Origin of the sequence: Gordonia sp. PS3, assembly GCF_041950545.1 — a bacterium.
Classification (GTDB): Bacteria; Actinomycetota; Actinomycetes; order Mycobacteriales; family Mycobacteriaceae; genus Gordonia; species Gordonia sihwensis.
Window position 1 is genome coordinate 1,828,550 of the sequence record NZ_CP169524.1, and the last position, 230,686, is coordinate 2,059,235.

The following is a 230,686-nucleotide window of genomic DNA, read 5'->3' on the forward strand; positions in this document are numbered from 1 at the left end:
CACGCTGGCCTTCACCGCGGCAGGCAACAATTTCGAGCTCGCCATCGCGGTGGCCATCGGCACGTACAGCGCCACATCGGGCCAAGCTCTCGCGGGCGTCGTCGGCCCGCTGATCGAGGTCCCGGTCCTCGTCGCACTCGTGTACGTATCTCTCGCACTGCGCAGACGGTTCGCCGCCGACTCTCCCGGGGACGGAGACGGAGCCGAAAACGCTTGAGGCCCCGGCTGTTCCGAGACCGGAACAGCCGGGGCGTCGAGGCTCACACCACGGTCAGTGCTTGTGGAGGGTTCCGCTGATCTCGTTCGGTGTCACGTCGAGCGACGCCTCGGCACTCACCGTGCCGGTCGACAACGACACCCGCTTGATCGTCTTCGTCGCGGGATCGGTCACATAGGCGGTGTCGTCACGGACGAACAGGGACGGCCGCGGCTCCTGCCAGTCCATCGGTTCCTGCCACTTGCCGACCACCGGAATCGACTTGACGTTCGCGCCGGAGACGACGTCGAAGACATGCAGATGTCCGTCGGTGCCCAGGATCAGAGCTTCGCCGCCGGGTCCACGGCCGAGCGAGCGGAAGCTGTAACTGGCGCCGCCCGGCATCTGGACCAACCGCTGCTTCTGGGCAGCGGTATCGATCAGAGCGAACTGCGTGGGGAATTCGCGCTCGGCATCCGGGTCGGTCTTGTAGTCGCCGACGAGCACCGGCGACGCGTCGCTGCCGACCTGAGTGGACGTGGCGCCGTACTCCGGATCGACGGAGGGCACCTTCACGAACGCGCCGTTCTTGAACAGGAGGACCCCGTCCTTGCAGCCGAGCCCGACCACCTCCCCGGACGCCACCGCCTCGCCGTGGACTCCCGGGCACTGATCACTGTGAGCGATCTGTCTGCCCTGCGCGTCGACGGCCCGCGCTCCGCGCCGGTTCTCCTCGTCGCCCACCGAGGCGACGATAGTCCCGTCGGTGAGTTCTACGGCGACGCCGTGATGCGGACTCGCACTCGTGTATTCGCGTGTGGTCGGTGCGCCGTCCGACAGTTCGTGCGGATCGAACGAGAGCGCCGACCCCGTGGAGTCGGTGAACAGCACGGTCTTACCGCCGTGCAGCACGACGTGACCCGGCTTCTCCCCGGGATAGACGAGATCGGTCAATTCGGCATGGGAGGCGTCCATCACCGTGAACCCCTTCTCGTCGGAGACGATGAGATGGTCGTCGTCTCCCGCCGGATTGACGCGAGTGAATCCGTCCATCGGAACCTTGCTCACCACGTCGAGGCTGGTGCCGTCGAGGAGCGCGATGCCTCCGTCGTAGGTGACGGCGATCGGTTCGGCGACTTCGGTTCCGTCGGGAGGCGTGCTCGACGACGCCGACTCGTCATCGGCCGACGAGCACGCGGTCATCGTGAGGGCGGCCGCGGCCGCCAGCGTGAGCACTACCCTGCTGTGCCGCACCCACTCTCGGTTGCTGAGCATCATTCACTGTCACCTTTCATTCACATGGGTGTCCGTCGAGGCCCGGGACGGGTCAACGCGACAGACCTGAACTGATACGAGAAGCGTTGGTTCGCATCATGGCGATGTAGCTGTCTGCCTCGGTGCCCCGCTCGTCGAGAGACTCCGAGTACAGCGGAACGATGGCGACCGCCGTCCGGGTCTCGGCTGCGAGGGCCTTCGCGAGGCGGTCGGGCTGGGACGTGTCGACGAAGATCGCCGACACCGCGGTGGTCCGGATGGCCGTCGCGAGCGATGCCAGGTCGGAGCTGCTCGGCGACGCGAGGGTGGTACCGCTCGGCACGACGGCGCCGATCACCTCGAAGCCGTAGCGATCAGCGAGATAGCCGAATACGTGGTGATTCGTCACCAGCTTGCGGCGATCCTGGGGAATCGCCGCGAAGAGCCCGCGCATCCACTCGTCCAGATCGTTCAGCTCCGAGAGATACGCCTCGGTGTTCGCGCTCAGCCGGGCCCGGTCGACGCCATCGATCTCCGCGAGCCGGTGCGAGACGGCACGGACCGCGTCGCGCATCCGGGTCGGGTCGGTCCAGAAGTGCGGGTCCGCGGCTCCGGAGGTCTCACCGGTGCGGAACGTGATCGGTCGGGCGGCCCCGCCGGCTTCGACGATCGGGACCCCGTCGTCGTGCGCGGCGCGCACATGATGCTCGATGCCTTCTTCCAGGCCCAGCCCGTTGTAGACGATCAGGTCCGCATTGCGCATGGCGCCCGCCTCGCGGGCCGAGACGGCGAATGAATGCGGGTCCGCGTTCGGCTTCATCAGGGTCATCACCGTCGCCTGATCACCCACCAGCCGACCGACGACGTCACCCAGAATGTTGGTGGTCGCCACCACCTGCGGCTGGTCGTCGTGCGCGATGCCGCAGCCGGTGAGCGCCACTGTCCCGAGCAGGGTCCCGATCACCGCTGCGAGCAGTGTCGCCACGAGGCGACGCGGCGGCGTCATCGACCGACCTCGACCATGAGCTCGGGCTCGACGTCGACCGGGAGGGTGCGTGTCCTGCGCAGGGAGTCGCCGTAGTCGAACTCGTGAACGGCTCGGGCCGTGGGCTCGGAGAGGTACGCCCGGCCGGTGTCGGCGGTCAGCACCTTCCCGGCCATGCCCGCAGACGCACCGGCCGTCGCGACCGGCCGCCCGGCGCCGGTTGCGGGGTCGACGGCCAGGGTGCGCAGTTCACCGTCGTCGGTGAGCACGATCAGCGTCTCGTCGCGCCCCGGGGCCAGAGCGGCGGACAGCCGGTCGGCCGAGGGCACCCACCGAAGCGACCCTGCCGAGGAGTCGAGCAGCCACGAGCCGGCCGCGGTGGCCGCGACGGCCCGGTTGCTGCGTGGCCGAACGCCGAACGCACCCGCCCGCGGTCCCCTGCGTCCGTAGTCGAGTACCTGTGCGGCGACCTCGCCGCCCCTGTCGGTGAAGAGGATGATCGCCTCGGCGCAGGACACCGCGACCGCGTTGCGCAGCAGCGCCGGGCCCTGCGGGTCGACGCAGGGCTGGGCCGGTCGGCGGGGATTTCCGTCCCGATCGGTGAAGACGACTCTTGAGGCGGGGCGGTCCGGACCGTCGCCCAAGCCCAGCACCAGGCCATCTGCGTAGGGCACGGCGAAACCCGCACTGCTGCGGGTGTCGATGGTCGAGATCGGGCGCGGGGCCGAACCGTTCTCCAGACCCCGCCGGTCCAGCACGGTCACCGAGCCTCCGCGCGCGCCCACCGCGGTGATCTCGTCCGCTCCCGACACGGTCGTGACGGCCGCGGGCACGGTCAGCGTGCCGAGCGGCTCGGTCGTCGCCCGGTAGTAGTGAACGTGATCGCCGTGATCGACGGTCCAGCCGCCGCTGTCCACCACTTCCAGGGTGTCGCCGTCGATCACGTAGACGAAACGGCCGTCCTCGTCCAGGCGCTGCGCCTCCGTGGTCAGGTCCACCGTCACGGTGCTCTCCTCCGCCGGGTCGAGGAAGCTCAGCTTCTTCCCGTTCCGGGCGGCGACGGCGAGCGCGATCTGGGGTTCGGACTTCTCTTTGGCTCCTTCGACGTAGCCGTGCGGGCGGTCGCTGCCGGCTGACCCGTTCTGCGGAGCCGGTTCGTCGGCGCCGCAGCCGGCGGCCAGGATGACAGTCGACGTCGCGAGCGCCGTCATCGCTGTTCGGACTGTTCGCGTTCGATTGGGCAAAAGTGTTCGCCTTTCATGTCGTCGGGTCGGCGATGCCACGGGCACGCCGCAGCACCGCGCGTCCGATGGTGCGGAGTGCGAGGGTGAGGAAGAACAGGACGACCGCGGTCGCGGCGATGGTGGCACCGGCCGCCGTGGCCCGATGCCAGGAGACGAGCAGCCCGACGAAAGTGGCGAGGGCGCCGAATCCGAACGCCACGAGCATGGCCGCGGGAACCCGGCGCACGATCAGCAGTGCGGACGCCGACGGCGCCACCAGCATGCCGAAGGCCAGCAGGGTGCCGACCACGCTGAAGGCGCCCGCCATCGCGACGGCGAGTGTCAGGACCATCAGCAGATTGGTCGCGGTCGGCCGCAGACCGAGCGTGCGCGCCTTGCGGACATCGAAGGTCACCGCGAGGAATCCCCGGTAGGACAGCGTTGTCACCGCCAGGACCGCCGCGACGAGTACGCACAGCCGCACGAGGTCGCCGTCGTCGACGGCCAGCACGTCACCGAATAGGAAGCCGGTCAGGTCGGTCGCGAACGACGAGGAGTGCGAGACGATGATGACCCCGACCGCCAGCAGTCCGACGAACAGCAAGCCGATGCTCGTGTCCCGGCCGAAGTCGCGGTGGGTGCGCATGGACTCGACCCCGAGCACCATCACCACCGCGCTCGCCGCCGCGCCGACGATCAGGTCGACCCCCGTCAGCGCCGCGACCGCGACCCCGGGAAGCATGGCGTGTCCCATCGCCTCGCCGAGGAAGGTCATGCCGCGGGCGATCACCCACACCCCGACGAGTGCGCACAGCGCCGACAGCACCACGCCGGCCCACAGCGCGCGCGCCATGAACGCGACCGAGAACGGCTCCAGTATCGTTGGGATCACGCGTTAACAGTAACGGTTATCAATTTCATTAACTCGAAGGGGTCCCGATTGACTGCCACCGGCTACACCGTGCGCGGGCTGAGCTTCAGCTATGGCGCGACGACGGTCCTCGAGAATCTGACGACGACTCTGCAGCCGGGGGCGGTCACCGCCCTCGTCGGCGCCAACGGCACGGGCAAGAGCACGCTGCTGGAGCTGATCGCCGGAGTGCGCACACCGGACGCCGGCGAGATCACGCCCCGACCGCGACGCCCCGCTCTGCTGACACAGCGCAGCGAGCACATCGACGGCCTGCCGTTGACCGTCCGGGACTGCGTGCGAATCGGGACCTTCGGACAGGTTCCGTGCTGGCGCCCGACGGCACGGCGTGAGCGGCGCGCGGCAGAGGAGATCATCGAACGAGTCGGCATGACGCCGTTGCGGGAGTCCCGGATGCGCGACCTCTCGGGTGGGCAGCGCCAGCGGGTGTTGATCGCGCAGACGCTGGTTCAGCGGGCTGATCTCTATCTCCTCGACGAGCCCTCGACGGCGCTGGACGCCGGGACGCGAGAGCTCCTCTGCACCCTGCTGCGGGAACACGCGGACGCCGGTAAGACGGTGGTCGTGGCGTCGCATGATCGCGACGAGATTCGATTCGCCGACACGGTCATCGAGCTCGCGAGCCCGTCGATGTCGCGATGACCGTCGGGGCCGGCGCGGTCGGCTCCCGCACCGGTCCGGGGCGCGCCACGGGCATCCAGACTAGACTTATCGGCTATGCCCGTCACAGTGCCGCACGATCTCCCCGCCCGGGCCGTCCTGGAGGCGGAGAAGGTCTTCGTCATGTCCGACGAGCGCGCGGGGCATCAGGACATCCGCCCGATGCGGATCGCGATCTTGAATCTGATGCCGATGAAGGTCGCGACCGAGACACAGTTGCTGAGACTGCTGAGCAACAGCCCGCTGCAGGTCGAGATCACCTTGCTGCACATGTCCAGCCACGTCTCGCGGAACACGCCGCCCGGTCATCTCGAGTCGTTCTATTCGACCTTCGACGATGTGGCAGACAAGCACTTCGACGGATTGATCGTCACCGGGGCCCCGATCGAGAGGCTCGACTTCGAGGACGTCGACTACTGGCCCGAGATGACCAGAATCCTGGATTGGACACGCAGCAACGTGCAGTCGACGCTGCACATCTGCTGGGGCGCGCAGGCTGCGCTTTACCGGCACTACGGGGTGGGCAAGTACGAAGTGCGCCAGAAGATCTCCGGCGTGTTCACCCATCGCCTCACCGGCGCGAAGTCGCCGCTCGTCACAGGTTTCGACGAGGAGTTCCTGGCCCCGCATTCCCGGCACACCGACGTCCACGCCCGTGACATCGAGGCCACCGGTGCGGTCGAGGTGTTGGCCGTGAGCGACGAGGCAGGCGTTTTCCTGGCGGCCACTCCCGACGGCCGCGAGGTCTTCGTCACCGGGCATCCCGAGTACGACGCGGACACGCTGGCCCGCGAGTATCGGCGCGACAGTGACCAGCAGAGCGACGTCGCGGTGCCCGCACACTACTTCCCGGGCGACGACCCGACCGCGCTCCCGCTCAACCGCTGGCGCGGACACGGTCACCTCCTGTACACCAACTGGCTCAACTACTGCGTCTACCAGGAGACGCCGTTCGATCCGAACGGCGTCTGAGACCCGATCGATCGCCGACTTCGGCGCAGGGGCTCCGCTCTGTGCAGAAACCGGACTGATCCGTGCCGCCACGGCCTTGCGCGACGCGGGCCCCGCGGGGGCACCTTAGGCTGACAGTGACGCCTGAGCCCACTGCTCACCGCGCCTGAACTGCGACGAAAGCGATTGACGTATGTGTACACGTGTTATGTGGCCGGACGCGGGTGGTTCGGTGGTCGTCGGACGCAACATGGACTTCGCGCGCGATCTGCACACCAACCTCTGGAAGCTCCCCCGCGGTGTGAAGCGCGACGACCGGGTCGGCGGAGGCCTCTCGTGGACCGCGAAGTACGGCAGCGTGGTCGCCGGAGTGTACGACATCATCTCCGCCGACGGGGTCAACGAGAAGGGTCTGGCCGGACACGTCCTGTGGCTGGCGGAGTCGGATTACGGCACGCCCGATCCGGCGCGCCCGCAGCTCGCCATGTCCGTGTGGATGCAGTACTACCTGGACAACTTCGCCACCGTGGCCGAGGCCGTCGAGTGGACTCGGGCCAACGACCCCCAGGTGGTTCCGATGGCCGACCCGACCGGAGGCAGCAAGCCCGCGATCCACCTCGCGCTCGACGACGCCGACGGCGACTCGGTGATCTTCGAGTACATCGACGGGAAGCTGAACGTCTTCCACAGCAGGGATTACTGGGTGATGACGAACTCGCCGTCGTACGACCGGCAACTCGAGCTCGTCGAGAAGTACGAGGGCCTCGGCGGTGAGGATCCGATCCCCGGCACCTGCCGCGCCGAGGACCGCTTCGCACGTGCCCTGTACTACGTGCGGAATCAGCCGCGGCCGTCCTCGCGGCTGGAAGCCGTCGCCGCGATGGGCAGCATCATCCGGAACTGTGCGCAACCCTTCCGGAACCCCGAGCCGGGGAAGCCGGACGCCTCCACCACCCTCTGGCAGGTGGTGATCGATCTGACCAATCTCCGCTATGTCTTCGAATCGACCACGCGGCCGAACACCGTCTGGGTCGATCTGGCGGAGCTCGACTTCAGTGAGGGTTCGGGTGAGTGGAAGCTGAACCTGGTCGACCACCTCGAAGTGGAACACGGCCTCTCCGGCAACGTCACCAAGAAGTTCAAGAAGCACCGCAAGTTTCACCTCGTCTCGGTGAAGCAGAGTGAGCTGATCGGCGAACTCGTAGCGGAGGCTGCCAAGACCATCGATCCGCTCAAGTCGGCGGAGACGCGGGCGGAGCGGATCCAGGAGAAGGTGGAGGCGAAGATCGCCGAGTTCATCGCCTCAGAGTAGGAATCTCGACGAACCCCGTGGTTGTGTCCGGTCAGCGGTGGGGCGTGAGAGTGATCGCGCCGATGACGGCGCCGCCGAAATAGGCCGGGCCCCGGTAGCCGCCGTGACCGTCGCTGTTGAGAATGACGCGATGTCCCGGGAAGAGGTCGACATAGCCGCCGGTGGCAGTCCGATGAATCGGGTACCGCCCGATGAGTACCAGTTGATCGCCCTCGACGCGGGCATCACGTTGCAGAAGGACGATCCCGGACGACGAGGTCGTTGACGTGTAGGAGCCCGGAGCGACGTCCGCGGCCGCCTGGCCGGCGGAGCCGAAGAGCGCCATGGCTCCGATCCCCGCCGCGATCGCGGCGGTCCGAACGACAGCGGTCCGAACGACAGTGGGGCTGGGGCGCATCGACATCGTCGTCTCCTGGCTGCTCGGGCCTATCAGCGTACGCCGCACCGGTCGCTCAGCGCGAGCGAAGCCCGTCGGCGACGGTGGCGATGTACGTCGCGAGCAATCGGTCGAGCCGATCGTGGTCGGCACGCAGCGCCCCGGGGCGCCAGGCCAGTGCCAGCAGTCCGTTGAGGGTGGCCCAGAAGGCTGTCGCCAGATCGTCCGGATCGAGATCGGAGCGGGCGCTGCCGTCGGCCATGCCCGCGCGGATGGTCGCCGCGAGCTTGGCGTTCTGCTCCCCCGTCAGCTCCGCGATGTGGGCGACGGCGTCCGGCTCGTCGGGCGGCTCCACAAGGATGCGAAACTCGTGCGGCCGTTCCCTGGCGAACTTGGCGTAGGTGGCGGCCGCCAGCAGGAGGCGTTCCTCTGCGGTCCCCTCCGCGTCGTAGGCGGCGTCCATGTAGACCCGGCTCTCCCTCATCGCCTGCTCAGCCACCGCCGTGAGCAACGCCGACCGCCCGCCGACCCTGTTGTAGATGGTCTGGACTGCGACGTCCGCGCTTTCGGAGACCGCATCGAGGGTCAGCGCATCGGTGCCGCGGGTGGCGACGAGTTCGCGCGCGGCGTCGACGATCGCCTGACGCGTCGCCGCGGCGCGCCGCTGGGTACGCGTCATCGGCGCCTGCCCGTCCCCCGGCTTCGACGCCGACTGCTTCCGTACGCCACTGGGAGTCACGGACCCACCCTATCGACTTCCAACGGTGGAATCGATTCCAAGTCGGCGGCGGCCCTGCGGCCCGCTCAGACCGGTGCGGCGGCCGGTTCCGGACTCGCGGTGTTCAGCCCGAGCGGGTGTCGGACGTTGATCAGCAATCCCGCCACGACTGCCACGAACGCGAGGATGGCGGCCGCGACATAGAAACCGACACTGTCGCCGTGCACCATGGCGAGAGCCTGGAAATGAGGAATGTCCGCGGGGCCGCGGACCGAGTCCCGGTGATCGGTGATGTAGCGCGCGGCCGCGTTCGCGGCGATCGTGTTCAGCAACGCAGTCCCGACGGCGCCGCCGACCTGCTGCGAGGTGTTCACCATCGCCGAAGCGACACCCGCGTCGTACGGTGCGACTCCGAAGGTCGCCAGGTTCATCGACGTCATGAACACCGTTCCCATGCCGAAGCCGAGAATGATCAGACCGGGGAAGATCACGCTCCAGTATCGGGTGGAGTCGGCCGAGACCTGCGCGAGGATCAGCATGGCGCACGACCCGAGCAAGGCGCCGGGCACCAGCAGATACCGCGGCGGGACGCGGGTGATCAAGCGGGCCGCCACCTGCGTGGACCCGATGAGCATGCCGAACACCATGGGCAGGAACGCGAACCCGGCACTCAGCGGAGTGTAGTGATGCACAGTCTGCATGTAGAGGGTCAGGAACAGGAACGATCCGAACATCGCGATCACGGACAGCGCGACGGTCAGGTACGCGCCGCCGCGCGAACGGTCTGCGACCACGCGCAGCGGAAGCAGCGGATACGAGTACCTCCACTGCCAGCCTACGAACAGAGCGAGCAGCACCACCGCCGCCACCAGACAGGTCAGCGTCCCGCCGTCGGCCCAGCCTTTCTCCGCGGCCCGGCTGAAGCCGTACACCACCAGCGCCAGCCCGGAGCCGCCCAGCACCACGCCGAGTACGTCGAGCTTGACGACGTGGTCGGTGTTCCTCGGCGGCTCCTTGATTTCGAAGACCGCGCCGAGCAGCGCGACGGCCGCGATCGCGACGTTGATGTACATCGTCCAGCGCCAGTCGAGCACCTGCGTCAGCAGGCCGCCGAGGAGTAGGCCGACGGCGGCGCCGCCGCCGGCGATCGCGCCGAAGACGCCGAACGCGCGTGCACGCTCCTTCGGTTGCGTGAACATCACGGTCAGGAGGGAGAGCGCCGCGGGCGCCAGCAGGGCTCCGAAGGCCCCCTGCACGGCTCGCGCGGCGAAGAGCATCGCCTCATTGACCGCCGCGCCGCCGACCGCGGATGCGCAGGCGAATCCGACCAGGCCGATCATCAGCGCCCGGCGGCGGCCCCACATGTCCGCCACGCGGCCGCCGAACAACAGCAGTCCGCCGAAGGCGAGGGCGTACGCGGTGATCACCCACTGCTGGTTCGCGGTGCTGATTCCGAGATCCCGCTTGGCATCGGGCAGGGCGATGTTGACCACCGTGCCGTCGAGAACCACCATCAACTGTGCGAGACAGATGAAGACCAGGGCCTTCCAGCGACGGGGATCGGGTTCGGTGACGGGTTCGGCTGCGGGCACTGACATCGGGTCGCTCGATTCGTCGTCGCTATCGTGCAATCTCAGGCAAGGTCAGCCAGAATCCTACGCACCGCGGGCACCACCTTCTCGCCGTACAGCCGGATGGACTCCTGCTGGTCGTCGTGGGTGACCGGTTGGTCGTATTTGAGGTCGAAGCGGTCGACCTTCAACGTGTGAACAGTCGCCGCGATCTTCTCTGCGACCGTCTCGGGGGAGCCGACGTACAGCGATCCGGTCTCGATCTCGCGCTCGAAGTCGCCCGCGGCCGGCGGCGGCCATCCCCGCTCACGCCCCATCCGTTCCCGCATCTCGAACCAGCCGTCGCGCACCAGATTCCGGGCCGCTTCGTCCGTATCGGCGATCAGCCCCGGCGAGTGGACCGCCACCGGCCTGCGCGGAACGCCGAACTGATCCAGCGCGCGCTCGAACAGGTCGACGTAACCGGCGAAGCGGTCGGCGGGTCCGCCGATGATCGCCAGGAACAGGCCGAAGCCGTATCGTGCGGTCCGGACCACCGATTCGGGACTGCCGCCGACGCCCACCCACGCGGTGATGCCGTGGTCGGTGGCCGGGTAAACGCGCTGGTCCGACAGCGAGGCGCGGGTGCTGCCCGACCAGGTCACCGGCTCCTCGGTCAAGAGCGCCGAGAGCAGGGCGAGCTTCTCCTCGAACAGCACCTCGTAATCGCGGAGGTCGTACCCGAAGAGCGGGAACGACTCGGTGAAGGACCCGCGGCCGGCGACGATCTCGGCTCGGCCGTTCGAGACCGCGTCGAGCGTCGCGAACCGCTCGAAGACGCGGACCGGATCGTCGGAGCTCAGCACCGTCACGGCCGAACCCAGCCGGATCCGTTCGGTCCGCGAAGCGATGGCGGCCAGGACCATCTCCGGACTCGACACCGCGAAGTCGGGCCGGTGATGTTCGCCGACGCCGAAGAAGTCCAGGCCCGCTGCATCGGCGACCACCGCATCGTCCACCAGATCGCGGATCACCTGCGGATGGGGAACCGGCTCTCCGTGTGCGTCGCGGGTCACTCCGCCGAAGGTGTCCAGGCCGAATTCGATGTGGTTCACGGTTGGGTCAACGATCACCGTGGACCGAATGATTCCCGCACGTCAGCTCGAGACCCGGGCGGCGGCGCCCGCGTCGACGGGAAGCACGGTGCCGGTGATGTGGGCGCTGGCCTCCGCGGCGAAGAACAGGACCGCGCGAGTGACCTCCTCGGGCTCGAGGAAGGCGATCGGCTGCGCGTGCAGCATCGCCATCACCGGCTCCACATCCGCGCGCGTGGGTGCGTCCAGGTCTGGCCGCACCACCGAGTACAGCGCGTCGTTGTGCACCATCGGCGTCGAGATATTGCCCGGCGCAATGGCGTTCACCGTGATCCCGTGAGCGGCGAGATCGAGCGCCACGCTCTTGGTCATGCCGATGACGCCCCATTTTGACGCGCCGTACGCGGCCTGACCCTGTGCCGCGCTCCGCCCGAGCATCGAGGAGATGGTGACGATGCGCCCGTAGCCGCGCGCGATCATTCCGGGCGCTACCGCGGCGAGCGTGTTGTACACACCGGTCAGGTTGCTGCCGATGACCTCCTCCCAGACGGCCGCGGACGCCTCGGTGATCGGCGACGTGCCGGAGACGCCTGCATTGGCGACTGCGACGTCGACGCGGCCCAGCTCGTTCTCGGCGCGCGCGACCAGCGCCTCCATCGCCGCCCGATCTGCGGTGTCCGCCTTCACCGCGATGCATCGCCGCCCGGTGGCCTCCACCAGTCGGACCGTCTCGGCGAGATCCTCCTCGGTGCCCATCGGGTAGGCGATCGCGGGGCTGTCCGCACACCGATCGCAGACGACGACGTCCGCGCCCCGTTCGGCGAACGCGATCGCGTGCGCACGTCCCTGACCGCGTGCGGCTCCGGTCACCAATGCCACGCGATTGCTGAAGTCGTCCATGCCGTCTCCTTGCCGCCGGACGTGCGTCCGGATCGTCGATCGAAACTCGTCTGTCCAGAGGACACACCACATCTATCAGTCGCGGCGAGTCCGTGCGCCCACTGAGCGGGATCGCGTCCCGCGACAGTGCCTTCGGCCGCACCGCCGGTGCGGCTCGCCCCGCGCGGCTCTTGGTGAAGGTTAAGAGACAGCGCCTATCCTCACTCCCGATGAGTACTTCACACAGGGTGACCGCGCGCGGGTACGCGGTCATCGCCGCCGTCGCGGGTCTGGTCGCCCTCGTAGCTGCCATCGCCACACCGTTCCTGCCGGTCACCGAGCGGACATCGTCGTTCGACTGGCCGCGGGGCCAGAGCATCTCCGCCGACAATGCGTCGGTCACGGCGCCCCTGGCGACGCAGACCGCCCGGCGGCTCGACGTCACGGTGAATTGCCGGGTGCTCCGGGAGGCGGGGGCGGAGGGCTCCACCGCGGTCGTCGTGTCGACGGTTCCCGCCTCGGCGCCGCGCGACATCCGCGACACCGCCCTCGTGGTCACGTCCGGTTCTTCCGGTGCGACGGTCAACGTGCGCGGATCGGCGTTGACGAGCATCGACCGCGCGGGCCTGAACAACTGTTCGCAGCTGCGCTTCTGGGCGTCGGAGGACTCCTTGGGAGCTCAGTTCGTCGGCGCCGGCGCAACGGTGCACGGTGATCCCGCCACCCGGCCGGCGGTCGCCGGAGTCTTCACCGATCTGTCCGGGGACACCGTGCGACGGGCACAGCAGGGCCTGACCGTGCACGTCGACGTCGACAACGCCTTCGACGTCGCCCGAACCGCGCTCAAGACCGCGGTCATCGTCATCGGTGTTCTGGCCGCCCTGGTGGCGCTGTTCGCGTTGAGCCGCCTCGACGCCGTGTCGCGCTTCCGGGCGCCGACCGCCGGGCGCCGACCGCTCCGCAGGCTCGTCGCACCGAGCGTCACCGATCTCACCGTCACCGCCGCCCTGCTGATCTGGCACGTCCTCGGAGCGGGCACCGCCGACGACGGCTACGTGATGGTGATGGGCCGCAACGCGACCGACGCAGGGTATCTGTCCGACTACTATCGCTACTTCGGTGTCCCCGAGGCCCCGTTCGACTGGTACTACTCCTTCCTCTCCCACTGGGCCACGGTGAGTTCCGCGGGCGTCTGGATGCGTCTGCCGGGCCTGGTGGCCGGGCTGGTGTCGTGGTTCATCCTCAGCCGCGTCCTGCTACCCCGTCTGGGCGCCGCCGTCCGGTCCTCACGGTGGGCGGTGTTCAGCGCCGCCGCGGTGTTCGTCGCGTTCTGGATCGCCTTCTGCAGCGGCCTGCGGCCGGAGCCGATCATCGTCGCGGGATCGCTCGCGACCTGGTGGCTGGTCGAGACGTCGATCGCGACGCGCAGGCTGCTGCCCGCGGCGCTCGCGACGTTCGTCGCGTTGCTTACACTCGCCACCGGACCGCAGGGCGTCATCGCCGTCGCCGTTCTGATCGTCGGCTCCCGGCCGATGCTGCGAGTGGTCCGGACACTGCGCGGGCAGTACCGTCTGCTGCCGCTGTTCGCGCCCGTCGCCGCGGCCGTCTCCCTCATCTGCTTTCTGGTCTTCCGCACCCAGACCCTGGGCGCGGTCGTCGAGGCGATCCGGGTCCGGTACGTCGTCGGCCCGACGCTGTCCTGGTACCAGGAGTTGATGCGGTACTACTTCCTCACGCTGGGGACCCCGGACGGTTCCCTCGCCCGTCGTGTACCGGTGCTGCTCCTGCTCGCCACACTGGGGTTGACGACCGCGGTCATGATGCGGCGCGGCCGCCTGCCGGGCTTCGCACGCGGCCCGGTGTGGCGACTGATCGGCAGCGTCCTCCTCACGATGGGTCTGCTCTCGTTCGTGCCCATGAAGTGGACCGTCCAGTTCGGGATCTTCGCCGGGTTGGCCGCCGCCTGTGCCGCCGTTGCCACCGCGGCGATGATCCGGGTGTCGGCGCATGCGCCGCGCACCCTCTGGACGTACGTCACCGTGCTGGTCGGCGCGTGTGCCGTCGCGACGGCCGGCGACAACGCCTGGGGATGGTCGTACGACTACGGCATCCCGTGGTTCGACAAGGCTCCCGTCCTCGCCGGACGACCGGTGTCGACGCTGTTCCTCGTGCTGACCGCGCTCTCGTTCCTCATGCTGGTCTGGGTCAGCGTGCGGCCGCACACCGCACGTCCCCCGTCGGCCGCAGCGGTCCGCCGGCGCCGCATCGTATCGGCGGTGCCGGTCCTGCTGATCGCCGCAGCGCTGGTGCTCGCCGAGTTCGCACTCTTCGGCAAGGCTGCGCTGAGCCGCTCGGACACCTATACGGCGTTCAGCGCCAACGCGCGCGCCCTGACCGGGAGCGCCTGCGGGATGGCCGACCGCGTGCTCGTCGAGAAGGATCCGAACGTCGGGATGCTGCAGCCGGTCGGGGCCGTCGACGCGTCACGGGCGCTCGCCGGGGAGTCGACGGGGTTCTCCCCCGACGGCGTCGCCGACGATCTGACACCCGATCCCGTCCGGCTCGGCGCCGGCACCCTCCGCACCGCGACGCCCGGCCACTCGTACTCCGGCGACGGCGCTCCAGCGGGTACCACCGGGGGTACCGGTCCGGAGACCGCGAACGGCGGCACCGTGGCACTGCCCTTCGGTCTCGATCCGGCCACCACTCCGGTGCTCGGCAGCTACGGCTTCGACAACGGCCGGGCGGAACTGACCACCGACTGGTACCGGCTCCCCGACCGGACTACGTCTCCGCTGATCGTCATCACCACGGCGGGTTCGGTCTTCTCCGTGGGACAGGACGGGGCGGTGACCGCCGGCCGCGATCTGCATGTCGAGTTCGGCGTCGACACCGACGGGGAGTTCACCCCGGTGGGTGCGCCGTTCGTTCCCATCGATCCGGGTCCCGACCACCCCAACCGGCCGTGGCGCAACCTGCGGATCCCGATGGCCGCGATCCCGCCGTCGGCGACCGCGATGCGGATCGTCGCCGTCGACTCGAACCTGAGTCCCGACGAGTGGCTGGCGATCACCCCGCCGCGTGCCCCGCGGCTGCAGACCCTGCAGAACGTCGTCGGCAGCCGGGAACCGGTGCTGTTGGACCTGTCGGTCGGCAGTCAGTTCCCCTGCCAGCAGCCGGTGACCGCGCGCGACGGGGTGTACGACGTTCCCCGATGGCGCATCACACCCGACCGGACCACGACCTATTCGACGTCGAAGAGCTGGCAGGCCGCGTCCTCCGGCGGAATCCTGTCGGTGTCGGAGTCGCTGACCAGGCCATCGACGATGGCCACCTACCTGGAGAACGACTGGTACCGAGACTGGGGCAACCTCGTGAGACTCGAACCGCTCGTGCCGGATGCACCGGCCGCTGCGTTGACCACCGCGACCGTCCGGCAGGCCGGCTGGCGCAATCCGAGCACCATCGTGGCTGGAGGTACCGATGAGTGATCGGACACCGAGCCCCCGGACGGTCCGCATCGCACGGATCGTCGCCGTCGTGGCCGGCGCCATCGGCATCCTGCTCGCCCTCGCGTCGCCGTTCCTGCCGGTCACGTACGCCAAGACCGAGATCACCTGGCCGCAAGCCAGGTCGTCGACGTCGGCGCCGACCGTGGCGAACATCGCGGCGCCCAACGTCTCGTACAACCCCGTGTCGATGGATGCGACCGTGCCCTGCTCGCTGGCATCGCTGCTGCCGGCCGACGGCGGCGTGCTGCTCTCGACCGTGCCGAAATCCGGTGTCGACGCGCGCAAGGTCGGCCTGTTCATCAGCGCCACCCACGACAACCTCCTGGTCACCCAGCGCAACGCCGTGCTGATGACGATCCCGCGCGAGCAGGCGCAGAGCACTCCTGAATGCCGCATCGTCGTGCACGCCGACACCGCCGGCACCCGCGGCGACGTCGAGGGACTGACGGTCCCCGACTCGGCCTTCGACATCCGCGATCCGAACGCGCGGCCGCAGATCATCGGCGTCTACACCGACCTGCCGGCCACCGCCCCCACCGCCGGGCTGAGCTTCCGCTCCACCGTCGACACCCGGTTCAGCACCAGCCCCACCCCGCTCAAACGCACCCTGCTGATCGTCGGCGTGGTCGCGACGATCCTGTCTCTCATCGCACTCGCCGTGCTCGATGCCCGGGACGGGCGACGCCTGCGCCGACTGCTGCCTCGGCGCTGGTGGCGACCGACCGTGCTCGACGGATTCGTCACCGCGGTGCTGCTGATCTGGCTGATGATCGGCGGCAACACCGCCGACGACGGCTATCAGGTGACGGTCGGGCGCGTGGCGCCCGGCGCGGGTTACCTCGACAACTATTACCGGTACTTCGGTGTCCCCCAGGACCCGTTCGGCTGGCATTACCAGTACCTGGCCAAATGGATGGAGGTCAGCACCGCGATCCCGTGGCTGCGCCTGCTGCCGTTCCTGTTCGCGATCGTCGGATGGTTCCTGATCAGCCGCGTGGCGATCCCGCGACTGGGTCGGACGATCGCCGGTTCCGGTGTCGCACGCTGGGCCGCGGCCCTGGCCTTCCTCGCCGTGTGGCTGCCGTTCAACAACGGCCTGCGCGTGGAACCGGTGATCACCGTCGGCATCCTGCTGACCTGGGTGCTCGTCGAACGCGCGATCGCCACCGGCCGACTGCTCCCCTTCGGTCTCGCGATCGTTTCGGCCGCCTTCACCCTGACCATCCACCCGGTGGGCGCGGTCGCGGCGGTCGCGCTGCTGGCCGGGCTCCGGCCGATGCTCAAGCGGGTGCTGTACCGGCGGCGTCGCGACGGGCTGGCGCCGATGCTGGTGCCCCTTGTGGCGGCGGGTCTGGCCGTCCTGTACGAGATCTTCGCCGACCAGCCGCTCGCCACGATCGTCGAGGGCGTGCAGGCTCAGGGCATCGTGGGTCCGACCAATCACTGGTGGACCGAGGCGATGCGGTACTACATCCTGCTCAATCCGACACCCGACGGCTCCATCGCGCGCCGGGTCGGGATCTTCGTGACGATCCTGTCGGTGCTGCTCGTCGTCCTCGTCCTCGTCCGCAAGCACAGCGTGCCGGGTGTGGCGACCGCGGCCCTGTGGCGGCTCGTGGCCGTCACCGGCGGCGCCGTGGCGGTGCTGGCCTTCGTCCCGACCAAGGCGACCCACCAGATGGGCATCTTCGCCTGCCTGGCCGGGCCGCTGGCCGCGGCCGCGACCGCCTTCCTGAAACCGAGTGTGCTTCGGCGCCCATGCAACCGGACGTTCTTCGCCGCGGCGTCGGCGTACGCGCTCGCGGTGGCCTTCGCCGGCCGCAACCAGTGGTGGTATGTGGGCAGCTACGGCATCCCGTGGTCGGACGACACGCCGCATATCGCCGGCATCGGTTTCTTCTGGCCGATCTTCGCCGTCGCCGTACTGCTGACGGCCGTCGGACTGTGGCAGTACTACCGGGACGACGGCCGAGCACAGTTCGCCGACGCCGCGGAACCCTTCCGGCGCCCGGAGCCGAGCCGTATGGCCGACCTGCCGATGTACTCGCTCGTGATCGTCTCCGCGGTGATCCTGGCCTTCAACATGATCTCGTTCGGTAAAGCGGCCAGGACGCAATCGGATTCGTGGACCTGGGCGAGTTCCAACATCGCGTCCCTGCAGGGGCGCCCGTGCGCACTCGCCGACGCCGTGCTGGTGGAGGCCGATCCGAACACGGGTCTTCTCGCGCCGGCGCAGTTGGCCGGCCAGCGGCCCGCGAGCGCCGGCCAGGCCCTCGCGGGCGGAGCGACGCCCCCGGCCGGGTTCTCACCCGACGGCGTGCCGACGCACTTGGAGACCGACGACAGCGACACGTCCAGCAGTGACACCGACGCTCATCCCGCCCAAGCGGTCGACCAGGATCAGAGCGGGCAGTCGACCACCGGTGATTCGACGACCGCCGACACCACCTCCGACACCAGTGGCGGCACCACGGTCAGCCGTGGTGTCAACGGTTCGTCGGTGAAGCTGCCCTTCGGTCTCGACCCGCAGCGGGTGCCGGTGCTCGGGAGCTTCGGTGCGCCCGCCGGGACCGGCCGCCTGACCTCGGACTGGTACCAGCTGCCCGAACGCTCCGACGATCGGCCTCTGATCACCCTGTCGGCCGCGGGTGCGGTGGAGTCGATCGACGAACTGGCGGTCCGGCATCCGGGCCAGCAACTGCGGCTCGAAGCCGGACGGGTGCAGCCGGACGGCACCGTTGCAACCGTCGCGTCCCTGACCCCGTACGACGCAGGCGGCGCACCGCAGTGGCGCAACCTGCGGTTCCCGATGGCCGAGATTCCTCCCGGCGCGTCCGTCGTCCGGATCGTCGCCGAGGACACCTCGCCGGGCTACGATGCCTGGCTGGCCGTCACGCCACCGCGTGCCACACGACTGCAGACGCTCAATTCGCTCGTCGGCAGCGATGATCCGGTACTGCTCGACTGGGAAGTCGCGTTCGCGTTCCCCTGCCAGCGCCCGGCCGGCGTGGTGCACGGCATCCTCGAGACGCCGAAGTGGCGCATCACCCCCGATGCGGTCGGTGAACGGGTGAACTCGGCGCAGTGGATGGCCGGCGACTACGGCGGCCCGCTGGGCATCACCGAGAACGAGCTGCGACAGACGGAGGTCCCGGCCTACCTCGAGAACGACTGGGGCCGTGACTGGGGTTCACTGCAGCGGTTCACCCCGCTCCTGCCACAGCACGACGCCGAACTCACCGTCACCCACGAGGACCACACCGGTCTCTGGACTCCCGGGCCGATGCGGGTGATCCGCAACTGAATCGGGACAGTGGAAGGCACCCCGGTAGCCTGGGACGGTGATCACACCCGCCTCTCCCCTGGATTTCGCACGCGGCCCCGCCTGGGCCAACCGCATCGCCCTGGCTCCGCTGACGAATCTGCAGAGCAATGCCGACGGCACTCTCTCGGACGACGAGTACCACTGGCTCGTGAGGAGAGCCGAGGGCGGCTTCGGCATGGTGATGACATGCGCGGCATGGGTGTCCGGCCGGGGGCACTCGTTCTCCGGACAGCTCGGCGTCGCCGGCCCCGAGCACCTCGACGGACTGACCCGGCTGGCGCACGGGCTGCGCGCGGCGGGAGCGGTCTCATCGATCCAGCTGCAGCACGGAGGGCGACGCGGCGACGGACAGTTCGACCCCGTCCGGGTGGCGCCGTGGAACGATGCCGCCAAGCAGGCGGTGGAACTGAGCACCGCCGAGGTGGAGGCGATCGTGGAGGAGTTCGCCGAAGCCGCAGTCCTCGCCTCCGAGGCCGGTTTCGACGGGGCCGAGATCCACGGGGCCCACGGCTACCTGCTCTGCCAGTTCCTCGACGCGCGCAGCAATCACCGCGCCGACAAGTACGGCGGCAGCGCCGACAACCGATTCCGCATCATCCACGAGGTGGTCGATGCGGTCCGTCGCGCCACAGGACCGGATTTTCAGCTGGGCCTGCGACTCTCGCCCGAGCGTTACGGCGTTCCGCTCGCCGAGTCGCGCGAGCTGGCGGCTCAGGTTCTCGCCTCGGGACGGCTCGACTACCTCGACATGTCGATGTGGGACGCGTTCAAACACCCGGCCGAGGAGGAGCACCGCGACCGCACTCTGCTCGAACACTTCACCGATCTGCCGCGCGGGGGCACCCGTCTCGGCGTCGCCGGGAAGATCCTGACCGGTGCTCAAGTGCGCGAGAGCCTCGACGCCGGCGCCGACTTCGTGTTGATCGGGACCGCCGGGATCCTGCACCACGATTTCGCGGCCAGAGTGGTCGCCGACCCTGCGTTCACGTCGACGCCGCAGCCCGTGTCTGCCGATCACATGCGCGCCGAGTCCGTCGGTCCGGCGTTTCTCGAGTACCTGTCGACGAACTGGGACGACTTCGTGCTCTCCTCCTGAGGCCGGCGTCCCGCGGTTCCGGCCGCACGCGCCGGTCGCCCGTCCGAATGGTCGGCTCTGAACGGTGTGTCACACTGGGGGCACAGGTGACTGCAGACGGGGGTATGCGTGCTGGGAATCGTGCTGTTGATCGTCGGCGGCGTCGGTCTGGTGTTGACGTTGCTGTCCGTCCTCGGTGTGGATGCCGGCGGCGTGGACGTTCACCTCGGCGACTCCGGCGCCGGACTGCTGTCCATCGTCACCCCGTTCGCCACTGGGTTCGGCCTGCTCGCGGGCGGGCTCCTGACGTTCACCGAGACGGCGACCTGGCCGGCACTGCTGGTCGGTGCGCTCGCCGGCGTGGTGCTCTCGGTCGCGGCCGTCGTCGTTCTGGGGTACCTCGTCGGCGCCGAAGCCGAACTGCCGAACGTCGACCTCATCGGTTCGGCGGTACGCATCGTGGAACCCGTCACTCCCGGCCGCTTCGGGATCGGTGAGGTACGGACGCCGCTCGGCACCCGCCAGGTGACGGTCACCTCCGACGCCCCGCTCGAACACAACGATGAGGCCGTGATCGTGGACCGCATCGACGGCGGCGACAACTACGTCGTCGCCCGCATCTCCCTCACCGACTGATCCCCACCCGGTTCCCTGCAGAACCGGGGCAACGAAAGGAACCCGCAAGATGGGAGCCGTCATCGGCGCCGTAGTGGCCATCGTGGTGCTACTCGTCCTCATCGTCCTGCTCGTGCTGTCGCGCTACCGCGTGCCGGGAGCGGAAGAGGCGTTCATCGTCACCGGCACCGGCAAGGGGCACGAGGGCAAGGTGTACCGCGGAACCGGAACCTTCGTGCTTCCGGTGGTGCAGCGCGCGACCCGGGTGCAGTTGTCATCGGTCAAGGCCGATCTGGACACCTCGACCCCGGCCAACGACGGCATCGAGCTGAAGGTCCGAGGCGTCGCGGTCGTCAAGGTCGGCGACACGCCGGAAGCCATCCTCAAGGCGGGTCCGCGTTTCGGCGACGACCTCAACCGGGTCAAGGCCCTCGTCACCGAGCAGCTCTCCGGTGAGCTGCGGTCGATCGTCGGCACAATGACCGCCAAGAGCATCCTCGTCGATCGGCAGCAACTCGTCGACCAGGTCGCGCGCTCGATCAAGGAGATCCTCGGCAACCAGGGATTGATCCTCGACAGCTTCTCGATCAACGACGTCCAGGACTCGGACGGCCAGTACTTCTCCGACCTCGCCGCCAAGGAGCGATCGGATCAGGCCGCGATCGCAGCACGGTCGCGCGCCGTGGCCCACCGCGTGGCCGAACAGAGCCGCATCGAGAACGAGCAGGCGATCATCGAGCAGCAGCGCGAGCTCGACATCGAGCGGGAAGCCGCCCGCCAGGCCACCGACCGTGCGGCGGCCGAGGCCGACGCGGTCCGCCCGCTGGTCGAGGCCGAACGCCGGCGCATTCAGGTGGAGAAGGACAACGAGGTCGCCGAGCAGACCGCACGACTGCGCGACACACAGCTCGACGCCGAGGTGCGCCGCCCCGCCGAAGCCGAGCTGTATGCGGCGCAACAGCGGGCCGAGGCCCGTAAAGCCGAGATCATCGCCGAGGCGGCGGCCAAGGCCGAGGGTATCCGGATCACCGGCGAGGCCGAGGCCGACGCCCTGGAGAAGCGCGCCGAGGCGCTCGGCAAGCTCGACGAGGTCGGCCAGCTGGAACTGGTGCTGAGCAAGCTCCCCGACATCGTCCGCGCGGCCTCGGCACCGCTGGCCGATGCGAACATCACACTGGTCGGCGACTCGGTGAGCCCGGTCGCCAAGGGCGCGGGATCGAGCCTGGTGAGCACCATGGAGCTGATCCGCGGCGCCACCGGTATCGACGTCGCGCAGATGCTGTCCGACCTCGGGACCAGTGATACCGACGGAAGCGGGCGCGCCGCGCCGGCGGAGCCTCACCAGGATCACTGACGGGGATCACTGACGGTGGATCACTGACGGGCCACCGGGCCGGGGCAGCGCTGCCCCGGCCCGGTGGGCTATTCACCCCGCAGGAACTGCAGGATGTCCGGGGTCACCGGATCGACGAGATCGGCCACCTCCTCATGCTTGCTCACATACTTGGCCACGAGCGGACAGACGGCCACCACCCGCCGGCCCGCGGCCCGGGTGTCGTCGAGCGCCTCACGGACCAGGACGGAGCTGAGGCCGCGACCGGAGAACCGGTCGTCGAGTTCGGTGTGTGGAAAGATCCGCTGGTCTCCACGGTCGATGAATCGGGTGAATCCGGCGGTCTCACCGTTCACCAGGATCTCGTAACGGCCCAGCGCGTCGTTCCGGACCACCTCCGTGCGTTCTGCGTCGGTCATCGCCCGTCCCCTCTTGTCATGGTCGAGTCCGCCTGCGCGGCTTCAGCCGAGTGTTCGGCAGCGGCGGCGCGGGGATCCATTCGTCGGCTCCCCAGCCGCCCACTGTTCCGAAACGTTCCGACCGCCGCTGCCATTCCTCGCGGTACTCGGCGATCTCGTCGTGGTCGCGGCCGACGAAGTTCCACCACATGACGATGTCCTCGGCGAAGGGCTCGCCGCCGAGCAGCACCGCGCGTGCCGGTCGGTCCGTGGGATTGTGCACTTCGAGCCGGCTGGACCCCGGGCCCACATAGGCGAGCGAAGCGCGCCCGATCCGGACTCCGCCGACCTCCGCGGCGGCCGTGTCGAGCAGAACACCGTGCTCGAAGGACTCGTCGACCTCCAAGACCGCACACGCGCCCGGGTCGATCGACAGTTCCGCGCCGAGCAGCGGTGTTGCCGTGACGATCTCCGCCGACGATCCGCCCGAGTCGCCCACGAATACCTTCATGCTGCCGACCACGGCTCCCGACGCATCGGTCAGGTCCACCGAGGGTGCACGATAGTGCTGAAAGCCGTTCTCCCCGTGGCGGGCGCCGTCGGGCAGCGCGACCCACAGTTGCACCCCGTGCAGCGTCTCCACCCGGCGTGTGGAGACCTCGGAGTGACTGATCCCGCGGCCGGCGGACATCAGGTTCATCTCTCCCGGCAGCACCATCGCGTGCACCCCCGCGCTGTCGCGGTGCTCGATCTCTCCTTCGAACAGCCAGCTCACGGTCTGCAGTCCGGTGTGCGGATGCGGCAGCACCCGCATCCCGCCCGACTGCGAGACCGGCTCGGGACCGTAATGGTCGGCGAAGCACCAGGCGCCGATCATCGATCGATCACGTGTCGGCAACGTCCGGTTCACCTTCATCGCCCGGATGCCGCCGAGCGGCACCAGGCGAGGTTCGATCACTTCCACACCGGCCGCGGGCGTCGCACCGCACTCCACCTCGGCGGGCTGTGCCTCCATGTTGCTCATCGATCAACCCCTCAATCTGAATCTGAGCGCTGCGATCAGGTCGTCGAGCGCGGCGTCGATCACATCGATCCGCGATCCCGGATCGGGGCTCTCCAGCACGCTCTGCCGGTCGGCCGGTCCGAGTGGAAGATCCGAGGCGGCGCGAAACGTCTCCGTGACCGGGTCGCCGTCGCCGTAGTCGACCGGCGCGGCGAGTTGCGAGGCGATCCACCGCAACTGCGGATCCTTCCGGCCGCCCTGCCCGCAGAGCAGTTGCAGCTGAGCCCGCTTCTCCAGGACGTCCGACCACTCGACGGGGCCGGTGTCCGGCTCGGGGAGATCCTCGACCAGAGCACGCGGATACGGATCGTCGGGCAGCCACTCGGTCACCCGGATGCGCGAGGTTCCGCTGCAGAGCAAGGAGTAGCGGCCAGGTCCCGCGTCGGTGAGGCGGTCGATCCTCGCCACGGTGCCCACCATCGAACGCACGTCGCCGCCGCCGACTTCCGAGCCGCGCTCGATCAACACGACACCGAACTCGCCGCCGTTCTTCTCCACCACGGGAAGCATTGCCGCATAACGGGGTTCGAAGATCCGGAGAGGCAGCTTCTCCCCTGGCAGGAGCACAGCGCCCAGCGGAAACATCGGCATCTCCCTCACGCCGATCACCCTACCCGCGGTCGGTCAGACCCACCCTGATTCGAATGGTTGTCGGCCTTCCCGTGCGAACAGCACACTGTCAACGTGCTCGCGCCGATGTACTCACCCCGCCGATGTCGCTGATCGGTCCCGCCTGATCCGCTCCGCCCGATCCGGCCCCGTCCTGCTTCACCGAACTCTCGTCACCAACCTCACCGGAGGTCTATTCGTCATGTCCACCAACAGTTCCGACCGTCGTCTCGAGACCGCGTATCAGCCGCTCCAGTTCGCGTACTGGGTGCCGAACGTCAGCGGCGGTCTGGTCGTCTCCCGTATCGAACAGCGCACCGACTGGGGGTACGACTACAACCGCACTCTCGCCCGGCTCGCCGAGAACAACGGCTTCGACTACGCACTGAGCCAGGTCCGCTACACGGCCTCGTACGGTGCCGCGTACCAGCACGAGTCGACCAGTTTCTCGCTCGCTCTGCTGCTCGCCACCGAGCGGCTCAAAGTCATCGCCGCGGTCCATCCCGGGCTCTGGCACCCGGGCGTCCTCGCCAAGTTCCTCGCCACCGCCGACCATCTGTCCGGGGGCCGCGCCGCGGTCAACGTCGTGAGCGGCTGGTTCAAGGATGAGTTCACCAAGCTCGGCGAGCCGTGGCTCGAGCACGACGAACGCTACCGCCGCGCCGAGGAGTTCATCACCTACCTACGGCGGATCTGGACCGACGACCACGCCGACCTCGCGGGCGACTTCTATCGTCTCCATGATTTCGATCTGAAGCCGAAGCCGCTCGACCTGCCCGGACGCCCGCATCCGGAGATCTTCCAAGGCGGCAACTCGACCGCGGCTCGAGCGATGGCCGGTCGGGTCTCGGACTGGTACTTCAGCAACGGTAGAGACTTCGACGGTATCAGCGAGCAGGTCAGCGACGTGCTAACCGAAGCGGCACTGCACGACCGCACGGTCAAGTTCGGCCTCAACGGCTTCCTCATCGGACGCGACACGGAGAGCGAGGCCCGCGACGTGCTCCGAGAGATCGTCGACAAGGCGGACCGCGAGGCGGTAGAGGGATTCGGATCCGCGGTCAAGCAGGCCGGCTCGTCCACCTCGGACGGCAAGGGCATGTGGCAGGACTCGGAGTTCGCCGACCTCGTCCAGTACAACGACGGTTTCCGCACCGGACTGATCGGCACACCCGAACAGATCGCCGAGCGCATCGTCGCCTACAAGACCCGCGGCGTGAATCTGCTGCTCCTGGGCTTTCTGCACTACCACGAGGACGTCGTCTACTTCGGCGAGAAGATCCTGCCGATCGTTCGCGATCTCGAGAACGACCTCGCCGTCAGCGGCCGCCTCGAATCCGAGCTCGCCCGTCACGGCGTCCTCGCCGCCCGGTGAGCTCCCACCTCCTCATTCCATCCGGATCGAAAGAAGGCAACCCATGACCGTCACCGACCACACCGCACCGCCCGCGTCCGACGACCTGGCCCGGTTCGACGCCGCACTGCGCCGCGCCGATCTCGTCGCGGCGCAATTGCGGGCCACCGCCGCCGAGCGTGACCGCGCGAACAAGCCGCCGCTGGCCGAGATCGAACTGCTTCGCGAAGCCGACCTGCTGCAGGTCGGTGAGCCGGTGGAGTACGGAGGCTCGGGACTGGACTATTCGCAGTCGCAGCAACTGACCCGACACGTCGCCCGCGGCGACACCTCGATCGCGCACCTGCTCGGTTACCACTACGCACAGCAGCGCATACCGCACCTGTTCGGGACCGCCGATCAGGCCGACGAACTCTCGCGCCGCAACGCACAGTTCAAGCCCTTCTGGGGCGGCGTGCAGAATCCGCGCGGCGCATCCGGTCTGACGCTCACCCGTGACGGGTCCGGTTTCCGGCTCGACGGCCGGCGCACCTTCGCCTCGGGAGCCGGTGTCGCCGACCAGCTGTCGGTGACCGCCGAACTCGACGGCGACCTGGTGTTCCTGTCCATCCCGGCCCGGCGCGAAGGGTTCACACCGCTGAACGACTGGGACAACATCGGCCAGAGACTGACCGACTCCGGCGGAGTGGTCTTCGACGGTGTGCGCATCGAGCGCAGCGAGATCCTCGGCGAGGATCCGCTGACCGGACGCGTGCCGAGCGCATATCAGACTCTCGTGACCCCGCACTGGCAGCTGGCCTTCGTCAACTTCTACATCGGCACCGCCGAAGGTGCACTCGAGGAGGCACTGGACTGGACTCGCCTGCACGCCTCACCGTGGGAGACCTCCGGTCTGGAGAGCGCGACCGACGATCCGTACATCCTCGAGCTGGTCGGCGCGCTGCGCTCCGAGGTCACCGCCGCGGCGCTGCTCGCCGACCACGCGGGTGAGGCGCTGCAGAGCGCACTCGACATCGGCCCGGACCTCACGCCCGACCAGCGTGCCGAAGCCGCGATCGCGATCGCCGAGGCCAAGTACGTCACGACCAAGGTGTCCCTCGAGGTGGCTTCGCGGCTGTTCGAGATCCAGGGAGCTCGCGCGACGACGACCTCCTACGGCTTCGATCGGCACTGGCGCAACCTGCGAACGCACACGGTGCACGATCCGGTCGCATACAAGGCCCGCGAGGTCGGCGATTGGACGCTGAACCGCCGCGCCCCGCAGTTCACGCTGTACAGCTGAACCGACCACCGTCCGCCGTCGAACCCAGAGGTCCTCTCCACCATGAGTCCCGTCTCGAGTCGAGCCGCAGAGACCACCGCCGTCACAGCCGATCCAATCGCCACCGTTCTGCCGGGCCTGCTGCCGGAGATCGCGCGCACCGCCTCGGACCGCGACCGCGACCGCGTACTTCCCCGCGCGGAGCTCGATCTCCTGGCGGGGGCGGGATTGCTGGCGGTCACCGTTCCGGTGGAGTACGGCGGACACGGTCTGGGCATCGGGTCGGCGGCGGGGCTCATCGCCGCACTGGCCGCCGTCGACCCGAGCCTGGCGCAGATCCCCCAGAGCCACTTCACCTTCCTCGACGCCCTCGCGCGGCTCGCGCCGCCCGGACTCGCCGAGGAGGTCTTCGGACGGGTCGCCGGCGGTGCGCGCCTGGCCAACGCCCAGAGCGAGCGCGGCGGCGCGACAGCCGTGGACGACGCTACGAGCGTGGTTCGGACAGCGCGCGGACTGCGCCTGTCGGGCAAGAAGTTCTACTGCACCGGTGCGGTCATCGCCGATCTGCTGGCGGTGCGCGCCCTCGGCCCCGACGGCGGTCGCGTTCTGGTCTATCTGCCGGCCGAGACCGAAGGCGTGTCGATCCTCGACGATTGGGACGCGGTCGGCCAGCGGACCACCGCATCGGGGACGGTCGAGTTCGACGATGTTCCTGTCGAGCCGGAGCAGGTGGTGGCTTTCGACGAGCTGTTCGAGAGACCGAGCACGTATGGCGCTCGCGCGCAGCTGCTGCACGCCGCCGTCGACGCCGGTCTGGCCTCCGGTGCGCTGGCGGCCGGAGCCGAGGCCGCGCAACGCGCTCGTCCCTGGTTCGAGGCCGGCGTGGAGCGCGCGGTCGACGATCCCCTCCTGCTGGCCTCGGCCGGCGAACTCGAACTCACGGTCCGCGCGGCGCGGGCTCTGCTCGACGCCGCGGTCCGGGCCATCGAGACGGCCGAAGTCGCAGGCGAGCCGCCCGAACTCGTCGCAGAGGCGTCGCTGGCCAAGGTCGCCGCCGGGCGTGCGGCCCGGCATGCGGGCGAGGCGCTGTTCGACTTCGGCGGCACCAGGGCGGCCGCGGCGGCGTCGAACCTCTCGCGGTACTGGCGCGACGCGCGAACCCACACCCTTCACGATCCCGAGCGATGGAAGCTCGCTCATCTCGGCCGATGGGCGCTCGCGGGCACCCGGCCCCCCGCCCACGGCAACATCTGATCCTCCACAGGAAGAAGACATGGCACAGACCCCCTCCTCGACCACCGTGACGGCCAACCGGTCCGCGATCCCGACAGCTCCGGTCGCGAGTCCGTCAGAGCAGTCGAACACCGAGCGCCCCGCACTGAAGCTCCACTGGTTTCTGCCGACCTACGGCGATTCCCGGTTCATCGTCGGCGGCGGACACGGGCTTCCGGCCGGGGCCGCCCGCGGCGATCGGCCCGCCTCGATCGGCTACCTGAGTTCGATCGCCCGCGCGGCGGAGGACTTCGGATTCACCGCGGCACTCACGCCCACCGGTGCCTGGTGCGAGGACGCCTGGCTCACGACGGCGATGATCGCGCGGGAATCGGAGCGCCTGGGATTCCTGGTCGCCCTCCGTCCGGGGCTGGTGAGCCCGACTCTTGCCGCACAGATGGCTGCGACCTTCAGCAGGCACGCGCCCGGCAGGCTCCTGCTGAACGTGGTCACCGGCGGCGAGCCCCATGAACAGCGGGCGTTCGGCGACTTCCTCGACAAACCCTCGCGCTACGCCCGCACCGACGAGTTCCTGACCGTGGTCCGCGGACTGTGGCGCGGCGAACGGGTGACGCACCGCGGCAGGCACCTGCAGGTCGACGACGCAGCGCTGCATCGGCTGCCCGCAGAGGAGATCCCGATCTACTTCGGCGGATCCTCTCCCGAGGCCGGTCCCGTCGCCGCGCGGCACAGTGACGTCTACCTGACCTGGGGCGAGCCGCCAGCGGCGGTGGCGGCGAAGATCGACTGGATCCGCGGCCTCGCCGCGCAGCGGGGCCGAACGGTGCGATTCGGCATTCGGCTGCACGTCATCTCCCGGGACACCGCGGACGAGGCGTGGACCGCGGCAGCCGGCCTGCTCGCAGCGCTCGACGAGGACACCGTTCGCGCCGCCCAGGAGGGCCTGGCACGCAGCGAGTCGGCGGGACAGGCGGCGATGCGCGATCTGCACGCCGCCCACCGCGGTGACGGATCGTGGCGCGATCCGCGGGCTCTGGAAGTGGCCGAGAACCTATGGGCGGGTGTCGGTTTGGTGCGCGGAGGCGCGGGCACCGCGCTAGTGGGCAGTCATGCCGAGGTGGCCGACCGCATCGCCGAGTACGCCGCGCTGGGCATCGATGAGTTCGTCCTGTCGGGTTACCCGCACTTGGAAGAGCTGTACTGGTTCGGGGAAGGCGTGATACCGCAGTTGGTGCTGCGCGGTCTGTTCGCGGTGCCGGGAAACAGTCCCGGACGCGTCGCTGCCGCGCCTTTTCTGACGGCCGCACACTGACGCCGCGGGGAGGACTCTGGTGATGACCACCGCGTTCGAAACCGAGCCGACGTTGCGGGCAACCATGGCCCGCTACCCCACCGGGTTGGTCACCGTGGCCGCCGTCGATGCGGACGGACCGTTCGGCCTGATCGCGAGTTCGTTCACCTCGGTGTCACTGGACCCGCCGTTGGTGTCGGTCAACATCGCTGCGACGTCGACCACGCTCCCGCGGCTCTCGGCTGTGCCGCAGTGGGGAGTGAGCGTGCTCGCCGCGGACCAGCCGCCGGTGGCCGACGCCTTCCGTCGAGCGGCTCCGCGCAGATTCGACGGTCTTGGTTGGCGCCGTGAGGCCGGCGGCGCCGTTCTGCTCGACGGAGCCGCCGCAGTGTTCGTCACCCGGCCGCGGCAGATCGTCACCGCGGGCGACCATGTGATCGCGGTGCTCGCCGTCGATCGACATTCCGGTGACCCGACTGTCGATCCGCTGGTCTTCTACCGGAGCCGGTGGCACCGCGTGTCCGCGCTCGAAGCGGACTGAGCCTTCGGCGCGGAAGTCGCTGCTGCTGGCTGACTACTGCGCGATGCCTACTGCTCGATGAGCAGGGTGGCCGTGCCCAGTGCCGGTTCCCGGACGGTGCATACGCGAGTGCCTCCCTTGCGGCCGGTGCGGACATCGCTGACTTCGAGGCCGGCGCCCGCCAGGCGATGCCGTTCGGCGACGATGTCGTCGGTGCGCCAGGCCAGTCCCATGAGTCCGAGGCGGTCGCCGGCGTCCGGGGCTCCGGCGACGACCTCGATCACGACGGTGCGTGTCCGGAAGAAGAGCTGGCACATCCCGTCGCCGAGCTCGCGGACGAGGCGCAGGTTGATCCCGAGCCGGCCGCCGAGGAGCGCGACGGCCCGGTCGGCATCGGGCGCGGTGAGGACGATGTGGTCGAGCATCCGGCCGGTGGGCCGGACCTGCGGGCCGGCGGTGATGCGCAGCGGCGAGGCGCCGACGATCGCCGCAGCGCCGTCCGTATCGTCCAGGGTCAGGCCCCGCCGACGCAGGAGCGCTGCGGCACCGTCGTAATCGGCGACAGTCAAGTCGACCGTCGGTTCGACGGCGTGCGCGTCGGCGTCGGTCCGCCCGTCCCGGAGTGCGACCGTCGCATTCGACGCCGCCCAGCGCAGCCCCTCGGATTCACCCAGGAGAAGGTCGTACATCCGCGACGCGGCGTCGAGATCGGCCACCGGCAGGCTCACGTGGACGTCGGCGATGGACAGCGGATCAGGGATCGAGTTCACGAAACCATCGTGGCACACGCGATCTCGGCACTCCTGCTTCTAAAGTGAGGGGTCACATCAGGCACATGGAAGGCAGGCTCATGGCCGCTGAAGAACCGACCGACGCGCCGCCTGCGACCGAAGCCGACGCCGTCGAAGAGACCCGCGCCGACGCCGCGCACGCCGGCGATGCGGAATCGGACGCCTCGTCTCCGAACGCCGTGGTGCGTCTGTGGTCGCGGTACTCCAGACGATTGTCGTATGGCGGTCTGGTCGTCGCGACGGTCCTGCTGTGGCTGTCGGTGACACCGTCGCTGCTGCCGCGCGGACCCCTGTTCCAAGGCCTCGTCAGCGCCGCTGCCGCCGCGATCGGCTACGCGATCGGAGCCTTCTTCACATGGCTGGCTCGATACCTGGTGTCCCGTCGAGAACCCTGGCCGCGTCCGCGCGGATGGTGGTGGGTGGGACTCACGATCGTCTTCCTCGCAGGCACCGTCTTCATGCTCTACTGGTATCACCGCTGGCAGGAGGAACTGCGTGACCTGATGGGCGTGGAACACCTCAACTGGACCGCGTACCCGATCATCGTGGTGGTGGCGGTGGTGGTCTTCGGGGTCCTGCTCGGCGTCGGGCAGGCGTGGGGTGCGCTGCTGCGGATGCTCGCGCGCCGCATGAGCCGGCGCATCCCACCCCGGATCGCCGGGATCACCGCGGCGACGGTGATGGTCGTCGTGAGCGTCCTGATCCTCAACGGCGCGGTCGCCGACTACGGCATGTCGGCGTTGAACAACTCCTTCGCGGCGCTGAACAATGAGACCAATCCCGATTCGGCTCCCCCGACCTCCACACTGCGTTCCGGCGGACCGGAGTCGGTGGTCAGCTGGGCGAGCCTGGGCCGCATGGGTCGCACCTTCGTCTCGACCGGCCCGACGGTCGCCGAACTCGAGGCGTTCAACAAGGCGCCGGCGAAAGAACCCATCCGGGTCTACGCCGGGCTCGATTCGGCGGACTCGATCCAAGACAGCGCTGAACTGGCGGCCCAGGAACTGGTCCGGACGGGCGGTCTGCAGCGCAAACTGATCGGCATCGCTGGGTCGACGGGCACCGGCTGGGTCAATCAGGCCAACCTCGACTCCCTGGAGTACATGTACAACGGCGACACCGCGATGGTGTCCATGCAGTATTCGATGCTGCCGAGCTGGCTCTCGTTCCTCGTCGACCAGGAGCGCGCGCGCCAGGCCGGACGCGCGCTGTTCGAGGCGGTCGACCGGCTGGTGCGGCGTATCCCCGAGGCGCAACGGCCCAAGGTCGTGGTCTTCGGCGAGAGCCTCGGATCGTTCGGCGCCGAGGCCCCGTTCGGCTCTGTCGCGACGATGAGCGCCCGGACCGACGGCGCCCTGCTGACCGGCCCCACGTTCAGCAACCAGACGTGGGTGGACACCACCGCCGACCGTGACGCCGGTACCCCGGAAGTGCTGCCGATCTTCAATGACGGTGAGCAGGTCCGATTCATCAACACGGCCAAGGACCTCGAGCGCCCGGCCGGTGTGGAATGGGACCGCGGTCGCATCGTCTACCTACAGCACGCGTCCGATCCCATCTCGTGGTGGAATCCGGATCTCGTGCTCAACAAGCCCGACTGGCTCAAGGAGCCCCGTGGCTCCGACGTGCTCTCAGCGGTGAACTGGATCCCGTTCGTCACCTTCCTGCAGGTCGCCGCCGATATGGCGGTGGCCGTCGACGTCCCCGACGGACACGGTCACAACTATCTGCGAGAGATTCCGACGGCGTGGGCAGCGATCCTCACCCCCGAAGGGTGGACCGATCAGAAGACGGCCGAACTGCTGCCGCGGCTGCATCGCGACTGACGACTGCCGGATCCACCCGGGGTTACTCATGAGTAACCCCGGGTGGGTAGCATCGGGTCCGTGACTCAGGACAAGACTCTCACGGACTCCCCCGCATACCGGACGCATCCCTACAAGGCGTTCGAGGTGACCGTCGCCGATCACGTCGCCGAGGTGACGCTCATCGGCCCCAGCAAGGGCAACGCTCAGGGCCCCGACTTCTGGGCCGAGTCCGCCCCGCTGTTCGAGGCGATCGACGCGGACCCGGATGTGCGCGCAGTGGTGCTCTCCGGATCGGGCAAGCACTTCTCGTTCGGCCTCGACCTGCCCGCGATGATGGGCGACTTCGGCAAGGTGCTGGCCCCGGATGCGAAGGCCGGTCCCCGCACTGAGTTCCATCACACCATCAAGCGCATGCAGCGGGCCATCGACGCCGTCGCCGACTGCCGCAAGCCGGTCGTCGCCGCGATCTCGGGCTGGTGCATCGGCGGTGCCGTCGACCTGATCAGCGCCGCCGACATCCGGGTGGCCAGCGCCGACGCGAAGTTCAGCGTGCGCGAAGTCAAGGTCGCCATCGTCGCGGACATGGGTTCGCTCGCCCGCCTGCCGCTGATCATCGGCGAAGGTCACACCCGTGAACTCGCGCTGACCGGCAAGGACATCGATGCCGCTCGCGCAGAGAAGATCGGCCTCGTCAGCGACGTGTACGACGACAAGGACGCCGCCCTTGCCGCCGCGCGGGGGATCGCGGCCGAGATCGCGGCCAACGCTCCCCTCGTAGTGCAGGGCGTCAAGGATGTCCTCGATCACAGCCGGAGCGCGCGCGTCGACGACAGCCTCCGCTACGTCGCGGCGTGGAACGCGGCCTTCCTGCCGAGCGACGATCTCACCGAGGCGGTCACCGCCGTCTTCGAGAAGCGTCCGCCGAACTTCCGCGGGCAGTGACGCCGTCGCCGGGCACCCGGATCACCGGCTGCCCGGCGGGCGGGGTATGGCACTCGTGAGATGCCATGCGCCGCACACACATTCGTATGACCGTAGGCTGGGGCGACCTCGAGAGTTGCGAGCCACCGCCAGGATCGCGCCGGTCACCGCCGCCTGCGACGGATAGGCGATCTTCTCCGGCGTCGGACAGGCGAACTGCACGCGGGGCACCTGGCGCCTGCGCTTGCGCGGACGCGCATTCGCCGCCGCGGTCCGCGACTCGATGCGCCGGTAGAACTCTTCCAGCTCGTCGTCGTCGAAGGGCATCGTCAGTACCGCGGAACGACGCGGAACACCTGGAGTTCGCGCGGTACGCCCTTGGCCTTGAACCGCTTGCGGCGGAGCATGTAGTCATCGGGATCGAGCTGGTCGAGGGCGGACTCGCTCGCATACACCTCGCCACCGCCCGCCGCATCGCAGACCCGCGCCGCGATGTTCACGTCCACACCGAGGAAATCCGAACCGACCGCTCGCGGGGTGCCGGTGTGCAGTCCGGCGCGCAGAGCCGGCCGGAAGCCGCCGACGACGATCGCGCTCACCGCACCCACCGCCTCGTGAGCTGCGGCGATGGCCTCCCCCGGATCGAGGAAGACCGCCATCGTGCCGTCGCCGAGCGTTTTCACCACCTGGCCGCCGTGCGCCCTGATCACCTCCTCGCACGCAGCGTTGACGGCGGTCAACAACTCCAGCACCTGGTCGTCTCCGGCGCGCAGCGCCCAGGACGAGAAGCCGACGAGGTCGGTGAAGAGAATCGTGGCCGGGATCGGACCGGCCGGGTCGGGGCGTCTGCGTTCGATGAGCGACTGCCAGACGGCCACCGAGGCCAGACCGAGTTCCCGGATCGCGCTGGGACGGTCGGGCCGCACGTCGTTGAGGAGGCGGGCGACCCGGTCGGAGGTGCGGTCGCCGGACGGGAGTCTGCCGTCCACCGGCGCGAGCCTGCGCGCGATCTGAGCGGCCCGAACAGCCGCCTGGCTCTCATCGGTGCGCGCGAGCAGTTCCCCCGCCCGGTGAAGCGGACGCACGGAGACGACGTCGGGAGCCGAGTCGTCGCGCCGTTCGTCGTTCACCCTGACGATCTTAACGGCGTTCGCGCGCGCCGCCGGCTCCGGAAGTCCGTGACCTGCCTCTCCCGGCTCGGCAGCCGGCGGTCAACGCAACCGTTCGGCCTCACTCGCCAGCCGCAGGACCTCGGCGGCCAGGTCGGTCAGCGTCTGACGATCGGCCTTCTCCCCGAGTGCGGTCGACAAGTCCTCCGCAGCGCAGCGGAGCGCGAACATCCGGTCTCCGAGGTCTTCGGCCTCCGCGTGGCTGAGGATGATCGCATCCTCGGGAATAGAGGTGCCCTCGAGGAGCGTTCTCTGTTCGTAGGCGCGCTGCCGGCACGACCGCTTGCAGTACTTGCGTCTGCGCCCCCGCTCCGAATCCACCATCTGACGACCGCACCAGGCGCATGCGTACGGGCGGCGACGAGACTGCGGTTCGTTCGCAGGGCTTTCGGGAGCCGGGGATTCGGACACATCACGACGGTACCGTGGAACGCCGTCCACGTCGTGGACCGCGTAGAATGGACACCGCACCCGACCGTTTGAGAGGAAGACTTCATGGCTGATCGAGTCCTGCGTGGTAGCCGGCTCGGGGCGGTGAGCTACGAGACCGACCGTGATCACGACCTCGCGCCGCGTCGGCTCGTCCAGTACCGCACCGACAACGGTGAGATCTTCGACATCCCGTTCGCCGACGATGCGGAGATCCCCGCGACGTGGCCGTGCAAGAACGGCATGGAGGGCAAGCTCCTCGAAGGCGGCGTGCCCGAGGAGAAGAAGGGCAAGCCGCCGCGCACGCACTGGGACATGCTCCTGGAGCGCCGCTCCGAAGAGGAACTCGAGGTGCTGCTGGCCGAGCGTCTGGACCTGCTCAAGCAGCGCCGGCGCGGCGGTTCGGCATAACCGCGACGCAATACGACGTCAGCCCCCGGAGAAATCGATTCTCCGGGGGCTGATTCGTTTCCGGGTGCGAGCCCGTGCCGAATACTAGCGTCCGCGGAGCCTGTCGAGGCGGCCGCGGATTCCCCACCGGGCGACGTTGAGGAACGATTCCGCGATCACGCCGCCGTCCATCTTCGACTCGCCGATCTCGCGTTCGGTGAAGGTGATCGGCACCTCACGGATCGTGAAGCCGTTCTGCAGCGAGCGCCACGCGAGGTCGATCTGGAAGCAGTAGCCCGCCGACTCCACCTGATCGAGACCGATCTTCTCCAGCACCTCTCGGCGGAAAGCGCGGTAACCGGCGGTGATGTCTTTGACCTTGGCGCCGAGCGCCAGCCGCGCATACGTGTTGGCGCCCTTGGAGAGGAGCTCGCGGCGCTTGGGCCAGTTCACCAGCTCGCCGCCGGGAACGTATCGCGAACCGATCACCAGGTCGGCGCCCTCATTGATGCCCTCCAGCAGCCGGAACAACTGCTCGGGAGCGTGACTGCCGTCGGCGTCCATCTCGACGATGACCGCGTAGTCACGCTCCAGACCCCACGCGAATCCGGCCAGATAGGCCTTGCCCAGACCGTCCTTGACGGTGCGATGCATGACGTGAATGCGGGCCGCCGCGTCGTCCGCTGCGAGCCGGTCGGCGACCTCGCCCGTGCCGTCCGGGCTGGAGTCGTCGACCACCAGCACGTGAATGCCCTGCTGAGCGGTCAACAGGCGACCGACGATGTGTGGCAGGTTCTCGCGCTCGTTGAAGGTCGGGATCACCACGAGGGCGCCCTCGCCGTTCGCCCCGACGATGCGCGATTCAGGTTGCCTGCTGGCCATCGTGCTCCTTCTTCGTGGCCGGTCCCCTCCGACCGGCGAACACATCGAGGCTAATGCGTCCGCGCAGCGCGTACAAAAATGCCACCACCGTGGCGAGGATCGCGAGCCGCTGCGGCCAGGGGCCGAGCCTGACGGCGAGGGTCTGCCCGGACCGCAACTCCATGCGGGCCTGCAGGACGTCGGGTGTGAAGATCTCGCTCTCGGCGATCAGCGAACCGTCCGGCGCGATGAGCGCGCTGACTCCGCTGGTGGCCGCCACGACGACGCTGCGACCCGTCTCCACGGCACGGACCTGCGACATCGCCAGCTGCTGGTAGGTCATGTCGGTCTTGCCGAAGGTCGCATTGTTGGTCGGCACGAACAGGATCTGTGCGCCTTCGCGAACCGATTGCGCGGGTGCGCGGTCGAAAGCCACCTCCCAGCAGGTCGACACGCCCATCACCACGTCTCCGTGACGGGTGTGCGCGGTGAGGACCGCGGGTCCCGTGCCCGGCCGGAAGTCGCCGGCTCGATCGGCGTACGACGAGAAGATCCGGAAGAAGCTGCGCCACGGGAGGTATTCGCCGAAGGGCTGGACGATGTGCTTGTCGTACCGTCCCGAGGGCTGGTCGTCGGCGAATCCGCCGTGTTCGCCCCAGAGCAGCACGGTATTGGTGGTGCCGCCGCCGTCGAGGGGAATCCAGGTGCCGAAGGCCACCGGGGCGCCCACCGCCGTGACGGCCGCCCGGATGCTCTCGGCGGAGTCCCGGTACACCGTCGGAGGCGCGTCGGCCGCGTTCTCCGGCCACAGCACCAGGTCGGGCCTGCTGCGCCGGCCGGAGTCGATCTCGGCGGCGAGCCCGAGCGTCTCCCGGACGTGATTGTCGAGGACGGCGCGGCGCTGGGTGTCGAAATCGAGACCCAGTCTCGGCACGTTTCCCTGCACGGCGGCGATGTCGCTGGTGCCGGCCGGCGACGTCAGCGGGCTTCCGATGCGCGACAGCGCCGCACCGGCGGCCAGGGGCACGACCACCGCCGCGATCGCCAGAGCGGCACCCGCCGATCGGGCGGTCCTGGTCGGTCGATGCAGGAGCCTGCCGATGACCTCCACCGCGGAGGCCCCGGTGAGCGCGATCACGAAGGCGACGCCGGGAACGCCGATCACCGACGTGAGCGGCAGGTACCAGCCGTCCACCTGGCTGAAGGCGGTACGCCCCCAGGGAAAGCCCCCGAAGGGGAAGGCGGAGCGGACGGCTTCGACGGTGACCCAGCTGAGTGCGAACCACAGCGGCCGCGCGCGCAGCCGCATGGTGACCGCCGCAAGAGCGCCGAAGAGCGCGAGATAGCCGGCCATCACGGCGGCGAGCGCGAGCCACGGCAGTGGTCCGACGTACTCCCCGATCCACGGCAGCAGCGGGACGAAGAAGGCGAGGCCGAAGACGAAGCCGGACCCAGCGCAGCTCTTCACCGACGGGCGGCCGACCGTCATGACGGCGTACAGCAGCCCCAGTGAGACGGGCGCCAGCCACCACACATGGTGCAGAGGCGGAAGCGACGCGTACATCAGGCCGCCGGCCGCCGCGGCGACCGGGACCCGCTGCCACCAACGGACGGCGGTCACGCGCGACGGAAGATGGTCCGGCCTCCGGCGACGGTCTCGACGCACTCGGGCAGTCGAGCTCCCGGTGCCACATCCGGCAGGGCCGGCACCCGCGAGCGCGGATCGGTGGACCACCGCTGCACGTTCTCGGTGGCCGCTGCGACCACGAGTTCGTCCACCTCCCACACGGCGTAGTGCGCGGGCGCACCGGGGACCAGCGTTCCGGTGAGGCCGTCGTTGACCCCGCCGGCGCGCCAGCCGCCCCGGGTGCACGCCGCGAAGGCGGCGCGCGGCGAGATCGAACTCGAGGCCGTGCGATGGTGCGCCGCGGCCCGGACGGTGGACCACGGGTCGATGTCGCACACCGGGGAGTCGCTGGAGAAGGCGAGGGACACTCCGGCCTTCGCGAGCATCGCGAAATCGTTCAACCCGGTACCCCGATCGCCGAGGCGCGTGGCGTACAGATCCTCGGTGCCTCCCCATGCGGCGTCGAACAGCGGCTGCATGCTCGCGACGGCGCCGCACCGGGCGAAGATCTCGGCCTGGGCGCGGGTGACCATCTCCGCGTGTTCGAGACGGTGAACGCACCGCGCCAGGGCCGGTGTGCCGAGTTCGGCCGCCAACACCTCCATCGCCTGAGCGACGGCGGCCGCGGCGGCGTCACCGATCATGTGGAAGCCGGCCTGCACGCGGGCCTCGGTGGTGGCGCGCAGGTGATAGAGGATCACCTGCTCGGAGAGGTAGCTGACACCGCTGGTGCTCGACCAGTCGCTGTAGGGCTCGCACAGCCAGGCGGTGTGGGAGCCGAGCGCGCCGTCGACGAACAGGTCGCCGCCGATGGCATCGGCCCCGGTGCGGTCGAGGATGTGCCGCACCTCGTCGACGGACGACGCCGCCTCGCCCCAGTACCGCCGCACGCCGACCCCGTGGTCGAGGTCGGCGAGCGACCGGAAGTCGTCGAGCCCGCTGATGTCGGGGCCGCCGTTCTCGTGGACGGCGACCACACCGCGGGCGGCCGCGTGGTCGAGGGCCCGCAACTGGGCGCGCCTGCGCGCGGTGGCACCGATCAGATTGCGCGCTGTGGTGCGGACCCGGTGGTGCGCGTCCGCGACGAGCGGCTGTTCGGGCGAGTACCCGTGCTCGGACTCGAGTCCCGGAACCAGGCGGCGCAGCCCCGACGACGCCGCGGCCGAATGCTCATCGATCCGGGCGAGGTACACGGCGCGGCCGCCGGCGACGGCGTCGAGGTCGGACGTGGTCGGCGGCGAGTCCTGGCCCGGCTCGTCACTCGACCACGCCGATGCGTCCCAGCCGAGCCCCCAGACGAGGTCCTCATCGTGCTCGGAGAGGTACTCGGCCAGCATCCGCAGGCATTCCGAGCGGCTGGCGGCTCCGGACAGGTTGAGGCCGCCGAGCGCGATGCCGGTGTCGGTGAGATGAACATGGCAGTCGACGAACGCGGGGCTGACGAACCGTCCCTGCAGATCGATCACGTGCGCGTCCGGGTGCAGGGCCCGGCCGACGTCGTCGGTCCCTACCCATACGACCGTCCCGTCGGTCACCGCCATCGCGGTGGCGTCGGGTACCGCCGGCGAGGAGTAGACCATGCCTCCGAGGAGCAGCTGCGTCGTCACGCCGTCATTCTCCCAGACGGGTCTTCTGCCGCGCCGGTCGCGGTTCGCCAAGGTGACGGACTACTCAGTCGCGGCGGGTCGGCGGCAGCGACGGTAGGTCGGCGTGAACCGAGCCGTCCGGGTTGCGCACCGTGGTGTCCACGACCACGCCTTCGACCGTCCCGTCGACGTAACCGTGCCCGCCGAACCCGAAGCCTCGGCCGCCGGCGGGCCGGCCCCCGAGGTCGATCACCGTCATCCGGCCGGCCATCGCCGTGGCTCTGCGGGCAGCGGTGGCGGCGACCACCGGTCGCAGCAGGCGGCGCGCCGGCGGAGTCATCAGCAACAGTCCGACGATCGTCGACACGATCCCGGGAAGGATCATGAGCGTGGCGGTGACCGCGAACAGAGCGGAGTCGGTGATCGGGCGGCCCGCGCCGATCTCGTTCCGCATCGCCTTGCGCATGTCGGTGCCCAAGGTGCGGGCTCGGCGCCCGAGCACCGCGAACCCCACGCCGGCGGCGAGCACGGTGATGAGGAATGCCCAGGCGAATCCGAGGAAGTGCGCCATCGCCCAGAAGGCCGCGATCTCGGCGATCACATAGCCGACGAACAGGTATCGCATGTCAGGTCCTCTCTGCGCCGGTGCAGTCACCGGCGCTCACACAGAGTTCAACGAACGAGGACCCGGTTTTGCTCCCCCGCTGCTCAGCGACCTCGGCGCAGGCGGCTCACTCCTGTTCCGAGCGCGCCTCGATGTCGCCCTCGGCTTCGAGGTACACGCGGCGGAGTTCGGTCAGCATGTCGGCGGGTGGCTCGTGCCACATCTTCCGCTCCACCGCCTCGAGAAGCCTTTCGGTGATGCCGTGCAGGGCCCAGGGGTTGGCCGCATCGAGGAACTCGCGGTTGGTCTCGTCGAGCACGTACTGCTCGGTGAGCTGCTGGTACATCCAGTCGGCCACCACATCGGTGGTGGCGTCGTATCCGAAGAGGTAGTCGACGGTGGCGGCCATCTCGAAGGCCCCCTTGTATCCGTGCCTGCGCATTGCCGCGAGCCAGCGCGGGTTGACCACCCGAGCGCGGAACACGCGGGAGGTCTCTTCGTGCAGGGTGCGGGTGCGTACCGAGTCCGGGCGCGTGGAATCGCCGATGTAGGCCTCCGGTGCGGTGCCGGTGAGCGCCCGCACGGTGGCGACCATCCCGCCGTGGTACTGGAAGTAGTCGTCCGAATCGGCGATGTCGTGTTCGCGGGTGTCGGTGTTCTTCGCCGCCACCGCGATGCGTCGGTACGCGGCCCGCATGTCCTCGACGGCGGCGACTCCGTCGAGACCGCGGCCGTAGGCATAGCCGCCCCACTCGGTGTAGACCGCGGCCAAGTCCTCGTCGGTGCGCCACTGCTTGGAGTCGATGAGCTGCAACAGGCCGGCGCCGTACGTGCCGGGCCGCGAGCCGAAGACGCGCGTGGTGGCGCGGCGGGCGTCCCCGTGTTCGGCGATCGCGGCCCGAGCGTGCGCGGCGACGTAATTCTGCTCGTCCGGCTCGTCGGCGTCGGCCGCGAGCTGCACGGCATCGTCCATCATCGCCACGACGTGGGAGAACGCGTCGCGGAAGAAGCCGGAGATCCGCACCGTCACGTCGATCCTCGGGCGGCCGAGTTCGGCGAGCGGCACGAGCTCCAGATCGACCACGCGGCGCGAGCCCTCGTCCCACACCGGCGTGACGCCCAGCAGCGCCAGGACCTCCCCGATGTCGTCGCCGGAGGTACGCATGGCGCTGGTCCCCCACACCGAGAGCCCGACGGACTCCGGGTACTCGCCGTGGTCGGCGAGATAGCGTTCGAGAAGCGAATCAGCCATCGCCCGACCGGTCTCGGCGGCCAGCTGCGACGGGACGGCCTTCGGGTCGACGGAGTAGAAGTTGCGACCCGTGGGGAGCACGTTGATCAGGCCTCGCAGCGGCGATCCGCTCGGACCGGCCGGGATGAACCCGCCGGCGAGCGCATGCAGGACCCGGTCCGTCTCGCACGTGGTCTGGCGCAGTCGCGGGATCACCTCGTCCCCGGCGAAGGCCAGGATCCGGTGCACGTCGTCGGGTTGGCCGTCGGCCGCGGCCGCGACGGCCTCGGGGGTCCAGCCCCCCTCGGCGCAGGTGCTGACCAATCGCCTGGCTGTCGCCTCCACTCGGTCGACCTCCCCGCGCGCCGAGGCGTTCTCGGTGAGTCCGAGGGCCTCGCGCAGTCCGGGCAGCGTCTGCGAGCCGCCCCAGAGCTGGCGGGCGCGCAGCATCGCGAGCACGAGGTCGATCTCCATCTCGCCGTCTGGCGCCTGCCCGAGGACGTGCAGGCCGTCGCGGATGGCGGCGTCCTTGATCTCGCAGAGCCATCCGTCCACGTGCAGCAGCATGTCGTCGAAGACGTCCTCGTCGGGCCGCTCGGAGAGCCCGAGGTCCTGGTCCATCTTGGCCGCGGTCAGCAGTGTCCAGATCTGTTGCCGGATGGCGGGGAGTTTGGCCGGGTCGAGCGCCGAGATGTTGGCGTGCTCGTCGAGCAGTTGCTCGAGACGGTTGATGTCGCCGTACGTCTCGGCCCGCGCCATCGGCGGGATGAGGTGATCCACCAGGACCGCGTGCGCGCGCCGCTTGGCCTGCGTTCCCTCGCCGGGGTCGTTGACGAGGAACGGGTAGATCAGCGGCAGATCGCCCAGCGCCGCGTCGGTGCCGCAATCGGCCGAGAGCGCCACCATCTTGCCGGGCAGCCACTCCAGATTGCCGTGTTTTCCGATGTGCACCACGGCGTCGGCTCCGAAGCCCCAGCCGTCCCGATCGGGTCGCGACGCGAGCCACCGGTAGCTGGCGAGATAGTGGTGCGAGGGCGGAAGGTCCGGATCGTGGTAGATCGCGACCGGGTTCTCACCGAACCCGCGGGGCGGCTGCACCAGCAGCACGATGTTCCCGAAGACCATCGCAGCGATCACGATCTCGCCGTCGGGGTCGTGAGAGCGGTCCACGAACAGTTCGCCCGGAGGCGGACCCCAGTGCTCGACGACGTCGGAGCGCAACTGCTCCGGCAGCGTCTGGAACCACCGCGAGTAGTCGGCGGCGCCGACGCGGATCGGGTTCGCCGCGAGCGCCTCCTCGGTGAGCCAGTCGGCGTCCTGCCCGCCGGCGTCGATCAGCGCGTGCATCAGGGCGTCCGGATCGTCGTCGTCGGGCCGTGATCCCAAGCCCGGGACGGCCGCGTCGCCGCCGGCCGGACCGATGTCGTAGCCCGCATCCCGGAGGGCGCGCAGCACTCCGACCAGGCTGCGCGGTGTGTCGAGACCGACCGCGTTGCCGATGCGGGCGTGCTTGGTGGGGTACGCCGACAGCAGCAGGGCCACCTTCTTCTCCGCCGGTGTCACGTGCCGCAGCCGCGCATGGGCGACGGCGATGCCGGCGACGCGCGCGCATCGTTCGGGGTCGGGTGCGTAGAACGGGAGCCCGTTGTCGTCGAATTCCTTGAAGGAGAAGGGTGCGGTGATGATGCGGCCGTCGAACTCGGGCACGGCCACCTGGCTGGCGACGTCGAGTGGGGTCAGACCGTCGTCGTTGGCTGCCCAGTCGGACCGGGAACTGGTGGAGCAGAGCCCCTGCAGGATCGGGATGTCGAGCGCGGCGAGGCGCTCGACGTTCCAGGATTCGTCGTCGCCGCCGGCCGAGGCGAGCGCCGGCGTCGACCCGCCCGCGGCCAGCACCGTCACCACGAGCGCGTCGTATTCGGCGAAATGCTCGATCAGTTCATCGGGTGCGCTGCGCAGGGAGGCGCAGAAGACTCCGGTGGCGCGGGCCCCGTGGGCCTCGATCGCATCGCAGAGGGCGGCGACGTAGTCGGTGTTGCCCGCGAGATGCTGGGCGCGGTAGTACAGCACCGCCACCGCGGGCGCGTCGTCCGGGACGGCGGCCGCCGGCCGCTCGAGTACCCCCCAGTCCGGTGTCTGCGTCGGGCTGTCGAAGCCGAGCCCGGTGAGCAGCACGGTGTCGGAGAGGAAGTTGTGCACCGCGAGGAGGTTCTCGCGGCCGCCGGCCACGAAGTACGCGTGCGCCTGCGCGGCGACGCCGGCCGGCACCGTCGACAGTGCCATCAGATCCGGATCCGGATTGTGCTCCCCCGACAGCACGACCACCGGCGCCCGGCCGGCGAGGACCGCTGCCAGCCCGTCCTCCCACACCTGCTTTCCGCCGAGCAGCCGGACGACCACCAGGTCGGCGCCGTCGAGCAGGCCGGGCAGATCGTCGATCAGCGTGCGGGCCGGATTCGCGACCCGGAAGTCGGCACCGCAGGTGGCGGCCGTGCGCAGGTCGGTGTCGGAAGTGGAGAACAGGGTGATCACGGTGATACTCCTCGCCGGGAGTGCGCGCCCGGCGTCGTACGGTCACATCGGCCCGGTGGACCGAAGGTCGCCTGACGCTGCGGGTCTGACTCAGGACACACGCCGGCAGTGGCGGGCGGTGTCCCACACAGTGGCGCGACCGTGCCGGACTCGAACCGGCTTCCGCGCGGGCAGGCTGGGCTTCACTGTAGGCCATATCCTGGAGGGGTGAACAAACCCGCCGACCGCTGTCCCGGCGTCTTCCGCACCCATCCGGCCGACGACGGCCGGCTGGCCCGGATCCGGTTGTCGGGCGGGCAGGTGGAACCGGCCGCGCTGGAGGCGCTGGCCCTGGCCGCCGAGGAGTTCGGCGACGGCCACATCGAGATCACCGTCCGCGCGAACCTGCAGGTGCGCGGGATCGCCGACGACCGCGTGGACGCCTTCGCCGACCGCATCCTGGCGGCCGGACTCGCCACCGACCGGGCTCACGACCGCGTCCGGAACATCGTGGTGTCGCCTCTGAGCGGTCGGATCGGCGGTCTGGCCGATGTCCGGCCCGCTGCTCGCGAACTGGAGGCCGAACTGCATCGGCATCAGTGGACCCGCGACCTCTCGGGCCGGTTCTGGTTCGGCTTCGACGACGGCCGCGGTGACGTCACGGTCCGCGACGTCGACGTGCTCGGCGCGGCCGTGAGTCCCGACGAGGCGGCGATCCATCTCGGCGGCGTCCCGACCGGCCGGGTGGTGCCGCTGCCCGAACTGCCCGCCGCGATGGTCGCCGCCGCGGCGTCGTTCCACGAGCACCGTGCCGACGAGTGGCGGATCCGGGAACTCGACGATCGGGCCCGCGCTGCGGTGTCGGACGCCGTGGCGGGCTTCGGGCGTCTGGCACCGACCGAAGCCGCGGCCTCCGCGAATGGCGGCCGGCCGGACGTCCGAGAGCCCATCGTCGGATGGTTCGAGCAATCGGACGGACGGGTGCTGCTCGGTGCCGTCACCGAGTTCGGCCGGCTCTCGGCACGGCAGGCGCAGTTCGCCGCCGCCATCGGCACGCCGATCCTCATCACGCCCGAGCGCGAGATCCTGATTCCCGACCTCACCGAGGCCGTGGCCGAGACCGTGGTGCGCGTGCTCGCCCCGCTCGGGTTCATCTTCGATTCGGCCAGTCCGTGGACGAGATTCAGCGCATGCACCGGCTCGCCCGGATGCGGTCGGTCGCATGCCGACGTCCGCGGCGACCTGCTCGCGCACCTCGGTGCCCCGGATGCGGCGCCCGGTCGCGAACGCGAGCATTGGCTCGGCTGCGACCGCGGGTGCGGATCCCCGAACGGTCCGCACGTCCGGCGGATCGCCACGGGCGACGGCTACCGCACCGACCGTCGCGTCCCGGGCGGCTGATTCTCACCGGCACGGCGCGGGGCCGTACCGGGTCCACCGCCGCCGCCTCGGGTGCGTAATCTTGGGCACACCATGACCGAGTATGTCCGCGACGGAGCCGAGATCTACCGTCAGTCGTTTGCCATGATCCGCGCCGAATCCGATCTGACGGGCTTTCCCGCCGACCTCGAGCCGGTGGTGGTCCGGATGATCCACGCGTCCGGACAGACCGACCTCACCGACGACGTGGTGGCGACCCCGGGAGTGGTGACGGCCGCTCGCGCCGCCTTGGCAGCGGGCGGGCCGATCCTCTGCGACACCAACATGGTCGCGTCGGGTATCACGCGGCTGCGGCTTCCCGCCGACAATGCGGTCCGCTGTCACCTCAAGGAGCCGGGGATCGCCGATCTCGCCGAGCGGACCGGCAACACTCGGACCGCCGCGGCGCTGCAGTACTGGCGCGACGACCTGGACCGCGCCGTGGTCGCGATCGGCAACGCTCCCACCGCGTTGTTCGCGCTCCTCGACCTGATCGACCAGGGCTGGCCTCGTCCGGCCGCGATCGTCGGCGCACCGGTGGGCTTCGTCGGGGCCGCCGAATCATGTGCGGCGCTCGCCGAACGCACTGATCTGGAGTTCATCACCGTCACCGGCCGACGCGGCGGCTCGGCGATCACCGCGGCCGCGGTCAACGCTCTCGCGAGCACGGCGGAATGAGCGGTCCGGTGATGTCGACGACGGGAGCGGACTCCGCTGTGAACGGAAAACTGTGGGGTGTCGGCCTGGGGCCGGGCGACTCCGAACTGGTGACGGTGAAGGCTGCGCGGATCATCGGCGAGGCCGACGTGATCGCGTATCACTGTGCACGGCACGGTAATTCGATTGCCCGCTCGGTCGCGGAACCGTATCTGCGCGAAGGCCAGATCGAAGAACGGCTGATGTACCCGCTCACCGTGGAGACCACCGATCATCCCGGCGGCTACGCGGGCGCGATGGCCGACTTCTACGCCGAGAGTGCCGAACTCCTCGCCGGGCACCTGGCCGCCGGACGCGATGTGGCGCTGCTCGCCGAGGGCGACCCGCTGTTCTTCAGCTCGTACATGCACATGCACAAGCGGCTCGTCGACCGGTTCGAGGCGCAGATCATTCCCGGGGTGACGTCGGTGAATGCGGCGTCCGCGGCGCTCGGCATCCCGCTCGTCGAAGGCGAGGAGACGCTGACGGTCCTGCCCGGAACCGCCGAGGCCGGCGAGCTGATCGCGCATTTCCGGTCCGGCGAGGCCTTGGCGATCATGAAACTCGGCCGCACCTTCGTGAAGGTGCGCGACGCTCTGGCCGCCGCCGGGCGTCTCGACGAGGCCTGGTACGTCGAAAGGGCGTCCACCGACCGCCAGCGCGTGGAGCGCGTGGCCGACGTCGACCCGTCGTCGGTGCCCTATTTCTCCCTGATCGTGGTACCCGGGCGACGCAACAATCCGCTCGCCGCGGGAGGCGACCGTCCGCGCGGTGAAGTAGTGGTGGTCGGCCTCGGTCCCGGACCGGTGGACCAGACGACGCCGCAGGTGGCCGCGGAGTTGGCGGCGGCGACCGATTTCGTCGGATACAAGACCTACCTCGACCGGGTGGTGGCGCGCCCCGGACAGCGGGTCCACGCCAGTGACAATCGAGTCGAGGCCGAACGCGCGGAGTTCGCCCTCGACCTGGCCTCGCGCGGCGCCAGGGTGGCCGTCGTGTCGTCGGGCGATCCGGGTGTGTTCGCCATGGCGACTGCGGTGGCGGAGGCCGCTGCGGAGGAACGGTGGGCGCATGTGCCGGTGCGAGTGACGCCGGGGGTGAGCGCCGCGCACGCGGTGGCGGCCGCTGTCGGTGCGCCGATCGGCCACGACTTCGCCGTGATCTCCCTGTCGAACCTGCTCAAGCCCGGATCGGTCATCGAGGAGCGGCTCCGGCACGCGATCGCCGCCGACCTGGTGATCGCGATCTACAATCCGGCGTCGCCGAAACGCGTGGAGCAGATCAAACGTCTCAAGGAACTCCTGACCGAACTGGTTCCGGCCGACCGCGTGGTGATCGCGGGCCGTGACGTGGGCGGCCCGGGACAGCGCCTGACGGTGACCACGGCCGCGGACTTCGATCCGGCGACAGTCGACATGCGCACGCTGTTGATCATCGGCTCGTCGATGACCACCCTCGCCCGCAGGCCGGGCGGCGACCTCGTGTACACTCCGCGGCATTACGCCTAGCGGATCTCTCCTCGGCCGGCCGGCCCGGACAGCCAGTCGAGGGCCTCGCTCGGGGTGTCGACGCGCGCGATCCCGTCGGGTTCCGCGGGACGGTCGACGACAATCACCTCGACACCGAGCCGCGCGGCGGCGCGGAGTTTGGCGACGGTCATCTCTCCCCCGCTGTTCTTCGTGACCAGCACGTCGATGCGGTGCTCGCGCAGCAGCGCCGTCTCATCGGCGAGACGGTACGGGCCGCGGGAGCGGAGAACCCGGTGATGCGGCGGCAGCGGCCCCTCGGGCGGGTCCACCACCCGAATCAGGAACCACGCGTCGTCGATCTCCGCGAACTCGGACACGTCCTGTCGTCCGGTGGTGAGGAAGACCCGGCTCCCGCCCCTCTCGGCGACCGCGGTCGCGGCGGCGGCGATGTCGGGCACGCGCGTCCAGCGCTCGCCGGCCCCGGGTGACCACGGCGGTCGTGCGAGGCGCAGATATCCGACCCCGGTCCGTTCCGCCGCCGCGACGGCGTTCGGCGTGATTCTGGCGGCGAACGGGTGCGTCGCGTCGACGATCGCGGTTATTGCGGCCTCGCCGATCCACGCGGCGAGACCGTCGACGCCGCCGAAGCCGCCGACGCGCACCCCACCGACCGGCAGACGCGGATCGGCGACTCTGCCCGCGAGGGAGGTGACGACCGGAACACCGGACTCATCGAGCAGGCGTGCGAGTTCGCGCGCCTCGCCGGTTCCGCCCAGGATCAGCACGGACGGCTCAGGCATGGCGGTCCTCACGCAGCTTCGTCATCCGGGCATGCGAGTAGAGATAGCTGTCGGTGCCGGCGGGATGCGTCCGGGCGTCCAAGACGCGCCCGACGAAGATCACGGCGGTCTTGGTGATGCGCGCCGCCGACAGTTCCGCGGGCAGTTCGTCGAGCCGGCAGCGCACGATCCGCTGATCGGGGCGCGATGCGTACGCGACCGTCGCCGTCGGGCAGTCGGCGCCGTAGTGCGGCGCCAGTTCGGCGACGATCTGCTCGGTGCGGTGTGCGGCGAGGTGGAGGGCGAGAGTGACGCCGCTGCGAGCCAGGGAACCGAGGTCCTCCCCCGGCGGCATATCGGTCGAGAGTGTCGAGACGCGCGTCACCATCAGACTCTGCCCCACTCCCGGGACGGTGAGCTCAGTGTCGAGGGCGGCCGCCGCCGCCGCGAACGCGGGCACCCCGGGAATCAGTTCGTAGGCGATGCCCAGTTCGCGCAGACCGCGCTGCTGCTCGGTCAACGCCGAGTACAGGGCGAGATCGCCGGAGTGGAGTCGGGCCACGTCGTGACCGGCGGCGTCGGCGCGTGCGAGTCTGCTCAGGATCTCCGTCAACGGCATTCGCGCGGTGTTCACGATCTCGGCACCGTCGGGCAGACGACCGAGGAGTTCGTCCGGCACCAGCGATCCCGCGTACAGGCACACCGTGCATCGACTGAGGATCTCGGCGCCGCGAACCGTGATGAGGTCGGCGGCCCCCGGGCCGGCGCCGATGAAGTAGACGGTCATGTGTCCTCCCGCGCGGCGTCGTCTTTCACCGCGACCCATTGGACGATCGGCAGAGCGGGTCGCCACGCCGTGAGGCGGCCCAGTGGTGCGGCACGTTCCACGGACAGGCGGGTGAGGCTCCCCCCGTACCGCTCCTGCGCGTCGATGAACAAGTGCTGGGTCTCGATCGCGACCGCGTTTCCGACGATGCGTCCGCCAGGCATCAGCGCATCCCAGGCGGTGTCGAGGACGTCGCGGTCGACGCCGCCCCCGAGGAAGACCGCGTCGGGGTCGGCGGCTCCGGCCAGCGCCTCGGGCACCGCGCCGGCCAGCGTGAGCCGGTGACCGACGCCGAGCTTCTCGGCATTGCGTCGCAGGGCGGCGGCCCGGAGCCGGTCGGCCTCGAAGGCGACGGCCCGGCCGTCGCGCGTGCACCGCAGCCACTCGATACCGATGCTTCCGGCGCCCGCGCCGACGTCCCACAGCAGTTGTCCGGCGGCGGGAGCCAGGGCCGAGACAGAGAGTGCCCGCACGGTCTGTTTCGTCAGCTGGCCGTCGTGCTCGTACGCCTCGTCGGGCAGTCCCGGGCAGTGCGACGAACTCGGGCCCACACAGTCGAGCGCGGTGATGTTCAGTGGCGCGCACGGGCGGTCGTCCCATGAGCGAGCCAGTCCGGTCCGGACGGCCTGCGTCGCGGCTCCGAGATTCTCGAGCACACGCATCGTGGTCCAGCCGTACCCGTGCGCCCGGCACAGCTCCGCGATTTCGGCCGGTGTGGAGCCGTCTCTGGACAGGACCAGAAGGCGGACGCCGTCGCCGAGTTCGGGAACCACCGCCGAGGCGGGTGCGGTGACTGTGCTGACGATGGTGGTGGACGCCAGGTCCCAGCCCAGTTCGGCGGCCGCGAGCGAGACGCTCGACGGTGCCGGGACAATGGTGACGCGGTCGCGACCGACCTGTCGGACGATGGTGGAGCCGATGCCGTGGAACATCGGATCACCGCTGGCCAGCACGTGAATCGTGCCATGTGCCGAGCTGTCGCGCAGCACTTCGCGCAGGTGCTCGGACATCGGCGAACGCCACGGCACGGTGTCCGCGGTGAGGTGTTCGGCGACCAGGTCGAGTTGGCGCGCCGAACCGTACACCGTCGTCGCCTCGTCCAGCGCTGCTCGGGCGCGGTCGCTCAGTCCGCTCCATCCGTCGGCTCCGATTCCCACCACGACGAAGCGGGCGGGCTGCTTCGCCTCGGACTCTCCCGTCATCGCGGCAGCCTCCGCCAGACGGCGCGGGGAAGCAGGCGCATGCCGAAGAAGACGGGCCGGAGCACACCGGGGATCCACACCTCGCCTCTTCCCTTGCGATAGGCCTTGGCGACGGCGTCGGCGACCTGGTCCGCGGTCCTGGCGAAGGGAGCGGGCTCGACTCCGGAGGCCATCAGCTCGCGTGTCATCGCACCGACCACGAAGCCGGGCCGCGCGAGGAGGAGGCGGACGCCGGAACCGTGCAGCGCGTCGGCCAGCCCGCTCGCGAAGCCGTCGAGCCCGGCCTTGGTGGAGCCGTACACGTAGTTCGCGCGGCGCACGCGGACACCGGCGACCGACGAGAACACGATGATCGTGCCCGACCCCTGGCGTCGCAGGGCCACCGCGAGAGGAGTCATCACGCTTATCTGCGCGTAGTAGTCGGTGTGGGCGATCTGCAAGGCGTGGGCCACATCGGTCTCCGACCGGGCCGCGTCGCCGAGAATCCCGAACGCCACGATCGCGACGTCCACCCGGGCACCGTCGCGGAACAGCGATTCGACGAGTGCGGCATGCGAGGCGATGTCGTCGGCGTCGAACGCCACGGTGTCGACCGCCGTCGCGCCCGCCGACAGCAGTGTCTGCGTCTCACCGGCCAGGTCGTCGGGTCGGCGCGCGGCGAGGACCACGCGGTTTCCCTCGGCCAGGCGCGCCGCCGTCGCCACCCCTATCTCGCTGCGTCCACCGAAGACCACGATCGTTCCCACCGGACCAGTATCGCCGGTGCTGCCGGACCGCGACGCGGCCGGGTCGATGACGGCGCGACGTCGCCGATACCGTGGGGACCATGAGCCGAACCGTCGCCGATCTGTCCGCCGAAGCCGCCCAGATGCTGTCCGAGTACCACCTCGCGACGCTGGCGACCACCCGAGCCGATGGAACGCCGCATGTGGTGGCGGTCGGCTTCACCTTCGACGGCGACGCGCAGAAGGCACGGGTGATCACCTTCGAGGGCTCGCAGAAGGTGCGCAACGCCGATCGGGGCGGATACGCGGCGCTGACGCACGTGGACGGCCCACGGTGGCTGACCCTCGAGGGTCCGGTGACCGTCCGCCGCGATCCGGTCTCCGTGGCCGATGCCGAGGCACGGTACGCGGCTCGCTACCGGACTCCGAAGCCGAATCCCCGCCGCGTCGTGATTGAGATGGACATCGCGCGCGTGCTCGGGTCGGCCGGAATGTTCGGCACTGCTCCTGCCGGATGAGTCGCGGGCCGAGGTCACGGAGACCTCGATGACGCGAGGTCTTCCCCGAAGATGCGGGGACCGGCGCCGCGCCGCGTCAGATGCAGGGCGCGGACCATGTTGGTGCGTTCGTCCTTCGGGATCGCGATACCGTCGCCGGCCAGGGCCGCGCGGGCCGCGGCGACAGCATCAAGCGGGTCGGACTTGCCCCTTGATTCGTTTCTTGTCCTTGCCGCCGCCGTACACTTCGGCCACCGACAGCCCTGCCGCCTGGAGCACGCTGGTGATTCCCCGCCCGTAGCTGCTGGTGCATTCCACCCCGACGGCACTGACGTCGTGACCATCGAGGCACGAAGTCACCGCCCGGTACCCGGCCGAGGTCGCCGGGAACTCTCGCCTCGGCCGGCTCGCCGCCGACCGAGGTGATGACTGCGACGGCGCTCGGCGGGCGGCGGCGGTCAGACAAGACATCGGTTAGGCAACCGGCCAAGCTCCTGATCAGGTCATGGCCACCGCCGCTCGTGAACATTCGACGCCCCACACCGACCGGACAGACCAATTCGTGGACAACCCAGCAGGGGGTCAGTCGTACCCGGAGTCACGACCGTCGTGGAACTACCAACCATCATCAATGTCATACCCCGTTGGTAGAGTTCTGGTAGGTCAAGAAAACATGGTGTGAACAGCTGAAACACTCGGGGGAGGTGACAGCGATGACCGATCCGATCACCGATTCGATCGCCACTGTCGTCGCCACCGGCGCGCTGCCGGCGCGGCCCGCCGAACTACTCGCCCTGATCGATGCCGCGGCGGTCAAACTCGCCGAGACCTCCCTGTCGCCGGAGACCGAACCGGACCTGTTGGCGCACACACAGACCGCCGAACGCATTCGGCGACGCTGGGACGGCGTTTCGTCCAGATTGTTGGTGGAGGTCTCCGACCGCAACGCGCACCGCACCGCCGGCTACCTGAAGCCACACCAATACCTGTCACAAGGCTTGCGGCTGGGAACCCGCGAGGCCGGCCGACGGCTGCGGATGGCCGAGACCATCGGCGAGTTCTCCAACTTCCAAGGTGAAACGCTGCCGCCACGGAAGCCCGCCACCGCCGCGGCAGTGGCGGCCGGGACCGTCGGCGCAGAACACGCACTGGTGATCTCCGCGGTGCTGGCGAAAGTGCCCGGCTGCATCTCACCGGAAGTCAAAGCCCGCGCGGAGGCGGAGTTGGCCGAGGCTGCCGTCGGGTTGAATCCGGATGATCTGGGCAAGGTCGGTGACCGGCTGCTCGCCCATCTGGATCCGGACGGGCAGGAGAGCGATCACGTCGACCGGCAACGCCAACGCGGAATCACCATCCTCCCGCAGGATCGGCAGTTGATGAGCAGAGTCCGCGGCGCGATGACTCCGGAGTTGCGGGCGAAGTTCGAAGTGATCCTCACCGCCTGGGCCGCGCCCGGCATGAACAATCCCGCCGACCCGGGCTCACCGGCCGGAACCATCGACGCCGACGGCATTGACGCCGAGGCTTTGGCGGCGGCGCGGGGCCGGGATCTGCGCAGCGCCGCTCAGCGCACACACGACGCACTGCTGGCGTTGTGTGATTACGTTCTCGCCCACGGCGGACTCGGAGCACCGAACCGGATACCGGCGGAGTTGGTCATCACCGTCACCGACCAAGAACTCGCCGCCCACGCCGGCATCGCATTGACCGCCACCGGCACCCGTGTTCCGATCGGCGAACTCGTCCGGCTCGCCGCCGACGCCGTCCCGCACCTGGCCGTCTTCCGCAATCACACCAGCGAAGTGCTCTACCAGGGCCGCGCGGCACGGTTCGCCAGTAAAGCGCAGCGGTTGGCGTTGTTCGCCCGCGACCGCGGCTGCACCGCTCCCGGCTGCGACCGCCCCTTCGCCCAAACTCAAGCCCATCACGCACCGGACTGGATCACCCCGGCCGGACGCACCGACACCGACGCCCTCGGCGCCGCCTGCGGACGCCACAACCGCGCCGTCGGCACCAACCGCGGCCAATGGGAAACCACCACCCTCACCGACGGACCCCACACCGGACGCATGGCCTGGCGACCAGCCACCACCGATCACCCCTGGCGCCTGAACCCCATCCACCATGCCGGACAAGCACAATCGCTTCACCCGCGCGAGCCGCGATCGCGGGGGCTGCCCCGCCCGATCAGTTCGGCAGGACCACCAGGCCGTGCGGCCGCGAGTTGACCGGTTCACAGCCGTCGGCTGTCACGATGACGATGTCTTCGATACGTGCGCCCCAGTCGCCGTCGAAGTACACGCCAGGCTCCACGCTGAAGGCCATGCCCTCCCGCAGAACGTCCGCATTGCCCGCGACGATGTAAGGCTCCTCATGCACCGACAGCCCGATCCCGTGGCCGGTCCGATGAATGAACCGGTCGCCGAGTCCCGCGTCCACGAGGATGTCGCGGGCCGCGGCGTCGACGCTCTCCGCGGAGACGCCGGGCCGGACCGCAGCGACCGCGGCCGCCTGCGCCCGTTCCAGGACCGCATAGGCCTCGGCGACGTCGGCGCGCGGCGGGCCGAAGCAGTACGTGCGAGTGGAATCGGAGTTGTAGCCGGGCTCCACCGGTCCGCCGATGTCGATCACCACCACGTCGTCTTCGGCGATCACGCGATCGGAATGCTCGTGATGCGGATCGGCGCCGTTGGGCCCGGACCCCACGATGATGAACTCCGCATGAGTGTGGCCCTCGGCGCGAATCGCCGCATCGATATCAGCCGCCACCTCCGCCTCCGTACGGCCCGGCTTCAGAAACTCGGCCATACGCGCGTGAACGCGGTCGATGGCCTCTCCCGCCCTCCGCAGTGCTTCCAGTTCGGCGTCGTCCTTGATCATCCGCAACTCGCGCAGCACCGGCGTCGCCAGATCCGGGGCCACCGAGGTCCGGCGCGCGAACGGGATGAGATGCAGCGCGGGCAGACTGTCGGACACCGCCAGACGCGCCGACTCACCGAGTCCGTCGAGGGCCAGCGCGTACGGGTCATCACCGTCCACCCAGTCGGCTATGCGCAGGCCCAGTTCGCCGATCGCCGACTCGCGAAGAGCCGCCAGTTCGAGCCTCGCGGTCACCACCCGCGCCTGCCCGCTCGCCGGAATCACCAGAGCTGTCAGCCGCTCGAAGGTCTCGGCCGTCGATCCCGTCAGATACCGGAAGTCGGGTCCGGTCCCGACAATGATCGCGTCGTAGCCCGCATCGCGGGTGAGATCGGCTGCCCGTCGCAGACGGCGGGCATACACCTCGGAGTCGAATCTGGTCGCCATGCGTTCAGGGTATTTCACCGGCGGTGTGACAAGGTGATGACCATGACCGGATCATTGATGCTCCTCGACGGAGCGAGCCTGTGGTTTCGTTCGTTCTACGCGCTGCCGGAGAAGATGACCGCACCCGACGGACGCCCGGTCAACGCGGTCCGGGGGTTCGTCGACACGATCGCGGCGCTGGTCACCGCACATCGCCCCACACGGCTGGTGGTGTGCCTCGACCTCGAATGGCGACCATCGTTCCGAACCGATCTGATCCCGTCGTACAAGGCGCACCGGGTCTCCGACGGCGGCGACGGCGCCGAAGAGGTTCCGGAGACCCTCACCCCGCAGGTCGACATGATCCTCGACGTGCTGCGGTGTGCGGGCATCGCGACTTCGGGCGCTGCCGGCTGCGAAGCCGACGATGTCATCGGCACGCTCGCCTTCCACGAGGCCGACGACGAGGTGCTGGTCGTCAGCGGCGACCGCGACCTGCTGCAGGTGGTCGCCGACGATCCGGTCCCGGTCCGCGTGCTGTACGTGGGCAGAGGACTGGCCAAGGCCGAACTGATGGGCCCGGAGGAGGTCGCCGCCAAGTACGGAGTTCCGCCAGAGCGCGCGGGCGTCGCCTACGCCGAGATGTCGATCCTCCGGGGCGACCCGTCGGACGGGCTTCCCGGCGTTCCCGGGATCGGCGAGAAGACCGCCGCGAAACTGCTCACCCAGTTCGGCAGCCTCGACGCGCTGGAGGCAGCGGCCTACGACGACCGGACCGCCGTACCGACACGGGCTCGGAACTCGATCCGCGATTCGAGGGACTACCTGGCTGCGGCCCGCACAGTGGTCGCCGTACGGACCGACGCCGACACCGTCGACAGCACCGAGACCGATGCGCTACCCGCGGCGCCCGCGAACCGGAACGGACTCGACGCCCTCGTCGCCGAGCTCGGGATCGACGCTTCGATCACGCGGCTGGCGAAGGCGCTCGAATGGTGATCGGGAGCCCGCAGCACGGCCGGCGGGCGGTCGGTCCCGCGCGTCAGTTGGTCGGACGCGAGACCTCGTAGGTGCCCTTGTCGTCCTTTACCGTGACGGTGACGTGCTTGTTCTCGCCCTTCACCTTCACCGAGCAGGTGAACACGGTTCCCGCCTTCACTTCCTGACCACTCGGGCACTGGACGTCCTTCACGTCCGACAGACCGTATCCGTCGTCCTGGTTCTTCGCAGTCAGCACCTTCATGACGCCGTCCTGCACCGCGGACTGATTGAACGTCTTCGTGACCCATCCCGGCCAGACGAACGCAGTGAGCGCCACCACGGCCGCGATGAGGACCAGCACGCCGACGATGACGCCGATCAGCTTCCCGGTCGCCTTCTTCGGCGCGGGCTGCGCGGGAGCGTACGGGTTGAGAGTGGGATCGCCGCCGAGCGGCGGAGCCGGCGGCTGCTGCTGACCGAACGGGGCCTGCGCATACGGCTGCTGCTGACCATACTGGGACTGATCGAACTGGGACTGACCGAACTGGGGTTGCCCGTACTGCTGCTGATATCCCTGCTGATACCCCTGCTGCGCGTACGGCTGCTGGCCGTACGCCGGACCCCCCTGCGGAGCACCGGACGGAGCGCCGTACTGGCCCGGCTGCCAGCCGGTCTGCGTCTGCCCCGCCTGTTCCTGCCCCGGCTGCCCGTGCCCCGGCTGCGGCTGACCCGGCTGCGGCTGACCGATCTGCTCGGTGGGGCCCGCGAATGACTGCTGATCTCGCTGCCACGGGCTCTGCTGCTGTCCCGCCGCGTCCGGACGTCGCACCACCGTGGTCTCCTCGTCCCCCGGCTGACCCGGAGCGGTGGGCTCGTTTCCGTTCGTCATGTCGCGCCTTCCTCCTCAGCAGATGCCACCTGCGGCCGTGGCTGGTGTCACGTTACCGCAGCGACTCAATCCAATTCGGAGGCGACGACCCCGCGTTTGACACCCTTGACCGCCCGTGCCGCAGCCACCGCGAGACCGGTGTCCGGATCCACGCTGCCTCGGATCTGCTCCAGCAGATCGATGACCTGGCGGTTCCACCAAACGAAGTCGCCAGGTGAGAGCAACTGTCCCCGTTCCGACGCCGCCAGCAAGGCTTCCCGCAGCGACCGGCCCGAGGCCCAGGCACCGATGGCGACACAGAATCCGGTGTCGGGTTCACGCGTCTGAACGACTCCGTGTCGCTCCTGCACGTCGTTGGTCGCCTGCCACACGTCGACCGTCGCGAGGAGGGCCTCCCGCAGCGCCCGGTCGCCGGGCATCGAGTCGACACCGCCGCTGTAGGAGTCGCGCCGCGACTCGTACACCATCGACGACACCACGGCGGCCAGATCCTGCGGTGAGAGCCGGTCCCAGATCCCCGCACGAATGCACTCGGCGACGAGCAGGTCGCTCTCGGAGTAGATCCGTCGCAGAACCGCGCCGGTCGGCGTCACGACCAGCTCCCCGGAGTCATCGGTCTCGAGATACGACAGTTCGGTCAGCACACCGGTGATCGCGTCGAACTCGGTCTCGAGTGCCGCGGTCCGTTCGTCCACCGCTCGTTCGAGACTGTCGATGTCGCGAAGCAGCCGGTGACGACGTTCGGACAGCCGGTGCAGATCGTCGATGCCGTTGAGCTTGTGGACCGGGTGCTTGCGGAGCCGGTTGCGCAGTTCGGTGAGCCGCAGATCGTGCTCCGACAGCTCCCGCTTCTTCTTGTTGCGTCCCCGTGGCCGCGCGATTCCGCTGGAGCGGATCAGCTTGACCAGTTCGCGTCGGCCCTGTGCGCTGCGCCGATTCGCCGACTTCGGTATCCGCAGGTGTCCCAGCACCTCGGGCGGATTGACGAAGTCGCGCACGCCGACCCTGCCGGTCCAGCCGTCCTCGCTCAGCACCAGCGGTTTCGGGTCCACATCCATGGCCGCGCGCTCGAGCACCAGTGCCAGTCCGCGGTGCCTGCCGTTGTTCAGGCCGATCACGTTGCCGGGCTTCAACGACAGCAGATCCTCGGACACCGCCTCGGACGCCTCCATCCGACGGACGAACTTGGCCGCGCGTTCGTGCCTGCGGATGTCCTCGCGAAGCGAGACGTATTCGAGGAACGACTCGGGGGCCAGCCCCTTCCGTTCGGCCGAGTGCTCGAGTTCGGCGTCCACCTTGCGGAGCGTCATGCGGGCGCGGTCGAGTTGCCGCGCCTGACCCACCACCGATCTGTCGGTCTGGAACTGCGCGAACGACCGTCGGAGCAGATCGCGCGATCCGTCCACCCCGAGCCGATCGATCAGGTTCATCGCCATGTTGTATTCGGGGGCGAACGAGCTGCGCAGGGGAAAGGTCCGTGCTCCCGCCAGGCCGGCCACCCGGTCGGGGGCCACTTCGGGAGTCCAGACGACCACCGCATGTCCTTCGACGTCGATTCCGCGTCGTCCGGCGCGGCCGGTGAGCTGGGTGTACTCCCCCGGCGTCAAGTCGACGTGCGCTTCGCCGTTGTACTTCACCAGGCGTTCGAGGACCACGCTGCGCGCGGGCATGTTGATGCCCAGCGCCAAGGTCTCGGTCGCGAACACCACCTGCACGAGTCCCTCGACGAACAGCTCTTCGACGGCCTGCCGAAAGGTCGGCAGGAGTCCTGCGTGATGGGCGGCGAAGCCGCGGCGCAGGCCGTCGCGCCACTCGTCGACCCCGAGAACGTCAGCATCACCGGGGGCCAGCGCCGAGAGATGGCGGTCGACGATCGCGTCGACGGCGGAGACCTGGTGCGGCTCGAGCAGGTTCAGGTCCGAGCGCAGACACTGCGCGAGCGCGCCGTCGCAGCCCTTGCGGGAGAAGATGAAGGTGATCGCGGGCAGCAGCCCGTTCTCCTCGAGGAGCCGGATCAGTCTGGGCCGCGAGACTCCGGTCCCGCCGCGCCGGCGTTCGCGCGCCAGACGTTCGCGGTAACCGCCGACGGCGTCGTCGGACAGCAGGCGGTGCTTGATGAAGCGGTTGAGCTCGGGGTTCACCTGCTTCGGATGCTTGCGGTCGAAGAGCTCGAACATCCTGTTTCCGACCAGCATGTGCTGGTGCAGCGGTACCGGCCGGTGCTCGTCGACGATCACCGCGGTGTCGCCCCGGACCGTGGTGATCCAGTCGCCGAACTCCTCCGCGTTGCTCACCGTCGCCGACAGGCTCGCCACGCGCACCGACGGATCGAGCCCCAGGATCACCTCCTCCCACACGGCGCCCCGGAAACGGTCGGCGAGGAAATGCACCTCGTCCATCACCACGTGCGAGAGGCCCTGCAACGACGACGACTCCGCGTACAGCATGTTGCGGAGCACCTCGGTCGTCATCACGACCACCGGTGCCCCCGAGTTGATCGAGTTGTCGCCGGTCAGCAGTCCCACATTCGCCGCACCGTGCACGTCGACGAGGTCGTGGTACTTCTGGTTGCTCAGCGCCTTGATCGGAGTGGTGTAGAAGCACTTCGTCCCCTGCGCCAGCGCGAGATGCACGGCGAACTCACCGACGATCGTCTTGCCCGCGCCCGTGGGTGCGCACACGAGCACGCCCTGCCCCGCCTCCAGAGCGGCGCACGCCTCCCTTTGGAAGGGGTCGAGTCGAAAGCCGAGTCGAGCGGTGAACGTCGCTAGTTGCGGTCGGGGGCCGGAGAAGTCGTCGGTGGTCATCACCTACAGGATGTCATCGAATGCGCCCGGAGTCCGAACGGATCGACGCTCGCTCGACGCGCCGATCGGTCCCGCGGGCTCGATGGGTGCCGGACGGCCGACGTCGTCGGTCACCGGGGCGGAGCCGTCGTGTTCGAGCGGCGAGGCCTGATCGTCGGGCACGCTCATCCAGTCGGGATCGCGGCGGGCCTTGCGGCGGTCGTGGAAACGGGCGATCTGAATGGCCATCTCGAGGAGCACAGTGAGCGCCGCCGCCAGCGCCAACATGGTGAACGGGTCCTGGCCGGGTGTCACGACCGCGGCGAAGACGAACATCGCGAAGATGAGCCCGCGGCGCCACCGCTTGAGTCGTTCGTAGGTGAGCACTCCGACCAGGTTCAGCGCGACGATCAGCAGCGGAAGCTCGAAGCTGATGCCGAAGAGGATCAGCAGGTGCAGCATGAAGCTGAAGTACTGGTCGCCCGCGAGCGCAGTGACCTGAACGTCGTTGCCCACCGTCAGCAGGAAGTGGAACGCCTTCGACACCACCAGGTAGGCCAGCACTGCGCCGGCGACGAAGAGGACGCTCGCAGCTGCGACGAAGCTGATGCCGTATCGACGCTCGTTCTTGTGCAGCCCCGGTGTGATGAAACGCCAGATCTGCAGCAGCCAGATCGGGCATGCGAGTACCACGCCCGCGGTCAGGGCGACCTGAAGGCGCAGCATGAACTGGTCGAACGGCCCGGTGGCCAGCAGCCGGCATTCGCCGTCGGGGGTCAGCGAGGCGCGGGTGGACGCCGGGAGGTCGCAGTACGGACCGCGGAGGAGCTCACCCAGTGACTCGATCCGCCACACGCCGTGGCTGTACCAGACGAAACCGATGACGGTGGTGACCGCGATCGCCACCATCGAGATGACGAGCCGGGTCCTCAGCTCGTAGAGGTGCTCGGCCAACGGCATCGAGCCGTCGGGGTTGACTCGGCTCCGTCGCTGCCGGGGGTCGAGACGGGCGAGTGAGAATCGCTTGCGCACTCCGGTGGTGCGCGGCTAGGCCGTCTTCTTGTCGGATCGCGTCGCCTGGTCGGCGGGATCCGGACTCGGCTGAGGTGCGGTCGGCAGTTCGCGCGCGGTCTCAGTGGTCTCGGCGGACGGCTTGCCGTCGCTCTGCATCTCCTGGATCTCCGATTTGAAGATGCGCAGCGACCGGCCGAGGCCGCGAGCCGCCCCGGGGAGCTTGGCCGAGCCGAACAGCAGCACGAGCACGAGCAGAACGACCGCCCAGTGCCACGGCGACATCGCACCCATAATTCAACCCTTCGAGAGTAAACAGTCTCAGACGTGTTCGAGTCTACCGAACAGCGGCGTCATCGGCGCGCCCAGATTCGTCGGCCGGTACTGCGGTCAGGAACCGTACCGGCTCCGCGCAGCCTTCGCGGTGCTCGCGATCAGCGACGTCACGCCGTCGACGTCGCTACGAACCCGCACGCGCCCGCCGAATCCGAGCACGAATCGCGCGAGCCACTGGGGCGAGCCGTAGCGGATGGTCGCGGTGATCGGCTCGGTCGGCTCCTCGGAGAGTTCGTCGTCGGGCTCCGCCGCGAAGTACTCGAGCAGCCAGACCGCCTCGGGATCGATCTCGATGTGCGCCGTGGGCAGTTCCCCGGTGAGCGCGCCCAGATCGGTCGGGTCCGTCCGGTGGAGGGCCTCGACCGGAGGCTGCGAGACCTCGCCGGTGCCGTGCGCCGACTCGATCCGGTCGAATCGGAACAGGCGCACGCCCTCCGACGACCGGCACCAGGCCTCCAGATAACTGTTGCCGTCCACCGCCCGGATGCGGATCGGATCGACGGTCCGCTCGGTCACCTCGTCGCGACTGGCCGTGTAGTACGTGATCCTCAGCGACTGGCCGTCCTCCAGGGCCTGGCGGATGACGCCGTCGACGGGCGGTGCCGGAGCGGCGGGCAGGTCGGCGCTCACCGCGCGCCGCGTGGTACCCATCGCCTCCTCGATCTTCGCGATCGCGCTGCGCACGGCATCGGCGTCGACCGCTCCCCGTGTCTCGGAGAGCATGTTGAGCGCCATCAGCAGCACGTTGGCCTCGGGGCCGGTCAGCCGCAGCGGGCGGTCCATTCCTGCGGTGAAGACCACGCTGACGTATCCGTCCCAGAACTGGATGTCGATGAGGTGTTCGGGACCGTAGCCCGGGAGACCGCACACGTACAGTTGCTCGAGATCGGTCTGCAATTGGTGTTCGCTGACGCCGAGGTCGTCGGCTGCGGTCGACACCTTGATTCCCGGACGGGCCAGGAAGTACGGCACCATCGCCAGCAGACGCGACAGCCGGCTCGGATTGGCGTCGCTCATGCGCTCACCTCCGCCGCGATCAGGCGGTCCAGGTCGGCGACCACCTCCGCGCGCAGATCGTCCGGTGCGAGCACCACCGCGTCGGGTCCGGCGGCCAGGATCACCCTGCGCAGCCCCGACCGCGAATGGATCTCCACGGTCAGCAGATCTCCGTCCTCGTCTCCGAACCGCTGCGGGACCGTCGACGTCGCCATCCGCCGCAGGCCGTGCGCCCGACCGGCGGCGACCCAGATCTCCGCGGTGGCGCCGCCGTCCGCGGTCGCCACGTCGACCGCCTCGTTCACGATCGCCTGGATGTCGACCGTCGCCGGCACCACCACCGATCCCGCATCGCCGAAGGCTTCGACATCGGAGATCCGGGAGATCCGGAAGGTCCGCACAGCTCCGCGGTCGCGGTCGTGTCCGGTGACGTACCAGCGTCCGCCGCCGCCGGCGATCCCCCACGGTTCGAGGGTCCGCGTCTTGCGGCCTTTCGACGAGCGGTGAGTGAAGGTGACCGGGCGGCCGGCGTCGATCGCCGAGAGCAGATCGGTGATCGTGCGTTCGTCGCCCAGTGATCTGGTGGCGCCGCCGAGGGTCACCACCGATTCGTCGTCGGGAACCACTTCGATCCCCGCCGCGCGGAGCTTGAGGACCGCGGTCTGGAAGACGGCCGCCACCGAGGGATCGCGCCAGAGCGCCGAGGCCGCGGCCACGGCGGCCGCCTCGGCACGATCGAGGGTGATGTCGGGCAGCGCGTACTGGTCCGGATCGATCCGGTAGCCCTCCTCGCCCTGCGGGTTGCGGCCGGTCTCGACGGGAATGCCCATCTCTCGCAGCAGCGCCTTGTCGCGCTCGAGCATCCGCTTGAACGAGTCGTCGCTCCGGTCCGACTCCATGTATCCCTGCACGTTCGCACGCACATAGGTTGCGGGGACGTACGTCCGCGCCGACATCAAGCAGACGACGAGGTTGACGAGTCTCTCGTTCTTCGCAGTCACGCGTCCACTTTAGGCGTCACATCGACGCGATCAGCCGATCGACGCGCTCATCGACGTTCCGGAACGGGTCCTTGCAGAGCACGTTCCGCTGCGCCTGATCGTTGATCTTCAGATGCACCCAGTCGACGGTGAAGTCTCGTCCCGCCTTCTGGGCCGCGGTGATGAAGTCGCCGCGGAGCTTGGCCCGGGTGGTCTGCGGCGGTGTCGAGGTGGCCTCGTCGATCGCCTCGTCGGTGGTGACCCGTGCCGCGAGCCCCTTGCGGGACAGCAGGTCGAAGACGCCGCGGCCCCGGCGGATGTCGTGGTAGGCCAGGTCGAGTTGCGCGATCTTCGGATCGGTCAGTTCCATCGAGTACTTGTCCTGGTAGCGCTGCATCAGCTTGCGCTTGATCACCCAGTCGATCTCGGTGTCGACACCGCTGAAGTCGTCGCGCTCCACGGCGTCGAGGACACGGCCCCACAGGTCCACCACGCGATCGAGCGTCGGGTCGGGCGTGCGCGTCTGCAGGTGCTTGACGGCCCGCGCGTGGTACTCGCGCTGGATCGCCAGCGCCGTCGCCGTCCGTCCGCCCGCGAGCCGGATCTCGCGCCGGCCGGTCGGGTCGTGGCTGATGTCCCGGATCGCGCGGATCGGGTTGTCGAGCGCGAAGTCGTGGAACGAGATCCCCGACTCGATCATCTCCAGCACCAGCAGTGCGGAACCGACCTTGAGCATGGTGGTGGTCTCGGACATGTTGGAGTCGCCGACGATCACGTGCAGCCGACGGTACTTCTCGGCATCGGCGTGGGGCTCGTCGCGTGTGTTGATGATCGGCCGCGACCGGGTGGTCGCGGACGAGACGCCCTCCCAGATGTGGTCGGCGCGCTGCGACAGGCAGTAGCGCGCCTCGTGGCCCACCGAGAGCACCTTGCCCGCCCCGCAGATCAGCTGGCGCGTCACGAGGAAGGGCAGCAGCACATCGGAGACCCTGCCGAACTCCCCCACCCGGCTGACCAGGTAGTTCTCGTGGCATCCGTAGGAGTTGCCCGCGGAGTCGGTGTTGTTCTTGAACAGGTAGATGTCGCCGCCGATGCCCTCGGCCACCAAACGTTCCTCGGCGTCGACGAGCAGTTCCTCCAGGATCCGCTCGCCCGCACGGTCGTGCGTGATCAGTTGCGCCACCGAGTCGCATTCGGCGGTGGCGTACTCGGGGTGAGAGCCGACGTCGAGGTACAGCCGCGCACCGTTGGTGAGGAAGACGTTCGACGACCGGCCCCACGCGACGACGCGCCGGAACAGGTAGCGCGCGACCTCGTCCGGGCTGAGGCGACGCTGTCCCTTGAACGTGCAGGTGACACCGAATTCGGTCTCGATGCCCATGATCCGTCGTTCCACGGCGCTCACTCCTCGAGGTAGCCGGCGATGTCGGTGCGGCGCAGCCGCTTGAACGCCCGCCGCGGTCGGTTGCGATCCAGGATCGCCACCTCGACGTCGGCGGCGGTGAGTGTCGGTGCGGCGGCGGTGTCGCCGTTGGCCGACTCGGCCGGTGTGGACAGTGCGCGCACGGCGATCTGCAGGGCGCGCGGCAGCGGAAGGTTCGGCTCGTATGCGTCTTTCATCGCCGCGTTGATGGGTTCGGTGCTGCCGCCCATCACGATGAACGAGGTCTCGTCGACGATCGATCCGTCGTAGCCGATCCGGTAGAGCTGCGACGGGGTGGTGCGTCCGGCCCGGGCCACCTCGCCGACGCAGAGTTCCACTTCGAAGGGCTTGGCCTGCTCGGTGAACACCGCGCCGAGGGTGTTCGCGTAAGCACTGGCCAGCGACAGTCCGGTCACGTCGGCGCGGTCGTAGCTGTAGCCGCGCAGGTCGGCCATCTGGATGCCGGCCTTCCGCAGGCCCTCGAACTCGTTGTACTTGCCGACGGCCGCGAAACCGATGCGGTCGTAGATCTCACTGACCTTGCGCAGCGTGTTCGACGGATTGTGCGCCACGAAAAGGACGCCGTCGGCGTAGGTGAGCGCCACCACGCTGCGGCCCCGGGCGATGCCCTTGCGCGCCAGCTCCGAGCGGTCTCGCATGATCTGCTCGGCGCTCGCATAGTACGGAAAAGTCATGCGCGCTCCCCTGTCTGGCCGGCCGGCTCGGACGGTGCCGTACCCGACGCCGCCGCGCTCCTGCGGCGGGCGACCACCGCCTCGGCCGCACTCTCGATCTCCGCTTCCGCCACCAGGTCGGCGCCCTCGGCGCTCACCCGGGCGGCGGTCGGGAAGATCCGCCGCACAAGGTCCGGGCCACCGGTCGCGGAGTCGTCGTCGGCCGCGTCGTAGAGCGCCTCGACCGCGACCGCCAGCGCCTCGTCGGCGGACAGGTCCGAACGGTACAGCTTCTTCAGCGACGATTTCGCGAAGACCGATCCCGAGCCGATCGCGTCGTAGCCGCCGGTCTCCTCGTGACGGGAGCCGGCGACGTCGAACGAGAAGATCCGGCCCCGTGCGCCCGCGTCGGCTTCGGCGTCGAAACCGACGAGCAGCGGGATCGCGGCGAGCCCCTGCAGCGCAGCGCCCAGGTTGCTGCGGACCATCGTCGCCAGGCGTGCCACCTTGCCGTCGAGGGTCAGCGGCACCCCTTCGATCTTCTCGTAGTGCTCCAATTCGACGGCGAACAGCCGGACCATCTCGATCGCGATGCCCGCGGTGCCCGCGATACCCGCCGCGGAGTATTCGTCGGTGACGTACACCTTCTGCACATCACGGGTGGCGATGAGGTTGCCCATCGTCGACCGGCGGTCGCCGGCGAGCACCACGCCACCGGGGTAGCTGACCGCGACGATCGTGGTGCCGTGCGGGATCTGCTCCACGCCGGCCCGGCCGCCACCGTCGATCATGTTGTGCGGCAATCGATCAGGCGCATGAACGCGCAGGTACTCGGTGAACGACGAGATCCCGCCGGCTCCAGCCTCGCCCGGTACCGAGATCACTGCCCGCCCTTCTGGACGTAGGCGCGGACGAAGTCCTCCGCATTCTCCTCCAGCACGTCGTCGATCTCGTCGAGCAGATCGTCGGTCTCGCCGGTGAGCTTCTCTCTCCGCTCCTGGCCGGCCGCACCACCACCGATCGCGTCGTCATCGTCGCTGCCGCCGCCTCGTTTGGTCTGCTCCTGCGCCATGTTCGCCTCCTGAGAAGAGAATGTTGTGACTTCAACCCTACCGGTGGGCGTGCCCCGTGCGTCGCCGACGCGTCGGTCCGGTCGGCGATCGTCTTGCGCCGGTGGGATTCCGGACGCTCAGGACGTGGTCAGGCGGTCGACCAGATCGGCGGCCGAATCGGCGGCGTCGAGCAGCTCGCCGACGTGAGCAGCCGTGCCGCGGAGCGGTTCGAGCATCGGAATCCGGACCAGCGAGTCGCGGCCCAGGTCGAAGATCACCGAGTCCCAGCTGGCGGCGGCGACATCGGCGCCGAACCGGCGAACCGCCTCCCCGCGGAAATAGGCGCGCGTGCTCTCCGGTGGCGTCTCGACCGCTCGCATCACCTCGTCCTCGGTGGTCATGCGCTTCATGGACCCGCGTGCCACCAGACGGTTGTAGAGGCCTTTGTCGAGCCGGACGTCGGAGTACTGCAGGTCGATGAGTTGCAGCCGGGACGCCGACCAGGTGAGCCCTTCGCGGTTGCGGAAGCCCTCCAGCAGTCGCAGCTTGGCCGGCCAGTCCAGCAGGTCGGCGCACTCCATGGGATCGCGTTCGAGCTTGTCGAGGACTTCGGCCCACGTGGCCAGCACGTGCGCGGCGCGCTCGTCGTCGGAGTGGTGGGCGTCGTGGAACCTCTGCGCTCGGTCGAGGTACTCGCGTTGCAGGGCCAGCCCGGTCATCTCACGGCCGTTCTCGAGCGCCACGGCCGTGCGCAGCGTCGGGTCGTGGCTGATCGCGTGAACCGCCTCGACGGGCCAGGCCAGCGCGAGATCGGACAGGTCCACCCCGGCCTCGATCAGGTCCAGCACGAGTGCCGTGGTGCCCACCTTGAGGTAGGTCGCCGTCTCGGCGAGATTCGCGTCACCGATGATGACGTGCAGGCGGCGGTACTTCTCGGGATCGGCGTGCGGTTCGTCGCGGGTGTTGATGATCCCCCGCTTCAGTGTGGTCTCGAGACCGACCTCGACCTCGATGTAGTCGGCACGCTGCGACAGCTGGTAACCGGAGTCCTCGCCGCGCTGGCCGATGCCCACCCGGCCCGAACCGCAGATCACCTGACGCGACGCGAAGAAGGGCATCAATCCGGTGATGATCGAGTCGAACGGCGTGTCGCGGTGCATCAGGTAGTTCTCGTGAGTGCCGTACGAGGCGCCCTTGCCGTCGATGTTGTTCTTGTACAACTGCAGCCGAGGGGCACCGGGAACGCTCGCGACATGCCGAGCCGCCTGCTCCATCACCCGCTCCCCCGCCTTGTCCCAGATCACCGCGTCGAGCGGGTCGGTCACCTCGGGTGCCGAATACTCCGGATGCGCGTGATCGACGTACAGCCGAGCACCGTTGGTGAGGATCATGTTGGCGGCGCCGATCTCGTCGGCGTCGATGATGGGCGCCGGGCCGCCGCTTCGGCCGAGGTCGAATCCGCGCGCATCGCGCATCGGTGACTCGACCTCGTAGTCCCAGCGGGTCCGGCGGTCACGGCGCGGCACGTTCGCGGCGGCGGCGTACGCCAGGACGGCCTGGGTGGACGTCATGATCGGGTTCGCGGACGGATCGCCGGGCGCGGAGATGCCGTACTCGACTTCGGTTCCGATGATGCGCTGCATGGAACCCAGCCTAACCGTGGCGATCTGCGCCCGGCGCGGCGCCGGTCAGCGTCTGCGCAACCGCAGGCGGGAGAAGATGAACAGCGTGAGTACCAGCGCGATGGCCACCAGCGCCGCATAGCTGATGAGCGCGTGCGCGAGGGAGGGCTCCCAGAGCGGATACATCATCTCGCCACCGGGCTCGTCGATCTTCACCTGGGGAACCTGATCGGCGATCCACGGGATGTTCACCGACTGCGCCGCATTGGTGTACCCCCAGTAGGTCGGGAACAGCCAGGTGATCGGCTTGACGAAGGCCGACCCGATCGCGAACAACCCGCCCGAGAGGACCAACTGGACCATCACCACGATCACCAGCGGCGGCATCGTCTGTTCGGTCGATCTCACAGCCGCCGAGATCGCGAGGCCGACGAGCACGCTCACGCACGCCAGTGTGGCGACCGCGATGAACAGCGTCACCGCGGGCGGGATCGCGGGTTCGGCGCCGCCGGTCTTGACGATGTCGGCGGCCTTCGGCATCGCCCGAAGCCCATAGGTGATGCCGATCATGATCGCCACCTGGACCACGCTCATCAGCGAGAACACCAGGATCTTGGCGGTCAGGTATGCGCCCGGACGCAGTCCCACCGCGCGCTCGCGCTCGAAGATCCCCCGCTCGCCGACCAGATCGCGGACGGCGAGCGCGGTGCCCATGAAGGCGGCGCCGATCACCAGCACGGTGAGGATCTGCAGAGCCTCCCCCGGATCCTTCGGCGGGACGTAGTCGTTCGTCGGCGGCAGCACCGCCCGGCTGAATCCCTTGTCGCCCGGGATCACGAGGGTGAGCAGTCCCAGGACGATCGGCATCACCAGCAGCACCACCAGGTACCCCTTGTCGGCCCACACCAGGCGGACCTGACGTCGGGCCACCGTGCTGGTCTGCCGCACCAGGCCCATCTTGACCGGTGTGACGGGTGCCCCGGGCGCGGGCGCCTGCGGTGGCGGCTGATGCGGATGGCGCCCGCGGTACTGGGCCCAGGCCTGGTCGGGTCGTTCGGCGACGTAGCTGAAGATCTCCGCCCAGTCGGCGGTGCCCATCTCGCCGGCCACATCCCCGGGGGCGCCGCAGAACGACGTCTTGCCGCCGGGCGCCAGCAGCAGCACTTGGTCGCACAGACTCAGGTAAGTGAGCGAGTGGGTCACCACCAGCACCACGCGACCCGCGTCGGCGAGCCGGCGCAGCGTCTTCATCACCTGCTGGTCGAGAGCCGGATCCAGACCCGAGGTCGGCTCGTCGAGGATGAGCAGCGACGGCCCGGTGAGCAGCTCCATCGCCACCGACGCGCGTTTGCGCTGGCCGCCGGAGAGTTTGTCGACGCGGGTGTCGACGTGCTCGGTGAGCTGGAGTTCGGAGAGCACTCCGTCGATCACGACGTCGCGGTCGGCGGTCGACAGATCGGCGGGCAGCCGCAGTTCGGCCGCATAGCGCAGCGCCTGTCGGAGGGTGAGCTTCTGGTGCAGCACGTCGTCCTGCGGCACCATCCCGATACGGGAGCGCAGCGCCTCGTACTCGCTGTGAACTCCGCGCCCCTCGAAGGTCACGACTCCGACTGTCGGGTTGTTCAGGCCCGCGACGATCTTCGAGACCGTCGACTTGCCCGCTCCGGACGGGCCGATGATCGCGGTGAGCGTGCCGGGGGCCGCGGAGAAGGAGACGTCGTTGAGCAGTGCCTTGCCGTCGATCGTCAAGCCGATCCCGGATACCTCGAGGCCACCGGCCACCTGCGCCTGTGGCCGCCCGCGCACCAGGCGGCCGTCGGTCAGCACGAAGTCGGAGTTGCCGATCGTGACGACGTCGTTCTCGCTGAGGCGATGCGCCATCACGCGACGGCCGTTGACGAAGGTGCCGTTCACGCTCTCGAGGTCTTCCAGGAGCAACCCCTGCGGGGTACTCGTCATCCGCGCATGGTGCCGGGAGGCCAGGACGTCGCTGACGACGATGTCGTTGTCGGGCGTGCGGCCGATGGTCTGCACGCCGGTGAGCGAGATGGTCTCGCGCCCGCGCAGGTCGCCGGGCACTTCGTAGACGGCCGACGCGTTCTGATGCAGTGCCGCCAGGTGCGGGGCGTCGGGAAGCGCGCCGAATCGCGGGGGCGCCTGCCGGTATCCGCCGGGCGGACGCTGAGCCGAGAGCGGTGCGGTGGCCGGACGGTTCGCCGGGCGCACGGGTGGCCGGTCCGGTCGCTGCGGCCCGGACGGGTACGGCGTCGGCGCCTGCGGTCCGGCTGCGGACCGCAGCGGGCGAGACTGCGGCGCCGGAGACTGCGGCACGGGCGGTTGCCGGCCCGGAACCGGACGCGAGGGCGGCACCACCGTCCGAGCCGCGGCTCCCTGCGGAGCCAACTCGACCACGGGTCCGGTCGCCGCATCACCGAGGCGGATCTGGACCGGCCGGTCGATCCGGGCCGCGGACTGCCGGACGCCTGCCACGAAGAAGCCGTTCGTGCTTCCGCGATCGACCACGCTCCAGCCGTCCGACCACTCGAACGCCAGGTGCACGCGGGACACGAGCGGGTGATTCACCACGACGTCGTTGTCGGGAGTGCGCCCGAGCGTCGCCGGTGAGGTCCGCACCACATGCGGGCGAGCCTGTGCGACCCGGACCTGCAGCGGGGTGATTGCTGTCGTGTTCATCGCCGGTAACTCTAGCGAGTCCCGGCGCCCGGCCTAGACCGACGGAATGACTAAGCCGGATCCGGGCTCCGGCGAACGCGGTCGGGCGGGCCGCGGACCAGAGCCCGGGATCAGAGATACTGGCCGGTGTTCGACTCGGTGTCGATGGCCCGGCTGGCACCGCCGGTCTTACCCGTGACCAGCGTCCGGATGTAGACGATGCGCTCGCCCTTCTTCCCCGAGATGCGCGCCCAGTCGTCCGGGTTGGTCGTGTTCGGCAGATCCTCGTTCTCCGAGAACTCATCCAGAATCGAGTCGAGGAGATGGCTGATCCGCAGTCCGCTCTGACCGGTGTCGAGATGCGCCTTGATCGCGTACTTCTTCGCTCGGTCGACGACGTTCTGAATCATCGCTCCCGAGTTGAAGTCCTTGAAGTACATGATCTCCTTGTCGCCGTTGGCGTAGGTGACCTCCAGGAACCGGTTGTCGTCGGACTCGGCGTACATCCGCTCCACCACGCGCTGGATCATCGCGTCGATGCACCGCCGGCGATCGCCGTCGAACTCCGCCAGATCCTCCGGGTGCACCGGTAGATCGGGCGTCAGGTACTTCGAGAAGATGTCGATCGCCGACTCCGCGTCCGGCCGCTCGATCTTGATCTTGACGTCCAGACGGCCCGGCCGGAGAATCGCCGGATCGATCATGTCCTCGCGGTTGGAGGCGCCGATCACGATCACGTTCTCCAGGCCCTCGACGCCGTCGATCTCGCTCAGCAGCTGGGGCACCACCGTCGTCTCGACATCCGAGGACACGCCGGAGCCGCGGGTACGGAAGATCGAGTCCATCTCGTCGAAGAAGACGATCACCGGAGTGCCCTCCGACGCCTTCTCACGGGCGCGCTGGAAGATCAGCCGGATGTGTCGCTCGGTCTCGCCGACGAACTTGTTCAGCAGCTCCGGGCCCTTGATGTTGAGGAAGTACGATTTGGCCTCGTGCGCGTTGTCTCCGCGCGCCTCGGCGATCTTCCTCGCCAGTGAATTGGCGACGGCCTTCGCGATGAGCGTCTTGCCGCATCCGGGAGGTCCGTACAGGAGCACGCCCTTCGGGGGGCGCAGCGAGTACTCGCGGAACAGGTCCTTGTGCAGGAACGGGAGTTCGACGGCGTCGCGGATCTGCTCGATCTGACGGCGAAGTCCGCCGATGTCCTCGTAATCGACGTCCGGAACCTCTTCGAGGACGAGATCCTCCACCTCGGCCTTCGGGATGCGCTCGAGGGCGAAGCCGGCCTTGCCGTCGATCATCAGCGAATCGCCGGGCCGGAGCTTGCGGGTCGACTCGCCGCCTTCGTCGGTGTGGATCAGCGAGCCCGCGAGTTGGACGATCCGCTCCTCGTCGCTGTGGCCGACGACGAGGGCTCGCCGTCCGTCCGCGAGGACCTCGCGCAGGGTGCTGATCTCGCCGACCGTGTCGTAGTCGAGCGACTCGACGACGGTCAATGCCTCATTGAGGCGGAGCGACTGGCCCCGCCGGAGAGCGGAGGCGTCGATGTTGGGTGACAGCGTCAGCCGCATCTTGCGACCGGAGGTGAACACGTCGACGGTGTCGTCGTCGAAGACCTGCAGGAGCACGCCGTATCCGCTGGGCGGCTGACCCAGGTTGTCGACTTCCTCGCGCAGGGCGATGAGCTGCTGTCTCGCCTCTTTGAGCATCTCGGTGAGCTTGCTGTTGCGCACGGTGAGACTCTCGACGCGCTGCTGCATGGTCGAGAATTCGACGCTGCTGCTGGGCGAACGGTCGGACTCGGTCATCGTCTCTCCTTTGCCGGCGGTACGTACTCCACGCTACCCGCGTGTGGGACGCCGTTGTACCCGAAGCGTTTCCGTACCGTCGGCGAGTCGGCGCGCGGTGATCAGGAAGGCGGTGTGGCCCTGCATCCGGTGCTCGGGGCGGACCGCGAGACCCACCGCACTCCACTCGCGGACCAGCGACTCCCATGCGCGCGGCTCGGTCCAGCACTGCTGTTCGCGCAGGCCCTCCATCACCTTCGACAGCTGCGTCACCGTGGCCACGTACACGGTCAGCACGCCGCCGGGGCGGATCGTCTTCGACACCACGTCCAGGCACTCCCACGGCGCGAGCATGTCGAGGATGATGCGGTCGAACTGCTCGGCGGGGTCGTGATCGACGAGATCTCCGACGCGCAGGGTCCAGTTGTCGGGGCGCCCGCCCAGGAAGGTCTCGACGTTGCGGACGGCGTGCTCGGCGTGATCCTCTCGCACCTCGTACGACAGCACCGAGCCCTCGGTGCCGACGGCGCGCAGCAGCGACAGCGTCAGCGCTCCCGATCCCGCGCCGGCCTCCAGGACTCGGGCACCGGGGAAGATGTCGCCCTCGGCGACGATCTGCGCGGAGTCCTTCGGGTAGATCACCTGCGCCCCGCGGGGCATGGAGACCACGTAGTCGGTCAGCAGCGGTCGCAGCGCCAGGTACTGGGTGCCCGAGGTCGCCTCGACGACGCAGCCCTCGGGGCTGCCGATCAGATCGTCGTGCAGGATGCCGCCGCGATGCGTGTGGAACTGCTTGCCCTCCTCCAGGACGACGGTGAACTTGCGTCCCTTCGCGTCGGTGAGCTGTACGCGATCGCCTACGGCGAACGGGCCGGTTGTCGCCATCGTGCTGGTGTCCTTCAAGTCGGTCGGCAGGGCCGATTCGGGGCCTTCGCGAGGAGTGGAGAGGCCCGGGAATCGCTCAGACAACCTTGTCATAGAGTGCCGGTATGGACATGAGCGAGGTGCCCTACAGCTGCTACTACGAGCCCATCCCCGCCCCCGGCGGTGACGATCCGGGCTACGAGTACTTCCAGCCGACACCGGCCACGGCGAGCGTGTGGTCGCAGGACATGCAGCACGGCGGTCCGCCCGCCGGCCTGCTGATGCGCGCGATGATGCGAGCCGTGCCGGACGACGGTCAGGAGTTCAGCCGCATCACCACCGAGATCATCGGACCCGTGGGGCTGGGCGTGAACCGGATCCGCACCAGCATCCCGCGGCCGGGCCGACGCATCTCGATGGTTCAGGCCGACCTCGAGGCGCAGGGGCCCGACGGCACCTACCGGACGGTGGCCCGGTCGGTGGCGTGGCGTCTGCTCGGGTCCGACTCGACGGCCGTCGCCGACGCTCCCCTCGATCCGCTGCCCGCCTCGCCGGACGAGCTTCCGCAGACGGTCGGATTCCCGACACAGGACACGGACGCGGTCGCGTGGGGAAAGGTCGGGTTCATCGGCACCACCGTCACCGCCCGTCAGCCCGGCCGCAACGGCAAGACGCCGGCGATCTGGATCCGGCCCGCGATCCCGCTGGTGGCCGGCGAGGAGATGTCGCACCTCGAGTCGGTGTTCACCGTGCTCGACGTCGCGAACGGCGTCGGGACGCGTCTGGACCCGACGCAGTGGTCGTGGATGAACATGGACACGACGGTCCATCTGATCACCCAGCCGACCTCACCGTGGCTCGGTGTGGACTCCGATCTCGCCGTCGGCGCGCGCGGCTACGGCGCCAGCTTCGCCGACCTCTACGACGTCTCAGGCTTCCTCGGCCGCTCGGCGCAGACCGATCTGATCGCCGAGCAGGGATAGCGGCTGGAGCTACTTCTTGGCCGGTTGGACAACTCACCGGCTGGTTGGGCGCCTAACAGGCTGGTTGAGCGCCTAACAGGCTGGTTGAGCGCCTAACAGGCTGGTTGAGCGAGCGTAGCGAGTCGAAACCGCCGCGAGTGAAGCTGGGAACCGAGCGATCGAGCTCCCAGCCCGAGTGGCAGCTGGCTTCGACTCGCTGCGCTCGCTCAACCAGCCTGAGGAAAGCGCTCACTCAACCAGACCGGGTGGCAGTTGGCTTCGACTCGCTGCGCTCGCTCAACCAGCCTGAGGAAAGCGCTTGCTCAACCGGCCCGGGTGGCAGTTGGCTTCGACTCGCTACGCTCGCTCAACCAACCTAAGGAAAGCGCTCACTCAACCGGCCCGGGTGGCAGTTGGCTTCGACTCGCTACGCTCGCTCAACCAACCTAAGGAAAGCGCTCACTCAACCAGCCTGGGTGATAGTTGGCTTCGACTCGCTACGCTCGCTCAACCAACCTGGGGAAAGCGCTTGCTCAATCAGCCTGGGTGACAGTTGGCTTCGACTCGCTACGCTCGCTCAACCAGCCTGGGGAAAGCGCTCGCTCAACCAGCCTGAGGAAGGCGAGCGTGTCCTAGAAGCGGCAGGAGCGGATGTCCGAGGCGAGGATGGCGCGGACGCCCAGTTCCGACAGGTCGTCCATCAGCGGCTGATGCGTCTTACGCGGAACCATCGCGCGGACCGCGAGCCATTCCGGGTCGAGCATCGGCGACACGGTCGGCGATTCCAGGCCGGGCGTCATCGCGACCGCCTGATCGAGCAGTGCCTTGGGGCAGTCGTAGTCGATCATGACGTACTGCTGACCGAAGACCACGCCCTGTACGCGGGCGATGAACTGCTTCGCGGCCCGGGAGGCCTCCGCTGACTCCGGATTGCGGATCAGCACCGCCTCCGAATCGCAGAGGGAGTCGCCGAACGCCGCCAGACCGTGCAGCCGCAGCGTGCGTCCGGTTCCCACGACGTCGGCGATCGCGTCGGCCACGCCGAGCTGAATCGAGATCTCCACGGCACCGTCGAGGCGGATGATCTCCGCGTCGATCCCCCGGGCGGCGAGGTCGCGGCGGACCAGGTTGGGATACGACGTCGCGATCCGCTTGCCCGCGAGGTCGGCGACGGTCCATTCCTGGTCGGCCGGAGCGGCGTAGCGGAACACCGAGGAACCGAAACCGAGCGCCACCTCCTCGATCACCTCGGCGCCGGAGTCGGCGGCCAGGTCGCGCCCGGTGATGCCGAGATCGAGGGTGCCCGCACCCACGTAGATCGCGACGTCCTTGGGACGCAGGAAGTAGAACTCGACGTCGTTGTTGACGTCGATGACGTTGAGGTCCTTGGGGTCCGAGCGCTTGCGGTACCCGGCTTCGGAGAGGATTCCGGCGGCGGCTTCGGACAGGGCGCCCTTGTTGGGGACGGCGACGCGCAACATTGCGGTGACTCCTAGAGGATGTGGTCGGCGGGAGGTGTCGGTGACCGGAGGCCGGCGGTCAGAGGTAGCGGTAGATGTCCGCGGGGGTGAGCCCGCGCTTGACCATCATCACCTGCAACCAGTACACGAGCTGGGAGATCTCCTCCGAGAGCGACTCGTCCGACTCATGCTCGGCGGCCAGCCAGACCTCGCCCGCCTCCTCGATGATCTTCTTCCCGAGCGTATGGACGCCCGCGTCCAGAGCGGCGACGGTACCGCTGCCCTCGGGGCGGGTCTGGGCCTTGTCGGCCAGCTCAGAGAAGAGTTCGTCGAAGGTTTTCACACCGACTATTTTTGCACGTCGAGTCGATCGGTCCCTGGCCGGGGCGCGGTGCCCTCCCGGGGCGCGCGACGGGGTCCGGTCAGCGTGCGGCGAAGACCGCTGCGAGATCGTCGAGGGTGAGACCCTCGAGCGTCTCGCGGTAGGTGTACGTCGGCTTGGGCGGCACCGGGATCGCCGACGGGATCACGATCGCGGGCACGCCGGCGGCGTGCGTCGCGGCGGCGCCGACCGGCGAGTCCTCGAAGGCCAGACACTCGGACGCGCAGAATCCGACCAGTTCGGCGGCCCGGCGATAGATGTGCGGCTCGGGCTTGCCCGCCTCCACCTCGTCGCCGCAGACGGTGGCGACGAACCGGTCGCGCCCCAGCGTCTCGAGCATCACATCGGTGACCTCGCGGACCGTGTTGGTGACCAGCACCATCGGGATCTCCGCACCCGCCACGAGGTCGAGCGCGGAGAGTGCGCCGGGCCGCCACCGCAGATCGGTGGCGAACAGTTCGAGGACCCGAGCGACCATCGCGTCCTCGTCGGCCTCGAAGTCGCGCCCGGACTCCGGCACCCGTGCCGCGTCGTACACCTTGGTCAGCGCGTCCACCGAACTGTTGCCCATGGTGGCGTTGCGCAGCTCCGGAGTCATCTCGGCGCCGATGCCGCGGGCGAACTCCTCCATCGCCCGGCCCCACAGCGGCTCGGTGTCGAGGAGCGTTCCATCCATGTCCCAGAGCACGGCGCGCGGAAGCACACGGTCGTCTGTCACTGCCTCTTGCCTTTCGACGTCGGTTCCCGATCGGCCGGCGACGGGCCACGGCCATCGGGCACCAGCGTAGGCCAGCGGTCGTCGGCGCGGGCGGATCGCCGCACCCCTCAACTGACCAGGTTCATCACCAGGTTGATGGTCGTGGCGATGATGACCGTTCCGTAGACGTAGCTGAGCAGGCAGTGCTTGAGCACCTCGCGCCGGATGACAGTGGGTCCGACGGCGGTGTCCGAGACCTGATAGGTCATGCCGAGGTTGAAGGCGAAGTAGAAGAAGTCCGCGTAGCAGGGCGGATCGCTCGTGTTGAAGTCGATCCCGCCCGGCTCGCCGGCGTAGTAGATCCGGGCGTACCGCGACGCGAACAGCGTGTGCAGCATCCCCCACGCCGCGAGCACCGCCACCACCGCCAGCATCGCGTACCAACTGCCGTTGCGGTCCCGGGCGGCCAGCAGCAGCACACCGATCGCGGACAGACTCACCGCGAGCGTTGCGATCAGCGCCGCATCGCCGAGTTCGTCGCGGACGTCGGCGGCCTCCGCGTGGGCGCGGGTGGTCGGCGCGTCCATCGGCCACAGCATCGCCACCGACCACACCAGATACACCGCCGACGTGACCGTCACCATCAGCATCGGCGCGAGCTGCCACAGTCCGGTCGCCGGCCAGACCACCGCGGCGATCACCAGTCCCGCCGCGAGTCCGACGATGAAGCGCGTCATCCCGCGCACATCCCGTTTGGCCATGCTGTGACGTTATCGGAGCGCCGAGCCGGTCGCGGACCGCACGCCCGGGGCGGCCCCGCCGTCAGCGGGGACTCCGCTGGCGCGGCCCTCGGACTACGTGTTGAAGTACTTGGCCTCCGGGTGGTGCAGCACGAAGGCGTCGGTGGACTGCTCCGGATGCAGCTGCAGTTCCTCCGACAGCTCGACGCCGATGCGGCCCGGTTCCAGCAGATCGATCATCTTGGCGCGGTCTTCGAGGTTCGGGCAGGCACCGTAGCCGAAGCTGTAGCGCGCACCGCGGTACTCCAGGTCGAAGAAGCCCTGCGGGCGGTCGGGGTCCTCGTCGGCCATCACCCCGTCGGCGAAGGTCAGCTCGCTGCGCACCCGCTGATGCCAGTACTCGGCGAGCGCCTCGGTGAGCTGCACGCCGATGCCGTGCACCTCCAGATAGTCGCGGTATGCGTTCTCGGCGAACAGCTTGTTCGCGAAGTCGGCGATCGGGGTGCCCATCGTGACCAGCTGGAAGGGCAGGACGTCGACCTTCCCGTCGGCGAGCGCCTGCTCCCTGGAACGGATGAAATCGGCGATGCACAGGAAGCGGGGGCGCTGCTGCCTCGGGAACTCGAAGCTGTGCCGAACGGGCGCGGAGGGGTCGGGCGACTCCAGCACGTGCACCGTGTCGCCCTCGCTGACGGCCGGGAAGAAGCCGTAGACGACGGCGGCGTGCTGCAGAATCCCCTCGGTCGCCAGACGGTCGATCCACTCGCGCAGCCGCGGCCGCCCCTCGGTCTCGACGAGTTCCTCGTAGTCGGGTCCATCTTCGCCGCGGGTGCCGCGCAGTCCCCACTGTCCGAGGAACAGCGCGCGTTCGTCGAGCATCGCCAGGTAATCGGCGACCGGAATGCCCTTGACGATCCGCGTCCCCCAGAACGGCGGTGTCGGCACCTCGTTGTCGGCGGCCACATCCGACCGCGCCGGGACCTCGACCGGCGGTTCGGCGGCCTTGCGCTTCTCCGCGATCCGCTTGGACCGTTCGCGACGGGCCTTGCGCTCAGCGACCTTGGCCGCGGCGGCCTTGGCCTCCTCGCTGTCGGGATCGGGACCCTCTCCGCGTTTGATGGCCATGATCTCGTCCATCAGCGACAGCCCCTCGAAGGCGTCGCGCGCGTACCGGACATCACCCTCGTAGACGTCGGCGAGATCGCCCTCGACGTACGTGCGGGTCAGTGCCGCCCCGCCCAGCAGCACCGGGTAGTCGGCCTTGCCCTGGGAGTTCATCTCCTCCAGGTTCTCCTTCATCACCACCGTCGACTTGACCAGCAGTCCGGACATGCCGATGACGTCGGCCCGATTCTCCTCGGCCGCCGACAGGATGGTCGCGATGGGCTGCTTGATGCCGATGTTGACGACGTCGTACCCGTTGTTGCTCAAGATGATGTCGACGAGGTTCTTGCCGATGTCGTGGACGTCGCCCTTGACGGTGGCGAGCACGATCTTGCCCTTGCCGTCCTCGTCGGTCGCCTCCATGAACTGCTCGAGATGCGCCACCGACGACTTCATCACCTCGGCGGACTGGAGCACGAAGGGCAGCTGCATCTGGCCCGACCCGAACAGTTCGCCGACGGTCTTCATGCCCGACAGCAGAGTGTCGTTGATGATCGACAGCGGCGGAACGGTCTGTCGCGCTTCGTCGAGATCCTCGATCAGGCCGTTCTTGTCGCCGTCGACGATCCGCCGCTCCAACCGCTCGAACAGCGGCAGCGCCGCGAGTTCGGCGGCCCGCGACTCGCGCGCCGACGCCGCCGACACGCCCTCGAACAGCTCCATCAGCTTCTGCAGCGGATCGTAATCGTCGGTGCGGTTGTTGTAGACGAGGTCGAGGGCCGTCTGTCGCTGCTCGTCCGGGATCCGCGCCATCGGCAGGATCTTCGACGCGTGCACGATCGCCGTGTCCAATCCCGCCTTCACGCACTCGTGCAGGAACACCGAGTTCAGCACTTGACGCGCGGCGGGGTTGAGACCGAACGAGATGTTCGAGATGCCGAGCGTGAAGTGGACCTGCGGATGGGCCTCCTTGATGCGCCGGATGGCTTCGATGGTCTCGATGCCGTCGCGGCGCACCTCCTCCTGACCGGTCGAGATCGGGAAGGTGAGGGCATCGATGATGATGTCCTCCTCTTCGAGACCCCAGTTCTGGGTGAGGTCGGTGATCAGCCGCTCGGCGATGGCCACCTTGTGATCCGCGGTGCGTGCCTGCCCCTGCTCGTCGATCGTCAGCGCGACCACGGCGGCGCCGTGCTCCACGACGTGCGACATGATTCGGGTGAACCGTGAGTCGGGCCCGTCGCCGTCCTCGTAGTTCACCGAGTTGACCGCGCAACGGCCGCCGAGGTGCTCGAGGCCGGCGCGGATCACGTCGGGTTCGGTGGAGTCGATCATGATCGGGAGCGTCGACGCGGTCGCGAACCGGGAGGCGAGCTCGGTCATGTCGGCCGCCCCGTCGCGGCCGACGTAGTCGACGTTGAGGTCGAGCATGTGGGCGCCGTCGCGGGTCTGGTCCTTGGCGATCTCGAGACACTTCTCGTAGTCGCCGCTGATCATCGCCTCGCGGAAGGCCTTCGAGCCGTTCGAGTTGGTCCGTTCGGCGATCACCAGGAAGCTCGCGTCCTGGTGGAACGGCACCGCGGTGTACAGCGATGAGGTCTCCGACTCGTGCTGCGGGTGGCGGGGGGCCGGGGTGACGTCCTTGACCGCCTCGGCCACCTGGCGGATGTGCTCGGGAGTGCTGCCGCAGCACCCACCGACGAACTGCAGACCGTAGTCGGCGACGAATCCCGACAGCGCGGACGCCATGTCCTCCGGGGTCAGCGGATACTCGGCGCCGTTCTTGCCGAGAACGGGCAGGCCGGCGTTCGGCATCACCGAGACCGGGATCCGCGCGTGCTTGGACAGGTACCGCAGATGTTCGCTCATCTCGGTCGGACCGGTGGCGCAGTTGAGTCCGACGACGTCGACGCCGAGCGGCTCGATCGCCGCCAGCGCCGCACCGATCTCCGAGCCGATCAGCATGGTGCCGGTGGTCTCGACGGTCACGTGGGTGATGATCGGCAGGTGGCGGCCGAACTGCTCCATCGCGCGGCGTGCCGCGACGACGGCGGCCTTGAGCTGCAGCAGATCCTGGCTGGTCTCGACGAGGATGGCGTCGGCACCGCCCTCCAACATGCCGAGCACGCATTCGACGTACGCGTCGCGGATGGCGCCGAAGGTGGTGTGCCCGAGGCTGGGAAGCTTGGTGCCCGGACCGATCGAGCCGAGCACGAACCGGTCGGTCCCGTCGGCCGACGGCCCGAACTCGTCGGCCACCCCGCGGGCGATCGACACCCCTTTGTAAGCGAGTTCCCGGATCCGGTCGGCGATGTCGTAGTCGCCCAGGTTCGACAGGTTGCAGCCGAAGGTGTTGGTCTCGACGGCGTCGGCGCCCGCCTCGAAGTAGGCGCGGTGGATGCCTGCCAGCACATCGGGACGAGTGTCGTTGAGGATCTCGTTGCAGCCCTCGAGCTGCCGGAAATCGTCGAGCGTCAGATCGGCGGCCTGGAGCATCGTTCCCATCGCCCCGTCACCGATCAGCACCCGACGCGACATCGCCTGGAGGAAAGTCGAGTCGTAGTTATCATGTGCGGTGGAGTGCGATGCCATACCTAGCAGGTTAGTTCGCGGCGAATCGACGGCCGTCGTAGGCTCGGTGGAATGAACTCCACACCGGACGGAAACGCAGCTGAGCAGGACGATTCGGCCGACCGCGCGGGACTGCCCATTTTACGCACGCCGATTTTAATTGCGGCGTTCTCCGGGTGGAACGACGGCGCCGACGCCGCCACCGCGGCGGTCGAACACCTGGCGCTGGAGTGGGACGCCACCTCCATCTGGGAGATCGAACCCGACGACTTCTACGACTACCAGTCCACACGTCCCACGATTCGGCAGCGCGGCGGCGTCACCCGGCACATCGAGTGGCCGGTGACGAGCATGTCGGTGTGCGTCCTGTCCGCGCACGACCGCGACGTGGTCCTCGTCCTCGGTCCCGAGCCGAACTACCGCTGGCGGTCGTTCTGCGCCCGCATCGTCGAACTCGCCGAGGCACTGGAGGTCGAGATGACCGTGATGCTCGGTGCCCTGCTGGCCGACACCCCGCACACTCGTCCGGTGCCGGTCTCGGGGACCGCCGAGACCAGCGACGCCGCCAAGCGGCTGGGTCTGGAGCTCAGCCGATACGAGGGACCCACCGGAATCACCGGCGTACTGTCGGACGCCTTCGTCCAAGCGGGCATCCCGTCGGTCTCCCTGTGGGCGGCCGTCCCCCACTACGTGGCGCACACCACCAACCCCAAGGCCACACTCGCGCTCCTGACGAACGTCGCGTCGGTGACCGGTCTCCCGATCCCGCTGGGCACGCTGCCGCACCGGGCCGAGGAATGGGAGCAGTCGATCAGCGAGATGACCTCGGACGACGAGGACATGGCCGCGTACGTCCATGAACTCGAGCAGGCCTCCGACGAGGATCTGGACGACACCATGCTCCGGATCGACGGTGAACAGCTGGCGGCGGAGTTCGAGAAGTACCTTCGTCGGCGGGACGACGAGGACTGACCGGCTCCCCCACGGCGAGAGTGATCAGCCGATGCGCTCGATCTCGACGACGGGCGTCGTCACCCGCCAGGTGCGCACCTCCGGGTCGTCGGCGGCGCGCACCCAGAACTGGGCGGGCTCCCCGACGCGGCAGATCTTGACGTCCAGCAGCGGGATGTCCTCCGAATCGCGCCGGAGTTCACTGACCTCCCACCGGTGATCGTCGGTGCGCCCGACGCCGGGTGCGCGCAGGAGGGTCATCTCCCCGAAATCGATGACGTAGGTGGAGGTACGCGTGACGACCGTCCACACACCCTCGGGACCGTCGATCGGGATCTGCTGAGCACGAGCCACGAGCGAACCTTAGCCGACCGGTGCGATGTCGACACCCAGCAGCGCATCGACGGCGTCGGCGACCAGCCGCGGCGCCGTGGTCGACGCACCGATTCCCAGGATCGCGTCGGCCGCCCACGCGTCCACGGCGGCCAGCGCCTTCGGGGTGTCGAGATCGTCGGCCAGATGCTGACGCAGTCGTGCGACGGTGTCGGCGGCGTCGGGCGCGGTCGCGAGCTTGGCCGCCCGGCGCCACGTCGCCAGTCGGCGCTCACCGTCGGCGAGGATGTCGTCGGTCCACATGCGGTCGGCACGGTAGTGCTGCGAGATCAGACCGAGTCGGACGGCTCCCGGATCGACGCCCGCGGCCCGCAGCTTCGACACGAGCACGAGGTTCCCCAGGCTCTTGGACATCTTCTCGCCGTCGAGTCCGATCATCCCGGTGTGGACGTAGTGACGGGCGAAGCGACGCTCACCGGTGAGCGCTTCGGCGTGGGCCGCCGAGAACTCGTGATGCGGGAAGATCAGATCGCTGCCGCCGCCCTGGATGTCGAAACCCATGCCCAGCCGTCGCAGCGCGATGGCCGAACACTCGATATGCCAGCCGGGACGGCCCGGGCCCATCGGCGACTCCCACGACGGCTCGCCGTCGCGCGCGGCGCGCCACAGCAGCGCATCGAGCCGATTGCGCTTGCCCGGACGGTCGGGGTCGCCGCCGCGCTCGGCGAAGAACGTCGCCATCGTCTGCGCGTCGTATCCGGACTCGTACCCGAACTGCGGTGTCGCGTCGACGCTGAAATAGACGTCCGGGAACTCCTCGTCGTCCACCACGTAGGCCGCGCCCCGCGCCAGCAGCTCGCCGACGGCGTCGACCACCTCGCCGATCGACTCCACGGCGCCGACGTAGTCGCGCGGCGCCAGGACTCGCAGCGCCTCCATGTCGGCGCGGAACAGATCGATCTCACGCGAGCCGAGGTCGCGCCAGTCCACACCGTCGCGTTCGGCGCGCTCGAACAGCGGGTCGTCGACGTCGGTGATGTTCTGCACGTAGTGCACGTCGTGCCCGCCGTCCCGGAGAATCCGGTTGATCAGGTCGAAGGTCACGTAGGTGGCGGCGTGGCCGAGATGAGTGGCGTCGTACGGGGTGATGCCGCAGACGTACATCGTCGCGACCTCACCCGGGCTGACCGGCTTCACCTGGGCGTCGGAGGTGTCGTAGAGACGCAGCGGGACAGCGGGCCCCGGCACGGACGGAATCTTGGGCGACGGCCACGAATGCATGCCGTCAACTGTATGTGCCCGCGGCCGGTGCCCGGCAGTCCGGGTACCCGGTCAGAAGGGCGGCCACGGGATCGCGCGGCTGTGGGGCGGCAGCGGCATCACGCCCACATCGGCGAGCGACTTCGCACGCCGCAGCAGCGCGGCGATCTCCTCCGGGGTGATCAGCGTCGACAGACGCACATGCAGCACGCTGTCCACGTCCTCGAGCACGCCGCTCAGACGCGCCAGGTCGGCACGCTCGCCGGGCGGCACCGGGGTGCCCGCCCATCCCCACAGGATGGTCCGAAGCTTGTTCTCGCTGTGCAGGCAGATCCCGTGATCGATGCCGTACAGCCGGCCGTCGCCGTCGGTCAGGATGTGCCCGCCCTTGCGATCGGCGTTGTTGAGGACGGCGTCGAGCACCGCGAGGCGGCGCAGCCTGTCCTCCACCGAATGAACGAGGATCACTTCATCGCCTCGGTGGTCGTAGGCGTTGAGGACCCCGCGATACCCCTCCGGCACCTCGCCGGCGGGCACCAGATCCACCGGGTCGAGACGGCCGTCGTCCGACGGCGGCTGCTCGATCCACCGCTGGACCATGCCCGCACCCAGATCGATGTCGGTCGGACCGTCCTCGCGCAGCACGGTCTCGGGTATCAGATCCCATCCGAGTGCGTCGCTGATGAGATAGGACGCCACTTCGCGGCCGGCGAGGGTCCCGTCCGGGAAGTCCCACAGCGGTTCCTCACCGCGTACGGGCTTGTACACGCAGCGCATGGCCGTCCGTCCGTCCGACACGGCGCAGGCCACCGTGAGGTTGCTGGCCGAGGCGATGCGGCCCAAAACGGTGAGCTCGCCGGTGGCCAGCAGCTCCAGGCAGTCGGCGTTCACCGGTGCGTGTCGTCCCCGCCCCAGTCGCCGTCGTCCGCGCCGTCACCACGCTCGTCGGTGCCGTCGTCGTCGCTGTCGTCATCAGTGTCGTCGTCCAGTACGGCGTCCTCGTCCTCGACGGTGAACGACGAGTCGAATCCGGGCACCAGCCGACTCAGACTCGCGAGCACCTCCGGGTCGACGAACTCGATTGACCGGCTGAACTCGGCGTCGCGTTTGTAGCCGTTGCTGCGTGCGCAGATGTGCCCCGACGGATCCAGCGGCTGGTCGCACAGGGGACACAGCGGGCGGCCGGCCGCGATCACGCGCATAGAGCGGGCACTGAACTCGCGCGCCTCGTCGGCGGTCAGGAAGACGCGGACGGTGTCCGGTCCCTCCTCGGTGTCGTCGAGGATCACCGACTCGTCCAACGGCTGTTCGGTGACCGCGAGCAGTTCGATCACCACCGCGGCCGCATCGGCGTCCCAGCCCAGACCCATCGAACCGACCCGGAACTCGGAATCGATCGGGCTCTCGAGCGGCGAGACGTCGCCGACGTCCTCGGCCTCCGGTGGAATCGGCGTGCCGAAGCGCCGGCGCACCTCGTCGAGCAGATAGCTGAGGCGGTCGGCCAGGATCAGCACCTGCTGCTTCTCCAGTTCGACGCTCATCAACCGAGAGTCCTGCGACACCTGAATGTAGAAGGTGCGATCCCCCGGCTGACCGACGGTGCCCGCGACGAAACGCCGCGGACTCCGGAATTCGTGGATCGTACGAGCCATGACTCAACGGTACCCGGACGGCGAGCCGTGCTCCCGACTATGCCCCGGTGGACCCGCCCACCGTGGCGCCGGCGGCCATCGGCGGCCGCGGGAGCTCGAGCACCCCGTTGTTGTTGACGGTCTGCACGTAGGGCCGGGCAGCCGAGTAATGGATCACGCTGATCGAACCCGGATCCACCACGATCCGCTGGAACTGGTCCAGATGCATGCCGAGTGCATCGGCGAGCACCGCTTTGATCACGTCGCCGTGCGAGCAGGCCACCCACACGCCCTTCCCGTCGGGACCGCCGTGTACCCGGTCGAGTTCCCGGATCGCCCTGGTCGCGCGGCGCGACACGTCGAGCAGGCCCTCGCCGCCCGGGAACACCACCGCCGACGGCTGCTGCTGCACCACCTTCCACAGCGGCTCGCCGAGCAGTTCGGAGATCTTGCGATTGCTCCAGTCGCCGTAATCGACCTCTTCCAGATTCGGGTCGGTCAGGTGCGGCAGCTCCGGGCGCGCCGCCACGAGCGGTGCGACCGTCTCCGCGCATCGCTGCAACGGCGAGCGGACGACGGCGGTGAGGTCGCCGAGGACGCTGCCGAGCCTGACCGGGAGTTCACCGGCCTGCGTGCGTCCGTGACCGTCGAGCCCCACACCCGGCGTCCGACCCGCGAGAAGTCCCGACGTGTTGGCCGTGGAGCGTCCGTGCCGGACCAGGATCACCGTCATGTCACACAGGTTACTGCCGCACGTGAATCGGGCCCGTCGACGCGGTCACGCCCCGATCGCGCCCACCTGCAGCAGGACGATGACGAGCAGGCCGAGCGCCACGCGGTAGGTCGCGAACCAGACCATCGAATGGTGCGAGACGAACTTGAGCAGCCACGCGATCGAGACGTAACCGAGCACGAAGGCGATGAGAGTGGCCACCGCGATCTGCGAGCCGCTCGCGGCCAGGCCCTCCCCCGCGGGTTCGAACACGTCCTTGAGGCTGAACAGTCCGGAGGCGAGAACCGCCGGAATCGCGATCAGGAAGGAGAATCGGAACGCCGCCTCGCGTTCGAGGCCGACGAACAGACCCGCGCTCGCCGTCGCACCCGACCGCGAGACTCCGGGGATCAGCGCCAGACACTGCGCCGCGCCCATCACGAGGGCGTCGCGCCGGGTGATCTTCTCGAGGGGCCGCTCGCGCGTTCCGACGTACTCGGCGGCGAGGAAGACGAAGGAGAACAGGATCAGCATGATCGCCACCAGCCAGAGGTTCCGGCCTGCGGTGCGGATCTGGTCCTTGAAGACGAATCCGAGCACGCCGATCGGGATGGTGGCGAGAATCACGTACCAGCCCAGCCGGTAGTCCAGACCGCGCCTCGTCCGATCCCGCAGTCCCGCGAACCACGCACCGACGATCCGCCAGATGTCCTTGGCGAAGAAGATGAGAACCGCGAGTTCGGTGCCGAGCTGGGTGACCGCGGTGAACGAGGCACCGGCGTCGTCACCGAACCAGATCTCCGAGATGATGCGCAGGTGGGCCGAGGACGAGATCGGCAGGAACTCCGTCAGGCCCTGGACCGCTCCGAGGACGATCGCCTGGAGCCATGTCATGGTCTCAGTCACGGGGGCTGATGCTACCCATCGAACGGGTCACACATCGGCATCGCGCAAGATGGTGTCATGCGCGCGCGAACCCGACTCACCGCCCTGCTCGTGGCCGTGGCCACGGCCTCCGCCCTCACCGCCTGCGGTCAGTCCGACGACGGCTCCGCACAGAATGTGCCGACTGTCACACCCGCGACACCTGCCGAATCCCCGGCCGACGCCGCCCGCCCGGCGGGCGCGGTCGTCGCCGCGGACGCCGCACGCGCCGTGGTGGCCGGGCACGGTCAGCAGTCGCGGGTCGCGCTGCTGTCGAACGACGGCCGAACCGTGCAGATCTTCACCGATCCGGGCGCCCCGGGTGCGCCCGCGCCGACCTCGGTTCCGGTGCCCGGTCTCGCCGCGCTCACCGCCTCCGGCGACGGTTTCGTCGGTGCCGGAGAGAGCGGGATCGTCCGCATCGATCCCGCCGGCTCGGTGACTGTGACGAAGGCGGATCTGCCCGGCGCACTGTCGGTGGCGACCACCGAGGACGGCCGGACGCTGGTCGGCACCGACCGCGGCCACGTGCTGGTGCTCGACCGCGACGGACAACAACAGCGCGACATCGGCGGGTTCGTCCGCGTCGACGACATCACCGTGGCACCTGCGACCGCCGGCGATCGTGCCGGGCAGGTCGTGGTCCTCGATCGGGCGCAGTCGGCGGTCACCCCGGTCGACATCGACTCGGGGGAACTCAAGGCGGCGCTGCGCGCCGGCGACGGGGCGACCACCTCCATCGTCGATCGATACGGCCGGGTGCTGGTGGCCGGTACCCGCAACAACGAGGTGTACGCGTTCTACGGGCAGCCGATCGTGATGCGCATGCGGGCTCCGGTCGCCGACAGCCCGTACGCGCTGGCCTTCGACAACCGTCGCAACCTGCTGTGGGTCTCCAGCACTGCCACCAATGAGATCGCCGCCTATGACGTCTCCACCGGAGAGGTCATCGAGAAGCACCGGTTCGCGAGCGTCCCGCAGGTCACCTCGATGGACGTCGACCCGGTCAGTGGTTCACTTCTGGCGGCCTCGGGCCGCGACGGCTCACTCCAGGTGATCGCGGCCGATGCGGTCCGGTGACCGCCCCGTACCCGACCTCGCACTCACGACGAAGGCTCTCACGATGCTCAGCACACTGAACCGGATCCTCTACCCGCTGGTCTTGAAGGTCATGTTCCTGCTCGACCCCGAGCGGATCCACGCGATCACCGCTCAGGTGATCCGCCGCTGCGGCTACGCGCCGGGAGTGCGATCGCTGATGGCGAAGCTCTTCGCCACCGATGACCCGATTCTCCGCAACGAGGTCTTCGGGGTCTCGTTCCCCGCACCGATCGGACTGGCCGCCGGCTTCGACAAGAACGCGTCGAGCGTCAACGCGTGGGGGCAGATGGGCTTCGGATTCGCCGAGATCGGCACCATCACCGGTCAGGCGCAGCCGGGCAACCCCGCTCCCCGTCTGTTCCGGCTGCCCGCCGATCGGGCGCTGATCAACCGGATGGGCTTCAACAATCCCGGTGCGGACACCGCGGCCCGCGCGCTGGCTCAGCCCCAGCCCGGACCGGTCCGGGTCCCGATCGGCGCGAACATCGGCAAGACCAAGGTGGTTCCGGTCGAGGATGCCGTCGACGACTACCGGCACAGCGCCCGGACACTCGGGCCCCTGGCGGACTTCGTGGTCGTGAACGTCAGCTCGCCGAACACTCCTGGACTGCGCGACCTGCAGGCCGTCGACTCGCTGCGGCCGATCCTCGCGACGGTCCTGGACGTGGTCGACAAGCCGGTGCTGGTGAAGATCGCACCCGATCTGTCGGACGAGGACGTCGACGCCGTCGCCGACCTCGCCGTCGAGCTGGGCGTCGCCGGCATCGTCGCCACCAACACGACCATCCGGCGCGATTCCCTTGTGACTCCGCGGGCCGAGGTCGAGGCCTGCGGCGCGGGCGGACTCTCCGGACCGCCGGTCGCCGACCGGTCGCTGGAGGTGTTGCGCCGCCTGTACCGACGAGTGGGCGGCCGGGTGGCGCTGGTCAGCGTCGGCGGGATCGAGACCGTCGACCAGGCGTGGGAACGCATCTGCGCCGGCGCCGACCTGCTTCAGATGTACACCGGATTCATCTACGGCGGACCGGTCCGTCTCCGGGAACTGCACGAGGGCATCGCTGCGCGGCTGCGCGCGGGCGGCTACTCCTCGATCCGCGAAGCCGTCGGCTCCGCGGCGCAGTGAGCCGCCCGGCGGCGCGCCCTACTCGGCGGGCTGTTCGAAGACGCCGGTGAGGATCCCGCGCGCGATCGCGCGCGAGTAGAGGTTGAAGCCGAGGAAGGCCGGAGTCGCCTCGGCGGGCAGTTCCAACGATTCGGTGTCGACGGCGTGCACGGCGAACATGTAGCGGTGCGGACCGTGACCGGGAGGCGGACCGGCACCGATGAACTGCTTGAGGCTCGCATCGTTGTTGAGCGTCACGGCACCGGCGGGCAGATCCGCCGACCCCGGCGACCCGGCGCCCGTCGGCAGCGAGGTCACCGACGCCGGGATGTCGGCGACGGCCCAGTGCCAGAAGCCGGAAGCCGTGGGAGCGTCCGGATCGAAACACGTCACGACGAAGCTCTTGGTCTCGGCGGGGAAACCCGACCAGCTCAGCTGCGGGGAGACGTCGTCTCCGCCCGCGCCGAAGATCCCCGAGACCTGCGGCGTCGGGAGGGTCTGGCCCTCGGCGAAGTCGCTCGATGTCACCGTGATCGCCGGCAACTGGGGTAACGCGTCATACGGGTCGTATGTCGTCACTATCGCATCCTTTCGACTGTCCGCACCCGGCCGTTGTCGTCAGCAGTTGCGGAGAAAATGCTCGAAAACCTTGGTACCGAACACGATCGAGTCTACGGGCACGCGTTCGTCGACGCCGTGAAAGAGCGCGGCGAAATCGAGTTCGGGAGGCAGCCGAAGCGGAGCGAAGCCGAAGCACCGGATCCCGAGCTTCGCGAAGGCCTTCGCGTCGGTGCCGCCCGAGAGCATGTACGGCACCGTCCGGCCGTCCTCGTCGTGCGCGAGGATCGCATCGTTCATCGCGTCGACGAGATCGCCGTCGAACCGCGTCTCGTAGGGATCCAGGTGGGTGATCCACTCGCGCTTCACCTTGGGGCCGATCAACTCGTCGATCGTGCGCTCGAACTCGGCCTGCCTGCCGGGCAGCACGCGGCAGTCCACGACGGCCTCGGCGTGCTGGGGAATGACGTTCGCCTTGTAGCCGGCCGACAGCATCGTCGGGTTCGCGGTGTCCCGGAGGGTGGCGCCGATGATGCGGGCGATGTTCCCGATCTTGAACAGGGCGGACTCCAGATCCGGCGTCTCGGGACTGAAATCGAGGCCGGTCTCCTCCGACAGTGCCTCCAGGAACTCCCGGACCGACTCGGTCATCACCAGCGGGAAGCGGTGCGCGCCGATGCGGGCCACCGCGGTCGCGATCTCCGTGACCGCGTTCTCGGCGGCGAGGAACGAACCGTGGCCTGCCTGCGCGTCGCAGGTGAGCCGCATCCACGACAGTCCCTTCTCGGCCGTCTCCACGAGATACAGACGCCGCACACCTCCGTCCGGGCGGTCGACGGTGAGGGAGAACCCGCCGACCTCCCCGACGGCCTCGGTGATGCCCTCGAAGAGATCGGGGCGGTTCTGCACCAGCCAGTGCGATCCCCACGTGCCACCGGCCTCCTCGTCGGCCAGGAAGGCGAAGACGATGTCGCGCGGCGGAACGGTGCCCTCACGTTTGAACTGGCGCGCCAGTGCGAGCGCCATGCCGGCCATGTCCTTCATGTCGACCGCGCCTCGGCCCCAGACGTAGCCGTCGCGGACGGCGCCGGAGAACGGGTGGACGCTCCAGTCCTCCGCCTCCGCGGGCACCACGTCGAGATGCACGTGGATCAGCAGCGCACCGCGGTCCGGATCGGCGCCCGGCAACCGCGCGAACACGTTCCCGCGTCCGGGCATGCCCGACTCCACGTATTCGGTGGCGTAGCCGACCTCCTCGAGCCGCGCCGCCACCCATCTGGCGCACTCCGCCTCCCCCTTGGTGGTCTCCGGCTGTCCGGTGTTCGACGTGTCGAATCGGATCAGCGCACTCACCAGATCGACAACTTCATCGGTCGCTCGCAAGCCTGTCACCTCTTCATTCGTAGGCGATTTGGGATACGGGGGCAACCGTGGTTATTGTTATCCCGCGCAAAGCGGTGCGGAGCGCACGAACAACAGAACAAGTCCGAGTGGCGGAATGGCAGACGCGCTAGCTTGAGGTGCTAGTGTCCTATTAACGGACGTGGGGGTTCAAGTCCCCCCTCGGACACACTTCTCCGGCGGCGGCGACATCGATCGAATCGATGTCGCCGCCGTCGTTTTCGACTTCGACGGTGGTCGCGCCCGCTGCGGTTCGGCCCGACCGCGAGCGGCCGGACGACGATACAGTCATCTGCGTGGACAGGGACCCGGCGAGCAAGACGGAAGACTCCGATTTTCCCGGCACCCGCGTTCTGGTGCTTCTCACGTGTGTCGCCCTCGTCGCCGGCGCGCTGACCGGGCTGGTCGGCGGAGCCTTCCGCTGGACTCTCTCGTGGGCCGAGGAGCGTCGCGCCGATCTGGTCGACTGGGCCGGTGATCACGGACTCGGCGGCACGCTGATCGTCATCGCCGTAGCCGCGGCCTCCGCGGCCGCGGCGGTGGCGATCGTGCGACGGATCCCCCTCGCCGCGGGCAGCGGCATCCAGCAGGTGGAGGCCGTCGAGGACGATGAAGCGCCCGCCGCGCCGTGGTCGGTGATCCCCGCCCGGTTCGCCGGCGGCGTGCTCAGCATGGGCTTCGCGGGAATGGTGCTGGGCCGCGAGGGCCCCACCGTGCACATGGGCGCGGCGATCGGCGCGGCCGCCGCACGCCTGATCCGTGCGACGTCGGACGAGATCCGGGTGATGCAGACCGCCACCGCCGGCGCCGGACTCGCCGTGGCCTTCAACGCCCCGATCGGCGGTGCACTCTTCGCCTTCGAGGAGGTCGCCAAGAAGATCCGGCTGCGCTACGCGGTGTGGACGCTCACCGCGGTGGCGGCTGCCGTCGCCTGCAGCCGGCTGATCCTCGGCGACGCTCCCGACTTCCGGGCGGGCGGGATCGACAATCCGTCGCCGGACCGTCTGTGGGTCTTCCTCGTCTTCGGTGTCGTCGTCGGCGCCCTCGGAGTGGTCTACAGTCGGCTGCTGCTCCTGTTCGTGGATCTCGCCGCGCGCATCAGAGTGCCAGCGGTGGTTCTCGGCGCCCTCGTCGGCGCGGGCATCGGCATCCTGGCGATCACCGTGCCCTCGGCGGTCGGTGGCGGCGACGACCTCGCCCAACGTCTGCTCGACGCCCAGCGGACGGCATTCTGGATGATCCTCGCGATCATCGCCATGCGGTTCGTGACCGGACCGGTCTCCTACGGCACCGGAGCGCCCGGCGGTCTCTTCGCCCCGATGCTCGCACTGGGAGCGCTGACGGGAGCCGGCTTCGGCCGGATCCTCGAAGCGCTGTACGCGCCCTTCGGCGATCTGACACCTGCGCTGGTGGTGGTCGGAATGAGCACCTTGTTCGCGGCGGTGGTCCGCGTACCCCTCACCGCGATCGTCCTGGTGATGGAGATGACCGCGGTGACGGCACTGACGGTGCCCATGGCGGTGGCGGTGACCGCCGGTGTCGCGACCGCCTCGCTGGCCGGGTCGAAGCCGGTCTACGACGCACTGCGCGAACGATACCTGCGCGACATCGGCGTCTCGGGCGTCGCCGTACGCCCGCACGACTGACAGCGGCGCGGACGCCACCGAAGATCGGTGACGCCCGCGCCGCGTGCCGGGTCTGCCGCGGTCAGCCCTGTCTGCTGCCGACCCCGGTTCCGAGCGTGATGTCGAGCGTGTTGTCGCCGTCGGCGGTCACCGTGGTCTGCACCGCGCGCGGCTCGTACATGCTCGCGACGACGGTGAACCTGTCGTCGGTGAGACCCTCGATGCGGTAGCGCCCGTCGGCGTCGGTCCGGGCCGTGGCGACGATGGTCCGATCCGAGCCGATCGCCGACACGGTCGCTCCGGCAAGCGGGGTGCCGTCCGCGGCGCGCACGTACCCCTGGACGCCGCCGATGGCGTCGAGCACGATGTCGATCGCCACGGCGTCTCCGGCGGTCACCAACTCGCTGCTCGCCTGGTAGCCGGGCGCCGAGGCGGTCACCGCCACGGTGTCGCCGTCGGTGAGGCCGCCGATCGAGAACTCGCCGTCCGAGCCGGCCTGCGCGGTGGCCAGCACCGAACCGGTCTGATCGGTCACGACCAGCCGGGCGGGCAGCGGGCGCTGCGCGTCGCGGACGCGCCCGGTCAGCACGGCTGCGCCCGAGAGCGAGAAGTCCCGGCGCAGTCCCACGTCCCCGACCGTCGACACACCGACGGCCTTGGGGCCGCGTCCCGGCGCGGTGGCGATCACCGTGTACGCCCCACTCTCCAGTCCGCCGACTCGGTACGAACCGTCCTCGGCGACGGTCGCGCCGCCGGCCTGCCGTCCTTCGCTGTCGGTGACGGTGATGGCCGCCCCGGCGAGCGGCGCACCGTCCGGACCGGTCACGGTTCCGGACAGCTGAGCGCCCGACGGGGAAGCGAAGCTCTCCGACGGCGTCTCGGCGACGAGGGCGACCGGCGATCCGACACCGGCGTCTCCGGCGACCGCGGCGATCTCGGCGCCGACCGTCTCATGGCTCGCCGTCAGCGGCTTCCGGGCGCCGGTGAACACCGACGCGATCGCACCGAGCACGCAGCAGATCAGGGCGAAGGTGAACGCGGCGGTGAGACCGTCCGCGAACGGATCGCTGATCAGGTGCGGGAAGAAGTCCAGTCCGGTCAGATGCTCGACGCTGGCCTGCGGCAGTCCGTTCAGCGCCTGGCCGCCGACCTGCTGGATCGGGTTGTAGCCGAGGAACGCGGCGAACAAGATGCCCACGGTCGGCAGACCGGCGATGGCCTGCGCGGGTTGCGCGGGCATGCCGTTGGCGGTGAGACCGTCGAACATCGCCGACGGCAGCGTGCTCGAGAGACCCGCGATCATCAGCGAGAAGAACAGACCGATCGACAGGACCATCGCCGCGTTCTGGAAGGTCGTCATCATCCCGGCACCGGAGCCACGCGAGGTGACCGGCAGGCTGTTCATCACTTCGGCACGGTTCGGGGAGGCGAACAGGCCCATGCCGATGCCGTTGACCACGAGGATCACGGCGAACACCCAGTAGTCGAAGTCGACGGGGATGGCGATGAGGGCCGCGAAGGTGCCCGCGGTGATCAGCAGACCGAGGGTCGTGAACCACTTGGTGCCCAGCTTGTCCGAGAGCGCGCCCGACACCGGCGCGGAGACCAGGAAGCCCACGGTCATCGGAACCATGTAGATGCCCGCCCACAGCGGTGTCTGCGAGTAGTCGTAGCCGTGCTGCGGCAGCCAGATGCCCTGCAGCCAGATGATGAGGATGAACTGCAGACCGCCGCGCCCGATGGACGCCATCAGGTTCGCGATGTTGCCGAAGGTGAACGACCGGTTGCGGAACAGCGACAGTTCGAACAGCGGGCTGTCGACGTGCATCTCGATGAACACGAAGACCGCGAGGACGAAGGCCCCGCCGACCAGTGCGGCGAGCACCCAGGGGTTGCTCCAGCCCATGTCCGATGAGCCGTACGGCTGGATGCCGTAGGTGATGCCGACGAGGATCGCGATCAAGCCGACGGCGAAGGTGAGGTTGCCCCACCAGTCCATCTTGGCCTTGCGGCGCTCGCCGGTGTCCCGCAGCTTCAGGTAGGCCCAGATGGTGCCCACGACGCCGAACGGAACGGAGACGAGGAAGATGTAGTGCCACTGGATCGGGGCCAGCACGCCGCCGATCAGGAGGCCGAGGAACGAGCCGGCGATCGCCGCGACACCGTTGATGCCCATCGCCAGACCGCGCTGGTTGGCAGGGAAGGCGTCGGTGAGGATGGCCGATGAGTTGGCCATCAGGAAGGCGCCGCCGACACCCTGGATGACGCGCCAGAAGATCAGCCAGATGGCGGCCTGCGACCCGTCGAACCAGGTGATCGCCAGGAAGATGGACGAGACGGTGAACACCGCGAAGCCCATGTTGTACATGCGCGCTCGGCCGAACATGTCGCCGAGCCGGCCGAAGCTCACCACCAGGACCGCGGTGACGACGAGGAAGCCCATCATCATCCACAGCAGGTAGCTGGTGTTCTGGGGTTCGAGGGGATTGAGGTTGATGCCCTTGAAGATGTCGGGCAGGGCGATCAGCACGATGGAACTGTTGATCGTGGCGATCAACATGCCCAGGGTGGTGTTGGAGAGCGCGATCCACTTGTAGTTGGGACCGAGTTCTTCGAGGGTCTGCTGGCGGGCACCGCCGGCCGGGCCTGTGCCGCCGGCGGTGTCTGCAACTGTTTTGGTCGACATGCGAACCTTTCAGGACTAATGCGGTGAATCAGTGCTTGCGTTGAATCAGTGCTTGCGACGGTTACGCCGAAGATCGGGTGGGCCGTGCGCCGCGGAGGCGTCGATCACGTCTCCGGCGAGCGGACGGCCTGGATGTCGAGCCGGACGCGAGCGGTGTTGCCGATCTGCGCGGCTCCGCTGACGAGTTTGTCGTCGAAGCTGATCCCGAAGTCACGGCGCCGAAGGGTCGCCGTGGCTTGGAAGCCGGCGCGGACGCCGCCCCACGGGTCCTCGGTCTGCCCGAGGAATATCAGCTCGAGCGAGACCGGGACGGCGGTGTCACGCAGGGTCAGCGTTCCCTCGAGCGTCCAGGTCTCGTCGGACGCCGGGCGCACCCGCTCGGCGTGGAAGAGGGTCGTCGGGTAGCGCTCGGCGTCGAAGAACGCATTCGATCGCAGCACCTCGTCGCGCATCCGGTTGTCGGTGTCGATGCTGGCGGTCGAGATCTCCGCCGTCACCGACGACTGCTCCGGATCGTCGCCGACGACGATGGTGCCCGTGAACTCGGTGAAACGGCCGCGGACGGTCGCGATCCCGAGGTGACGGACGCTGATGTCGATGGTCGAATGCGAGCCGTCGATCTCCCAGCGGCCGGCCTCGGGGGTCGGCGATCCGCCGACCCGGGCGAGAGTGACCTCGCCCAGACCGACCGCGCCGGGACCGGACACGACGGCGGTGCGAGCGGCCGGCCGGAAGCCGTCCGCGGCGGCGACCACGGTGTACATCCCCGCGGCCAGGTCGTCGACGCGAATGTGTCCGTCGCCGTCGGACCTGACGATCGCCGCCTGCTGTCCCTCCTGCGACATGACGGTCACCACGGCGGTGTCGATGCCGCGGCCCGCCGGAGTCGCCACGCGTGCTGTGAGCTTTGCGGTCATGGTCACCGCCCCTGCACGCCGAGGACGAACTCGTGATTGACGAATCGTCCGGCCCGGACGTCGACGGTCGCGGCCACCGGCGCGTAACCGTTGGCCAGCACCGTGTAGTCGCCGGGGGTGAGATCGGTGAAGCTGTAGCGCCCGTCCTCGTCGCTGAACACACTGGCCGCCATTGAGCCGTCGGCGGCCAGCAGCGACACCTGGCTGTGGCCGATCACTCCCCCGTGCGCGTCGGTGACCAGACCGGACAGAGCGACGGCGGAGCGCATCTCGACGACCACCGGCTGCGAGGAACCCGCGGTGTGAGCGACGGTTCTGGCGGTCGCCTCGAACCCTGGCGCGTTCACCACCAGCGTGTATCCGCCCTCGGCCACGCCGCGCAGTTCCCATCGGCCGTCGGCGCCGGCGACCGCCGTCGCGACCACGTGCCCGGACGGGGCGGTCGCGGTCACCACGGCACCGGCGATCGGTGCGCCGTCGGCGGCGCGGACGAGACCGCCGAGCGCGGAATGGGCGGACAGCACGATCTGCGTCTGGATCGGGGCACCGGCCATCATCGCCGTCACCGCCGCCGGTTCGTGCCCGGTCGCCGACGCGGCGAGCACGTACTGGCCGTCGGCCGCGACGTGGGCGGTGAACGACCCGTCGTGCCGCGCTGACGCGACAGCGACCTGACTCCCCTGCTGGTCGATCACCGTGACGGTGGCATCCGGGACGGATCCGCCGCGCTCGTCTCGGACGGCGCCGCGAATCAGCCGAGAATGTCCATCGACTGCATTCCGCACAGAGTTCCTCCCTCGTTTCTCAGGCAGTCAACGATCGGCCGGGTGCGCGGACGGCTGGGCCGCACCGGCTGTGACCAGCTCACACATCGTGTCGGCGAACAGTGCGATCGACCGGACCACCGATTCCCGTTCGCACTCCGGCAGCCGATTCAGGGCGGTCTCGTACAACGAGATCCGCTCCGAGTTGGCGTCCCGGACGTATGCCTGCCCGGCCGGCGTCAGATCGAGCATGCTGACTCGACCGTCGTGCGGGTCGGGTGTACGCGACACCAGGCCCGCGCTCTCCAGCGAGGCGATGCTCTTCGACATCGACGCCGTGGTCACCTTCTCCCGCTCCGCGAGATCGGTGGGCCGCACCGGGGCGAGCTCGGCGATGGCCCACAGGGTGGCCGCCTGCGACGATGTCAGCTGCTGCTGACCGACACCGCGCCGCACGGCGCGGGTCAAGCGGATCACCGAGAGCGACATCAGCGCACCGTCGGCGATCCGGTGCTCACCGGCCTCACGGTCCGCGCCGTTGTCCGTCACTGTTCGCACGCTCCGACATTTAGATAGTTGACTGCAGTTAAGTAATACTCAGCCAGACTAGACCCGGAAGAGGTCTGTTCAAAAAGTTCAGCGCATGTGAGATCCGCAACAAAGGCTTGCGTGATCGGGCGATTCGGACGCACGTGACATCTCGGCGCCCGCCGTCGTCTAAGCGCAAGCTCAGAGACTTAAGTTGCCAGAGATCAAGCATTCAGGCTTGAACAGCGATGAGGGCGGTCTAACAATGAGGGAGTCTCACCTGAGAATAGGGTGCGACCGACGCGCGGCGCGGGTCAGAAACCCGCGGCCCCCGCGATCCGCTCGGCTCCGAGAGTCGGAGTCAGCGTGCCCGAGAGCACTCCGGCCTCCACTTCGCGCCGTACCGCACGGACGGCCGGGTCCTCCTCGAGGCGATTGAGCATCGCCTCGCGCACCATGCTCCACATCCAGTCCACCTGCTGTTGCGCTCGGCGCCTCTCGAACTGTCCGGCGGCCGAAAGCGTCTCCCGGTGCCGCAGGATCGCCTCCCAGTACTCGTGAACGCCGGTGTTCTCCAGCGCGCTCATCGTCAGCACCGGCGGATGCCACAACACGTCGTGGGGATAGATCAGCCCCAGCGCATTGCGCAGTTCGCGGGCGGCGCCCCGCGCCTCGTTGATGTGTTTGCCGTCGGCCTTGTTGACGACCACGATCTCAGCGAGTTCGAGGACACCCTTCTTGATGCCCTGCAGCGAATCGCCCGTTCGCGCCAGAGTGAGGAAGGTGAACACGTCGACCATGTTCGCGACGCTCACCTCCGACTGCCCCACCCCGACCGTCTCGACGAGCACGACGTCATAGCCCGCCGCCTCGACGAGCACGATCGTCTCGCGCGTCGCCTTCGTCACGCCGCCGAGGGTCCCCGAACTCGGGGACGGGCGGATGTAGGCCTCCTCCGCCGCGGACAGCCGGCCCATCCGGGTCTTGTCACCGAGGATCGAACCGCCGGTGCGGGTGGACGAGGGGTCGACCGCCAGCACGGCGACCCGATGCCCCAACTCGATGAGATGCATGCCGAGGGCCTCGATGGTCGTCGACTTGCCGACACCGGGCACGCCCGTGATTCCCACGCGGAACGACTTGCCCGCGTGCGGCGTCAGGTTCAGCAGGAGTTGCTGTGCCGCCGCCCGGTGATCCGGCCGGGCCGATTCGACGAGCGTGATGGCGCGCGCCAATTGGGCTCGGTTTCCCGACAGGACGCCCTCGGTCAGCGCGTCGACGTCGATCCGGCGGCCCGCCGGGCGGTCGGCCCGGCGGGGCTGCGCGTCGCTCATTCCGCTGCTGCAGCCAGTTCCAGGCCCAGCTGATCGGCCAGCTTCCGGATCAGATCCACCGCACTGTCGGCGATGACCGTTCCCGGCGGGAAGATCGCCGCGGCCCCGGCCCGGTACAGCTCGTCGAAATCGCCCGGGGGAATGACGCCGCCGACGACGATCATGATGTCGTCACGGCCGACGTCGGCCAGTGCCTTCTTCAGCGCAGGCACCAGCGTGAGGTGGCCGGCCGCCAGGGACGAGACACCGACGACGTGCACGTCGTTGTCCGCGGCCTGGGCGGCGACCTCCTCCGGAGTGGCGAACAGCGGGCCCACGTCGACGTCGAAGCCGAGGTCGGCGAAGGCGGTGGCGATCACCTTCTGTCCGCGATCGTGGCCGTCCTGGCCCATCTTCGCGACCAGCACGCGGGGGCGTCGGCCCTCGGCCTCGGCGAAGGCGTCGACGACGGCCATCGCCTCATCGATGTTGCTCACGGATTCACCTGCCTCGTTGCGGTACACGCCGCTGATGGTCCGGATCTCCGCCTGGTGACGGCCGAAGACCTTCTCCATCGCATCGGAGATCTCGCCGCCGGTGGCCCCGTGGCGAGCGGCGTCGATGGCCAGCGCCATCAGGTTGTTGTCGAGGTCGCTGCCGCCGGGCTCGGCGGCCGCGCGCGTCAGGTTCGCCAGCGCCGCCTCCACGGCCGACGAGTCCCGCTCGGCGCGCAGCTTCTCGAGCTTGGCGAGCTGTTCGGCCCGTACCTTGGAGTTGTCGACCTTGAGGACCTCGATCTCCTCGTCCTCGTCGACGCGGTACTTGTTGACGCCGACGAGGGGCTGCTGCCCGGAGTCGATGCGCGCCTGCGTGCGTGCGGCGGCCTCCTCGATGCGCAGCTTCGGCAGACCCTCGTTGATGGCCTGCGTCATACCGCCGGCCTCTTCCACCTCGGCGATGTGTGCGCGCGCCTTCTCCGCCAGCTGGTGCGTGAGCCACTCGACGTAGTTGGAGCCGGCCCACGGGTCGATGGGCCGCGTGGTGCCCGACTCCTGCTGAAGCAGCAGCTGGGTGTTGCGGGCGATCCGTGCCGAGAAGTCGGTCGGCAACGCGATGGCCTCGTCGAGCGCGTTGGTGTGCAGCGACTGGGTGTGTCCCTGAGTCGCCGCCATCGCCTCGACACAGGTGCGTGCGACGTTGTTGAACACGTCCTGCGCGGTCAGCGACCAGCCGGAGGTCTGCGAGTGGGTACGCAGAGACAGGCTCTTGGCGTTGCGCGGCTCGAACTTCGCCACCAGCTCACTCCAGAGCAGGCGGGCGGCGCGGAGCTTGGCGACCTCCATGAAGAAGTTCATCCCGATGCCCCAGAAGAACGACAGCCGCGGAGCGAACTTGTCGATGTCCAGGCCCGCTTCCAGTCCCGCCCGGATGTACTCCACACCGTCGGCGAGGGTGTACGCGAGCTCCAGGTCGGCGGTCGCGCCGGCCTCCTGGATGTGATAGCCGGAGATGGAGATGGAGTTGAACTTCGGCATCTTGGCGCTGGTGTACGCGAAGATGTCCGAGATGATCCGCATCGAGGGCGTCGGCGGATAGATGTAGGTGTTGCGGACCATGAACTCTTTCAGAATGTCGTTCTGAATGGTTCCGGCCAGCTTCTCCGGCGGCACGCCCTGCTCTTCGGCGGCCACCACGTACAGCGCGAGGATCGGCAGCACGGCGCCGTTCATCGTCATCGACACCGACACATTGCCGAGGTCGATGCCGTCGAAGAGCTGGCGCATGTCGAGAATGGAGTCGATCGCCACGCCGGCCATGCCGACGTCACCGGCCACCCGGGGGTGGTCCGAATCGTATCCGCGGTGGGTCGCCAGGTCGAAGGCCACCGACAGACCCTTCTGGCCGGCGGCGAGATTGCGCCGGTAGAAGGCGTTCGACTCGGCGGCGGTCGAGAATCCCGCGTACTGGCGGATGGTCCACGGCTGGTTGACGTACATCGTCGGGTACGGGCCGCGGATGAAGGGCGCCGCACCCGGGATCGAATCGAGCGGGTAGCCGCCGTCCTCGGCGGCCGCGTCGCGGTCCGCGCGGGTGAACACCGGCTGCACGTCGATCTGCTCGGGCGTGCTCCAGGTGACCTGATCGGCCGTGTAGCCGTTGGCACGGGCGAGCGCCTCGGTCTGCGCCGCACCCGAACCCGCGGGCTCAACGGCGCGGTCGCCGGTCAGCGCGACATCGGCGAAGTTCGGAACTGTGTTGCTCATGCGGATACGCTCCCGCCGTCGGTCAGGTGGTCGAGAAGTTCGGTGAGGGTCGCGACCGCGTCGATGCCCACGCGCAGCGAGCCGTCACACCGGTCGGCGGCCTCCGGCCACTCACGATCGGGTCCGGCCAACAGCACGCGGTCGATTCCCGCCGCACGCGCCGCGGCCAGAGCCGCGGGACCGTCGCTCGCGTATCGCTTGGCCGTGCCGCACAGAACGGCGACCGTGGCGGCGTTCTCCGCAGCGAGGCCGGCGATCTGGTCGGGTTCGATCGGACCCGGATTGACTGCCGAGATCCCGCCCGCTGCAAGCAGATTCGCGACGAAAGTGGTGCGGCCGTTGTGCTCGGCGACACTTCCGAGCGGAAGCAGCAGGACGCTCGGGCGCGTCCGCTCCGCGTCGGCCCGGTCGCGGAGCGCCTCGAACTGTCGCGCCAAGCGAGCGAGCTTCGGCGTCGCCGTCGCGAGGTCGACGGTCTGCGCCGTGCCCGCCGGGCGGGCGGCCTCGTCCAGGTTCGGAAACTCGCTGACACCGGTGAGCGGCGCTGCGCGGTGCGCGACTCGCAGGTCGCGTGCTGCGAGGGACTCGGCGATCTGCTCGCCGATCCACCCGTCGGACAGGGCCGTCTGGTACCCGCCCCGGCGTTCGACCTCCGTGAAGACGTCCCATGCCGCCGCGGCGAGATCGGCGGTGAGCGACTCGACGTACCACGAGCCACCCGCCGGATCGAGAACACGGCCGAGGTTCGACTCCTCGAGCAGAAGCAGCTGGGTGTTGCGGGCGATCCGGTGGGAGAAGGACGCGCTGGAGGACCGTTCGCCCGCCGGAAGCGCGGCGTCGTAGCCGAGGACGGTCACCTGGTCGGCGCCGCCGACGCCGGCACCGAACGCCGCGACGGTGGATCGCAGCATGTTGACCCACGGGTCGCGCTGCGTCAGCATCGCCAGGTCGGTCACCGCGTGGGTCACGGCGGCACCGGCGTCCGGTTCGCCGAGCACGTCGGCCACCCGAGCCCACACGGTGCGCAGTGCCCGCAACTTGGCGATGCCGGCGAACTGGTCGTCGTCGACCGAGACCCCGAAGCTGATCTGTCCGAGCGCCTCGGCCCGGCTGCGGCCGGCCGCGACAAGGTCGCGGACATGTGCCACGGCCGCGGCCACCGAGAGCCCGAGTTCCTGCGGGTTGTTCGCTCCCGCCTGACTGAAGTCGGTGCCGTCGACCCGGAAGGCGCGTACTCCTTCCGGAGCGTCGGCGGCCAGCGCGGTCGCGGCGTCGACGTCGACGGTGGCCCGTTCGGAGAACTGCGCCGTGTACGGCGACAGCCCCAGGCTCTGCACGTTCGCGATCGTGGAGGGCGCGGCCTGCGGCGCCACGGGTGCCGCGACGCGAGCTTCCAGATACGCCCGAGCCGCCTCGATCCCCTCGGCGCCGGCGTCCAGGGTCACCGGCATCAGGTCGAGGTACACGCCGCGCAGTGCCGTGGCGATCCCGTCGGCGCCGATGCCGCCGTCCACCTTGAGCCACAGCCCGCTGGTCCCATTGCCCGCGGCGTCGAGAATCTGCTCGTTGACTTCCGCGGCGCTGCCGCCCTCGTCGCCGAAACGCTCGGTCACCCGCCAGCCGACGTTGACGTCGCGCACCGGATCGGCGCCGCGCACGAACGGGAACTGTCCGGGCAGTCCCGACTCGGCGACCTCGTCCTTCCGGGTGTAGAGCGGGCGGACCACGGTGCCGTCGCCCGTCGTGGTGGACAGCAGGGCCTCCGCGGTGTCGGGGAGTTCATCCGCCGAGACCTTGCGTGCCTTCGCCAGCACACCGGCGGCCGCTTCGGACCATTCGTCGTACGCCTGCCGCAGCGCGTCGGCGCCGCGCGGCGCCGCGGGGTCGTCACTTGCCGTCATCGGCTCGCCTACCTCCAAAGCTCGACCATCTGAAGTTTCGTCGTAGGGAACGATAACCGATCAAACGCTCGGGCGAACCTGGGGGATGTGATCTGACCCGTAAACTACTCCCTCGTGCGCATCAATTCACCGCGGTCCGCCGCTCCGGTCGAACAGCCGGTGTCCCTCGATGGCACGACCGCCGAGGCGCGCCGGGACCGGCCGGCCCGCAGGCGGACGGATGTCACCCGGACAGCGCTGATCCGCGGCGGGATCGTGATGGCCGCGGTGGTGGCGATACTGGTCGCCGCGTACTTCATCCCACTGCCGTCGATAGCGACCGCGCGCCTCTGGTCCGAATCGCTCGGGCCGTGGTTTCCGGCGCTGTTCTTCCTCGCCTACGCGGTGGTCCCGATCGGTCCGGTTCCCCGGACGGCGTTCACCGTCACGGCGGGTGTGCTGTTCGCGCCGGCTCTCGCCTTCGCCGGAGCGACGGTGTCGTCGACGATCGCCGCCGTCGCCGCCTTCCTGCTCGCGCGGCGGCTGGGACGGGAACGGGTCCGCCCGTACCTGCGCCATCCGGTGATCGCCACCGTGGAGTATCGCCTCGAGCGCCGCGGCTGGCTGGCGGTCGGGTCTCTGCGCCTGATCGCGGTGTGTCCCTTCTCACTGCTCAACTACCTCTCGGGGCTGTCGAGCATCCGACTCCTCCCCTACACGGCCGCGACCGTGATCGGGATGACTCCGGGCAACGCGGCGCTGATCTTCCTCGGCAATGCACTGACCGGGGAAGGCAGCCCGATCAGCCTGGTCTTCTCCGCGGTGCTGTTCTCCATCGGTGTCATCGGGTTGATCGTCGACACCCGCATGCCCGTCAACGGGTCGCAATCAAGCAAAAACACTTGATTATCCCAGTTTCAAGCCTTTATGCTTGATGGATTCGTCGCGCGCCCACGCCAAGCGGACTCACTCAGGAGGTGACCGTGTTCGTTCTGACCGCAGATCAACGGGGCAGCCGTACCGGACGCGATCGGGTGCCCGACGTGCTCGCCCGCTCCGGCCCGGGCATGATCCGACCGTTCGAGCGGACCGCGGGCGATGAAGTGCAAGCGGTGTTCGACTCCCCCGACCACTTGGCTGTGCTCGCCGTCGACCTCGCCGCCTCGGGCGACTGGAGCGTCGGCATCGGGGTGGGCACCCTGGAGGCTCCGCTGCCGCCGCAGACACGCGCGGGGCGCGGGCAGGCCTTCCTCGACGCGCGTGACGCCGTGGAGGCGGCGAAGAAGAACCGCTGGCATCTGTGCGTTCGCGGGGTCTCGCCGTGGTGCGATCATGCCCAGACCGCCGCGTGGCTCCTGCTCGACGTCCTGCTCGACCGCTCCGAGGCCGGTCGCGAGGCGGTGTCCCTCGTCGCCGCCGGGTCGAGCCAGTCCGCGGCGGCGGATGCCCTGGGCATTTCGCCGCAGGCCATGTCGCTGCGACTGCGGCATGCGCGCTGGGATGTGCAGCGTCCGGCGGAGGAGTTGTTCCGCCGACTGCTTCAGACCGCAGACGGCGTCAGCCCGCTGCCGGAGGTGAGTGAATGATCGCGATCATCGTCCTGCTACTGCTCGCGATCGCAGTGTCCGCGGGCACCTCGCTGGTTCGGCGCCGCCTCGTCGACGACCCCGAACGGTCCGACTCCGCCGTGCTGGCGACCGATGTGATCGCGGCGGCGGCGAGCGCGGCGCTCATCGCCGCGGCTGCCGTCGTCGCCGCGGTCGGCGCGCCGTCGTCCGGCGCCGGGCTGGTCGCCGTCCACGTCGTGGCGGTGATCGCCGCGGCGACCACCGGATCGAGCGCGGTCCGCGTCGTGCTGGTGCTCGGCGGGATCCCGACCCGGGCCGACAACCACGACGACGAACCCGAGGCACCGCTGCGCGGCGGCCGGATCATCGGCATGCTCGAACGCACGGCGGTGGCGGCGTCGCTGCTTCTCGCGTGGCCCGCCGGCATCGGGATCACCCTCGCGGTGAAGAGCCTGGCCCGGTTCTCCGAACTTCGCGCTCCGCGTGCCAGCGAACAGTTCATTCTCGGCACGTTCGCCTCTGTGCTGTGGGCGGCGGCGTTCGCGGGAATCGGCTGGCTGGCGGGCGTCTGAGCGGTCAGCCGGCGCGGAACCGATAATCGGCGATCAGTGTGTTCACCGCCGCCGACCGCGCTCGGCGTGCCAGCGCCGCCAGACCGCGCAACCGCTCGTCGGCGGTCGCCAACTGCGACCCGGAGTCGCCCAGCTCCCCCGTTCCCGTCAACGACACGATCGCGTCGATCTGCGCGGCGCTCGCCAGCACCCGGTCGACACGGGGATTGTCGTGCGGCGGCAGATCGATGGTCGACGCCGAGACCCGAGCGGCCAGCGCATCGCGCAGGTCGGCCGGCGAACCACGCCTGCCGCCGAGTGCGGCGATCGAGGTCGCGGCCTCGGCGACCGCGCTGCGCAGTTCGTACTCGACCTCCCCCAGCGGGCTGTCGGAGAGCAACGCCCGGACCGCCACGTCACGGTCGTAGCGCATCGACTGCCATCGGCAGCGCTCGGCCGTGCCGATCGGGACGAGCGCGAGCGCACGCATCGCTCCGGCGGCGGGCGTACTGGGACCTTCGGGTTCGCGGTCGTCGATCAGAATCACCTCACCCGCCGCCATCGCGGCATCGGTGGGGCGTCCCGGCGGCAGTCCCTGGGCATCTCCGGGCGCGGGCAGTCGCACGCACATCGCGTTGGCGCCCGACACCGCGCCGAGCAGGTCGAGGATGTCGCCTCCGGGGTCGAGCTCGTGCACCTGCGCGTAGTCGTGAAGGGTGTGCAGGACGTCGTCGGCCGAGCAGCGGCCGGCCTCACGCGCGGCCGCCCACACCGCCAACGCGCTCGCCGGCCACGACCGCAGCATCAGGGAGGAACTGGTCATCCAAGCCAGAATACTCGGCGACGAGGCGGTCACCGGAGCGTCGCGCGCGCCGATCCCGACGCCGGCCCCTACCCTTGGAATCCGTGTTCGATGATCGATACGGCCGCGACGTGCTGTCCTCGCCTCGCAAGACCAAGCCGAAGGCCCCCGAAGTGGCCGCCGAGCGCGATCTGGTGGTCGAAGACGCGGCGACCGGATTCTGCGGCGCCGTGGTGGGTCTGGAGAAGAGTTACGCCGGCGACATGGTCCGGCTCGAGGATCGCCGCGGGCGGACCCGCGTGTTTCACATGTATCCGGCCGCATTCCTCATCGACGGCAAGCCGGTGACTCTGGTCCGGCCTCGCGGGCGCGGCCCGGTCCAGCCCACGCGGACCGCCTCCGGCTCGCGCGCGGCGCCCAAGCAACGGGCCCGCACAGCGCGCGCCAGCCGCATCTTCGTGGAGGGCGTGCACGACGCCACGCTCCTGGAACGGGTCTGGGGCGACGACCTCCGGGGCGAGGGCGTCGTCGTCATCAGTCTCGACGGCCTCGACAACCTCGACGACGCGCTGGCCGACTTCGAGCCCGCACCGCATCGAAGGGCCGGTGTGCTGGTCGACCATCTGGTCGCCGGCACGAAGGAGGCCAAGCTGACCGCCGAGGTGGGTCCGCACGTCCTCGTCTGCGGCCACCCCTACGTGGATGTCTGGCAGGCCGTGAAGCCCGCGTCCGTCGGCATCGACGCCTGGCCGGTGATCCCGATGGGCACGGACTGGAAGACCGGCATCTGTTCCGAACTCGGCTGGGGCACACCGCAAGACGGTTGGCGGCGCGTTCTGGCGGGCGTGTCGAGTTTCCGGGATCTGGAAGTCCCGCTGCTGCGCAGCGTGGAAGAGCTGATCGACTTCGTGACGGTGGATCCGAGCTAGCCGGACATCACGGCCGGCTGCTCGGCCGCCGCGCGGGAACACAGCAGTCGGGCCGGCACAGCGCACCGTTGTCGCCACAGCCCATCGCGGTGACGTCTCCCCCGCCGTCCGCATACCGCTCGATCAGGTCGACGATCATCGAGAGGAAGACGGGGTCGGTGCCGACCGTCGGTACGCGCACGTATCCCATGCCGAGCTCGGCTGCCAGTTCCCTGGCCTCGGAGTCCAGATCCCAGATCACCTCGAGGTGATCGGAGACGAAGCCGATCGGCATCACCGCCACATCGGTGACGCCGCTCTCGCGCAGCTCTCGCAGGTGATCGCAGATGTCCGGCTCCAGCCACGGCACCTGCGGCGGACCGGATCGCGACTGCCACACCACGTCGTACTCCTGCAGGCCCACCGAGTGCGCCACCGCCGCGGCGGCGGCCTTCACCTGCAGCGAGTACAGGTGTCCGCCCTCGGCCGCGGGCCCGGCGTTCCGGTCGGCGGCCGCAGGAATCGAATGCGCGGTGAACACCACGCGTGGCGCCGTGCCGAAGGAACCCAGGGCCGTGCGCAGCGCATTCGCCGAGGCCTCGATGAACTTCGGCTCGGCGCTGAACTGCGGCAGCTTCCGCAGCACCAGCCCGGCGTCGTCCAGCCCCGTCGCCGACAGCGCTCCCGCGATGTCCTCGTGGTACTGCCGGCAGCCCGAATACCCGCCCCACGCCGAGGTGGGGAACACGAGTACCCGCCGGTGCCCGTCGTCGTACATCCGGCGGGTGGTGTCGGCGACGAGCGGATGCCAGTTGCGGTTGCCGAAGTAGATCGGCAGGTCCCGGCCACGTCGCCCCAGCTCGGCGCGCAGCGCCTCGATCATGTCGAGGTTGAGACGGTTGATCGGCGAGACCCCGCCGAAGTGCAGGTAGTGCTCCACCACCTCGTCGAGGCGTTCGCGCGGCACGCCGCGGCCGCGCGTGACGTTCTCGAGGAAGGGCCGCACATCCGCCGGCTTCTCCGGCCCGCCGAACGACAGGAACAGCAGCGCATCGAATGCGCCGCCGTCCTCCGATCCGTGCATCTCAGCCGAGGAAGTTCTCGGGGAACCAGGTGTTGTGGCTGGCTCCGCCGTCGACGTAGATGATCGATCCCGTGGTGCCCGGGAGGAAGTCCGACAGCACGGCGCACACACTAGTGCCCACCACGCCCGGGTCGTCGACGTTCCAGCCGATCGGCGAGGCTCCGTCCCAGTACTCGTTGAGCATGTTGAGCTTGCGCGCATCGTCGGTCGCGGTGCCGGAGATGGCCTTGGCCGCCAGCGTCTTGATCGGTCCGGCCGCCACGAGGTTGGAGCGGATGCGCTTGGCCTCCCCCACCTCGCGCGCCACGTAGCGGTTCACCGATTCGAGGGCGGCCTTCGCAACGCCCATCCAGTTGTAATCGGGCAGTGCCGTGCGCGGATCGAAGTCCATGCCGACGATCGAGCCGCCCTCGTTCATCACCGGCAGCGCGGCGCGGGCGAGCGAGGCATAGCTCCACGCGGAGATCTCGAACGACTTCGCGACGTCCGGGCCCGGCCCCTCGAGGAAGGGCAGCGCATCCGGGCCCATGAGCGTCTTGGGCGCGAACGCGATCGAGTGCACGAGACCGTCGATCCCCTGGGGCGCGAGCTCGCGCACCTTGTCGGCGAGGGCCCCGAGGCTCTCCTCGTCGGTGACGTCGAGCGGGATGGCCGGCGGCACCTCCTGCGGCAGCCGCTTGGCGATCCGGTCGATGAGGCGCAGCCGCTCGGGGATGCCCGTGATGATCACGGTGGCACCCTGCTCCTGGGCGACCTTGGCGGTGTGGAAGGCGATCGATGCATCGGTGATGATGCCGGTCACCAGAATGGTCTTGCCTGCGAGGATTCCGCTCACGAAAAGCTCCTGTGGGGGGTGAGTGAAGAAGTGTGGAAGGCGGCGCCGGTACCGGCTCGTCAGTGGCCCATGCCCATGCCGCCGTCGACCGGGATGACCGCACCGGTGATGTATCCGCCCTGATCGGACGCCAGGAAGCTGATGGCCGCCGCGACATCCTCGGGCTTGCCGGTCCGGCCCAGCGGAATGGCCTGCTTGGCCATCTCGATGTACCGGTCCTCCATCGCGGCGGTCATGTCGGTCTCGATGAATCCGGGAGCGACGACGTTCGCGGTGATGTTCCGCGACCCGAGTTCGCGCGCGATGGAGCGAGCCAGGCCGATCAGGCCGGCCTTCGACGCCGCATAGTTGGCCTGTCCCGGGATGCCGGAGGTGGCCACCACCGAGCCGAGGAAGATCATGCGACCGAACCGCGCGCGCTGCATCCCCTTGGTCGCGACCTTCGCGCAGCGGAAGGCACCGGTCAGATTGGCGTCGATGACCTTCTCGAAGCTCTCTTCGCTGAGCCGCATGAGCAGCATGTTGTCGGTGATGCCCGCATTCGCGACCAGCACCTCCACCGGCCCCTGATGCTCAGCGACCTCGGCGAAGGCCCGCTCCACCGACTCGGTGTCGGTCACATCGCACTGCACGCCGAACAGGCCCTCGGGCGCCCCCGAGCCGCGGTGGGTCACCGCCACCTTGTGCCCGTCGGCGGCCAGACGCTGCGCGACGGCCAGGCCGATGCCGCGGTTGCCGCCGGTGACGAGCACCGAGCGCGGGGTCTGGGCGGGAATCGATGAATGCTCTGCCATGGTTGATCAACCTATCTCAGGGGAGGCGCCGGTTCAGGAGCAGGGCGGCGAATGTGCCTGCGACCGCCAGCAGCGTGCCCGCGATCAGCCAGGGCCTCGAATTGTCGCCGCGTTCACGCTCGTAACCGATCTGTTTCTGCAGCGTGGAGTACACCTTGTTCAGTTCGTCGAGGCTCGAGGCGGTGAAGAACTCGCCGCCGGAGAGGTTCGCGATCTTCCGCAGCGATTCGTCGTCGACCGGGACCGGCACCCGCTCCACGCCTCCGCCGGGAGTTTCGAGATCGACGGTGCCGGTCAGGGTTCCGAAGGAGATGGTCGACACCGGAATGCCCTCCTCCTTGGCCTTGCGCGCGGCGGTGAAGCCGCCCCGGGGGTCGTCCGGGCTCTCGGGGACGGTCTGCTTGCCGTCGGAGAGGAGGACGATCCGTGCCGGTGGAGCACCCTCGGGCCCGCCCAGCACCGCGTTCAGTGTCTGGATCTGCTGCAGCGCCGCGAAGATGCCTTCTCCGGTCGCCGTCTTGTCAGCGAGTTTGAGCCGGTCCAGCGCGTTCTTGGTCGCGGCGTGGTCGGGTGTCGGCGAGACGAGGGTCGACGCCGTGCCCGCGAACGAGATGAGCCCGAGATTGACTCCGTCGGTGAGTTCGTCGGCGAACCGTTTACCTGCGGCCTGAGCCGCTTTGAGCCGCGACGGCGCCACATCGGTGGACTTCATCGAATTCGACACGTCGACGACGAGCATGACCGTCGCACGGTTGCGCGGCACGTCGCGCTCGGCCATCGGTCCGGCCATCGCGATCGTCAGCAGCACCAGACCGGTCAGCAGCACCGCGACCGGCACATGGCGGAAGCGGTCCTGGTTCTTCGGAGTCACCGACCGCAGGAGGTCGAGGTTCGCGAAGGCGAGCGCCCGCGCCCGCCGCCGTCGCATCACGTAGACATAGGCGACGATCAACGCGACCACCAGCAGCGTGGAGAACAGCCACCAGGGGTGGGCGAACAGATCGCTCATCAACGCACCCCCGCCGCCATCGTCCGGCGGCGCATGCCGACGAAGCGGACGGTGTCGGCGATCCAGTCACGGTCGCTGCGCAGGGACAGCACCGGGCCGCCCGCGCTGCGGAAGGTCCGCAGCACCTCGGCCCGGTGTTCGGCGGCGGCCCGCGCGTAGTCGGCCCGCACCTGCGCGGTGACGTCGACGTCGACCACCTCACCGGATTCGGCGTCCCGGAGCGTCACCGGTCCCACCGGCGGCAACTCCACATCACGCGGGTCGAGCACCTCCACGCCCAGCAGGTCGTGATGCGCGCCGATCGCGCGCAGCGAGCGGGCCCAGTCGATCTCGCCGAGGAAGTCGCTCACGACCACCGCCAGTCCGCGCCTGCGCAACGGGCGGCGCAACGCCTCCAGTCCGGCGTTCAGATCGCCGCGCACTCCCGGAGCGCTCCGCCGAGTGGTCGCGATCGCCTTCAGCAGGGCCTGGTCGTGAGCGCGGCCGGCGCGAGCCGGTATCCGCACCACGTCGTCGCCCGTCACGATGATCGCGCCGTGCCGATTACCGCCACCCGCCGTCAGATGCACGATCGCGGCCGCCGCGGCGATCGCGATGTCGCGTTTGGCCCGCCCGACGGTCCCGAAGTCGAGGCTGGCCGAGGCGTCGACCACGAACCACGTCTCCAACTCCCGGTCGGCGATCATCTGCCGTACATGCGGCGTCCCGGTGCGGGCGGTCACCGACCACTCCATCCGCCGGATGTCGTCGCCGGGCTGATACTCGCGCGCCTCGCCCGGTTCGGAACCCGGTCCGGGGATCAGGCCCAGATGCTCGCCCTGCAGCACACCGTCGAGCTTGCGCCGGACGGTGAGCTCGAGAGACTTCAGCGCAGCCGTCAGCTCGGGGTCGGTCAGTGTTCCCGCCGCGAACGACGGCAGCCCGTCAGTGGCCGGCATTGCCCGGCTGAACCGTCGGCGACTGCTGGGCGGCCGGGGCCTGCGCCGCGGGAGCCTGCGGACCCGACTGCTGCTGGACGTGCGGCTGCTGCACGGGTTGCTGCGCCGCATGCGGCTGCTGGACCGGCGGGCTCTGGACCGGCTGGGCCGGCGCCGCGGAGACCTGCGGGAGACCGATGGTCTGCAGCACCCGAGTGATGATGTGATCGGGCGACACCTCGTCCGCCAGCGCGTCGTACGACAGCACGAGGCGATGCCGCAGGACGTCGGGAATCACCTCGACGACATCCTGCGGGATCACGTAGTCGCGCCCGTGGATCAGCGCGAGGGCGCGAGCGGCGGCGACGATGCCGAGCGTCGCGCGCGGGGACGCACCGTAGGCCAGCCACTGGTCGACCTCGCCGAGCCCGACCTCCGCGGGCCGCCGGGTGGCGTTGATGACCCGGACCACGTAGTCGACGAGCGCATGATGAACGAAGACGTTGGCCGCGAGCTGCTGCAGTCGGATGGTCGCCGCCGGGTCGAGGATCTGCGACGCCGTCGGCGGGACGTTGCCCATCCGATAGACGATCTCGCGCTCCTCCTCCACCGACGGGTAGTCGACGAGGACCTTGAACAGGAAGCGGTCGCGCTGCGCCTCCGGCAGCGGATAGACGCCCTCGTTCTCGATGGGGTTCTGCGTCGCCATCACCAGGAACGGATCGGGCATGGGGTAGGTGGAGCCGCCGATCGACACGTGCCGCTCGGCCATCACCTCGAGCAGCGCCGACTGCACCTTGGCCGGGGCGCGGTTGATCTCGTCGGCCAAGACGAAGTTGGCGTCCACCGGGCCGAGCTCGGTGTCGAACTCCTCGCGTCCCTGCCGGTAGATGCGAGTACCGATCAGGTCGGAGGGCACCAGGTCGGGAGTGAACTGCACGCGGGAGAAGCTGCCGCCGATCACCGTGGCGAAGGTCTCGACCGCCAGCGTCTTCGCGACGCCGGGCACCCCCTCGAGCAGGATGTGGCCGCGGGCCAGCAGACCGGTGAGGATGCGCTCGACCAGCTTGTCCTGGCCGACGATCACCCGCTTGACCTCGAACAGAGCGCGTTCGATCAGTTTCGCGTCTTCCGGGGTGAAAGACAGTGTCCCGGCGGCGGATCCCTCCGTCGCCGCGCCGCTGCGGTCCTGTCCGCTGCTGCCTGTTGAAGTCAAGCCGATGCTCCTACCGGTCGAGGCCTGCGATGTACCGACACCCACACTAGCGGGCGGGGAGTATCGGGACCGCGCACGTGTCAGAGGAGCCGGACCACGTACGGCATGGCGCCCGCGGTCCGCACCGGCGAGATCTTCACGACGTCGCCGGACTGCGGCGCCTCGATCATGGTCCCGTCACCGAGGATGAGCGCCACGTGCTGGCTGGCGTTGGGCCCGTAGAAGATCATGTCGCCGCGCCGCATCTGCGACAGCGGCACCTGCGGTCCCGAGGTGTACTGGTAGCCGGTGTAGTGCGGAAGGTCGATGCCCACTCCCGCGAAGCCGTAGATCATCAGACCCGAGCAGTCGAAGCCGACCTTGCGGTAATCGCCGTAGCTGTCGGCGACGCCGCCGTCGCGGATGCCGAGGGTGGGGCCGTTCGCGTCGCCGCCGCCCCAGGCGTACGTGACGCCCAGCTGCGACTTCATCCGGTTGACCACGAGTTCGACGGCCGCCGGGCCGCGCAGCCCGGGCTGCGAGGGCCCTCCGCCACCGCCGGGGACCCCGGACTCGGGATTGGTCAGCAGCGGACCGAGCGAGCCGTTCTGGAGTCGGCCGTAGGTGCTGTCCTGGCCCTCACCGAACGGATACGACCCGCCGATGCCGAGCAGATCGAACAGTTCCGAATGCGGAATCTGGAGTTTGCCGATGGCGCCGGCCAACAGCGCCTGACCGGTCTCCATCGCGAGCTTCGCGGCCGCCTGGGCGGCCTGGGCCACCAGATCATCGCCCTCCACGGGCTTGGCCGGAATGCGGTCGAGCACCTTGCCCGCCACGTCGGCGACGGTGCCCGGCGAGGCCTGGGCGTCCACCTCGCTCTTGGGGGCCGACTTGCGCAGCTTCTCGAGCTTCGACGCCAGCGACGTGCGCTGGGAGACCAATTCGTTGCGTTTGGTCTGCTGAGTGCGGACCGCGTCCTGGGCGGCCTTGACCGCGGCGATCGCCTCATCGCGCCGGGCCGACGCGTCCTTGGCGGCCATCGCCGTCTGCTGGCGGGTGGCCTCGGTGGCCGCCACCCGGTTGGCCTGCTGGTTGCGTGCCACCTGGAGTTTGCGAATGGTCGCCTGCTGCTGTCGCGTGACCTGGTCGACGGCAGACATCTGGTCCAGGACCTTCTCCGGATCGTCGGACGCGACGTACTTGGTCATCGCCCCGCGATTGTTGCCCTGCCGGTACACCGACCGGACGAAGGCGTCGAAGTCCTTCTGCGCAGCCTCGACCTTCGCGCTCACCTCGCCGAGCGAATCCTTGGCGCTTCGGCTGGCCGCGGCTGCGACCTGCTGAGCCGCGAGCGCGTTCTGGAAGTCCACCAGCGTGCGGTTGACGTTCTCCTGCTTCGCCGCGACCGCGCTCGCGAGGTCGGACAGATTCTGATCGACGTCGGCGATCTGGTTGATCAGCGATGCCACGGGATTGGCGTTGTTGGGGTCACCGAGGGCCGGACCGGCTCCGAGAACGCTCACGAGCATCACGGCACCCACGGTGGTACCTCGCGCCGCCCAACGTGCGCCGTTCTTAGCTGGCTTCAAGTCGAGAACTCCCTCGCAACATCTATCCCCCGTGCACCATAAAGTGTCTTCTGCACCGTACGTCACATCAGTCTCTGTGAGAACCTGAAGCCCTGAATTACAAATAGGTGATTACCTGCGGAAACACGCGTCAGCAGCGCAAAGACGGAACCTTAGAGTCCTGTCACAGTTGGATAACGCACGAATCGTGACGCGTCAGAAGAAAGCGGCGTCCGCGACGAGCGCGGACGCCGGACGGCGGGACCCCGAGGGGTCAGTCAGTCCCGGCCGGACGGCGGCCGTCAGGATCCTCGTCGCCCTCCGCAGTCGCCGGGCCGGAGGCGTCGCCGTTCTGCCCGACCGCGGCCGGCTCCGCCGTCGTCCGCCGGCGCTTCATCCGCCAGCGGGCGATCACCGCGCCGATCACCACGAGGACGATGAGGCCGATGGTGACGCCGTTCCAGTTCACGTTGGGATCGACGGCCTTGTGGTACATCTGCGCGGCGGCCTGGGAGGCCGTGGCCCCCTTGGAGACGTCGTTCGAGGCGTCTTCGAGCTGAACTCGGCTGAACTCGTCGGACGCGGTGCCGCTGCCGGACGGGCCGAAGACCAGCACCGTCCCGCCGACCTCCGACTGCAGGTGGGTCGCGATGTCCCGGTAGGCGGTGAACTTCGGGTACGACTGGTCCAGTACCACCACGTGCAGGCTGTGCCCGTCGGCCGCCGCCTGCTTCACCAGCTGCTTGAGCGCGGGCTGCTGGTCGGCGGGGGCCCACACTCCGGAGCCGGTGAGCGCGTCGGTGATCGCAGCCATGTCGAGGTTCGACCACACGTCGGCCGGCGGCTGGGACGCGGGCTCGGCGAGAACGAACGCGGATGGGCCCGGATTCATCAGATGTGGCTCCCTGAACGGTTGCTGACTCGACATGGCGGGGTGCGCGCAGAAGCCGGCTGGCCGCTGGCGACGGGTGGCACTCGGCGCCCAGGATACGACAGCCGCACGCCGATACGGCCGAGCGACCCGTACCGCCCAACCAGTACGCGCGTACTGCTATGCTGGAGAGGTAGCACCGCGGCCGCAGCCCGCCGCATGCTGCGACGCTTCTGACGAACTCCCGTCGGCGCAGCCCGTCGGCGGAACTTGCACGAAACGAGTGGAGCACACGTGAGCATCAATTCCTTTGACTCCCGCGGCACCCTGCAGGTCGGTGAGAACTCCTACGAGATCTTCCGCCTGTCGGCAGTGCCCGGCACCGAGAAGCTGCCGTACGCGCTGAAGGTCCTCGCCGAGAACCTCCTGCGCACCGAAGACGGCGCCAACATCACCGAAGATCACATCAACGCCCTCGCGAACTGGGATCCGTCGGCCGACCCGAGCATCGAGATCCAGTTCACCCCGGCCCGCGTCCTGATGCAGGACTTCACCGGTGTGCCCTGCGTGGTCGACCTCGCCACCATGCGCGAGGCCATCACCGCCCTCGGCGGCGACCCCAACAAGGTGAACCCGCTCTCCCCCGCCGAGATGGTCATCGACCACTCGGTGATCCTCGACGTCTTCGGCCGCGCCGACGCCTTCGAGCGCAACGTGGAACTCGAGTACGAGCGCAACGGCGAGCGTTACCAGTTCCTCCGCTGGGGCCAGGGCGCCTTCGACGACTTCAAGGTGGTGCCCCCGGGCACCGGCATCGTGCACCAGGTCAACATCGAGTACCTCGCCCGCTCGATCATGGTCCGGAACGGCCAGGCGTACCCCGACACCTGCGTCGGCACCGACTCGCACACCACGATGGAGAACGGCCTGGGCGTCCTGGGCTGGGGCGTCGGCGGCATCGAGGCCGAGGCCGCGATGCTCGGCCAGCCGGTCTCCATGCTGATCCCGCGCGTCGTCGGCTTCAAGCTGACCGGCGAGATCAAGCCGGGTGTCACCGCCACCGACGTGGTGCTCACTGTGACCGACATGCTCCGTCAGCACGGTGTGGTCGGCAAGTTCGTCGAGTTCTACGGCAAGGGCGTCGCCGAGGTCCCCCTCGCCAACCGCGCCACCCTGGGCAACATGAGCCCCGAGTTCGGTTCCACCTGCGCGATCTTCCCGATCGACTCCGAGACCATCAACTACCTGCGCCTGACCGGCCGCGACGACGACCAGCTCGCGCTGGTCGAGGCCTACGCCAAGGAACAGGGCATGTGGCACGACCCGGACCACGAGCCGGCCTACTCCGAGTACCTGGAGTTGGACCTGGGCACCGTGGTCCCGTCGATCGCCGGCCCGAAGCGTCCGCAGGACCGCATCCTGCTGTCGGAGTCGAAGGTGGCCTTCCGCAAGGACATCCACAACTACGTCGAAGAGCAGCATCCCGCCGCGCACACGCAGCTCGACGAGGCCGTCGAGGAGTCGTTCCCGGCGTCCGATCCGGCCGCGCTGTCCTTCGCCGACGACGGAGCGGTGAAGGTCCAGTCGGCGGCCAACGGCGCCGAGGGACGCCCGAGCAAGCCGATCAAGATCGTCAGCGAGGAGCGCGGCGAGTTCGTCCTCGATCACGGCGCCGTCGCCGTCGCGGGCATCACCTCGTGCACCAACACCTCGAACCCGTCGGTCATGATCGGCGCCGGCCTCCTCGCCCGCAACGCGGTCGAGAAGGGTCTCACCAGCAAGCCGTGGGTCAAGACCAACATGGCCCCCGGTTCGCAGGTCGTCACCGACTACTACGAGAAGGCCGGCCTGTGGCCGTACCTCGAGAAGCTCGGCTTCTACCTCGGCGGTTACGGCTGCACCACGTGCATCGGCAACACCGGTCCGCTGCCGGAGGAGATCAGCAAGGCGGTCAACGACAACGATCTGACCGTCACCGCGGTCCTCTCGGGCAACCGCAACTTCGAGGGACGCATCTCCCCCGACGTGAAGATGAACTACCTGGCGTCGCCGCCGCTGGTCATCGCCTACGCGCTCGCGGGCACCATGGACTTCGACTTCGAGACCCAGCCGCTCGGCCAGGACACCGACGGCAACGACGTCTTCCTGAAGGACATCTGGCCGTCGGCCCAGGAGATCGACGACACCATCAAGACCGCCATCAGCCAGGACATGTTCCGCAAGTCCTACGCCGACGTCTTCGCGGGCGACGAGCGGTGGCGCGGACTGAGCACGCCGGAGGGCGACACCTTCGCGTGGGACGAGAAGTCCACCTACGTTCGCAAGGCACCGTACTTCGACGGCATGACCCCCGAGCCGGCGCCGGTCGAGGACATCAAGGGCGCCCGCGTCCTGGCGCTGCTGGGCGACTCGGTCACCACCGACCACATCAGCCCGGCCGGACCCATCAAGCCCGGCACCCCCGCCGCGCAGTACCTCGACGCCAACGGTGTGGCCCGCAAGGACTACAACTCGCTGGGCAGCCGTCGCGGCAACCACGAGGTGATGATCCGCGGCACCTTCGCGAACATCCGCCTGCAGAACCAGCTGCTGGACGGCGTCTCGGGCGGTTACACCCGTGACTTCACCCAGGAGGGCGGTCCGCAGTCGTTCATCTACGACGCCTCGGTCAACTACAAGAAGGCCGGCATCCCGCTGGTCGTCCTCGGCGGCAAGGAGTACGGCTCCGGCAGCTCGCGCGACTGGGCGGCGAAGGGCACGGTGCTGCTGGGTGTCAAGGCCGTCATCACCGAGTCGTTCGAGCGCATCCACCGCTCCAACCTCATCGGCATGGGCGTGGTCCCGCTGCAGTTCCCGGAGGGCGAGAGCGCCAAGACGCTGGGACTGGACGGCACCGAGGTCTTCGACATCGAGGGCATCACTGCGCTCAACGAGGGCGTGACCCCGAAGACGCTGAAGGTCACCGCGACCAAGGAGAACGGCGACAAGGTCGTCTTCGACGCCGTGGTGCGCATCGACACGCCCGGTGAGGCCGACTACTACCGCAACGGCGGCATCCTGCAGTACGTCCTGCGGAACATGATCAAGAGCTGATTCATGCCACGGGTCAGCGATGACCGTCTTGCCGCGCGTCGTCGAGAGATCCTCGACGGCGCGCGGCATTGTTTCGCCGAATACGGTTACGACGGAGCGACGGTCAAACGTCTCGAAGAGGCGACCGGCCTCTCCCGCGGTGCGATCTTCCACCACTTCAAGGACAAGGAAGCCCTGTTCTTGGCGCTGGCACGCGAAGACGCGGAGCGGATGGCCGAGGTCGCCTCGCACGAGGGTCTGGTCCAGGTGATGCGCGACATCCTCGCGCGGCCGAAGGACTTCGACTGGCTGAGCACGCGGCTGGAGATCGTGCGGAAGATCCGCACCGATCCCGGCTTCCGTGAGGCCTGGGAGGCGCAGAGCGCCGACCGCGAGGCCGCCACCCTCGCCCGCCTGGAGCGCAAGCGCCGTGCGGGCAGTCTCCGCAAGGACGTCCCCCCGGAGGTGCTCGTCACCTACCTGGACGTCATCCTCGACGGCCTGGTCACACGGTTGGCCTCGGGTCAGTCGACCGACGATCTGCATGCCGTCCTCGACCTCGTCGAGGCCTCGGTCCGCGTACCCGCGGGCGAGTGACCGGCGCAACGGGCCCGGACCTTCGACCGCCGAAGGTCCGGGCCCGTTGCTGTGCGCGGCCGTGGTGCTCATGACGTCCGTGCCCGTCGCGCCGACGGGCGTAATCGGCGGTACTCGGCACCCCCGACGTGTCCCATCTCACGCATGGGCTAGCCTTCTCTCGCACTCTCGAGGAATTCACAAGGAGGGGTCGACCCGACATGGGCCAACACCGAAACGCCGCGCGTCCCGCTTCCGATCCACCGCGGGAGTCCGCCGGGAGCCGCCGGCGACGGCGCCCCGGCACCCGCGCGCGGGTCGGGCTCTCCCTGGTGCTGGCCGCGCTGCTGGCGGGCGGAGTGTACGCGGTCTGGCGGGGCGGGCACGGCGGCTGTTCTCAGGTGCGACCGGTGTCGGTCATCGCCGACCAGGACGTCGCCGACTACGTCACCGCCCTGTCGAAGCAGACCGAGGCGGACAGCTGTTTCGACTTCACCGTGCAGGCCGTGCCGCCGAGCCACACCTCCGAACGCCTCACCGACCGGAACGCACCGCAGATCTGGATCGCTGAGTCGCAGGCGCGCGTCCGGCAGGTGCGCGCCGCACTCGGCCGGACGTGGGCCGACGTCGGACCGTCGCTCGGCGTCTCCCCGGTGGTGGTGGCCGGCCGTGAACTCCCGGCGATGCCCGCGTGGACCGACGTGCTCACCTCGCCCGGACTGCGAGTGGCTCCGCCGGCCCGCAGCGACGTCAGCAACGCCGCGGTGATCGGAGCGCTCTCCGAGGTGTCGTCGGGCTCGCTGACGCACCGGGAGCTGGTGGAGTTCCTGACCAAGCGGGCCCTGATGATGAACGACAACGACGCCTCCCCCGATCTCGCGCAGACCGCCGCCGCTCCCGCGCCGACGGCCACCCTCACCACCGAACGCGCCTACACCGAGTTCAAGCGCGCCCATCCCGCGTCCGATCTCGAGGTGGCCGTGCCGCGGTCCGGCACGGTGGCCCTGGACTATCGGGCCGCCAATGTCGCGCAACCCGACGATCAAGCGCTGGCCGGCGACGCGATCGACGCGCTGGTGGCCACCCTGCAGACCGACAGTGGTCGCCGGATCCGGGAGGAGATGGGCATCCGCTCTCCGGACGGCGAGCCGCCGGCCGACGGAACCGGCGTCCAGGACGTCACCGTGATCAAGCAGCCGGCCAGGGAACTCGTCGACAACATCCTGCGGAAGTGGACCGCACTCACCCAGCCGATCCGGGCGCTCGTGGTGCAGGACGTGTCCGGCTCGATGGCGCTCGACGCCGGAGGCCGTTCGCGCGCGGCCTTCCTCCGGGAGGCCTCGCTGTTCGGACTGGGCCGGTTCCCCAAGAACACCGCGCTGGGCTACTGGGAGTTCAGCATCGACCGCGGCGGCCCCGGCCAGGACTATCGGGAGGTGATGCCGATCGCGCCGATCTCCGAGATCGAGGGAGGCCGTACCAACCGCGACCGCCTCGCCGACTCCATCCGCGACACGCTGGGGCACGTCGGCGGCGGCACCGGTCTCTACGACACCGCGCTCGCGGCGTTCAAGACCGTGTACGACTCATACGACCCCGCGTACTCCAACAGCGTGATCATCATGACCGACGGCCGCAACGAGGATCGCGACAGCATCACGCTGGGGCATCTGGTGTCGGAGCTGAACATCATGAAGAACCCCGCGCGGCGCATCCCGATCATCGCGGTCGGCATCTCGGAGGACGCCGACGCCGGTGCGCTCAAGCAGATCGCCGAGGCCACCGGCGGCAGCTCGTTCATCGCACGCGACCCCAAGGATGTGGGCGCGATCCTGCTGCAGGCGGTCTCCTACCGCGTGGAAGCGGCGTGACGGCAAAGCACTCCTGAGCGAGCGATTACTCGGTACGGTCGTCGGTGAGACGTCCCTCACTTCAGGAGTGCCCGTGTACCCAGGAACCTTCGCCGCGACCACACCGGACAAGCCTGCGCTGATCCGCCCGTCGACGGGTGAGCGCGTCACCTATCGAGAGCTCACGGACAACTCCACCAGAATCGCCAATCACCTGCACGACCTGGGAATCGGTCGGGGCGACACCATAGCGATCGTCTCCGACAACGATCTGCGCGTCTTCGACGTGTACTGGGCCGCGGTCCGCTCCGGCATGTACGTCACCGCCGTGAACCACCACCTCACCCCGGCGGAGGTGAACTACATCCTCGACGACTGCGATGCGCGCGCGGTCTTCACCTCGGCCGCGGTGGCGGGCGCCGTCTCCGAGGCCCACCGCATCGAGGCCCTGTCCGACGATTCCCGGCGGGTGGCCTGGGGCGGGCCGGTCGACGGTTTCCTCGACTACCCGGAGGTGCTGGCCGCTGCGTCGGACGCCCCGCTGACCGACCAGCCCCGCGGCGCCGACATGCTTTACTCCTCGGGAACCACCGGGCGGCCCAAGGGAATCAAGCCGTCGCTGCCCGGCGTCCAGGTCGACGAGGCCCCCGACCTCATATCGCAGGTGTTCGGCCCGGTGTACGGATTCGGCCCCGACACCGTCTACCTGTCGCCGGCGCCGCTGTACCACGCCGCTCCCCTTCGGTACTGCGCGATGACGAACGCTCTGGGCGGGACGGTGATCGTGATGGACCACTTCGAGCCGGAGACGGCCCTGCGGTACATCGACGAATACTCCGTGACGCACAGTCAGTGGGTGCCCACCATGTTCGTCCGGATGCTGAAGCTGCCGGACGAGGTCCGCGACCGGTACGACGTCTCGAGCATGAAGGTCGCCATTCACGCCGCCGCTCCGTGTCCGGCGGAGGTGAAGCGCAGAATGATCGACTGGTGGGGACCGGTGATCAACGAGTACTACGCGGCCACCGAAGCCGCGGGCGTCACGCTGATCGGATCGGCGGACTCGTCGACCCACCCCGGCTCGGTCGGCAGAGCCGTCCTCGGAGTGGTGCACATCTGTGGTCCCGACGGTGAACCGCTGCCCGCCGGAGAGGTCGGGACCGTCTATTTCGAGCGCGACGAGATGCCCTTCGTCTATCACAACGATCCGGCGAAGACGGCGCAGGCGCAGCACCCGGGGCATGCGAACTGGGCGACCACCGGCGACCTCGGTTACGTGGACGACGAGGGCTTCCTCTACCTCACCGACCGCCAGGCCTTCACGATCATCTCCGGCGGCGTCAACATCTACCCGCAGGAGTCGGAGAACGTCCTCATCAACCACCCGGCGGTATACGACGTCGGCGTGATCGGCCTGCCCGACGACGATCTCGGAGAGCGACCGGTGGGCTTCGTCCAACTGGTCGACGGCGCCGAGGCCTCCGATCGCCTCGCCGCCGAACTCGTCGACTTCGCGAAGGCCGAACTCGCGTCGTTCAAGGTCCCCAAGGAGATCCGCTTCGTGGACGACCTGCCGCGGACCCCGACCGGCAAGCTGGTCAAGGGCGAACTCCGGAAGCGGGTACTGGAGTCATTCAGCTGAACGACTGACGTCTGATCCTCGTTAACGCCGCGTGCGCGGACCCGATCTCACCAGTGTCGGGGCACGCACAGCGGCCGCACAGCAGGTGCGGCCACGCGCACAGCGAGGAGCCCACATGAAGATCCATCGGGCGGCGGCCGCAGTCGCGGTCGCCGCCGCGCTCGCCCTCTCGTCCGGATGCTCGGCGACCTCCGACCGGCAGGCACCCACCTCCGGCAGTGCTCAGGCCAATCTGCCCGCTCCGGTGTCCGCCCGCTCGGACGAACCGTCGTCGCCGATCCGGGTCACCGTCGACGGTGCGACGGCGCCGACCGACGCGGTGGCCACCGACACGGCAGGGGTTCTCCTGCCTCCCCAGGATGTCCACCGTCTCGGCTGGTGGGTCGACTCGTCGCTGCCCGGGTCCGGCTCCGGGACCGTGGTGATGACCGGGCACGTCGACGACGTGAAGCAGGGAAAGGGCTTCGCCGCACGGTTCTCCGGCCTCAAAACCGGTGACGCCGTCGACGTCACCACCGCGGACGGACACCGGCACGTCTACCACGTCACCCGGTCGGTGCTCGCCGACAAGGAGTCCACCGGCCGCGACGGACTGCCGGTGGACGAACTCAATCGACGGACCGGCCCGGAGACTCTCGCACTCATCACCTGCGGCGGCCCGTTCATCGGCCCGCCCCTCGGTTACCGCGACAACGTCGTCGTCTTCGCCGCACCCGCGTGACGCGGACCGCTACCGACCATTCACACACTCATCAGGAGACCACCATGAAGATCAACCGCCGCGGAGTACCCGCGATCCTCGCCGCCGCCGTGATGTGCGCGGCTCTCACCCCCGCCGCCGCCTGGGCGGACGTTCCCGCCACGGAGTCCGCGCCCACCACGGCGCAGACCACTGCCGAGACGGCCGCTCCGACCGAGGTGACGTCGAGCCCCACGGAGACCGCGACCCCCACCGGCAGCCCGACCGAGAGTACGACGCCGCCCTCGTCCGACACCGGGACGCCGCCCAGTGAGACGAGCACCGCGCCCCCGACCACCCGGCCCGAGAAGAAGACCGGGGTGCTGGTGGTCTGGGCCGACGACGTGCAGGCCGGACTGATGGTCCCGGGCGCCATCATCCGGTTCGACGCCCCGCGGCACCATCCCGGCACCGTCACCACCCCCGCGCAGGTGACTCTGCCCGAGGGCTACTACCGGTTCACCGTCGTGGCGCCACCGGCCGGCTACCATCTGCTCGAGCCCGCCGACGACTTCGACGGCGTGATCGTCGCCGGTCGCAATCTGGAGCGCCGGATCCGCGTCGCCAAGGACCAGCAGGAACCGACCAACGGTGTCCTCGGGGTCACCAAGCGCGACCGCGTCACCGGGGAACCGTTGCAGGGAGCGAAGTTCCGGGTCGTCACGTGCAGCGGTAACTATGTCGCGGCACTCACCTCCGGCGATCAGGGAACAGCGTTCCGCGGTCTGGATCCCGGCTGCTACGACCTCCTCGAGGACGCGGCCCCCGCGGGATACCAGCTCGACCTGACACCGCACCGGGTGTGGATCAAGAAGGGCGAGGAGACCGACCTCACCGTGTACGACATCCCCGTCGACTATGTGGCACCGCGGAACCCCGCCGACCGGGTGCCCCTGCGGTCGGTCCCCTCGGGCCGCATCGACTGAACCCGGCGCACCCGGGGGCGCGTCCGCTCAGGCGAGCTCGATGAGCTCCTGGTATTCGTCGGACCAGTGGTCCTCGGTGCCGTCGGGCAGGAGGATCACCCGCTGAGGCTCCAGAGCCTCCGCGGCACCGGGGTCGTGTGTCACCAGAACCACGGCCCCGGTGTAACTGCGCAGTGCCTCCAGCACCTGCTCTCGGGAGACCGGATCGAGGTTGTTCGTCGGCTCGTCGAGCAGCAGGACGTTGGCGGCCGAGGACACCAGCCCGGCGAGCGCCAGACGGGTCTTCTCACCGCCCGAGAGCGTCCCGGCCGGCTGGTCCAGCTGCGGACCGGTGAACATGAACGCTCCGAGCAGCCCCCGCAGATCCTGTTCACCGGCGTCGGGCGCCGCGTGCCGGATGTTCTCCCAGACCGTCGCGTCGTCGTCGAGGGTGTCGTGCTCCTGTGCGAAGTACCCGATCTTGAGGCCGCGACCCGGCTCCAGTTCACCGAGGTCGGGTTTCTCCACACCGGCGAGCAACTTGAGCAGCGTGGTCTTGCCCGCGCCGTTGAGGCCGAGGATCACCACCCGGCTCCCCTTGTCGATCGCGAGGTCGACGCCGGTGAAGATCTCCAGCGAGCCGTACACCTTGGTCAGATTCGACGCCATCAGCGGCGTCTTGCCGCACGCCGCCGGCTCCGGGAACCGGATGTGCGCGGTCTTGTCGGCCACCCGCACCTCGTCGAGCTCGTCCATCATGCGCTCGGCACGTTTGAGCATCTGCTGCGCCGCGGTGGCCTTGGTCGCCTTCGCCCCCAGCTTGGCCGCCTGCACGCGCAGCGCCCCGGCCTTCTTCTCGGCGTTGGCCCGCTCGCGCTTGCGGCGCTGCTCGTCGGTCGCGCGGGCGTCCAGGTACCGCTTCCAGCCCATGTTGTAGACGTCGGCCTCACCGCGGACCGCATCGAGGAACCACACACGGTTCACCACGTCGGCCAGCAGGTCGACGTCGTGGCTGATGACGACGAGGCCGCCCTCGTGGTTCTGCAGGAACGTCCGCAGCCAGGCGATCGAGTCGGCGTCGAGGTGGTTGGTCGGCTCGTCGAGGAGCAGCGTGGTATCCGACTTGCCCGAGCCGTCCGACGCCGCGAACAGGATGCGCGCCAACTCGATCCGGCGACGCTGACCGCCGGAGAGGGTACGCAGCGGTTGCCCGAGCACACGGTCGGGCAGACCGAGGCTGTTGCAGATGCGGGCGGCGTCGCTTTCGGCCTCGTAACCGCCGAGCGCCGAGAACCTCTCCTCGAGACGGGCGTACTTGGCGATCGCACGGTCGCGGACCCTGTCGTCCGCGGCCTCCTCCATCAGCGCCTGCTGCTTGCCCATCGAGGCGAGGATCTCGTCCAGTCCGCGCGCGGACAGCACGCGGTCCTTCGCGAGGACGTCGAGGTCGCCCTCCTTGGGATCCTGCGGCAGGTAACCGACCGGGCCGGAGGTGCGGACGGTTCCGGCGTACGGCTGCGTCTCGCCGGCGAGGATGCGCAGCGAGGTGGTCTTGCCCGCGCCGTTCCGGCCGACCAGCCCGATGCGGTCGCCCGGCTGAATGCGCAGGTGGTCTCCGGGCGCCGAAAGAAGAGTCCTCGCGCCCGCTCGTACTTCCAGGTCGGTCGCGGTGATCACGTCGATCCAGTCTACCGATGACGGGCCCGGTCCCCGAATCGGTTCTCGGCGCATGGACGGCCGCGGACTCGGACCCGCGCCCGGACTACCGTTGAGCCATGACTGATACAGCCTCCACCGATCTCACCGGCCGTTCCGCGCTCGTCACCGGCGGCAGCCGAGGCATCGGGTACGCCATCGCCCTCGAACTCGCGCGCCGAGGTGCCGCGGTGGTCGTCACCGGCCGCAAACCCGAGCCCCTCGACGAGGCTGCGGCAGCGCTGCGCGACGCGGTCCCCGGTTCGGTGGTCACCGCGGTCGCGGGCAACACCGGCGATCCCGAGCACCGCGCGGACGCGGTCGCGGCGGCCGTGGCGAACGGCGGTATCGACATCCTCGTCAACAACACGGGGATCAATCCGACCGCGGGTCCGCTCATGGACGCCGATCTCGGGGCGGTGCGCAAGACCTTCGACACCAACGTCGTCGCGGCTCTCGGCTATGTCCAGGAGGCGTACCGAGCGGGAATGAAGGACTCGGGCGGTGCCGTCGTCAACATCGCGTCGATCGCGGGCCTGCGGCCGACCGGGTTGATCGCGGCCTACGGCGCGTCCAAGGCCGCGCTGATCCATCTCACCGAGGAGCTCGCGTGGCAGCTCGGTCCGTCGATCCGGGTGAACGCCGTCGCCCCCGGCGTGGTGAAGACCAAGTTCGCCGACGTCCTTCTCGCGGCCGGTGAGGACGTCGTGGGGCAGACCTACCCGATGAACCGGGTGGGCACTCCCGAGGACATCGCGGCCACGGTGGCCTTCCTGGTGAGCGACGCGGCGTCGTGGATCACCGGTGAGACGATCCGCGTCGACGGCGGCAAGCTGGCCACCGGCGGGATGTGACCGCGCCCGTCGAGGGGCCCAGCGCCGACGTCATCGTCGTGGGCGCCGGGCCCGCGGGGCGCTCGCTCGCGTACCGCGCCGCCGCGGCGGGGCTGCGCGCGACGCTCGTCGACCCGGCGCCGCACCGAGTGTGGCGGCAGACCTTCGGCATGTACGCCGACGACGCACCGGCCTGGCTCGACCCCGGGGCGGTGGCCGCCCGCAGCGCCGAGTTCTGCGTCTTCACCCCGCAGCGGCGGGTGGTGGACCGCGGGTACCTGGTGCTCCACTCGGAGCGGTTCCAGCAGTCCCTGTCGCTGTCGGAGGTGACGGTCGTGGCCTCGTCGGCGACCGCTCTCACCGCGACGTCGGTCACGCTCGCCGACGGCTCCGTACTCGCCGGCCGACATGTGGTCGACGCCCGCGGCACCGCCGGGCACCGCCGAGCCGACACGCCGCGCCAGACCGCCGTCGGATTCCTCGCGGGCCGGGTCGGGGCGACGGACGGCGACGACCCCGACACCACCGTGCTGATGGACTGGCGGCCCGCCGATACCGGGCCGAACGCCGTCTCATCGAACCTCACCTCATCGGACCCGGCCTCGTTCAGCTACCGGATCGACACCGCTCGCGGACGCCTCGTCGAGGAGACCTGCCTGGCCGCCCGCCCGCCCCTGGGCATCTCCGAACTGGCCCGTCGAGCGCGCCTGCGCCTGCGTCTGTCCGCGCCGACCGGCGACGAGGAGGTTCAGCACGGTGGGATGGACGAGATCGTCGATTTTCCGATGTACCCGAACGCACGACCGTGGCGTGGCGACGGCGCCCTGGCGATCGGCGCGGTCGGCGGTCGGATGAATCCGGCGACCGGATACAGCGTCGCGCAGTCTCTGCGCGCCGCCGATCTGGTCGTCGAGGCTGTCGCCGGCCGTCGGGATCCACGCGCCGCGTTGTGGCCTCGCGCCGCTCGTATCGCGTTCACGCTCCGACTGCTGGGACTGCTGGTCCTCATCCGGCTCAGACCGGCCGAACTCGTCGGCTTCTTCGACGCCTTCTTCGGCGTCCCGGTTCCGCTGCAGCGCGCCTATGTGTCGTCGCACGCCGACGCCCCCGGCGTGCTGCGCGCGATGGCGGCGGTGTTCCGGCGGTGCCCGCCGCGGCTGAAGGCCCGCGTCGCCGTCGCCTCGGCCCGCGCCGCCGTCGAAGTGGTCCGCCTCATTGTCGTCGGCGCGTCGGGGTCGGCTGAGGAGGGCTAGAGCTGTTTCAGCAGCAGGTACTGCGCCGAGATCTTCTGCTGCGCCTCATGCAGATCGGAGCCGTCCGCCTGGGCCGCGTAGCTGCCGTAGGCGACGAAGCAGGTCGCTTGATCGTCGCCGAACGAGGACTTGCTGGTCTGACACACCGCCGACGGCAGATCCTGCGGGCTGTCGGCCTTCTTGGCGGTCGGATCGTCGGAGTCGTCGGAGAGGGTTTTGAGCAGTTCTGCGGCCTGGTCGTCGCCGCCGGAGCGGAAGACCAGGGAGCCCCCGACCGCGGCCTCGGTGACGCCGGTCTTCTGCAAGTCGGCGAAGGTGGCGGTCGACTTGCTCGCCAGCTGCGAGATGGCCCGCGGTCCGGCGACCGAGCCGGAGAAGGCGGAACCGCCGTTCGACTCCGTCGGCAGCACGGCGCGCAACAGGCCGTTCGGGTCGATCCGCTTGTCGTCGCTGATCGGTTTCATCGCATCGAGCAGGGCTTTCTGCTTCGTGAAGGCAGACCGCACCGCGGCGAGAGTCCATCCGCCGTCGTCGGCGTCGGCCCAGGTGTAGACCACCTTCTCTGCCACCGGGGTGAACGCCACGGTGATCTGACCGCCGCCGCTCGACTTCCCCGTGAGCGCCACCGTCTCGGCGGGCATCCCCGGGACGTCGGTGCGCCGCATCGGTGAACCGTAGGTCTTCTTGAGCATCTGGCCGGACATCGCCGACACGGCCTCGCCGGCCGTCTCCGCATCGGGATACACCAGCACGGCATGATTGAGCCCCTGATGCAGGTTCTTACCGTCGCTGTCGTCCGGCGCCCCGCCGGCCATGGTGAAGCCGTAACGCAGCTTCTGCGAGACCGGCAGGTCGGCCGCATCGGAGAAGACGCCCCGCAGTCCGCTCGCGCCGGAGATCGGGTAGGTCGGCATGCTGAACTTGGTCAGCACCGGATCGACCTCGTCACGGAACGCGATGTCTTCGCCCAGCCGCATGGCCCGCAGCCGGTTCATCTCCGACTCCGTATCAGCGGTCCCCGCAGCAGGCTGCAGACTGGTCGCGTACTTCCCCGTATCGAGCTGGATCGGTCCGCGCGTCGCGGTGCCGTCCACGGTGCACGCGGTGACCGCCGAGAGGCTGACGACTGCTCCGGCGGCCGCGGCCGCTCGTTTCCACTGCATAGGCAGATCCTAAAGGGCCCGGCCCGGACCCACGAACAGCACTACGCCCGGCGAATGACACCGTCACTCGCCGGGCGTGGCACCCGTGTCAGTCCCGACCGGTCACTCCTGGCCGCTCTCCTTGAGGGCCTGCTCGACGTCGAGTGCCTTCACCTGGTCGATCAGGCTGTCGAGCGCCTGGGGAGGCAGCGCACCGGCCTCGTTGAAGACCAACCGACCCTGCTTGAACGCCATGATGGTCGGGATGGAGCGGATGCTCGCGGCCGCCGCCAACTGCTGCTCGGCCTCGGTGTCGACCTTGCCGAAGACGATGTCGTCGTGCTTTTCGGAGGCCGCTTTGTACGTGGGTGCGAACTGCCGGCACGGGCCGCACCAGCTCGCCCAGAAGTCCACGAGGACGATGTCGTTGTCGACGATCGTCTGCTCGAAGTCGTCACCGGTCAGATCAATTGTTGCCATGTCTGTATCTAACCGGATCCGCCGCCGTGCTATTCCTGCACGCGGCACTTCTCCACGCGGGGTTCCGCGCCGACGGCCCGCCGGACCGCCTCGTCCACGAGGTCGGCGTTGATCGCCGCACCCGCCGCCACCCCGGACGCGGCGGCCGCGCCCACCATCGCCATCGGGTCGCGCGCGTTGCCCGCCGCCCACACTCCGTCGACTGCCGTCCGGCCCGTCGCATCGGTCTCGATGTACGTTCCGAACGGGTGGTCCGACACGCGGCCGCCCAGGGTCTGGAACAGCTCTCCCCGCGCGTGTACGCGGGTCGCCACCGCGACGGCGTCCACCTCGTACGCCGCACCCGCGACACGGACGGACCGGACTCGGTCGCCGTCGGTCAGCACCCGGTCGACGCGGCCGTCGACGACCGGGACGTCCATCGCCGTCAAGCGTTCACGCGCTTGCGCACCGAGGACGGACTCGTGATCGAAGACCGTCACATGCTCGCTGAGTTGCCGGAACAGCAGCGCCTGGTGTTCAGCCATCGGGCTCGTCGCGACCACGCCGATGCGCCGTCCGCGAACCTCCCAACCGTGGCAGTACGGACAGTGCAGCACTGTCCGCCCCCAACCAGCGGCCAGTCCCTCGATCGCGGGTAGTTCGTCCACCGCTCCGGTCGCCAGGAGCACCCGGTACGCACCGACCGTCTCCCCGGACGAGAGGCTCAGCGTGAACCCGCCGGAGATGCGCTCGGCACTGAGCACGGTTCCCTCGAACATCTCGGCGCCGTACCCGGCCGCCTCGGCTCGACCGGCCGCCAGCAGATCGGTGGGTGCCGTACCCTCGCGGCCCAGCACGTTGTGCGCAGACTCGGCGGGCCGATTGCGCTGTTCACCCGCGTCCACCACGAGGACGGTCCGCAGTGAGCGGCCCAGGGTCACCGCGGCGCCGAGTCCCGCCGGTCCCCCGCCCGCGATGAGCACGTCGTACTGCCGGTTCGGGCCGGCCTCCCGTGAATTCGTCATGGATCGACCGTATGCGCGGTATTGCAGATAGCGCATACACTCTTGCGCATGACGCAAGAACTCGATCGACGTTCCGATCCCGACCTGGACGCCCTGGTGCGGAGCCGGATTCGGAGTCTTCGGCTCGCCCGCGGATGGACCCTCGACTCACTCGCCCGCCGATGCGACATGAGCGCGTCGACGCTCTCCCGGATCGAGACCGGCGGGCGCCGCGTAGCCCTCGACCAACTGGTGCCGATCGCCCGTGCGCTCGGGGTGTCTCTCGACCAGCTCGTCGAACCCGTCTCCGATGAAGACGTGGTCATCCGGCCGGAAGCCCACTCCTCCGGAGACGCGATCACGTGGCTCCTCTCGCGCGATCGCGCCGATGCCGGCGTCGTCGTCGCCAAGATGCGGCTCCAACCGCCGGCGGAGTGGCCCACACCTCGCGTGCATCCCGGTCATGAGTGGTTCACCGTGCTCTCCGGCAGCGTGCGGCTGGCTCTCGGTGAGCGGATCATCTACGTCCAGGCCGGCGAGGCGGCCGAGTTCTCGACGATGACGCCGCATGCCTTCGTCGCCCACGGGACCACCGCCGAGATTCTGACGATCTTCGACCGGGACGGCGAACGCGCTCACCTTCCCGAGTGACCGTCTCGCTCCGGCCGATCGAGCCCGACGGGATCGAGGGGGACGTCGAAGGCGGGCAGTCTGCTACGTCGATCGGGCAGGCGGATCACCAGGGCGACGAGAACGCCGACGGCCACGCCGATCAACGTGTCCACGGCGCGGAAGGTGAGCATCCGCAGCGGCGGCGACGGAGCGGTGAGCTCGGTCATCAGCATGATGAGCGGCGTGAAGAACCCGATGGCGACCGCATAGTGGCGCGTCATGAACAACTCTGTCGGCCAGAGCAGAAGGACCGCGATCACCGCCACCGCACCGGCACCCAGATCCAGTGCCAGGAGCGCCGCCGCCAGCAGGAGTCCGGCCATCGTGCCGACTGTCCGATGCGCGGCGCGGGTGAGGACTCGGCGTACCTCCGCATCGCCCGGGCGGCCGGTGTCGATCACAGCGAGCGGAACGGCCGCGGCGGCCATCGCCCAATTCGCGTGCTCGAAGCCCATCGCCAATCCGATGGACCCGGCCGCCCCCACGGCCACGCCGTACCGGACCGCGTGCAGGCGCACCCCGGCAGGCGGACGGCGCACCACCGAGCGGACTCCGGCGAACCACCCGTGCCTGCCCCGCAACGGCGCCGGGGTACCGACCGTTCCGATCGCCACGGCGAGCAGTGCCGTGCCTGCGCAGATCGCCACGGCCGCCCCGGGAGCCACCAGCCCCGCCGGGACAGTCGCGGTGGCGCCCAGCGCGAAGATGAAGAAGAACGGGCCCGCCGGACGCAGCCGCACCGCGTCGGCGAGCAGCGAGCCCACGACCGCGAACGCCGTCTCGGCCACCACGAGTGCCCAGACGGGCGCGGAGACTGCGGAGAGACCGACGCCGATCGCACTGCCCGCCGTCAGGAGACCGGCCGCCTGCAGCTGATGCGTGATCCTGCGCCGGCCGCCCTCTCCCCGGCCGTACATCCCTGCGAAGGCACCGAAGACGGCGTAGACCAACAGCTCCGGACGCCCGGCGACGAGAAGTGCGACAGTGGGAACGACCAGACCCACCAGCACGCGGAACGCGTGCCGGTGATCGTCGCCGTTCGGGAGCGCCGCGGTCACGGCGCTCGAGCGGCCTCCGGTCAGACCGTGAAGCCGAGGGCGCGCAGCTGCTCGCGTCCGTCGTCGGTGATCTTGTCGGGCCCCCACGCCGGGATCCACACCCAGTTGATGTCGACCTCGGTGCACAGACCGGAAGTCACCAGCACATTGCGCGTCTGGTCCTCGATGACGTCGGTGAGCGGGCACGCCGGCGAGGTGAGGGTCATATCGAGCTTCACCGCCGCGTCCTGGTCGATGGCGACGTCGTACACGAGCCCGAGGTCGACGACGTTGATGCCCAGCTCCGGGTCGACGACGTCGCGCATCGCCTCCTCGACGTCGTCGATCGACGGGAGCGAGGTGGCGACCGGCTCGGCCGGCGCAGTGGTTTCGGTGTTGGTCTCGGTCATTGGTCGCTCCTAGGCGGGATCGGGGACTTCGGTGGCGAGGCTCTGCGAGAGCGCGTCCTTGAACGCCATCCACCCGAGCAGAGCACACTTGACGCGCGCCGGATACTTGCTGACACCGGCGAGCGCGATGCCGTCGCCGATGACCTCCTCATCGCCGGGATCGGTCCCGCGCGAGGTCATCATGGCGTTGAACGAATCGACGGTGGCGAGCGCCTCGTCGACGGGCAGCCCGACCACCTGGTCGTAGAGCACCGAGGTCGAGGCCTGGGAGATCGAGCAGCCCTGGCCGTCGTATGAGATGTCGGCGACGGCGTCGTCGACCACCGACACCCGCAGCGTCACCTCGTCACCGCACGTCGGGTTCACGTGGTGCACCTCGGCGTCGTACGGATCCCGCAGACCACGGCCGTGCGGATGCTTGTAGTGGTCCAGGATCACCTCCTGGTACATCTGCTCCATCCGCATCAGCGACCCCCGAAGAACCGCTGGGCGACGCCGATCGCGTCGGCGAGCGCGTCCACCTCGTCGAGCGTGTTGTACACGGCGAACGATGCGCGCGCACTGGCCTGAACGCCGAAGGCCCGGTGCAGAGGCCAGGCGCAGTGGTGTCCGACGCGGATCGCGACCCCCTCGTCGTCGAGGATCTGGCCGAGGTCGTGGGCGTGGATGCCCTCGACGTCGAACGAGACCGCGCCGCCTCGCCGCTCGGCGGTGGTGGGACCGACGATGCGCAGACCGTCGATCGCCGTCAGCCGCTCCAGCGCGTGCGCGGTGAGCTCGTGCTCGTGCGCGGCGACGTTGTCCATGCCGATCTTCTCGAGGTATTCCACGGCCGCGCCCAGACCGACGACCTGAGAGGTCATCGGGACGCCCGCCTCGAAACGCTGCGGCGGCGCGGCATACGTGGACACCTCCATGGTGACCGTCTCGATCATCGAACCGCCGGTGAGGAAGGGCGGCAGCTGAGCCAGCAGAGACGCGCGGCCGTACAGCACGCCGACACCCGACGGACCCAGCATCTTGTGCCCGGAGAAGGCCGCGAAGTCGACCCCGAGAGCCGCGAAGTCGACGGGCATGTGCGGCACCGACTGGCAGGCGTCGAGCACCGCCAGCGCATCCACCTCGTGAGCGCGGCGCACCAGTTCGGCGACGTCGGCGACGGCGCCGGTGACATTCGACTGATGAGTGAACGCGACCACCTTCACCGACTCGTCGAGTACCAGCGAGTCCATGTCGATGCGGCCGTCGGCCGTCACTCCGTACCAGCGCAGGGTGGCTCCGGTGCGGCGGCACAGCTCCTGCCACGGCACCAGATTCGCGTGATGCTCCAGTTCGGTCACCACGATCGTGTCACCGGGGCCGAGGGCCCTGCCGCCGAAGACCGGCGCCGAACGGTCATCGCCCAGGGTGTACGCCACCAGGTTGAGCGCCTCGGTGGCGTTCTTGGTGAAGACCACCTCGTCGACGGCGACGCCGACGAAGCCGGCGATCGCCGCGCGCGCGTGCTCGTACGCGTCGGTCGCCTCTTCGGCCAGCTGGTGCGCACCGCGATGAACCGCGGCGTTGTGGTTCAGCAGGAAGTCTCGCTCGGCGTCGAGCACCTGCAGCGGGCGCTGCGACGTGGCCCCGGAGTCGAGGTACACGAGCGGCTTGTCGTCGCGGACGGTGCGGGACAGGATCGGGAAGTCCGCCCGCAGTGCCGTGACGTCGAGTGCGGCTGCGGTGGTCATGTCACTCCCCCTTCGTCGCGTTGATCGAGATGGCGGCCGTCACTTCGCGGCGGCCGCGGTGAACCGCACGTAGCCGTTCTCTTCGAGCTCGTCGGCCAACTCGGGTCCGGCGGACTCGACCACGCGGCCGTCGACGAAGACGTGGACGTAATCGGGCTTGATGTACCGCAGAATCCGCGTGTAGTGCGTGATGAGCAGGATCCCGCCGTTCTCGCGTTCCTTGTAGGCGTTCACGCCTTCGGAGACGATGCGCAGCGCGTCCACGTCCAGACCCGAGTCGGTCTCGTCGAGAATCGCGATCTTCGGCTTGAGCAGCCCGAGCTGCAGGATCTCGTGACGCTTCTTCTCACCGCCGGAGAAGCCCTCGTTGACGCTGCGCTCACCGAACGCGGGATCGATCTCGAGTTCGGCCATCGCCTGCTTGGTCTCCTTGACCCAGTGCCGCAGCTTCGGGGCCTCGCCGCGCACGGCGGTGGCCGCGCTGCGCAGGAAGTTCGACATCGAGACGCCGGGCACCTCCACCGGATACTGCATCGCCAGGAACAGTCCGGCGCGGGCGCGCTCGTCGACGCTCATCTCCAGGACGTTCTCCCCGTCCAGGGTGATCGATCCCGAGGTGACCTCGTACTTGGGGTGACCGGCGATGGCGTACGAGAGAGTCGACTTGCCGGACCCGTTGGGGCCCATGATCGCGTGGGTCTCGCCCGAGCGCACCGTGAGGTTCACACCCTTGAGGATGTGGATCGGCTCGGCGTCGGCGTCGGACTGCGCGACGTCGACGTGCAGGTCGCGGATTTCCAGGGTCGTCATCTGTGGTGATTCCTTGTCGAAGTATGTGTGGATGGTCAGGCGCCGGCCGACTCGAGTTCGGCCTCGATCGCGGATTCGAGCCGCTCGCGCAGTTCCGGGACGGCGATCTTGGCGAGGACCTCGCCGAAGAAGCCCCGGACCACGAGGCGCCGCGCCTGATCTTCGGGGATGCCGCGCGCCTGGAGGTAGAACAACTGCTCGTCGTCGAACCGGCCGGTGGCGCTGGCGTGACCGGCGCCGACGATCTCACCGGTCTCGATCTCCAGGTTGGGGACCGAGTCGGCACGGGCGTTGTCGGTGAGCACCAGGTTCCGGTTGAGTTCGTAGGTGTCGGTGCCCTCGGCGGCCGGCCGGATCAGCACGTCGCCGATCCAGACGGTGTGGGCCTCCTTGCGCTTGTCGCCCGACCGGTCGCCCTGGAGAGCGCCCTTGTAGGTGACGTGCGAGCGGCAGTTGGGCTGCGAGTGGTCCACCAGGAGACGCTGCTCCAGGTGCTGCCCGCCGTCGGCGAAGTACAGTCCCCACAGCTCGACGTCGCCGCCGGGCGCGGTGTACTGCACGTGCGGCGAGAGCCGCACGGTGTGTCCACCGAGGCTGACCGCGAAGTGCTTGACGACCGCGTCACGTCCCAGCGACAGGTGGTGGGTGGCGACGTGGGTCGCGTCGTCCTCCCAATCGTGGACGTTCACGACGGTCAGATGCGCGCTGTCGGCGGCGAGGATCTCGACGTTCTCGCCGATCACGCCGCTGCCGCGCTGATCGAGAACCACGACCGCCTTCGAGAAGGCCTCGGCGCGGATCTGGATGTGCGAGTAGGCGACCTCGTCGGCTCCCGGACCGTCGACGGTGACGAACACCGGATCGGCGATCTGCGCCTCGCGGCCGATCGTGAGCACGGTGGCCTTCTCGAAGGACGAGTAAGCCTGGGCGGAGACCCTGTCGAAGGGCACCCCGGCCTCACCGAGACGGGGATCCTCGCGGCCGACGGTCTCGACGGTGACGCCCTCGGCGTCGCCGCTGACCTGCACCGAGGTGGTGCCGGTGGCGAGCGCCGTACCGTCGTGCAGACCGTGCAGCCGGCGGAACGGCGTGAAGCGCCACGCCTCTTCGCGCTGCGACGGCACCTCGAAGGCGTCGACGTCGTAGGAGGTGAAGAGTTCACCCTTGTTGACCACCACGGGCGAGGCGGTGGTCTGGGAAGCGTCCGCCATCAGCCGACCGATCCTTCCATCTGCAGTTCGATGAGCCGGTTGAGCTCGAGTGCGTATTCCATCGGGAGTTCCTTGGCGATCGGCTCCACGAATCCGCGGACCACCATCGCCATGGCCTCCTGCTCGGTCAGTCCGCGGCTCATCAGGTAGAAGAGCTGATCGTCGCTGACCTTCGAGACGGTGGCCTCGTGTCCCATCGTCACGTCGTCCTCGCGGATGTCGACGTACGGGTAGGTGTCGCTGCGGCTGATCTGATCGACGAGCAGGGCGTCGCACTGCACGGTGGACCGGCTGCCGTGGGCGCCGGGGTTGATCTTGATCAGGCCGCGGTACGACGACCGTCCGCCGCCGCGAGCGACGGACTTGCTGACGATGTTGCTCGACGTGTTGGGCGCCAGGTGGACCATCTTGGATCCGGTGTCCTGGTGCTGGCCCTCGCCGGCGAACGCCACCGACAGGACCTCGCCCTTGGCGTGCTCACCGGTCAGCCACACGGCCGGGTACTTCATGGTGACCTTGGAACCGATGTTGCCGTCGATCCACTCCATGGTCGCGCCCTCTTCGGCCTTCGCACGCTTGGTGACCAGGTTGTAGACGTTGTTCGACCAGTTCTGGATGGTCGTGTAGCGGCAGCGGCCGCCCTTCTTCACGACGATCTCGACCACGGCCGAATGAAGCGAGTCGGACTTGTAGATCGGGGCCGTGCAGCCCTCGACGTAATGGACATAGGCGTCCTCGTCGACGATGATCAACGTCCGCTCGAACTGCCCCATGTTCTCGGTGTTGATGCGGAAGTAGGCCTGCAGCGGGATGTCCACGTGGACACCCGGCGGAACGTAGATGAACGAGCCGCCCGACCACACCGCGGTGTTCAGCGCGGAGAACTTGTTGTCGCCTGCGGGGATGACGCTGCCGAAGTACTCCTGGAAGATCTCGGGGTGCTCACGCAGGCCGGTGTCCGTGTCGAGGAAGATCACGCCCTTCTCCTCCAGGTCCTCGCGGATCTGGTGGTACACGACCTCCGACTCGTACTGCGCGGCGACGCCGGCGACCAGACGCTGCTTCTCGGCCTCCGGGATGCCGAGGCGGTCATAAGTGTTCTTGATGTCCTCGGGCAGGTCCTCCCACGACTCGGCCTGCTTCTCGGTCGAGCGCACGAAGTACTTGATGTTGTCGAAGTCGATGCCGTCGAGGTCGCCGCCCCAGCTGGGCATCGGCTTGCGGTCGAAGATGCGGAGCGCCTTGAGCCGTTGGTCGAGCATCCACTCGGGCTCGTTCTTCTTGTCCGAGATGTCGCGGACGACGGCCTCGGACAGACCGCGCTTGGCGGACGCACCTGCCTCATCGCTGTCGGACCAGCCGTAACCGTAGCGATCGAAGGAAGCAATGGTCTCTTCCTGCGTCAACTGGGTGGCGGCGGGATCGGTGACCGTCATCGGAGAACCTTTCCATCGGGGGTGTCGGAGGCTGCGGGCTGAGCGGCCTCCGGAGTCGTGAGATGCACGGGAACGTGCGTGGTGCACACGCAGTCGCCGTTGGCGATGGTCGCCAACCGCTGCACGTGCGTACCGAGGAGCTCGGTGAACATGGCCGTCTCGGCCTCACACAGCTCCGGGAACTCGGACGCCACATGGGCGACCGGGCAGTGGTGCTGGCAGATCTGGACGCCCGCGCCGACTTCGCGCGTGTCGGCCGAGTAGCCGCCCGCGGTGAGAGCGTCGGCGATCTGCTGAACCGTCGCGATCACCGAACCGGACTCGCGCGCCGGCTCGACGCCGGAGACGAGATCCGAGATCCGCTCATGAGCGAACTCGTCGACCGCCTGCTGACCGGCGACGTCGCGCAGCTTCCGCAGCACAGCACCGGCCAGATCGTCGTAGGCGTGCCGGAGCTTGCCCCGGCCGGCCGGCGTGAGCTGGAACCACTTGGCCGGGCGGCCCCGCGTACCCTTGCCGGGACCGGCCTTGGAGAAGCCGGACGGCGCCACCTCGATGTCCCCGTCGGCCGACAGGATCTCGAGATGACGGCGGACGCCCGCGGGCGAGATCCCCAACCGCTCGGCGATGTCGCCGGCGGTCATCGGCCCCTCGTCCACCAGCAGCGACACGACGGCGGCGCGGGTCTGGCCGTCGTGGCCGCCCGCCTCCGCATGCTGCTCGCGCAGCTGCCGCTCGTCACCGCTCATGCTTTTCACAACAATATTGTTACCTAAATACTTCCACCGGGCTAGCAAGGGTCGCCTAAATCTCCGGCCCGACGGGGCGGCGGACACCACCCGTTAGAGTCTTCGATGTGCCAGAACTCCCCCTCATGCGCCGGACGCTCGACTACGTGGGCCTCGGCAAGCCGGCGGTCGAGCACGACGCCGACCGCATCGGCGACTTCGGCACCACCGTCGCGCGGATGCACGACGACGAACGCGAGGTGGGCCCGCTCAACCGCCTGGAGACGCTGCGGATGCGTCGGATCAGGCTGTTCGGCACCACCGGATCGATTCTGATCCTGATCGGTTCGCTCGGCACCGGCATGCTTCCGGTGCTGCAGAATCCGATCGTCGGCACCCGAGTCCTGTCGCTGCCCTCCCGGATGTACTCCACCGCTCTGACCATCTCCATCGGCGGCGCGATCATGCTGGTCGTCGCGTGGGTGATGCTCGGCAGATACGCCGTCGGGCGGTACCGGGTGGAGGTCGCCGAGGGCCGCAGCCCGGCACGCCGCATGACGCGCGGCCAGACCGACCGCACCCTGCTCATGTGGGTGGCGCCGCTGATCATCGCGCCGCCGCTGCTCAGCAAGGACGTCTATTCCTATCTGGCACAGAGCGCGATCGCGTACAAGGGCATGGACCCGTACACCTACAGTCCGATGCGCGGTCTGGGCGTCGACCACGCGCTCACCCTGTCGGTGCCGAACCTGTGGAAGGACACGCCGGCACCGTACGGGCCGCTGTTCCTGTGGATCGGCGAGCAGATCACCGCCATCACCGGTGAGAACATCACCGTCGCCGTGCTGCTGCACCGGCTGGTGGCGATCGCGGGCGTCCTGATGATCGTCTGGGCGCTGCCCCGGCTGGCACGGCGGTGCGGCGTCTCGGCCGTGGCAGCGCTGTGGCTCGGCGCGCTCAACCCGCTGCTCATCCTCCACCTCGTCGGCGGCATCCACAACGAGTCCCTGATGATCGGCATGATGCTCGTCGGCCTCGAATGGTCGTTCCGCGCCATCTACGGCACGCAGCGTCTCCGCAGACCCGACCGTCCGCTGCCGTCACGGGCGGGACGGATCCTGCTCGCCGGTGTCGTCGTCATCGCGGCGTCGGCGATGATCAAGGTGACGTCGATGCTCGCCCTCGGCTTCGTCGGCGTGGCGCTGGCCCGGCGCTGGGGTGCCACGCTTCCGGCTCTGCGCCACGCGCCGGTGAGTCAATGGTGGCGACGGTCGCGGCGTTCGCTCGCCGCCCTGGCGGCGAGCGCGGGAGTGATGGGCGTGGTCGCCGGCGCGGTGGTCGTGGTGACCTGCCTTGGAACCGGCCTGGGCTTCGGATGGACCCACACTCTCAGCACCGGCGGCATCGTCCGCTCGTGGATGTCGATGCCGACTCTGCTATCGGTGGTCGCCGGCCGCGTCGGACTGTGGCTCGGCCTCGGCGAGCAGACCCAGGCGATCCTGGACATCGCCCGGCCCATCGGGCAGCTCGTGGCGGCGGTCCTCGTGGTCCGCTGGCTGCTGGCATGCCTCGCTGGCCGCATCCATCCGATCGGCGGCCTCGGAATCGCGATGGCGAGCGTGGTGATCTTCTTCCCCTTCGTGCAGGCGTGGTACCTGCTGTGGGCCGTGATCCCGCTGGCCGCATGGGCCACCACCCGCTGGTTCCGCGTCGGCACCGTCGTCATCTCCGGAATCATCGCGATCGTCGTGATGCCGACGAGTTCGGACACCAGCCCCCTCGTGGTAGCCCAGGGCCTGGCCACCGGTGTGATCATGGTCGCAATCACGGCGATGGTCTTCTTCATCGACAGCCCGATCCGCATGTGGGTCAGGCAGCGTCACGACCGGAATCGCCAGTAAGGACCGTGTGCGGCCGGATCAGTCGGCGCGATGCGCACCGTTCGGCCGGCACCGCCCCGCAGCCCGGTGACCTGCGTCGCTCGCCTAGGCTGTTGGGCGTGCATGAAGCTCTTTCGCCCGGTACCGGGCCGGATCACCGACCGGCTTCGGGCGACGCGGCGCTCCTGGTCCGGGGTCTGGTGAAGAAGTTCGGGGACAAGACCGCCGTCGACGGGCTCGATCTGAGGCTGCCGCGCGGCGAACTGCTCGCGCTGCTCGGCCCGAACGGCGCCGGTAAGACCACCACAGTCGAGATCTGCGAGGGATTCACCCGGCCGGACGCGGGCGAGGTCCGAGTGCTCGGCCTCGATCCCATCGCCGACAACGACGCGCTGCGAACCCGGATCGGCGTGATGCTGCAGGGCGGCGGAGCGTATCCGGGGGCGAAGGCCAAGGAGATGCTTCGCCTCTGCGCCGCGTACAGCGCCGATCCCCTCGATCCCGAGTGGTTGATGGACGCCCTCGGCCTCACGGAGGTCGCGAACACGGGATTCCGCCGCCTCTCCGGCGGCCAGCAGCAGCGACTCTCGCTGGCGTGCGCGCTGGTCGGCCGGCCGGAACTGGTCTTCCTCGACGAGCCCACCGCCGGCCTCGACGCACACGCGCGAATCATGGTGTGGGAGTTGATCTCCCGACTCCGCGCCGACGGGGTGTCGATTCTGCTGACCACGCATCTGCTCGATGAGGCCGAGGAACTCGCCGACCAGATCGTCATCATCGACCGCGGGCGCGCCGTCGCCGCGGGCACACCGTCCGACCTCGTCCGGCGCGATGCCGAGCGCCGGCTGCGGCTCAGCGTCTCGGGGGTCGACGCGACCGAACTCCGGGACGGGCTCCAGGATGCACTCCCCGCCGGCTACCGCTGCACGCTCTCGCCGACCGGTGAGCATGTGGTGACCGGCGACATCACGCCCGCCGTGGTCTCGGCGATCGCACAGTTCTGCGCCGACCGCGGAATCCTGATCGACTCGCTCAACGTGGCAAGCAACAGCCTGCAGGACGTCTTCCTCAGCCTCACCGGACGGGAGGTGCGCGCATGAGCACCGAGGTACCCGCGACCAATCGCTTTCCGCGCGGAACGTTCACTCCGGGTCCGCGGCCCGCTCCGCTCACCCGGATGCTGGCGGCTCAGACTCGCATGGAGCTGGTTCTGCTGCTCCGCAACGGCGAACAGCTGCTGCTGACGATGTTCATCCCGATCACCATGCTGATCGGTCTGAGCCTGCTCCCCCTCGACACCGAGGCCGGCGCCACGCCCGCCGCGCGCGCCGCCACTTTCGTGCCCGCGATCCTGGCGGTCGCGATCATGTCGACCGCCTTCACCGGGCAGGCGATCGCGGTCGGCTTCGACCGCCGCTACGGTGCGCTCAAGCGACTGGGCGCCACCCCGATACCGCGATGGGGCATCATCGCCGGCAAGTCACTCGCGGTACTCATCGTGGTGGTCCTGCAGTCGATCATCATCGGTGGCATCGGCATGGCCTTCGGCTGGCGGCCGAGCATCGCGGGTCTGCTGCTCGGCGCGGTGGCGATCGCGGTCGGCACGGTCGCGTTCGCCAGCCTGGGACTGCTCCTCGGCGGCACGCTCAAAGCGGAGGTGGTACTCGCCCTCGGCAACCTGATCTGGTTCGTCCTGCTCGGTCTGGCCGGGCTCGTCGTCTTCGATCAGCATGTGCCCGACGCGGCGCGGACCGTCGCCCGCCTCTCCCCCTCCGGTGCTCTCACCGAGGCGCTCACCCGGGCCCTCGACTCGTCGTTCGACGTCTTCGGCTTCTGTGTCCTGATCGTGTGGGCCGCGATCGGCGGCGCGCTGGCAGTTAGGTGGTTCCGGTTCCAATGATCGACTCCTGGTTCGGCTTCAAGAGGCCGACCGCGACATTCCTCTATTACTGGGCGATCGCCAACCTCGCCGCCAATGTGCTGCTGGTGGTGACCGGCGGCGCGGTGCGGGTCACCGACTCGGGCCTCGGCTGTCCGACGTGGCCGCAGTGCACCTCGGGCTCGGTGACACCGCACGCCGCGATGGGCGTCCACGGGCTGATCGAGTTCGGCAACCGGATGCTCACCTGGGTGCTCGTGGTCATCGCGATCGCCACCTGGGTGGCCGCGATGCGGCGCGTCCCGGTCGACCGACTGTCGCGGCGGCTGGCCACCGGGGTCGCGATGGGTGTTCCGCTGCAGGCGATCATCGGCGGCATCACGGTGCTGACCAACCTGAACCCGTGGATCGTGGCCTTCCACTTCCTCGCGACGATGGTGATCATCTCGCTGGCCACCTGGATGGTGGTGCACACCGGGTCGGCCGCCCGTGGACCGGACGCCGGCGAGCCGGGGGCGACCGATGCCGAATCCGCGGTTCTCCGACGGTTCGGAGTCCTGCTCGCCTGGGCTCTGTACGCACTGACGTGGGTCACCATCTATCTCGGCACGGTGGTCACCGGTTCCGGACCGCACGCGGGCGACATCAAGGCGCACCGCAACGGTCTGGAGCCGACGCAGGCCACTCAGCTCCACGTGGACGCCGTCTGGACACTCGTGGGACTGACGGCCGCGCTCATCCTCCTGGCGGTGGCTGCGGTGCCGTCGCTGCGCCGCGCCGCACTGATCTTCGGCGGCGTGATCGTGGTACAGGGGATCATCGGCTACGTGCAGTACGCGGCCGGTCTTCCCGAGGTGCTCGTCATCCTCCACATGTTCGGTAGCGCTCTGCTCATGATCGGCGCGACGCAGCTCGTGCTCGCGACGACGCGCCGCTGATCCGCCGGATCTGACACGAGAACCCGGCGACCGCGTACGGTCGCCGGGTTCTGCGCTGTGCGTACGTGTTGCAGTGCGCGTACGTCGTCAGTCGAGGATCTTGCGGTTGCGCGCCTTGGGGAACCGCGACTGGTGGGCCACCCAACCGGCCATCTGGCGCCAGTGCGACGGCTTCACCTCGGTGACCGAGGTCAGATCCCGGTCCCACTCCGCGCGCTCGAGTCCGTCGACCGCTTCGATGACCGCGTCCGCGGTCCGCACGCTGTCGACCACCTGATCGCCCAGAATCCCGCCGGCCTCGCCCACCAGGGTGATCCGCACTCCCGCGGCACCCGCAGGCTGGACCACGGCCTTGGCCGAACCGCCCTCGGCGGCGACGAACTTTCCGATCGCGGAGACTACGGCGCTCGGCGCGGCCGCGACGGATTCGGAAGCAGTGGCTGTGGACGCAGCGGTGTCATCGCTCATGACTGCCGAGTATAGCGGCGTGCGAAAATGGACCCATGCGTGCGATCCAAGTGTCCGCTCACGGCGGTCCGGAAGTCCTTCGACTCGTCGATCTCCCCGATCCCGAACCGGCGCCCGGCGAGGTGGTGGTCGCCGTCTCCGCGGCCGGGGTGAACTTCATCGACACGTACCTGCGCACCGGAATGTACCCGTCGCCCACCCCGTTCGTGCCGGGCAGCGAAGGCGCGGGCCGGATCGTCGCCGTCGGCGACGGCGTCGAGCACCGTGCCGTCGGCGACCGGGTGGCCTGGTGCGACGCCTCGGCCGGCTACGCCGAGTACGTCCGTATCCGCGCCGATCGGGCACTTCCGGTACCCGACGGCGTCTCCCTCGCCGCCGCGGGATCGTCGATGCTGCGCGGCAACACCGTCCACTATCTGCTCGACGGCAGCGCACATCCCGAGGCGGGCGACACCGTGCTGTTGCATGCCGGGGCCGGCGGCATCGGGCTGCTGCTGACCCAGTGGGCGAGCGCGCGGGGCATCCGGGTGATCACCACGGTCTCCTCCGACGAGAAGGAACAGCTCTCGCGCGCGGCCGGTGCCGCCGAGGTCCTGAGCTACGGCGACGACGTGGCCGCACGGGTCCGCGATCTCACCGACGGGCGCGGGGCGCGGGTGGTGTACGACGGCGTCGGAGCGGCGACCTTCGAGCAATCCCTGGCCGCGACCGCCGTCCGCGGCACCATCGTGCTCTTCGGCGCCGCCAGCGGACCGGTGCCCCCGTTCGACCTACAACGACTCAATCCGGCCGGATCACTGTCGGTGACCCGGCCCACGCTGACCCACTTCATCGCCGACCCCGCCGAGTTCGCGTGGCGTTCCGGTCAGTTCTTCGACGCCGTCGCGAGCGGTGAGCTGACCGTGACCGTCGGACAGTCGTTCCCGCTGGACCAGGCCGCCGAGGCCCACCGCGCACTCGAATCCCGAAGCACGGTCGGGTCGACGATGCTCGCCGTCGCCGACGATGACTGAGCCGGCAGCGAAGAGCGCCGGCGGGCCGGCCGCCGGTCTGCGCTGGGCCGTGGTCGCCGTTGCCGCGGTCGCTCTGCTGGCGGCGTCTCGGCCCTTCGGTCCGGTGGGACTGATGGTGGCCCTCGCCGTCGCACTGGCCGTGGGTCTGCTGGCGGTCTCGGTGCCGGTGCCGTCCCGGATCGCCGCCACCGCGCGTCCGCCTGCACCCTCGCCGGTCTCGGTGGAGGAGCGCTGGCGGCGCAGCGCGGCCCACCACGACGAGGTTCTCAGCGCGTACGGTTCCTTCGAACTCGATCCGGCCATGCTCCTGCGGTATCCGGGGCTCTGGGACCTGTCGGCGCCCGCGATCATCGCATTCCACGACAGTCTGGCCACGGCCGGTGAGCTCCGCACCGACAGCTTCCCCGGGAACGCCGCCGGTGAGCGCTACATCGCCGCCGTGACCGACCTGCGCAGCACCTGGGCCGCGGCCGACCGCTTCGCGCGGAGTACCGGGACCGACGACCTCGACCCCGCCGACGCCCGCGACTGCCGACGCGCGCTGAAGCTGCTCGCCCACGCGGACGGGGCCCGGAGCCAGGAACGCGCGGCCTATCTGCAGCAGGTGCTGACCACCGTCGATCGTCTCACCGAACGGGGTGTGGTTCCCCAGACCGAGCGCGTCCGGGCCGGGCTGACCGCGCAGCTCCGGCGCGCGATCGAGGCGTGAGCCCGTGCGGACCGGCCTCTGCGGCGGCGGCCCTCGCTAGCGGCGTCCCTCGCGCAGAAACTTCCCGTTCGGCGAGTAGACGCCCGTCGCCCCGACCGCGTCGGGACCGACCTGCATCTGCACCGTGACCGGCAGCCGATCCGCCGCCGGATCGTCGTCGCCGGGCGCGACGCCGATCTTGAGTCCGACGGCATCGCGATCGTAGGCCGCCACCCGATGTCTGCGCACCACGTCGTCGCGGATCCGCACCATCGTCGCTCCGGTCAATCCGGTCAGCGAGAAACCATCGGGGTCGGACGCCGAGTCGGTCTCGGACAGTTCCGGGAACCGACCGGGCTGCACCCAGATCCAGCGGATGCCCCCGCCATCCAGTTCCAGGTCGATACCGGGGTGCCCCACGCCGAACGATGGCGCGGCCTCATCGACGGCCTTGTACGCGATCGAACGGAGCACGGCCCCATCGGGATCGATGCCCTCGTCCTTCAGCACGCGCTCGGCCACCGAGAGGAACTCACTCAGGGACGCGGCGCCGACGGTGTCGGCGACCCGCCCGTGCAGATCCGTCTCGATGCTCTCCCCGCCGGACTGGCCGAAACGGGCCACCACCTTGTCGTCGACCGAGCGCGGGCCGATCTCGATGCCGCCGCTGGAGGTCGGCTCCGGATAACCGATCTTCTGGCGCGCGGCGCTCACCCGGGAGACCGCGGCGTTCAGGTCCAACTGGGCGACGTCGGCGCGGGTGAACACGGTGCGCCCGCCGGTGCGCGTCGGGGCCGAATCGGTCCACGATGCTCCCGATCGATTCGAGGCGATCTCCCGCCCGGTCCGCGGATCGAGCACGCGCACCGTCTCCCGATCGTCGTCGATCCTGATCTGCCTGATCGAGGACGAGCCGCCGGGAACGAGGCGGTCAGCGCGGTCCAGAGCGCGCGCCAGCGCCGCCGAGGGATCGCCGCCGCCCTCGAGCACCGCGTCACCGTCGGCGGCATGCGAATCGCTCGCCGTCTCGGGATCGGCCAGCATCGCCACGGTGGGCAGACCGACGAGCAGAACCGTCGCCACGACCACCGCGGCACCGCGCAGGGCGGACTTCTGGCCGTATCGACGGAGCGAGCCGATCAGCCCGATGGCGACACCGGCGCCGGCGACCGCGAACAGAACCGAGGTGACGGGAAGATCGACGACGACCGCGACCACCAGGCACAGTGTCGCGACGACCGCCGCGAGCGCTGTCCTCGTGACGGCCGGGCCCGGCTGCTTCACGCCGCGTGCAGTCCTCACTCTTTCACCTGCGGGCGCCTTGAGACTGCGAGTGTCGGTCAGAAGTAGCCGGCGACGGTCGGCAGATTGATGACCGCGTCGACAGCGAGGCCGCAGAACAGCAGCGCCAGGTACTCGTTGGACGTCAGGAAGATCTTGAGCGGCTTCACCTCGACGCCCTTGCGGGTCTCGACGTAGAGCTTGGTGACCATGTAGATGAACCACACGCCGGAGGCGACCGCGACGACGAGGTAGATCCACGACGCGGCCGGGATGAGCACGAAGGACGTGATGACGGTCAGCCAGGTGTACACCACCATGTGCGTGGTGACGCGCTCGTCACTGGCGATGACCGGGAACATCGGCACGCCCGCGGCGCGGTAGTCCTCGCGATAGCGCATGGCGAGCGCCCAGGTGTGCGGAGGGGTCCAGAAGAACACCACCAGGAACAGCACGAAGGGCTGCCAGCTGAGCGAATGCGTCACCGCCGCCCATCCGACGAGTGCGGGCATGCAGCCGGCGGCGCCGCCCCAGATCACGTTCTGCCACGTGCGGCGCTTGAGCACCAGCGTGTAGACGAAGACGTAGAAGCCGATGGTGATCAAAACCAGGATCGACGGCAGGAACGACCGCTCCCCCGCGTCGTTCGCGGTACCGAAGTAGAGCACGACGAACGACACGACCGCCAGGACGATGCCGAAGATCAGCGCATTGCGCACCGGCACCGCGTGACGGGCCAGCGGCCGGCGCTGCGTCCGCTTCATCTTCTGATCGATGTCGGCGTCGGCCACCATGTTCAGGCTGTTGGCGCTCGCGGCACCGAGCCACCCGCCGACCACGGTGATCAGGATCAGGCCGATGTCGACCGTTCCGCGCTCCGCCTGGAGCATCACCGGAATGGTCGAGACCAGAAGCAACTCGATGACACGCGGCTTGGTCAGCGCGATGTACGCCAGGACCATGCCCCACGCACGCGCACCGAGGCCGGCGTTCCCGGCCGGGTTCTCGGTAGACATCGAGGTCGAGGAGGCGTCGGTGTCCGCGCTTTCCCCAATACTCACAGATGCTCCTCACATAAGACCCGGCGTCATCGCGCCGCGCGATCCGTCCACGACGGATCCGGGCGACGGTCTGTACGCGACACTGGGCACACCGACGGGCTACTACAACCGATGGTAGACCCGGAGGTCTCTCATAACAGAATCCGCACTGCCCAGATCACACTCGCACCCAATCCTTGCGACCGCGCCCGCCGAAGGTGGTCCATCACACCGGAAAGTCCCCAGCCAGTCGCGCGCGAGCGTGCGGCGGACCGCTAGGCTGGAAATCACCATTGCGTCCGAGCACCCACGACAAGGCACAGGAGACTCCACCACCGTGGCGATTACCGACGAGATCCGCGAGCTCACCCAGCAGGTTCACCCCGCCGACTGGAGCGACCTGGACACCAAGGCCGTGGACACGGCTCGCATTCTGGCCGCGGACGCGGTACAGAAGTGCGGCAGCGGCCACCCCGGCACGGCGATGAGTCTGGCACCGCTGGCGTACACCCTGTATCAGCGCGTGATGCGCCACGATCCGTCCGATCCGGCCTGGGTGGGACGCGACCGGTTCGTCCTCTCGTGCGGCCACTCGAGCCTCACCCAGTACATCCAGCTGTATCTCGGTGGTTTCGGCCTCGAACTGGGCGATCTGGAGGCGCTGCGCACCTGGGGCTCGCTGACGCCCGGCCACCCCGAGTTCCGCCACACCAAGGGTGTGGAGATCACCACCGGCCCGCTCGGACAGGGACTCGCGTCGGCGGTCGGCATGGCCATGGCGGCCCGGCGCGAGCGCGGCCTGTTCGATCCCGACGCACCGGCGGGCCAGAGCCCGTTCGATCATCACGTGTACGTGATCGCCTCGGACGGCGACATCGAAGAGGGCGTCACCTCCGAGGCCAGTTCCCTCGCGGGTACGCAGGAACTCGGGAACCTCGTCGTCTTCTACGACCAGAACCACATCTCGATCGAGGACGACACCAGCATCGCGCTCTCGGAGGACACCGCCAAGCGTTACGAGGCGTACGGCTGGCACGTCCAGATCGTCGAGGGCGGCGAGAACATCGTCGCGATCGAAGAGGCGATCGAGAACGCGAAGGCCGTCACCGACAAGCCGTCGATCATCTGCCTGCGCACCATCATCGCCTGGCCGGCCCCCAACAAGATGAACACCGGCGCCTCGCACGGCTCGGCCCTGGGCGCGGACGAGGTCGCCGCGACCAAGGAGATCCTCGGATTCGACCCGGCCAAGAGCTTCGACGTCGACCCGGCCGTGCTCGGGCACACCCGGTCGCTGCAGGCTCGGGCCGCCGCCGAGCGAGCCGCGTGGCAGGAGGGCTTCGACGTCTGGGCCGCCGAGAACCCCCAGCGCAAGGAGCTGTTCGACCGGCTGGCCGCGCATGCGCTGCCCGAGGGCTGGACCGACGTGCTGCCGTCCTGGGAGATCGGCGACAAGGATGTGGCGACCCGCTCGGCCTCGGGCAAGGTCCTCTCGGCGCTCGCGCCCGTCCTGCCCGAGCTGTGGGGCGGATCGGCCGACCTCGCCGGCTCCAACAACACCACGATGGACGGTGCCGTCTCGTTCGGTCCCGAAACCATCAGCACCGGGACCTGGAAGGCCGATCCGTACGGCCGGACCCTGCACTTCGGCATCCGCGAGCACGCGATGGGATCGATCCTGTCAGGCATCGTCCTGCACGGCCCGACGCGCGCGTACGGCGGAACCTTCCTGCAGTTCTCCGACTACATGCGGCCCGCGGTGCGTCTGGCCGCGCTGATGGAGATCGACCCGATCTACGTGTGGACCCACGACTCGATCGGCCTCGGCGAGGACGGTCCCACCCACCAGCCGGTGGAACATCTCGCCGCGCTGCGCGCGATTCCCCACCTGGACGTGGTCCGTCCCGCCGACGCCAATGAGACCGCTCACGCGTGGCGGCATCTGCTGACTCGCCGTCACCGGCCGGTCGGGCTGGCCCTGACCCGCCAGAACGTGCCGGTCCTGGAAGGCACCAGCTTCGAAGGAGTCGCCCGCGGCGGCTACGTCCTGTCCGACGCCGACGGGACCTTCGAGGTGGTGCTGATCGGCACCGGCTCGGAGGTGTCGCTGGCGGTGCAGGCGGCGCAGACGCTCGCCGCCGAGGGCATCGGCGCACGCGTGGTCTCGATGCCGTCGCTGGAGTGGTTCGCCGAGCAGGACGACGATTACCGCGAGTCGGTGCTGCCGACCGGCATTCCGCGCGTCGCCGTGGAAGCCGGCATCGCCATGCCGTGGCATGCGATCGTCGCGGGCGGCGAGATCGTCTCGCTGGAGCACTTCGGCGCTTCGGCTCCGTACCAGAAGCTGTACGACGAGTTCGGCATCACCGCCGACGCCGTCGCGGCCGCCGCCCGCCGCGTGCTCAACCGCTGACCTCCTGCGGTCGAGCGAGCGCAGCGAGTCGAAACCACCGCAACACGACATCCGACCCGATCCGGAGAACAGGAGTCATCCCCATGTCTCAGAACAAGAACCTCGCCGCCCTCTCGGAGGCCGGCGTGTCCGTCTGGCTCGACGACCTGTCCCGCGACCTGATCGCCTCGGGCGCTCTTCAGGATGAGATCGACACTCACTCGGTCGTCGGCGTCACCACCAATCCCGCGATCTTCCAGAACTCGATCTCAAAATCCGAGAGCTACGCGGCTCAGGTCAAGGATCTCGCGTCGGTGGGCGCCGACGTCGATGCGGCCGTCACCGCCATCACCACCGACGACGTCCGTGCGGCGTGTGACGTCCTGCAGCAGGTCTTCGTCGACACCGACGGCCACGACGGCCGCGTCTCCATCGAGGTGGATCCGCGACTGGCGAACAAGACCGACGAGACCGTGGCGCAGGCGATCGAGCTGTGGAAGATCGTCGACCGCCCGAATCTGTTCATCAAGATCCCGGCCACCGAGGCCGGGCTGCCGGCGATCACCCGGGTGATCGCCGAGGGCATCAGCGTCAACGTGACCCTGATCTTCTCGGTGGACCGCTACCGCGCAGTGATGGACGCGTACCTCGACGGGCTCGACGCCGCACTCCGCAACGGCCACGACGCCGCCAAGATCGAGTCGGTCGCCTCGTTCTTCGTCTCCCGCGTCGACTCCGAGATCGACAAGCGCCTCGACGCCATCGGAACGCCCGAAGCGCTCGAGCTGCGAGGCAAGGCCGGTCTCGCGAACGCCCGCCTTGCCTACGCCGCCTACCGCGAAGTGTTCGAGACCGGGATCCGCTTCCCCGATCTCCAAGCGCACGGGGCGCTGCCCCAGCGCCCGCTGTGGGCGTCCACCGGGACCAAGAACGCCCAGTACCCGGACACCCTGTACGTGAGCGAACTGGTGGCGCCGAACACGGTCAACACGGTTCCGGTGAAGACTCTGAACGCCTTCGCCGACCACGGGTGGGTCGACACCGACTCGATCCTCGGCCGGGCCGAGGCGTCCCAGGAGGTGTTCGACTCACTCACTCGCGTGGGAGTCGATCTGCCCGACGTCTTCGTAGTATTGGAGGCCGAGGGGGTCAGCAAGTTCGAGGACGCCTGGAACGACCTCCTCGAGGCCACCCGGACGCAGCTCGACGCCGCGCAGCGCTAGCCGACACGACGCCCGGACGATACGAGAGGCCAGAGCGATATGGGACGTGCGGTCGACAAGCCGTGGAAGAACCCGCTTCGCGATCCGCATGACACGCGGCTGCCGAGGATCGCCGGGCCGTCCGCCCTGGTGATCTTCGGCGTCACCGGCGACCTCGCGCGCCGCAAGCTCATGCCGGCGATCTACGATCTCGCCAATCGGGGTCTGCTTCCGCCGAGCTTCGCGCTCGTCGGCTTCGCGAGGCGCGACTGGGAGCACGAAGACTTCGCCGACGTGGTTCGGGAGGCGGTGGAGGCGGGCAGCCGCACCGGCTTCCGACAGGAGGTGTGGGATCGGCTCGCCGAGGGCATCCGTTTCGTCGCGGGCACCTTCGAGGACGACGACGCCTTCGCCGCTCTGCAGCAGACGCTCGCCGATCTGGACCGGGAACGCGGGACCGACGGCAACCACGCCTACTATCTGTCGATCCCGCCGAAGGCGTTCCCTGTGGTCCTGAGCCAACTGCGGCGCACGGGGATGGCCGACCAGGACGGCGACAGCTGGCGGAGAGTCGTCATCGAGAAGCCCTTCGGCCACGACCTCGACAGCGCCCGGGAACTGAACGCCCTCGTGGGCAGCGTCTTCCCCGAGGAGTCGGTGTTCCGCATCGACCACTACCTCGGCAAGGAGACCGTTCAGAACATCCTGGCCCTGCGATTCGCCAACCAGCTGTTCGACCCGCTGTGGAGCTCGCACTACGTGGACCACGTGCAGATCACGATGGCCGAGGACATCGGACTCGGCGGCCGGGCCGGCTACTACGACGGCATCGGCGCGGCACGCGATGTGATCCAGAACCACCTCCTGCAACTGTTGGCGCTGGTCGCCATGGAGGAGCCGGTGTCGTTCTCGCCGCAGCATCTGCAATCGGAGAAGATCAAGGTCCTCTCGGCGACGCGCAACATCACCCCGATCGACGAGAACTCGGCGCGGGGACAGTACGGTCCGGGATGGCAGGGCTCCGAACCCGTGGTCGGGCTGAAGGACGAGGAGGGTTTCTCCCCCGACTCCACCACCGAGACCTTCGCCGCGATCGCGTTGGAGGTCGACACGCGGCGCTGGGCCGGCGTGCCCTTCTACCTCCGCACCGGCAAGCGGCTGGGAAGGCGGGTCACCGAGATCGCGATCGTCTTCAAGAGAGCGCCGCACCTGCCCTTCGACGACACGATGACCGCCGAACTCGGCCAGAACGCCCTGGTGATCCGAGTGCAGCCCGACGAAGGCGTCACCCTGCGATTCGGGTCCAAGGTGCCGGGCACGAGCATGGAGGTCCGCGACGTCAACATGGACTTCTCGTACGGCGGCGCGTTCACCGTGTCGTCGCCGGAGGCCTACGAACGGCTCCTGCTCGACGTGCTGCTCGGCGAACCGTCCCTGTTCCCGGTGGCGCAAGAGGTGGAGCTCAGCTGGCAGATCCTCGACCCCGTACTCGAGGACTGGGCCCGGTCCGGTACACCCGACGAATACGAGTCGGGCACCTGGGGGCCGGCCTCGGCCGACGAGATGATGAACCGCACCGGACGAGCCTGGAGGCGCCCGTGATCGTCGATCTCCCCGACACCTCGACCCTCGAGACCAGCAAGAAGCTCGTCCAGATGCGGCGCACCGGGGGCGCTGTGACGCTCGGTCGCGTCCTGACGCTCGTCATCGACCTCGACGCCGACGACGATGCGGAGGACGCCGTCGAGGCGTCGAACCGCGCCAGCCGCGAGCATCCGTGCCGCGTCATCATGGTGGTGCGCCACGACCGCTCGGGACCGACGCGGCTGGATGCGCAGATCCGCGTCGGCGGCGACGCCGGAGCGTCGGAGGTGGTGGTGCTCCACCTACACGGTTCGCTCGCCGATCATCCGCACGCCACCGTGACCCCCTTCCTGCTTCCCGACACCCCCGTCGTGACCTGGTGGCCGAGCCGGGCTCCCGCGCGGCCCGCCGACGACAAGCTGGGACGGCTCGCCTCGCGGCGGATCACCGACGGCCGCCTCACCGACGACCCCGGCGCATTTCTGGGCGCTCGCCGGATCGGCTACTCACCGGGCGACACCGATCTCGCGTGGTCGGCCATCACCCAGTGGCGGGCGATGCTCGTGTCCGCACTGGACCGTCCCCCGCACAACGAGATCCTCCGTGCCCGAGTGGTGGGACCGCACGATGTCACGGGACTCGATCTGTTCGCCGGGTGGCTCGCCGCCGAACTCGGCGTCCCGGTGGCGCGCGCCGTCGGCGACATGTCGGTGACCCTGGTCCACACCGGGGGAGAACTGTCGATGAGTCAGGGACCGGACGGAAGCATCATCCGCAGCTCCGGCCACCCGGACGGACGGTCGGCCTTCGCTCGCCGGACCACCGCCGAATGCCTGGCCGAGGAACTCCGCAGCCTGGACGCCGACGAGGTGTACGAGCTGGCGCTGCAGGGACTGTCCGGCGTCACCCATGAGGACCGGGCGACAGCGGGTGGCACGACGGCGGAGCCGGCCCGATGAGCGCCCCGGTGGAGCACCTGGTCTTCGATTCGTCGGCCGAACTCGTGGCGACGGCCGCCGCACGGTTCATCGCGACGGTGACCGCGGCGCAGGACGCCCGCGGGGTCGCGACGGTCGCGCTCACCGGCGGCAGCAACGGAATCGCACTGCTGCGCGAGCTCGCCCGCCACCCCCGCGCCCTCGACTGGTCCCGCATCGAACTGTACTGGGGTGACGAACGTTTCGTCCCCGCCGAGGATCCGGAGCGGAACTCGCTGCAGGCGCGTGAGGCACTGCTCGACCACGTGCCGGTCGAGGGCGCGCGGGTCCACGCGGCGGCGCCCTCCGACGGCGAGTTCGGCGACGACATCGACGCCGCGGCCGCCGACTACGCTCGCCGCCTGGGTTCCGGGACCGTCTTCGACATCCATCTGCTCGGCATGGGCGGTGAGGGGCACGTCAACTCCCTGTTCCCGCATAGCGCGGCGACCGCGGAGGACTCGCGTCCGGTCGTCGCGGTCACCGACTCCCCCAAGGCGCCGCCTCGCCGCATCACACTGACCTTCCCGGTCATCAACGCCTCCCGCGAGGTCTGGTTCCTCGTCTCGGGCGCCGAGAAGGCGGAGGCGGTCGCCGCGGCGGCGTCCGGCGCCGCGCGCGAGGACTGGCCGTGCGCCGGCGCTCACGGGGTCGAGAACACGGTGTGGTTCCTCGATCGCGCCGCGGCCTCGCAACTGTCCTGACCTCCGGTCCGCACCCCCGCGCCCGCCGACGATGATGCGATGGGCTTCTCAAAGCGCTCATCAGAAGTGATCCACCTTGCTACGGTCGATTCACCCGATAGTCAAGAGTGCGATCATACGAAACCAAGGGCCGCCGTACGTCACTCGCCGTTGAGAGCTCCTCCGCCATCGGCTCCGTCCGGACCGGGCCCGGCGGGAGAACACAGTGGCAAAGAAGATCAAGCAGACACACACGGCCAAGCGACGGATCGCCGGCGACCGGCGACATGTGTTCCGCACGGCGGCGGCCGTGGCGGCCACGATGATCGTGACCGCGACAGCGCTGACCGCGTGCACCAAGACCGACACCGGCAGCGAGACCACGCTCGACGATCTGCGGAAGGCCGGAACCGTCACCGTGGCCTACGCCAATGAAGCGCCGTATTCGTTCGACGCCGACGGGCAGCTCACCGGCGGCACCATCGCACTCCACCGCGAAGTGTTCCGGCGGCTCGGCGTCAACGAACTCAAGGGCGTGAAGACCGACTGGGGCGGCCTCATCCCCGGACTCAACGCCAAACGATACGACCTGGTCAGCGCCGGAATGTCGATCACGCCGGAGCGGTGCGGCCAAGCCGCGTTCAGCGTTCCCGAGATCAACTACACCACCGCGCTGATGGTGCAGCCGGGCAATCCGAAGCACCTCACGGACATGGATTCGATCAAACGCTCCGGCGCGAAGATGGCGGCCATGACCGGTGCCATCGAGGCCGACTACGCCTCCGAACTGGACATCCCCGATCCGATGCTCGTCAAGGACCAGCAGTCCGGGATCGATGCCGTGAACTCCGGCCGGGTGGACGCCTTCGCTCTGACGGCGGTATCCCTGAACTACGCCAAGACGCACACGCCCGGCCTCAACGTCGAAGTCACGCAGCCGTTCATCGCGGTCATCGACGGCAAACCCCAGAACCCGGCGGGTGCGACGGTGTTCCGGAAGGAGGACACCTCCCTGCGCGACGCGTACAACGCCGAGGTGAAGAAGATCCTCGCCGACCGCACCGAGTACATGAAGATCCTCGGCCCGTTCGGCTTCACCGAGGAGAACATCCCCGATCCGTCACTCACCACCGACCGGTTGTGCCGCGGCGAGTGACCGGGTTCCGATCGAGATGAGCCACGATCTCGACGCGCTCGTCGACGCCCTGCCCGCCCTCGGGCGCGGCATCGTCGTCACGCTGGAACTGACGGCCGGCGGCGGTCTGCTCGCCTTCGCACTCGCACTCACCCTCGGCACGCTCGTACGGGTGAGGTCGCTTCCCATCCGGTTCGTGGCCCGCGTCCTCATCGAGTTCTTCCGCGGGACATCCCTCGTCGTGCAGCTGTTCTGGCTGTTCTACGTGCTCCCCCTGCTCGGCTATCAACTCGATCCGGTGTTCTGCGGCGTCCTCGCACTGGGACTCAACTACGGCGCCTACGGGGCCGAAGTGGTCCGCGGTGCCCTCAACGCGGTACCACCGGCCCAGGTGGAGGCCGCCGTCGCGTTGAACTTCACCGCCCGGCAGCGCCTCACCCGAGTGGTCTTCCCCCAGGCCTGGGCGATGATGATCCCGTCGCTGGGCAACCTGCTGATCCATCTGCTCAAAGGCACCGCGTTCGCGTCCTTCATCACCCTGCAGGACCTCACGGCCGGCATCGTCGACCTGCAGAAGACCACCGGCGACACGCTGTTCTCCTTCGGAGTCGGACTGGTCATCTATCTCGTGCTCGCCTACGTGGTCACGTTGTTCATCAACCTGGCCGAGGCGCGGGCCAAGCACCGTCTCGGCCGCGGTCCCACGCTTCGGGAGATCCTCAGCCTCCGTCCGCAGTCCCAGGACGCTCCCGGGGGTGCGCTGTGATCGAGTGGAGTTGGCAACGCGCACAGGACGCGCTCCCCCTGCTGTGGGACGGATTCCAGATCACCCTGCTGGCCACGGTGATCGGCTTCTTCATCGCCGCTGCGCTGGGGCTCGTGATCGCCGTCATCAGACGGTCGGCGCCGCGTTGGCTGTCCGCGCCGGTGTACGCGGTGGCCGAGTTCATCCGTCTCACCCCGATCGTGGTGCAACTGCTCTTCGTATTCGCCCTGTTCCCGCAGTTCACGCCGCTGTCCATCGGTGTCACGGTCCTCGGAGTGCACTACTCGAGCTACATGGCGGAGGTGTACCGGGCCGGCATCGAGGAGGTTCCCATCGGACAGTGGGAGGCGGCACGTGCGCTGTCGCTGCCGGCCGGCCGGACCTGGCGAGCGGTGATCCTGCCCCAGGTACTGCGGAACTCGCTGCCCGCGCTCGGCAACAACGCCGTGTCGATGTTCAAAGACACCCCCTACCTGTTCACGATCTCGGTGGTCGAACTGGTCACCGCCGCACAGACCTACGGCGCCGCCCACTTCGCCTACCTCGAGGCGTTCACCCTCGCCGGCGCCTTCTTCCTGGTGGCGAGCTACCCGACCTCGGTCCTGATCCGACGACTGGAGAAACGCCTTGCCCGCTGACGACCGGAACCCTCCGAACGCCCCCGACGCAGCCGAATCCGCGGATGCCATGATCCGCTTCGTCGGCGTCGTGAAACGCTTCGGCGACCACCTGGTTCTCGACCATCTCGACTTCACCGTCGACCGCGGCGAGAAGGTCACCCTGATCGGCCCCAGCGGCTCGGGGAAGACGACGATTCTCCGGCTGCTCATGACCCTGGAGAAGGTCACCGACGGCGTCATCTGGGTGGGCGGCCGACCGCTGAGCCATCAGCTGCGCGGGGACCGGCTGGTCCCCGCGAAGGAGAAGTACCTTCGCGAGGTCCGCAAGAACATCGGGATGGTCTTCCAGCAATTCAACCTCTTCCCCAATATGACGGTGCTGCAGAACATCACCGAGGCTCCGATCCACGTCCTCGGCCGGAGTCGAGACGAGGCGGTCGAGCATGCGCGGAGCCTGCTCGACACCGTCGGACTCAGCGACAAGGAGTCGGCGCATCCCACGCAGTTGTCGGGCGGTCAGCAGCAGCGCGTCGCCATCGCCCGCTGCCTCGCGATGAGTCCGTCGGTGATGCTGCTGGACGAGGTGACCTCCGCACTCGACCCCGAACTCGTCGACGGCGTCCTGTCGGTGCTGCGCGACATCGCGGTCACCACCGACATCACGATGCTGATCGTGACGCACGAGATGCGTTTCGCCCGCGAGGTCTCCGACCGCGTGATGATGTTCGACGACGGCAGAATCGCCGAGGAGGGTCCGCCCGAGCAGATCTTCGGCGACCCGCGGGAGGAACGCACACGAGAGTTCCTCAAGGCGATCCGCTGACGCCCTACCCGCTGTTGCGCAACGCCGTCGCCAGACCGTTCATCGTCAGCTGAATACCGCGGCGAATGAGCGGCGAGTCCTCGCCCGACCGGAACCGCTGCAGCAACTCCACCTGCAACAGGTTGAGCGGCTCCAGATACGGGAACCGGTTGTAGACCGACCGTTTCAGTGCGTCGTTGTCGGCCAGCAGATCCGTGGTGCCGGTGATCGCGGTGTACATCTCGAGAGTCCGCTCGTGCTCTTCGACGATCATCGAGAAGACGCGGCGGCGCAGTTCCTCATCCGGCACGAGTTCGGCGTACCGGGACGCCAGACCCATGTCCGACTTCGCCAGCACCTGCGCCATATTCGACATCACCGAGCGGAAGAACGGCCAGTTCTCGTAGTACCGTCGCAAGTCGGCAATCCGCGCGTCGTCCCCGCCGGTCCACTGTGCGAACGCGCTGCCGACTCCGTACCAGCCCGGGAGCATGACGCGGCACTGCGTCCACGAGAGCACCCACGGGATGGCGCGGAGGTCGGAGATGGCGGTGGTCTGCTTGCGTGAGGTCGGCCGGCTGCCGATGTTCAGCGCCCCGATCTCCGACAGCGGCGTCGACGCGGTGAAGTACTCCACGAAGCCGGGAGTCTCGTGCACCAGCGCGCTGTACGCCCGCCGCGCGGACTCGGCGAGTTCGTCGAAGTCGGCGTACGCTCGCTCGGGATCGTCGAGGCCTTCCACGTCGAGTAGCGACGACTCGATGGTGGCGGCGAGCAACGACTCCAGATTCCGCCGCGCGCTGACGGGCTCGGCGTACTTCGCCGCGATGATCTCGCCCTGTTCCGTGAGGCGCAGCGAGCCGGTGACGGCACCGGGCGGCTGAGCCAGGATCGCGTCGTAACTGGGTCCGCCGCCGCGTCCGACGGTCCCTCCGCGGCCGTGGAACAGTCGCAGCCGCACCTCCGCCGCGCGGGACGCGGACACCAGGTCGAGTTCGGCGCGATACAGCGCCCAGTTGGCCGCCAGGTAGCCGCCGTCCTTGTTGGAGTCCGAGTAGCCCAGCATCACCTCCTGGATGTCGCCCTGCGCGCGGACCAATGCCCGGTAGAAGCCCAGGTTCAGCGCCGCGGTCAGTGTGGCCGCGCCGCCGCGCAGATCCTCGATCGTCTCGAACAGCGGCACCACGCGCACCGAGCACGACGGCCCGGCGTCGCCCGGTCCGGCGGCATGGTAGATCCCCGCCTCCTTCAACAGGATCAGCACCTCCAGCAGATCCGATACGGACGAGCACATGCTGATGACGTAGTTCGGGACGGCGCGGGGGCCGAACCGCTCGATCGCACCCGCCGCGGCGTGCACCACCCCCAGCTCCTTCATCGCGAGCTCGCTCAGTTCGGCGTCGGGAGTCGTGAGCGGGCGGCGCGAGGCCAGCTCCGCCGTCAGCAGGCCGATCCGGTCCGCCTCCGGCAGCGCCGGGTAGTCGGCGCACACCCCGGCCCACGAGAGGAGTTCGGCTACCACCTGCTCATGTGTCTCGGAGTTCTGCCGCATGTCGAGTCCGGACAAGTGAAAACCGAAGGTGCGCACCGCTTCCCGGAGCGTCGCGAGGCGGTCGTCGGCGATCGAGTCGTCATGAGCGGCGCGCAGCGCCCGGTCGATCACGTCGAGGTCGGCGAGGAATTCGTCGGCGTCGCCGTAGGGTGCCGCCGCACGCGCGGTGTCCAGTTCCGCCGGGTCGACGGCATCCTCGCCGAGCGTGTGCAGCGCACGGGCGAGAACGCGCGAACGCACCGCTGAGACCGCCGAACGGAAGGGTTCGTCGTCGGTGTCCCCTGGTTCGTCGGGCGGGGCGAACCCGGAGCCGAGTGCCGACAGTGCGGGTGAGACCGGCGAGAACAGCCGTGCGGACAGGCTCAACTCCTGATGCAGCGCAGCGAGCTCGTCCAGGTGATGGCGCATCGCGGTGCGTGCGGCACTCGTGGCCGCCTCATCGACCACCTCTGCCGAGACGAACGGATTGCCGTCACGGTCGCCGCCGATCCACGAACCCATGCTGATCATCGACAGGCCGTCGAGACCGGCGTCGGGATAGGCCTCGACCAGGGCCGCGCGGACGTCCTTGTTCAGGGCGGGCACCACGTCGAAGAAGGACGCCCCGTAGTAGCGGAGCCCGGTGGTGATCTCGTCGGAGATGGTCAGCCTGCGCAACCGGATCAGGGCGGTCTGCCACAGCACCAGGATCTGCCTGCGGATGTCCTCCGTCAACCGGGCGTCCTCCTCCGGAGTCAGCTCGGTCCGCGCCCGCACGCGCATCAGTTCGGTGATCCGGTTCTGCGCGTCGAAGACGCTGCGCCGCCGAGTCTCCGTCGGGTGTGCGGTGATCACCGGGACCACCTCCGCCGACCGCAGCGCGGCGGCGACGTCGGCGTCCGTGCGACCTGCGTCGGCGAGCTTGCCGAATGTGGCCGCCAACGACGACGGCGGAGCCGGGTCGCCCGCGCGCTGGTGGATGCGCCGTCGGCGTTCGCGGTGAAGGTCCTCGGCGAGATTGGCGAGCAGGGCGAAATTGGTGAACGCCCGGATGACGGGCATCAGATCGGCGACCGCCCGTCCGTCGTACCGTCCGGCCAGCTGATCACGCGTCACCTCGGCGTAGCGGATGCCGAAGGCGTCGCGGCGGGAACTCTCGACGAGCTCGAAGGTCGCCTCTCCCGCGTGGGAGCGGATCACCTCGCCCAGCAGTCCACCAAGGAAGCGGATGTCCTCGCGCAGCGGTTCGGTGAGGGCGCGCCCGGTGTCGTCGACGCTGATGCGATCGACCATCGGAGTGGCGATGGCGCGGGCGAGGGTCTCGGAAGTCAGCGAATGGGAGGCCATGCGCACAAAACTACGCGCTGCGCCGCCTCACGGCTCACCGAGCGAGCGGACTACGAGAACTTGATGTCGAGGCCGACGCCGATGATCAGGATGACCCAGACGAGACCGACGAAGACGGTGAGCCGGTCGAGATTCTTCTCGACCACCGACGAGCCGGACAGACTGGACTGCACGCCGCCGCCGAACAGCGAGGACAGGCCACCACCCTTGGCGCGATGCAGCAGAACCAGAACGATCAGCAGCACGCTGGTGATGATCAAGCCGATGTCGAGCGCGATAGTCACGGGTCGGTGGTCCTGTTCGTCGAATCTTGCGAAAACGCCTGTGGCAGGTCGCGTCCTTCTCGGGTGCAACCTGCCACAGTCTACGCGATGGTGGTCGTGACTAGTGAAACCACCTGCAGCGCGTCACAGCAATGGACCGCCCGCGGCGATGGCCGACAACTGCGCGAACTCGTCGGCCTTGAGCGAGGCGCCGCCCACCAGAGCACCGTCGACGTCGGACTGCGCGACGATCTCTCCGACGTTCTTGGCGTTGACCGAACCGCCGTAGAGAACGCGGACCGAATCGGCGGTGGCCTGGTCGGCGATCTCGGCGAGCGCGCCGCGCACCGCACCGCAGACCTCCTGAGCGTCGGCCGCACTCGCGACCCGGCCGGTGCCGATGGCCCACACCGGCTCGTAGGCGACGACGACCTTCGCGATGTCGGCGGCCGACAGCCCGGCCAGCGACGCCTTGATCTGCGCCACGTTGTACGCGACGTGATCACCGGCCTCGCGAACCTCGAGTCCTTCGCCGATGCAGACGATCGGCGTGAGCCCGTGGCGCAGCGCGGCCTTGGTCTTGGCCAACACCACCTCGTCGGTCTCCGAGTGCAGGGTGCGACGTTCCGAATGTCCGACGACGACGAACGTGCAGCCGAGCTTCGCCAGGAACGCGCCACTGATCTCACCGGTGTACGCACCCGAGTCGTGCTCGGACAGATCCTGCGCACCGTAGGTCAGCAGCAGCTTGTCGCCGTCGACGATGGTCTGCACGCTGCGGATGTCGGTGAACGGCGGGATCACCGTCACGTCGACCTTCTCGAAGTACTTCTCGGGAAGAGCGAAGGAGATCTTCTGGACGAGTGCGATGGCCTCGTAGTGGTTGAGGTTGCACTTCCAGTTTCCGGCGATGAGCGGCTTGCGCGCGCCCGCCCCGCTCACTGCTCCACTCCCAGCACGGCCAGGCCCGGCAGTTCCTTGCCCTCGAGGTACTCCAGGGAGGCGCCGCCGCCGGTCGAGATGTGCGAGAACGCCTCGTCAGGAATGCCGAGCGCGCGCACTGCCGCGGCGGAGTCGCCGCCGCCGACGACGCTGTACGCGCCGTCGCGGGTGGCCTCGACGATCGCTTCGGCCACCCCGCGGGTGCCCTCGGCGAACTTCTCGAACTCGAACACGCCCGACGGGCCGTTCCAGAAGATCGTCTTGGCACCGCGCAGCACCGCGGCGAATCGCTCGACCGTCCCCGGACCGATGTCCAGGCCCATGCCCTGCTCGAAGCCGTCCGCCGTCATCGCGATGCTGGTGTCCGCGTCGGCGGCGAACTTGTCCGCGACGACGATGTCGTGCGGCAGGTGGATCACGTCGCCGTACTTCTCGAGCAGGTCCTTGCAGGTGTCGATCATGTCTTCCTGCATCAGCGAATCGCCGACCGGGCTGCCCTGCGCCTTGATGAACGTGAAGGCCATGCCGCCGCCGATCACCAGGGTGTCGACCTTGGGCGCGAGCGCCTCGATCACGCCCAGCTTGTCCGACACCTTCGAACCGCCGAGGACGACGGCGTAGGGACGCTCGACGTCGGAGGTGAGCTTGCGCAGCACCTCCACCTCGGTGGCCACGAGGTCGCCGGCGTACGCCGGGAGCAGCCGGGCGACGTCGTACACCGACGCCTGCTTGCGGTGGACCACGCCGAATCCGTCGGAGACGAACGCGCCGTCGTCGCCGACGAGCTCGACGAGCGCCTTCGCGAGCTTGTTGCGCTCGGCATCGTCCTTGCTGGTCTCGCGCGGATCGAAGCGGATGTTCTCCAGCAGGAGGACGTCACCGTCGGTGAGTCCTTCGGCGCGCGCGAGCGCATCCGAGCCCACCACGTCGCCGGCGAGCTGGACGTTGCGGCCCAGTTCCTCCGACAGCCGGGCGGCCACCGGCGCCAGCGACAGCGCGGGATCCGGCTCCCCCTTGGGGCGGCCCAGGTGCGCGGTCACGATGACCTTGGCACCCGCCTCGACGAGTTTGGCGATGGTCGGAGCCGACGCGACGATGCGCCCCGGATCGGTGATCGCGCCGCCGTCGAGCGGCACGTTCAGATCCGAGCGCACCAGCACGCCGCGGCCCTCGACTCCTTCGGCCAGCAGGTCTTCCAGAGTTCGGACTGCCATGGTGACTACAGCGACTTCCCGACGAGACCGATGAGGTCGACGAGGCGGTTGGAGTAGCCCCACTCGTTGTCGTACCAGGAGACGGTCTTGGCCTGGTTGCCGATGACCTTGGTCAGACCCGAGTCGAACAGCGACGAGTGCGGATCGGTGACGATGTCGCTCGAGACGATCGGCGCGTCGTAGTACTTGAGGATGCCCTTCAGCGGGCCCTCGGCGGCGGCCTTCATGGCGGCGTTGATGTCCTCGGCGCTGGCGGTCTTCTTCAGCTCCGCGGTGAGGTCGGTGACCGAGCCGGTCGGGATCGGCACGCGCAGCGCGTAACCGTCGAGCTTGCCCTGCAGTTCGGGCAGGACCAGGCCGATGGCCTTGGCCGCACCGGTGCCGGTCGGAACGATGTTGATCGCGGCGGCACGCGCACGGCGCAGATCCTTGTGCGGGCCGTCCTGCAGGTTCTGGTCCTGCGTGTAGGCGTGAATGGTGGTCATCAGACCCTGCTCGATGCCGAACTCGTCGTTCAGCACCTTGGCCATCGGGCCGAGGCAGTTGGTGGTGCACGAGGCGTTCGAGATGATGTTCTGGCTGCCGTCGTACTTGTCGTCGTTGACGCCCATCACGATGGTGATGTCCTCGTCCGAGGCCGGCGCGGAGATGATGACCTTCTTGGCGCCGGCGTCCAGGTGACCCTGGGCCTTCGCGCGCGCGGTGAAGATGCCCGTCGACTCGACGACGACGTCGACGCCCAGATCGCCCCACGGAAGGGCTGCGGGGCCCTCCTTGACCTCGAGGGCCTTGATCTTCATGTCGCCGACGACGATGGTGTCGTCGCCCTCCAGGCGGACGTCCTGGGGCAGACGGCCGAGGATGCTGTCGAACTTCAGCAGGTGAGCCAGTGTGGCGTTGTCCGTCAGGTCGTTGACGGCGACGATCTCGATGTCGGTGGTTCCGAGCGCCTTCTGCGCCTCGACGGCACGGAAGAAGTTGCGGCCGATGCGGCCGAAGCCGTTGACGCCTACCCGAACAGTCACAAGTTGCTCCTTAAGCGGTGGTGTTGAGCCGGCGGTTCGTTACCGGCCCGCTCCCACCAGCCTAATAGCCGCCGCTCGCGAGGTCACCGGAAGGTCACTTGTGAGCGATGGGGTGTTCGTCACCACGCCGGGCGGGCGCCCCTACGCCTCGTCGAGGAGTTCGGCGGTGACCGCCGACTCGGTGTCCGGGATGCCGTCGGTCCGGGCCCGCTTGTCGGCCATCGACAGCAGGCGACGGATGCGGCCGGCCACCGCGTCCTTGGTCATCGGCGGATCCGCCAGTTGTCCGAGTTCCTCCAGCGAGGCCTGACGGTGTTCCACGCGCAGCCGGCCGGCGGCGAGCAGATGGTCGGGCACGTCGTCGCCCAGGATCTCGAGCGCACGTTCCACGCGGGCGGCCGCGGCCACGGCGGCCCGCGCCGAGCGGCGCAGGTTCGCGTCGTCGAAGTTGGCCAGACGGTTCGCGGTGGCGCGCACCTCGCGCCGCATCCGGCGTTCCTCCCACACCAGGCGGGTGTCGTGCGCGCCCATCCGGGTGAGCAGCGCGCCGATCGCCTCACCGTCACGGATGACGACCCGATCGCTGCCGCGGACCTCGCGGGCCTTGGCCGAGATGCCGAGCCGCCGCGCCGCGCCGACGAGCGCCAGAGCGGCCTCCGGGCCGGGGCAACTGACCTCCAGGGACGACGACCGGCCCGGCTCGGTCAACGAGCCGTGCGCCAGAAACGCTCCGCGCCAGGCGGCTTCGGCGTCGCCGACACTCCCGCCGACCACCTGCGCGGGCAGGCCGCGCACCGGCCGACCGCGCATGTCGAGCAGTCCGGTCTGGCGCGCCAGGGCCTCGCCGTCCTTCGTGACGCGCACGATGTAGCGCGCGCCCTTCCGCATTCCGCCCGAGCGGAGCACGTGGACGTCGGCGTTGTAGCCGAACAGACCGTGGATCTCGTGCCGCAGCCGCCGCGCCACGTTGCCGAGGTCCACCTCGGCCTCCACCACGACGCGGCCGCCCACGATGTGAATCCCCCCGGCGAATCGCAGCAGCGCCGACACCTCTGCCTTGCGGCAGCTGATCTGCGTCACCGACAACCGGCTCAGCTCGTCCTTGACCGCCCCAGTCATAGCCACGGTTCAAAGCCTCCTGTCCTCTGATATCCCCCGTTGCCCGACAGCCGCGCCGAGCGTCTCGAGTCCGGAAGCATGCCAGATGTGCTGGTCCAACCTTACCGGCGATCATTTCAGTCGATCAGCCCGACCACCGTCGCGGCGGTTTTCGCCGGATCGTGCACCGCGGTTCCCGGAACCGCGAGATCCGCCACCCGCAGACGGGCCCCGAACCGGCCCGCCGCGCGTTCGAGATACTCGCGTTCGGCGCCCTCCGGAACCGACGCGGAATCGACGACGACGTCGTCCACCCGAAGGGTGGGAGCGTGCGCGTGCAGCACATGCAGGTGCCGCTCCACCGAGTATCCGGTGGTCTCCCCCGCCTCGGCTGCGAGATTGACGAACAGGATCTTGCGCGCCGACGTCTCGCTCAGCGCATCGAGCTGATCGGGCACCAGCACATGCGGAATCACGCTGGAGAACCACGATCCCGGACCGAGGGTCACCACGTCCGCCTCCCGGATCGCCGCCGCGGCCTGCGCACAACCGGCCGGAGCGTCGGGGATCAGCCGCACCCGCCGCGGCTTTCCCGGTGTGGTCGCGACCGCCACCTGGCCGCGGATCACGCGACTCACCCGGGGGTCCTTCTCCAGTCCGGACACGTCGGCCTCGATCACTAGGGGGACGTCGGCCATCGGCAGCACCCGGCCGTCGACGTCGAAGAGGTCGGTGAGGTCGTCCAACGCTTTCACCACGTCGCCGGTCACCTCGTTGAGCCCGCTGAGGAGCAGGTTGCCGATCGGGTGGCCGGCGAGCGCGCCATAGCCGCCGAAGCGGTGCTGCAGCACGCGCGCCCAGCGCTGGTGCCGGTCCGCGGAGGCCGGGTCCACGCGCCGTCGCGCCTCGAGCGCGGCCGGGGCCGCCATCAGCGCCGCCAGCGCCATGCGCAGATCGCCCGGCGGAATCAGGCCGAGTTCGGCGCGCAGGCGGCCCGACGATCCTCCGTCGTCGGCGACCGTCACGACGGCCGTGACGTCGGCGGTGAGGTAGCGCAGCGCGGTGAGCGTGTTGAACAGACCGTGGCCGCCGCCGAGCGCCACCACCTTGAGCCCCTCGATCAGGTCGGGTACGGCGATCTCGGGTGCGCCTTCGCCGGCGCTCATTCGTTGCCCAGGTCGCGGTGGGTCACTTCGACGTCGTAGAGCCGGTGGCCGTCGGCGTCGACCACCTCCGACAGTCGTCGCGCCAAATCCTCGGACATCGCGACGCTGCGGTGCTTCCCGCCCGTGCAGCCGATGCCGAGGGTCATGTATCCCTTGCCCTCGCGCAGGTAGCCGCGGCCGACGATGCCCACGATGTCGACGTACCGGTCGAGGAACTCCGCGGCGTCCTCCTGTCCCAGCACATAGTCGCGGACCTGCGGTTCGCGGCCGTTATGCTCGCGCAGTTCCGGGATCCAGAACGGGTTCGGCAGGAACCGCACGTCGGCGACGAGATCGCAGTCGATCGGCAGTCCGTACTTGAACCCGAACGACTGCACCGCGATGGCGAGCCGGCGGCCCGCGACGTTGGGGAAGACGTTCTCCACGATCGACCGCAGTCGGGTGGAACTCAGGTTGGAGGTGTCGATCACAGTGTCGGCTCCGGCCGCGAGCGGTGCCATGACCGCACGTTCGGCGGCGATCCCCTCTCCCAGCGTGCCGTTGCCCTGCAACGGGTGCCGCCTGCGGACCTGCTCGAACCGGCGGACCAGCACCTCGTCGGAGGCGTCGACGAAGATCATCGACGTGGTGGCGCCGCCGTCCTCCAGATCGCGGCGCAGCGCCGCCATCTCGGCCGCGAAGGAGGGATCGCCGCCCCGGACCACCATCGCGATCCGCTGCGCACCCACCTCGCTGCTCCGCACCATCTGCACGAGCTGCGAGATCAACGAGATCGGCACGTTGTCGCTGACATACCAGCCGTCGTCCTCGAGGACGTTGGCCACCGACGTGCGGCCGGCACCGGACATGCCGGTGACGAACAGCACCGTCGTACGGCTATCCGTTTCAGTCAACTCTGCGATTCCTCCATGTCGGGGACGGTCGTCTCAGGGCTTTCGCGGTCGGAGTCGTGGAGCGCGTCGTGGACGGCCTGCGCGGTGGCCGGGCCGATGCCCTTCACTTCGCCGATCTCCGCCACGGTCGCCTTCTTCAGATTGGCCACGGAACCGAAATGAGTCACCAGCGCCGTCCGCCGCCCCGCACCCAGGCCGGCGATCCCGTCGAGCGCCGAGGCGGTCATCCGTTTGCTGCGCTTGCTGCGGTGGAAGGTGATGGCGAACCGGTGCGCCTCGTCGCGCACGCGCTGCAACAGGAACAGGGCTTCGCTGTTGCGGGGCAGGATCACCGGCTCATCATCACCCGGAATCCACACCTCTTCCAGTCGTTTGGCCAGACCCACGACGGCCACGTCGGTGACGCCGAGCTCGTCGAGGACCGAGGCGGCGGCGTGCGCCTGGGGCGCGCCGCCGTCGACGACGAACAGATTCGGCGGATATGCGAATTTCTTCGGTCGGCGCGAAGTGGCCTCGTCGTCGGCCGCCGTCTGCCCCGATGCGCCCGCCTGATCCGAGGCGGACTCTTCCGGCGGCGGGGTGATGGCCCCGTCGCGGTGTCGGGCGAAGCGGCGCCGGGTGACCTCGGCGATCGACGCGACGTCGTCGGAGCGCCCGTCGCCGGCCGCCTCCTTGATCGAGTAATGCCGGTAGTCCGACTTCCGTGCCAGACCGTCCTCGAAGACGACGAGCGAGGCCACGACGTCCGTGCCCTGGACATGCGAGATGTCGATGCACTCGATCCGCAGCGGCGCCGTGTCGAGCCCCAGTGCCTCCTGCAGCTCGGTCAGCGCCGCCGACCGAGTGGTCAGATCCCCCGCACGCTGCAGCTTGTGCCGCGCGAGGGCCTCGGTGGCGTTGCGTTCCACCGTCGTCATCAGCGTGCGCTTGTCGCCGCGCTGCGGAACGCGCAGACTCACGTGCGCCCCGCGTCGTTCGGCGAGCCACTTCTCGACGTCCGCGGCGTCGTCGGGCAGTGCGGGAACCAGCACCTCGCGCGGGATGCCCGAACTCATGTCCGTCTCGGCGCCGTAGAACTGGGTCAGGAAGGTGCCGACCTGATCGGCGAGCGAGGCGTTCTCCTGGACCTCGACCACCCATCCGCGCTGACCGCGCACCCGTCCGTCCCGGACGTGGAAGACCTGCACGGACGACTCGAGTTCGTCGCCGACCAGAGCGATCACGTCGGCATCTGTCCCCGACCCCAGCACCACGGCCTGCTTCTCCATCGCGCGCCGCAGCGCGGAGACGTCGTCGCGCAGCCGGGCCGCCCGCTCGAAGTCGAGTTCCTCTGCCGCGCTGTTCATCTCGCGTTCGAGGTTCCGGATCAGACTGTCCGTGCGCCCGCCGAGGAAGTCGCAGAAGTCCTCGACGATCTCCCGGTGCTCGGCGGCCGACACACGGCCGACGCAGGGTGCCGAGCACTTGTCGATGTAGCCGAGCAGGCACGGCCGGCCCATCTGCTCGCTGCGGCGGAATACCCCTTTGGAGCACGTCCGGACGCCGAAGACGCGGGTCAGCAGGTCGACCGTCTCGCGAATGGCCCAGGCGTGCGAGTACGGGCCGAAGTACCGGACGCCGGGCCGGCGCGCCCCGCGGTAGACGAAGACGCGCGGATACTCCTCGTTGAGGGTGACCGCGAGCATCGGGTAGCTCTTGTCGTCGCGGTAGCGGACGTTGAACCGCGGGTCGAACTCCTTGATCCAGTTGTATTCGAGCTGCAGCGCCTCCACCTCGGTGGTGACGACGGTCCACTCCACTGAGGCGGCGGTGGTGACCATCTGCCGGGTGCGCGGATGCAGGCCGGTGATGTCGGCGAAGTACGACGTGAGCCGTTGCCGCAGATTCTTGGCCTTGCCGACATAGATGACCCGGCCGTGCTGATCGCGGAACTTGTAGACGCCGGGATCGGTCGGGATGGTGCCCGGCGCCGGTCGGTAAGTCGATGGATCAGCCACGCCCCCAGGTTAGTCGCCGCCGGTGACACGGGTTCGGCCCGGACGCGGTCACGACACCGCGCGGTGGTACCGCTGCGGCGAGACGCCCGCCGCGCCTAGCCTTGTCGCATGACCGGTCGGCACCGCAGACACCGGCGGCCGGCGGCGTTCGCGCTCGCCGGCGCGCTGATGAGCGCGGTGGCTCTCGGGGCCTGCGCCACCGACTCCGCCGACTCCTTCGCCGAGGACTACACCACCTATCTGCGCGGCCGGTCCGACGTGACCTCGTTTCGCGTGCACCCCAACAATGCGGTCCTGAGCCGCGGTTCGGTGGACACCGTCGTCTCACTGCGCGCCGGACTGCCGGACGAGGACGTCGCGCGCGCGGCGCGTGAGCTCGCCGCCCACCGCGGCGGCGCCGTCATCGACGAGCACCGCATCCGCGTCGAGTTCTCGGCACGCGACTCCTCCGGCGGACCCGTCGCGGCCGAGATCTACCTGGTACCCGGTTCCGACAACCCGCGCCTCGGCGATCCGGCGAGGTATCTGGACTGGGTCCGGCGGACCCGGCAGTTCACCGCGTCGAACCCCGGGGTCACTGCGGTGCGCGCCTGGCGCACGGCGATCGCCGCCGAGTCGTCGCGGGACGCGTACCCGCTGGCGGAGAGCCTCGACCGGTTCATCGCCGACGATTCCGGGGGCATTCGCGAACTCTCGGTGACCGGTTCGGACTGCGTGTTGCAGTGGGACGCCGGAGACACGCCGGCCGATCTCGGGCGGTACCGGGACCTGCTCGCACTGCTGCCGGCCGGCACCTCCCCCGTGCACTGCCGGGCCACCTCGCAGCGGCCCGAACCCGCGGCGGCGGTCTATCTCACGGTGTCCCGGACCACGCCGGACACGGTCGTGGAATCGATACGGGCGCGAGCCGCCGAGATCGGTCTGCCCGCGCAGATCGCGGTCGCCGCATGAGGCGACGACGATGTCGGACGGCCGCGCGCTCCGGCTTCCGGCTCACTCGGCGTTCTGTGCCACCCCGTATCGAGTCTGGAACTCGCGATAGCGCTCCATCGCGTCCACCGCGAGGTCGCCGTCGCGCGCCTGCACGGCCATCACCGGGATGTGCTCGTCGCCGGGGAACAGCAACCGCGCACAGAACCCCTTCTCCGGGTACTCCAGGCCGAGCACCTGATCCCACGGGAATACCCGCTCGGAGACGAGGTTGAGAACTCCGACGCCCTCGGGCCCGAGCCGCAGCCGCGCGCGGGTCAGGAAGAGGATCGCGCCGCTGATCACGACGCCGACGCCGATCAACGCCACCTTGTCCGACCATCCGACGTTGACGCCCGTGTATGAGATGTCCAGGAGCAGCCCGAAGGTCAGGTGGATGATCATCACCACCGCGACCGCCACCCACGCGGCGATCCGCATCCACCGCGGCCGGTAGACGTACTCCCACGTGTCGTCGGTCGCGGCGTCGGTCATTCCAGTCCCCGGAGGATGAGCGCGGAGGCCAGGGCCGCGGTCATCGCCTGCGCGCCCTTGTCCTCGGCCGAATCCGGCAGGCCCGCGCGATTGAGGGCCTGCGCCTCGTTCAAAGTGGTCAGGACACCGTTGCCCACCGGTGTCGACTCGTCGAGCGAGACACGCGTGAGGCCCGCGGTGACCGCGTCGCAGACGTACTCGAAGTGCGGGGTCTCGCCCTTGATGACGACGCCGAGCGCGACGACCGCGTCGTGGGTGCGCGCGAGCGCCTGAACGATCACCGGCAGCTCGATGGCACCGGCGACCTGCACCACCGTCGGCTCGGTGACGCCGTTGGCCGCCGCGGCGCGCAGTGCGCCTTCCAGCAGCGCGGTGCAGATCGTCTCATGCCACTGCGAGGCGACGATCGCGACCTTCAGTCCGCTCGCGTCCGCGAGATCGAGGGTGGGTTCACCGACGCCGCTCATGCACCTTCTCCAGTTCCCTCTGCCGCCTCGGGCAGGATGTCGTCCAGACCGTCGAGCACATGGCCCATGCGGTCGCGCTTGGTACGCAGGTAGCGCAGGTTCTCGGCGTTCGCGCGCACCGGCATCGGCACGCGGTCCACGATCTCCAGCCCGTACCCGTCGAGGCCGACGCGCTTGGCCGGGTTGTTGGTCAGCAGGCGCATCGATCGCACGCCCAGGTCTACCAGAATCTGCGCGCCGAGACCGTAGTCGCGGGCGTCGGCGGGCAGACCGAGTTCCAGATTCGCATCGACGGTGTCGGCACCGCTGTCCTGCAGCTGGTACGCCTGCAGCTTGTGCATCAGACCGATGCCGCGGCCCTCGTGCCCGCGCATGTACAGCACCACGCCGCGGCCCTCGCGGCCCACCATCTCCATGGCCGCCTGCAGCTGCGGCCCGCAGTCGCACCGCAGTGAGCCGAAGACGTCGCCGGTGAGGCACTCGGAGTGCACGCGCACCAGGACGTCCTCGCCGTTCTCGGCGATGTCGCCCATCACCAGCGCGATGTGCTCGGCGTCGTCGTAGGGGCTCTGGTACCCGACGGCGCGGAAGGTCCCGTACTCGGTGGGAATGCGCGCGTCGGCGACCTGCTCGACGTGCTTCTCGTGATGCCTGCGCCACGAGATCAGGTCGGCGATCGAGATCAGGGCCAGTTCGTGCTCATCGGCGAAGACCCGGAGCTCGTCGGTGCGGGCCATGTGTCCCGGATCCTTCTGGCTGACGATCTCGCAGATCACGCCCGCGGGCGCCAGACCCGCGGCGGTGGCCAGATCGACGGCCGCCTCGGTGTGGCCCGGGCGGCGGAGCACGCCGCCCTCTTTGGCGCGCAACGGCACCACGTGCCCGGGACGGGTGAAGTCGTGGGCGTCCGACGTCGGGTCGGCCAGCTTGCGCATGGTGGTCGCCCGGTCGGCCGCGCTGATGCCGGTCCCGATGCCTTCGCGGGCGTCGACGGTGACGGTGTACGCGGTGCCGTGCTTGTCCTGGTTCACCGAGTACATCGGCGGCAGCCCGAGCCGGTCGCAGTCGTCGCCCGCGAGGGGCACGCACAGGTAGCCCGACGTATAACGCACCATGAACGCCACCAGCTCCGGAGTCGCCTTCTCGGCGGCGAAGATGAGGTCGCCCTCGTTCTCGCGGTCCTCGTCGTCCACGACCACGACGGCCTTGCCCGCGGCGATGTCGGCGATGGCGCGCTCCACGCTGTCGAGGACCACGCGTCCCGTCTCACCGCCGACTGTCGACCCGCTGCCCTCGGCGCTCTCGCGCACCCCGCCGGTCCCGATCTCACTCATTCGGCTCACTGCCTTCCACACCACTGGTCGCGAGCCGGCCGGCGCCGGTGAGACGCTCGACGTACTTCGCGATGACATCGACTTCCAAGTTCACGCGCACCCCGGCTCGGGCGCCGGAGAGGTTCGTCTCACTCAGAGTCGTCGGAATCAACGACACCTCGAACCAGTCCCCGTATTCCCGGTCGACACCGACGGACGAGACCGTCAACGAGATGCCGTCGACGGTGATCGACCCCTTCTCGACGATGTAGCGTGCGAGCTGCTCGGGAATGCCGATCCGTACCACGGTCCAGTTCTCGCTCGGCGACACCGAGACGATGACGCCGACCCCGTCGACGTGTCCCTGAACGATGTGCCCGCCGAAACGGCCGCCCGCGGCCATCGCGCGTTCGAGGTTGACGCGCGCGCCCGAACCCAGGCGGTCGAGTGAACTGCGCCGCAGCGTCTCGGCCATAACGTCGACGGTGAACTCGTCGTCGGTCAGCTCGGTGACTGTGAGACAGACGCCGTTGACGGCGATCGAATCTCCGAATGAGGCATCGCTGGTGACCAGCGGCCCACGAATACGAAAACGCGCGGCCTCAGTGAGGTCGTCGCGAGCGGTGATTTCGCCGCGTTCCTCCACGATTCCCGTGAACACCGTCTCTCCTTTGCCAGGTGTGCTCGGGAGAGACAGATCGCGGCACGGCGCCGCACTGCCATTCTCTCGTATCCGGACTCTGACCGTCGGCCCCGGAATCGCACCGGAGTCTGCTCGTCCCCTCGCTGTCGCGAGGGCGCTCGCGGGCTCATCCCTTGGAGGGCATCACCGCCGGTGGGGAATTTCACCCCGCCCCGAGAACTCAATATTGAAATTAGCACGCAGCCGGGCCCAGCCGCGTACCCGCTCTCCCGTACACCGGGTCCGGGCACGTCAGAGGGCCTCGCACCGTTAAGCGCGCAGTGCGCGAAACGCCGGCCTGTGCTCAGTCGCGGCGCTCGAGGGTGACCAGCAGGTCGTCGCCGAGTCCGCGCGTGCCGGTCCGGATGAATCGGTGCGCATCCGCGAGTGTTCCGACCGTGCCGTCGTCCACCGCTGCGCGGCCCGCTCCCAGCACAGTGGGTGCCAGGTAGCAGTGCAGTTCGTCGACGAGACCTGCTGCGAGGAACGCTCCGATGATCGCCGGGCCCCCCTCCACCAGGACGTGCAGTGCGTCCGGCAGCGCGGCCACCACCTCGCGCGGGTCACGGCTCGCGACGTGCAGCAGCGGGGACGGTCCACTGCGCACCCGTGCCGTCGGGGGCACGTCGCGCAGCCCGAGGACGACGCGGGTGGGCTGGTGGCTGTACAGCGTCCCGTCCGGCCGCCGGGCGGTGAGCGCCGGGTCGTCGGCGATCACCGTTCCGGTCCCGACCACGATGGCGTCGATCCGCGCGCGCTGCGCATGCGCATGCTCGCGTGCGGCGGCGCCGGTGATCCACTGGCTGGTGCCGTCGGGTGCCGCGACGCGGCCGTCGAGAGTCGCCGCGATCTTCGCCGTGACGAACGGACGCCCCCGCTCACGCTGGAAGAGCCACTGCCGCAGCGGACCTCGGCGAGCCTCGTGCTCGAGCACCGACTCATGGACGTCGACGCCCGCGGCCCGGAGCGTGGCGGCGCCGCCCGCCGCCGCCGGATTGGGATCGCCGACGGCGAAGTGCACCGCCGAGACGCCGGCGGCGAGCAGCGCCTGCGAGCACGGGCCGGTGCGACCGGTGTGATCGCAGGGTTCGAGGGTCACGACGGCCGTGCCGCCCCGCGCCCGGTCCCCCGCCTCGCGCAGGGCCATCACTTCGGCGTGCGGTCCGCCCGGCGGCTGGGTCCGGCCCACTCCCGCCACCTCGCCGAGCTCGTCGAGGATCACCGCGCCGACGGGCGGATTCGGTGAGCTGAGTCCCTGCGAGTCCGCAGACTCGGCGATCGCACGCCGCATCGCGGCGGCGACGGTGGCCGCATCGACCACCGCGCTACCGACCGTCGCGGACGAGGGTGGCTTTGCGGCGCAACTGCGCCACGCGGGCGGCGGGATCGTCGCCGCCGTACACGGCCGACCCCGCGACGAAGCAGTCCACCCCGGCCTCGGCGGCCTGCTCGATGGTGGAATCGCTGATCCCGCCGTCGATCTCGATCAGCAGGCGCAGGTCGCCGCTGTCGACCCGGCTCCGGATGGTGCGGACTTTGTCGAGCACCTCGGGCATGAACTTCTGCCCACCGAAGCCCGGCTCCACGCTCATCACCAACAGCGTGTCGAAGTCCCGCAGGATCTCCAGGTACGGCTCCAGCGGCGTGCCGGGCTTGATGGCCAGGCCGGCCTTGCCTCCGGCCGCGCGGATGTCGCGGGCCACGGCCGACGGATCGTCGGCGGCCTCGGCGTGGAAGGTCACGTTGTAGGCGCCGGCCTCCGCGTACGGCGGCGCCCAGCGGCCCGGGTCCTCGATCATCAGGTGGCAGTCGAGCGGAATGTCGGTGGCCTTGAGCAGGCTCTCGACCACCGGCAGGCCGAGCGTCAGATTCGGCACGAAATGGTTGTCCATCACGTCGACGTGAACCCAGTCGACGCCGGGATCGACGTCGGACGGGCCGACCGCCGCGATCTCCGCGGCGAGATTGGCGAAGTCGGCGGACAGGATGGACGGGGCGATCATCGGTGCCCGGCGGCCGGGGTTGCACATGGCGCTGATTCTACGAGAACGCGGCCGGCGCTCTCGCGGCAGCGCGTCAGTCCTTCCGCAGTGCGGCCAGGAACATGGCGTCGGTGTCGTGGCGGTGCGGCCAGAGCTGAACGTACGGCCCGTCTCCCAGCGACTCCGGATCGAAGACATCGCCCGCGACGAGCGGGCGAGCGTCGAGGCGGCTCACCCCGGCCACCTCCGTGAGCACCGTGTCGACCACCTCGACGGTCTCGGCCGGATGCGGCGAGCACGTCGAGTACACGACCACACCGCCCGGCTTCACCAGATGCAGGGCTTCGGCGAGCAGCTCCCTCTGCAGGGTCACCAGCTCCGGGAGGTCTTCGGGCCGCCGACGCCAGCGGGCCTCCGGGCGCCGTCGCAGCGACCCCAGTCCCGAACAGGGGGCGTCCACCAGAATCCGGTCGAAGCCCGGCTCCAGTCCCGATGACCGGCCGTCGGCGACGTGAACGGTCACCGGCAGCGAGTCGACCACCTTCTCGATCAGCTCGGCACGATGCGCAGAGATCTCGACGGCGTCCAGATGAGCGCCCGACACCTCGGCGAGCGACCCCAGCAGCGCGGCCTTGCCGCCCGGACCGGCGCAGAGGTCGAGCCACCGGCCGCCGTCGTCGCCGACGTCGGCACGTGCCAGCGCGACCGCGACCAGCTGGCTCCCCTCGTCCTGGACTCCGGCGAAGCCCTCCCGCACCGCGTCGAGCTCGCCCGGATCACCGCCCTCGGGCAGGTACACGCAGTACGGCGAATAGCGTCCCTCGTCGCCGCCGCTGATCAACGCGAGTTCCTCGGCGGTGATCTGTCCCGGCCGTGCGACGAGATGCACGATCGGCCGCTCGTCGTCGGCGGCGAGCGCCGCCTGCAGCTCACCCGTCGACCCGCCGAGCGCCCGGTGGAAGACCTCGCCGATCCACCGCGGATGCGCATACGTGAACGACAGGTTGCCGATGCGATCGTCCATCATCGACGGCGCGAGTTCCTCGATCCAGAGCTGCTCGTCGCGCTGACTCACCTTGCGCAGGACCGCGTTGACGAATCCGGACGGTCCCATCCCGTTCTCGCTGCGCGCGATGTCGACGGAGGTCGACACCGCCGCGTGCGACCCGATCCGCGTCCGCAACAGCTGATAGGTCCCCAGCCGCAGTACGTCGAGCAGGCTTCCGTCGATCTCGTCGACGGGGCGGCCCGCCGCGGCGGCGATCACGGCGTCGAGCAGGCCGAGAGACCGAGCCGAACCATAGGTCAGCTCCGTGGCCAGCGCGGCGTCCCGGCCGGTGATCCTCCGCTCGCGAAGCAGTCTGGGCAGCAGTAGATTCGCGTACGCGTCGCGTTCGCGCACCGCCCGCAGCACATCGCGCGCCACGATGCGTGCCGGGTCGAGATCCTTCTCGCGGTACTTGCGCTCCGGGCGCCGATCGCCGCTCCGATGCTCCGCAGGGCTCATCCGAAGTGCTCCGTTCCGTCGAGCCGGCTGCCACGTGCCCAGTCGGCGGCGTTCATCGATTTCTTTCCCGGCGCCTGCACCGTCGTCAGCCGCACCGCACCGGACGCCGTGCCGACAAAGACCGCCTTCTTGGTGACCGCGAGCGCTCCGCACTCCATAGCTCCCGGGACATCGGCGTCGCCGTCGACCGGGATCACCGGGCCGAGTTTGATACGTGCGTCGCCGAGCATCGTCCACGCGCCCGGTGCCGGGGTGTGGGCGCGCACCGTGCGCCCGATGATGTGCGACGGCAGGTCCCAGCGCACGCGCGCATCGTCGGTCGTGATCTTCCCGGCGTGCGAGACGCCTTCGGCGTCCTGGGGCACCGGAGCCAGTTCGCCCGCCGCGATCCCGTCCACGACGGCGCGGAGCAGGCCCGAGCCCGACACCGAGAGCCGCTCGAGGAGATCGCCCGCGGTGTCGGTGTCGCGGATCCGCTCGGTGAGCGTGCCGTAGACGGGTCCGGTGTCGAGTCCGGCTTCGAGAGCGAAGACGCTCGCCCCGGTGAACTCGTCGCCCGCGGCGATGGCCGCCTGCACCGGAGCGGCTCCCCGCCACGCGGGCAGTACCGAGAAGTGCAGGTTCACCCAGCCGCGAGGCAGCATGTCCAGCACGCTCTGCGGGATCAGTCCGCCGTATGCGACGACGACCCCGAGGTCGGCGTTCCACCGGACCAGCGCCTGGGACACCTCCGGATCGGACATCCGGCGGGGCGTCAGGACCTCGATCCCGTGGCTGTCGGCGAGCGTCCCGACCTCCGACCGGATCATCCGGCGTCCGCGGCCGGCCGTGGTGTCCGGTCTGGTGATGACGCCGACCACCTCGTGGTCGGGCGAATCGAGCAGTTCCTGCAGGGTCGGCACCGCCACCTCGGGCGTGCCGGCGAACACCAGCCTCATGTCAACCAATCGTAGGGGGATCGACTTGGACCCTGATGCCCGCGGTGTCGTCATGCCGGGCGTTCCGGAGCGCCTGGGCGTTACGCAGTGCCTCGGCCAGTGACCGCCCGGCGCTGCGCGGTGTGCGCAACAGCATGCGATCCACCGGCCCCGACTCGTCCAGGCCGGCGGGACGGCGCACCCCCGCGGGCAGCGGCACCGGCCCCAGCGTCTCGGCCTCCGGCGGCATGGTGAGCAGGTCGAGGAACGCCGACACGGCCGCGGGCGGTCCGTCCACCGACGCCATCGTCACCGCGGGCGGGAACTTCAACTCCAGCCGTTGCCGCAGCTCGGCGGTGGCGAATCCCACCGGATCCCACCGGATGAGCGCCTGTACCGGCAACGCGGCCGCGTCGGCAACCACCACCACGCGGCCGCCCTCGGCACGGGGCCGCACCAGCGTCGCCACCGCCATCCAGGCGCGGACCGCCTCCTCGGCGGCACGCAGATCCTCCCGGTCCAGCTGCGCCCAGGTGTCGAGCAGCACCGCGGCCCCGTAGCCGCCCGGCGCGCGCGGCGCCGCGCCCGGCGTGGCGATCACCACCCGCGGCCCGGCCGGCACCTCGTCCACGATCTTGTCGCCGGAGGAGGTGACGATCGGGACGCCGCGGAAGGCGCGTCCGAGTTCTTCGGCGGTGCGCCGATCCCCGATCATCAACGCGCGCACCGCGGTGCCCGCGCACACCGGACAGACGAAGCGGTTCTCCGGTCGTCCGCACCACCGGCAGGCGAGGTCGCCGCGTTCGCTCATCTGCAGCGGACCGTTGCAGGCTCGGCACCGGGCGTGCGCGCGGCACCGGGCGCACGCCACCGACGGCAGGTAACCGCGCCGAGGCACGCTGAACAGCACCGCCTGGTCGGCGGCGAGGGCTCGCCGGGCCGCGTCGAAGGCGATCGCCGGTATCCGCGCGGTCCGCGCCATCGGATCGCCCGCCACGCGGCGATCCTCGTCGGAGAGTCCGTCGACGCGCGGCATCGCCTCCCGGACCGCGGCCCGCGGGGCGACGACGTCGAACGCCCAGCTCGACTCCACCAATGCCTGCGCGTCGGTGGTGCGGGAGTGTCCGCCGATCAGCAGCGCCGCCCCGCTGCCGTGGGCGCGGAGAACGGCCACCTCGCGCGGGTGCGGATAGGGCGACCGCGGCTCGTCGAGACTGTCGTCCCCGTCGTCGAAGACCACCACCAGGCCGAGATCGACGACGGGTGCGAAGACGGCGCTGCGCGTGCCGATCACCACCCGTGCCCGTCCGCGCAGCGCCGACAGCCAGCGCCGGTACCTCGCGGTGGGACCGAGGCCCGCGGCGAGAGTCACGCAGGCGTCGCCGAGCAGCGGTTCGCACGCCGCTTCGAGACGATCGAGATCCCGCTGGTCGGGCACCACGATCACCACCCCGCGCCCGGATGCCGCGACCGACGCCGCGAGTTCGGCCAGCCGGGCGGCCACGTCCTCGCCGGGCAGCGCCTGCCAGCAGGCGTGCGGATGCCCTCCGGCGACCGCCTGTTCGATGAACGACCGCCCCGAGTCGTAGACGTCCCAGCCGGCTGCGGCCGGCTCGGCGATCGGCCGCGCCACGTCGTGACTGGCCGCCTCCTTCTCCACCCGTGCGTGCCGCGGCGGGATCGCCAGCCGCAGGACGTCGGCCATCGTGCCCGCGTACCGGTCGGCGACCGCACGGCACAGCGCGGCCAGTTCGGGGGTGAGGACGGGTTCGGGCGAGACGACGCGATCGAGCCACGACAGCGCGCCCTCGTGTTCGCTGCGGTCGAGCCGTTCCAAGAGGTAGCCGTCCACCAACCGGCCGGCGAAACGCACACGGACGCGGACGCCCGGCTGGGCGTCCGCGTCCGTCTTGGCGTCCACGAGGTAATCGAAGGGCCGGTCCAGGTGAGCCAGCCCGAGCATCGGCAGCACACGGGCCACCGGTCGCTGCGGTGCGGCGACCCGCTGATTGCGCGGAGGCTTCGCGGCCACGCGCTCGGTCTCGGCTGTCACACGTCGAGATTAGCGATCGCCTGAGACCGCGCCGCGGCGGACCGCTCCCCGACCTGCAGCCTCGCGCACTCTTACAGGCCTGCGGCCTCGCGGAGTGCGGCGACGCGGTCGGTGCGCTCCCACGGCAGATCCACATCGGTCCGGCCGAAGTGTCCGTACGCGGCGGTCGGTGCGTAGATCGGCCGCAGCAGGTCCAGATCGCGGATGATGGCCCCGGGACGAAGGTCGAAGACCTGCGAGATCGCCTTCTGAATGGTGCCGGGGTCCACCTTCTCGGTGTCGAAGGTCTCGACGAACAGACCGACGGGCGCGGCCTTGCCGATGGCGTAGGCCACCTGGACCTCGATGCGGCTGGCCAGGCCCGCCGCAACGGCGTTCTTCGCCACCCAGCGCATCGCGTAGGCGGCGCTGCGGTCGACCTTCGACGGGTCCTTGCCCGAGAACGCACCGCCGCCGTGACGCGCCATGCCGCCGTAGGTGTCGACGATGATCTTGCGGCCGGTGAGACCGGCGTCGCCCATCGGTCCGCCGAGCACGAAGCTGCCGGTGGGGTTCACCAGCAGACGCGGGTCGGAGGTGTCGAGCTTCACCGGGAGGTCGAGTTCGGCGAAGACCGGCTCGAGGACGTGCTTGCGGATGTCGGGGGCGAGCATGCCCTCGATGTCGATGTCGGCGGCGTGCTGCGTGGAGACCACCACGGTGTCGAGACGGACCGGGGTGTCGCCCGCGTACTCGATGGTGACCTGAGTCTTGCCGTCGGGACGCAGGTACGGCAGGACGCCGTCCTTGCGGACCTGGGTCAGCCGGCGCGAGAGCCGGTGGGCCAGCGCGATCGGCAGCGGCATCAGCTCGGGCGTCTCGTCGGTGGCGTAACCGAACATCAGGCCCTGGTCGCCTGCACCCTGCTGGTCGATGTCGTCGTCGTGGGTGCCGGTGCGCTTCTCGTGCGAGTGGGTCAGGCCCTGGGCGATCTCCGGCGACTGCGCGCCGATCGCGATGTTGACGCCGCACGACGTGCCGTCGAAGCCCTTGGTGGACGAGTCGTAGCCGATCTCGAGGATCTTCTCGCGCACGATGGTCGGGATGTCGACGTAGGCGGTGGTGCTGACCTCGCCCGCGACATGCACCTGACCGGTGGTGACCAGGGTCTCCACGGCCACCTTGGCCTTCGGATCCTTCGCGAGCATCGCGTCCAGGATCGAGTCGCTGATCGCGTCACAGATCTTGTCCGGATGACCCTCGGTGACGGATTCGCTCGTGAATAGACGGGACGCTGAGGCGCTCATCGGTTCCTCTCGGGGTTGTGTGTCAGTTCGTTGCCGTCTCGTTCGCCGGTGCCGGCGCGCGAGGGCACCTGTCCATCTGGCACGAGAGCGGCCACTTCGTCAAGGATTCTGCTCGCCATCAAAGTTTTTGAGCCGAATGGCAGTCCGGTCTCGCGGCCGTCCGCGGTCAGCAGCCAGCCGGTGTTGTCCTCGGTGCCGAACGCCTTGCCGCCGCCGACGGCGTTGACGACCAGCAGGTCGCAGCCCTTTCTGCGGAGCTTGGCGCGGCCGTGGTCGAGGACTCCGCCGTCGGCGTCACCGGTCTCTGCGGCGAATCCGACGATCACGGTACTCCGGGGAATCCGGCCCTGCGCACGGTCGGCGACCAGGCCGGCGAGAATATCGGGGTTGGTGTCCAAGTGGATGGGAGAGGGTCCGTCGTCGCCCTTCTTGATCTTGGCGCCGGCCACCGCCGTGGGCCGGAAGTCGGCGACGGCGGCCGCCATGATCACCACGTCGGCATCCGCGGCCCGCGTGGTCATCTCCGACTGCATCTCGCGTGCGGAGTCCACGTGAACGATCTCGACCGATGCCGGCTCACCCGGATCCGAGGTGGCGCCGGAGACCAGCGTCACCCGGGCTCCGCGCTGCGAGGCCGCCCGGGCCAGGGCGTACCCCTGTTTGCCGGAACTGTGGTTGCCCAGGTATCGCACCGGGTCGAGAGCCTCGCGGGTGCCGCCGGCGCTGATCACCATGCGCACACCCGACAGGTCGTAGGGCAGAGCGTCGGCGCGGGTCAGCAGGAGATCCCCCAGCGCCGCGATCTCGGCGGGCTCGGGCATGCGCCCGGCACCGCTGTCGGTGCCGGTGAGACGCCCCACGGCCGGAGTCATGACCGTCACGCCGCGACTCCGGAGGGTCGCGACATTGGCGACGGTAGCCGGATGCTCCCACATCTCGGTGTGCATCGCCGGAACGAACAGCACCGGACAGCTCACCGTGAGCAGCGATGCGGTCAGCAGGTCGTCGGCGCGACCCGCGACCGCGCGGGCCATCAGGTCCGCCGTCGCCGGCGCGACGATCACCAGGTCGGCGCGGCGTCCCAGCGCCACATGCGCCACCTCGTCGACGTCGTCGAAGACCTCGGTGCTGACCGGGTTGCCCGACAGCGCCTCGAAGGTGGCGGCCCCGACGAAGTTGAGGGCGGCCCTGGTCGGCATCACTCGGACGTCGTGCCCCGCCTCGGTGTAGTGCCGGATGACCGAACACACCTTGTATGCGGCGATACCGCCGCCCACACCGATCAGGATGTGCGCTTTGGACACCTGTGGGGCCTACTCGCCCTCGGTGTGCTCGAGCAGGTCCGAGTGGATCTCACGCATCGCGATCGAGAGCGGCTTCTCCTGGACGCCCGGCTCCACGAGGGGGCCGACGTACTCGAGGATGCCCTCGGCGAGCTGGTTGTAGTAGTCGTTGATCTGCCGGGCGCGCTTGGCCGCGTAGATCACCAGGGCGTACTTCGACGAGGTGCGCTCGAGCAGTTCGTCGATCGGCGGATTGGTGATACCCAGCGGGGCGTCGTAGACGGGCTCGTCCACAACCACGGTTGATTCGGTCTCGGTCTGAGTGCTCACTCAATTCTCCTGCGAAGTCTCTGCTTGGGCCTGCTCCTCTAACGGCGGCCCAACCAGCAAGTTTACCAATTGTTCGGCGGCCGCGTCGACATCGTCGTTCACCACGACGTGTTGGAACTCCTCGCGGGCGGCCATCTCCGACCGCGCCGTCTCCAGTCGACGGTCGATCACCTCCTGGGATTCAGTGCCGCGGCCGGTCAGCCGCTCCACCAGAGTCTCCCAGCTCGGCGGCGCCAGGAACACCGTCGTCGCCTCCGGCATCGCCGTCACCACGTTGCGGCATCCCACCAGGTCGACCTCCAGCAGCACGGGCGAGCCGGATTCGAGGGCCTCGCGCACCGGAGCCGCGGGTGTTCCCGAACGTTGCAGTCCTCCGTGGATGTCGGCCCATTCGAGGAGTTCGCCGTTCTCGATCATCGAGTCGAACTTCTCTCGGCTCACGAAGTGGTAGTCGTGACCGTCCACCTCACCCGGCCGCGGATCGCGGGTCGTCGCCGACACGCTGAACCACAGATCGGGAACGAGCTCGCGCAGCCGTGCGACGACGGTCGACTTTCCGACAGCCGAGGGGCCGACCAGTACAACCAGTCGGCCCCTCCGTCGGGTGTGCTCCCGGGTCACGCTCAGGAGCTGAACTTCTCGAGAAGCGCCTTGCGCTGGCGGTCACCGAGACCGCGGACACGGCGAGTCGGAGCGATCTCCAGCTCGGTCATGATCTCCTGCGCCTTCACCTTGCCCACCTTCGGCAGGGCCTCGAGAAGGGCCGAGACCTTCATCTTGCCGAGGATCTCGTCGTTCTCTGCGTCGGCCAGCACCTGCTGCAGGTTGGTGCCGCCGCTCTTCAGGCGGTTCTTGAGCTCCGCGCGCACCCGGCGAGCGGCAGCCGCCTTCTCGAGCGCTGCAGCGCGCTGCTCATCGGTCAACTGGGGAAGAGCCACGGTTCCTCCGTCTTTCGTGTCTACAGTTCGGTTTGTCCACGCGACGCTATACGAACATCTCGTGTTTTTCCGCTTCGGGGCCGTGCGGCCCCTACGAGCGAATCGGATCCAGCCTAACGCTCGACGCCTTGTCCCATGCAATCGGAGTCCCATGCAATCGGACCAGCACAAACGGTACCCGCTCCGCCGCCGTTTCCGGTGAAGCGCACCGGGCGCGCCCGCACTCGGTGTCGCAGGAGAGCGCCGATCACCTCGGAACCACATCGATCGTCCGGGAACAACACGGCGTGCGACGGCGGATGCGGCACAAGGTACCGTGCCCTCCATGCTCAGTGACCTTCGAACCCTTGCTCGTGTCCTGACCGACGACCTCGCCCCGTCCAGCGCCAGCGAGTCGGTGGTGCTCTCGGAACGTCCGCACGCCAAGCTGATCCGCTTCGGTTCAGCGGACCAACTCCGGGCGGCTCGGGAGTCCGGTCAGGTCCCGGTGCTGCTGGTCCCGCCGCTGGCGGTGCCCGCCCATTGCTACGACCTGGCACCCGGCGCCCAGCCGGGCAACTCGGTGGTCGAGTTCCTGCTCGGCACCGGTACCGTTCCGTACGTCATCGACTTCGGCGACGTGGGCTACGCCGACCGCCGGCTCGGTTTCGAGGACTACTTCGGCACCTTCATCCCCCGCGCGATCGGCGAGGTGATCGACGATTTCCGGGCCGGGCCGGACGCGGTCGACCTCATGGGCTGGAGCCTCGGCGGCACCCTGTCGCTGATGACCGCGGCCGCACAGCGCGACCTGCCGATCCGCTCGGTCATCACCGTCGGCACACCGCTCAACTACCAGAAGATCGAGCCCTATCCCCTGCTCCGGAGGTTGCTCGGCCCCACGCAGGGCAAGCCGGTCACCTATCTGCTCCGCGCGCTGGGCGGCATCCCGTCGATCGCCGTACAACTCGCCTACCGAGCGAGCTCGTGGGATCGCGAACTGCGCAAGCCGCAGTACATTCTGGCGAACCTCCGAGACACCGACGCGCTGGTCGGCATGCAGGTGATCGACCGCTTCCAGAACTCGCTGCCCGGCTACCCGGGAAAGGTCAGCGAGCAGATGCTGGTGAATCTCATCCTGCGCGATGAGATCGCACGCGGCGAACTGCACTTCGGATCGGTCACCGTCGATCTCACGTCCATCACGGCGCCGGTCTTCATGGCCGGCTCGCACCGTGACGCGATCGTCAGCCACGCGGCGGCCGAGCACGGACTGAGCCTGTTCACCGACTCCGTCCACGCCGAGTTCCACACCGTCGAGACCAGCCACCTCGGACTGCTGACCGGGGCCGTCGCCGAACAGGAGACCTGGCCCGCGATCGCCGCTTTCCGCGAGGAGATCGGCCGCTACTGAACGGCCCCGTGGCTCCGCGCCATCCGCGAAACCCGCAGACCCCGCACAGCCGCGACGTTCGACGACGGAACCCCCGTCCGGGACGGGGGTTCCGTCGTCGAGTGTCGCGTCAGTGGTGAGCGGCTACCGCAGCGCCGCCTCGACCTCGTCTCTGGTCGCGGACGCCGCGGCCGCGAGGGCCGCCGGATCGGGTCCCGCGCGCAGGATGCTGCGGCTGGCCGCCGGCAGCAGCCACGACGGATCCGAACCGTCGAAGATCCGGGCCAGATCGGCCGCGGTGGCGCCCTGGGCGCCCAATCCCGGCGACAGCACGGGACCGGCCAGGCGGCTCAGATCCAATCCGTGTTCGCGTGTCGCGCCGACCACCACGCCGACCGTTCCGGAGCCATCGGCGTTCACCTCCGCGGCGGCGTCGACGATCGACTGTCCGACGGTCCGACCGCCGGCGTCGGCCGTCTGCACCGAGCCGCCCTCGGGATTGGAGGTGCGGGCGAGGGCGAAGACGCCGCGCGCGGTGGTCCGCGCCTTGTGAACAGCCGGTTCGAGCGATCCGAAACCCAGGTACGGCGAGAGGGTCACCGCATCGGAGCACAGGGGCGACGCGTCGTCGAGCCATGCCGCGGTGTACGCCGCCATGGTGGAGCCGATGTCGCCGCGCTTGGCGTCGGCGAGGACCACCGCCCCCGCCTCTCGGCAGCCGGCGATCACATCCTCCAGGACCGCGAAGCCCGCGGCGCCGAAGACCTCGAAGAAGGCGACCTGCGGTTTGATGACGGCGGCGGTGGGACCGAGGCCCTCGACGCAGGCGTCGGCGAAGGCGCGCAGCCCGTCGACGGTCACCGGCAGACCCCACTGCTCGAGCAGCGCCGCGTGCGGGTCGATTCCCGCGCACAGCCGTCCGCGCTCGGCGACGACCGTCCGGTATCGCGCCGCGAAACCGGACGATCGTGCCGTCGCTTCCATCACTTGCCGGCCTGCATCTCCGCGTGGCGGCGCTGCAGTGATCGCACGCTCATCGTGGCGTTCAGCGTCGCCTCGATGCCGAGCACCGCGGCGCCCGCACCCTGCACGGTGGTGATGAACGGCACCGTCGCGGCGATCGCGGCGGCACGGATCTCGTACCCGTCGACGCGCGGTCCGGCGGTGCCGAACGGCGTGTTGATGATGAGGTCCACCTTGCGCTCTCTGATGGCGTCGATGACGGTCCGCTCACCCTCCTTGGCCTCGAAGTACTTGCGCACGGTCTCCACCTGGATACCGTTGCGGCGCAGCACGCCCGCGGTACCGCCGGTGGCGAGAACGGTGAAGCCCAGGTCGGCGAGGCGCTTCATCGGGGAGATGATCGAGGCCTTGTCGCGATCGGCCACCGACACGAAGACCGTGCCCGAGCGAGGGAGCGCTCCCCCGGCCGCCTCCTGCGACTTGGCGAAGGCCCGGCCGAAATCGTCGTCGAGTCCCATGACCTCACCGGTCGACTTCATCTCGGGACTCAACAGCGAGTCGACGCCGGTCCCGTCCTCCCGCCGGAAGCGATTGAACGGCAGCACGGCCTCCTTGACCGCCACCGGGGCGTTCGCCGGGGTGACCGAACCGTCGCCCTCCGCGGGCAGGATGCCCTGGGTGCGCAGTTCGGCGATCGACATGCCCAGCATGACTCGCGCGCACGCCTTCGCCAGCGGCACCGCGGTGGCCTTCGAGACGAAGGGCACCGTGCGGCTCGCCCGCGGGTTGGCCTCGAGCACGTACAGCACGTCGCCGGCGAGCGCGTACTGAACGTTCATCAGGCCGCGCACGCCCAGACCCCTGGCCAGCGCCGCGGTCGAGGTCCGCACCCGCTCCACCACATCGGCGCCGAGCGTGATCGGGGGCAGCGCGCACGCCGAGTCGCCTGAGTGGATGCCCGCCTCCTCGATGTGCTCCATGATGCCGCCGATGTAGACCTCGTCGCCGTCGCACAGCGCGTCGACGTCGATCTCCACGGCACCCTCCAGGAACCGGTCGACCAGCACCGGGCGGTCGTCGGAGATCTCGGTGGCGTTCGCGATGTAGTCGGCCAGCCCCTGCTCGTCGTAGACGATCTGCATGCCGCGGCCGCCGAGCACGTACGACGGGCGGACCAGCACCGGGTAGCCGATTCCGGCCGCGATGTCCTTGGCGCCCTCGAAGGTGGTGGCGGTCCCGAACTGCGGTGCGGGCAGGCCCGCCTCGACGAGTACCTTGCCGAACTCGCCGCGGTCCTCCGCCAGATCGATGGCGGCCGGGCTGGTGCCGACGATCGGCACGCCCGCGGCCTCGAGCCGTGCGGCGAGCCCCAGCGGAGTCTGCCCGCCGAGTTGGACGATGACGCCCGCGACGGTGCCCGACTGCGATTCGGCGTGGTACACCTCCAGGACGTCCTCGAAGGTCAGCGGCTCGAAGTACAGGCGGTCGGCGGTGTCGTAGTCGGTGGAGACCGTCTCCGGGTTGCAGTTCACCATGACCGTCTCGTAGCCGGCCTCCGACAGCGTGAGCGCGGCGTGGACGCAGGAGTAGTCGAACTCGATGCCCTGGCCGATTCGGTTGGGTCCCGAGCCCAGGATCAGCACCTTGGGCCGCTCGGTCTGCGCGGCGATCTCGGTGGTCGCCGCCGGATCGAGCTCGTAGGAGCTGTAGTGGTACGGGGTCTTCGCTTCGAACTCGGCGGCGCACGTGTCGACCGTCTTGTAGACCGGGCGCACGCCCATGCCCGTCCGCAGTTCGCGGATCGCGTCCTCGTCGGTACCGCGGAGGACTGCGATCTGGCGGTCCGAGAGTCCGTTGCTCTTGGCGACCCGCAGGGTGAACTCGTCGAGGCTCTCGGCGTCGCGGACCTCGTGACCGATCTGTCGGATGCCGTCGATCTCGGCCAGGAACCACGGGTCGATCGAGGTCGCCTCGTAGATCCGGTCGATGCCGACGCCCGCCTCCAGCAGCAGCATGATCTTGTACATGCGGCCGTCCCTGCCGACCGACACCTCCGACAGCAGCGCCTCGGTGTCGATGGTCGCCGGGTCGGGCCGGTCGGCCTCGGTCCAGAAGCCCGCCGCCTTGGTCTCCAGTGATCGCATCACCTTGCCAAAAGCCTCGGCGAAACTGCGGCCCAGGCTCATCGCCTCGCCCACCGACTTCATCGTGGTGGTGAGTGTGTCGTCGGCGCCCGGGAACTTCTCGAACGCGAAACGCGGAGCCTTGACGACCACGTAGTCGAGCGCCGGCTCGAAGCACGCGGGCGTGACCCGGGTGATGTCGTTCATGATCTCGTCGAGCGAATAGCCGATGGCCAGCTTGGCCGCCATCTTGGCGATCGGGTAACCGGTCGCCTTCGACGCCAGCGCCGACGAGCGCGACACTCGCGGGTTCATCTCGATGACCACCAGGCGGCCGTCGCGCGGGTTCTGGGCGAACTGGATGTTGCAACCGCCGGTGTCGACGCCCACCTTGCGGAGGATGGCGATCGACTGATCGCGCATGATCTGGTACTCGCGGTCGGTCAGCGTCATCGCGGGTGCGACGGTGATCGAGTCGCCGGTGTGCACACCGACCGGATCGACGTTCTCGATCGAGCAGATCACGACGACGTTGTCCTTGTTGTCGCGCATCAGCTCGAGCTCGTACTCCTTCCAGCCGAGGATGGACTCCTCGATCAGGACATTCGCCGTGGGCGAGGCCGCCAGGCCGCCGCCGGCGATCCGGTCCAGATCGGCTTCGTCGTAGGCCATGCCGGAGCCGAGTCCGCCCATGGTGAACGACGGCCGCACCACCACCGGGTAGCCGAGCTCCTCGACGGTCGCGTGCACCTCCTCCATGGTGTGGCAGACCCGCGAGCGGGCGCTCTCGCCACCGATCTCGGTGACGATGTCCTTGAACATCTGGCGGTCCTCGCCGCGCTGGATGGCGTCGAAGTCGGCGCCGATCAGCTCGATGTCGTGCTTGGCGAGAATGCCCTTCTCATGCAGGCCGACCGCCGCGTTGAGCGCGGTCTGACCGCCCAGGGTCGCGAGCACGGCGTCGATCGGGTGGCCGCCGGCGGCCTCGGTCTCGATGACCTTCTCGATGTACTCCGGAGTGATCGGCTCCACGTACGTGGCGTCGGCGAACTCGGGATCGGTCATGATCGTGGCCGGATTGGAGTTGACCAGCGACACGCGCAGGCCCTCGGCCTTGAGCACCCGGCAGGCCTGGGTGCCCGAGTAGTCGAACTCGCAGGCCTGGCCGATGACGATCGGGCCGGACCCGATCACCAGAACGTGGGAGATGTCTGTACGGCGAGGCATTACGCGCGGGTTCCTTTCATGGCGGAGTTCTCCATCACGTTGACGAACTTGTCGAAGAGGTTGGCGGCGTCGTGCGGTCCGGACGCGGCCTCCGGGTGGTACTGCACGGAGAACGCCTGGCCGGACAGCAGCTCCACACCCTCCACGACGCCGTCGTTGGCGCAGACGTGGGAGACGCGGGCACGGCCGAGGTCGGTGTCGAACTCCTCGCCCGCTTCGCCCTCGAGGGCGAAGCCGTGGTTCTGCGAAGTGATGGCGACCCGGCCGGTGGTGGTGTCGAGGACCGGGATGTTGATGCCCCGGTGACCGAACTTGAGCTTGTAGGTACTGCGGCCGAAGGCCCGTCCCAGGATCTGGTTCCCGAAGCAGATGCCGAACGTCGGCAGTCCCGCGTCGATCACCTCGCTGGTCAGCGCGACGGCCGCGTCGGCGGTCGCCGGGTCGCCCGGCCCGTTCGACAGGAAGAAACCGTCCGGGTTCAGAGCGCGGATGTCGGCGTAGGTGGCGTCTGACGGGAGCACGTGCACCTCCACTCCGCGGGCGGCCAGCATGCGCGGGGTGTTGGCCTTGATGCCCATGTCGAGCGCGGCGACGGTGAACTTCGCCTCCCCGCCGGCCGCCTCGACGATGTACGGCTCGGACGTGCTGACCTGCGCCGCGAGATCGGCACCGGCCATCGACGGCTGGGCGCGGACCGCGTCGAGCATCTCCTCGGTGCTGCCGATCGCATCGCCGGAGAAGATCCCGGCGCGCATCGATCCGCTGTCCCGGAGCACGCGCACCAGTGCGCGGGTGTCGATGCCCGCGATGCCGACCACTCCCTGACCGATCAGCTCGTCTTCGAGCGACGAGCCGGCTCGCCAGTTGGAGACGCGTCGCGTGGGGTTGCGGACCGCGTATCCGGCCACCCAGATCTTCCCCGGATCCCGGTGGTCGATGAAGTCCGCCGACCACCGGACCGACGAACGCTTGCCGAGCAGGCTCTCACTGTCCTCGGTGTTCCAGCCGGTGTTACCGATCTGCGGCGCCGTCGCGACGACGATCTGCCGGTGGTAACTCGGGTCGGTCAACGTCTCCTGGTACCCGGTCATCGCGGTGCAGAAGACCGCTTCGCCCAGAGTGCGTCCCGTGGCGCCGAACGCCTGACCGGTGAAAACCTGGCCGTTCTCCAGCACCATCACCGCTTTGTTCATCACTTGTCTCTCTTCTTCGTCTTCTTGGTGCCAGATTCATGTTCGTCCGTGAGTTCGAGCTCGCGGAAAGCCTTCTCGGTGATCTCCTCGTAGGCCGCCACCCACTCCGGATAGACCGACTTGTCGTCGGCGCGCAGCCCGGAGTCCACCTGGATCCCCGTCGGCAGCGCCCAGCGGATCACCAGCACACCGTCGCGGCTCATCGCCTTGCCCGCGAGCCCACGTTCGGTGCGGACCGCCACGATCGACTCCTCGGGGATCCAGATCTGCGAGGCGCCCGAGCGCTCGATGAGCAATCCGGCCGGGAACGCCGACAACTGAGCGTTGGCGCGGTCTCCGAAGTCGCCGACCGCGATGCGGTTCTGCCAGCTCGGCGCCATCGTGCTGCCGAGGTACAGGCCGGTGTGCGGGCCGCGGATGAGCTCTCCCGGGTCGGCGGGCGCCACCGGCAGTTCTCCGACGGTCTCCGCCTGCCTGCGGCCCCGGTTACGCCAGCCGCGCACCACCATCGCCACCAGTGTCAGCCACACCGCGAGGGCGACGACGGTGACCACCACGTAGTACAGGACCTCGTTCACCGCCACTCACCCGCCGTCTCGCCGAGCTCCGCCGCGGGTCCCCGCGCCGCCGTGACCCGACCGCGCAGGACCGTCGCCTGCACGACGCCCGGCAGCCGCATCGACTCGTAGGGGGTGTTGCCGGACTTGCTGGCCAGTGTCTGGCCGCGGACCTCCCACGAACCGTCCGGATCGATGATCGTCAGATTCGCCGGCTCACCGACGGCGATCGGCCGCCCCTGGTCGTCGAGGCCGACGATCTGCGCCGGCCGTTCGCTCATCACTCGCGCGACGCCGCGCCAGTCGAGCAGTCCGGGCCGGACCATCGTCTCCACCACGATCGACAGCGCCGTCTCCAGACCCAGCATCCCCGGTCGCGCCTGCGAGAACTCGCAGCACTTCTCCTGCGCCGCATGCGGTGCGTGGTCGGTGGCGACGCAGTCGATGACCCCGTCGGCAAGTGCCGCCCGCAACGCCGTCTTGTCGGTCTCCTCGCGCAGCGGCGGGTTGACACGGTTGACGCCGTCGTAGGTCTCCAGCCGCGAGTCGTCCAGCAGCAGGTGGTGCGGAGTGACCTCCGCGGTGATCTCGATCCCCTGGCCGCGGGCCCAGCGGATCAGCTCGACCGTGCCCGCCGTGGACGCGTGCGCGATGTGCACCCGGGCCCCGGCATCGCGCGCCAACAGCGCGTCGCGCGCGACGATCGACTCCTCGGCGGCACGCGGCCAGCCGGTCAGACCCAGCCGCGCGGCGGTCGGACCGTCGTGCGCGACGGCTCCCACAGTCAGCCGCGGATCCTCGGAGTGCTGCGAGATCAACACTCCGAGCCCCTTCGAGTACTCGAGCGCCCTCTTCATGATGACCGGATCGTGCACGCACTTCCCGTCGTCGCTGAACAGCTTCACCGCAGCGTCGCCGTCGGCCATCATGCCCATCTCGGCGAGTTGCTCGCCGGCGAGTCCGACCGTGACCGCACCCACCGGGTGCACGTCCACCAGACCGATCTCCCGGCCGAGGCGCCACACGTGATCGGTGATCGAGGCGTTGTCGGCCACCGGGTCCGTGTTCGCCATCGCGAAGACCGCCGTGTAGCCGCCGCGCGCCGCCGCTCGCGAGCCCGATTCGACGGTCTCGGTGTCCTCACGGCCGGGCTGGCGCAGATGTGTGTGCAGATCGACGAAGCCGGGAAGCAGTACGCCGCCTCCGCCGTCGATCGTGTCCGCCCCCTCGGGAGCCGGCAGGCCGGCGCCGATCGCGGTGATCTCGCCGTCGACGACGGCGACATCCACCGGGTCGCCGTCACCGTAGGGCCGGACGTTGGTGATCAGGACCGAACCGGTGACGGACACTACTTCACTCCTCGGGAATCGTCGGGGGCGCTGCTGTCGGGTGTTCTGCTGTCCGCTGTTCTGCTGTCGGGTCCGCCGATGGACTCCTCGGCTCCCGCGATGAGGCGGAACAGCACCGCCATGCGGACGTGGACGCCGTTGCGGACCTGTTCGAGGACGGTGGCCTGCGGGGTGTCGGCGACGTTGAAGCCGATCTCCATGCCGCGCAGCATCGGGCCGGGATGCAGCACCACGGCGTCGTCGCGCAGCATGGCCATGCGGGTGTCCGAGAGCCCGTAGCGCACCGCGTACTCGCGCGCGCTCGGGAAGAATCCGCCGTTCATGCGTTCGGCCTGGACCCGGAGCATCATCACCGCGTCCGCGGCCGGAAGCTCGGCGTCCAGATCGGTGGCGACCCGGACCGGCCACGTCTGCACGCCCGTCGGCAGCAGGGTCGGCGGTGCCACGAGGACCACCTCGGCACCGAGGGTCGCGAGCAGCCGGGCGTTCGACCGCGCCACGCGCGAGTGCAGGATGTCGCCGACGATCGCCACGCGACGACCTTCGAAACCGCCCAGACGCTGGCGAATCGTGTAGGCGTCGAGGAGCGCCTGCGTGGGGTGTTCATGCGTGCCGTCGCCGGCGTTGATGACCGACGGGCCGGTGGTCGGCAGGCCGGTGACGTCGCTGCCGTCGTTGGTCCACCGCGCCACCTGGGCGGCGGCGCCGGATGCCGGGTGCCGCACCACCAGGGCGTCCGCGCCGAGAGCGCGCAGTGTCTTGGCGGTGTCGCGCAGCGACTCGCCCTTGTTGACCGACGAACTCGATGCGCTGACGTTGATCGCATCGGCGCTCATCCACTTGGCGGCGACCTCGAACGAGACGCGGGTACGCGTCGAGTTCTCGTAGAAGACGGTCATCACCGTCCGGCCACGCAAGGTGGGGAGTTTGCGGACCTCACGGCCGGCGAGCGCCTGCTCGAACCGCTGGGCCTCGTCGAGGATGTCGAGCGCGTCGTCGCGGGACAGGTCGGCGGCGGAGAGCAGGTGCTTCATCGGAGCACCACCTCGTCGATCCCGTCGTGCTCCACCAGGTGGACTTCGACGTCCTCGTCCCGGGAGGTCGGGACGTTCTTGCCGACGTAGTCGGCGCGCAGGGGCAACTCCCGGTGGCCGCGATCGACCAGCACCGCGAGTTGCACCGCGGACGGACGGCCGAGATCGCGCAGCGCGTCGAGCGCAGCTCGCACGGTGCGGCCGGAGAAGAGGACGTCGTCGACGAGGATCACCAGCGCGCCGTCGACGCCGCCCTCGGGGACGAGCGTCCGTTCGAGCGGGCGATGGGGCTTGTCGCGAAGGTCGTCGCGGTAGAGCGTGATGTCGAGGTAGCCGGTCGGCACCCGGACGCCGGAGAACTCGGCGATCCGCTCGGCCAGCCGCACTGCCAGCGAGGTGCCCCGCGTGGGGATACCGATGAGCAGGACCCGACGGGCGTCGGGAGCGTCCAGAGCGGTCTTCTCGATCACTTGATGTGCCATGCGTGCCACCGTGCGCCCGACGTCAGAAGCGTCGAGTAACACACGCTGAGGGCGCGCACGATCGACCGGCGGAGCCAAGTCGACCTCCTTCTCCGCCTCACTGGACGGGTCGTTAAAGGAAATTCTCTTGTCGAGCCAGAACTTGCTCTCGAGGAGCCAGTCTACTCCGCCGAGGCCGCCGCCCTGACCTGAGGGGCCAGTTCGGCGACCTTGCCGAGGACGCCGTTGACGAACGACGGGGAATCGTCGGTCGAGAGCTCCTTGGCGAGCTCGACGGCCTCGTCGAGCACGACGTCGATGTCGACGTCGGTCGCGTACAGCAGCTCCCAGACGGCCAGCCGCAGAATGGCGCGGTCGACCGCCGGGAGCCGGTGCAGCTTCCAGTTCTCCAGATGCGACTCGATCACGGCGTCCACCTGGGAGGCGTCCGTGGTGACACCCTCGACGACGCGCACGGTGTACTCGTACATCGTTCCGACGCTGTCGTCGGTGGGGTAGATCTCGCGCCGCTCAGCGATCAGCTGGGTGGCCTTCACGCCCTTGGCTTCCGCCTCGAACAGAAGGTCCACCGCGCGCTTGCGCGCCTTGTGGCGGGTACCGGGTTTCTTCACGTGAGTCGCAGTGCCTGTCTTGCTCGGGGAACGTCGGTGGTGCGGTGTGTCAGCTGTTGACGCGGCCGAGGTAGCTGCCGTCGCGGGAATCGATCTTCAGCTTGTCGCCGGTGTTGATGAACAGCGGCACCTGGACCTCGGCGCCGGTCTCCAGCGTGGCGGGCTTGGAGCCGCCGGTCGATCGATCGCCCTGCAGACCCGGGTCGGTGTGCTGGACCTCGAGTTCGACGGTGACCGGGAGCTCCACCGACAGCGGCGCGCCCTCATGGGTCGAGACCTGGACGGTCATGTTCTCCAGCAGGAAGCGCGCACCGTCGCCGATGACCTCGGGGGCGATGGTGATCTGGTCGAAGGTCTCGCCGTCCATGAACACGTAGTCGGTGCCGTCGTTGTACAGGTAGGTCATGTCGCGACGGTCGACGGTCGCCGTCTCCACCTTGACTCCGGCGTTGAAGGTCTTGTCGACGATCTTGCCCGACAGGACGTTCTTGATCTTGGTGCGCACGAACGCGGGGCCCTTGCCCGGCTTCACGTGCTGGAATTCCAGAATCTGCCAGAGCTGGTCGCCCTCCATCTTGAGGACGAGGCCGTTCTTGAAGTCGGCGGTCGACGCCATATGTGTTGTCTCCTCGGAAAGTCACAGGGCGCGGAGCGCCCTCGGGGTGGTCGTCAGCAATCGCGGTCCGGCATCGGTGACCACCAGGGTGTCTTCGATCCGCACGCCGCCGCGCCCGGGCAGGTAGATCCCGGGTTCAACGGTGACCGTTGCGCCGACAGGCAGTGTACCGCTCGCGGCGGCCCCGATTCCCGGACCTTCGTGGATCTCCAACCCCACCCCGTGCCCCAGACCGTGCACGTAGTACTCGCCGTACCCCGCGTCCGCGATCACCTCGCGGGCGACGGCGTCGACCCCCGCCAGGTCGGCGCCGGGAACGAGGGCCTCGCGGCCGGCGAGCTGCGCGGCCTCGACGATCTCGTAGATCTCGCGTTGCCACGCCGCCGCGGCCCCCAGTACGTAGGTGCGGGTCATGTCCGAGTGATAGCCGCCGGCGACCGCGCCGAAATCCATCTTGACCAGGTCGCCGTCGGCGAGCACCGCATCGGTCGGGCGATGGTGCGGGATCGCCGAGTTCGGCCCGGCGGCGACGATCGTCTCGAAGGCGATGGCGTCGGCGCCGCGCACGTACATCTCCCACTCGAGGTCGCGCGCCACGGCACGCTCGGTGCGGCCCGGGACGATCGCGTCGCGTTCGATCAGAGCGGCGAGGGCCTCGTCGCCGATCCGGCACGCCGACGTGATCAATTCCACTTCACCGGCGTCCTTGACCGCGCGCAGCGCTTCCACCGTTCCGCGCAGCGGGACCAGTTCCGCGCCGGCGTGCTGCGACAGGTCGGTGAACGCCGCCACCGACATCGCGTCCGCCTCGATGCCGATCCGAACGCGCGGGCGCAGGCCGACGGCGTGCTCGACGAGGGCGCGCGGGCAGTCGCGGGCGATCAGCGCCGGCAGGTCGGGTACCTGTGCGGCCACCTGCGACACATATCTGCCGTCCGTCGAGATCGTGTCCTCGGGCCGCTCCGGCCGCTCGGCCCAGACGAGGACCGCCGCGTTGCTGCCGGTGAAACCTGTGAGGTAACGCACGTTGACCAGGTTCGACACGACGATCGCGTCCACCTGGTCCCCCGCCGCGTCGTCTCCCAATGCCCGGGACAATCGAGCGCGCCTGGCCGCGATCGTCGCGCCGGCCTCGGCGTGCGCCGGTTCTTTCCGCATGTCAGCGTTGTTGAACATGTTCCTCCCCGGTATGGTGCATCCATGAGTTCGTGGCTACTGCGTGGCGCCGTGATGTCGATTGTGCACATCGCCGCCCGAATCATTCTCGGTGTCGTCGTCATCACGGCACCTCTGTCCTCGCCACTCGGACGCTGGCTCGCGGTGATCGCCGTGGTGCTGATCGCGGTGATCTGGGGCGGATACGACGGCATCAGGGACGCCCGCGCGCACAGCGACCCCGACGACTACGAGGATCTCACGATGCGCTGGCTCAAGGTCGGCCTCGTGGCCGCCGTCGTGTCGTGCCTCGTGTGCTGGATCCTCGGAACCTTCTGGCTGAACGGTATCGGCCAGGCCTCCTTCTGGATCGAGATGACCGCCGGCGTCTCGTTCATCACCCTCATCGTCTACCTGCCGGCGTTCTTCGGCGTCAGCCTCGGGCGCTTCTTCGTCCGCCGCGACCAACGGAAGGCCGAGTTGAAGGCGCAGGAAGCAGCAGAAGCGCAGACCGCTCAGCTGGCGACCACTGCCTGAGCATCGTCTCCACGACGGCGGGCCGGGAACCTTCGAGGTTCCCGGCCCGCTGTTGTTTGTGCTGTGAGGGGGTTTCGACTCGCTTCGCTCGCTCAACAAGCCTAAGGAGCAGCCCGCTCAACCAGCCTGCCGGGCGGCCCGCTCAACAAGCCTAAGGAGCAGCCCGCTCAGCCAGCCTGAGGAGCAGCGCGCGCAATCAGCCTGCCGGTGGGCACTTCACATCCAGGGTGGTTGAGCGAGCGGAGCGAGTCGAAATCATCCCACCCTCGAACCGCTCACAGCATGATCGGGGCGGGGCCCGAGGCTCCGCCGGAGGCGACGGCCGAGTAGGCGGCCGCGATCAGCGACGGGTCCGGGGCCTCCAGACGGCCGGGCTTCGCCAGACCGTCGAGCACCACGAATCGGAGCATGCCCGACCGGTTCTTCTTGTCGCCGGCCATCGTCTTGAGGAGTTCGCCGAGCGCGTCCTCGTCGTAGGTCGTGGGCAGACCCACGAGTTCGAGGATCCGGCGATGGCGGTCGGCGGTCTCGTCGTCGAGCCGGCCCGCGAGCCGCCCGAGTTCGGCGGCGAAGACCATGCCGACGGAGATCGCGGCCCCGTGACGCCACTTGTAGCGTTCACGGCGTTCGATCGCGTGGCCGAGCGTGTGACCGTAGTTGAGGATCTCCCGCAGTGAGGACTCCTTCAGATCCGCGGACACGACGTCTGCCTTCACCTGGACCGACCGGCGGATCAGCTCCGGCAGGACCGTCCCCTTCGGGTCGAGGGCGGCACCGGGGTCGGCTTCGATCATGTCGAGGATCACCGGATCGGCGATGAATCCGGTCTTGATGACCTCGGCGAGCCCGGCGACGACCTCGTTGTGCGGGACCGTCTCCAGCGTCGCGAGATCGATGAGCACGGCGTCGGGCTCGTGGAACGACCCGACGAGGTTCTTTCCGGCATCGGTGTTGATGCCGGTCTTGCCGCCCACCGCGGCGTCGACCATCGCCAGCAGCGTGGTCGGCACGTGGATGACGCCGATGCCCCGCATCCACGTCGCGGCCACGAAACCGGCGAGGTCGGTGGCGGCACCGCCGCCCAGGCTGATGACCTTGTCGTTGCGCATCATGCCGATGCGTCCGAAGACCTCCCAGCAGAAGGAGGCGACGGAGAGGTCCTTGCCATCCTCGGCGTCCGGGATCTCGACGCGATGCGCATCGAAGCCCTGTTCGGCCAGATACTCGCGGATCTGCTCGGCGGTGGCCTTGAGGGTCGGCTGATAGACGATCGTCACGCGATCGGCGCCCTGCGCCGCTTCGGCGACGTCGGAGAGCAGACCCCGGCCGATCGTCACGTCGTAGGGACTCGCCGCGCGGACGGCGACCTTCACCGGTTCGGTCATGCCTGATCTCCCATGTTCATTGGTCGGCGTTCATTGGTCGGCCCGCACCGCCTGCAGTCGGGCCCGGATGTCGTCGACGACAGTCTGCGGGTTCCGGGCCGCGTCCACCTCGACGGCCGCGACGGCGCGATAGGTCGGTTCTCGGCGCGACAGCAGGTCCGCATAGCGCCGACGTGGGTCGGGGTCGGCGAGCAACGGTCGGTCGGACGCAGCGACGCGCGCGAACCCGGTGTCGGCGCCGACCCTGAGATACACCACGGCGTGGCCGGCGAGCGCCTCGCGGATCGTGTCGGTCATCACCGCTCCTCCGCCCAGCGAGACCACACCGTCGAACCGGCCCAGAACGTCGGTGACGACCTCGGACTCCAGCCGGCGGAAGGCCGGTTCGCCGTCGGCGGCGAAGATGTCCGGGATGCTTCTGCCGGAGCGGCGTTCGAGTTCGTCGTCGGTGTCGCAGAAGGCGACGCCGAGAGCGTGGGCCAGTGCGCGGCCGACGGTCGACTTGCCCGCTCCCATCGGGCCGACGAGAACCGCGGCCGGACGGCCGGTGGCCTGTGCCGTCACGACTGCGGGTGCGGCGGACGGCTCTCGATCACGTCGAGGTAGCTGCGCAGGTTGGCGGCGGTCTCGGAGACCGAGTCGCCGCCGAACTTCTCCAGCGCCGCCTGTGCCAGCACCAGCGCGACCATCGCCTCGGCGACCACACCCGCGGCGGGCACGGCGCACACGTCGCTGCGCTGGTGGATGGCGGTGGCGGGCTCGCCCGTGGTCATGTCGACGGTCGACAGCGCCCGAGGGACCGTCGAGATCGGCTTCATCGCGGCCCGGACACGGACCGACTCGCCGTTGGTCATCCCGCCTTCCAGCCCGCCCGCACGATTGGTGGAGCGAAGCACCCCATCGGCTCCGGGGACCATCTCGTCGTGGGCCTGGCTGCCGCGACGCCGCGCCGTCTCGAAGCCGTCACCGACCTCGACGCCCTTGATGGCCTGGATGCCCATCAGGGCCGCGGCCAGCCGAGCATCGAGCCTGGTCTCGCCGCTGACGTGCGAGCCGAGTCCGATCGGGACACCGGTGGCGATCACCTCGACGACGCCGCCGAGCGTGTCGCCGTCGCGCTTGGCGGCCTCGATCTCGCCGATCATCGACTGCTCGGCGTCCTTGCCGAAGGCGCGGACCGGGCTCTCGTCGATCGCCGACAGATCGGCGGCGGTCGGCGCGGGACCGTCGTACGGCGTACTCGCACCGATCGAGACGACGTGCGAGACGATCTCGATGCCGAAGACCTGCCGCAGGAAGTTCCGGGCCACCGTGCCCGCGGTGACGCGCGCCGCCGTCTCCCGTGCGCTCGCCCGCTCCAGCACCGGGCGGGCGTCGTCGAAGCCGTACTTCAGCATGCCGGAGTAGTCGGCGTGCCCGGGTCGCGGACGGGTCAGCGCCGCATTGCGCGCGCTGCCCTCGAGTTCGTCGGCGTCGACCGGATCGGCCGACATCACCTGTTCCCACTTGGGCCACTCGGTGTTGCCGATCTCGACGGCCACCGGGCCGCCCATCGTCAGCCCGTGGCGGACTCCGCCGATCATCGTGACCTTGTCGGCCTCGAACTTCATACGGGCGCCGCGGCCGTAGCCCAGCCGGCGGCGGGCCAGTTGTTCGGCGATGTCGGACGAGGTGATCTCCACTCCGGCGACCATCCCCTCGACGAGGGCCACCAGGGCCGGGCCATGGGATTCTCCGGCAGTTATCCAGCGCAACACAATGGTCAATTGTTCCAGAAGGGTCCACCGGCGGCACAGGCAGGCACTCCGGACGGTTCCGCCGCCGCGCACCGGTCATGTCAGCAGCAGGAAGAGGATGGTCGACGCCGCGAGGGCGGGCCCGTGCGGCAGGCTGGTCTTTCTGGCGACACCGCAGGTCACGAGGGAGATCACCGCCGCCGCCACCACGACGAGGCCGCTCACGATCGGTTCACCGACCAACGCGCCGCACGGCACGGCGAGCTTGACGTCGCCGCCACCGCAGTGTCCGCGCGCGAAGGCCAGCACATACGGCACGACGGCGACCGCCGCCGATGCTCCGACGACGGGCAGACACACCGCCACGGCGGCGGTGCCCACCATCGCCGGAACGACCAGGGAGTTCGGGATGCGCCCGGTCCGGCGGTCGATCGCGGCGACGAGCAGAAGCCAGACGGCTGCCAGGAGTTCGGGGACCATCGCTCGAGCGTCCCGGTCCCCTGTGGACCGCGACAATCACCCGATCCACAGGCCCCGACACCCGACCGGGGTCGACTCAGAGCGCCAGACCGACCGCCGCAGCCATGGCGGCCTTCGGGGCAGGTCTGCCGGTGAACTGCTCCACCTGGCTGTAGGCCTGGTTCAACAACATCACCAGTCCCCCGACCACGGTGCCGCCGGCGGCGGCCGTCGCGGCGGCGAGCGGCGTCGGCCACGGGTCGTAGATCACGTCGATCAGGCGCGGCGTGGCGGTCACCGCCGGAATCAGCGCCTCGGCGGCCGGCGCCGGCACCGTCGACACGGTGACGTCGGCGGCCGCGCACGCCTGACGCACCGTCGCGCCGCCGTCGAAGGGCACCACCTCCACCGACAGGCCGAGTTGCTCGGCGAGGTCGCACGCGCCGCGCGCCCGCTGGGCACTGCGTGCGACGATCGACACCGCTGAGACGCCGGCGTCGGCCAGCGCCGCGAGCGTCGGCAGCGCGGTTCCGCCCGCGCCTATCACCACGGCTCGCGATGCCCCGGCGGGGAGTCCGGCCGCTGCCAGCGCGCCGGTCATCCCGTCCACGTCGGTGCAGTCGGCCCGCCACCCGGCGTCGGTGCGCACCAGGGTGTTGGCCGATCCGATCAATTCGGCTCGGCGCGTCCGCTCGTCGGCGAAGGCCAGCGCCGCGAGCTTGCCGGGCATGGTCACCGAGAAACCGATCCATTCGGCACCCGCGCGGGAGACACGGTCGGGAAGCTGCTCCGCCGTGGTGTCGATGGCCTCGTACGTCCAGCCTCGCAGACCCAGCGCCCGGTAGGCCGCACGGTGCAGCGCCGGGGACTTGGAGTGCGCCACCGGCGAGCCGAGCACCGCGGCCTTGCGTGGTACGGGGTCCACGGGATTCTCGCCCGTCATTCGCAGCCGGTGGTCAGGAGCTTGTTCTTGCACGCCACCTGACGGTTCTTCTTGTGCTGGTCGAAGGTCTTCGAGAACAGCGTGGTGCCCTGCTTGTCGACGGTGACGAAGTACAGCCAGTCGCCGCTGGCGGGATTCAGCGTGGCGTGGAGCGCACGCTCACCGACCGCACCGATCGGTGTGATCGGCAAGCCCTCGTGCTGGTAGGTGTTCCAGGCGTTCTCGTCCTTGTAGACGTCACCGCGCACATCGACGTCCGTGACGGCCGCGGTGTAGTTGATCGTCGAATCCATCTCCAGCCGCTGTCCGGCCTTGAGCCGGTTCAAGATCACGCGGGCGACCTTGGGGAAGTCCTCGTCCTTGTTCGCCTCGCGTTCGACGATCGACGCCGTCACCAGGTTCTGGTAGGGCGTGAGTCCGGTGTTGTTGTCGGACTGCAGGCCCCATGCCGTGAAGCGCTTGTCGGAGTTGGTGATCAGGGTGTGCAGTATCTCCACGGCGGACATCCGCGGGTCGAGATCCTCCCACGCACCCGAGGCGATGAGCCCCTCGATCCGGCGATGGTCGTTGCCGAGCCGGTTGAACGCCTCGAGCGCCCACGACGGGATGCCGAGTTCGGTGGCGCTGGCGGTCGCGGCGGCCTCCATCAGCTGATCGACGGTGACCCCGTAGGTCTGATCGTCGGTCTTCACCGTCGTCGCGTCGGCGATCCGCTGGAAGATGCCCGTCGTCGTCTTGCCGTCGACGCCCTTCTTGGTATCGAGCTGCAGACCTTCGGGCACCACCATGAAACCGACGCGATTGTCGCTGCCCTGCATCTTCTGCACCGCCGCCTCGGCCGAGATGCCCTTGGGCAGTTTGTAGAAGCCCGCGGCGACGGTGTCGTTGCCGGTGGCGTTGACGAAGGCCTTGCGGCTGCCGACAACGCCGGCGTCGGTGAGAGTGTCGCCGATGTCACGCACCGTCGCATCGCTCTGGATCTCCACCAGCGCCGAGCCGTGCCCGGTGCTGCTGTCGTAGTCGGTGCTGGAGTCGAAGACGCCGAGCGCCTTCAGCGCGATGCCCGCCAGGACCAGGATGACCACGAGGAGGATCGCCAGAACGGCGACGACCACCTTGCGGTTGCGCTTGCGGGCGGGCATCGGACGATCGACGAGATCGGCGTCCTCATCGGCGGCGCCGGCCGGCGCATAGCCCGCCGCCGCGACGTCCTGGCCCACGGTGCCCGCGGCTCGAGGGTCCGCGGACGCGTACTCGGCAGGTGCATGGTCGGCCGGCGCATACTCAGCCGATGAATAGTCGGTCGGCGCATAGTCGGTGGCGGCGTACTCCGCCGGCGGCGCGTCGTACCGGGCGTGCGATCCGGTGGTCTCGCCCGGGGTGACGTCGTCCTGCGTGACATCCAGGATGTCGAAGAGACCGGTCGGCTCGGGTTGTTGCACCGGCTGAGCCTGTGGGACCTGAGTCTGTGGGACCTCGGTCTGGGGCACCTGAGTCTGCGGGACCTGAGTCTGCTGCTCCTGCGCGTGACGTGCCGGCGGGTTCACGATCGTCGGCGGTTCCGTCGAGTGCGGCGAGGTCCGCGGTTCGGTGAAGCTCAGCCCCTCCACCTCGGTCGGGCGGTACTGGACCTGGAAGTACGGCGACGGCTCGCCGGCAGGCGGCTCCGGGGTCCGGTACTCGATCGTCGGATCCGGCAGTGAATCCCCCACCCGGACGATCGGAATGCTGCCCGTCGTCGTCGGATCACCGGGCGCACGCCGGCGGCGATGCCGGTTGCCCGACTGTCCGGCGCCCATCGACTCCGCGAAGTAGCGGCGCCGGTCTCCGTCAGACGGCAATCGTCCGCCGGATCCTTCGCTGCGCGGGTCGTCCTGGTCAGACACTTGAGAGATTCCTCCTCGTCGGCTGGCGGCTCATCGTTGCGCGTCGAGCCATCCCTGAAGGATAGCGACAGCCGCAGCCTGATCCACGACGGCACGCGCGTCTTTCGCTTTCACTCCCGACGCACGCAGCGCAGCAGTCGCAGTGACTGTGGTGAGCCTCTCGTCGTAGAACTCGATCGCGACTCCGTCGGCTTCGGCCGCCAGTTGACGTCCGAAATACCGCGCGGCACGGACCGCCGGTCCCTCTTCGCCGCGCAGTGTCCGCGGCAGGCCGATCACCACGCCGATCGCCTCGTACTCGGCGATGATCTCCACGATCCGCGCCACGTCGGAACCGTCCTTGGCGCGCCGGACCGTCTCGACCGGGGTCGCCAGGATTCCGTCGGGGTCGCACACCGCGACCCCGACGCGCACGCTTCCCACGTCGATGGCGATGCGGCGTCCGCGAGGTGAGATCACCGGCCGCCGACGACCTCGCGCAGCCGCGCCAGAGCGGCGTCGATGCCCGCGGCGTCGGTGCCCGAGCCCTGTGCCAGGTCCGGCTTGCCGCCGCCCCGGCCCGACACCAGCGGTGCCAGTTCCTTCACGAGGTCGCCCGCCTTGACACCGGCCGCGCGCGCGGCGTCGGTGGTGCCGATCGCGAACGGGACCTTGCCGTCGGCCGACGAGAAGAGTGCGACAACCGCATTGCGGTCGGCGACGCGGCCACGGAGGTCGGTCACCAGTCCGCGCAGGCCGTTCGCGTCCACACCGTCCGCGACGCGGGCCGCCACGAGCAGCGTGTCACCGACGGTGACGGCCTCGTCGATCAGGCCCGCGACCGCTGCCCGGGACTGCTCCGCCCGCAGTGCCGCGACGGTCTTCTCGGCCTCCTTGAGCTTCAGGACCAACTGCTCGACCCGATCGGGCACCTCCTCGGAGGGCACCTTGAGGGACGCGGCCAGGCCGGCCATCAGGGCACGCTCCCGCGAGAGGTAGCGGAAGGAGTCCATGCCGACGTATGCCTCGACGCGGCGCGTGCCCGACCCGACCGACGACTCGCCGATCACCGTGATCGGACCGATCTGCGCCGAGCTCGCCACATGGGTGCCGCCGCAGAGTTCCATCGAGAACGGTCCGCCGATCTCGACCACCCGGACGCGGTCACCGTAGTTCTCGCCGAACAGGGCCATGGCACCCATCGCCTTGGCCTTCGCCAGATCGGTCTCGAAGGTGTTCACCGCGTAGTTGGCTTCCACCGCTTGGTTGGCGATCCGCTCGATCTCCTCGCGCTGAGCGTCCGTGAGCCCACTGCCTGCATGGAAGTCGAAACGCAGGTAACCCGGACGGTTCAGCGAACCGGCCTGGGTGGCGGTGGGGCCGAGGACCTCCCGCAGCGCGGCGTGCACCATGTGCGTCCCCGAATGCCCCTGAGTGGCGCCGTGACGCCAGCCCGCGTCCACCGCGGCGAGCACCTCGTCGCCCTCGACGATCTCGCCCTCGTCGACCACCACCCGGTGCAGCCACACCTTCTTGCCGACCTTCTGGACGTCTCGGACGGCCAGCCGCACACCGTCTCCGGTGGTGATCGTTCCCCGGTCGGCCATCTGGCCGCCCGACTCGGCGTAGAGGGGGCTGCGGTCGAGGATCAGTTCCAGTTCGGTGCCGGGGGCGGCGGACCGGACACGCTGTCCGTCGGCCACCAGGCCCAGCACGCGAGCCTCCGACACCAGTTCGTCGAAACCGGTGAACTCGGTGGGTCCGCGGTCGAGGAACTCGCGGTACACCGACTGGTCGGCGTGCGACGACTTGCGCGCACTCGCATCGGCCTTCGCGCGGCGGCGCTGCTCGCCCATCAGCTCGGAGAAGCCCTCGCGGTCCACCTCCAGACCCGCTTCGGCCGCCATCTCCAGGGTCAGGTCGATCGGGAAGCCGTAGGTGTCGTGGAGGGTGAAGGCGTCGCTGCCGCTGATCGAGGTGCTTCCGGCCCTCTTGGTGGCGTCGGCCGCCTCCGAGAACAGCTTGGAGCCCGCTGCCAGCGTCCGGGCGAAGGTGGTCTCCTCGGCCACCGCGACCGACAGGATGTGGGCCCGCTGCTGCTCCAATTCGGGGTACGACGGGCTCATCACATCGATCACTTCGGCGATGATCCGCTCCATCGTGGCCTCGCCGGCGCCGGTGGTGCCCGACCCCAGCAGCCGCATGGACCGCACGATGCGGCGCAGCAGTCGGCGCAGCACGTACCCGCGACCGTCGTTCGCGGGAACCACACCGTCGCCGATCAGCATCGCCGCGGTGCGGGCGTGGTCGGCGACCACGCGGAAGCGGACGTCGTCCTCGTGCTTGCCCGCTCCGTACTCGCGGCCGGTGAGGCGGGACGCGAGGTCGATGATCGGCTTGAGCAGGTCGGTCTCGTAAACGTTGTCGACGCCCTGCAGCAGGCAGGCGACCCGCTCGATGCCCATGCCGGTGTCGATGTTCTTCTTCGGCAGCGGGCCGAGGATCTCGTAGTCGTCCTTGCTGGTGCCCTCACCGCGTTCGTTCTGCATGAAGACGAGATTCCAGATCTCGATGTACCGGTCCTCGTCGGCCTCGGGACCGCCTTCGACGCCGTACTCGGGGCCGCGGTCGTAGAAGATCTCCGAACACGGACCGCACGGTCCGGGCACGCCCATCGACCAGTAGTTGTCGGCCATGCCGCGCCGCTGGATCCGTTCGGACGGCACGCCGATCTCGTCGCGCCAGATGCTCTCGGCCTCGTCGTCGTCGAGGTACACCGTCGGCCACAGCCTCGTCGGGTCGATGCCGTATCCGCCGTCCTCGACCGAATTGGTCAGCAGTTCCCAAGCGAACCGGATCGCCTCGCGCTTGAAGTAGTCGCCGAAGGAGAAGTTGCCCGCCATCTGGAAGAAGGTGTTGTGGCGGGTGGTGATCCCGACCTCTTCGATGTCGAGGGTGCGCACGCACTTCTGCACGCTCGTCGCGCGGGTGTACGGCGGTGTCTGGTCGCCGAGGAAGAAGGGCTTGAAAGGCACCATGCCGGCGTTGACGAACAGAAGGTTCGGATCGTCCAGGATCAGCGAGGCGCTCGGCACCTCGGTGTGTCCGGCGCGGATGAAGTGATCCAGGAATCGCTTCCGGATTTCATGCGTCTGCACTGCGGCGGTGTCCTTCGTAGAAGTCGGGCAGAGAATCAACAGTCGAGTTTACGCCCCACCGGCGCGTCACCTGCGGGAGCGCCCCCGGGAAGTGAGCCCGCGCACGATGGAGCGCAGACGACCCACGCGCGGGGCGAGTTCCCGTTCGAATCCGTGGTCGGTCGGCTCGTAGTAGTCGACGCCGACGAGCGCGTCCGGTGCGTACTGCTGCGCCAGCACCCCGTCGGGGTCGTCGTGCGGGAACCGGTATCCGATCGCGTTGCCCAACTTCTTGGCTCCCGCGTAATGACCGTCGCGCAGATGCGGCGGGACGGCGCCGGCCTTGCCCGCCGCCACATCGGTCATCGCCTTCCCCAGCGCCGAAGTCACCGCACCGGACTTCGGCGCGGTCGCCAGATGGATGGTGGCCTGGGCCAACGCGAGCTGCGCCTCGGGCATCCCGACCATCTGCACCACCTGCGCGGCGGCGACCGCCGCCTGCAGCGCCGTCGGGTCGGCCATGCCGATGTCCTCACTGGCGTGGATCATCAATCGCCTCGCGATGAACCGGGGATCCTCCCCCGCGGTGATCATCCTCGCCAGATAGTGCAGCGCGGCGTCGACATCCGATCCGCGGATCGACTTGATGAAGGCACTCGTGACGTCGTAGTGCTGATCGCCGTCGCGGTCGTAGCGGACCGCGGCCCGGTCGATGGCGGCCTCCACGTCGGCGACCTCGATCACATCGCCGGCCTCGGCCGCGTCCGCGCTCGCCTCCAGTGCGGTCAGCGCGCGCCGCGCGTCACCGCCCGCCACCGCGACCAGGTGGTCGAGCGCCTCGTCAGACAGTTCCACCGAGCCGTCGAGGCCGCGCGGATCGGCGACGGCCCGGCGCAGCACGGTCTTGACGTCGTCGTCGGTCAGCGATCGCAACTGGAGCACCAGCGACCGCGACAGCAGCGGCGCGACCACCGAGAACGACGGATTCTCCGTGGTCGCCGCCACCAGCAGCACGATCCGGTTCTCCACGGCGTCCAGGAGCGCGTCCTGCTGAGTCTTCGAGAACCGGTGGACCTCGTCGATGAACAGCACCGTCTGCTGTCCGTGCGCCAGCCGTCGCCGGGCCATGTCGATGACGGCACGGACTTCCTTGACGCCCGACGAGAGTGCCGAGAGCGCCTCGAAACGACCGCCGGTGGCCTGGCTGATGAGTGAGGCCATCGTGGTCTTGCCGGTGCCGGGCGGACCGTAGAGCAGTACCGACGCGGCACCCGAACCGGCGATCAGCCGGCGCAGCGGCGAACGCCCGCCGAGCAGATGGTCCTGGCCGACGATCTCATCGAGCGACGCCGGGCGCATCCGGACGGCGAGCGGCGGCGCGGGCCGACCGGCCGCACCGGACTCGATCGCGTCACCGGAATCGTCCGGTGTCCCGAACAGGCCCTCGTCCACAGCTCCCGATCACCCGAACCAGTAGATCCGCAGGGCCTCTTGCATCCGGTCCGCGGCGTCGATGAACTCGCCGCCGACGTCGTACGAGTCCCCCGAATCGGCGAGGTCGGCCCACCGGGACAGCACCACGCGCGCGTCCGTGGTGTGCAACGCCCAGTCGTGTCCGCTGGAGTCGCCGCGGATGAGCCAGTAGGTGGACAGCCACACCCACAGCGCACGCGCGTGGAAGATCCGTTCGGCGAGGCCGCGATCGCTGATCGACGGCCACAGCGGCTTCACCTCGCCGCGCCAGGCGTCCGCGAGGGACTTCTCCAACTCGAGCCGCTCGGGCACCACATCGACGGCGAGCCGGGCCGGGAAGGTCGCGAGCGCGTACGCCACATCGAGTGCCGCATCGCGGAACTCGCCCCACTCGTAATCCATGAACTGGACGCCGTCACCGTTGATGAGAATGTTCTCCGGGCCGACGTCGGCCGGGCTGAACGCCCGGAAGTCCCCTTCGTCGAACAGCCGCAGGCTGTTCTCGAGCGTCTCGCGGGCGCCTGCCGGCAACTCGACGTCGATGCGTTCGAGAATCTGCTCATACGCGTCCACCGAGGCCGCGGCCTCGTCGACGATGCCGCCGTCGGAGGCGAAGATGCGCGAGGCGGTGCCGCCGCGGTCCTTGCCGCTGATGTGCATCAGGGTGCGGAAGTCCTCTTCGCCCCCGAGAGTGGCGGCGTGCATCCGGCCGAGCGCCTGCCCCCACGCGCTCACACCCCGTTCCACCTCGTCGGCGTCGTTGGAGCCGAGCAGTTCCACCATCGGCCGGCCGTGGCCGAGGTCGGTGAGCACCAGAATGCGCGCCTCCAGTTCGGAGGCGAGGAGCTGGGGCCCGGGCCGCGAACGGGTGGGCAGCGCCGTGGCATAACGGTAGGACGCGATCTCGCGGAGCACCTGCGACGCGGGAGTCTGCTGGTCGAAGGCCTTGACGACGACGGTTCGGTCCAGCGACACCGGGTTGTCGAGCACGCGGGCCCGGATGACGGTGGACCGCCCGGTCCCGCCGAGGTCCTCGGGTCCGTCGAGCCGCACCGCGGTGCCCGCGCGCTTGGCGAGGACGCCTTCGGCGGCCTCCAGAACTGACGTGATCCGTTCGTCAGCGATTACAGTCATGGCTTCCTCAGGCTTCGGACGCCTTCGTTCCGGCGGCCGCACCGGCCTCGTCCACCTTCTTCTTGTCCGAGTTGTTCTCCGGCTTCTGCGGCTTCGCGTCGATGCCGGTCTCCTTGCGCTGCTCGGGAGTGATCGGCGCCGGAGCGTCGGTCAGCGGGTCGATGCCGCCTCCCGACTTCGGGAAGGCGATCACCTCGCGGATCGACGGCTCGCCGGCGAGCAGTGCGGTGATCCGGTCCCAGCCGAAGGCGATGCCGCCGTGCGGCGGCGCACCGTACGAGAAGGCGTCGAGCAGGAAGCCGAACTTCTCCTGCGCGTCCTCCTCGCTGATGCCCATGATCTTGAAGACACGCTCCTGCACATCGCGACGATGGATGCGGATCGAACCGCCGCCGATCTCGTTGCCGTTGCAGACGATGTCGTAGGCGTAGGCCAGCGCCTCGCCGGGGTTCGATTCGAGCAGATCCATCGACTCGGGCTTCGGCGAGGTGAAGGCGTGGTGGACGGCAGTCCACGCGCCCGTCCCCACCGCGACGTCGCCGGCGGCCGTGGCGTCGTCGGCCGGCTCGAACAGCGGGGCGTCGACGACCCAGGTGAACGCCCAGTCGCCGTCCTTGATGAGTCCGAGCTTCTCGGCGATCTCACCGCGGGCCGCGCCCAGCAGCGCCCGCGAGCTCTTGACCGCACCGGCGGCGAAGAAGACGCAGTCGCCCGGCTGGGCTCCGACGTGAGCCGCCAGACCTTCGCGCTCGGCGTCGGAGATGTTCTTCGAGACCGGCCCCGTGAGGCTGCCGTCCTCCTGGACCAGCACGTACGCCAGGCCGCGGGCGCCGCGCTGCTTGGCCCACTCCTGCCAGGCGTCGAGCTGCCTGCGCGGCTGCGACGCGCCGCCGGGCATCACCACGGCGCCGACGTACGGCGCCTGGAAGACGCGGAACGGGGTGTCGGCGAAGAACTCGGTGCACTCGACGAGTTCGATGTCGAAGCGCAGATCGGGCTTGTCGCTGCCGAAGCGCCGCATGGCGTCCGCGTACGTCATCCGCGGGATCGGCGTGGTGATCTCGACGCCGATCAGCTTCCACAGCGCCGCGAGGATCTCCTCGGCGAGGGCGATCACGTCGTCCTCGTCGACGAAGCTCATCTCGATGTCGAGCTGGGTGAACTCCGGCTGCCGGTCGGCGCGGAAGTCCTCGTCCCGGTAGCAGCGTGCGATCTGGTAGTACCGCTCCATGCCCGCGACCATCAGCAACTGCTTGAACAGCTGCGGGCTCTGCGGCAGTGCGTAGAACGATCCCGGCTGCAGTCGCGCGGGCACGAGGAAGTCGCGGGCGCCCTCGGGTGTCGACCGGGTCAGCGTCGGCGTCTCGATCTCGACGAAGTCGTGCGCACCCAGCACCGACCGCGCCGCCGCACTCACCTGCGAGCGCAGCCGGATGGCCTTCGCCGGTCCCTCGCGGCGCAGATCGAGGTAGCGATGGCGCAGTCGCGCCTCCTCGCCGGGCTGCTCGTCGAGCTGGAACGGGAGCGGAGCCGACTCGTTGAGGACCACGAGTTCGCGGGCGTTGATCTCGATCGCACCGGAGGCGAGCGAGGCGTTCTCGCTGCCTTCCGGCCGGACCTCCACCTCGCCGGTGACCTGGACGCAGTACTCGGCACGCAGCCGATGAGCCGCTTCGGCGACCTGTTCGTCGCGGAAGACCACCTGCACCAGACCGGACGAGTCACGCAGATCGATGAAGACGACTCCACCGTGGTCGCGCCGGCGCGCCACCCATCCGACGACGGTGACGGTCTGCGAGGCGTCCTCACGACGCAACGATCCGGCGAAATGAGTGCGGAGCACTGGGTTCCTTCCTTCTGCGCAGCACAGAGCTGCCAGGGTTCACGCTGTTCCAGCCGATTCTACGGACCCCCACCGACAAAGCGACAGTCGCATCGACGTCACGGCCGGCCGCCGATGTCGCGGCTACTGTAAGCCCATGACGTTTCGAGGGAGCGGCCCGCTCGAGGGCGGGAATGTGAGCGCCGGCGGCTCGGGAGGAGGCGGCGGGCGCATGGTCGTCGGGGGCGCGGCCGGCATCGTCGTGGCGATCGTGGCGCTGCTGTTCGGTATCAACCCCGGGGACATTCTCGGCGGAGGCTCGGACTCGTCGTCGAACCAGCAGGTCGCCGGTTCGGGCGCCGGTTCGAACAACGCCGAGATGCAGCGCCATCTCGACAGTTGCACCGTCGAGATGGCCAACACCGACGACGCGTGCCGCATCAAAGCCACGACGATCAGCCTCGACAAGGTGTGGTCGAACCTGATGCGGGGCTACACCCAGCCCAAGACGGTGGTCTTCAGCGGCAGCGTGAACACGGCGTGCGGCGCCGCGTCGTCGGCGATGGGGCCGTTCTACTGTCCGGGCGACGAGACCGCCTACTTCGATCCGTCGTTCTTCGCCGACCTCAAGAGGATGGGCGGGTCCGACGGTCCGCTGGCCCAGGAGTACGTCGTCGCGCACGAGTTCGGCCATCACGTCGAGAACCTGACCGGCGTGCTGGCGAAGGGGCAGCGCATGGGCAACGCCGGCTCGGTGCGCATCGAACTCCAGGCCGACTGCCTCGCGGGCGTGTGGGCCCATCATGCCGACAAGGGTCCCGACGCGATGCTGGAACCGCTGTCCGACGAGCAGATCCAGACCGTGATCCAGAGCGCCAAGGCCATCGGCGACGACACCATCCAGGGCTCGCGCTCCAACCCGGAGAGCTGGACGCACGGTTCGGCGGCGCAGCGCGTCCGCTGGTTCAAGATCGGCTACGACGGCGGCGACGCCCGCCGGTGCGACACCTTCGCGACCAACGACCTCTGATCGCGCCGGCTCAGGCCAGCGCGGCGACCACCGACGCGACCGCGTCGTCCAGGCCGATCCGGCGCTGTTCGCCGTTCGACAGATCCTTGAGCTCGATCGTGCGCTCCTCGAGTTCGCGATCACCGAGAACCAGGGCGAGGCGGGCACCCGAGCGGTCGGCCGCCTTCATCGCGCCCTTCAGTCCGCGATCACCGTAGGCGAGGTCGACGCTGACGCCCGCGGCACGCAACTGCGCTGCGAGCGAGACCAGCTCACTCTTGGCCGCGCTTCCGAGGGGAACACCGAATACCTGAACCCGGCCTTCGCCGGCCACCGAGACGCCCTCGGCCTCCAGCGCCAGCACCGTCCGGTCCACGCCGATCCCGAAACCGATGCCCGAGAGATCCTGCTTGCCTCCCACCTGACGCATCAGACCGTCGTAGCGCCCACCGCCGCCGATCCCCGACTGCGCGCCGAGACCGTCGTGGACGAACTCGAAGGTGGTCTTGGTGTAGTAGTCCAGCCCGCGCACCAGGCGCGGATTGATCACGTACTCGACGCCCAGCCGGTCGAGGTGACCCCGGACCTGCTCGAAGTGATCGCGTGCCGAGTCGCTCAGGTGGTCGAGCATCAGCGGCGCGCTCGCGGTCGCCTCCTTGATCTCCGGCCGCTTGTCGTCGAGCACGCGCAACGGATTGATCTCCGCTCTCGCGCGCGTCGCCTCGTCGAGGTCGAGACCGAACAGGAACTGCTGCAACGCTTCCCGGTACTGCGGGCGGCAGGTGTCGTCGCCCAGCGAAGTGAGTTCGAGTCGGTAGCCGGACAGACCGAGACGCTTGTATCCCTCGTCGGCCACCGCGATCACCTCGGCGTCGAGCGCGGGGTCGTCGACGCCGATGGCCTCGATCCCGACCTGCTGGAGCTGGCGGTAGCGGCCGGCCTGCGGCCGCTCATACCGGAAGAAGGGGCCCGCGTAGCAGAGCTTGACCGGGAGCTGGCCGCGATCGAGACCGTGCTGGATCACCGCGCGCATGACGCCCGCCGTGCCCTCCGGACGCAGCGTCACCGAGCGGCCGCCGCGATCGGCGAAGGTGTACATCTCCTTGCTGACGACGTCAGTCGACTCGCCGACGCCGCGGGCGAAGAGCGCGGTGTCCTCGAAGATCGGCAGTTCGATGTGCCCGTAGCCCGCGCGGTGCGCCGCGCCGGTCAGTGCGTTCCGTACCGCGAGGAAGTCCGCCGAGGCCGGCGGGAAGTAGTCGGGGATGCCTTTCGGCGCCGCAAATTCTCCACTCACAGTCCGAAACGTCCTTTCTTGTTCGCATCGGGAAGATCGAGCAGGAACGGGTTGGAGGCCCGCTCGGCTCCGATCGTGGTCTGGGGTCCGTGACCCGGGAGGATCACGACGTCGTCGCCGCGCACCATCAGCTTGTCCGCGATCGACTCGAGCAGCGTGCGGTGGCTGCCGCCGGGCAGGTCGGTCCGGCCGATCGACCCATTGAACAGTACGTCGCCGGAGAAGCAGACCTCACCCGAGTCCGGCGTCAGCAGCACACTGCCCAGCGAGTGCCCGGGCGCGTGGTCCACCGACCATCGGATTCCCGCCGCGTCCACGTCCTCGCCGTCGACGAACTCGATGACCTTCTCCGGTTCGTCGAAGGTCATGTCGCCGATCATCGACGAGAGCGCGCTGCCCAGGCCCATGCCGGGATCGGTCAGCATCGGGCGGTCGTCGGCGTGGATGTACACCGGGATCGAATACTCGTCGGCGAGTTCGGCGGCATTCCAGGTGTGGTCGAGATGACCGTGGGTCAGGAAGACGGCCACCGGCGTCAGGTCGTATTCGGCGAGCGCCGCGCGAACCTGGGGCGCCGCGTCCTGGCCCGGATCGATGATGACCGCGTCGCTGCCCCGGTCCTCGGCGACCAGATAGCAGTTGGTCTGGAACATGCCCGCGGGGAATCCGGCGATCAGCACGGTGGCACACCTCCTCGTCAACGCCCGGCGATCTGCAGGGCGACACGTCGGAGTCCATTGTCTCATCGGCCCCGAAGACCGCTGCGATAGCATGGGGCGCGCTGCCGTGACAGTGCTCAGTCCCACATGCCGCACAGGAGGTTCCACCAGCGTGTCGTCCAACGAAGAGCGTCGCGACGCTGCCCGCCGCAAGCTGGAAGAGCGGCTCGAGAGCGAGCGCCGTGCCGCACGGCAGCGGCGGATCACGATCATCTCAGTGTGCAGCGTGGTGGTGCTGGCCGCGGTCGCCGTCGGCGGCTACTTCTACTACCGGCATTGGGACGACCAGCGGCACACCGAATGCACGTACACCAAGACGCCCAACGATCTGGACCAGCAGCTCAAGTCGCTCGAAGAGCAGCTCAAGACCGCGCCGGCCGATCAGAAGGCCAAGGGCGAGCAGTACATCGCATTCATGCGCGAGGGTGCAGGCAAGCTGCGCACCTCCCCGATGCCGGAGAGCCGGACACTCAACACCGGCACCGTCGGATGGACGCTGGACACCAACCTCGGACAGGTGCCGATCACCCTGGACCGCTCCGAGGCGCCGTGCAATGTGAACGCGATCGTCTCGCTCTCCGACAACCACTACTACGACGGCACCGACTGCCACCGGCTCGCGCAGAGCGATCAGCTCCACATCCTGCAGTGCGGCGACCCGACGCGCACCGGCGCCGGCGCCCCCGGCTGGAGCAGTCCCGACGAGAACCCCACGAACCTCAAAGAGGGCGAGATCAGCCCGCAGATGTTGCAGATGGGCATGACTCCCCCGGTGGTCTACCCGCGCGGCACCGTCGCGATCGCGAACCGGAACGACGAACAGAACGGCGTCGCCAACACCGGCAGCGCCCAGTTCTTCATCGTGACCAAGGACACCCAGCTCACCCCGACCCTCGCCGTGGTCGGCAAGGTCGACGACGCCGGCATGAAGATCATCGACAAGGTGGTCGCGGGCGGCATCGATCCGGGTCCAATCGGCACCGACACCAACGGTTTCCCGAAGACCCCGCTGCAGATCAAGTCGACCTCGATCACCGAGTAGCCCGAGCAGAGTGCCCCTGCTCCCCGGCTCGTCGAGCCAGGGAGCGAAGCGGCACGGCGCATCGAGACACACCCGCGCGATCTCGATACGCTCCGTCGCTGCGCTCCTCCGCTACTCGAAAACCCTGTTATCCAGGCCCGTCGAGAAAGCCGAGGGAAGCAAAGCGACACGGGCACATCGAGACCCACCCGCAATCTCGACACGCTCCGTCGCTCCGCTGCGCCCCAGGCCGGTCGAGAAAGCCAAGAGAGCGAAGCGACACGGCGCATCGAGACACACACGCAATCTCGACACGCTCCGTCGCTGCCCTGCTACCCAGGCCAGTCGAGAAAGCCAAGAGAGCGAAGCGACACGGCGCATCGAGACACACGCACAACCTCGATACGCTCCGTCGCTCCGCTGCTACCCAGGCCAGTCGAGAAAGCCAAGAGAGCGAAGCGACACGGCGCATCGAGACACACGCACAACCTCGATACGCTCCGTCGCTACGCTCCTCCGCTACTCGATGACCCTGTTATCCAGGCCGGTCGAGAAAGCCAAGAGAGCGAAGCGACACGGCGCATCGAGACACACACGCAATCTCGACACGCTCCGTCGCTGCCCTGCTACCCAGGCCAGTCGAGAAAGCCAAGAGAGCGAAGCGACACGGCGCATCGAGACACACGCACGCAATCTCGACACGCTCCGTCGCTGCGCTCCTCCGCTACTCGATGACCCTGTTATCCAGGCCGGTCGAGAAAGCCAAGAGAGCGAAGCGACACGGCGCATCGAGACACACGCACGCAATCTCGACACGCTCCGTCGCTACGCTCCTCCGCTACTCGATGACCCTGTTATCCAGGCCGGTCGAGAAAGCCAAGAGAGCGAAGCGACACGGCGCATCGAGACACACGCACGCAATCTCGACACGCTCCGTCGCTACGCTCCTCCGCTACTCGATAGCCCTGTTATCCAGGCCGGTCGAGAAAGCCAAGAGAGCGAAGCGACACGGCGCATCGAGACACACGCACGCAATCTCGACACGCTCCGTCGCTACGCTCCTCCGCTACTCGAAAACCCTGTTATCCAGGCCGGTCGAGAAAGCCAAGAGAGCGAAGCGACACGGCGCATCGAGACACACGCACGCAATCTCGATACGCTCCGTCGCTGCGCTCCTCCGCTACTCGATGACCCTGAAGAGGCAGATAGCCCTGAACCAGGCCCGTCGCGCCCTCCGAACCCTCAAGGGGCGCGGGTCAGGCGGCGGACGTCACACGGTAGACGTCGTAGACGCCCTCGACGTTGCGGACCACGTTCAGCACGTGGCCGAGATGCTTGGGGTCGCCCATCTCGAATGTGAACTTGCTGACCGCGACACGATCACGGTTGGTGGTGAGCGAGGCGGAGAGGATGTTGACGCGCTCGTCGGCGAGGACGCGGGTCACGTCGGAGAGCAGCCGGTGCCGATCGAGAGCCTCCACCTGGATCGCGACCAGGAACACTGAGGACGGGTTGGGCGCCCAACTCACCGGGACCAGGCGTTCGGGCTGCGACCGCAGGTCGTCGGCATTGGTGCAGTCGGAGCGGTGCACGCTGACGCCGCCGCCCCGGGTCACGAAGCCCAGGATCTCGTCGCCCGGCACCGGGGTGCAGCATTTGGCGAGCTTGACCAGCACGTTGTCGACGCCCTCGACCACGACGCCGCTGTCACCGCTCTGTCTGCTGCGGGTCGGCGACGACGGAGTAGCCCGGTTGGCGATCTCCTCTTCGGCCGCGTCGACGCCGCCGAGCATCGCCACCAGCCGATGCACCACCCGTCCCGCAGGTACGTGTCCCTCTCCGACCGCCGTGTACAGCGCATCGACGTCGTTGAAGCCGAACTCCTTGGCCAGCGCGTTGATCGACTCGCCCGAGACCAGCCGGTGCACGGGCAGACCGCCGCGGCGGACCTCCTTGACGATTGCGTCCTTGCCGGCTTCGAGTGCCTCCTCGCGGCGCTCCTTGGCGAACCATTGGCGGATCTTGGCCTTGGCGCGGGGCGAGACGACGAAGTTCTGCCAGTCCTTGCTCGGTCCGGCGTTCTCGGCCTTGGACGTGAACACCTCCACCACTTCGCCGTTCTCCAGCGCCCGCTCCAGCGCCACCAGTCGCCCGTTCACGCGGGCTCCGATGCACCGGTGGCCAACCTCGGTGTGGACCGCGTAGGCGAAGTCGATGGGCGTCGACCCCGCGGGGAGCGTGATCACGTCGCCCTTCGGGGTGAAGACGAAGATCTCCTTCACCGCGAGGTCGTAGCGCAGGGACTCGAGGAACTCCCCCGGGTCGGCCGCCTCCCGCTGCCAGTCGAGCAACTGCCGCATCCACGCCATGTCGTCGACCTCGGCGATGTCGGTCGCCTTGCGCCCCTTGCCCTTCCGGCCCTCCTTGTAGCGCCAGTGCGCGGCGATGCCGAACTCCGCGGTCCGGTGCATCTCGAAGGTGCGGATCTGCACCTCGAGCGGCTTGCCCTCGGGGCCGATCACCGTGGTGTGCAGCGACTGATACACGCCGAAGCTGGGTTGCGCGATGTAGTCCTTGAAGCGACCGGCCATCGGCTGCCAGAGCGAGTGGACCACGCCGATCGCGGCGTAGCAGTCGCGGACCTCGTCGCACAGGATGCGCATGCCGACGAGATCGTGGATGTCGTCGAAGTCCTTGCCCTTGACGATCATCTTCTGATAGATCGACCAGTAGTGCTTCGGCCGGCCTTCGACGGTGGCGGTGATGCGCGAGGCGCCGAGCGCGGTGTTGAGGTCGGAGCGCACGCGCGCGAGATAGGTGTCCCGGCTGGGTGCGCGGTCGGCGACGAGCCGGACGATCTCCTCGTACTTCTTCGGATGCAGAATCGCGAAGGCGAGATCCTCCAGTTCCCACTTCACGGTCGCCATGCCCAGCCGGTGCGCGAGCGGTGCGATCACCTCGAGGGTCTCGCGCGCCTTGCGGGCCTGCTTCTCGGGCGGGAGGAACCGCATGGTGCGCATGTTGTGGAGACGGTCGGCGACTTTGATGACCAGCACCCGCGGATCACGCGCCATCGCGATGATCATCTTGCGAATGGTCTCGGCCTCCGCCGCACTGCCGAGCGCCACCTTGTCGAGTTTGGTGACGCCGTCGACCAGATGCGCCACTTCGGCGCCGAAGTCCGCCTCGAGCTTCTCCAAGGAGTAGCTGGTGTCCTCGACCGTGTCGTGCAGCAGCGCCGCCACCAGCGTGGTGGTGTCCATGCCGAGGTCGGCGAGGATGGTGGCGACCGCCAGTGGATGCGTGATGTACGGGTCACCGGACTTGCGGAACTGGCCCGAGTGGGCCTCCTCCGCCACCGCATAGGCCTGCTGCAGGACGGCGACGTCGGCTTTCGGATACACCTCGCGGTGCAGACTCACGAGCGGTTCCAGGACCGGCGCGACCCCGCTGCGCGGCGGCGCCGTCATCCGCCGTGCCAAACGCGCTCGCACGCGGCGCGAACTCAGCGGTGAACCGTCGTCCGGGCGCTTGGTGTCGGGATCGCTCATAACGCGATGGTACTCAGCCGCGGCAGAGGTTATGCACTCGAACAGCGGGTCCGAGGTCCGCGGCGATCGTGGCCCGGCCGGGCAGATCCGCGAGTTCCATGATCACCGCGATCGCCTCGACCCGCGCACCGGCGGATTCGAGCAGCCGGGTGGCGGCCACGACCGTCCCCCCGGTCGCCAGGACGTCGTCGACCACGGCGACACGGCGCCCCGTGAAGTCGATCCCCTCGGCCGGCACCTCGAGCCGCGACGTGCCGTATTCGAGCTGGTAGTCGACGCCGATGACCGGCGGCGGCAGCTTGCCCGCCTTACGGACCGCGACGAGACCTGTGCCCAGTTCGCGGGCCACGGCACCGCCGACGAGGAAGCCTCGCGCGTCGATGCCCGCGATGAGGTCGGCCCCCGCGCAGGCCTGGGCGAGTGCGCCGGTCACCGCGGCGAACGCCGCCGCATCGGCGAGCACGGGCGTCAGATCTTTGAATTCGACACCGGGCGAAGGGAAGTCGGCGACGAGCCGAGCATGCTGCTCGATCGCGGCCTGCGCCAGGCCCCGCAGGTCGGACGAGCGTTCGGTGAGGCTCACCCCGACACGCCCCAGCGGTCCATGTTCCAGCCGGTGCCCGACACGCCGAGCCCGGGGACCACATGCGTGACCGACGACGATTCCCGTGCGCGGACGGTGCCGAACAGCGGAACCGTCGGCAATTCGTCCCACGCCGCCGTCTCGATCGTCCGCAGCAGCGGTAGCCGGGCGCTGTCGCTGCGCGTCGCCGCCAGCTCGGTGATCGCGTCGCTGACCTGCTTGTTACGGAAACCCGACAGGTTCAGCGGGTCGCCGCCGAAGAGTGCGTACGCCTCAGGGAAGCCCGATGCGGTGCTCGACGCGGCGAAGCTCCCGTCCGAGAGCAGCAGCGCGTCGACGTCCGTGCCGAGCGCGGTCACCGACAGATCGGGCGAGGCGACGTCCTCCACGGTGAAACCCGCGGGAGTGCAGGCGTCGGCGATCATCCGGACCGCGTCGGCGTTCTCCTGCGACTTCGCGAGGTATCCGATCCGGATCCGGGGTTTCGCGCGCGCCCCGTTCTCTCCGATCGCGCGCTGGGCCAGCAGTTCCTTGGCTCGCGGCACGTCCGACCGCGGGTACCGGCGGCCGTACTGGACGTTCAGCGACGGTCCCAGAGGATCCGCGGGTGAGGCGGTGCGCAGATTCCACACCACGCCGTTGGTGCCGAAGCGGCGGGCGAGAGCGTCGCGCGGCATGCACGACGCCAGTGCCTTGCGCACCAGCGGATCGGCCGCGGCCCCCTTGCCGGCGAACACCAGCTGCGTCACCGACAGCGGAGCCGGTTCGCGCAACGTCGATCGGTCGACGGGGGTGGTGGGCGCGGCGCGTCCGGACACCCGATCGCCGAGCGCGAGGTCGGCGGTGTCGATGACGGTGGACCGGGAACCGTCGAGGGCGGCTTCGCCGTCGGTGCCCCGCGGCCAGACGGTGATGGTCTGCGCCGCCGGGCGCGCGCCCCACCACTTGTCGTTCGCGACCAGCTTGAGACCGCCGTCGACGGTGTACGAGTCAATGCGATACGGACCGGCGGACGGGAACCGGTCGGCCTCGACCGCGGCTCCCGGCCGAAGGTCGAAACCGGTGTTCCACGCCTTCGCGATCTTGGCGATCGCGGTCCGGTCGCCCGAACGGATCGGGTCGACCACGTTGGGCACGCCCGCCAGCCGCGCCACGACGTGCGCGGGCAGCAGCGTTCCGGAACCGAAGAGCTCGTTCCACTGGCCGTAGGCGCTGCCGCGTTTGAAGACCACGGTGGCGGTCCGGGCGCCCGGTGTGCATTCCACACGCGCGATGTCGCGGTAACCCGCGTTGGTGGCGGCGTCGAAACCCGGTACCGAGCCGCCCATCGCGGTCGCCGCCAGGAACAGATCGTCGCAGCTGAGCGCGGTGCCGTCGGAGTAGACCGCGGCGGGTGTGAAGTCGTAGCGCAGAGTCAGGGCCTCGCCCTGTTCCTGCGAGACGGTGCCCACGTCCCGATCGGCGAGGATCTGGCCCTCCGGGCCGACGATGGAGAAGCCCGGGAGCACGCGGGTCAGCGCCATCAGGGCACCGTCGGCATGCGCGTCGACGGTGTTGACGTTGTACGACGACACCCGTGCGTCGATGAGGTAGTCCACGTCCGACCGCTTCTCGCCGCCGCACGCGACGAGTGCTCCACCCGCGGCCGCACCGACCGCGAGCAGAGCTGCGGCACGGCGCAGCCGCGGGTGAATCATGCTGAGACCTTCTCTCGGCGGGCGAGGACCTTGGCCGTGTGCCGCTTGATGTCGGTCGATCGTTCCTTCATCGTCACCAGCAGCGGCGAGGCGAGGAAGACCGAGGAGAAGGTGCCGACGACCACGCCGACGAGCTGGATCAGCGCCAGATCCTTCAGCGTGCCGACACCGAGCATCCACACGGCGACCACCATCAGCGCGATGATCGGCAGGATCGAGATCACCGTGGTGTTGATCGAGCGCATCAGCGTCTGGTTCACCGCGAGGTTGGTCTGCTCGGCGTATGTGCGGCGCGTGGTCGCGAGCACCGATCTGGTGTTCTCCTCGACCTTGTCGAAGACCACCACCGTGTCGTAGACGGAGAAGCCGAGGATCGTCAGCAGGCCGATCACCGTCGCGGGCGTCATCTCCCAACCGACGAGCGAATAGATGCCGGCGGTGACGACGAGGTCGAAGATCAGCGAGGCCATCGCCGCGATCGACATCTCCTTGTCGAATCTGATCGCGATGTAGATGAACGCCACCACCAGGAACACCGCGAGCGCGATCAGCATCTTTCGCGTGATCTCCTTGCCCCACGTCGAGCTGACGTCGGAGGAACTCACATCGGCCTGGGTCACCTCCGGCTCGAAGGCCGTGCCGAGCGCGTGCAGGAGCTTGCCGGTCTCCTCGGTCGTGAGCGTCTCGGTGCGCAGCTGGATGGTCGCGGAGTTGCCGCTGCCCGCCTGCTGAACCGACTGCGGGTCCTTGCCGAGGGTGTCGCTGAAGACCTTCGACACCTCGCTCGTGGTGACGCCGGCGCGTGCGGGCACCGACACCTGGGTTCCGCCCTCGAAGTCGATGCCGAAGGTGAACCCGCGGATCGCGATCGACAGGATGCAGATCAGCATCAGCACGCCGGAGATGACGTACCACATGCGGCGGCGCCGCCCGACGACGTCGAAGGCGCCGGTGCCGGAGTACAGGCGGGAGAGGAAGGACTGGTCCTTGGCCGCGACGTAGTCGGCGTCGGCCCAGTCCGCGGGCGCCGTGCCGGAGCGCGACGTGTCTGAGGTCGTCTTGTCGCTCACTGCGACTCCCCCTCTGATCGATCAGCGGCGGAGCCGGAGGTACGTGCCGCTGCGCTCGCCTTGCGACGAGCCCGCGCCACCTCCGATACCGCGCCGAGGCCGTTGACGGCCGGTCGGGAAAGGAACTCGTTCCGGCTCGCGAGCACCACCAGCGGGTGCGTCACGAGGAACACGATGACGATGTCGATCAGCGTGGTCAAGCCCAGGGTGAACGCGAATCCGCGCACCGCCCCCACGGCGAGCAGGTAGATGATCGCCGCGCAGATGAAGCTGACCGCGTTGCCGGTCCAGACCGTGCGCCGCGCGCTCTGCCAGCCGCGGGACACCGCCGACCGCACCGTCCGGCCCTCACGCATCTCGTCCTTGATGCGCTCGAAGTAGACCACGAACGAGTCGGCGGTCATGCCGATGCCGATGATCAGACCGGCGATGCCCGCGAGGTCGAGCGTGAAGTCGATCCAGCGGCCCAGCAGCACGATGATGCCGTACACCATCGCACCGGCCAGGATCAGCGACAGCACCGACAGGAAGCCCATCGCGCGGTAGTAGATCAGCGAGTAGATCAGGACCAGGATCAGGCCGACCAGGCCTGCGATCAGGCCGGCCTGCAGCGAGTGCAGTCCGAGGGTCGCCGAGACCGTCTGAGCGTCCGACATCGCGAACGACAGCGGCAGCGAACCGTATTTCAGTGCGTTGGCCAGCTGGTTCGCCTCGTCCTGGGTGAAGGAGCCGCTGATCTCGGTGGTGCCGAGAATCTGCTGGTTGATCGACGGCGCACTCAGCACCCGGGTGTCGAGCGTGACCGCGGTCTGGGTTCCGACGTGCTTGCCCGTGTAGTCGGCCCACGTCTTCTTGCCGTCGCCCTTGAAATCGACGTTGACCGTCCACGCGCCCGTCTGGTTCTGCCCGGCCTTCGCGCTCGCGATATCGCGGCCGTCGATCAGCATCGGCTCGAGCAGGTACACCATCCCGTCCTTGTCACCGCAGGTGACGAGGTACTCGTCCGGCCGGTCGTGGCCCACCAGCGGGTCGTTGGTCGACGCCGAGCAGTCGAGCTTGCCCATCTCCTGTCGCAGCTTGTCGAGGGTGGCCTTGTCGGCGTTCGCCGGGGCCTGCCGCAGGCTGCGCTGCTCGTCGATGGCCGCGGTCTGCTCCTCCGGCGTCATATCGGCGACCTTCTTGGCCGTCGGATCCGGTTTCTGCTTGGTCGCCGGCTGCTGCTCGACGACCGGACGAATGTAGAGCCGCGCGGTCTGACCGAGCGCACGAGCCTGTTTGCCGTCGTCACCCGGCACGGTGATGACGATGGTGCTGCCGTTGACGACGACCTCCGAGCCGCCGACGCCGAGGCCGTTGACGCGCTGGTCGATGATCTGGCGCGCCTGGTCGAGCTGTTCGGCCGAGGGCGCCTTGCCGTCGTCGGTGCGAGCGGTCAGCACCACCCGGGTGCCGCCCTGCAGGTCGATGCCGAGTTTGGGCTTCGGGCTTCCGCCGCCTGTGAAGAACACCAGCGCATAGATGATGCCGAGGACGACGAAGAACACCGTGAGCGGCTTCCACGGTGCAACCTCGGGCCGCAGCTTGGTGCCGGCGGCGCGTCGATTGGGTTTAGTCACGTGGGTCGTCTACTTCTCTTCGGGCTTCGCTTCGTTCTTCTCGTCGCGCGATTCGTCGGCCGCCGGCGCGTCCGGAACGATCTCTGATGTCTCGATCGCGGTGGTCTCAAGCGCTGTGGTCTCCACCTCGGGGGCCTCATCGGTGGCCTCGCTCTCCGGCGTCACGACCTCGCGGATGGCCAGCCGGTTCCACTCGGTCACCACACCGGGAGCGAGTTCGAGCTTCACGACGTCGCTGTCACCGTCGCCGGTGTCGACCACGGTGGCGAAGAGACCCGAATGCAGCTGCACGCGCGCACCGGCCTCGAGGGAGTTCTGCATCTCGTTCATAGCGGCCGCACGCTTCTTCTGGTTGCGGATGCTGAAGAACATGAAGCCGGCCATCAAGACCAGCATCAACGGGAGGATCAACGATTCCATGGGGACCAGTGTGCCAGGCCCGCCGGGCGCGAGACTCACAGGTGGCGCTCGCGTCGCGATTCTGATTCACCCTCCGACCGATCGCGTCGTACGACCGCCCGTACGACAGCCCGCGCGACCGCCCGTCCGACGGCGTGACGTGCGTCAGTCGAAGAGGGTTCCGGTGCCGTCCTCGCGCACGCGGACCCCGAGTACTCGGTCCATCGCACCCGCCGGCGGCTGAAGACCCAGGTGATGCCAGGCCGCCGCGGTGGCGACACGGCCCCGCGGAGTCCGCGCGATCATTCCGGCGCGCACCAGGAACGGCTCGCACACCTCTTCCACCGTGGCCGGTTCCTCGCCGACGGCCACGGCGAGCGTCGAGACGCCCACCGGCCCCCCGCCGAAGCCGCGCACGAGAGCGCCGAGTACCGCGCGATCGAGCCGATCCAGTCCCAGTTCGTCCACGTCGTACACCGCCAGCGCCGCGCGCGCGGCCGACAGGTCGACGCGGCCGTCGCCGCGGACCTCCGCGTAGTCCCGCACTCTCCGCAGGAGCCGATTCGCGATCCGGGGCGTTCCGCGCGAGCGTCCGGCGACCTCGGCCGCGGCCTCCGGTTCGATGGTGATCCCGAGGATCGCCGCCGACCGCTGCAGCACCCGGACCAGCTCGCCGGTCTCGTAGAACTCCATGTGCGCGGTGAATCCGAACCGGTCGCGCAGCGGGCCGGTCAGTGCGCCGGATCGCGTGGTGGCGCCCACCAGGGTGAACGGCGCCACCTCCAGCGGGATGGACGTGGCGCCCGGGCCCTTGCCCACGACGACGTCGACGCGGAAGTCCTCCATCGCCAGGTACAGCATCTCCTCGGCGGGCCGGGCGATGCGATGGATCTCGTCGATGAACAGCACATCGCCCTCGACGAGATTCGACAGCATCGCCGCCAGATCGCCCGCCCGCTCCAGCGCGGGGCCCGAGGTGATGCGGATCGCCGCCCCCATCTCGCCGGCGATGATCATCGCCAGCGACGTCTTGCCCAGCCCGGGAGGCCCCGACAGCAGGATGTGATCGGGCGTGCGGCCCCGCGCCCGCGCCGCGTGCAGCACCAGTTCGAGCTGTTCGCGGACGCGCGGCTGCCCGATGAAGTCGGTCAGGCTCGACGGCCGCAGACTCGCGTCGAGGTCACCGTCGCCCGCGATGGGACCGGCCGCCAGGAAGTCTTCTTCCGGATTCATCGACGCGGCCCGAGGGCGGTGAGCGCGGCGCGAAGGAGAGCCGACGAGTCGGCGTCGGCGTTGTCGGCGAGTACCGCGGCGACGGCCTTCTGCGCGGCGCCCTCGGTGAAGCCGAGGCCGACGAGAGCCTCGGTGACCTGGGCGCCGGCTCCGGCAGGCACCGAGACTCCCGCCTGCGACGACGCCGGTCCGGCGGTCACCTTGTCGCGCAGCTCCACCACCAGCCGTTCGGCCACCCGCTTGCCGATCCCCGGAACCGCCGTGAGCGCCTTCGCATCCGAATCGGCCAGCGCACGCCGCAGGGTGTCCGGCTCGAGGACCGCCAGCGTCGCCATCGCCAGACGCGGACCGACGCCGGTCACCGTCTGCAGCAACCCGAACAGGTCGCGCGCCTCGGGATCGGTGAAGCCGTACAGCGTCATCGAGTCCTCGCGCACCATCATGGCGGTGAGGAGCCGCACCGTGGTCCCCCGCTTGAGCGACCCGAGAGTCGGCGGAGTCGCCAAGACGCGATAGCCGACTCCGGCGCATTCGATCACAGCGTGATCGAGCGCGATGTCGATGACCTCGCCGGACACGGACGCGATCACGACGCCGCCTCTCCGCCCAGCACAGCGCGGGCCTCCTCCTGTGCCGCCTTGAGCCGGGCGCGATGACGGTTCTGCGCCTCGCGCGCCCGCTTGGCGGCCTCTTCCATGCGATCGTTGACCGGACCGCGCCAGCAGTGACAGATGGCCAGCGCGAGCGCGTCGGCCGCGTCGGCCGGCTTCGGCGGCGTCTGCATTCCGAGAATCCGCGTGACCATCGCCGTCACCTGCGCCTTGTCCGCCCGGCCGGAGCCGGTGACAGCGGCCTTCACCTCGCTCGGCGTGTGGAACCGCACCGGGATCCCGCGTTGCGCGGCGGCCAGCGCGATCACGCCCGCCGCCTGTGCCGTACCCATCGCCGTGCTCACCTGGCGTTGCGCGAAGACCCGCTCGATCGCCACGACGTCGGGTCCGTGCGTGTCGATCCAGTGGACGGCGCCCACGTGGATCGCAAGCAGCCGTTCGGCCAGTTCCATGTCGGCCGGGGTGCGGACCACGTCGACGTCGAGCGCGGTGACTCTGCGGCCGGTTCCCGCCTCCACCAACGCGATTCCGCATCGGGTGAGGCCGGGGTCGACGCCCATGACTCGCACTCGCGCCTCACTTCCCGATCAAGGCCGTCGTCGCACCCGATCGGCACGACGACGGCATCCTCCGCTGCAGCGCAGCGGTAAGAACACTTGTTCGAGACTCTATCAGTCGTTCTCGAGCTCGGCGAGCACCTCGTCGCTGATGTCGACATTGCTGTAGACGTTCTGAACGTCGTCGGAGTCCTCCAGCGCATCGATCAGTTTCATCACCTTGCGCGCGCCCTCGGCGTCGACGGCCACCTCGACCGACGCGCGGAAGTCCGGCTCGGCCGAGTCGTAGTCGATTCCCGCCTCCTGGAGCGCCGTGCGCACGGCGACCAGATCACCGGGTTCGCTGACGATCTCGAAGGAATCACCCAGATCGGTGACCTCCTCGGCACCCGCGTCCAGCACGGCCATCAGCACGTCGTCCTCGGTCTGATCGCCCTTCTCCAACGTCACCACGCCCTTGCGGGTGAACAGGTACGACACCGAGCCCGGGTCGGCCATGTTGCCGCCGTTGCGGGTCATCGCCACCCGGACCTCGGTCGCGGCACGGTTGCGGTTGTCGGTCAGGCACTCGATCAGGATGGCGACGCCGTTGGGGCCGTAGCCCTCGTAGGTGATGTTCTGCCAGTCGGCGCCGCCGCCCTCTTCACCGCCGCCGCGCTTGCGTGCGCGCTCGATGTTGTCGTTCGGGACCGACGACTTCTTCGCCTTCTGAATCGCGTCGTACAGCGTCGGATTGCCTGCCGGATCACTACCACCCGTACGAGCCGCCACCTCGATGTTCTTGATCAGCTTGGCGAACATCTTGCCGCGCTTGGCGTCGATGACAGCCTTCTTGTGCTTGGTGGTGGCCCATTTGGAGTGGCCGCTCATTGTGGTGTTCCCTTCGTGAAAAGTCAGCGATGCCTGTCAGGGCACGGGCAGATTCTACGCTGTGGCAACCATATCGACGAAGAACTCGTGCACGCGCACGTCGCCGGTGACCTCCGGATGAAACGACGTGGCCAGCACATTTCCCTGCCGTACGGCGACGACACGCCCCGCCGCGGGCCCGCGATCCACCGTCGCCAGGACCTGCACTCCCGGCCCGGTCTCCTCCACCCACGGCGCCCGGATGAACACGGCGCGCACCGGACGCGCCCCCGGTCGGTCTGTGATGCCGGCGAAGCTCAGATCGGTCTCGAACGATTCCACCTGACGCCCGAACGCATTACGCCGCACCGTCACATCCAGTGCGTCGAGATGCCGGGCGTCCGGCCGGGTGTCGAGGATCTTCGACGCCAGCATGATCATCCCCGCGCATGAGCCGTACGCGGGCAGCCCGTCGCGCAACCGCTTCACCAGCGGGTCGTAGAGCTCGAACACACCGAGCAGCCGGCTCATCGCCGTCGATTCGCCGCCGGGGATCACCAGGCCGTCCACCGCGTAGAGCTCCGATTCCCGGCGCACCGGTACCGCCTCGGCACCGCACGCGGCCAGCGCCGCCACGTGCTCGCGGACATCGCCCTGCAGAGCGAGCACACCGATCCGCACGCTCACCGGTCCTGCCTCATGATCGACGCGGCCGAGTCGGTAGCGACCGACCTGGTCAGTCCCTCCTGGGTCACCGCGGCCACCATCCGGCCGGAGCGGTCGAAGATCCGGCCCTGGGTCAGGGCCCGCCCGCCGCCCGCCGACGGCGAGGTCTGGTCGTACAGCAGCCAGTCGTCGGCCCGGAACGGCCGGAGGAACCACATCGCGTGATCGAGCGAGGCCGTCTGCGCCTTCGCCCCCGGGTGCACCGTCATCGACGACCCCAGCAGCGTCATGTCACTCATGTACGCCAGCGTGCACACGTGCAGCAGATGGTCGTCCGGCAACGGGAGCCGGTACTTGAACCAGACCCGCTGTTGTGCGGCCAGCCCCGGATACCTGGAGGTCTCCGCCTGACCGACGATCCGGATGTCGAAGTTCGCCCACTCCTCCAGCAGCGCCCTCTGACTGTCGTCCGCCGACTCGCGGCCCGGCAGCGACTCCGGGTCCGGCACCTCGGGCATCCGATCCTGGTGCTCGATGCCCTCGTCGTGGGTCACATGGAACGACGCCGACATCGAGAAGATCGCCTCGCCGTCCTGCACACCGGTCACCCGCCGGGTCACGAACGAACGCCCGTCGCGGATGCGGTCGACCATGAACACCGCGGGCTCGTCCGGCCTTCCCGGCCGCAGGAAATAGCCGTGCAGCGAGTGGACGGCGAACTCCCGGTCCACTGTCCGGGTCGCGGCCACCAGGGCCTGCCCGGCCACCTGACCGCCGAACGTCCTGCGCAGCTGGCTCGGGAAGGAACCGCCGCGATAGATGTCGTTGTCGATCCGCTCCACGGCCAGAATCTCTTCAATGCTCGCCACCCGGCGATTATCGCACCAGCTGCCGAGACCCGCGCACGCCGCTCCACGCACTCCGCTCCGCTCCCGGCGTCGGCAACCCCTCGGTAGGGTCAGGGCATGAGCCCCGAGACGAGTTCTGCAGACGCCGGCACCGACGACACCGGAGCGGATCTGGCCGCCCGGTTGCGCACCGTCCTCGACGGGCGGTGGGCCGCCACCCGCGACACCGTACGCGACCACATCCAGACTCACGCACTGCTCCCTCAGTCCGGACTGTCCCTCGACGACTATCGCGCCCGCGTGCTCGGCCAGATGAAGGAGATGGTCGCCCTCGGTTTCCCCGCTGCCGGCTTCCGGGCCGAGCACGGCGGCACCGGTGACGTGGGCGCAGCCGTCACCGCCATCGAGACCACCGGCTACGGCGACCTCTCACTGATGGTCAAGGCCGGCGTCCAATGGGGCCTGTTCGGCGGAGCCATCGAGAACCTCGGCACCGCACGCCACCACGACGAATACGTCCGCGGCCTCATCGACCTCGACGTACTCGGCTGTTTCGCGATGACGGAGACCGGCCACGGATCCAACGTCCAGCACTTGGAGACCACCGCCACCTATCGACCCGACACCGAAGAGTTCGAAATCCATTCGCCGACGCCGAACTCGCGCAAGGACTACATCGGCGGGGCCGCCGCCCACGCCCGCTACGCCGCGGTCTTCGCACAGCTCGTCACCGGCGGGCCGGGCGAGGAACCGGTCGGCCGCGGCGTCCACTGCTTCGTGGTGCCGATCCGGGACGCCGACGGCGCCGACCTCCCCGGCGTCACCACCTCCGACTGCGGCTACAAGGGCGGTCTCCCCGGAGTGGACAACGGCCGGATCTCCTTCGACCACGTCCGTGTCCCGCGCGCCAACCTGCTCAACCGGTACGGCGACGTGGCCGCCGACGGCACGTACTCCAGCCCCATCGAGTCCGACAACCGCCGGTTCTTCACCATGCTCGGCACCCTGGTCCGCGGCCGCGTCACCGTAGGCGCCTCGGCCGGTGCCGCGGGACGCTTCGGCCTGGCCCTCGCGGTGAACTACGCCCTGGTCCGCCGACAGTTTCAGGCGCCCGGCGGCGACGGCGAACTACTGCTGATGGACTACCGCACACACCAGCGACGGCTTCTCCCCCTGGTGGCGCGCGCATACGCCTTCGCACTCGCACAGAACGAGGTCACCGCCGAACTCCACGACTTGCAGACCGCGGACCCGGACACCGTCGACCCGGCCGACATGCGCCGTCTGGAGACCAAGGCCGCCGCCATCAAAGCCGGTCACACGGCGCTGGCCCAGCGCGCGATCTCCGAGGCGCGCGAAGCCTGCGGTGGCGCCGGGTACCTGTCGGAGAATCTGCTGCCCCTGCTCCGCGGCGACATCGACGTCTTCACCACCTTCGAGGGCGACAACCTGGTACTCACGCAACTCGTCGCCAAGCAGCAGCTCACCTCGTACGCGGATGACATCCGCGACCTCGACCCCGTGGGATGGGTGAGGTTCGTCGCCAACATGGCAGGCAGCGTCGCGCTGGAGAAGACCGCGGCGCGGCAGGTGGTGCAGACCCTGCTCGACGGCTCCGACGAAGACCCCGAGAACAGCGCCCTCACACACCCCGGAACTCAGCTCAGGCTGCTCCGCAACCGGGAGGATCACCTCACCCGGACGGTCGCGGGACGGCTGGGACGCGCCCGCGAGGACGACGCCGATCCGGTAGCGGTCTTCACCGACACCCAGGATCACCTGATCAAGGTCGGGCAGGCGCATATCGAGCGGATCGTTCTCGAAACCTTCGTCGAGGTGATCGGACGAGTCCAGGACCGCGAGACCCGCCGGTTGCTCAAGCGGGTCCGCGACCTGTTCGTCTACTCGGTCCTGGAAGAGGACCTGTCGTGGTTCCTCATGCACCGGCACGTCAGCGTGGAACGCGCCAAGGCCGTCCGTCGCGGCGTCAACGAACTCTGCGCCGACCTGCGGCCGCACGCTCAGACGCTCGTCGACGCCTTCGGCGTGCCGCCGGTCGGTCTCGACGTGCCGATGCTGCGGCACCGGTAGGACCGGCAGGTTCACCGGCGACTGGCCGGGCCTCAGAGCTCGTCGATGTCGACGATGTCGTCCTGAATCGCACGGGCGACGAGCGCGGCCTTGGTGGAGGCCGGACGGCCGAGTTCGGCGTACTTGGCCCGGATGCGGGTCAGATGGGTGTTGACCGTGCCGAGCGAGATGTACAGCGCCTCGGCGACCGCAGGCTTCGAATCGAGCATCAGCCAGGTGCGCAGCACCTCCACCTCCCGATCGGTGAGCGTCGGCTGCGGCAGCCGCGCCGCCGGAACCGCCGCGTCGGCCTGCCGGCCCGCAGTGGCGGGAGCGGGCGCGGCGTACAGCGGGCGGCCGGGCAACGGCATCACCCGGGCGCTGAGCCGGGCGAGCGCCTCCCGGCGACGACGGTCGACGGCCGACGCGGCGCCGCTGCTCGCCGAACCCGGTCCGCGTGAGTGGCGGGTGCGTGCGGCCTCGCGGGCGGCGGGGGCGGCGGCAGGAGCGGCGGCGATTGCGGTGACGGTCATCTCGAATTCCCTTTCTCGGCGCTGGAACTCACTGTTCCGCGGCTGTTGAAGAGAACGCTATGGGGCTCGGCCAGATCCGTCGATGGGGAGAACTCCCCATGCCATCACTGCTGTTCAGAGGCCTGATTGCGCGCGTACTCCGCGTCGAGGAGCGGGAGATCCTCACGACTGATGACCCGGGTCGAGAGAGCGTACTCGACGAGCCGCAACCTGCGGTTGGTCGCCAGCTTGCCCCCGCCCGCCCGCATGCCGCTCACACCGATCATGTCGAGCTTGTCGCACACATTGTCGAGCTTGCGGTTGAACTTCGTCAGCGGCCAACCCAAGCGTGCCGCGGCCTGC

Annotated in this window: 206 protein-coding genes, 1 tRNA gene and 2 riboswitches (2 of these 209 cut by a window edge); of the genes, 63 read left to right on the top strand and 144 right to left on the bottom strand. The window is 69.1% G+C overall.

Features of this window, described 5'->3' with window-relative positions:
* Positions 1-217: the 3' portion of an ACR3 family arsenite efflux transporter gene (gene arsB, locus ACE11G_RS08480; RefSeq protein ID WP_375004036.1), read on the top strand. The gene continues 875 nt to the left of window position 1, outside the view; the window shows 217 of its 1,092 coding nt (coding positions 876-1,092); the start codon falls outside the window, past its left edge; its stop codon occupies positions 215-217.
* Positions 218-271: 54 nt separating this feature from the next.
* Here arsB and aztD read toward each other — a convergent pair whose 3' ends face one another.
* The 4 genes from aztD to aztB are packed head-to-tail and all read right to left on the bottom strand — an operon-like array spanning position 272 to position 4,550.
* Positions 272-1,474: a zinc metallochaperone AztD gene (aztD, locus tag ACE11G_RS08485; protein ID WP_006895005.1), complete on the bottom strand. Its 1,203-nt coding sequence runs from the start codon at positions 1,472-1,474 to the stop codon at positions 272-274.
* A gap of 49 nt (positions 1,475-1,523) precedes the next feature.
* A complete protein-coding gene (gene aztC / locus ACE11G_RS08490) occupies positions 1,524-2,456 on the bottom strand; it encodes a zinc ABC transporter substrate-binding protein AztC (RefSeq protein ID WP_006895004.1) in 933 nt (310 codons plus the stop codon).
* Positions 2,453-3,646 (bottom strand): hypothetical protein, encoded by a 1,194-nt coding sequence (locus ACE11G_RS08495; RefSeq protein ID WP_045538210.1) that lies wholly within the window; start codon positions 3,644-3,646, stop codon positions 2,453-2,455. The genes aztC and ACE11G_RS08495 overlap by 4 nt, the downstream gene beginning before the upstream one ends.
* 46 nt (positions 3,647-3,692) lie before the next feature.
* Positions 3,693-4,550 (bottom strand): zinc ABC transporter permease AztB, encoded by an 858-nt coding sequence (gene aztB / locus ACE11G_RS08500; protein WP_052692401.1) that lies wholly within the window; start codon positions 4,548-4,550, stop codon positions 3,693-3,695.
* Positions 4,551-4,598: 48 nt separating this feature from the next.
* Between aztB and aztA the strand changes: the two genes are divergently transcribed.
* The 3 genes from aztA (at position 4,599) to ACE11G_RS08515 (ending at position 7,512) form a co-directional block, all read left to right on the top strand.
* The gene (gene aztA, locus ACE11G_RS08505; protein WP_045538209.1) at positions 4,599-5,231 is read left to right on the top strand and encodes a zinc ABC transporter ATP-binding protein AztA; all 633 of its coding nucleotides are present in this window, start codon (positions 4,599-4,601) and stop codon (positions 5,229-5,231) included.
* Positions 5,232-5,306: 75 nt separating this feature from the next.
* The gene (gene metA / locus ACE11G_RS08510) at positions 5,307-6,221 is read left to right on the top strand and encodes a homoserine O-succinyltransferase (protein WP_045538208.1); all 915 of its coding nucleotides are present in this window, start codon (positions 5,307-5,309) and stop codon (positions 6,219-6,221) included.
* A gap of 172 nt (positions 6,222-6,393) precedes the next feature.
* Positions 6,394-7,512, top strand: coding sequence for a linear amide C-N hydrolase (locus tag ACE11G_RS08515; protein WP_045538207.1), 1,119 nt, complete (start codon positions 6,394-6,396; stop codon positions 7,510-7,512).
* A gap of 31 nt (positions 7,513-7,543) precedes the next feature.
* Here ACE11G_RS08515 and ACE11G_RS08520 read toward each other — a convergent pair whose 3' ends face one another.
* The 5 genes from ACE11G_RS08520 to ACE11G_RS08540 form a co-directional block, all read right to left on the bottom strand.
* Entirely contained in the window at positions 7,544-7,915 is a 372-nt protein-coding gene (locus tag ACE11G_RS08520) for a hypothetical protein (RefSeq protein ID WP_375004041.1), read from the bottom strand.
* 49 nt (positions 7,916-7,964) lie between these two features.
* Positions 7,965-8,567, bottom strand: coding sequence for a TetR/AcrR family transcriptional regulator (locus ACE11G_RS08525; RefSeq protein ID WP_375004118.1), 603 nt, complete (start codon positions 8,565-8,567; stop codon positions 7,965-7,967).
* Between the two features lie 125 nt (positions 8,568-8,692).
* The gene (locus ACE11G_RS08530) at positions 8,693-10,204 is read right to left on the bottom strand and encodes an MFS transporter (protein ID WP_045538216.1); all 1,512 of its coding nucleotides are present in this window, start codon (positions 10,202-10,204) and stop codon (positions 8,693-8,695) included.
* A gap of 35 nt (positions 10,205-10,239) precedes the next feature.
* Complete coding sequence (locus ACE11G_RS08535; protein ID WP_045538205.1) at positions 10,240-11,271, bottom strand: Atu2307/SP_0267 family LLM class monooxygenase; 1,032 nt, start codon at positions 11,269-11,271, stop codon at positions 10,240-10,242.
* 42 nt (positions 11,272-11,313) lie between these two features.
* Positions 11,314-12,150, bottom strand: coding sequence for a mycofactocin-coupled SDR family oxidoreductase (locus tag ACE11G_RS08540; protein WP_006894994.1), 837 nt, complete (start codon positions 12,148-12,150; stop codon positions 11,314-11,316).
* Between the two features lie 209 nt (positions 12,151-12,359).
* Between ACE11G_RS08540 and ACE11G_RS08545 the strand changes: the two genes are divergently transcribed.
* The 5 genes from ACE11G_RS08545 to ACE11G_RS08565 all read left to right on the top strand — a co-directional run bounded on the left by ACE11G_RS08545 (position 12,360) and on the right by ACE11G_RS08565 (position 22,010).
* Positions 12,360-15,620 carry an arabinosyltransferase domain-containing protein gene (locus tag ACE11G_RS08545; protein ID WP_375004044.1) on the top strand — a complete coding sequence of 1,087 codons (3,261 nt, stop codon included), beginning with the start codon at positions 12,360-12,362 and terminating at the stop codon, positions 15,618-15,620.
* On the top strand, positions 15,613-18,945 hold the full coding sequence (locus ACE11G_RS08550; protein WP_375004046.1) for an arabinosyltransferase domain-containing protein: 3,333 nt from the start codon (positions 15,613-15,615) through the stop codon (positions 18,943-18,945). The genes ACE11G_RS08545 and ACE11G_RS08550 overlap by 8 nt, the downstream gene beginning before the upstream one ends.
* 37 nt (positions 18,946-18,982) lie before the next feature.
* Positions 18,983-20,062, top strand: a complete 1,080-nt coding sequence (locus ACE11G_RS08555) for an NADH:flavin oxidoreductase (protein ID WP_006894991.1) — start codon at positions 18,983-18,985, stop codon at positions 20,060-20,062.
* Between the two features lie 108 nt (positions 20,063-20,170).
* Positions 20,171-20,677, top strand: a complete 507-nt coding sequence (locus tag ACE11G_RS08560) for a hypothetical protein (RefSeq protein WP_006894990.1) — start codon at positions 20,171-20,173, stop codon at positions 20,675-20,677.
* A 49-nt stretch (positions 20,678-20,726) separates the two neighbouring features.
* Entirely contained in the window at positions 20,727-22,010 is a 1,284-nt protein-coding gene (locus tag ACE11G_RS08565; protein ID WP_375004048.1) for a flotillin family protein, read from the top strand.
* A 68-nt stretch (positions 22,011-22,078) separates the two neighbouring features.
* On the opposite strand, the gene ACE11G_RS08570 is transcribed toward ACE11G_RS08565, so the two are convergent.
* The 3 genes from ACE11G_RS08570 to ACE11G_RS08580 are packed head-to-tail and all read right to left on the bottom strand — an operon-like array spanning position 22,079 to position 24,041.
* Complete coding sequence (locus tag ACE11G_RS08570) at positions 22,079-22,408, bottom strand: GNAT family N-acetyltransferase (protein WP_346077449.1); 330 nt, start codon at positions 22,406-22,408, stop codon at positions 22,079-22,081.
* A 16-nt stretch (positions 22,409-22,424) separates the two neighbouring features.
* Positions 22,425-23,411 (bottom strand): pirin family protein, encoded by a 987-nt coding sequence (locus ACE11G_RS08575; protein ID WP_222111418.1) that lies wholly within the window; start codon positions 23,409-23,411, stop codon positions 22,425-22,427.
* Between the two features lie 3 nt (positions 23,412-23,414).
* Positions 23,415-24,041 (bottom strand): LON peptidase substrate-binding domain-containing protein, encoded by a 627-nt coding sequence (locus ACE11G_RS08580; RefSeq protein WP_346077484.1) that lies wholly within the window; start codon positions 24,039-24,041, stop codon positions 23,415-23,417.
* Between the two features lie 220 nt (positions 24,042-24,261).
* On the opposite strand from ACE11G_RS08580, the gene sfnG reads away from it, so the two are divergent.
* The 5 genes from sfnG to ACE11G_RS08605 are packed head-to-tail and all read left to right on the top strand — an operon-like array spanning position 24,262 to position 29,739.
* Positions 24,262-25,434: a dimethylsulfone monooxygenase SfnG gene (gene sfnG / locus ACE11G_RS08585; RefSeq protein WP_006894983.1), complete on the top strand. Its 1,173-nt coding sequence runs from the start codon at positions 24,262-24,264 to the stop codon at positions 25,432-25,434.
* 43 nt (positions 25,435-25,477) lie between these two features.
* Positions 25,478-26,695 carry an acyl-CoA dehydrogenase family protein gene (locus tag ACE11G_RS08590; RefSeq protein ID WP_062367850.1) on the top strand — a complete coding sequence of 406 codons (1,218 nt, stop codon included), beginning with the start codon at positions 25,478-25,480 and terminating at the stop codon, positions 26,693-26,695.
* A 42-nt stretch (positions 26,696-26,737) separates the two neighbouring features.
* Positions 26,738-27,928, top strand: coding sequence for an acyl-CoA dehydrogenase family protein (locus ACE11G_RS08595; protein WP_375004051.1), 1,191 nt, complete (start codon positions 26,738-26,740; stop codon positions 27,926-27,928).
* 19 nt (positions 27,929-27,947) lie between these two features.
* Complete coding sequence (locus ACE11G_RS08600) at positions 27,948-29,219, top strand: LLM class flavin-dependent oxidoreductase (protein WP_231875762.1); 1,272 nt, start codon at positions 27,948-27,950, stop codon at positions 29,217-29,219.
* 22 nt (positions 29,220-29,241) lie between these two features.
* Entirely contained in the window at positions 29,242-29,739 is a 498-nt protein-coding gene (locus ACE11G_RS08605) for a flavin reductase family protein (RefSeq protein ID WP_062367848.1), read from the top strand.
* Between the two features lie 47 nt (positions 29,740-29,786).
* Here ACE11G_RS08605 and ACE11G_RS08610 read toward each other — a convergent pair whose 3' ends face one another.
* Complete coding sequence (locus ACE11G_RS08610) at positions 29,787-30,488, bottom strand: VOC family protein (RefSeq protein ID WP_231875761.1); 702 nt, start codon at positions 30,486-30,488, stop codon at positions 29,787-29,789.
* An 80-nt stretch (positions 30,489-30,568) separates the two neighbouring features.
* Here ACE11G_RS08610 and ACE11G_RS08615 point away from each other — a divergent pair, with 80 nt between their 5' ends.
* A complete protein-coding gene (locus ACE11G_RS08615; RefSeq protein WP_375004053.1) occupies positions 30,569-32,335 on the top strand; it encodes an alpha/beta hydrolase in 1,767 nt (588 codons plus the stop codon).
* Between the two features lie 60 nt (positions 32,336-32,395).
* The gene (locus tag ACE11G_RS08620) at positions 32,396-33,259 is read left to right on the top strand and encodes a crotonase/enoyl-CoA hydratase family protein (protein ID WP_278127351.1); all 864 of its coding nucleotides are present in this window, start codon (positions 32,396-32,398) and stop codon (positions 33,257-33,259) included.
* Between the two features lie 21 nt (positions 33,260-33,280).
* On the opposite strand, the gene ACE11G_RS08625 is transcribed toward ACE11G_RS08620, so the two are convergent.
* The 3 genes from ACE11G_RS08625 to ACE11G_RS08635 form a co-directional block, all read right to left on the bottom strand.
* Positions 33,281-33,565 carry a hypothetical protein gene (locus tag ACE11G_RS08625; protein WP_006894968.1) on the bottom strand — a complete coding sequence of 95 codons (285 nt, stop codon included), beginning with the start codon at positions 33,563-33,565 and terminating at the stop codon, positions 33,281-33,283.
* A gap of 2 nt (positions 33,566-33,567) precedes the next feature.
* Positions 33,568-34,368, bottom strand: coding sequence for an adenylate/guanylate cyclase domain-containing protein (locus ACE11G_RS08630; protein ID WP_346077439.1), 801 nt, complete (start codon positions 34,366-34,368; stop codon positions 33,568-33,570).
* Positions 34,369-34,449: 81 nt separating this feature from the next.
* Positions 34,450-34,731 (bottom strand): hypothetical protein, encoded by a 282-nt coding sequence (locus ACE11G_RS08635; RefSeq protein ID WP_006894965.1) that lies wholly within the window; start codon positions 34,729-34,731, stop codon positions 34,450-34,452.
* A gap of 171 nt (positions 34,732-34,902) precedes the next feature.
* Here ACE11G_RS08635 and ACE11G_RS08640 point away from each other — a divergent pair, with 171 nt between their 5' ends.
* Positions 34,903-35,247 carry an RNA polymerase-binding protein RbpA gene (locus ACE11G_RS08640; protein WP_006894962.1) on the top strand — a complete coding sequence of 115 codons (345 nt, stop codon included), beginning with the start codon at positions 34,903-34,905 and terminating at the stop codon, positions 35,245-35,247.
* 84 nt (positions 35,248-35,331) lie between these two features.
* On the opposite strand, the gene ACE11G_RS08645 is transcribed toward ACE11G_RS08640, so the two are convergent.
* The 5 genes from ACE11G_RS08645 to cobN form a co-directional block, all read right to left on the bottom strand.
* A complete protein-coding gene (locus ACE11G_RS08645; protein WP_006894961.1) occupies positions 35,332-36,108 on the bottom strand; it encodes a polyprenol monophosphomannose synthase in 777 nt (258 codons plus the stop codon).
* Positions 36,089-37,708 carry an apolipoprotein N-acyltransferase gene (gene lnt / locus ACE11G_RS08650; protein WP_375004057.1) on the bottom strand — a complete coding sequence of 540 codons (1,620 nt, stop codon included), beginning with the start codon at positions 37,706-37,708 and terminating at the stop codon, positions 36,089-36,091. Before lnt ends, ACE11G_RS08645 begins: the two co-directional genes overlap by 20 nt.
* Positions 37,705-39,321, bottom strand: coding sequence for an amidohydrolase (locus ACE11G_RS08655; RefSeq protein WP_375004059.1), 1,617 nt, complete (start codon positions 39,319-39,321; stop codon positions 37,705-37,707). Before ACE11G_RS08655 ends, lnt begins: the two co-directional genes overlap by 4 nt.
* A gap of 64 nt (positions 39,322-39,385) precedes the next feature.
* A complete protein-coding gene (locus ACE11G_RS08660) occupies positions 39,386-39,925 on the bottom strand; it encodes an FxsA family protein (protein WP_045537368.1) in 540 nt (179 codons plus the stop codon).
* Positions 39,926-40,031: 106 nt separating this feature from the next.
* Positions 40,032-43,667, bottom strand: coding sequence for a cobaltochelatase subunit CobN (cobN, locus tag ACE11G_RS08665; RefSeq protein ID WP_045537370.1), 3,636 nt, complete (start codon positions 43,665-43,667; stop codon positions 40,032-40,034).
* 83 nt (positions 43,668-43,750) lie between these two features.
* Positions 43,751-43,831: riboswitch (cobalamin riboswitch) on the bottom strand.
* Between the two features lie 43 nt (positions 43,832-43,874).
* Between cobN and cobG the strand changes: the two genes are divergently transcribed.
* From cobG to ACE11G_RS08680, 3 genes are all read left to right on the top strand, one after another.
* The gene (gene cobG, locus ACE11G_RS08670; protein ID WP_045537372.1) at positions 43,875-45,047 is read left to right on the top strand and encodes a precorrin-3B synthase; all 1,173 of its coding nucleotides are present in this window, start codon (positions 43,875-43,877) and stop codon (positions 45,045-45,047) included.
* A 72-nt stretch (positions 45,048-45,119) separates the two neighbouring features.
* Positions 45,120-45,743: a precorrin-8X methylmutase gene (locus ACE11G_RS08675; protein WP_375004061.1), complete on the top strand. Its 624-nt coding sequence runs from the start codon at positions 45,120-45,122 to the stop codon at positions 45,741-45,743.
* An 11-nt stretch (positions 45,744-45,754) separates the two neighbouring features.
* The gene (locus ACE11G_RS08680; protein ID WP_375004063.1) at positions 45,755-47,269 is read left to right on the top strand and encodes a precorrin-2 C(20)-methyltransferase; all 1,515 of its coding nucleotides are present in this window, start codon (positions 45,755-45,757) and stop codon (positions 47,267-47,269) included.
* On the opposite strand, the gene ACE11G_RS08685 is transcribed toward ACE11G_RS08680, so the two are convergent.
* Genes ACE11G_RS08685 through ACE11G_RS08700 form a run of 4 tightly spaced genes read right to left on the bottom strand, consistent with a single transcriptional unit; the run spans position 47,266 to position 50,771 of the window.
* Positions 47,266-48,030, bottom strand: coding sequence for a cobalt-precorrin-6A reductase (locus tag ACE11G_RS08685; protein ID WP_062367843.1), 765 nt, complete (start codon positions 48,028-48,030; stop codon positions 47,266-47,268). The two genes, ACE11G_RS08680 and ACE11G_RS08685, sit on opposite strands and share 4 nt — an antisense overlap.
* The gene (gene cobM / locus ACE11G_RS08690) at positions 48,023-48,796 is read right to left on the bottom strand and encodes a precorrin-4 C(11)-methyltransferase (RefSeq protein ID WP_006894951.1); all 774 of its coding nucleotides are present in this window, start codon (positions 48,794-48,796) and stop codon (positions 48,023-48,025) included. The genes ACE11G_RS08685 and cobM overlap by 8 nt, the downstream gene beginning before the upstream one ends.
* Positions 48,793-50,037 (bottom strand): precorrin-6y C5,15-methyltransferase (decarboxylating) subunit CbiE, encoded by a 1,245-nt coding sequence (gene cbiE / locus ACE11G_RS08695; protein WP_375004065.1) that lies wholly within the window; start codon positions 50,035-50,037, stop codon positions 48,793-48,795. The genes cobM and cbiE overlap by 4 nt, the downstream gene beginning before the upstream one ends.
* Positions 50,034-50,771, bottom strand: a complete 738-nt coding sequence (locus ACE11G_RS08700; RefSeq protein WP_375004120.1) for an SDR family NAD(P)-dependent oxidoreductase — start codon at positions 50,769-50,771, stop codon at positions 50,034-50,036. Before ACE11G_RS08700 ends, cbiE begins: the two co-directional genes overlap by 4 nt.
* A 92-nt stretch (positions 50,772-50,863) precedes the next feature.
* On the opposite strand from ACE11G_RS08700, the gene ACE11G_RS08705 reads away from it, so the two are divergent.
* Both ACE11G_RS08705 and ACE11G_RS08710 read left to right on the top strand, forming a co-directional pair.
* On the top strand, positions 50,864-51,280 hold the full coding sequence (locus tag ACE11G_RS08705) for a TIGR03618 family F420-dependent PPOX class oxidoreductase (protein ID WP_375004066.1): 417 nt from the start codon (positions 50,864-50,866) through the stop codon (positions 51,278-51,280).
* Positions 51,281-51,972: 692 nt separating this feature from the next.
* Entirely contained in the window at positions 51,973-53,487 is a 1,515-nt protein-coding gene (locus ACE11G_RS08710) for a DUF222 domain-containing protein (protein ID WP_375004067.1), read from the top strand.
* Here the strand turns inward: ACE11G_RS08710 and ACE11G_RS08715 are convergent.
* Entirely contained in the window at positions 53,447-54,565 is a 1,119-nt protein-coding gene (locus ACE11G_RS08715; RefSeq protein ID WP_375004069.1) for a M24 family metallopeptidase, read from the bottom strand. The two genes, ACE11G_RS08710 and ACE11G_RS08715, sit on opposite strands and share 41 nt — an antisense overlap.
* Positions 54,566-54,607: 42 nt before the next feature.
* Between ACE11G_RS08715 and ACE11G_RS08720 the strand changes: the two genes are divergently transcribed.
* The gene (locus ACE11G_RS08720; protein ID WP_231650049.1) at positions 54,608-55,543 is read left to right on the top strand and encodes a 5'-3' exonuclease; all 936 of its coding nucleotides are present in this window, start codon (positions 54,608-54,610) and stop codon (positions 55,541-55,543) included.
* 43 nt (positions 55,544-55,586) lie between these two features.
* Here the strand turns inward: ACE11G_RS08720 and ACE11G_RS08725 are convergent, their stop codons facing one another.
* From ACE11G_RS08725 to ACE11G_RS08790, 14 genes are all read right to left on the bottom strand, one after another.
* Positions 55,587-56,414 (bottom strand): DUF4333 domain-containing protein, encoded by an 828-nt coding sequence (locus ACE11G_RS08725; RefSeq protein WP_045537387.1) that lies wholly within the window; start codon positions 56,412-56,414, stop codon positions 55,587-55,589.
* 65 nt (positions 56,415-56,479) lie between these two features.
* Positions 56,480-59,221, bottom strand: coding sequence for a DEAD/DEAH box helicase (locus ACE11G_RS08730; RefSeq protein ID WP_375004071.1), 2,742 nt, complete (start codon positions 59,219-59,221; stop codon positions 56,480-56,482).
* Positions 59,222-59,224: 3 nt separating this feature from the next.
* Positions 59,225-60,232, bottom strand: coding sequence for a twin-arginine translocase subunit TatC (gene tatC, locus ACE11G_RS08735; protein ID WP_006894939.1), 1,008 nt, complete (start codon positions 60,230-60,232; stop codon positions 59,225-59,227).
* Between the two features lie 15 nt (positions 60,233-60,247).
* Positions 60,248-60,505 (bottom strand): Sec-independent protein translocase subunit TatA, encoded by a 258-nt coding sequence (tatA, locus tag ACE11G_RS08740; RefSeq protein ID WP_006894938.1) that lies wholly within the window; start codon positions 60,503-60,505, stop codon positions 60,248-60,250.
* A 96-nt stretch (positions 60,506-60,601) separates the two neighbouring features.
* The gene (locus ACE11G_RS08745) at positions 60,602-61,564 is read right to left on the bottom strand and encodes a YafY family protein (RefSeq protein ID WP_006894937.1); all 963 of its coding nucleotides are present in this window, start codon (positions 61,562-61,564) and stop codon (positions 60,602-60,604) included.
* The gene (locus ACE11G_RS08750; RefSeq protein ID WP_006894936.1) at positions 61,561-62,544 is read right to left on the bottom strand and encodes a YafY family protein; all 984 of its coding nucleotides are present in this window, start codon (positions 62,542-62,544) and stop codon (positions 61,561-61,563) included. Before ACE11G_RS08750 ends, ACE11G_RS08745 begins: the two co-directional genes overlap by 4 nt.
* A 16-nt stretch (positions 62,545-62,560) precedes the next feature.
* Positions 62,561-63,919 (bottom strand): Pup--protein ligase, encoded by a 1,359-nt coding sequence (pafA, locus tag ACE11G_RS08755; RefSeq protein ID WP_006894935.1) that lies wholly within the window; start codon positions 63,917-63,919, stop codon positions 62,561-62,563.
* A gap of 5 nt (positions 63,920-63,924) precedes the next feature.
* Entirely contained in the window at positions 63,925-64,641 is a 717-nt protein-coding gene (prcA, locus tag ACE11G_RS08760) for a proteasome subunit alpha (protein ID WP_006894934.1), read from the bottom strand.
* The gene (gene prcB / locus ACE11G_RS08765; RefSeq protein ID WP_278127336.1) at positions 64,638-65,504 is read right to left on the bottom strand and encodes a proteasome subunit beta; all 867 of its coding nucleotides are present in this window, start codon (positions 65,502-65,504) and stop codon (positions 64,638-64,640) included. The genes prcA and prcB overlap by 4 nt, the downstream gene beginning before the upstream one ends.
* Positions 65,501-65,692 (bottom strand): ubiquitin-like protein Pup, encoded by a 192-nt coding sequence (locus tag ACE11G_RS08770; protein ID WP_006894932.1) that lies wholly within the window; start codon positions 65,690-65,692, stop codon positions 65,501-65,503. The genes prcB and ACE11G_RS08770 overlap by 4 nt, the downstream gene beginning before the upstream one ends.
* Before the next feature lie 117 nt (positions 65,693-65,809).
* Positions 65,810-67,315 (bottom strand): depupylase/deamidase Dop, encoded by a 1,506-nt coding sequence (gene dop, locus ACE11G_RS08775; RefSeq protein ID WP_375004074.1) that lies wholly within the window; start codon positions 67,313-67,315, stop codon positions 65,810-65,812.
* 45 nt (positions 67,316-67,360) lie between these two features.
* Positions 67,361-69,988, bottom strand: coding sequence for an FHA domain-containing protein (locus tag ACE11G_RS08780; RefSeq protein WP_375004075.1), 2,628 nt, complete (start codon positions 69,986-69,988; stop codon positions 67,361-67,363).
* A 110-nt stretch (positions 69,989-70,098) separates the two neighbouring features.
* A complete protein-coding gene (arc, locus tag ACE11G_RS08785; RefSeq protein WP_006894929.1) occupies positions 70,099-71,775 on the bottom strand; it encodes a proteasome ATPase in 1,677 nt (558 codons plus the stop codon).
* 33 nt (positions 71,776-71,808) lie between these two features.
* Positions 71,809-72,639, bottom strand: a complete 831-nt coding sequence (locus ACE11G_RS08790; RefSeq protein ID WP_045539066.1) for a tRNA (adenine-N1)-methyltransferase — start codon at positions 72,637-72,639, stop codon at positions 71,809-71,811.
* 104 nt (positions 72,640-72,743) lie between these two features.
* Between ACE11G_RS08790 and ACE11G_RS08795 the strand changes: the two genes are divergently transcribed.
* Entirely contained in the window at positions 72,744-73,601 is an 858-nt protein-coding gene (locus ACE11G_RS08795; RefSeq protein ID WP_045539068.1) for a thioesterase family protein, read from the top strand.
* A gap of 611 nt (positions 73,602-74,212) precedes the next feature.
* Here the strand turns inward: ACE11G_RS08795 and hisG are convergent.
* The 5 genes from hisG to metH form a co-directional block, all read right to left on the bottom strand.
* Positions 74,213-75,061, bottom strand: a complete 849-nt coding sequence (gene hisG, locus ACE11G_RS08800; protein WP_006894925.1) for an ATP phosphoribosyltransferase — start codon at positions 75,059-75,061, stop codon at positions 74,213-74,215.
* A 58-nt stretch (positions 75,062-75,119) separates the two neighbouring features.
* Positions 75,120-75,383 carry a phosphoribosyl-ATP diphosphatase gene (locus tag ACE11G_RS08805; protein WP_006894924.1) on the bottom strand — a complete coding sequence of 88 codons (264 nt, stop codon included), beginning with the start codon at positions 75,381-75,383 and terminating at the stop codon, positions 75,120-75,122.
* Between the two features lie 79 nt (positions 75,384-75,462).
* Positions 75,463-76,098, bottom strand: a complete 636-nt coding sequence (locus ACE11G_RS08810) for an HAD family phosphatase (RefSeq protein WP_231650269.1) — start codon at positions 76,096-76,098, stop codon at positions 75,463-75,465.
* A gap of 149 nt (positions 76,099-76,247) precedes the next feature.
* Positions 76,248-76,865 (bottom strand): DUF1345 domain-containing protein, encoded by a 618-nt coding sequence (locus ACE11G_RS08815; RefSeq protein WP_045539082.1) that lies wholly within the window; start codon positions 76,863-76,865, stop codon positions 76,248-76,250.
* A gap of 108 nt (positions 76,866-76,973) precedes the next feature.
* Positions 76,974-80,555 (bottom strand): methionine synthase, encoded by a 3,582-nt coding sequence (gene metH, locus ACE11G_RS08820; protein ID WP_375001865.1) that lies wholly within the window; start codon positions 80,553-80,555, stop codon positions 76,974-76,976.
* A gap of 51 nt (positions 80,556-80,606) precedes the next feature.
* Here metH and ACE11G_RS08825 point away from each other — a divergent pair, with 51 nt between their 5' ends.
* Positions 80,607-81,506 (top strand): PAC2 family protein, encoded by a 900-nt coding sequence (locus tag ACE11G_RS08825; RefSeq protein WP_045539073.1) that lies wholly within the window; start codon positions 80,607-80,609, stop codon positions 81,504-81,506.
* Between the two features lie 24 nt (positions 81,507-81,530).
* Here the strand turns inward: ACE11G_RS08825 and ACE11G_RS08830 are convergent, their stop codons facing one another.
* Genes ACE11G_RS08830 through ACE11G_RS08855 form a run of 6 tightly spaced genes read right to left on the bottom strand, consistent with a single transcriptional unit; the run spans position 81,531 to position 86,327 of the window.
* Positions 81,531-81,839 carry a hypothetical protein gene (locus ACE11G_RS08830; protein ID WP_006894919.1) on the bottom strand — a complete coding sequence of 103 codons (309 nt, stop codon included), beginning with the start codon at positions 81,837-81,839 and terminating at the stop codon, positions 81,531-81,533.
* 9 nt (positions 81,840-81,848) lie between these two features.
* Positions 81,849-83,099: a cysteine--1-D-myo-inosityl 2-amino-2-deoxy-alpha-D-glucopyranoside ligase gene (mshC, locus tag ACE11G_RS08835; protein ID WP_278127331.1), complete on the bottom strand. Its 1,251-nt coding sequence runs from the start codon at positions 83,097-83,099 to the stop codon at positions 81,849-81,851.
* A gap of 51 nt (positions 83,100-83,150) precedes the next feature.
* The gene (locus ACE11G_RS08840) at positions 83,151-83,969 is read right to left on the bottom strand and encodes an SCO1664 family protein (protein ID WP_052692428.1); all 819 of its coding nucleotides are present in this window, start codon (positions 83,967-83,969) and stop codon (positions 83,151-83,153) included.
* Positions 83,966-84,730 (bottom strand): DUF3090 domain-containing protein, encoded by a 765-nt coding sequence (locus tag ACE11G_RS08845; RefSeq protein ID WP_006894916.1) that lies wholly within the window; start codon positions 84,728-84,730, stop codon positions 83,966-83,968. The genes ACE11G_RS08840 and ACE11G_RS08845 overlap by 4 nt, the downstream gene beginning before the upstream one ends.
* Positions 84,731-84,767: 37 nt before the next feature.
* On the bottom strand, positions 84,768-85,442 hold the full coding sequence (locus tag ACE11G_RS08850; protein WP_006894915.1) for an MSMEG_4193 family putative phosphomutase: 675 nt from the start codon (positions 85,440-85,442) through the stop codon (positions 84,768-84,770).
* Positions 85,443-85,487: 45 nt separating this feature from the next.
* Positions 85,488-86,327, bottom strand: a complete 840-nt coding sequence (locus ACE11G_RS08855) for an undecaprenyl-diphosphate phosphatase (protein WP_278127330.1) — start codon at positions 86,325-86,327, stop codon at positions 85,488-85,490.
* Positions 86,328-86,384: 57 nt separating this feature from the next.
* Between ACE11G_RS08855 and ACE11G_RS08860 the strand changes: the two genes are divergently transcribed.
* A complete protein-coding gene (locus tag ACE11G_RS08860; protein ID WP_062367487.1) occupies positions 86,385-87,425 on the top strand; it encodes a YncE family protein in 1,041 nt (346 codons plus the stop codon).
* 43 nt (positions 87,426-87,468) lie between these two features.
* On the top strand, positions 87,469-88,569 hold the full coding sequence (locus ACE11G_RS08865) for a quinone-dependent dihydroorotate dehydrogenase (protein ID WP_375001870.1): 1,101 nt from the start codon (positions 87,469-87,471) through the stop codon (positions 88,567-88,569).
* A gap of 18 nt (positions 88,570-88,587) precedes the next feature.
* Here the strand turns inward: ACE11G_RS08865 and ACE11G_RS08870 are convergent, their stop codons facing one another.
* Both ACE11G_RS08870 and ACE11G_RS08875 read right to left on the bottom strand, forming a co-directional pair.
* The gene (locus tag ACE11G_RS08870; RefSeq protein WP_006894911.1) at positions 88,588-89,127 is read right to left on the bottom strand and encodes a YbhB/YbcL family Raf kinase inhibitor-like protein; all 540 of its coding nucleotides are present in this window, start codon (positions 89,125-89,127) and stop codon (positions 88,588-88,590) included.
* A 39-nt stretch (positions 89,128-89,166) separates the two neighbouring features.
* On the bottom strand, positions 89,167-90,498 hold the full coding sequence (locus tag ACE11G_RS08875) for a M20/M25/M40 family metallo-hydrolase (protein WP_006894910.1): 1,332 nt from the start codon (positions 90,496-90,498) through the stop codon (positions 89,167-89,169).
* A gap of 92 nt (positions 90,499-90,590) precedes the next feature.
* Here ACE11G_RS08875 and ACE11G_RS08880 point away from each other — a divergent pair.
* Together ACE11G_RS08880 and ACE11G_RS08885 are read left to right on the top strand one after the other, a co-directional pair.
* Positions 90,591-90,676: transfer RNA gene (locus ACE11G_RS08880), tRNA-Leu, on the top strand.
* Between the two features lie 121 nt (positions 90,677-90,797).
* A complete protein-coding gene (locus ACE11G_RS08885) occupies positions 90,798-92,153 on the top strand; it encodes a ClC family H(+)/Cl(-) exchange transporter (RefSeq protein WP_045540429.1) in 1,356 nt (451 codons plus the stop codon).
* Positions 92,154-92,214: 61 nt separating this feature from the next.
* Here the strand turns inward: ACE11G_RS08885 and ACE11G_RS08890 are convergent, their stop codons facing one another.
* The 7 genes from ACE11G_RS08890 to ACE11G_RS08920 form a co-directional block, all read right to left on the bottom strand.
* Positions 92,215-94,818: an MFS transporter gene (locus ACE11G_RS08890; protein WP_082084073.1), complete on the bottom strand. Its 2,604-nt coding sequence runs from the start codon at positions 94,816-94,818 to the stop codon at positions 92,215-92,217.
* 104 nt (positions 94,819-94,922) lie between these two features.
* Positions 94,923-95,735, bottom strand: a complete 813-nt coding sequence (locus ACE11G_RS08895; protein WP_346076957.1) for a YceI family protein — start codon at positions 95,733-95,735, stop codon at positions 94,923-94,925.
* A 2-nt stretch (positions 95,736-95,737) separates the two neighbouring features.
* On the bottom strand, positions 95,738-96,520 hold the full coding sequence (locus ACE11G_RS08900) for a collagen binding domain-containing protein (RefSeq protein ID WP_062367488.1): 783 nt from the start codon (positions 96,518-96,520) through the stop codon (positions 95,738-95,740).
* A gap of 27 nt (positions 96,521-96,547) precedes the next feature.
* Positions 96,548-97,057: a MarR family winged helix-turn-helix transcriptional regulator gene (locus tag ACE11G_RS08905; protein WP_231650322.1), complete on the bottom strand. Its 510-nt coding sequence runs from the start codon at positions 97,055-97,057 to the stop codon at positions 96,548-96,550.
* Positions 97,058-97,341: 284 nt separating this feature from the next.
* On the bottom strand, positions 97,342-98,361 hold the full coding sequence (gene meaB, locus ACE11G_RS08910) for a methylmalonyl Co-A mutase-associated GTPase MeaB (RefSeq protein ID WP_375001874.1): 1,020 nt from the start codon (positions 98,359-98,361) through the stop codon (positions 97,342-97,344).
* Positions 98,358-100,604 carry a methylmalonyl-CoA mutase gene (scpA, locus tag ACE11G_RS08915; RefSeq protein ID WP_045540130.1) on the bottom strand — a complete coding sequence of 749 codons (2,247 nt, stop codon included), beginning with the start codon at positions 100,602-100,604 and terminating at the stop codon, positions 98,358-98,360. The genes meaB and scpA overlap by 4 nt, the downstream gene beginning before the upstream one ends.
* A complete protein-coding gene (locus ACE11G_RS08920; protein WP_278127323.1) occupies positions 100,601-102,505 on the bottom strand; it encodes a methylmalonyl-CoA mutase family protein in 1,905 nt (634 codons plus the stop codon). Before ACE11G_RS08920 ends, scpA begins: the two co-directional genes overlap by 4 nt.
* A gap of 114 nt (positions 102,506-102,619) precedes the next feature.
* Here ACE11G_RS08920 and ACE11G_RS08925 point away from each other — a divergent pair, with 114 nt between their 5' ends.
* The 3 genes from ACE11G_RS08925 (at position 102,620) to ACE11G_RS08935 (ending at position 104,624) form a co-directional block, all read left to right on the top strand.
* A complete protein-coding gene (locus ACE11G_RS08925; protein ID WP_375001877.1) occupies positions 102,620-103,390 on the top strand; it encodes a TVP38/TMEM64 family protein in 771 nt (256 codons plus the stop codon).
* 77 nt (positions 103,391-103,467) lie between these two features.
* Positions 103,468-104,070, top strand: a complete 603-nt coding sequence (locus ACE11G_RS08930; protein ID WP_278127321.1) for a hypothetical protein — start codon at positions 103,468-103,470, stop codon at positions 104,068-104,070.
* Positions 104,067-104,624 carry a hypothetical protein gene (locus ACE11G_RS08935; protein ID WP_278127320.1) on the top strand — a complete coding sequence of 186 codons (558 nt, stop codon included), beginning with the start codon at positions 104,067-104,069 and terminating at the stop codon, positions 104,622-104,624. Before ACE11G_RS08930 ends, ACE11G_RS08935 begins: the two co-directional genes overlap by 4 nt.
* Positions 104,625-104,628: 4 nt before the next feature.
* Here the strand turns inward: ACE11G_RS08935 and ACE11G_RS08940 are convergent, their stop codons facing one another.
* Positions 104,629-105,426 (bottom strand): serine/threonine protein kinase, encoded by a 798-nt coding sequence (locus tag ACE11G_RS08940; RefSeq protein ID WP_278127319.1) that lies wholly within the window; start codon positions 105,424-105,426, stop codon positions 104,629-104,631.
* Positions 105,427-105,509: 83 nt separating this feature from the next.
* Between ACE11G_RS08940 and ACE11G_RS08945 the strand changes: the two genes are divergently transcribed.
* On the top strand, positions 105,510-106,334 hold the full coding sequence (locus tag ACE11G_RS08945) for a DUF3097 domain-containing protein (protein ID WP_062367529.1): 825 nt from the start codon (positions 105,510-105,512) through the stop codon (positions 106,332-106,334).
* Positions 106,335-106,341: 7 nt separating this feature from the next.
* Here the strand turns inward: ACE11G_RS08945 and ACE11G_RS08950 are convergent, their stop codons facing one another.
* From ACE11G_RS08950 to ACE11G_RS08985, 8 genes are all read right to left on the bottom strand, one after another.
* Complete coding sequence (locus ACE11G_RS08950; RefSeq protein WP_006894889.1) at positions 106,342-107,397, bottom strand: ferrochelatase; 1,056 nt, start codon at positions 107,395-107,397, stop codon at positions 106,342-106,344.
* A 1-nt stretch (position 107,398) separates the two neighbouring features.
* Positions 107,399-108,232, bottom strand: a complete 834-nt coding sequence (gene inhA / locus ACE11G_RS08955) for an NADH-dependent enoyl-ACP reductase InhA (RefSeq protein ID WP_006894888.1) — start codon at positions 108,230-108,232, stop codon at positions 107,399-107,401.
* Positions 108,233-108,291: 59 nt separating this feature from the next.
* Complete coding sequence (gene fabG1, locus ACE11G_RS08960; protein ID WP_006894887.1) at positions 108,292-109,026, bottom strand: 3-oxoacyl-ACP reductase FabG1; 735 nt, start codon at positions 109,024-109,026, stop codon at positions 108,292-108,294.
* 16 nt (positions 109,027-109,042) lie between these two features.
* Positions 109,043-110,035 (bottom strand): VWA domain-containing protein, encoded by a 993-nt coding sequence (locus ACE11G_RS08965; RefSeq protein WP_006894886.1) that lies wholly within the window; start codon positions 110,033-110,035, stop codon positions 109,043-109,045.
* Positions 110,035-110,973, bottom strand: coding sequence for a DUF58 domain-containing protein (locus ACE11G_RS08970; protein WP_045539268.1), 939 nt, complete (start codon positions 110,971-110,973; stop codon positions 110,035-110,037). The genes ACE11G_RS08965 and ACE11G_RS08970 overlap by 1 nt, the downstream gene beginning before the upstream one ends.
* The gene (locus ACE11G_RS08975) at positions 110,960-112,168 is read right to left on the bottom strand and encodes a MoxR family ATPase (protein ID WP_156150489.1); all 1,209 of its coding nucleotides are present in this window, start codon (positions 112,166-112,168) and stop codon (positions 110,960-110,962) included. Before ACE11G_RS08975 ends, ACE11G_RS08970 begins: the two co-directional genes overlap by 14 nt.
* Before the next feature lie 80 nt (positions 112,169-112,248).
* Positions 112,249-113,679, bottom strand: coding sequence for an NlpC/P60 family protein (locus tag ACE11G_RS08980; RefSeq protein ID WP_081598057.1), 1,431 nt, complete (start codon positions 113,677-113,679; stop codon positions 112,249-112,251).
* A gap of 313 nt (positions 113,680-113,992) precedes the next feature.
* On the bottom strand, positions 113,993-114,610 hold the full coding sequence (locus tag ACE11G_RS08985; RefSeq protein ID WP_062367492.1) for a DUF6676 family protein: 618 nt from the start codon (positions 114,608-114,610) through the stop codon (positions 113,993-113,995).
* A gap of 273 nt (positions 114,611-114,883) precedes the next feature.
* On the opposite strand from ACE11G_RS08985, the gene acnA reads away from it, so the two are divergent.
* The 6 genes from acnA (at position 114,884) to ACE11G_RS09015 (ending at position 123,394) form a co-directional block, all read left to right on the top strand.
* Complete coding sequence (gene acnA / locus ACE11G_RS08990) at positions 114,884-117,682, top strand: aconitate hydratase AcnA (RefSeq protein WP_006894881.1); 2,799 nt, start codon at positions 114,884-114,886, stop codon at positions 117,680-117,682.
* Between the two features lie 3 nt (positions 117,683-117,685).
* Complete coding sequence (locus ACE11G_RS08995) at positions 117,686-118,258, top strand: TetR/AcrR family transcriptional regulator (RefSeq protein WP_006894880.1); 573 nt, start codon at positions 117,686-117,688, stop codon at positions 118,256-118,258.
* Between the two features lie 200 nt (positions 118,259-118,458).
* A complete protein-coding gene (locus tag ACE11G_RS09000; protein ID WP_006894879.1) occupies positions 118,459-120,108 on the top strand; it encodes a substrate-binding domain-containing protein in 1,650 nt (549 codons plus the stop codon).
* A gap of 73 nt (positions 120,109-120,181) precedes the next feature.
* Positions 120,182-121,729: an acyl-CoA synthetase gene (locus ACE11G_RS09005; protein WP_278127317.1), complete on the top strand. Its 1,548-nt coding sequence runs from the start codon at positions 120,182-120,184 to the stop codon at positions 121,727-121,729.
* A 115-nt stretch (positions 121,730-121,844) separates the two neighbouring features.
* Entirely contained in the window at positions 121,845-122,450 is a 606-nt protein-coding gene (locus ACE11G_RS09010; RefSeq protein ID WP_045540183.1) for a class F sortase, read from the top strand.
* Between the two features lie 44 nt (positions 122,451-122,494).
* Positions 122,495-123,394 (top strand): collagen binding domain-containing protein, encoded by a 900-nt coding sequence (locus tag ACE11G_RS09015; RefSeq protein ID WP_375001885.1) that lies wholly within the window; start codon positions 122,495-122,497, stop codon positions 123,392-123,394.
* A gap of 27 nt (positions 123,395-123,421) precedes the next feature.
* On the opposite strand, the gene ACE11G_RS09020 is transcribed toward ACE11G_RS09015, so the two are convergent.
* On the bottom strand, positions 123,422-125,050 hold the full coding sequence (locus ACE11G_RS09020) for an ABC-F family ATP-binding cassette domain-containing protein (RefSeq protein ID WP_045540187.1): 1,629 nt from the start codon (positions 125,048-125,050) through the stop codon (positions 123,422-123,424).
* A 98-nt stretch (positions 125,051-125,148) separates the two neighbouring features.
* Between ACE11G_RS09020 and ACE11G_RS09025 the strand changes: the two genes are divergently transcribed.
* A complete protein-coding gene (locus ACE11G_RS09025; RefSeq protein WP_062367495.1) occupies positions 125,149-125,922 on the top strand; it encodes an SDR family oxidoreductase in 774 nt (257 codons plus the stop codon).
* A complete protein-coding gene (locus tag ACE11G_RS09030; RefSeq protein WP_222110805.1) occupies positions 125,919-127,154 on the top strand; it encodes a lycopene cyclase family protein in 1,236 nt (411 codons plus the stop codon). Before ACE11G_RS09025 ends, ACE11G_RS09030 begins: the two co-directional genes overlap by 4 nt.
* On the opposite strand, the gene ACE11G_RS09035 is transcribed toward ACE11G_RS09030, so the two are convergent.
* The 3 genes from ACE11G_RS09035 to ACE11G_RS09045 form a co-directional block, all read right to left on the bottom strand.
* Positions 127,151-128,317, bottom strand: a complete 1,167-nt coding sequence (locus ACE11G_RS09035; RefSeq protein ID WP_222110806.1) for a PTS sugar transporter subunit IIA — start codon at positions 128,315-128,317, stop codon at positions 127,151-127,153. The genes ACE11G_RS09030 and ACE11G_RS09035 overlap by 4 nt on opposite strands.
* A gap of 102 nt (positions 128,318-128,419) precedes the next feature.
* Positions 128,420-128,776 carry a thioredoxin gene (trxA, locus tag ACE11G_RS09040; RefSeq protein WP_062367498.1) on the bottom strand — a complete coding sequence of 119 codons (357 nt, stop codon included), beginning with the start codon at positions 128,774-128,776 and terminating at the stop codon, positions 128,420-128,422.
* A gap of 29 nt (positions 128,777-128,805) precedes the next feature.
* Positions 128,806-129,783, bottom strand: a complete 978-nt coding sequence (locus tag ACE11G_RS09045) for an NAD(P)/FAD-dependent oxidoreductase (protein ID WP_375001888.1) — start codon at positions 129,781-129,783, stop codon at positions 128,806-128,808.
* 48 nt (positions 129,784-129,831) lie between these two features.
* On the opposite strand from ACE11G_RS09045, the gene ACE11G_RS09050 reads away from it, so the two are divergent.
* Positions 129,832-130,413 carry a helix-turn-helix domain-containing protein gene (locus ACE11G_RS09050; RefSeq protein ID WP_045539139.1) on the top strand — a complete coding sequence of 194 codons (582 nt, stop codon included), beginning with the start codon at positions 129,832-129,834 and terminating at the stop codon, positions 130,411-130,413.
* On the opposite strand, the gene ACE11G_RS09055 is transcribed toward ACE11G_RS09050, so the two are convergent.
* From ACE11G_RS09055 to ACE11G_RS09090, 8 genes are read right to left on the bottom strand one after another with little or no spacing between them, the layout of a single operon-like run.
* Positions 130,398-131,492 (bottom strand): FUSC family protein, encoded by a 1,095-nt coding sequence (locus ACE11G_RS09055; protein WP_375001891.1) that lies wholly within the window; start codon positions 131,490-131,492, stop codon positions 130,398-130,400. The genes ACE11G_RS09050 and ACE11G_RS09055 overlap by 16 nt on opposite strands.
* Before the next feature lie 20 nt (positions 131,493-131,512).
* A complete protein-coding gene (locus ACE11G_RS09060; RefSeq protein ID WP_006894867.1) occupies positions 131,513-131,881 on the bottom strand; it encodes a metal-sulfur cluster assembly factor in 369 nt (122 codons plus the stop codon).
* 9 nt (positions 131,882-131,890) lie between these two features.
* A complete protein-coding gene (sufU, locus tag ACE11G_RS09065) occupies positions 131,891-132,346 on the bottom strand; it encodes a Fe-S cluster assembly sulfur transfer protein SufU (RefSeq protein WP_006894866.1) in 456 nt (151 codons plus the stop codon).
* A complete protein-coding gene (locus ACE11G_RS09070; protein ID WP_375001894.1) occupies positions 132,346-133,611 on the bottom strand; it encodes a cysteine desulfurase in 1,266 nt (421 codons plus the stop codon). The genes sufU and ACE11G_RS09070 overlap by 1 nt, the downstream gene beginning before the upstream one ends.
* Positions 133,612-133,650: 39 nt before the next feature.
* Entirely contained in the window at positions 133,651-134,421 is a 771-nt protein-coding gene (gene sufC / locus ACE11G_RS09075; RefSeq protein WP_006894864.1) for a Fe-S cluster assembly ATPase SufC, read from the bottom strand.
* 35 nt (positions 134,422-134,456) lie between these two features.
* Positions 134,457-135,632 carry a Fe-S cluster assembly protein SufD gene (gene sufD, locus ACE11G_RS09080; protein WP_375001896.1) on the bottom strand — a complete coding sequence of 392 codons (1,176 nt, stop codon included), beginning with the start codon at positions 135,630-135,632 and terminating at the stop codon, positions 134,457-134,459.
* Positions 135,632-137,068: a Fe-S cluster assembly protein SufB gene (sufB, locus tag ACE11G_RS09085; protein ID WP_006894862.1), complete on the bottom strand. Its 1,437-nt coding sequence runs from the start codon at positions 137,066-137,068 to the stop codon at positions 135,632-135,634. The genes sufD and sufB overlap by 1 nt, the downstream gene beginning before the upstream one ends.
* The gene (locus ACE11G_RS09090; protein WP_278127307.1) at positions 137,065-137,817 is read right to left on the bottom strand and encodes a metalloregulator ArsR/SmtB family transcription factor; all 753 of its coding nucleotides are present in this window, start codon (positions 137,815-137,817) and stop codon (positions 137,065-137,067) included. Before ACE11G_RS09090 ends, sufB begins: the two co-directional genes overlap by 4 nt.
* Before the next feature lie 125 nt (positions 137,818-137,942).
* Between ACE11G_RS09090 and mptB the strand changes: the two genes are divergently transcribed.
* From mptB to ACE11G_RS09110, 4 genes are all read left to right on the top strand, one after another.
* Positions 137,943-139,697 (top strand): polyprenol phosphomannose-dependent alpha 1,6 mannosyltransferase MptB, encoded by a 1,755-nt coding sequence (gene mptB, locus ACE11G_RS09095; protein ID WP_375004123.1) that lies wholly within the window; start codon positions 137,943-137,945, stop codon positions 139,695-139,697.
* 98 nt (positions 139,698-139,795) lie between these two features.
* Positions 139,796-140,776 (top strand): ABC transporter ATP-binding protein, encoded by a 981-nt coding sequence (locus ACE11G_RS09100; RefSeq protein WP_375001899.1) that lies wholly within the window; start codon positions 139,796-139,798, stop codon positions 140,774-140,776.
* Positions 140,773-141,576: an ABC transporter permease gene (locus ACE11G_RS09105; protein WP_375001901.1), complete on the top strand. Its 804-nt coding sequence runs from the start codon at positions 140,773-140,775 to the stop codon at positions 141,574-141,576. Before ACE11G_RS09100 ends, ACE11G_RS09105 begins: the two co-directional genes overlap by 4 nt.
* A complete protein-coding gene (locus ACE11G_RS09110) occupies positions 141,573-142,493 on the top strand; it encodes a heme A synthase (RefSeq protein ID WP_375001903.1) in 921 nt (306 codons plus the stop codon). The genes ACE11G_RS09105 and ACE11G_RS09110 overlap by 4 nt, the downstream gene beginning before the upstream one ends.
* 87 nt (positions 142,494-142,580) lie before the next feature.
* Here ACE11G_RS09110 and ACE11G_RS09115 read toward each other — a convergent pair whose 3' ends face one another.
* A complete protein-coding gene (locus ACE11G_RS09115; RefSeq protein ID WP_006894856.1) occupies positions 142,581-142,961 on the bottom strand; it encodes a hypothetical protein in 381 nt (126 codons plus the stop codon).
* Positions 142,962-142,996: 35 nt separating this feature from the next.
* Between ACE11G_RS09115 and ACE11G_RS09120 the strand changes: the two genes are divergently transcribed.
* On the top strand, positions 142,997-143,974 hold the full coding sequence (locus ACE11G_RS09120; RefSeq protein WP_375001905.1) for a quinone oxidoreductase: 978 nt from the start codon (positions 142,997-142,999) through the stop codon (positions 143,972-143,974).
* Positions 143,967-144,683, top strand: a complete 717-nt coding sequence (locus tag ACE11G_RS09125) for a hypothetical protein (RefSeq protein ID WP_375001907.1) — start codon at positions 143,967-143,969, stop codon at positions 144,681-144,683. The genes ACE11G_RS09120 and ACE11G_RS09125 overlap by 8 nt, the downstream gene beginning before the upstream one ends.
* Positions 144,684-144,719: 36 nt before the next feature.
* On the opposite strand, the gene ACE11G_RS09130 is transcribed toward ACE11G_RS09125, so the two are convergent.
* Positions 144,720-145,964, bottom strand: coding sequence for a hypothetical protein (locus ACE11G_RS09130; RefSeq protein WP_375001909.1), 1,245 nt, complete (start codon positions 145,962-145,964; stop codon positions 144,720-144,722).
* A 38-nt stretch (positions 145,965-146,002) separates the two neighbouring features.
* Entirely contained in the window at positions 146,003-146,959 is a 957-nt protein-coding gene (locus ACE11G_RS09135) for a heme o synthase (protein WP_006894852.1), read from the bottom strand.
* A gap of 361 nt (positions 146,960-147,320) precedes the next feature.
* On the opposite strand from ACE11G_RS09135, the gene tkt reads away from it, so the two are divergent.
* From tkt to ehuA, 9 genes are all read left to right on the top strand, one after another.
* Positions 147,321-149,396, top strand: a complete 2,076-nt coding sequence (gene tkt / locus ACE11G_RS09140) for a transketolase (protein ID WP_062367503.1) — start codon at positions 147,321-147,323, stop codon at positions 149,394-149,396.
* An 83-nt stretch (positions 149,397-149,479) separates the two neighbouring features.
* On the top strand, positions 149,480-150,598 hold the full coding sequence (gene tal, locus ACE11G_RS09145; protein ID WP_375001911.1) for a transaldolase: 1,119 nt from the start codon (positions 149,480-149,482) through the stop codon (positions 150,596-150,598).
* A 39-nt stretch (positions 150,599-150,637) separates the two neighbouring features.
* On the top strand, positions 150,638-152,179 hold the full coding sequence (zwf, locus tag ACE11G_RS09150) for a glucose-6-phosphate dehydrogenase (RefSeq protein WP_006894849.1): 1,542 nt from the start codon (positions 150,638-150,640) through the stop codon (positions 152,177-152,179).
* Positions 152,176-153,120 (top strand): glucose-6-phosphate dehydrogenase assembly protein OpcA, encoded by a 945-nt coding sequence (locus ACE11G_RS09155; RefSeq protein ID WP_082781297.1) that lies wholly within the window; start codon positions 152,176-152,178, stop codon positions 153,118-153,120. Before zwf ends, ACE11G_RS09155 begins: the two co-directional genes overlap by 4 nt.
* On the top strand, positions 153,117-153,842 hold the full coding sequence (gene pgl / locus ACE11G_RS09160) for a 6-phosphogluconolactonase (RefSeq protein ID WP_062367505.1): 726 nt from the start codon (positions 153,117-153,119) through the stop codon (positions 153,840-153,842). The genes ACE11G_RS09155 and pgl overlap by 4 nt, the downstream gene beginning before the upstream one ends.
* A 301-nt stretch (positions 153,843-154,143) precedes the next feature.
* Complete coding sequence (gene ehuB, locus ACE11G_RS09165) at positions 154,144-154,977, top strand: ectoine/hydroxyectoine ABC transporter substrate-binding protein EhuB (RefSeq protein ID WP_085950733.1); 834 nt, start codon at positions 154,144-154,146, stop codon at positions 154,975-154,977.
* A 16-nt stretch (positions 154,978-154,993) separates the two neighbouring features.
* Positions 154,994-155,722 carry an ectoine/hydroxyectoine ABC transporter permease subunit EhuC gene (gene ehuC / locus ACE11G_RS09170; protein ID WP_006894845.1) on the top strand — a complete coding sequence of 243 codons (729 nt, stop codon included), beginning with the start codon at positions 154,994-154,996 and terminating at the stop codon, positions 155,720-155,722.
* The gene (ehuD, locus tag ACE11G_RS09175) at positions 155,719-156,360 is read left to right on the top strand and encodes an ectoine/hydroxyectoine ABC transporter permease subunit EhuD (protein ID WP_375001915.1); all 642 of its coding nucleotides are present in this window, start codon (positions 155,719-155,721) and stop codon (positions 156,358-156,360) included. The genes ehuC and ehuD overlap by 4 nt, the downstream gene beginning before the upstream one ends.
* A gap of 49 nt (positions 156,361-156,409) precedes the next feature.
* Positions 156,410-157,165, top strand: coding sequence for an ectoine/hydroxyectoine ABC transporter ATP-binding protein EhuA (gene ehuA / locus ACE11G_RS09180; protein ID WP_062367507.1), 756 nt, complete (start codon positions 156,410-156,412; stop codon positions 157,163-157,165).
* Positions 157,166-157,169: 4 nt separating this feature from the next.
* On the opposite strand, the gene ppc is transcribed toward ehuA, so the two are convergent.
* The 9 genes from ppc to uvrC all read right to left on the bottom strand — a co-directional run bounded on the left by ppc (position 157,170) and on the right by uvrC (position 168,620).
* Positions 157,170-160,022 (bottom strand): phosphoenolpyruvate carboxylase, encoded by a 2,853-nt coding sequence (ppc, locus tag ACE11G_RS09185; protein WP_375001917.1) that lies wholly within the window; start codon positions 160,020-160,022, stop codon positions 157,170-157,172.
* A gap of 50 nt (positions 160,023-160,072) precedes the next feature.
* Positions 160,073-160,306 carry a preprotein translocase subunit SecG gene (gene secG, locus ACE11G_RS09190; protein ID WP_006894841.1) on the bottom strand — a complete coding sequence of 78 codons (234 nt, stop codon included), beginning with the start codon at positions 160,304-160,306 and terminating at the stop codon, positions 160,073-160,075.
* Between the two features lie 123 nt (positions 160,307-160,429).
* Positions 160,430-161,227, bottom strand: a complete 798-nt coding sequence (gene tpiA, locus ACE11G_RS09195) for a triose-phosphate isomerase (RefSeq protein ID WP_006894840.1) — start codon at positions 161,225-161,227, stop codon at positions 160,430-160,432.
* Positions 161,224-162,441: a phosphoglycerate kinase gene (locus ACE11G_RS09200; RefSeq protein ID WP_045539815.1), complete on the bottom strand. Its 1,218-nt coding sequence runs from the start codon at positions 162,439-162,441 to the stop codon at positions 161,224-161,226. Before ACE11G_RS09200 ends, tpiA begins: the two co-directional genes overlap by 4 nt.
* Before the next feature lie 5 nt (positions 162,442-162,446).
* Complete coding sequence (gap, locus tag ACE11G_RS09205; protein WP_006894838.1) at positions 162,447-163,466, bottom strand: type I glyceraldehyde-3-phosphate dehydrogenase; 1,020 nt, start codon at positions 163,464-163,466, stop codon at positions 162,447-162,449.
* A gap of 141 nt (positions 163,467-163,607) precedes the next feature.
* Complete coding sequence (gene whiA, locus ACE11G_RS09210) at positions 163,608-164,591, bottom strand: DNA-binding protein WhiA (protein ID WP_039866771.1); 984 nt, start codon at positions 164,589-164,591, stop codon at positions 163,608-163,610.
* A 110-nt stretch (positions 164,592-164,701) separates the two neighbouring features.
* Positions 164,702-165,730: a uridine diphosphate-N-acetylglucosamine-binding protein YvcK gene (gene yvcK, locus ACE11G_RS09215; RefSeq protein ID WP_006894834.1), complete on the bottom strand. Its 1,029-nt coding sequence runs from the start codon at positions 165,728-165,730 to the stop codon at positions 164,702-164,704.
* A complete protein-coding gene (gene rapZ / locus ACE11G_RS09220) occupies positions 165,727-166,623 on the bottom strand; it encodes an RNase adapter RapZ (protein ID WP_045540113.1) in 897 nt (298 codons plus the stop codon). The genes yvcK and rapZ overlap by 4 nt, the downstream gene beginning before the upstream one ends.
* Entirely contained in the window at positions 166,620-168,620 is a 2,001-nt protein-coding gene (gene uvrC, locus ACE11G_RS09225) for an excinuclease ABC subunit UvrC (protein WP_006894830.1), read from the bottom strand. The genes rapZ and uvrC overlap by 4 nt, the downstream gene beginning before the upstream one ends.
* A 108-nt stretch (positions 168,621-168,728) precedes the next feature.
* On the opposite strand from uvrC, the gene ACE11G_RS09230 reads away from it, so the two are divergent.
* Positions 168,729-169,571: a hypothetical protein gene (locus tag ACE11G_RS09230; protein WP_006894829.1), complete on the top strand. Its 843-nt coding sequence runs from the start codon at positions 168,729-168,731 to the stop codon at positions 169,569-169,571.
* A gap of 42 nt (positions 169,572-169,613) precedes the next feature.
* Here the strand turns inward: ACE11G_RS09230 and ACE11G_RS09235 are convergent, their stop codons facing one another.
* The 14 genes from ACE11G_RS09235 to mihF form a co-directional block, all read right to left on the bottom strand.
* On the bottom strand, positions 169,614-170,084 hold the full coding sequence (locus ACE11G_RS09235; protein ID WP_006894825.1) for a PH domain-containing protein: 471 nt from the start codon (positions 170,082-170,084) through the stop codon (positions 169,614-169,616).
* Entirely contained in the window at positions 170,081-170,551 is a 471-nt protein-coding gene (ribH, locus tag ACE11G_RS09240; protein ID WP_006894824.1) for a 6,7-dimethyl-8-ribityllumazine synthase, read from the bottom strand. The genes ACE11G_RS09235 and ribH overlap by 4 nt, the downstream gene beginning before the upstream one ends.
* Positions 170,548-171,885 carry a bifunctional 3,4-dihydroxy-2-butanone-4-phosphate synthase/GTP cyclohydrolase II gene (locus ACE11G_RS09245; protein ID WP_375001924.1) on the bottom strand — a complete coding sequence of 446 codons (1,338 nt, stop codon included), beginning with the start codon at positions 171,883-171,885 and terminating at the stop codon, positions 170,548-170,550. The genes ribH and ACE11G_RS09245 overlap by 4 nt, the downstream gene beginning before the upstream one ends.
* Positions 171,878-172,525, bottom strand: coding sequence for a riboflavin synthase (locus ACE11G_RS09250; protein ID WP_375001926.1), 648 nt, complete (start codon positions 172,523-172,525; stop codon positions 171,878-171,880). The genes ACE11G_RS09245 and ACE11G_RS09250 overlap by 8 nt, the downstream gene beginning before the upstream one ends.
* A 56-nt stretch (positions 172,526-172,581) precedes the next feature.
* A riboswitch (FMN riboswitch) is annotated at positions 172,582-172,731 on the bottom strand.
* Between the two features lie 119 nt (positions 172,732-172,850).
* On the bottom strand, positions 172,851-173,837 hold the full coding sequence (ribD, locus tag ACE11G_RS09255; protein ID WP_062367533.1) for a bifunctional diaminohydroxyphosphoribosylaminopyrimidine deaminase/5-amino-6-(5-phosphoribosylamino)uracil reductase RibD: 987 nt from the start codon (positions 173,835-173,837) through the stop codon (positions 172,851-172,853).
* A 34-nt stretch (positions 173,838-173,871) separates the two neighbouring features.
* The gene (gene rpe / locus ACE11G_RS09260; protein ID WP_375001928.1) at positions 173,872-174,576 is read right to left on the bottom strand and encodes a ribulose-phosphate 3-epimerase; all 705 of its coding nucleotides are present in this window, start codon (positions 174,574-174,576) and stop codon (positions 173,872-173,874) included.
* Positions 174,577-174,622: 46 nt separating this feature from the next.
* On the bottom strand, positions 174,623-176,035 hold the full coding sequence (locus ACE11G_RS09265; protein ID WP_006894819.1) for an RsmB/NOP family class I SAM-dependent RNA methyltransferase: 1,413 nt from the start codon (positions 176,033-176,035) through the stop codon (positions 174,623-174,625).
* Positions 176,032-176,973, bottom strand: coding sequence for a methionyl-tRNA formyltransferase (fmt, locus tag ACE11G_RS09270; RefSeq protein ID WP_006894818.1), 942 nt, complete (start codon positions 176,971-176,973; stop codon positions 176,032-176,034). The genes ACE11G_RS09265 and fmt overlap by 4 nt, the downstream gene beginning before the upstream one ends.
* A 1-nt stretch (position 176,974) precedes the next feature.
* Positions 176,975-179,005 carry a primosomal protein N' gene (locus ACE11G_RS09275; protein ID WP_006894817.1) on the bottom strand — a complete coding sequence of 677 codons (2,031 nt, stop codon included), beginning with the start codon at positions 179,003-179,005 and terminating at the stop codon, positions 176,975-176,977.
* A 71-nt stretch (positions 179,006-179,076) separates the two neighbouring features.
* Positions 179,077-180,291 (bottom strand): methionine adenosyltransferase, encoded by a 1,215-nt coding sequence (gene metK / locus ACE11G_RS09280; RefSeq protein WP_006894816.1) that lies wholly within the window; start codon positions 180,289-180,291, stop codon positions 179,077-179,079.
* The gene (coaBC, locus tag ACE11G_RS09285; protein WP_006894815.1) at positions 180,288-181,595 is read right to left on the bottom strand and encodes a bifunctional phosphopantothenoylcysteine decarboxylase/phosphopantothenate--cysteine ligase CoaBC; all 1,308 of its coding nucleotides are present in this window, start codon (positions 181,593-181,595) and stop codon (positions 180,288-180,290) included. Before coaBC ends, metK begins: the two co-directional genes overlap by 4 nt.
* Before the next feature lie 9 nt (positions 181,596-181,604).
* The gene (gene rpoZ / locus ACE11G_RS09290) at positions 181,605-181,904 is read right to left on the bottom strand and encodes a DNA-directed RNA polymerase subunit omega (protein ID WP_006894814.1); all 300 of its coding nucleotides are present in this window, start codon (positions 181,902-181,904) and stop codon (positions 181,605-181,607) included.
* Entirely contained in the window at positions 181,905-182,525 is a 621-nt protein-coding gene (gene gmk, locus ACE11G_RS09295) for a guanylate kinase (protein WP_082084000.1), read from the bottom strand. It abuts the gene before it with no gap.
* A 2-nt stretch (positions 182,526-182,527) separates the two neighbouring features.
* On the bottom strand, positions 182,528-182,842 hold the full coding sequence (mihF, locus tag ACE11G_RS09300) for an integration host factor, actinobacterial type (protein ID WP_006894812.1): 315 nt from the start codon (positions 182,840-182,842) through the stop codon (positions 182,528-182,530).
* Positions 182,843-183,167: 325 nt separating this feature from the next.
* Between mihF and ACE11G_RS09305 the strand changes: the two genes are divergently transcribed.
* On the top strand, positions 183,168-184,235 hold the full coding sequence (locus tag ACE11G_RS09305; RefSeq protein WP_062367511.1) for an alpha/beta hydrolase: 1,068 nt from the start codon (positions 183,168-183,170) through the stop codon (positions 184,233-184,235).
* Between the two features lie 123 nt (positions 184,236-184,358).
* Here the strand turns inward: ACE11G_RS09305 and pyrF are convergent, their stop codons facing one another.
* The 10 genes from pyrF to ACE11G_RS09355 form a co-directional block, all read right to left on the bottom strand.
* On the bottom strand, positions 184,359-185,198 hold the full coding sequence (gene pyrF, locus ACE11G_RS09310) for an orotidine-5'-phosphate decarboxylase (protein WP_375001933.1): 840 nt from the start codon (positions 185,196-185,198) through the stop codon (positions 184,359-184,361).
* Positions 185,198-188,527 carry a carbamoyl-phosphate synthase large subunit gene (gene carB, locus ACE11G_RS09315; protein ID WP_375001935.1) on the bottom strand — a complete coding sequence of 1,110 codons (3,330 nt, stop codon included), beginning with the start codon at positions 188,525-188,527 and terminating at the stop codon, positions 185,198-185,200. Before carB ends, pyrF begins: the two co-directional genes overlap by 1 nt.
* The gene (gene carA, locus ACE11G_RS09320; protein WP_375001937.1) at positions 188,527-189,720 is read right to left on the bottom strand and encodes a glutamine-hydrolyzing carbamoyl-phosphate synthase small subunit; all 1,194 of its coding nucleotides are present in this window, start codon (positions 189,718-189,720) and stop codon (positions 188,527-188,529) included. Before carA ends, carB begins: the two co-directional genes overlap by 1 nt.
* Complete coding sequence (locus tag ACE11G_RS09325) at positions 189,720-190,298, bottom strand: hypothetical protein (RefSeq protein ID WP_062367534.1); 579 nt, start codon at positions 190,296-190,298, stop codon at positions 189,720-189,722. The genes carA and ACE11G_RS09325 overlap by 1 nt, the downstream gene beginning before the upstream one ends.
* Positions 190,295-191,626 carry a dihydroorotase gene (locus tag ACE11G_RS09330; protein WP_346076283.1) on the bottom strand — a complete coding sequence of 444 codons (1,332 nt, stop codon included), beginning with the start codon at positions 191,624-191,626 and terminating at the stop codon, positions 190,295-190,297. The genes ACE11G_RS09325 and ACE11G_RS09330 overlap by 4 nt, the downstream gene beginning before the upstream one ends.
* The gene (locus tag ACE11G_RS09335) at positions 191,626-192,660 is read right to left on the bottom strand and encodes an aspartate carbamoyltransferase catalytic subunit (RefSeq protein ID WP_062367515.1); all 1,035 of its coding nucleotides are present in this window, start codon (positions 192,658-192,660) and stop codon (positions 191,626-191,628) included. Before ACE11G_RS09335 ends, ACE11G_RS09330 begins: the two co-directional genes overlap by 1 nt.
* Positions 192,657-193,220 carry a bifunctional pyr operon transcriptional regulator/uracil phosphoribosyltransferase PyrR gene (pyrR, locus tag ACE11G_RS09340; RefSeq protein WP_006894804.1) on the bottom strand — a complete coding sequence of 188 codons (564 nt, stop codon included), beginning with the start codon at positions 193,218-193,220 and terminating at the stop codon, positions 192,657-192,659. Before pyrR ends, ACE11G_RS09335 begins: the two co-directional genes overlap by 4 nt.
* An 83-nt stretch (positions 193,221-193,303) precedes the next feature.
* Positions 193,304-193,753, bottom strand: a complete 450-nt coding sequence (nusB, locus tag ACE11G_RS09345) for a transcription antitermination factor NusB (RefSeq protein ID WP_006894803.1) — start codon at positions 193,751-193,753, stop codon at positions 193,304-193,306.
* A gap of 49 nt (positions 193,754-193,802) precedes the next feature.
* A complete protein-coding gene (gene efp / locus ACE11G_RS09350) occupies positions 193,803-194,369 on the bottom strand; it encodes an elongation factor P (protein ID WP_006894802.1) in 567 nt (188 codons plus the stop codon).
* 21 nt (positions 194,370-194,390) lie between these two features.
* Positions 194,391-195,545, bottom strand: coding sequence for an aminopeptidase P family protein (locus tag ACE11G_RS09355; protein WP_346076287.1), 1,155 nt, complete (start codon positions 195,543-195,545; stop codon positions 194,391-194,393).
* Positions 195,546-195,569: 24 nt separating this feature from the next.
* On the opposite strand from ACE11G_RS09355, the gene ACE11G_RS09360 reads away from it, so the two are divergent.
* A complete protein-coding gene (locus ACE11G_RS09360; RefSeq protein WP_006894800.1) occupies positions 195,570-196,061 on the top strand; it encodes a B-4DMT family transporter in 492 nt (163 codons plus the stop codon).
* A 275-nt stretch (positions 196,062-196,336) separates the two neighbouring features.
* On the opposite strand, the gene aroB is transcribed toward ACE11G_RS09360, so the two are convergent.
* From aroB to aspS, 11 genes are all read right to left on the bottom strand, one after another.
* Positions 196,337-197,446: a 3-dehydroquinate synthase gene (aroB, locus tag ACE11G_RS09365; protein WP_045540468.1), complete on the bottom strand. Its 1,110-nt coding sequence runs from the start codon at positions 197,444-197,446 to the stop codon at positions 196,337-196,339.
* Positions 197,447-197,476: 30 nt separating this feature from the next.
* Positions 197,477-198,010, bottom strand: coding sequence for a shikimate kinase (locus tag ACE11G_RS09370; RefSeq protein WP_045540469.1), 534 nt, complete (start codon positions 198,008-198,010; stop codon positions 197,477-197,479).
* Entirely contained in the window at positions 198,007-199,221 is a 1,215-nt protein-coding gene (aroC, locus tag ACE11G_RS09375) for a chorismate synthase (RefSeq protein ID WP_045540472.1), read from the bottom strand. The genes ACE11G_RS09370 and aroC overlap by 4 nt, the downstream gene beginning before the upstream one ends.
* A 57-nt stretch (positions 199,222-199,278) precedes the next feature.
* Positions 199,279-199,662, bottom strand: coding sequence for a prepilin peptidase (locus ACE11G_RS09380; RefSeq protein WP_375001942.1), 384 nt, complete (start codon positions 199,660-199,662; stop codon positions 199,279-199,281).
* A 76-nt stretch (positions 199,663-199,738) separates the two neighbouring features.
* Positions 199,739-200,584, bottom strand: coding sequence for a shikimate dehydrogenase (locus ACE11G_RS09385; protein ID WP_006894793.1), 846 nt, complete (start codon positions 200,582-200,584; stop codon positions 199,739-199,741).
* Positions 200,581-202,470 carry an endolytic transglycosylase MltG gene (gene mltG, locus ACE11G_RS09390; protein WP_375001944.1) on the bottom strand — a complete coding sequence of 630 codons (1,890 nt, stop codon included), beginning with the start codon at positions 202,468-202,470 and terminating at the stop codon, positions 200,581-200,583. Before mltG ends, ACE11G_RS09385 begins: the two co-directional genes overlap by 4 nt.
* A gap of 30 nt (positions 202,471-202,500) precedes the next feature.
* Complete coding sequence (gene ruvX, locus ACE11G_RS09395) at positions 202,501-202,929, bottom strand: Holliday junction resolvase RuvX (protein ID WP_006894791.1); 429 nt, start codon at positions 202,927-202,929, stop codon at positions 202,501-202,503.
* Positions 202,926-205,607, bottom strand: coding sequence for an alanine--tRNA ligase (gene alaS, locus ACE11G_RS09400; protein ID WP_045539257.1), 2,682 nt, complete (start codon positions 205,605-205,607; stop codon positions 202,926-202,928). The genes ruvX and alaS overlap by 4 nt, the downstream gene beginning before the upstream one ends.
* Before the next feature lie 66 nt (positions 205,608-205,673).
* Positions 205,674-207,038, bottom strand: coding sequence for a replication-associated recombination protein A (locus ACE11G_RS09405; protein ID WP_045539258.1), 1,365 nt, complete (start codon positions 207,036-207,038; stop codon positions 205,674-205,676).
* A gap of 9 nt (positions 207,039-207,047) precedes the next feature.
* Entirely contained in the window at positions 207,048-208,193 is a 1,146-nt protein-coding gene (locus tag ACE11G_RS09410; RefSeq protein ID WP_006894787.1) for a phosphotransferase, read from the bottom strand.
* Positions 208,194-208,200: 7 nt separating this feature from the next.
* Complete coding sequence (aspS, locus tag ACE11G_RS09415; protein ID WP_006894786.1) at positions 208,201-210,036, bottom strand: aspartate--tRNA ligase; 1,836 nt, start codon at positions 210,034-210,036, stop codon at positions 208,201-208,203.
* Positions 210,037-210,172: 136 nt separating this feature from the next.
* On the opposite strand from aspS, the gene ACE11G_RS09420 reads away from it, so the two are divergent.
* A complete protein-coding gene (locus ACE11G_RS09420) occupies positions 210,173-211,045 on the top strand; it encodes a neutral zinc metallopeptidase (protein WP_045539259.1) in 873 nt (290 codons plus the stop codon).
* Between the two features lie 10 nt (positions 211,046-211,055).
* Here the strand turns inward: ACE11G_RS09420 and hisS are convergent, their stop codons facing one another.
* Together hisS and ACE11G_RS09430 are read right to left on the bottom strand one after the other, a co-directional pair.
* Positions 211,056-212,321, bottom strand: a complete 1,266-nt coding sequence (hisS, locus tag ACE11G_RS09425) for a histidine--tRNA ligase (RefSeq protein WP_062367522.1) — start codon at positions 212,319-212,321, stop codon at positions 211,056-211,058.
* Positions 212,318-213,001, bottom strand: coding sequence for an MBL fold metallo-hydrolase (locus tag ACE11G_RS09430; RefSeq protein ID WP_006894783.1), 684 nt, complete (start codon positions 212,999-213,001; stop codon positions 212,318-212,320). Before ACE11G_RS09430 ends, hisS begins: the two co-directional genes overlap by 4 nt.
* A gap of 151 nt (positions 213,002-213,152) precedes the next feature.
* Here ACE11G_RS09430 and ACE11G_RS09435 point away from each other — a divergent pair, with 151 nt between their 5' ends.
* Positions 213,153-214,082, top strand: a complete 930-nt coding sequence (locus tag ACE11G_RS09435) for a peptidylprolyl isomerase (RefSeq protein WP_006894782.1) — start codon at positions 213,153-213,155, stop codon at positions 214,080-214,082.
* 1,235 nt (positions 214,083-215,317) lie between these two features.
* On the opposite strand, the gene ACE11G_RS09440 is transcribed toward ACE11G_RS09435, so the two are convergent.
* The 12 genes from ACE11G_RS09440 to tesB form a co-directional block, all read right to left on the bottom strand.
* Positions 215,318-217,612: a bifunctional (p)ppGpp synthetase/guanosine-3',5'-bis(diphosphate) 3'-pyrophosphohydrolase gene (locus ACE11G_RS09440; protein WP_006898323.1), complete on the bottom strand. Its 2,295-nt coding sequence runs from the start codon at positions 217,610-217,612 to the stop codon at positions 215,318-215,320.
* A 13-nt stretch (positions 217,613-217,625) separates the two neighbouring features.
* The gene (locus ACE11G_RS09445; protein ID WP_006898324.1) at positions 217,626-218,195 is read right to left on the bottom strand and encodes an adenine phosphoribosyltransferase; all 570 of its coding nucleotides are present in this window, start codon (positions 218,193-218,195) and stop codon (positions 217,626-217,628) included.
* On the bottom strand, positions 218,192-219,892 hold the full coding sequence (locus ACE11G_RS09450; RefSeq protein ID WP_375001950.1) for an ABC transporter substrate-binding protein: 1,701 nt from the start codon (positions 219,890-219,892) through the stop codon (positions 218,192-218,194). The genes ACE11G_RS09445 and ACE11G_RS09450 overlap by 4 nt, the downstream gene beginning before the upstream one ends.
* Positions 219,889-220,962, bottom strand: a complete 1,074-nt coding sequence (gene secF, locus ACE11G_RS09455; RefSeq protein ID WP_006898326.1) for a protein translocase subunit SecF — start codon at positions 220,960-220,962, stop codon at positions 219,889-219,891. The genes ACE11G_RS09450 and secF overlap by 4 nt, the downstream gene beginning before the upstream one ends.
* Positions 220,959-222,578, bottom strand: coding sequence for a protein translocase subunit SecD (secD, locus tag ACE11G_RS09460; RefSeq protein ID WP_375001953.1), 1,620 nt, complete (start codon positions 222,576-222,578; stop codon positions 220,959-220,961). Before secD ends, secF begins: the two co-directional genes overlap by 4 nt.
* 9 nt (positions 222,579-222,587) lie before the next feature.
* Positions 222,588-222,998: a preprotein translocase subunit YajC gene (gene yajC, locus ACE11G_RS09465; protein ID WP_045539198.1), complete on the bottom strand. Its 411-nt coding sequence runs from the start codon at positions 222,996-222,998 to the stop codon at positions 222,588-222,590.
* 144 nt (positions 222,999-223,142) lie between these two features.
* Positions 223,143-224,210: a Holliday junction branch migration DNA helicase RuvB gene (gene ruvB, locus ACE11G_RS09470; RefSeq protein WP_045539199.1), complete on the bottom strand. Its 1,068-nt coding sequence runs from the start codon at positions 224,208-224,210 to the stop codon at positions 223,143-223,145.
* Positions 224,207-224,800 carry a Holliday junction branch migration protein RuvA gene (gene ruvA, locus ACE11G_RS09475; protein ID WP_006898330.1) on the bottom strand — a complete coding sequence of 198 codons (594 nt, stop codon included), beginning with the start codon at positions 224,798-224,800 and terminating at the stop codon, positions 224,207-224,209. Before ruvA ends, ruvB begins: the two co-directional genes overlap by 4 nt.
* The gene (gene ruvC, locus ACE11G_RS09480) at positions 224,797-225,390 is read right to left on the bottom strand and encodes a crossover junction endodeoxyribonuclease RuvC (RefSeq protein ID WP_006898331.1); all 594 of its coding nucleotides are present in this window, start codon (positions 225,388-225,390) and stop codon (positions 224,797-224,799) included. The genes ruvA and ruvC overlap by 4 nt, the downstream gene beginning before the upstream one ends.
* 102 nt (positions 225,391-225,492) lie before the next feature.
* Positions 225,493-226,248: a YebC/PmpR family DNA-binding transcriptional regulator gene (locus ACE11G_RS09485; RefSeq protein ID WP_006898332.1), complete on the bottom strand. Its 756-nt coding sequence runs from the start codon at positions 226,246-226,248 to the stop codon at positions 225,493-225,495.
* A 54-nt stretch (positions 226,249-226,302) separates the two neighbouring features.
* Complete coding sequence (gene pdxT / locus ACE11G_RS09490; protein ID WP_062367997.1) at positions 226,303-226,914, bottom strand: pyridoxal 5'-phosphate synthase glutaminase subunit PdxT; 612 nt, start codon at positions 226,912-226,914, stop codon at positions 226,303-226,305.
* Positions 226,911-227,762 (bottom strand): acyl-CoA thioesterase II, encoded by an 852-nt coding sequence (gene tesB / locus ACE11G_RS09495; protein ID WP_006898334.1) that lies wholly within the window; start codon positions 227,760-227,762, stop codon positions 226,911-226,913. Before tesB ends, pdxT begins: the two co-directional genes overlap by 4 nt.
* 96 nt (positions 227,763-227,858) lie before the next feature.
* Here tesB and ACE11G_RS09500 point away from each other — a divergent pair, with 96 nt between their 5' ends.
* Entirely contained in the window at positions 227,859-229,832 is a 1,974-nt protein-coding gene (locus ACE11G_RS09500; RefSeq protein ID WP_375001958.1) for an acyl-CoA dehydrogenase, read from the top strand.
* Between the two features lie 32 nt (positions 229,833-229,864).
* Here ACE11G_RS09500 and ACE11G_RS09505 read toward each other — a convergent pair whose 3' ends face one another.
* Entirely contained in the window at positions 229,865-230,344 is a 480-nt protein-coding gene (locus ACE11G_RS09505) for a LuxR C-terminal-related transcriptional regulator (protein ID WP_101841577.1), read from the bottom strand.
* 104 nt (positions 230,345-230,448) lie between these two features.
* Positions 230,449-230,686 carry the 3' portion of a hypothetical protein gene (locus tag ACE11G_RS09510; RefSeq protein ID WP_006896386.1) on the bottom strand. 497 nt of this gene lie beyond the right edge of the window, so only the last 238 of its 735 coding nucleotides appear in the window; its start codon lies beyond the right edge, outside the window; the stop codon is at positions 230,449-230,451.

What these genes read in the sequence shown, in the direction of transcription:
- aztD (WP_006895005.1), bottom strand. Translation starts at nt 1,474, where the DNA reads ATGATGCTCAGCAACCGAGAGTGGGTGCGGCACAGCAGGGTAGTGCTC.
- aztC (WP_006895004.1), bottom strand. Translation starts at nt 2,456, where the DNA reads ATGACGCCGCCGCGTCGCCTCGTGGCGACACTGCTCGCAGCGGTGATC.
- ACE11G_RS08495 (WP_045538210.1), bottom strand. Translation starts at nt 3,646, where the DNA reads ATGACGGCGCTCGCGACGTCGACTGTCATCCTGGCCGCCGGCTGCGGC.
- metA (WP_045538208.1), top strand. Translation starts at nt 5,307, where the DNA reads ATGCCCGTCACAGTGCCGCACGATCTCCCCGCCCGGGCCGTCCTGGAG.
- ACE11G_RS08515 (WP_045538207.1), top strand. Translation starts at nt 6,394, where the DNA reads ATGTGTACACGTGTTATGTGGCCGGACGCGGGTGGTTCGGTGGTCGTC.
- ACE11G_RS08520 (WP_375004041.1), bottom strand. Translation starts at nt 7,915, where the DNA reads ATGTCGATGCGCCCCAGCCCCACTGTCGTTCGGACCGCTGTCGTTCGG.
- ACE11G_RS08525 (WP_375004118.1), bottom strand. Translation starts at nt 8,567, where the DNA reads ATGACGCGTACCCAGCGGCGCGCCGCGGCGACGCGTCAGGCGATCGTC.
- ACE11G_RS08530 (WP_045538216.1), bottom strand. Translation starts at nt 10,204, where the DNA reads ATGTCAGTGCCCGCAGCCGAACCCGTCACCGAACCCGATCCCCGTCGC.
- ACE11G_RS08540 (WP_006894994.1), bottom strand. Translation starts at nt 12,150, where the DNA reads ATGGACGACTTCAGCAATCGCGTGGCATTGGTGACCGGAGCCGCACGC.
- ACE11G_RS08545 (WP_375004044.1), top strand. Translation starts at nt 12,360, where the DNA reads ATGAGTACTTCACACAGGGTGACCGCGCGCGGGTACGCGGTCATCGCC.
- ACE11G_RS08550 (WP_375004046.1), top strand. Translation starts at nt 15,613, where the DNA reads ATGAGTGATCGGACACCGAGCCCCCGGACGGTCCGCATCGCACGGATC.
- ACE11G_RS08565 (WP_375004048.1), top strand. Translation starts at nt 20,727, where the DNA reads ATGGGAGCCGTCATCGGCGCCGTAGTGGCCATCGTGGTGCTACTCGTC.
- ACE11G_RS08570 (WP_346077449.1), bottom strand. Translation starts at nt 22,408, where the DNA reads ATGACCGACGCAGAACGCACGGAGGTGGTCCGGAACGACGCGCTGGGC.
- ACE11G_RS08575 (WP_222111418.1), bottom strand. Translation starts at nt 23,411, where the DNA reads ATGAGCAACATGGAGGCACAGCCCGCCGAGGTGGAGTGCGGTGCGACG.
- ACE11G_RS08580 (WP_346077484.1), bottom strand. Translation starts at nt 24,041, where the DNA reads ATGCCGATGTTTCCGCTGGGCGCTGTGCTCCTGCCAGGGGAGAAGCTG.
- sfnG (WP_006894983.1), top strand. Translation starts at nt 24,262, where the DNA reads ATGTCCACCAACAGTTCCGACCGTCGTCTCGAGACCGCGTATCAGCCG.
- ACE11G_RS08590 (WP_062367850.1), top strand. Translation starts at nt 25,478, where the DNA reads ATGACCGTCACCGACCACACCGCACCGCCCGCGTCCGACGACCTGGCC.
- ACE11G_RS08595 (WP_375004051.1), top strand. Translation starts at nt 26,738, where the DNA reads ATGAGTCCCGTCTCGAGTCGAGCCGCAGAGACCACCGCCGTCACAGCC.
- ACE11G_RS08600 (WP_231875762.1), top strand. Translation starts at nt 27,948, where the DNA reads ATGGCACAGACCCCCTCCTCGACCACCGTGACGGCCAACCGGTCCGCG.
- ACE11G_RS08605 (WP_062367848.1), top strand. Translation starts at nt 29,242, where the DNA reads ATGACCACCGCGTTCGAAACCGAGCCGACGTTGCGGGCAACCATGGCC.
- ACE11G_RS08615 (WP_375004053.1), top strand. Translation starts at nt 30,569, where the DNA reads ATGGCCGCTGAAGAACCGACCGACGCGCCGCCTGCGACCGAAGCCGAC.
- ACE11G_RS08625 (WP_006894968.1), bottom strand. Translation starts at nt 33,565, where the DNA reads ATGCCCTTCGACGACGACGAGCTGGAAGAGTTCTACCGGCGCATCGAG.
- ACE11G_RS08635 (WP_006894965.1), bottom strand. Translation starts at nt 34,731, where the DNA reads ATGGTGGATTCGGAGCGGGGGCGCAGACGCAAGTACTGCAAGCGGTCG.
- ACE11G_RS08640 (WP_006894962.1), top strand. Translation starts at nt 34,903, where the DNA reads ATGGCTGATCGAGTCCTGCGTGGTAGCCGGCTCGGGGCGGTGAGCTAC.
- ACE11G_RS08645 (WP_006894961.1), bottom strand. Translation starts at nt 36,108, where the DNA reads ATGGCCAGCAGGCAACCTGAATCGCGCATCGTCGGGGCGAACGGCGAG.
- ACE11G_RS08660 (WP_045537368.1), bottom strand. Translation starts at nt 39,925, where the DNA reads ATGCGATACCTGTTCGTCGGCTATGTGATCGCCGAGATCGCGGCCTTC.
- ACE11G_RS08675 (WP_375004061.1), top strand. Translation starts at nt 45,120, where the DNA reads ATGACCGAGTATGTCCGCGACGGAGCCGAGATCTACCGTCAGTCGTTT.
- ACE11G_RS08680 (WP_375004063.1), top strand. Translation starts at nt 45,755, where the DNA reads ATGTCGACGACGGGAGCGGACTCCGCTGTGAACGGAAAACTGTGGGGT.
- ACE11G_RS08685 (WP_062367843.1), bottom strand. Translation starts at nt 48,030, where the DNA reads ATGCCTGAGCCGTCCGTGCTGATCCTGGGCGGAACCGGCGAGGCGCGC.
- cobM (WP_006894951.1), bottom strand. Translation starts at nt 48,796, where the DNA reads ATGACCGTCTACTTCATCGGCGCCGGCCCGGGGGCCGCCGACCTCATC.
- cbiE (WP_375004065.1), bottom strand. Translation starts at nt 50,037, where the DNA reads ATGACGGGAGAGTCCGAGGCGAAGCAGCCCGCCCGCTTCGTCGTGGTG.
- ACE11G_RS08705 (WP_375004066.1), top strand. Translation starts at nt 50,864, where the DNA reads ATGAGCCGAACCGTCGCCGATCTGTCCGCCGAAGCCGCCCAGATGCTG.
- ACE11G_RS08710 (WP_375004067.1), top strand. Translation starts at nt 51,973, where the DNA reads ATGACCGATCCGATCACCGATTCGATCGCCACTGTCGTCGCCACCGGC.
- ACE11G_RS08715 (WP_375004069.1), bottom strand. Translation starts at nt 54,565, where the DNA reads ATGGCGACCAGATTCGACTCCGAGGTGTATGCCCGCCGTCTGCGACGG.
- ACE11G_RS08720 (WP_231650049.1), top strand. Translation starts at nt 54,608, where the DNA reads ATGACCGGATCATTGATGCTCCTCGACGGAGCGAGCCTGTGGTTTCGT.
- ACE11G_RS08725 (WP_045537387.1), bottom strand. Translation starts at nt 56,414, where the DNA reads ATGACGAACGGAAACGAGCCCACCGCTCCGGGTCAGCCGGGGGACGAG.
- ACE11G_RS08730 (WP_375004071.1), bottom strand. Translation starts at nt 59,221, where the DNA reads ATGACCACCGACGACTTCTCCGGCCCCCGACCGCAACTAGCGACGTTC.
- tatA (WP_006894938.1), bottom strand. Translation starts at nt 60,505, where the DNA reads ATGGGTGCGATGTCGCCGTGGCACTGGGCGGTCGTTCTGCTCGTGCTC.
- ACE11G_RS08745 (WP_006894937.1), bottom strand. Translation starts at nt 61,564, where the DNA reads ATGAGCGACGCCAATCCGAGCCGGCTGTCGCGTCTGCTGGCGATGGTG.
- prcA (WP_006894934.1), bottom strand. Translation starts at nt 64,641, where the DNA reads ATGACTTTTCCGTACTATGCGAGCGCCGAGCAGATCATGCGAGACCGC.
- ACE11G_RS08770 (WP_006894932.1), bottom strand. Translation starts at nt 65,692, where the DNA reads ATGGCGCAGGAGCAGACCAAACGAGGCGGCGGCAGCGACGATGACGAC.
- dop (WP_375004074.1), bottom strand. Translation starts at nt 67,315, where the DNA reads ATGCAGCGCATCATCGGAACCGAAGTCGAGTACGGCATCTCCGCGCCC.
- ACE11G_RS08780 (WP_375004075.1), bottom strand. Translation starts at nt 69,988, where the DNA reads ATGAACACGACAGCAATCACCCCGCTGCAGGTCCGGGTCGCACAGGCT.
- arc (WP_006894929.1), bottom strand. Translation starts at nt 71,775, where the DNA reads ATGACCGAGTCCGACCGTTCGCCCAGCAGCAGCGTCGAATTCTCGACC.
- ACE11G_RS08790 (WP_045539066.1), bottom strand. Translation starts at nt 72,639, where the DNA reads ATGGCGACAACCGGCCCGTTCGCCGTAGGCGATCGCGTACAGCTCACC.
- ACE11G_RS08795 (WP_045539068.1), top strand. Translation starts at nt 72,744, where the DNA reads ATGGACATGAGCGAGGTGCCCTACAGCTGCTACTACGAGCCCATCCCC.
- hisG (WP_006894925.1), bottom strand. Translation starts at nt 75,061, where the DNA reads ATGTTGCGCGTCGCCGTCCCCAACAAGGGCGCCCTGTCCGAAGCCGCC.
- ACE11G_RS08810 (WP_231650269.1), bottom strand. Translation starts at nt 76,098, where the DNA reads ATGGATGGAACGCTCCTCGACACCGAGCCGCTGTGGGGCCGGGCGATG.
- metH (WP_375001865.1), bottom strand. Translation starts at nt 80,555, where the DNA reads ATGGCATCGCACTCCACCGCACATGATAACTACGACTCGACTTTCCTC.
- ACE11G_RS08825 (WP_045539073.1), top strand. Translation starts at nt 80,607, where the DNA reads ATGAACTCCACACCGGACGGAAACGCAGCTGAGCAGGACGATTCGGCC.
- mshC (WP_278127331.1), bottom strand. Translation starts at nt 83,099, where the DNA reads ATGCATTCGTGGCCGTCGCCCAAGATTCCGTCCGTGCCGGGGCCCGCT.
- ACE11G_RS08845 (WP_006894916.1), bottom strand. Translation starts at nt 84,730, where the DNA reads ATGGCTCGTACGATCCACGAATTCCGGAGTCCGCGGCGTTTCGTCGCG.
- ACE11G_RS08850 (WP_006894915.1), bottom strand. Translation starts at nt 85,442, where the DNA reads ATGACGGTGATCCTGGTCCGGCACGGACGCTCCACGGCCAACACGTCG.
- ACE11G_RS08860 (WP_062367487.1), top strand. Translation starts at nt 86,385, where the DNA reads ATGCGCGCGCGAACCCGACTCACCGCCCTGCTCGTGGCCGTGGCCACG.
- ACE11G_RS08865 (WP_375001870.1), top strand. Translation starts at nt 87,469, where the DNA reads ATGCTCAGCACACTGAACCGGATCCTCTACCCGCTGGTCTTGAAGGTC.
- ACE11G_RS08890 (WP_082084073.1), bottom strand. Translation starts at nt 94,818, where the DNA reads ATGTCGACCAAAACAGTTGCAGACACCGCCGGCGGCACAGGCCCGGCC.
- ACE11G_RS08895 (WP_346076957.1), bottom strand. Translation starts at nt 95,735, where the DNA reads ATGACCGCAAAGCTCACAGCACGCGTGGCGACTCCGGCGGGCCGCGGC.
- meaB (WP_375001874.1), bottom strand. Translation starts at nt 98,361, where the DNA reads ATGAGCGACGCGCAGCCCCGCCGGGCCGACCGCCCGGCGGGCCGCCGG.
- scpA (WP_045540130.1), bottom strand. Translation starts at nt 100,604, where the DNA reads ATGAGCAACACAGTTCCGAACTTCGCCGATGTCGCGCTGACCGGCGAC.
- ACE11G_RS08920 (WP_278127323.1), bottom strand. Translation starts at nt 102,505, where the DNA reads ATGACGGCAAGTGACGACCCCGCGGCGCCGCGCGGCGCCGACGCGCTG.
- ACE11G_RS08935 (WP_278127320.1), top strand. Translation starts at nt 104,067, where the DNA reads ATGATCGCGATCATCGTCCTGCTACTGCTCGCGATCGCAGTGTCCGCG.
- ACE11G_RS08940 (WP_278127319.1), bottom strand. Translation starts at nt 105,426, where the DNA reads ATGACCAGTTCCTCCCTGATGCTGCGGTCGTGGCCGGCGAGCGCGTTG.
- ACE11G_RS08950 (WP_006894889.1), bottom strand. Translation starts at nt 107,397, where the DNA reads ATGCACGGATCGGAGGACGGCGGCGCATTCGATGCGCTGCTGTTCCTG.
- fabG1 (WP_006894887.1), bottom strand. Translation starts at nt 109,026, where the DNA reads ATGGCAGAGCATTCATCGATTCCCGCCCAGACCCCGCGCTCGGTGCTC.
- ACE11G_RS08965 (WP_006894886.1), bottom strand. Translation starts at nt 110,035, where the DNA reads ATGAGCGATCTGTTCGCCCACCCCTGGTGGCTGTTCTCCACGCTGCTG.
- ACE11G_RS08970 (WP_045539268.1), bottom strand. Translation starts at nt 110,973, where the DNA reads ATGCCGGCCACTGACGGGCTGCCGTCGTTCGCGGCGGGAACACTGACC.
- ACE11G_RS08980 (WP_081598057.1), bottom strand. Translation starts at nt 113,679, where the DNA reads ATGCTCGTGAGCGTTCTCGGAGCCGGTCCGGCCCTCGGTGACCCCAAC.
- ACE11G_RS08985 (WP_062367492.1), bottom strand. Translation starts at nt 114,610, where the DNA reads ATGAATCCGGGCCCATCCGCGTTCGTTCTCGCCGAGCCCGCGTCCCAG.
- ACE11G_RS08995 (WP_006894880.1), top strand. Translation starts at nt 117,686, where the DNA reads ATGCCACGGGTCAGCGATGACCGTCTTGCCGCGCGTCGTCGAGAGATC.
- ACE11G_RS09000 (WP_006894879.1), top strand. Translation starts at nt 118,459, where the DNA reads ATGGGCCAACACCGAAACGCCGCGCGTCCCGCTTCCGATCCACCGCGG.
- ACE11G_RS09010 (WP_045540183.1), top strand. Translation starts at nt 121,845, where the DNA reads ATGAAGATCCATCGGGCGGCGGCCGCAGTCGCGGTCGCCGCCGCGCTC.
- ACE11G_RS09015 (WP_375001885.1), top strand. Translation starts at nt 122,495, where the DNA reads ATGAAGATCAACCGCCGCGGAGTACCCGCGATCCTCGCCGCCGCCGTG.
- ACE11G_RS09025 (WP_062367495.1), top strand. Translation starts at nt 125,149, where the DNA reads ATGACTGATACAGCCTCCACCGATCTCACCGGCCGTTCCGCGCTCGTC.
- ACE11G_RS09035 (WP_222110806.1), bottom strand. Translation starts at nt 128,317, where the DNA reads ATGCAGTGGAAACGAGCGGCCGCGGCCGCCGGAGCAGTCGTCAGCCTC.
- trxA (WP_062367498.1), bottom strand. Translation starts at nt 128,776, where the DNA reads ATGGCAACAATTGATCTGACCGGTGACGACTTCGAGCAGACGATCGTC.
- ACE11G_RS09045 (WP_375001888.1), bottom strand. Translation starts at nt 129,783, where the DNA reads ATGACGAATTCACGGGAGGCCGGCCCGAACCGGCAGTACGACGTGCTC.
- ACE11G_RS09050 (WP_045539139.1), top strand. Translation starts at nt 129,832, where the DNA reads ATGACGCAAGAACTCGATCGACGTTCCGATCCCGACCTGGACGCCCTG.
- ACE11G_RS09060 (WP_006894867.1), bottom strand. Translation starts at nt 131,881, where the DNA reads ATGACCGAGACCAACACCGAAACCACTGCGCCGGCCGAGCCGGTCGCC.
- sufU (WP_006894866.1), bottom strand. Translation starts at nt 132,346, where the DNA reads ATGCGGATGGAGCAGATGTACCAGGAGGTGATCCTGGACCACTACAAG.
- ACE11G_RS09070 (WP_375001894.1), bottom strand. Translation starts at nt 133,611, where the DNA reads ATGACCACCGCAGCCGCACTCGACGTCACGGCACTGCGGGCGGACTTC.
- sufC (WP_006894864.1), bottom strand. Translation starts at nt 134,421, where the DNA reads ATGACGACCCTGGAAATCCGCGACCTGCACGTCGACGTCGCGCAGTCC.
- sufD (WP_375001896.1), bottom strand. Translation starts at nt 135,632, where the DNA reads ATGGCGGACGCTTCCCAGACCACCGCCTCGCCCGTGGTGGTCAACAAG.
- sufB (WP_006894862.1), bottom strand. Translation starts at nt 137,068, where the DNA reads ATGACGGTCACCGATCCCGCCGCCACCCAGTTGACGCAGGAAGAGACC.
- ACE11G_RS09090 (WP_278127307.1), bottom strand. Translation starts at nt 137,817, where the DNA reads ATGAGCGGTGACGAGCGGCAGCTGCGCGAGCAGCATGCGGAGGCGGGC.
- mptB (WP_375004123.1), top strand. Translation starts at nt 137,943, where the DNA reads ATGCGCCGGACGCTCGACTACGTGGGCCTCGGCAAGCCGGCGGTCGAG.
- ACE11G_RS09105 (WP_375001901.1), top strand. Translation starts at nt 140,773, where the DNA reads ATGAGCACCGAGGTACCCGCGACCAATCGCTTTCCGCGCGGAACGTTC.
- ACE11G_RS09110 (WP_375001903.1), top strand. Translation starts at nt 141,573, where the DNA reads ATGATCGACTCCTGGTTCGGCTTCAAGAGGCCGACCGCGACATTCCTC.
- ACE11G_RS09115 (WP_006894856.1), bottom strand. Translation starts at nt 142,961, where the DNA reads ATGAGCGATGACACCGCTGCGTCCACAGCCACTGCTTCCGAATCCGTC.
- ACE11G_RS09120 (WP_375001905.1), top strand. Translation starts at nt 142,997, where the DNA reads ATGCGTGCGATCCAAGTGTCCGCTCACGGCGGTCCGGAAGTCCTTCGA.
- ACE11G_RS09125 (WP_375001907.1), top strand. Translation starts at nt 143,967, where the DNA reads ATGACTGAGCCGGCAGCGAAGAGCGCCGGCGGGCCGGCCGCCGGTCTG.
- ACE11G_RS09135 (WP_006894852.1), bottom strand. Translation starts at nt 146,959, where the DNA reads ATGTCTACCGAGAACCCGGCCGGGAACGCCGGCCTCGGTGCGCGTGCG.
- tal (WP_375001911.1), top strand. Translation starts at nt 149,480, where the DNA reads ATGTCTCAGAACAAGAACCTCGCCGCCCTCTCGGAGGCCGGCGTGTCC.
- zwf (WP_006894849.1), top strand. Translation starts at nt 150,638, where the DNA reads ATGGGACGTGCGGTCGACAAGCCGTGGAAGAACCCGCTTCGCGATCCG.
- pgl (WP_062367505.1), top strand. Translation starts at nt 153,117, where the DNA reads ATGAGCGCCCCGGTGGAGCACCTGGTCTTCGATTCGTCGGCCGAACTC.
- ehuB (WP_085950733.1), top strand. Translation starts at nt 154,144, where the DNA reads ATGATCGTGACCGCGACAGCGCTGACCGCGTGCACCAAGACCGACACC.
- ehuC (WP_006894845.1), top strand. Translation starts at nt 154,994, where the DNA reads ATGAGCCACGATCTCGACGCGCTCGTCGACGCCCTGCCCGCCCTCGGG.
- ehuA (WP_062367507.1), top strand. Translation starts at nt 156,410, where the DNA reads ATGATCCGCTTCGTCGGCGTCGTGAAACGCTTCGGCGACCACCTGGTT.
- ppc (WP_375001917.1), bottom strand. Translation starts at nt 160,022, where the DNA reads ATGGCCTCCCATTCGCTGACTTCCGAGACCCTCGCCCGCGCCATCGCC.
- ACE11G_RS09200 (WP_045539815.1), bottom strand. Translation starts at nt 162,441, where the DNA reads ATGGCAGTCCGAACTCTGGAAGACCTGCTGGCCGAAGGAGTCGAGGGC.
- yvcK (WP_006894834.1), bottom strand. Translation starts at nt 165,730, where the DNA reads ATGAGCGCCGGCGAAGGCGCACCCGAGATCGCCGTACCCGACCTGATC.
- ACE11G_RS09230 (WP_006894829.1), top strand. Translation starts at nt 168,729, where the DNA reads ATGACCGGTCGGCACCGCAGACACCGGCGGCCGGCGGCGTTCGCGCTC.
- ACE11G_RS09235 (WP_006894825.1), bottom strand. Translation starts at nt 170,084, where the DNA reads ATGACCGACGCCGCGACCGACGACACGTGGGAGTACGTCTACCGGCCG.
- ribH (WP_006894824.1), bottom strand. Translation starts at nt 170,551, where the DNA reads ATGAGCGGCGTCGGTGAACCCACCCTCGATCTCGCGGACGCGAGCGGA.
- ACE11G_RS09245 (WP_375001924.1), bottom strand. Translation starts at nt 171,885, where the DNA reads ATGAGTGAGATCGGGACCGGCGGGGTGCGCGAGAGCGCCGAGGGCAGC.
- ribD (WP_062367533.1), bottom strand. Translation starts at nt 173,837, where the DNA reads ATGCGGCGTGCGATCGCCGAGTCTGCGGACTCGCAGGGACTCAGCTCA.
- rpe (WP_375001928.1), bottom strand. Translation starts at nt 174,576, where the DNA reads ATGTGCAACCCCGGCCGCCGGGCACCGATGATCGCCCCGTCCATCCTG.
- ACE11G_RS09265 (WP_006894819.1), bottom strand. Translation starts at nt 176,035, where the DNA reads ATGAGCCCTGCGGAGCATCGGAGCGGCGATCGGCGCCCGGAGCGCAAG.
- fmt (WP_006894818.1), bottom strand. Translation starts at nt 176,973, where the DNA reads ATGAGGCTGGTGTTCGCCGGCACGCCCGAGGTGGCGGTGCCGACCCTG.
- metK (WP_006894816.1), bottom strand. Translation starts at nt 180,291, where the DNA reads ATGAGCGCCTCAGCGTCCCGTCTATTCACGAGCGAATCCGTCACCGAG.
- ACE11G_RS09305 (WP_062367511.1), top strand. Translation starts at nt 183,168, where the DNA reads ATGCTCAGTGACCTTCGAACCCTTGCTCGTGTCCTGACCGACGACCTC.
- pyrF (WP_375001933.1), bottom strand. Translation starts at nt 185,198, where the DNA reads ATGGAAGCGACGGCACGATCGTCCGGTTTCGCGGCGCGATACCGGACG.
- carB (WP_375001935.1), bottom strand. Translation starts at nt 188,527, where the DNA reads ATGCCTCGCCGTACAGACATCTCCCACGTTCTGGTGATCGGGTCCGGC.
- carA (WP_375001937.1), bottom strand. Translation starts at nt 189,720, where the DNA reads ATGAACAAAGCGGTGATGGTGCTGGAGAACGGCCAGGTTTTCACCGGT.
- ACE11G_RS09335 (WP_062367515.1), bottom strand. Translation starts at nt 192,660, where the DNA reads ATGAAGCACCTGCTCTCCGCCGCCGACCTGTCCCGCGACGACGCGCTC.
- efp (WP_006894802.1), bottom strand. Translation starts at nt 194,369, where the DNA reads ATGGCGTCGACCGCCGACTTCAAGAACGGCCTCGTCCTCAAGATGGAG.
- ACE11G_RS09355 (WP_346076287.1), bottom strand. Translation starts at nt 195,545, where the DNA reads ATGTTCAACAACGCTGACATGCGGAAAGAACCGGCGCACGCCGAGGCC.
- ACE11G_RS09360 (WP_006894800.1), top strand. Translation starts at nt 195,570, where the DNA reads ATGAGTTCGTGGCTACTGCGTGGCGCCGTGATGTCGATTGTGCACATC.
- aroB (WP_045540468.1), bottom strand. Translation starts at nt 197,446, where the DNA reads ATGACCGAACCGGTGAAGGTCGCCGTCCGCGCGGCGAGTCCCTACGAC.
- ACE11G_RS09380 (WP_375001942.1), bottom strand. Translation starts at nt 199,662, where the DNA reads ATGGTCCCCGAACTCCTGGCAGCCGTCTGGCTTCTGCTCGTCGCCGCG.
- ACE11G_RS09385 (WP_006894793.1), bottom strand. Translation starts at nt 200,584, where the DNA reads ATGACGGGCGAGAATCCCGTGGACCCCGTACCACGCAAGGCCGCGGTG.
- ACE11G_RS09410 (WP_006894787.1), bottom strand. Translation starts at nt 208,193, where the DNA reads ATGACTGTAATCGCTGACGAACGGATCACGTCAGTTCTGGAGGCCGCC.
- ACE11G_RS09420 (WP_045539259.1), top strand. Translation starts at nt 210,173, where the DNA reads ATGACGTTTCGAGGGAGCGGCCCGCTCGAGGGCGGGAATGTGAGCGCC.
- ACE11G_RS09440 (WP_006898323.1), bottom strand. Translation starts at nt 217,612, where the DNA reads ATGAGCGATCCCGACACCAAGCGCCCGGACGACGGTTCACCGCTGAGT.
- ACE11G_RS09450 (WP_375001950.1), bottom strand. Translation starts at nt 219,892, where the DNA reads ATGATTCACCCGCGGCTGCGCCGTGCCGCAGCTCTGCTCGCGGTCGGT.
- yajC (WP_045539198.1), bottom strand. Translation starts at nt 222,998, where the DNA reads ATGGAATCGTTGATCCTCCCGTTGATGCTGGTCTTGATGGCCGGCTTC.
- ruvB (WP_045539199.1), bottom strand. Translation starts at nt 224,210, where the DNA reads ATGAATCCGGAAGAAGACTTCCTGGCGGCCGGTCCCATCGCGGGCGAC.
- ACE11G_RS09485 (WP_006898332.1), bottom strand. Translation starts at nt 226,248, where the DNA reads ATGAGCGGCCACTCCAAATGGGCCACCACCAAGCACAAGAAGGCTGTC.
- ACE11G_RS09500 (WP_375001958.1), top strand. Translation starts at nt 227,859, where the DNA reads ATGAGCCCCGAGACGAGTTCTGCAGACGCCGGCACCGACGACACCGGA.
- ACE11G_RS09505 (WP_101841577.1), bottom strand. Translation starts at nt 230,344, where the DNA reads ATGACCGTCACCGCAATCGCCGCCGCTCCTGCCGCCGCCCCCGCCGCC.